The sequence below is a fragment of the Streptomyces sp. P9-2 genome, assembly GCF_051903975.1.
GTDB lineage: Bacteria > Actinomycetota > Actinomycetes > Streptomycetales > Streptomycetaceae > Streptomyces > Streptomyces cellulosae.
This window is the reverse complement of sequence record NZ_CP192633.1, coordinates 6,731,085-6,961,770: the sequence shown is the minus strand read 5'-3', so window position 1 is coordinate 6,961,770 and position 230,686 is coordinate 6,731,085. Positions and strand designations below refer to the sequence as shown.

The window sequence follows — 230,686 nt, the reverse complement described above, 5'->3', positions numbered from 1 at the left end:
TGGCTGACGAAATCAGTCGCGTGCATCGAACAGGAGATTTACCGGCGCGCCGTCTACGAGGCGGACAAAGTATTCTCCGAGTTCAGGAAAAAATGCTCCCGGGTCACTGGTCCATTTATCGCGATGGACCGTGGAGGGAATGTGATAGCTGCAAACGAAGCAGCTGTCAGACTGCTCGGGCTGACTGACGAGCCCTCCGTTGTCGCGGCTGCGATCGAACCGGCACAGCGCTGGACCCTGGACATTTCAGGGCTTCCTGACGTGCTGCGGTGGGCCATGGACCAGGCGCAAGGAAGCGAACAGTGGAGCGGCTACGCGTGTCTGCCGGTGTCCCCGGGAGGGGAGGCCACTCCCCTGACCATGCGGCCCATCGTCGACTCGAATCACGTGATGGGCATGCTGTGTTTTCTGGGGGTGCAAGAGGGTGAACCTTACGTGGGCAGTCCGGAAGCATCGGTCAACCCGCTTCCTCAGCGCGTCATCGGAATGCGCAATGATCGGCTGGTCCTGCTCGCTCCGTCGGAGATCCGCTATGCCGAGGCGGACCGGAACATCGTGTGGCTGATCACGGAAAGGGGGAGGATCCAAGCTGCGACCCGCGGTCTCGACAATGTCGAGCGGTTGCTGACGTCTTACGGATTTCGTCGAGTACACCGGCGTTTTCTGGTCAACCTTCGCCGTGTGGCAGAACTGGAGCGGGGCATCAAGGGTGAGCTCTTCCTCATCATGAATGCTCGTTCCCATGAGGTCGTTCCCGTTTCGCGGCGCCACGCTCCGGAACTCAGGCGCATGCTCGGTGTGTGACCCCCCCGGTCTCGGTGTCCGGTTACTCCAGCCGGACTTCGAGTACTCGGGCTCGGCCGGCGGCACGGGCCTGAACCAGGTCGCCGTGCACTTCGCCTTCACCTCGTCCACCGGGCAGAGCCTGATCGGCCGGCGCCCGTACTTCACCAAGGAGCGGGCCGGCAACGAGGAACACCACTGACCGGTGTCCCCGACGAGCTGTGCCCCCGCGGCCAAGCCGCGCCTCGCGGCGGACCTACCCCACGCCGCATCCACCCATCAGGTCACCAGCCCACGAAGCTGAGCGTGATCAAGCCGCCGCCCGGCTGCCGAAGTCGGCCTTGCACCGGATGCGGAGACGGCACGGGCACAAGGGCTTACGCGACGTACGACTGGGCAATGACCGAGGCAACTACCGCTGCCCCGACGGGCGGAACCGGATGCAGGGACATCAGTACTGCTGGTCCGCCCTAACCGCTCCCCCGCAATGAGTTCTTCCCAACCTGGTGCGGCAGCTCGGTGGTTGGACTGACAACGTGGTGAAGCCCCTGGTAGATGGGTTTTCGACCAGGAGAACCGTCTCCACCAGAGGCTTCGCCTGCTTGTCCACCCCTCGGGCATCGAGGTGCCGGCTCTGCCCTGCGCTTCCTGGCCGCTCGTCCGCGGCAGCACGTGAGTGCGCGGGTTTCTGCTCCCTGGGGTGCACCGTCTGCTGGTGTCTGCTGTCTGCTCAACTGGCAGGCCACCGCGCAACTGTCCGGGGTGGACGGGCAGTTCGCTCCAGGGGGCACGGTGGCCTTGTCCCAGCACGACCTGCTTCGCCTGCGTGAGCCGCTGCGTTGGGCAGATGGTCTTGAACTCGTCCGCGGGGCCGCCGAGCGGTTGCTGCAGGAACTGATCGAGGCCGAGGCGGGTGTGAGGTTCGGTGCCCAGTGGAACGAGCACACCGCCACCGGCACCACCTGGCGCAACGGGCACCGGGAGAAGACCGTGACCCACGCAGGGGCGGCTGCCTCGAGTTCGCGATCCCGAAGCTGCGGGCCGGGAGCTTCCTCTCCCAGCCTGCTGGAGCGCCGGCGGCGCATCGGCCGGGTTCTCTGCGCGGTCGTCATGGAGGCCTACGGGCACGGCGTCTCCGCCCGCTCGGTCGGTGACCTGGTCAAAGCCCTGGGCTGCGACACCGGCATCTCCCAGAGCGAGGTCTCCCGGAGCTGCGCGGACCTGGACGAACAGCTCGACACCTTCCGGACGCGCCCGCTGGACCACACCCCGGCTTCCCGGCCTGTTCCTCGACGCCACTTACGTCAAGGCCCGTGTCGACCACCGCAACGCCCCCCAGGCGATCGTCATCGCCGCCGGGGGCCGCCCAGGACGGCAGCCGCGAGGTTGCCGGTGTCATGGCCGGCGACAGCGAGACCGAAGGGTTCTGGGCCCAGTTCCTGCGCGAACACGGGCTGTGCGGCGTCCGACTGGTCATCTCAGACGGCCACAGCGGCCCGGTCACAGCGATCCGCAAGGTGTGCCAGGTCCTCACAGATCTTTTCGGTCGGCTGCTGGGGGCCTCGCCGGCCTTGCCCGGTGCCGTCCATGACGTCCGTGCGGCCCGCGAACACGGCATCGTCGACGCGCTCGCCGAGGCCGGCGTCAAGTGCTCGGCGGACAAGGCGTACCGAGGTGCCGGCGGCACGGTGGGCACCTCCTGCCGGGCTCGTTGATACAGGACGGCAGGCTTCAAGATGGTTGCCGCATCGCTGAGTTCACCGGTCCGAACGCCCGTGGGGGCCGGCTGGGGGATGCGGCTGATCATCCGCCGGGGGCGGCAACTGCATCCGCACCGCCACGGCCATGGGGCGGCACAACCTTCCCCCCGGCAGTCATGGCACATCGATATGGCTCCGATGCTCGCCGCGAACCTCCGGGCCGGTCTCCCAGCCCGGCTCCGCCTGCTGCCTTCGGCACGACAACAAGGACTTGGCGAACGTCGCACCGAAACCATGCGTGTGCGCCTGTGCCGCCTGCCTGCCCGTGTGGCCTGCCAGGCTGGAGGTCACTGTCTGCGCATGGTGCGGACCTGGCCCTGGGCAGCGGCGTCCACCGTCCGCTGCGGACGGCTCACCCAGCTGCCGGCCGTCACCTGACGGCCGGCGTCGTCCCCGGCAAGGAGCAGGAAAGCGGCGGCCTCGCGATCTTTTCGGACATGACGGGCGCCCCGCCGGTTTGGTCAGCGATCGCCCGTCGCTGACGGATCGAGGGCATGACTCAGCAGTGTCTGTCTGCGGCTGCCGTATCGATGACAGTCAACGCTTGGTACGCGCGGCAAGGGCCTCCACCTGGCTGCGCAGCCGTTCCACGGCCTGTGCCGGATCCTTGGCGGCGTAGACGGCCGACCCGGCCACGAAGCAGTCGACACCGGCCTCGGCCGCCTGCTCGATCGTGTCGGTGTTGATGCCGCCGTCGATCTCCACCACCAGGTTCAGATGGCCGGTGTCGACCATCGTTCGGGCCTTGCGTACCTTGCCGAGGACCTCGGCGATGAATTTCTGGCCGCCGAAACCGGGCTCCACGGACATCACCAGCAGGGTGTCGTAGTGTCTGAGGACATCGACGTAGGGCTCCAGGGGCGTGTTCGGCTTGATCGCCAACCCGGCCTTGGAGCCTGCGGCCCGCAGGTTCTTCGCGAGCATGACCGGATCGTCGGCGGCCTCGACGTGCACCGTGACGTTGTAGGCACCCGCTTCCGCGTAACCGGTCGCCCAGCGATCCGGGTTCTCGATCATCAGGTGGCAGTCCAACGGTAGGTCAGTGGTTGCCAGCAGCGACTGAACGACCGGCAGCCCCAGGGTCAGGTTCGGCACGAAATGCGCGTCCATGACATCTACGTGCAGCCAATCCGCTCCTCGACCTGGTGGTCCTTTCACGGCAGCCACCTCGTCGGCGAGCCGTGCGAAGTCGGCGGAGAGTATGGACGGAGCGATCAACGGTTGGTTCGACACGACGCCAAGCCTAAAGCTCCGGCGGTGACGGGTGGTTATTTATTGTGCGCATCACGGGATTGTGCTTTCGCATGACGCGGGGTGTTGCCGGGTTTTGGGCGGTGGGCAATTGTTGTGAGGGTTGGTAACCGATCTTGTGCTCGGTGGCGGGTGTGCGGATGTCCATGCCCTTAGCCCGAGGTGTGTACCGACGTGTGCGGAGCACCGTCTTCACCGATGAGGAGAATGTAATGCAGTTGCAGGTTGCGCTGGATGTCCTTGACCTTCCCTCGGCGCTGACTCTGGCGAATCAGGTGTCCGAGCACGTGGACATCCTCGAGCTGGGGACGCCCCTGGTGAAGTCCGTGGGCATCGGCGCGGTGAGCGCGATCAAGGCCGCGCACCCGGACAAGCTGGTGTTCGCCGACCTGAAGACGGCCGACGCCGGCGAGCTGGAGGCCACTCTTGCGTTCGAGGCGGGAGCGGACCTCATCACGGTGATGGGCGCGGCCGACGACGACACCGTGCGCGGGGCGGTGTCGGCCGGCCGCAAGTACGGCAAGAGCGTCGTCGCCGACATGATCGCCGTGGTGGACGGCCGGGTGGAGCGGATCCGCGAAGTGGCCGAGCTGGGCGTGACGTTCGTCGAGATCCACGCCGGCCTCGACGAGCAGGCCCGGCCCGGCTACACGATCGACACCCTGCTCGAGGACGGCCGCCGGGCCGGCGTCCCCTTCTCGATCGCCGGCGGTGTCGGCATCGGCACCATCGCCTCCGTCCGGGAAGCCGGGGCCACCGTGGCCGTGGCCGGCGGAGCGATCTACAACGCCCCGGACCCGGCCGCGGCCGCCTACGAACTCAAGAAGCGCGCAACCGCCTGACACGACCGGCACGTTGTGTGCCGGGCAGTAACCCGGCACACAACGTGCCGGACCGGTCTGAGCATCCCGGCTTCACGGCCCAGGGCGCGTCGTGTTCCGCACCGTTCTGATTCGATTGATTCGTGGTGTTTTTGGATCTGGTTGCGGCCATGGAGCAAGACCAGTCTTCAGCTGTCCGGCCTGCCGGCAGCCGGAAATGGTCGCCGTTCATGAGGCTCTGGTGAGCCGCTTCGGGAGACTTGAAGAGGGAAAAGGGAGTCGGCGTGAAACCCCATGAGTCATGTGCGCGGTCCGATCGGGTGCACGAGGCCAACTGTTCCCTCCTGCGGCTGGCCGCGGGAGTACTGCGGATGCGCTCCGCGCATTTCAGCCGAGACACCGGTCTGTCCCCGGCCGCGGCAGACCGGCTGGCAAACGTCTTGGAGGGTGTCGCCGAGGGGCATTCCGCCTTTGACCAGATCGATCCGGATGAGGCGATCGCCCTGGCGCATCGCCTGGTTGACGACGACCATCCTGAGTTGTCAGGAATGTGGCCCACCCGGTAGGGCGGTCGCAGGTCTCACCGGGCACGCACGGGCCGGTGGCCGTGGCTGAGACCTCGGATCGATACGGTGGCTGTCTTCCCTCACGAAGACCGCCCCGGGCGAAGTGAACGAGACGGCCGGTCATGACTGCGGCGACGACGCTCTCGCCGGACACCCCCAGGCACCTGCTCGCATCGCAGGTGGTCTCACGTCGCGGGGCGAGGGCGTTCTTGACGCCGGCTGCAGCCATGTCCCTCGCTTCGGCCCTGCGCTGGTGAGCGAGCTCGGCGCGGAAAGCGGGTGGTGCCGTGGCGTCCCCTTGCTTCCACCAACAACCGGCCGATAAAGGACCGCCGCCCAGTTGACAGCACTGGGAATCACTCGCAGCTCGACGAGGAGCACACGATGACCGCTGCCGCTGAAGCCCCCGCCCGGCCCGCGCTCGCGGGCGACCCCGCCCTGATCGGCGTGCCCACCTTCGTCGTCGGGGCGGTCGCGCTCGGCCTGGTGCTGACCGGGTACGTTCCGGCCGGCGCCGTCGGTGCCTCGGTCGCGATCATCCTGCCCGCGACCGGCCTGGGCCAACTCGTCGCCGCGGTGTGGGCAGCGGCACTGGGCCAGAACGCCACCGCCGCCGTCTTCGGCGTGTTCAGCGGGTTCTGGCTCAGCTACGCGGCACTTGTACTCGGCCTGATCCACGGCTGGTTCGGCATCTCCGGCGACGCGGCGGTCGCCACGCAGGGCCTGTTCCTGATCTCCTGGCTCGTCACGATCGTCGTGCTGACGCTGGCCACCCTGCGGTTGCCCGCCGCGTTCACACTGCTGTTCACGTTGATCGACATCGCGCTCGCGCTCGTGCTGTACGGCACGGTGAGCGCCTCCGCGGCTGCCGCCGCCGCGGGCGGGTACGTCGTGTTCGCGTTCACCGCGGTGGGGGTGTACATGTTCGCCGGCGCGCTGTTTGCCGCGACGGGCGGCAGGCCGCTGCCGCTGGGCCGTCCGGTGCTGAGCTGAGCGGACACCGGGTGGGCGGCTCAGGTTGCCCGCAAGCAGCCCGGCACGGTCGACGCAGGCCCGTGAGGGTCGTGAAGTCGTCGTTCACACCTCGTTGACAGCAGAACAGGGCCATGGGTCACCCGCCCGGTGCATCTCTTGCGAGAGGGATGAGCAGACGAAGGGAAAAGGCCATGCGCTTCGAAATCGTGCGGCTCGACGACGTCGACGGCACACCCGTGGAAACCACCGTCGTGGACGCCGCCTCCGTCAGCCGTATCGTTCAGCAGGCCGCCGCCCTCGGACAGCGGCTGTGGATCCGCCCGGTCGAAACCTCACACTCATGACCAGCAAAGCCCCTCCCCCATGCGGTTGAGACCCCCCTACCACCGGTTCCCGGTTCCCCCCCGACCCGGTCATCAGCAGGTTCACACACGTGGCGGAGAAAGCGGAGCCCCTCCCCATGCGGTTGAGGACCCCCCTACCACCGGTTCCCGGTTCCGCCCCGACCCGGTCATCAGCAGGTTCACACACGTGGCGGAGCAAGCGGCCGCAGCGGTGAGCGCGACCCGAAGACCCTGGTGACGAGCGCCCGTCCGTCACGCCGCCCAGGGCGTGTGCGCCCGGCATACCCGCCGTCACACACGCGATCCAGCAGTCACTGGGGCAGACCTCGGTGCGGCGCACAGCGCTGACGCTGCTGAACGTCAACCAGGCGGACGGTTCTCGGCGGTGGAACGCCTCGCCCCGGGCCTTTCGGTCGTCTCGTACCCCACGCCGCCGCCCGGCTCCGCCGCCGCCTGCTACCCGAAGACCACCAACGTCCTGGTTCCCCTCGACAGCGTCGCCGACACCAGCAACACCCCCCGCCTCAGAGTGTCATCGTGCGTCCGGAGCCTGTACGGGAGCGGACGGGGCATGGGCCGGGTGACAGCTCGGCGTCGCGTCCCTGCGCGCCCGGGGCGGGAAGACCGCGTACCGCCCGGACACCTCGGCCGTGGAAGAGCCGATGGAGATACCGGCCGCCGACCGCCCGCGCGTGGTGACCCTGCGCACCCCCGGCGACGACTTCGACCTCGCGGCCGGTTCCCTGATTGAGCGAAGGCGTGGTACCGGCGGCAGAGCGCACCAAAGTCCGCCGCCCAGGTGCCGCGGCGGACGGCGCCACCACCTGCACCAGCGTCGACGCCGTCCTGGCCCCACGGGCCGCACCTCCCGACACCTCACTGGAGCGGAACTTCTCCACCGCGTCCTCCTGTGGCCTGTGCGGCAAGGGCCGGCCCCGGCCCCGTGCGCACCACCGCCGCCTGGAGCGTGGCCGTTGACAGCCCGGTGCACCGAGCCGTCAGACGCCGGCCGTTCCACCCCAACGCCTGCGGGCGGCGCAGCGCGTATCCGGGCACCAGCGGCGGGCTGCACACCGCCGGCTCTCTTCACCACCGAGGGCGCGCTGTGGTGCCTCAGGCAGGACACCGGCCGCCACAACGCCGTCGACAAGGGTCGTCGGCCACGGCCTGCGCTCCGGCATGCTGCCGCTACGCGGAAGGGTCCTCATGGTGAGCGGCCGTTTCCTTCGAACTGGTAGGAAGGCCGTGACGGCGGGCATCGCGCTGCTGGCCGCAGTCTGGGCCCCCTCCTCGCCGGCCGTCGCTCTCGCAGCCGAGAGCGGGCCGGCACTCGCCGGCTTCCTGCGCGGCACGTCCGTGAACGTATACGCGGGCCACGAACGCGTTCTCGCCGCACGAGCAGACGCGCTTGAGCAGCACCGCTGATGGAGGCGTTCGTGTGGCCGGAGGCGGCGGCCGCGGGAGACCTCACGCCCCGGCAGCCGCGCACGTACGCGCTCATCGCCTGTGCCGAGGAAGCGAGGCATCGCGCTGACCGAGGCGGAGTCGGCTGCCGATGCGGAACACAGAGCGCGGCAGCAGGAACGAGGGCTCCGCCCGGCCGCCGTACAACGGACCGCGGTTGGCCATGAGCGCGCAGATCTACGCCGTGCTGAAGCCGGTGTGCCTGCGTCTTGAGCGGGTGGACAACGCATCGCCGCGCGGAAGACCGCCCGTGAGGCGGGCCGTCGTCTGCGTCCAGGCATGCCCCTGGGCGGCTTTGTCACCGGCCGAACCGCCCGGTTCGCCGGCGTGATGCACTTCAGACATCCGCGACCCGGGCCGGCGGCTGCTCGGGGCGGCGCTGCCGCGGCGGGGGCTGCGGGCACCTGGACTGCGCGTCCGGGACGATGCGGCCAACCGGCCCCAGGTGCGACGTGTACGTCGAAGCCGCCGCCGGCCGTGCCGCGGCCCGGCAACGTGCCCCGCGCATCGAGCAGGGGCCTGTGCCCCGAACACGCAATCCGTCACGGCCCAGTCGGGTGCCGTGGAGGAGCTGACAGAAGGCCCCGCTGAAGCCATGTCCCCTTCCTTGAGCGCTCGTTGAACGAGGCCTGGGGAAGGGGAACGGTCCGCCGTGGGTGGTGTCGGATGACCTGTGGGGGCGAATCGGGCCGCTGCTGCCGGTCAGGCAGCGCCGCGCACGCAATGCTGGACGGCTGCCGCTGGATGATCGCCGCTGCCTGCAGGGCATCCTGTTCGTGCTGCACACCGGGATCCAGTGGGAGTGGCTGCCACAGGAGCTCGGCTTCGGCCCCGGGATGACCTGCTGGCGTCGGCTGCGGGACTGGCGCACGAGGTCGGCGTGTGGGACCAGCTGCACCAGGTACTGCTGACCGAGCTGCACCGCGCCGGGAAGCTCGACTGGTCCCGGGCGGTGATCGACGGCTCGCACCGCCAGGCCCGTCGGGGCGGCCCAAGACCGGGCCGAGCCCGGTCGACCGCACCCGGCCCGGCTCGAAGCACCATGTCATCAACGACGCTCACGGCACCCCGCTCACCGTCACGTTGACCGGCGGCAACCGCCACGACGCCCAACTGATGCCCTGCTGGACGCCATTCCCCACATACGAGGGGCGACCGGCCGCCCGCGCCGCCGACCCAGGCAGTCGTACGCCCACGACTACGACTACGACAAGTGCCGCCGACTGCTGTGGAAGCGCGGCATCAAACCCGTGATCGCCCGCCGGGGTGTGCCACACGGCTCCGGTCTGGGCACGGTGCGGTGGGCGGCGGAGCGCACGAACGCATGGATCCACGGATTCCGACGGCTTCGGATCCGGGTGGGACATCCGGGATGACATCCATGAGGCGTTCCTCAAGCTGGCCTGCTGCGTGATCACCTACAGACGCGTCCGAGCATGGTGTCAGCTCCTCTTAACCGCCTGCGAGTTGGACGACCTGATCCAGGGTCCTGTCGTGGTTCCGACGACACGGGAACCCATGGTCCGCCGCGGGGCTATGGCGGTGACGGCGGCAGGCGGATCTTTCTGACCGGTCGCGTCCTCGGGGACGTCCTGTGCAGGCCCTGCCGCGAGGAAGCCGCCGCCTCGGCCGGCAACACCCCCGAGACCCTCGCCGCCAAGGCCCAGACGGCGACCTGCCTCCGGCATCGACGGCAGTGTCCCGTGCCACCGGGCAGGTGTGACCGGTCGAGCCCGGGCGCGCGATGAACCGGCCGGACGGGGCGTCATTACGCGGCCAGGCGTCCGTCAGGACGTATGGAGAGCGCGACCCCACCGACCGGTCGGCATGTTACACCCGTAACGGCAGTCACACGCCGGCCCTCACTCGGTGCCGGGAATTTCACGCCGTACAGGCCCGAATGGCGAGGAGACGCCTCCGGTGCGGCTGTTACGGACGTATCATTGCGGGCGTGACGGGTGACGAAGACAACAGGCCGGGTCCGCAGCGGAAAGAAACGGCAGCCGAGGATGCCTGGCTGCTGGTGGCGGTGAGCACCGCAGGCGGCGCGGATTCCCTGCGCGTGCACGTGTGGCGCAAGCTGCGCGGGCTGGGGGCGGTGTACGTGCAACAGTCGGTGTGCCTGCTGCCCGACCGCCCGCCGGTCGCCGCAACTGTACGCAAGCTGGCGGACAAGGTACGTGCCGGCGGCGGCACCGCCCGCTGCCTGCACCTGACCCTGACCGACCCGGTCGAGCGCGGCGAGCTGATCGGCGAGTTCCGTGCATCCGTCACCGCCGAGTACAGCGAGGTCCTGCAACGCCTGCCTGCCTTCTTCACCGAGATCGAGACCGAGACCGCCAAGGGACACACCACCTTCGCCGAGGTCGAAGAATCCGAGGCCGACCTGGCCCGCTTCGAGGCATGGGTAGCCAAGATCGAGGCCCGCGACTACTTCGCCGCCCCCATCGGCGCCGAGGTCCGCGCCGAACTCGACCGCGCCCGCAAGGCCATGAAGGCGTTCGAGGCCGCCGCCCTCGCCGCCGAGACGGCTCCCCACACCGGCACCGGGCACGGCGCGCTCCAGCCGGACGCCGCCGAACGACAAGGACACCGCCCGTGAACACCTGGCTCTCCATCGCCCTCGCCGCCGCCGGCGGCCTGCTGCTGGCCTGGCTGCTCGTCATCGCCGCCCTGCTGACCGTCCGGCCGCGCGGCAGCCTGCTCACCGAGGCCGTCCGGCTGCTGCCCGACCTGCTGCGGCTCATCCCCCGCCTGGCCCGCGACCCGAGCCTGCCGCGCGGGGTGCGGGTCCGGCTGTGGCTCCTGCTGGCCTACCTCGCGATGCCCATCGACCTGGTGCCCGACTTCATCCCCGTCCTGGGCCACGCCGACGACGTCATCGTGGTCGCCGCCGTCCTGCGCGCGATCGTCCGCCGCACCGGCCCACAGGCCCTCAACCGCCACTGGCCCGGCACCGACGACGGCCTCGCCGCCGTGCGCCGCCTCGCCGGCCTGCCCGCCATGACGAACCCGTAAAAGCCGTGGAGACAACACCGACCGCCAGTACAGCAGCCGCGGCCGTCTCCGACACCGCCGCGCTTTCAGCGGCAAACAGCCCACGCCAGGGACAACGTCCGGCAATTGACCTCAAGATCCCCCATAGTGCTGGGAACGATTTTCGGACCTGATACGACCACTCGGACGGCAAGGACCAGGAACCGAAGGCGAAGTCCGGTATGGAGCGAACAAGAATGCAGACTGATGCCGGCTCAGGCCTTGCCGAAGACTTCCTGCTGGCTGTGTACCTGGACGGACAAGGCCGTGTACCCCACTACCGCACCGGCCTCGACTTCGGTCTGAGCGCGGCGCTGCTGATGGAACTCGCCCTGGGCGGCTTCATCCACACCGCCGACGGATACATCGTCGCCGACCACGGCACAGACCCGCGTGACCCCGCACTCCGCGAGGTCCTCACCCGGATCCGGTCCTCCCGCACACCCCGCAGAACATCGGAATGGGTCAAAACCCTGAGCGTCAGCGCCCACAAACAACTCTCGGCCGGCTTGATCACCCACGGCGTCCTAGCTCGCGCACCCAGACGCCTCCCGTTGCCCACCCGGCCGGCCCGTCGCTACAACCTCCTCCAACCCACCCGGCGGGACGCCGCCCTCCGCTCCCTGAACGACCCCTCCGACCACTCCGACCACTCCACCGCACCGGCCGCGCCGGCCGCACCGGCCGCACCGGCCGCACTGGCCGCACTGGCAAGCGCATGCGAAGCCACACCGGGCGGCCAGGAACACAGCGAACCCGAAGCACAACTGCAATCCCTCAGCCCCACCTGCCGCCAGATACTCAACGCCGTCACCGACTGCATACAGCCGCTGAAGTACACCTGGGACTGAACCCCACACAAAGCAGCATCCCCACTGACGGCCCCGCCGAGGATGCGGTGACACAGAAGCCCGCGGACATCGAAATCGTGTACTCAACTGCATCATCTTGCCTTCGAAGCACCCACACGCCGAAGAACAGGCCGGGAAGCCGGATGTGGTCCAACGGGCGCGTCCGGAAGGCGTCCAACTGTCCGCCCAGGTCCGCGCACATCCGGGAGACCTCGCTCTGGGAGATGCCGGCGTCGCAGCCCAGGGCCTTGACCAGGTCACCGACCGAGCGGACGGAAACGCCGTGCCCCTAGGCCCCCATGACGACCACGCAGAAAGGCCCGGCCGATGCGCCCCCGACGCCCCACCAGACCGGGGAAAAAGCTCCCGGCCCGCAGCTTCGCGAGCGCCAGCTCAACACCGCCACCCCCACTGAGTCACCCCCCTCCCCCAATAACCACTGCGCCAGGTGACGCGGGCGCCGGCGTGCTCACCCCAATTAGGCACCCAACTCTACGGCCAGCACCAGGTCGAGGAAGTCGAGATAGCCCATCTTGGCCTCGTCCGCCCGCTGGACGTACTGGTCCAGGGCCTCGGCCAGGTGCGGCAGGCCGAGCTTGGCGGCGGTGGTGCGGATGCGGGTGCTGGTCAGCTCGCTCAACGGGCTTCCTTGGCCGGGGCCGTGAAGGGACGGGCGCCGGTCAGCTCGTCATAGACCGACAGCGGGCGGCGGCCGACCTCGATGTTCGCGGCGGCGGCCCGGTTCAGCAGAGCCTGCAGCGGCCCGGCCTCCGCCTTCGGCGGCTGGCTGCGGCGGGGTGAGGGCAGAGTGCCGTCGCCGGTGGTGACGCGGCGGCCGGCGCCGGCGGGAAGGCCGTCACCTGGCAGCGCAGAAGTTCATGGATGACCTGGTCGGTTCCGTCGTCCCGCCAGGCGGCGAAGTAGTAGTAGGTCGCGCTCCTCTGCGGCAGGTCGTGCGGGAGATAGGCCCACTGGCACCCAGTCCGCCCCTGGTAGAGGATCGCGTTCACGATCTCCCGCAAGTCGCAGGCGCCCTGGTGGCCGCTGACCGAGCGGTGCCGGTCCTTCCACGCGATGATCACCGGCTCGATCAGAGCCCACTGCTCGTCCGATAAGTCGCTCGGTTACGGCTTGCGTTCGCTCACCCATCCACACCAGCAGACCATCAGCTGTGGACTGGCAGGTTCCGCCCGCACCCACACCATCAGGCGACGACAAAGAAACACAAGAGGTCATGAATCGCCATCTCAGTACCCGAACTCAGGCGCCTGATAGGGAGCCCACCAACTCGTCAGACCCCAGATCCCCAGGGCGACCGCGGTGACGGCGGCCAGGGCTGCGAGCCACGGGCGATGGAACCGGCGCAAGGTGAGCATCCAGAAGGCGAGCGGCACCAGAGCGCCCCCCACGGCGACGAGCGGCAGGTCTACGTAGAGCACGCTGAGGTCCCGGTGTCTCCCCTCGAATCCACCTTCCACATTGACCCTCGCCAGCGGCGCCCAGGCCAGCAGCGCCGCTGCGGCACCCAGACCGGCGACGAGGAAACCAGCAAGACCCTTGATCTCTTCCTTCACGACAGGTCGGACGCCACAGCCCTGCTCGCAGTTCCCGAGTCGGCCGGACTGCACTACGCGCGGGGAGGCCGGCCGCCACCGGCCGCTGTGGGCGAGCCGCCAGGAACGGACATCCGGCAACAGACCGTCGCTCGAATGATGGAGTTGTCCGTCACAGCGCCTGACGCCGATTGGGTCGAGGCAGGAGGAGGCGTAGGACCGTGGGATGTCCTTCTCACCAACGAGGAACGTGAGGCCATGCTGGAGCATGTGCGCCAACAACTCGCACCTGACCTAGTGCTGTGACCGCAATGGTTCGCCGGGCTGGGGGCTTCCGCCGGTGCTGAGGATCTTGGATTATCGGAGGATGGGGCATCAGGGGGATCTGGCCGAGGCGTTCCGGTCGGAGGTGGGCGTTGAGTTCGCATTCCTGGTCGAGGACGCAGGCTTTTCGGGCCCGGAGCAGACTGACAATGGGCTTCTCTTCCACAGCGCCGGCCTGGAGGTAGAGGTCTGGTTCCTGGACGGGCACGAGCCCGTAGTGACGACCCTGGTCACCCCGTTCGCATCGGACGGCGTGAGGGCCAGGGGGGCATGGCTGGACGAGTTGTACGTCGTGAGCGGATGTGGTCCCGCTCAAGACGTTCCCGGCTCGGCCCCGACCCGGAGAGCCATGCTTAAACGTGTCCATCAGCATGCGGCTGCGCTGCGTCGGCTCATGCCGCAGTTGCTCACTGCTGAGGGTGGCCAGCTCATTGCCCGCTGTCACGAGGGCTGAGCCGTGGCGGGTGGATCCTCATGCGGCCGCGGTGCGCGGGCGTCCGCCAGCGGATCCCTTTCTCGCTGCGGATGCGGGCGCGTTCTCGGCGTTGTGCGGCGAGCACGTCGGGGTGGCGGGCGTTGGCGTTGCGCCAGCGCACGTAGCGGTGCAGGGCCTAGGTCTGCGCAGGGTGGCTGCGATGGTTGGAGTTGGCCAGGGTGAACTGGCGCAGCGGGCCGAAGTGGGCTTCGATCGGGTTGGCCCAGGAGGCGTAGGTCGGGGTAAAGCACAGCTCGACCTTGTTCTTCTTCGCCCAGCGGCGGATGCCGGCGCCGGTGTGGGCGGAGAGGTTGTCCAGGATGATGTAGATCGGGGCGCCGTCGGGGCGGGCGGCGCGGATCGACTTCAGCGCGGCCAGGGTGTTGGCGGTGCCCTTGCGGCGGTGGTTGACGCGCCACAAGCGGTCGTCGCCGACGGAGTAGCAGCCATGGAAGTAGGTGACGCCATGGGTGCGACGGTAAGTCGCCGGGAGCCGGTTGGGCTTGCCCTGCTTCGCCCAGCAGGACCCAGCGGTGGGGTGGATCCCGAGCGGTCCGAACTCGTCGAAGGCGAAAACCCGGTCCGGGAAATGCTCCAGGACGTGCTCTATCCGGTCGAGCTTGACGTCGCGTTCGGGGTCGGGGGACTCCTTCCAGGTCTTGGTGCGCTGGAAGGTGATGCCGCGGCGCAGGAGCAGGCAGCGTAAGGCCTCACGGCCGATGCGGATGATGCGTCCGTGGACGCGGCGCAGGTAGGCGGCGAGTTTGCGTATCGACCAGCGGGTGAAGGGCTGGCCCAGCTTGGTCGGGCGGGTGGTGGCCGTCTGGACGACGAAGTCCTCGTCGTCAGGGCTGATCAGGCGGGGACGGCCTCCCGCCCATCGAGGGTCCAGGCAGGCCAGGCCGATCTCGTTGAACCGGTGGATCACGTCGCGGACCGTGTCCTCGTCGGCCTGGACCAGCTGGGCGATCACCGGCACCTGGTTTCCGCCGGCCGAGTCCAACAGCATCATCGCCCGCCGATAGCGCACCGAGCTGGTACTGCCCCGGCGCACGATCTGCTGCAGCCTCTGCCCCTCCTGGTCGGTCAGTCTGCGCACACGGACAGGCTCGGCCACCACACCTCCAGTGGTCGGATCGGACGTCACCGCCCATCCAACCGCTCCTACCGCCAACCCGGTGTACCTATGCGGTCACAGCACTAGGCACCTTCCGCTGGGTGGTCGAGCGGACGATCTCCCGGCTGCACGGCTTCCGACGCCTGCGCATCCGCTGGGAGAGACTCGACGACATCCATGAGACGTTCCTCGGCCTCGCCGTCTGTCCGATCACGCACCAGGACGGCCAAAGGCTTTGTGAGGACCAGTTATCCCGAACCTTCCGGCGTCACGGACCCCGAGATGTGAAAGGCACTCACCGAACGCCATGAGCTCACCGAACAACGTGCCGCCGCGGTCCCCGACCGGGACCTGAACGAAGGCAAGCCGTGGACGACCGCACTCGGCCCACGACCGACGGGTAAGAAGGTCGCGGCGCGGTGGCACCGGCACCGGCACCGGCACCAGCAGGTCGTCGCCGCGTACCGCGAAACCGCCACCGGGTCACCGACGACCACGCGCTGGGTCCGGCCGCGACGTCGGATGCGCTGAGGATCGACGCCGCCCGCGCGGAGGCGGCGTTGAAGCGTGCCACGCGGCTCGGTCAGCAGGTACGCGTAGGCGACGACAGCATGGATCTCTTGATCGAGACCCGGCACGGCCGCTCGCTGTGAGCGGTTACACCCCGGTTGTTGTCAGCAGCGGGAGAGCCACTGCTGACAACACGACGGCGAGGAGGCCGACGTAGGTCCAGGCGTGTACCCGGTCGGGGATGCGGGGTGGGCGGCGGCGGAGCACCACGATGACTGGGATCGCTCCGGCGAGGAGGAGGGTTGCGGCGCCGAGGTCGACGATCCCGACGGCGAACACTGCACCGTGCACGTTCGTGTGGCGGGCGAGGAGGAACACGATAGCGGCGGGGATGCTGATCGCGAGAGTCAGAGGGTTCGCGAGTGCTGCGGCTTGCCCCATCGGGAGGCCAGCGCGGCGCAGCAGCGGGACGGTCATGACGCTGCCGCCGACGCCGAGAAACGACGCGACCGCGCCGATGGGCGCGCCGAGCGTGGTCGGGATCGCTCGTCGTGCGCGAGTCTGTGGCTCAGAGGTGGTGGGGCGGAGGAATCCGGGGCGGGCGAGCATGTCGATGATCGTGACGGCCACGTAGATCACGAACCCCCACGAGCTCACCTCCGCCGGAACAGCCAGAGCAGCCAGTGCGCCGAGGAGTCCGCCGGTGGCGAGCAGGCTCAGGAGCATGCCGCGGCTTCGGAGGCGGGCGAGGATCGGGTGCGGTGTGGCTGCCGTGGCGACGGCCGCGTTGACGACCATGACGAGCGCCGACGTCGCGACCGCGACGGTGCCCGCGGCGGGGCCGAGGGTGGCATCGGCCCAGATGATCACGGGGACAGTGACGAACCCTCCTCCGAAGCCGAAGAGCACCGTGGACAGGCCGGTGAGGACGCCGATGAGGACGAGTACGAGAACGGTCACGGGACCTATTCCAGCGAAGATCCGTCTCACGAACATTCGACTGTCGGGCAAGAAATATCGAGTTCCGGCCAGTAGTCTGGGCAGGTGAGAAACGTGACGCTTGCGCAGGTCGATGCACTGCCGGTGGCCGTGTTGCCGATCGCGACGGTCTACCCGCCGGGGCATCTGCTGGTCTGGCATGAGCATCGGCGGGCGCAGTTCCTCTACGCGGCGACGGGAACCATGCTGGTCGAGACCGACCACGGGGCGTGGACGGTTCCCGGTGAGCGGGCAGTGCTGATCCCGCCGGACAGGCGACACCAGGTACGGATGCTCGACGTGGAGACCAACAGCCTCTACATCGACCCCGCCGCCGCCCCGTGGTGGCCGACCGAGTGCCGAGTCGTCGAGGTTGGCCCCCTCCTGCGGGAACTGCTGCTGGCCGCCTCCGACATCGATCCCCGCGACGGACTCGGCGATCGCAACCGGGCGCTGCTGGAGCTGATCCTGCATGAGGCGTCCCGGCTCGCCGAAGTGCCTCTGCATATCCCGATCCCGCGCGCAGAGCCATTCACCGGGCTGTGCCGCCGCTACCTCGCCGACCCCGACCTCACGGTCGGGAACGCCGACTGGGCGCGCGAAGCAGGAGTGAGCGAACGGACCTTCACCCGCCGGTTCCGCGAAGAGGCCGGTATGAGTCCCGCCGCGTGGCGCTCGCGCGCCCGGCTCCTCGCCGCGATACCGCTGCTGCACCACCAGAGCGTCACCGAGGTCGCTGCACGGCTCGGCTACGCCACGCCGGCCGCATTCTCGTACGCCTTCACCCGCGCCTTCCGTACAGCCCCCTCACGGCTTCACACATCATATCGGCACGACCCTGCTGGCTTAACGCTGATCAATCACAGCTGACTCAGGGCGACGCCGGAACATCGCATGCGTCGCGACCACCCGCGGGAAGGACGGAGCAACGTCTGCCGCGCCAGTACCGAGGCTGAGACCGTCAAGGCCGCTGAGCCGCAGCCGGCGAAGAAGGTGGACGACCAGCTCATCGACGAGTTGGTCGGCGGTGCTCAGGCTGAGGACCTGCAGCTGACCGGCGAGGGTGGGCTGCTCCAGCGGCTGACCAAGCGGCTCCTGAAGTCCGCCCTGGAAGGCGAGATCACCGACCACCTTGGCCATGACAAGCAGTGCTGCGCCCCACATGCGTCGCGCTCGCCTTGCAGATGAAGGAGGAAGAGGGCTTCTCCTGGTCGCTCAGCTGACCCAGAAATGGGGTACACGGCACACTCACCACAGCAAGAGCATTTGGTGCGAACAGCAGGTCGCCGCATCGCTACCTCCGCGGTCAGCAATATCCTCGGATGCGACCAGGCTGAGCGAGCACGATCTCCTCAGACCATGGCTGACGCAGCGATGGTCGTCCTGAGCCACCCACCTGCCGGACGCAGCGGTGCGGCATCGATCGAGTCGGACGTGCTCACTGAAGTCGCTGACCCCGTCATCGAGAATTTGAGGGCTCCGGCCCGCTTCCCGACCTGCGTTTGATTGATCTGCGAGCCGTGGGGGCCGGGTTCCTATTGCCTGCCCTGAAGAAAGGCTTCCAGGAGCTTCGCGGTCCGATCAGGGGCTTCTTCCGGCACGTAGTGGTCGCAGGGCAATGCCTGGCCTTGCACGTCTGTGGCGTATGAGCGCCACACATCAAGCACGTCATAGTGTCGGCCCACGAAGCTGTGTTCCCCCCACAAGGCGAGCAGAGGGCTGATGACACGTCGGCCCGCGTCGTAGTCGGCATCGTCATGGACGAGGTCGATACTCGCGGCGGCGCGGTAGTCCTCGCAGGAGGCATGGATGGCCGCTGGGTCCGAAAAGCAGCGCACGTACTCGTCCAGCGCATGAGGGCTGAAGGGGGTTCCGCCATGATGGCGGGCATCCATCCGAGTACGGACCCAGAAGTCGGGATCGGCGCCGATGAGGTGTTCGGGGATGTTGTTGCCGGCAGCGAGGAAGTACCAGTGGTAGTAGCCGAGCCCGAAGTCGGTGTTGGCCTGTTGGAAGGCGTGACGCGTGGGCACGATGTCCAGAACGGCCAGGGCCGAGACGGCCTGCGGATGGTCCAGAGCGAGGCGGTGCCCGACTCGGCCCCCGCGGTCGTGGCCCACGACGGCGAAGCGGTCGAAGCCCAGTTCCCGCATCACCAGAAGCTGGTCGTACGCCATCGAGCGCTTGGCATAGGCACCGTGGTGGGGATCAGAGGGCGGCTTGTCGCTGTCACCATAGCCACGCAAGTCAGTCAGAACCACAGTGTGCCCGGCTGTCAGCAGCGGAGCCACGTGGTGCCAGATCAGATGGGTCTGGGGGTAGCCGTGCAGAAGCAGCACGGGCGGACCGTCACCACCGATGCGGGCATGGATGCGCACGCCCTCGGCGTCCACGACACGACGGGCGAACTCAGGGGGGAGCAGGTCGGTCATGCCTCGATCACACCAGTCCTCAGGAACCCCGGTCCAACACTGATCGGCGACAATGCTTATAGGGGTGGCCTATAAGAAGCGTCGGAGCGCGGAGGTACAACCATGGATGTCAGGCAGCTCGAGTACTTTCTGGCGGTCGTCGACCATGGCGGATTCAACCGTGCCGCTTCGGCGCTCTACCTGGCTCAGCCTTCCCTGTCGCAGGCGATCCAGGCACTGGAACGCGACCTGGGCAGCGACCTCTTCCACCGTATCGGCCGCAAGGCCGTACTGACCGAAGCCGGGATCGCCCTGATCGAACCGGCCCGCGCGGCCGTCCGCAGTCTGGAGATGGCGCGCGCCACGGTGCAATCCGTGCACGGCCTGCACAGAGGCCGGGTCGACATCGCCGCGATGCCTTCCCAGTCCATCGAACCGCTCACCGCCATGATCAGTCGCTTCACGAAGCGGCACCCACAGGTTTCCGTGGCGATCCAGGCGGCCTTCACCTCAAGGGACGTCAGGGAGATGGTGCGCACCGGTCAGGCCGAGCTGGGGCTGGTGGCCAGCCCCGCCCCGCTCCCGGCCAACGACGTGCGGCCCTACCCGGTCATGGAGCAGAAATTCGTCCTGCTCGCCCCGCCCGACGGCCCCTTTCCACCCGGTGCCCCCGTGCGGCACGAACAGCTGGCCGAGCAGCGTCTGATCGTCGGCCAGCAGGGCACCGGGATGCGCAAATACGTCGACGATCTCCGCAGTGCCGGAACGCAGTGGACAGTGGCCGTGGAAACCGAGCACCGGATCGCGATCGTGCCGCTGGTGCTGGCCGGAGTCGGGCTGGCTGTTGTGACCGACTCCTGGCGGGACTTCGCCGAGAGGGCGGGGGCACTCGTGCTGGACATCGAGCCGGCAAGGAACCTTCATGTGGCGCTGGTCAGCAGGAAGGAAGCGCTGACCCCGGCGGCCCAGGCGTTCCTCACCTGCGCGACCGAGAGTCCCACAGACAAATAATAGGCGCGCCCTATAAGGCACATGGATTGTCCGTCTTGGACGTCACACGGCGCTCGTTGCTGCAATCCCCACATGCCCAACCACCGCATCGCTCTCATCCCCGGCGACGGGATCGGCACTGAAGTGCTGCCTGCTGCCCGCCAAGTCCTGGACACCGTCGCCGCCCGACACGGCATCACCTTCGCCTACGACGAGTTCGACTGGTCCTGCGAGCGCTACCTGCGCGAGGGCTCGATGATGCCCGACGACGGCTTGGCACAGATCAAGGACCACGACGCCATCCTTCTGGGCGCTGTCGGATTCCCCGGCGTGCCGAACCACGTCTCGCTGTGGGGACTGCTCATCCCGATCCGCCGCAGCTTCCGCCAGTACGTCAACCTGCGGCCAGTCCGGGTCTTCGAAGGTGTCGCCAGTCCACTGCGCAACGCTGCACCCGGCGAAGTCGACTTCGTCGTTGTACGCGAGAACGTGGAGGGCGAGTACAGCGAGATCGGAGGCCGCATGAACCGCGGTTTCCCCGATGAAATGGCTGTCCAGGAAGCGGTGTTCACCCGTGCCGGAATCAACCGGGTGCTCGATTACGCCTTCGGCCTGGCCGCACGACGCGGCGGCCGACTGACGTCGGCCACGAAGTCCAACGGCATCGTGCACACACTCCCCTTCTGGGACGAGCTCGTGAACGAGCGCGCTCAGTACCACCCCAAGGTGGTGTGGGACCAGGAACACATCGACGCCTTGGCCGCCAAGTTCGTGCTCGAACCCTCACGCTACGACGTCGTGGTCGGCTCGAATCTGTTCGGCGACATCCTCAGTGACCTCGCTGCCGCGGTCGCCGGTAGCATCGGCATCGCTCCGGCCGCCAACCTCAACCCCGAGCGTGAGTTCCCCTCCATGTTCGAGCCGGTGCACGGCTCCGCCCCTGACATCGCCGGACGCGGTATTGCCAATCCGCTCGGCGCCATCTGGTCCGCCTCCATGATGCTCGATCACCTGGGCCACCCGGCCGCAGCCGCCGACATCACCGACGCGATCGCCGCCGTTCTGGCCAAGACTTCCGCGCGCACCCCGGACCTCGGTGGCTCGGCCGGCACCGCCGAGTTCACCGAAAAGCTGCTCGAACTTCTCTGACCGCGCCACTGGTCCCATCAGCCTGGACGAGGCCGCCCTCAGGCCCACCCTTCTCGACTCGGATCCGGATTCCCCGGAGCCGCGCGCGCCTCCCCGGGTGCGCCGCGCCTGCGTACGTCAATGAAGAGACACCTCATGGCCGCCACCGCTCCGCCCCGCAGCCGCTCCACCTCACCACCCACACCCTGGCACCGCCAGTTGTACTTCTGGGTGCTACTCGCCGTCGCGCTCGGCATTCTCGTCAGTGCCCTCCGGCCATCGACCGGGCTCGCGCTGAAGCCTGTCGGCGCGGGCTTCGTGAGCCTGATCAGGATGATGATCCCGCCGATCATCTTCTGCACGATCGTGCTGGGCGTCGGCTCGGTTCGCAAAGCTGCCGAAGTCGGTGCGGTGGGCGGGTTCGCTCTCGGCTGCTTCTTGGCCATGTCGACCGTCGCCCTCGCGCTGGGTCTGCTGGTCGGCAATCTCCTGGAGCCCGGCCCCGTGACAAGCTGATGCGCGTGACAGCATCCGAAGTCGCCGCACCAGCGTTCACCCAATTCACTCGTCCGTCCGAGCTGCCCTCCTCGGTGAAACGCGAACTGGCCGCATGCTGGGCCGCGGTGGTCAACGCCGGCGGCGCGGTCATCCCGGCGGACTGCCCGCTCCCGCCCCTGACCTCCGCACACACGGAAGCCGCCGTTGACCGGATCGCCGGGCAACTGGCGCCCGGACACTGCAGACTCGTAGTGGCCACCGTGGACGGCGTCCTCGCGGGCTGGCTGCTCGTCCGACGTGAGGCGCATCCGCTCGAAGCCCACTGCGGCACGGTGAACCACGTGCAGACGCACGTGCACTTCCGGGGCTCGGGGGTCGGGGCCGCGCTGATGCGCCGCGTCCGGCGGATCGCGCGGGAGGAGATGGGCCTGGAACGGCTGAAGCTGACGGTGCGGTCCGGCCTGGGGCTCGAGGACTTCTACGGCAAAGCCGGATGGGCGGAAGTGGGGAGATGGCCGGGCGCGCTGCGCCTGTCCCCCGGCGACGACCGGGACGAGATCCTGATGAGCCTCACCCTGTGAGGGGACCGGATCATGAGCGAGTTCGGCGCTCTCAGTCCTTCAAGGCCACCAGCACGCAGCTGTCCCCCACCTGCCAAACCGGCGTGACCCTGCTGAAACCCGCCTCCCGCAGGAGTTGGGCGTGGCGGCTCACCGGCAGGTGCCAGTTCTCGCCCCCGCCACCGGAGGACGGGCGATTGCGCTCACGCTGCTCGAAGAGGTTCGCCAGCTCCGGATCCGCGGCCGCTGCCGACCACCAGGACTCCCAGTCCTCGTGGCTCATGCCGCCCGCGCGCTCCGCCCGACGGCGTCCCACGTGGGCGGTGAGGTCGGAACAGGAGCGCGCGTCCGGCGGGAAGTGGTCTCCGTTGATCAGCGCTCCCCCGGGGCGCAGCAGGGCCGCGATGCTCCGGTACGTCTTCAGCAGGGCGGGAGCCTGGAGGTAGTGCAGGGCCGTCGTCGTGACGGCGCCGTCCAGGCCGTTCTCCAGGCCGAGGGCGTCGGTCCAGCCGTCCGTACCGATCACCGCGTTCACCCAGCGCGCGACGTGCGGGTGATGCGCACGCGCCAGCTCCAGCAGCATGGGGTCCATGTCGACCGCGACGATCTCCGCCTCCGGCAGCCGCCGGGAGAGCCGGGCGGACAGGGACCCGGGGCCGCAGCCCAGGTCGAGCAGGGTCGGCCGGGGGCGGTCGACGCATACGTGCTCCACGACGTCGCAGATGACGGTGAAGCGCTCCTCGCGGTCCAGCGCGTACCGCTGCTGCTGCCGCTCCCAGCGCTCGACCCAGGTCCTGGCAGTCTCCATGCTCACGCTCACCGGTTGCGCACCTCTTCCGTCTCCCACCTCTAACGACTACCGCGTAATCTACAGGTGGAAACGGTTATCAATACCCATTCACGCTAGGGAAGCCAGCACCTCCAGCAGGTGGTCGATCTCCTCGCCGGTGTTGTAGACGTGCAGGCTCACCCGGACGGAGCCCTCCTTCTTGTCCGCGCCCGCCTGGCACAGGCTGTCGGCCCGGACCATGAAGCCGTGGCTGAAGAGGATGAAGCCCAGGTCGTCGGAGGGTATGTCGCGGTGCCGGAAGGTGACGATGCCGTGCCGTCGCTGGGCCGCGGGCAGAGCGGAGTCGGCGGCCAGGCTGGCGGGGCAGCCGAGGATCTCGTAGGCGTCCAGTCGGCGCAGTCGGTCGGTCAGGCGGCCGGCCAGCCCGGAGACATGGGCGGCGATGCGGTCGACGCTGATCGCATCCAGCCAGTCGAACGCCGCCATCAGGGACACGATCCCCGCGGTGTTGGGGGTGCCCTGCCAGCCCCGGGGCAGCAGGGCCGGCCCCCGGGTGTTGCGTGCCCACACCGCCCCGGTGCCGGGCAGCGCCAGGGTCTTGTGCCCGGAGAAGACGACGAAGTCGACGTCGAGGGCGGGGTCGGCGAGCCGGAGCGGCAGGTGCCCGACGCTCTGTGCCGCGTCCAGGCAGATCGGCACCTCGGGGCCGACAGCGGCACGGATGCGGTGGACGTTCATGTCGCCGCCGTAGACATGGTGCACGTGGGTCGCGGCGACGAAGCGGGTGCGGGGGCCGACTGCGTCGGCGAGGGCGCGGTGGTCGTAGTCGCCCGATGCCTGCCGTGGCAGGGCGCGCACCCGCACCTCGGTGCCGCGTTCGGAGAGCAAGCGCTGGGTCTCCAGCCACGGTTCGAGGTTGGCCTGGTGGTCGGCGAACGGGACCAGGATCTCGTCGCCGTCGGTGAGGTGTCCGGTGAGCCAGTCGCGGGCGACGGTGCGCAGGCCCTCGGTCGTCCCGCCGGTGAAGAGCACGGTGGAGTGGTCCGGCGCGGGGTCCCCGAGGAAGGACTTGACCCGCTCACGGGCCTGTTCGACCAGTTCCGTGGTCCGGTTGGCCCACGGGTAGGTGCCGCGGCCCGCGTTGGCGTTCGTCGTCGTCAGGTAGGTGTGCACCGCATCCAGGACGGCTTGCGGCTTCTGGGAGGTCGCCGCGCTGTCCAGGTACACCAGCTCCGGGTGCGCGGTGATGATGGGGAACTGGGCGCGCGCCAGGGCCTGCCAGTCCTCGCCGTCGCCGGGCGTCTCGTCGGGCATCGGGCTCACTCCCTCACCAGCGGTGCGCCCGCGTCCCGCCAGGCCACGATGCCGCCCGCGAGGCTGCGCACGTCGGGGTGGCCCATGCGGGTCAGGAGTGCGGCGTAGCTCAGCGACTTCTCCCCCACGGGGCAGGCGAGCAGTACCGGGGTGCGTTTGCTGAACGGCAGGCCGGTCCGCACCAGTTCGTCGAAGACCTCGTCGACAATGTTGGTCGATCCCTCGATGTGCAGGGCGGCGTAGGCGTGTGGGCCGCGCAGGTCGATCACCAGCGGGCGCGGTTCATCACCGGTCAGCCACCGCTGTGCCTCTACGACATCGACGGTACGTGCCTCGGCACGGACCTCGGCGTCGGTGAGCGACGCGGCCGAGTGGCCGCGCCGCGCCCTGCCGAGCAGCTCGGGGCGGCGGTCACGGACATAGCTCAGATAGCTCTCGGCCCGGTCGCAGACGATGAACACGGCGGTCTGCCGGTCTCCGGTGCCCGCCAGTTCGGCGTCGACCGCGGCGAGTCGGCGGACCGCGCCCTGGTAGGCCGCGCCTCCGGTCGGCCCGGACAGCAGTCCGCAGCGGCGGATGAGCGTGACCATGCCGTCGATGGCCTCCTGGGAGGTGACCGACGCGATGGAGTCGTACGTCGCCGGGTCGAACAGCCCGACCTGGTGCACCTCGTCGATGGTGCGGATGCCCGGGATGAAGTCCGACTTGTCGGCGACCAGCCCGAGCACGCGCACCCGCGGGTCGTGCTCGCGCAGCACCTTGGCGACACCGGTGGAGGAGCCCGCCGTGCCCACACAGGCGACGAACCAGTCGGGGGCCCGGCCGTCCAGATCCTTGACGATCTCGGGTCCGGTCCCCGTCGCGTGCGCCTCGACGTTGCGCGGATTGAAGTACTGATCGGTGTGCAGGTAGGTGCTGCCGGGCTCGGACAGCGCCTGGTGGAAGCTGGTCAGCGGATCGTCGGTGTCCGTGGGGTCGAGGCACTCGCTCCGCCCGGGCAGCTCCTCGATCTCCGCGCCCAGCAGGAGCAGCAGTTCCTTGATCTCGGGTACGCGCATCCGGTTGGTGACGCTCTTGAACTTCAGCCCGTTAAGGCCGGCCAGGAGCGCGAGGGCCTTGGCGGTGTTGCCGCTGGACAGTTCGACGACCGTGCCGTCGCCGCCTGCCGCCTCCGACAGGAGCGGACGAGCCATGTGCCAGGCGGGGCGGTCCTTGACGGACCCGAAGGGGTTGAGCATCTCCAGCTTGGCGTAGAGGTCGATGTGGCTCAGTCCGTGGACGGACGCGTCGATGCGGACCAGCGGTGTGTTGCCGATGGCATCGGTGATGCTGTCGTACCTCAAAACGGCCCTTTCTCCGGGTGTATGAGCGGCCAGTAGTCCTCGTCAGGGCACCAGCGCCACGTGCCGGCCTCCTGCGTGACCGCCACCGACCGTGCGACAGGCTGCCGTTGCGCGCGGTGGGCATGGAAGTCCATGGCGTACCCGGCGGTGTTGACGAAGGCCAGGACGTCCCCAGGGCGCGGCAGCCGCGGCAGGTACACCAGTCGCCGAGTGATCAGGTCGGCCTCCAGGCACAGGTTTCCGACCAGGTGGACGCCGACCGGGCCGTCGCCCCCGGTCCCGCCACCGCACGGCTCCCCCGGGGTTCCGTCACGGGGCAGCAGGACAGGGTCCACGAGCACGCCGTGCTCCTCCAGGCTGACGTCCCCCGCGTTCATGCCCAGGCGCACCAGGTACCGGTCGGGAGCCTCGCTCGTGGGCCGCACCTCCAGCACCCGGGCCAGTGACACCCCGCACTGGTCGACGAGGGCCCGTCCCGGTTCGATGTACAGGTCGTTCAGGTGCTCCAGCAGCAGGGTGGCCGGCGACCGGCCCAGGGCCGGGGCGGGACGCATGAGCAGTTCGTCGAGGTAGCCGGGCCCTGCGACGGACCGGTGGGCGGGGTACAGCGCCGCCGTGCCGCGTACCGTGCCGCCCTCGGCGCGCAGCCCGTAGCCGTGGCCGCGCCAGGTCAGCGGCGGGCGTACCCCGAGTACGGCCTCGCTCAGCGCGGTCGTCCAGCGCTCCCACTCGGCGGCCTCGGCGACGTAGCCGACGCCGAACCCCCCGCCGATGTCCACGGCGCCCGGTGCCAGGCCCCGCGCCCGGCACTCGTCCATCAGCAGGACACATCGCTCCAGGGCACGGGCCTTCTCCTCCAGGCCGTTGGTGTCCAAGTGGTACGCCAGGCCGACGAGTTCGACGGCATCCCGACGCTCTTCGAGCGCCGACCACAGCGCCTCGGCCTCGGCGGCCGGCGTGCCGAACCGGCTGCCGCGCGACAGGACCCGCGTCCCGGCGCCGCCGTACCCGGCGTCCGACTCGAACCCCGACAGGCGTGCCAGTACCCGTGTTCTGCTCAGGCCGTGCCCGCGGACGAGCTCGGCCAACTGCCGCAGCTCACCAGCCGAGTCCACGTTGACCGTGGCTCCCACCCGGGCCGCGAGCCACAGGAACTGCGGATCCTTGGGCCCGGTCGCCATCACCCGGTCCCCCGTGAACCCGCAGCCCAGCGCGTGTTGAAGCTCTCCCAGGGAGGCCACGTCGACGCCGACGGCGGCCGGATCGCACGCGGCCAGCCTCCGCACCAAGGCGCTGGACCGGTTCGCCTTGTGCGCGAAGTACACGCGGCCGGAGAGGCGGTGACGCCGGTACACGGAGAGGAACCGCGCGGCGTTCTCCGCGACCACCTCGGGGAGCAGCACGTTCAGCGGTGAACCGAGCGCGTCCACCAGCGAGTGCAGGAAGCTCACCTCCCCGAGCAGCGAGGCGAGCGGCGGCTCCACCCGCGGCCTCAGATACAGGGGCGCGTCCTTCGCCACATACCCTCCCCACGTCCACGTGTCGCCGCCTGATGGTGACGACAATCGTTCCGGGGGTAGTCGTTTCCACCTACACGCGCCGCTAAGCCTCGTCTTGGGTGCGCCACGCCATATCCCGGTCCCGGCGCTCGCCCGGACCGGTCCGGGCGCGGCGGGCAGGCACGACGAGGAGGGGGCGGCACGCCCGTGCCGCCCCCTCCTGTCCGGCCGTCACCAGGACGACTTCGTCACCCCCGGCAGGAATCCGGCGTGGGCTTGCTCGCGGATGTTGACGCGGGAGAGGCCGAACTTGCGCAGGTGGCCGCGGGGGCGGCCGTCCACGCTGTCACGGTTGCGCACGCGGGTCGCACTCGCGTCCCGGGGCTGCCGGCGCAGTTCCACCTGCGCCGCCGCCTTCTCGTCGTCCGTGGTGCTCGGCGAGACCAGGACGGCCTTGAGTTCGGCGCGCCGCTGAGCGTAGCGGGCCACGATCAGCTTCCGCTTCTCGTTCTTCGCGATCTTGCTCTTCTTCGCCATCAGACACGCTCCCCACGGGCTCGGATGCGGGCGACAGCGGCCTCGATGCCGATCGCGTCCACGGTCTTGATGGCTCGCGCGCTCAGGCGCAGGCGCACGTTGCGCCCCTCGCTGGGCAGCCAGTACCGCTTGTTCTGGATGTTCGGGTCGAACCGGCGTGAGGTGCGCCGGTGGGAGTGGGAGATCTTCTTGCCGAAGACCGGCTCGGCGCCGGTCAGCTGGCAGTGGGCGGACATACGGGTTCGGCCTTTCTCTACACCGGCGTACCGGTAATGGAAATCATTGTCGTATGCTACCCGCATGGCTCGCAACGAACTGCGCCCGATCGTCAAGCTGCGCTCCACCGCCGGCACCGGCTACACGTACGTGACCCGTAAGAACCGCCGGAACAACCCGGATCGGCTGGTCCTCAGGAAGTTCGACCCCGTCGCCCGGCGTCATGTCGACTTCCGCGAGGAACGCTGACCGCACCGGTTCCCGCCCGCCCGCACTCCGAACCAGGGACACCCCATGAAGCCCGGAATCCACCCCGCCTACCGCCCGGTCGTCTTCCGCGACAAGGCCGGTAACTTCGCCATTCTGACCCGCTCGACGATGACCAGTGAGAAGACCATCGAGTGGGAGGACGGTCACACCTACCCGGTGGTCGACGTCGAGATCTCCTCCGCGAGTCACCCCTTCTACACCGGCACCGCCCGCGTGCTGGACACCGCCGGACGCGTCGAGCGCTTCGAGCGCCGCTACGGAAGGGACGGAGGCCGGCGATGACCCCGGAGGGACCGATGCCCGTGGTGGTCGTCGGCGGCATGCACGCCGACGCCCGCCGCGAGACGGTCGCACAGCTGCTGCGCGAGGTGCCCGGCAGCGTCGCCCTGCACCACGACCTTTCCACCGGCCAGGCCGGCGCGGTACGCCGCAGCGTCCGCGACACCACGGGCACCACGTCCTGGGGTGAGATGCCCCTGGTCAACGACTGCGCCTGCTGCGCCCTGCGCGAGGATCTCGTGCCCGAGCTGGAGCGACTGGCCGACGGCGGTCTCACCCGCCTCGCCGTCGTGGAACTGTGGGACTCCGTGGAACCCCGCGGCATGGCCGAGGTCATCGCCGCCCACGGCCAGGGCGCCTTCCGGCTCACCAACGTGCTGACCGCAGTGGATCCCGCGCTCGTCCTGCCCTGCCTGTCCGACGGCGACGACCTGGCGGAGGCCGGTCTCGCCGCGGCGCCCACGGACCAGCGCACCGTGGGCGACACCTTCGCGCGGCAACTGGAGTACGCACCGGTCCTTGCCGTGTCCGACAACCCCGAAACCGGACTGGGCGACCTCGCGCTGCTGCGGCAGTTGCACCCGGCAGCCCGCCAGGTCCGGGTCTCCTCCGGGCAGTTGGCCGCCGCCGCAGTCGCCGGTTTCGACGTGGCCGCGGCCGCTGCAGCCCAGCACCCCGCCTGCGCCCGGCTCCCGCACGACTGCGACGAGGAGGGTGTGAGCACCCTCGTCTGGCAGCGCCGGCGCCCCTTCCACGCGGGCCGCCTCTTCGAGGCCCTGGAGGACCTGTGCTGTGCCGCGGCCCGCAGCCGAGGGCGGTTCTGGCTGGCGGACCGGCCGGACACCCTGCTTGCCTGGGACGCGGCCGGGGGCGCGCTGTGCGTGGAGGATGCCGGCCCGTGGATGGCCTCCCTGCCGGACGCCGCCTGGGAGATGATGCCGGCCGAGCGCCGTACCGCGGCCGCCCTCGGCTGGCACCCCGAGCACGGCGATCGCTGCCAGCACCTCGTCTTCACCTCTCCCGACCTGGACCGCGCGGGGCTGCTCTCGCTACTGGACTCCTGCCTTCTCACGGATGACGAGCTGGCCTCCGGGCCCGGCGCCTGGCCCCGGCCCACCGGCTTCGACCACCTGCTCGACACCACCGCCTGACCCACCCCGCCGAACGACCGAGGACGTCACATGCCCCGCCCCGCCAAGGCCGCCCTGGCCCGCAAGAACCGGCCGAACCCGCTCGACGCCGCCAAGATCACGTACATCGACTACAAGGACACCGACCTGCTGCGGAAGTTCATCTCCGACCGCGGCAAGATCCGCAGCCGCCGGGTCACCCAGGTCAGCCGGCAGCAGCAGCGGCAGATCGCCACGGCCATCAAGAACGCCCGCGAGATGGCCCTGCTCCCCTACGCCAGCCGCTGACCCCCGCCTCGCCACCTCCCGGCTCCCCACTGACGAAAGGACCCCCATGGCCGTCCCCAAGCGCAAGATGTCCCGCAGCAACACCCGGCACCGTCGCGCCCAGTGGCGCGCGACCACCCCGGCGCTCGCCCCCGTCACCGTCGACGGAAGCACCTACCTGGTGCCCCAGCACCTGCGGAAGGCCTACGAGCGCGGCCTTCTCCGCCCGGAGGACTGACGGAGCATGCCGCACGACCGACTGCCCGTGACCGTCCTCTCCGGGTTCCTCGGAGCGGGCAAGACCACCCTGCTCAACCACCTGCTGTCGAACCGCGAAGGACTGCGGGTCGCCGTCATCGTGAACGACATGAGCGAGATCAACATCGACGCCGCGCTGGTGCGCGGCGGCGAGGCCGCCCTCTCGCGCACGGAGGAGCGGCTGGTCGAGATGACCAACGGATGCATCTGTTGCACGCTCCGTGACGACCTCCTCGACGAGGTGGACCGCCTCGCCAGGGAAGGACGCTTCGACTACCTGCTGATCGAGTCCAGCGGCATCTCCGAGCCCATGCCGGTCGCCGCCACCTTCTCCTTCACGCGCGACGACGGGGCGACGCTCGACGACCTCACCCAGCTGGACACCATGGTCACCGTAGTGGACGCGGCCAACTTCCTGGCCGAGCTGGGCACCGGCGACGAACTCGCCGAGCGGGGCCTCGCGCCCTTCGAGGACGACGAGCGCACCGTGAGCGACCTGCTGATCGACCAGGTCGAGTTCGCCGACGTGATCGTCCTGAACAAGCTCGACCTCGTCGACGGCGTCTCCGCCGAACGGCTGCGCGGCGTCCTCGCCCGGCTCAACCCGGGCGCGCGCCTCGTCGAGACGGTCCGCGGGCAGGTGCGCGCCTCGGACGTGCTCGGAACCGGCCTGTTCGACGTGGAACAGGCGCAGCAGGCACCCGGCTGGGTGCGGGAGCTGAACGGCGACCACGTCCCGGAGACCGAGGAGTACGGGATCTCCTCCACCCTGTTCCGCGCCGACCGGCCCTTCCACCCGGGCCGACTGTGGCACCTGATCACCGAGCGGTTCGACAGCGGTGAGTTCGGGACGGTCCTGCGCAGCAAGGGCTTCTTCACGCTGGCCGGGCGCCCCGGGGTGACCGGCCTGTGGTCCCAGGCCGGGTCCGTCGCCCGATTCGAGCCCGCCGGTATCAGCGAGGCCGGTACACCCGGGCAAAGGGCCCAGGAGCTCGTGTTCATCGGTACCGAACTGGAGCCGGCAGCTCTGCACTCGGCGCTGGAGGACTGCCTGCTGGACGGCGAGTGGAGCGGCGGTGAGGATCCCTTCCCTGTCTGGGACGTCCCCGAGGCCCACGAGGCCTGCTCGCACGAGCAGCACGAGGTGGGGCTGCCCGTCTGAAAAACCCCGGGCCGGGTGATGGTCGCAGCCACGGCATCACCCGGCCCGGTCAGCCTGGTACCGGCGTCATCCACCGGCAGGTGACCATGCGCGGCTCCGCTCTCGCGAACCAGCGCTCGACACGGCAGCGCCGCGAGCTGCTGACTCTGTTCCAGGCGGGCGAGGACTTCGCCTCCGCACGGTTCCTGCACGCGGTGGCCGAGGCCAAAGGCATCATGGTCGGCCTGACCACCGTCTACCGCACTCTCCGTCTTCTGGGGGCGGACGGCGGCGCGGACGTGTACTGCGGCCGGATCCAGACGTCGTGGCGAAGGAGGCAGAGGCAGTACCGGTAATGGCGGCCAACCTGGAGCAGTTGCTCCGCGCAGACCGGCCGGTGAAGCTTGTCGAGCACACCTTGGAGATCTTCGGCTCCTACTACGGACAGGTCACCGAGCCCGTGGCCCGCAAGGCCGTCAAGTACCCGCACAGCGAGGGCAGGACACCCAGCACCGGCATCGGCGAGAAACACACGCGCGACCTGGTCGTGCACCCGTCCGTACCGAGCTGACAGCGTCAGCCACGGCCGCCGGCACCACCGGCCGACCGCGCCCGCCTCGTCTCAGACCGCGGCCGGAACAGGCATCTGGTCCCACGTCCGGCCTTTCAGCTCACGGCCGCCGGCCTTCGGGATCCGGCCGCCCCACTGCTTGAAGATGAAGGCCACCCCGGCCTGCTGGCAGGTGTCCCGGATCCGCCACACCCAGGCCTCGTCCAGCGTCCGGTGCCCGGGCCCCGACTCGCCGCCCGCGATGACCCAGTCGATCCGGAACGGCTCCACCCTCCAGCGGCCCCAGGAGAGGCTCGCGCGACAGGAACCTCACCGTCGCCGGTACCTGACGCAAGTCGTCCACGCGCGGTAATTCCCTCGCGCTCTCCACGGACACACCCATCCACAAGTTGTCCGGCCACTCCAGCCGGTCGGCGACCTGCCGCAGACACCGGGCCCGCTTGGTGAGCACCTGGTAGGTGTGCTGCGGGATTTCGGCGATCACGTCGAAAACGCGGCGCACGTAGTCGAGCGGCACCCTCGCGTGAAACACGTCGCTCATGGAATTCACGAACACCGTCCACGGGCTCTTCCACCCGTACGGCACGGAGAACGCGTCCGGGTGCACGGTCAGGCCAAAGCCGGGCCCGGACGTGCGCGGGTCACCGTCGGCCTGGTATCTCGGCGATCCCACCGTCTTCAGCCGCTTCGCCAGCGTCAACGCGTAGCAGTTGTCGCACCCCGGGGAGACACGGTCGCAGCCTGTCGTGGGGTTTCACGTCGCCTCGGTCCACTCGATCGCACTGCGGTCACTCACCGGCCGGCCCTCCGTGCCCCTCGAACCGAGCCTCATCTGACGACGAAGCCGTGGCCCGCTGTTTGCACAGCGACCCGTCGCACCACTGGACACCGGCATCCAACCATCAGACGGCCACACCGTACTCATTACCCCAGCCATCGAACGCGCGCTCCCAGGGCATCTGGTGGCACACATGCTGAAAACCAGCCGCCTCGCCGACCGCTGCAGACCGCACCAGGCACCCCGGACGCTCGTGCCGTAGGCCGCAGTGAATTCGATGCAGCGGCCGCGTAGTGGTGACGCCGGTCCACGCGGCTGAGTAGCTTCCCTCTCTCATGCCTTCGTTCGGCTGGAAGCTGGGAAGCAGCTCAGGGGCTCGAACCATGCCCCCTGACTGTTCAGCGAGTCAACGCCGCAGCCGATGAGTAGGTTACGTGTGCCCAATGCGTCGGCATGTCAGCTTCTGAGGTCCGGTTTGCCGAACAGGACGGCGTAGCCGGAGGGCAGCTGGCTGAGGATCTGGTTCAGCTCGCCGCCGCTGACGGCTTCGGCACGTGTGGTCAGGACCGCGCTGGCGTCCCACTCGGCCGTGCGGGGCCGGGCTCCGACCCGCTCGGCGACCCTGCGATCGAACTCCTGGATCCCGAAGTCCTCGGCCTGCTGCGCCTTGACTTCGGTCAGTTGCTGTCCCAAGGGCTCCGGGAGCTGGGAGGCGAGGTCGTCGGCCTCGGCCCGGGTTGATCCGTTGAGCGAGGACCGTCAGGACGGCTTCGGTGACTGCTGCGGCTTCGTCCTGGCTCCTGTATTCGCCAAGTTCTCGTACGCGGGCGAGGAACTCATGGTGCTGCATCCTCTGTCACCTCCGGTTCATGGACGCCAGGGAAGCCATGTCCGGCGTGTGCTTGTTCAGGACTCTCGCCACGCCAGCTTGATCAGCATGTTCTTGGCTTCGTCGGCCACGTCGGGGTCGGCCACGACGTCGTAGCGGCCGGCGATGATCTGGCTGCGGGAGGTGAAATCGCGCCGCCCTCCGGTGAGGGCGTGACCGATGAAACCGAAGACGGCCCCGAAGCCGGCGCCGTAGGCGAGAGCGCTCAGCAGGAGAGCGAGGGCGCTGCTGGACCCGCGGGCGAACAGCGACAGCAGCAGGCCAATGAGCAGGCCGAACCAGGCGCCGGAGCCTGCGCCGGCCAGGGCCGCGCGACCACGGGTGAGACGGCCGAGCACCGTTTCGACCATTCTCAGGTCAGAGCCGATGATCGCGGTGCGCTCAACAGGGAAGCCGTTGTCGGACAGGAAGTCCACGGCGCGCTGGGCGCCTTCGTAGGTCGGGTAGGAGCCGACCACGGGCCGGTCGAGGTTCGGCGGAGGCAGCTGATCGGTCATATCGTCTCCCTGAGATAGGGCGGCGCCCGCGGCCACCGAGGAACCTCGGCAGCCACGGGGCAATCGCCAGGGGCGGGTGTTCGGCTTGCCACCTGCAGGCGGTTACCGGTCTTGGGCACTGTCGGACGCGGTCGCCTCGGCGGCATCGGCCGTGAGCGCTCCGTCCACCGCGTCGCCCCGGGCCGACACACCCGCCCGGTCAGCAGCAGATCGGCGATCCGCCGTGGCCGCATCCGCGTACCCCGAACGATGTGCCTCTCACAGGCCGGCGGACACACCCGCGAGTGGTAGCAGGCAGTCATACCGGTGCGTCACGCGTGAGAAGGCGGCGGTCGGATCGATGCCGGACGGCTCAGGACCCCGGGCTTCGCCGCCTGGGGTCCTCTAGTGGTGCCTGGTCGCCGTCAGCTGCTGAGTTCCTTGCGGAGCTCGCCGCCGTGGATGGCGATCCTGCGGGGCTTGGCCTGCTCGGCGACCGGGATCCGCAGCCTGAGCACGCCGGCCTCGTAGGAGGCTTCGATCTTCTCGGTGTCGAGGGTCTCGCCCAGAAAGAGCTGTCGGCTGAACGTTCCCGCGGGCCGCTCGGTGACCACCGACTCGGTGTTCTCCCCGTATGTCGGCTTGCGTACGGCCTTCACGGTCAGGACGTTGCGCTCGACATCGAGGTCGATGGACTCCGGGTTCACACCCGGCAGGTCCAGCTCCACGAAGAACGTCTCACCCTCGCGCCAGGCATCCATCGGCATGCCGGCCGGGCGCGCGGCCGTGCCCCAGACCCGTTCGACGAGCCGGTCCAGCTCGCGGAAGGGATCCGTACGCATCAGCATCTTCCATCCCTCCTTGGAGGTCGTTTCCTCACTCCGTTCACCCAAAATCTTATATATCGCGCCGCCAGAAAGTTGACACATGCACACTCACGTTTTTGCGCCCTGTCGAATCCTGGCGGCGTCGGCTTCCGGATCGGCGGTGGACAGGGCCAGGCGCGTGTAGGGGGCTTGGCGGCCGGAGGTCGACACCACAAGCGCCGGGCCCCGCGCGCGCAGGGCGATGAAGTCCCGGCCGCGGGTGTGCTTGATCTCGCCCACGCACCAGCGGCCCGGGCGGAAGCGGTACCCCGGGTCCGGCCGGGGACGTACCGCACGCCACCAGTTCGGCTCCACGCGCACCTCGTCCACGAACCTCAGCGGCAGCCGCACGGTGCGCCGCCGGGCCGCGAGCGCCCACCGCCAGGGGAGGCGCACCGTCAGTTCGCCGTTGTCGATGTGCAGTCGCGTCACGATGCTCACCTGTCTTCCAGCGCAGGGCCGGGTGCACGACGGGCCGGCGGCCTGCGGTGCACCCAGGCCGGGGCGGACAAGGGTCCGGCTGTCAGTGGGCCGTGCGTGTGTCGGACGCCGGCCGCCACCACGACCGGGAGTCGTGACCGGCGCGCGAGCGGTACTCACGCCACGCCGCGGCCAGCCAGATGCCGCCCGCGACCAGCGCATACAGGCCCAGGACCACGGCTATGGCGACCGCACCGGCATCGGGACGCAGCCACAGCAGCACACCCGCCACCACCGACACGGCGGCTGAGATACGCCACAGCCACGCATGCTGCAGCTCATGCCGCATCCGGGTGGCCGCCCACAGCTCCAGGCATCCTGTGACGATCGCCCAGGCGCCCGCCATGACCACCAGCGCCAGCGCCGTCAGTCCTGGCCACAGAGCCGTTACCGCGGCGGCCACCACACTCAGCACACCGGCGCCCGCACAGGCGACAGCGGGCCACCGCTCGCGCCGGTTGCGCCACGCCGTCGTCAGGAGCATGGCGCCATCGACCAGCGCGTACGTGCCGAACACCAGAGCCAGGGCCAGCACCGTCACTTGCGGCCAGATAAGCGTCACCACCCCGAAGGCGACCGCAGCCGCACCACGGGCCCCCAGCAGCCAGACAGTTCTCCTGCTCTGCGTCACCAACAGCCCTCCTTCCGCTGTCCGCGCCGACCGGCCGGCCACGCAGAACCCGGCCACGTCGGCGCAACCGAACGCTTACTGCACGTGTACAAAATTGAGTCGAGCACTGTCAACTTCACCAAGCGTCTACTTGTCAAGGAACCTGCGGTCAGCTATATAGATGAGCGCAAATCCCGGTAACCCACGGGCAGCAGCCAACAAGTGAAGGGAGAAGAAGGGATGCTTGCGCGTAGCGGCGCTCTGGGGGATATCGACCGCCTCGTGCACCAGGTGGCGCGCGCCGCCGCCGGACCGGCCACGGCCGCCATCGCGGTGGACGCCTGGCGGGATGACGAAGCGCTCTACCTGCAGTTCGACCTGCCGGGCATGGACCGCTCCAGCATCGAACTGACCACCGAACGCGGCGCGCTCACCCTCAGTGCCGAACGCCCCTCGCCCATCCCGGCCGGCGCCCGGGCCGTGCTCACCGAACGTCCCACGGGACGCTTCACCCGGCGCCTGACCCTCTCCGACGCCCTGGACACCACAGCCGCTCACGCGACCTACGACAACGGCGTCCTCACCCTGCGCATCCCGCTGGCCGCACACGCCAAGCCCCGCAAGATCGCCATTTCCGGCGGCACGCCCAAGCAGCTCACCGCCTGAAACGAGCCATCCATCCCGCCTGCACTGAAGGAGGTTGAACCATGGACGCCCTGCTGTGGCTGCTCATACCGATGACCGCCGGCCTTGCCGCCAGCATCTGGGCCTGGGGCGTCGAACGCCGCAACCCCAGCCCGCCCGACCATGACACCTTCGAAGACCTCGACCACTACCAGCGGATGCGGACCGTCCTCGGCAACCACTGAACCCGCTAATCAGCCTTTGCGAGCTTTGAGGCGACTGCATCCGGTGATGGTCTCGGGTCGCCTCCGCCCATGTCGTCACCAGCAGCGGAGGGTCGGCCCTTCGAGACAGCCGGCCTTCCTGCTCCTGGTGTTGACGGAGTCGGTACACGGGCGGGGCAGCGCAGGGGCGGGCGGAGGTCCCGAAACCCCACCAGACCCTCGCGGGGGCCACCCGAGACGGGCACGGTCGGGTTCTCCCAGGGACGGCGCAGATCGGCGGCGGGCTTTCGGCCGAGCTCAGCTGGGCGTGGACGGCGGTCACAAGCCAGGGCCACCGGTCCGCCGCCTCAGGGCTCCGTAGCTCCTTGCCGACGGCGGCCGCAGCCTGGCCCACCTCGCCCGCCCCTCCGGCGACTTCCCCGCCGCGTACGGCCACCACCCATACCCCTCGGCCGGGCCGACCGCCAGCACCGCGTCGACGCCTTCCACCACGCCGTCTTCCGTGAGCAGGACGAGGTCCGTGCCGGTCATCGACCGCCTGCGCGAACTCGGCCGAGCCGGCGACACCTCGTCCAGACCCGCCGGGGCCACGTCGGCACCGGTGGGTGATCCGGCTTCGGGCTCAGGGCGTCAGGTCGAGGACGCGGACCGGCTCGCCGACCCACCGGTCGGGAGCGGTGGTGGCGACCGTAACCGCATCCCTCGCCACGGGGGGGGATCTGGCACCTGCCGCTTGAAGCCAGCCGGGACGACATGCAGACCGTGCTCGGCTTCATAGCGCCGACCCCCGCAACGTGAGTGTCGTCAACGCCTCCCGCATCGACAACGTCCTCGCCCGCCGATCCGGAGACCCTGCCGCGTCGGCGGCCTCCCGGCACTGGGCCCATCCCTGAGAGTTCTCCCGGACTCCGCAATCGGGTGGGTAAGAGGCCGTTCTCTTTCCGAACCTCACGTGTGATTTCTGCTGGTCAGGCATGAGACCGCGGTTGTCGCGGGAGTCTCGCTCCGCTGCTGGCCGAGATGTCGTGGGGGTGGCGGGTGCCGTCGATGCGGGCGGTTCTGGAAACGCGGCGGAAGGCCGCGGAGGTGCGGGTGGAGGAACTCGAAGCCGAACTGGCGCGGATTCAGGCGGCTCTGGCGGAGACAGAAGAGGTACTCCGGCGCCGGGTGATCGGCCTGGAGCAGTATCTGGAGGCGCTGGCCGAGGCGGACGCGCCCGCCGTGGTGACCGACGGAGCCTCACAGAAAAGGCCGGACCGCGCCGGGCGGTGCCCCATCGCCAGGACGCAGCCAGCATCGAGGTGCTGTCGTTGGACTACCAGGCGTTGATGGCCGCAGCCCTGGAAGCGGGAGCCGATGGGCTGGGGGCCCGGCGGGCGGCAGTGGTGCTGGGGAGGGACAGCGCGTCCGCCTCCCGGGTCGAAGGCGCGAGAGCCGGGCTGAAGCGGCTGGTGGAACGAGGCTGGCTGGCGGAGGAGAAACCAGGCAGGTTCATCCTGCCCGCGGCGGCCGCTCGCAGGACGGGGGACGGGCGCGCGGTGTGGGAGGCAGACGGCTCGGTCCGCCTCGACGAGCTCGCCGCAATCGGGCTGAAAGCGCCCGAGGGCCCGTACGAGACGGTGGTCGGCCTGGTCGCCACGCGCCTGGCGCGCATCCCGGCCAAGGGCGACGAGCTCGACCTGGGCGGCTGGCGGCTTCATGTCCTCGACGTCGAACACCACCGTGCCGAGCACGTCCGCATCACCGAACCGGTCCGGGTGCCAACCCAGGCGGGGGAGGAATCCCGATGATCGCGTTGCAGCTCGCCATCGGTGCTCCGACCCTGCTGACCAACGCGTTCTTCGTGGGCGGGGAGTTCGCCCTGATCTCCGTGCGCCGCAGCCAGATCGAGCCGCGGGCGCAGGAGGGCAGCAAACGGGCCCGGATGACCCTGTGGGGCACCTGGAGCACCTCTCGGCGATGACGGCCACCGCCCAGCTCCGCAACACCGTCTCCTCGCTGGTGCTCGGCGCGGTCGCCGAGCCGGCCATCGCGCACCTGCGGGAGCCGGGCTTCGAGACGGGCCGCATCCCGGACGCCCTCATCCACCCGGTCGCGTTCGTCATCGCGCTGAGCGTGGCGCCGTATCTGCACATGCTGATCGGCGAGATGGTCCCGAAGAACATCGCGCAGGCCGCGCCGGTGGCGACCGCGCTGCTGCTCGGTCGCCGCTGGTGGCCCTCACCCGGGCGCTCAGGCCGGTGATCTTGGGTATCAACGCCTTCGCCAACGCGCTGCTGAAGCTACTCGAGGTGGAGCCGAAGGACGAGGTGGAGGCAGTCTTCACCGACAACCAGTTCGCTCGCATGGTCGTCAACTCCAGCGTGGCCGGCCTGCTCTCGCCCGCGGACGGCGAGCGCCTGCGCGATGCTCTGGAGCTGGGCACGAGGCCGGCGGGCGAGATCCCGGTCCCCGCGCGGCAGATGCGCACGGTCCCTCACACCGTCACCCCGGCCGGCCGAGTTGGAGCGGATCGCGGTCGAGGCGGGCTACTCCCGCTTCCCCGTCACCGGCCCGAACGGCACCCTGCTGGGCTACCTGCACATCAAGAAAGCCCTCGGCATCACCGAAAGGAACCAGCCGTTTCCGCGCAACGCGATGCATCCGGTCACCGGGGTCGTATCGACCTGGACAACACTCTCACCGCCCTGCGTGCCGACGGCAGCCACCTGGCCGCGGTGACCGGCGGGAAGGGCGCCGTCCTCGGCTTCGTGACCACGGAGGACGTGCTGTCCGAACTGGTCGGCCCGGCCCGACCCGCTGCCTGACCGCCGACGCCACCCGTCTGGTTTGCGCGGAAACAATAAGAAACGCATACTCCGTCACCATCGTTTGCCTCCCGCACATCGACTCAAGGAGCAGGCCCGTGTCCGCCACACCGACGGACTCCCCGGGGCGCAGTCCCCGGCCATCCCCTCGGATTTCAAGTGATTGTCTCGATCGTGGTACGCGGCGGGGTGGTGTTCGATGAGTTACGCGAATGCCGTACTCGGCCTGCTGGCCGTCTTCGTCCTCACCGCAGGTACTGGCTACTTCGTGGCCCAGGAGTTCGCGTACGTCTCCGCCGACCGGCTCGCCCTCACCCGCGAAGCCGAGGCCGGGGACAAGAAGGCGGCCCGCGCCCTGAAGGTGCTGGAGCGGCTGTCGTTCATGCTGTCCGGCGCCCAGCTGGGCATCACCGTGACCGGCCTGGTCGTCGGTTTCATTGCCGAGCCATCCGTGTCCGCGCTGACAAGACCCGTTCTGACCGGCATCGGCATTCCCGAGGGCGCCGTCTCCGGTGTCTCTGTCGTGCTCGCCTTCGTACTGGCCACCATCGTGCAGATGGTGCTGGGCGAACTGGCGCCGAAGAACCTCGCGATTGCTGTGCCGGAGCGGCTGGCGAAGTCCCTGGCCGCCTCCACGCTGGCCTATCTGAAGGTCGTCGGCCCGGCGGTGCGTGTCTTCGACGGCGCGGCGAACCGGCTGCTACGCAAGGTCGGCATCGAGCCCGTCGAGGAACTGCACCACGGCGCCACCCTGGAGGAACTCGGCCATCTGGTCGGCGAGTCCCACGAGCAGGGCGAGCTGCCCAAGGACACCGCCGACCTGATCGACCACGCCCTGGAGTTCTCTGAGCGGACCCTCGGTGAGGTGATGGTGCCGCGCGTGGACGCCGTCTTCGTCCGCAAGGACGCCACGGCAACCGAAGCGGTCGGGCTGATCGGCAAGCACGGCCACTCCGCCTACCCCGTGCTGGGCGATCACCCGGACGATGTCGCCGCCGTCCTGGGCGTGCGCGAGCTGATGCGGCTGCCCGCCGACCACCTCGCCACCGCCACCGCGGGCGCGCTCGCCCGCAGGCCGCTTTTGCTGCCGGACACGCTGCCGCTGCCGGACGCCGTGAGGCAAATGCGCGAGCTGGACGACGAGTTCGCCGTGGTCCTGGACGAACACGGCGGGGTGGCGGGCATCGTCACCTATGAGGACATCGCCGAGGAACTCGTCGGTGACATCGCCGACGAGAGCGACACCGTCACCGACCTGGCCGTCCCCGACGGCACGGGCTGGCTGGTGGACGCCGGACGCCGCCTCGACGAGATCGCCGACGCCACCGGCATCGACCTTCCCCAGGAGGAGGACTACGACACCGTGGCCGGCCTGGTCATCGACCGTCTCGGCCGCTTCCCGGCCATCGGCGACCGGCTGACCGTCAGCCTGCCCGACGGCGGCCGTGCGGTGATCGACGTAACCGCCCTCGATCGGCACGTACCGGAGCGGGTCCACCTCGAACGACTGCCTGCGCGTGAGCGCGAGGAGGAGCAGGCATGAGTTTCCCGATGGCGCTCTTCGCCACCGTCCTGCTGCTGATCGGCAGCGCCTTCTTCGTCGCCGCGGAGTTCGCCCTGGTTGCCGCCAAGCGGCACCGGATGGAGAAGGCCGCAGCCGCCGGTCAGCGCGGCGCCAAGGCGGCGCTGGCCGGGATGCGCGAGCTGTCGCTGATGCTGGCCGGAGCCCAGCTCGGCATCACCGTGTGCACGCTGGGCCTGGGCTCGGTCTCCAAGCCCGCGATCTCCCACGAACTCGACCCGCTGCTGCACACCCTGGGCCTGCCCAGCGCGCTCAGCTACGGCGTGGCGTTCGCCGTCGCGATGATCGTCGTGGTGTTCCTGCACATGGTGGTCGGCGAGATGGCACCCAAGTCCTGGGCCATCGCCCACCCCGAACGCTCCGCGATGCTCCTCTCCCCGCTCTTCCGTGCCGCGGTGAAGTCGGTACGGCCGCTGATCGGGGTGCTGAACCGGGTCAGCAACGCCCTGGTCCGGCTGTGCCGGGTCAGCCCGCGCGACGAGCTGACCTCGGTCCACAACCGCGAACAACTGACCCACCTGGTCGAGGAGTCGCAGCGGCTCGGCCTGATCAGCGCATCTGACTCCGAGCTGATCACCCGCTCACTGACCGAGCCCCAGACCCCGGTGAGCGACCTCATGGTCCCGGCCGCCGAGATCACCTCGATCGACGGCGACACAGGCATCGACGACATCCTGCGCACCGCCGCCCACCACGACCGCACCCGGCTACTGGTCCGCGACGGCAGCACGGTCCTCGGCTCCCTCCACGCCCGCGACGCGCTGGTCGCCCGCGCTCGGGGCCGTACCGTCAGCGCCCGCGCCCTGGCCCGCCCCGTGCCCGAGCTGACCGCGGACGCCACCGTGGCGGACGCCATCGATCTGCTCCGCCGACACCGCGCCTCACTCGCACTCGTCCGCGACGACACCGGCCGCCTCACCGGCCTGGTCAGCCTGGACGACCTGCTCGCCCGCTACCTCCAGCCCCAGACGGCCTGACCTCCCGGGCGAAGAACGCTGCGAGAGGGCCGGCAGCATGCCCGCCCCCTCGCAGCGTCTGCCGGGCGGTGACGGATCAGGCATCGGGTGCTCGGGGGTGTGAGCGGCGGAGTCCCGCGCCGAGCCGCCCCCTGCGCGCCGCGGGCATCTACAGTGCTGTAGAAGTCTCTCCTGGAGCGTAATCGCTCAACAGGCCCGTCTTCCGCCCGGTTGGCCGGGAATGCCGTGCTGCGCGAAGGAACAGGTACAGCCAGATGACCGACCACCACGACCCTACGGCCAAGGTGTGGCGGCCCTCCCGCCGGAGGCTGGCGGCACGTGCCCGCGCCCTCACGCAGGCGCGATGGTTCGCCCTCACCGTGCTCTGCCTGATCCTCGCCAACGCGGCACTGCTGGGAGCGGAGACCTACAGCGGAGTCGCCGAGGGCTGGTACAAGTGGTTACGCCTCGCCGAACACCTCTGCCTGGCCGCTTTCACGGTCGAGATACTCTTGCGAGCCTGCGCGCACGCCGACCGCCCCCGAGACTTCTTCCGCGACCCGTGGAACCTGTTCGACCTGGCCGTCGTGGTCTCGGCATTCCTGCCCGTCGTCCGCGAGAACGGCACCGTTCTGCGGCTGCTGCGCCTGGCGCGCGTCCTGCGCACCGCGCGCTTCCTGCCCCAACTGCGCACCTTCATGATCGCGGTCGGCCGCAGCCTCCCCGGCACCTTCAGCTTCCTGATCGTCGGCGCTCTGCTGCTGTACGTCTACGCGATGGTCGGCTGGGTCTTCTTCGCCGACCACGACCCCGGGCACTTCGGCTCCCTCGGCCGCGCCGTGCTCACCCTCTTCCTCCTCATGACCCTCGACGGACTCGGCGACGCTGTCCACGCCGGCCTGGAAATCTCCCGCTGGAGCATCCTCTACTACGCCTCCTACGTCCTGCTCGCTTCCTTCGTCCTCGTCAACGTCCTCATCGGCGTCGTCATCAGCTCCCTGGACGAGGCCCGCGAACTGGAGCGAGTGCAGGACGAGACGCGCACGCCGGCCGAGCCGCCCCCTGCCACGACGTTGGACGAGGCCCGTGAACTGCGCGAGCGCATCACAACCGCGCGGCAAGCCCTCGACGACCTTGAAGCGAGCCTGCAGCGCTTGCCTGCACGCCAACCTCGCGAAGCGGAAGGGACTGTGCCATCGCCCTCCGGGTACACCTGATGGCTACCGGACTCTGCGCAGAACAGCAGCAATGGTCGCTGGTTGCGTGCCGATGACGGGTCCTGGACCGGCTCCGGCTCAGCACCGGACTCGGAGACCTGGTCTGCCGCCACCCGGCCGAACACCCGCCGTGGAAGAGCCCCCGGCCGCGGCGCGTCCTCTGCCCGACGACGCCCCGGCCGGGACCGTGCTGCACATCGTCGGCGTTCACCTCCACCTGGAGGGCGGCGGCAAGGTCCTGCTGGGGCTGCGGCACCCGGACTCGGCGTACGCGGGCGGATGGTGGCACGCCCTCGCCGGACACCTGGAGGCGGAGGCGGCGGCCGCCGGTCTTGCCAGCGACGCGTTCGAGAAGGCCGGGCTGGTCATCGATCCGGCCGACCTTGAGCTCGTCCACACGGTGCACACGGTGGACCGGCCCGGGGCCCCGCCGAGAATCCAGCTCTTCTTCCGCCCCCCGCCACTGGTAAGGCACCCCCCGAGGAACACGAACCCGACCGGTGCCCCGCCTGAAGGACCTGCCGGAGCCGGTCGTCCCCCACACCCGTGTCGCGATCGAAGGGCAGCCGGGCCAGCCGCTCCTACAGCGAGCTGGGATGGGAGCGCTGAGCAGCCTCGCGGCGGTCGGCGCCGCCTACGCCGTCCCTTACACGCGGCGCGCGGGGCCGCCTGCTGCAGGGCGTCTGGCCCGCTGCCTGACCGTCATGCCCGTTGCGCCCGTGCCCTGCTGTCACCGCGTCAGTGTCGGAGAGCTTCTGCGGGTCTTCAACGGCGATGTCCGTCGACAGTTGCGCGCCCTGCTCAGGGCAGCGTTGTGGACGCTGCGTGAACACGGCACCAGCTGATCATTATATGAGTACTATTTCGCATCAGCTGACCTTTGCCGTCCGGAGCGTAATGTCCTCCATCCCGTTAATCCCATTTCACCTGGTGTGTCCGCTTACCGTCCTTCGGTGCGAGCTCGCCACGAACAGGTGTCTTGAGGGCATGGTGCTTGGGGAAGCTGGCCGCCTCACACGACGGCCGGACGGACGTGCCTTTACCTTGCCCGCAGCGCCAAGTCTGCCTGTCGAGCCTGGACATCTCTTCGTTGTTCGATGTCGTCAGGCAGTTGGCTCCTACTCTCCAAGGACTCCTGTCCGTGACCTCGAATCCCGAAGCCGCTGTTGCGGTGTTGGGCGCGACAACCGTCGTGGGCGCCGTGGCCGTGGCGGCTCTGGCCAGATCCCGCGCGGTCCTGTCACGTCGCTATGCGGCACTGAGCCGGCAAAACGACGAGCAGAACCAGGCATTGGCGGCCCTCCAGGCCCGTGAGAAGGCGCAGTTAGAGGAACTGCGCCACCTTGTGAACAGCCGACTTCCGGCTGCGGCTCTCCACCTGATCAGTGATCACCATCCCGTTCCTGGCGCTCTGCTGAACGACGGCAGCGATTACGCGGCCCAGATTCAGGCCGTACACGACTTGTTCGTGGAGACATTGGTCAGTGAACGAGGCCGTATCGACTCCGCTGCTCGGGCTGCGCTCCGTGGAGCCTGCACAGCCATTCAGGCGCAGAGCTTCCGGCTGCAGACGCTCATCGACGAGCTGCAGCGCGACTGCCGTGACCCGGAGGTCCTCAAGGAGTACTTCCGCATCGACCAGCTCAACGAGCAGGTTCTCCGTCTCGTGCAGAAGGCGGCCATCGTGAGTGGTTCGTGGCCTGGGTTGGTCCGGCCGGACACCCACCTCCCGGACGTCGTCGCGGGGGCCACGTCGCGTCTGCATGGATTCGAGCGGATCCAGGTCCACACGAAACTGCCGTCCGGCGGAGTGGGCATTGTCGGGCGGGCCGCCGAACCGGTGGCGGTGGCCTGTGCCGAGCTGATGGCGAACGCCCTGGAGTCCTCGCGTGGCGATCTGGCGGTCGAGGTCACCCTGCTGCAGACGGACAACGGCAGTGTGTGCATCCAGATCGACGATGCGGGCAAAGGCATGACACGCGAGGCAGTCGCGCGCGGTGCGCGGCTGGTGTCGGGCGAGAATGCCGCCAACCTGCTGATCACTGAGCTGGGCGACCCACCGGCTCTGGGTTTTGCGGCCATCGGACAGCTGGTCGCCGACCACGGCTTCCACGTGTCGGTGGACCAGGTCTCGCCCTATGGCGGGGTTCGTGCCGTACTGGCCATTCCGAAGCACCTGCTGACCACGATCGATGAGACGGCGGAGCCGCCGTCGGCGATGGCGGCCATGCCGGTCCCCGCCCCCCGCACGCCGGTTCCTCCCGTCGCCGCAGTACCGGCAGAGCCCGCGGAGGGATTGCGTGATGTCAGTGCGCCGTCTCCGAGAGACGCCAGTGCGCTGCCCCAGCGTCGCCGCCGGAGCGGGTCCTCACGTAGCCGCTCATTGACCCGTGCGGCTCGACCGGTGGACCCGGAGGAGGCCGGTACCGCGTGGGGTGACTTCGAGCAGGCAGTTGCCGCCGGACGTGACGACACCGATTCCGAGAACAAGGACAAGTCTTGAGCCAGTCAACTCTCAGCCAGCAGATCCCTGACCCGTCCTGGGTCCTGGAACCGATCACCGAGATCGGCGTGCGGCATGCGCTGATTCTTTCCGCCGACGGCATTGTGGTGGGGGCCTCGGGCAGCCTCGGCCGGGACGAGTCCGAAGGCATGGCAGCGATGGTGTCAGCTCTGCACGGTGCCGCACGGGCGGCGGCCGTTGTATCGCTCGAAGCCCCGGAGGAAACCCCGATCTCCACCGTCACAGTCCAGCTCGACGGCTGCGGAACACTCATGGTCATGCCCGCCGGCGGAGCCAACGCGTTCATCGCCGCTTCCTTCGGCACCGAGGTGCCGATGAACATCGTCGCGCACACCCTGGCACGTCAGGCGAAGAACCTCGGTGAGGCGCTGATGTCGGTACCGACGCGCTCTCAGGGCCCGGCATCATGAGCCCGGGCCCGGCGCGACGACTGGTCCCCAGCTACCTGGCGACCGGAGGCGTCAGCGCACCCGAACACAGCGCGCTCGAGGAACTGACCGCGTTAACGGGCACCGGCCGGTCCGCGCTGCCTCATCACACGCCCGCTCATCAGCGGCTTCTCGACCTGGTCAGTGACGGCGGACTGACGGTGATGGAGATCGCGGGCTATCTGCGTCTTCCGGTCGGCGTGGTGAAGATGCTCGCCGCACAGCTGGTGTCGGACGGCCACCTGCGCGCTGCCGCACCGCTTCCTGACGCCCTTGCTCCCCGCACGAATGCCGGACGGCCCAGCAGGGCCCTCCTCGAGGAGGTTATGCATGGGCTCCTCGCCCTCTAGCACACCGGTCTACCTGCCGAATACCAACCAGCAACGGGTGAAGATCCTGGTGGCCGGGCCCTTCGGTATCGGCAAGACCACAATGATCCAGACGCTCTCGGAGATTCCGAGCCTCCACACCGAGGAGGTGATGACGGACGCGGCAGCCGACATCGACGAGCTCTCGGTGACGGACAAGAAAACCACCACGGTGGCCATCGACTTCGGCCGTCTCACGATCTCCCAAGGGCGCATCGTCCTGTACTTGTTCGGCACGCCCGGCCAGCGGCGCTTCAAGCCCCTCTGGAGCGACTACGCCCGTGGCGCCCTGGGCGCGCTGGTCATCGTCGACACCCGGAGGCTGGCCGACTCCTTCGAGGTCATGGACCTCATAGAAGAGAGCGGCCTGGACTACGCCGTCGCCGTGAACCAGTTCCCCGACTCCCCCGCCTACGACGCGGAGACGCTCCGCCTCAAGCTCGACATAGAGGATCACACGCCCTTGGTCATATGCGACGCACGCGACTGGGACTCAAGCCTCAACGCACTGCGGGCGCTGGCCGCCCATCTCGTATCGCGTTCCGGAGGCAGCCGGTGACCGCCGCCCCCGAGGCCGTTCCGCTGTACGGACCGGAACACGCTGCCGACCCCCAGCGCAGCTACGAACTACTGCGAGCGCAGGGCCCGGTGGGCCGTGCCGAGATTGATCCCGGACTCGTTGTATGGGTGATCACCGACTACCGGGCCGCCCTCGACCTGCTCCAGGACTCCGACAACTGGACCAAGGACATCCGCGGCTGGGACACGACTGTGCCGGCGAACAGCCCGGTCAAGGAGCCCCTGCAGTGGCGTCCCAGTCTGTTCTTCGCAGACGGCGAGGAGCACGCACATCTGCGGAAGGTCATCACCGACAGTTTCGCCCTGCTCGACCCCCAGCACCTGCGCGAGGTGACCCGGCGCCACGCCGACACCCTCCTCGACGAATTCGCCCACACCGGACGGGCCGACCTGGTCGCCCAGTACGCCCGCAGGCTGCCGCTCATGGTCCTGAACACCCTGTTCGGCATGCCGGACGAGGGCGCGGACCACCTCATGTCGGCAATCGAGGCGCTGATGAGCACCGTCCCTCAAGCAAAGGAGGCAGGAGAGCAGGCCCTCACGGCCTACCTGGGTGGCCTCTTCGCCATGAAGAGTGCCCGGCGCGGCCGCGACCTCACCTCCTACTTCATCGACCACCCGCACGGACTCAGCCCGGAGGAGGTGATCAACCAAGTACTCATCACTCAGGGCGCCGCATACGGCACGCTGGCCGGCCTGATCGCCAACACCCTCGCGCGAACCCTCTCCGACCAGCGGTACCGGGGCACCCTCACCACCGGGAGTCTGCCCATCCGGCACGCCATCGACGAGGTACTCTGGGAAGACCCTCCCCTGGCCATGTACAGCCTCCACCGAGCCCGGCGCCCCCTCACCTTCCACGGACGCGCCATCGAGACAGGAGACCCTGTCATGGTCTCCTACGCTGCGGTCAACACCTGCCCCCACGCCAATCAGGTGCCCGACGAACAGCGCTCCGACCACAAGGCGCACCTGGCCTTCGCTGCCGGACCACACGCGTGCCCCGCGGAGAACATCGTGCTTGTGGTCGCGGTCGCGGCCATCGAGCGGTTGATGGGCAGACTGCCGGACATCGAACTCACCGTGCCGGCCGCCACACTGACCTACCAGCCGGGCCCCATCTACCGCGTGCTCACCGCACTCCCCTGCCGTTTCACTCCGCAGGCACCGGATTCCCGGAGGACAACGACGGGTAGCGTCTTCGTGTCCGCCTGATCCGCATCACCAACACCAACACCAACAGCTGGCCCAACGACCGCCCCCGGGATGTACACCCCGGGGGCCGCGTTCTGCCTGCCCGCAAGGAAAAGGGCGACTCTGCATGGAGTTCACACTTCACGGAAGGTACGCCAATCGATGCCCGGGACTGTACGGAGCACCACCGATATCCCGACGCCTATTTCCGTTCGTGACGAGGTAGACGCGGTCCTTGCCGACTTCGTCGACGAGCAGGAGCAGTCAGCGCTCGGGCCGGAAACCGCACCCCTTTTCACCACCGTCCGCCGGCTGCTGTTCTCCCACGGCAAGCGGCTGCGCCCGTTGCTGTGTGTGGCGGGATGGCAGGCCGGAGGAGCACCCGGAGATTCCCGCACCGTCCTCCGCGTCGCCGCCGCTCTGGAGCTGGTCCAGACGTTCGCCCTGATCCACGACGACGTCATGGACGACAGCGACTTCCGTCGTGGACACCCATCGGCCCACCGCGCGCTGTCCGCCGTGTACGTGACAGCCGGTGGGCAATGCGGCAGGGCCGAGGCACACGGCCGGAGTGCCGCCATTCTCCTCGGTGACCTCCTGCTCGTGTGGTCGGACATGATGCTGGCCGACGCGGGACTGGAAGCCCGTGCGCGAAGCCGAGTCCTGCCACTGGTGGACAGCATGCGCACCGAGCTGGTCTACGGGCAGTATCTTGACCTGCTGTCCACTGGCCGGATCTCCGGAGACGTCAGTGCCGCGCTGCGGGTCGCCCGGTACAAGACAGCGAAGTACACCGTGGAGCGGCCCCTGCACCTGGGGATCTCTGTCGCAGACGGCGGTCCGCAACTACTGCAGTTGTGCACCGACTTTGCCATTCCCTTGGGAGAAGCGTTTCAGCTGCGCGACGACCTGCTTGGTCTCTTCGGTGATCCGGCACAGACCGGCAAGCCGGTCGGAGACGACTTCCGCGAGGGCAAGGCCACCGTGCTCCTCGCTCTCGCGTTCCGGGACGCCCCCAGGGCCGACCGGCGACTACTCCAAGCCCTCTTCGGCAGACCGGACCTGAAGGCTGAGGACATCGACCAGGTCCGCACCATCCTGGAGACGACCGGCGCCCGGCACCGAGTCGAAAAGATGATCGCATCCCGGCGTGACACCGCTCTCGCCACTCTCGAAACAGCTGACCTGCCGCAGAACGTCACCGAAACGCTGAGCCAGCTCGTATGGATGGCTACGGAAAGGAACACATGAACTCCATACACCGCCGGACAACACGAACTCGGGCCGACCGCACCAGCACCTACGGGGAAAAGGCCCAAGAGTTAGTAGCGTCGGTCAGCAATGATGCTTGGGGCGATGTCCGTCCCTCGATATACGAAACTGCCCGGGTCACTTCCTGGGCACCATGGCTGGAGGGACACGAACGGCGTCTGGTGTGGCTGCTGGAACAGCAGTCACCCGCGGGCAGCTGGGGAGAGGGTCCCGCACCCTACCGGCTGCTACCGACACTCGCCGTCACAGAAGCCCTCCTGTCGACGCTGCGCAATGGCACGGCAGCAGCCGTCTCACCCCAGCGGCTCGCCGCAGCCGCCGACACCGGGCTCACCGCGCTGCGTGACCTGTGCAGCACGGGTGGATGGCCGGACACCGCGGCCATCGAAATCCTCGTCCCCGACCTGGTCCTCCTGATAAACGAGCACCTGAACCAGTCCGAGGTCGCTGCCCAGCACCGGCTCGGCCCGTGGGCGCGCGGACAGCGACTGCCGCAGCCATGCGGATTCCAGGCGGCGCTGCCTGAGCGCATCGCCGAGCGGTGCCGGGCAGCCGGCGGTGTGCCGCTCAAGCTGCACCACACCTTCGAAGGCATCGCCCGCCACCTGCGACGGATGGTGCCCTCCGTCCCGGGCGGACTGCTGGGAAGTTCCCCCGCCGCCACCGCCGCCTGGCTTGCCACCGGAACCGACTCCGGCCGGGAACAAGCGGTCACCGCACTGACCGCCGTGGCGGACCGCTATGACGGTCTCTTCCCGGAGGCTTCTCCGATCTCCGTCTTCGAACGGCTCTGGGTCGCCACCGCCCTGGCCCGTCCCGGGCTACCCACCGTCTGTGTGCCTTCGATCCGCACCTGGGCGGCGGAGATCTACGACGCCACCGGGGTACGCGGTGCGCCGGGCCTGCTGCCCGACGCCGACGACACCGCCATGGCAGTGCTGGTTTCCGCCCTCGCCGGCGTGCCCCGTGACCCCGCCCCGCTCGCCGCCTTCGAGGCCGGCGACCACTACGACTGCTACGTAGGCGAAGACACCGGCTCCAGTACAGCCAACGCCCACGTCCTCCAGGCACTCACCGCCTGGCTGAGCCACCGGCCCACGACAGGTGACGCGCTCCAGACCCGTAGGGACGGCACCCGGGACTGGATCCTCGCCCGGCAGCAACCCGACGGCGCCTGGCACGACAAGTGGCATACCTCCCCCTACTACGCCACCGAGCGGTGTGTCACCGCTCTCTCCGGACACACCGGACCGACCACCCGCGAGGCCGTCCGCTCGGCTGCCGACTGGGTCCTGGCCACCCAGCGTGACGACGGCTCCTGGGGAGTTTGGGACAGCACCGCCGAGGAGACCGCCTACGCCGTGTGCATCCTCCTCAAGTCCACGGACCACGCGGCAAGGCCCGATGCCACCGCAGCGCTGAGGCGGGCCGAGCACATCCTGCGCGATGCCTCCAGCTCGTCCGGCCACCACCACCCTGCCCTCTGGCACGACAAGACCCTCTACGCCCCCCAGGCCATGGCCCAGGCCGAAGTGACCGCCACGCTCGAGCTACTGCTGACACGCCAGCTCTGAAACACCCCGACTCACCTTCTTCAGCACGGATCCACCGACGGAGGCACTTCACGTGAACGCCACCCCTCACGTTCCGCCATACGCGCCAGGACGTGTACCGCTCATCGGACACGCGGTGCCCCTGCTAAGGAACCGTCTCGCTTTTCTGCAGAGCCTGCGCAAACACGGACCGATCGTGCGGATCTCAGTCGGCCCGAAAGCCGTGACCGTCATCAATTCCCCCAACCTCCTCCAAGAGATGCTCACCACTCAATCGAAGCACTTCAGCAAAGGGCTCCTTTTCGAGAAGCTGAAGCTCTTCGGCAAGGATGCCCTGCCGGTCGCGGAAGGCAGCCGGCATCTGACCCGCCGCCGGCTGATGCAGCCCGCGTTCCACCATCGGCAGATCGACACCTACATCCGCACCATGTACACCACCGTGGACCCGATGATCGCGGCATGGCAGGGCATGGGCCCCTTGGACATGAAGACCGAGATGCAGCTGATCACACAGAACGTCGTCATGGCGGCCTTGTTCTCCACCACCCCCAACCGCGACACCGGGCACGCGATCCTCAAGAGCGTCGACACCCTGTTCGCCGCAGCGCTCCGCCGTGCCCTGCTCCCCCTACCCCTGCTCGAACGGCTACCGACCCCAGGAAACCGTCGGACCCGGCGCGCCGGCCGCGTGATGCGCACCGCCGTGAGTGAGGTCATCGCAGACCACCTGGCACACCCGGACGCCTATGACGACGTCGTGTCCCTGCTGCTGAACACCCGCGACCCTGACGGTACACCGCTGGCCGACGAGGACATCCTGTCCGAAGTCACGGGCCTGCTCGCCGCCGGTTCGGAAACCACCGCAGTCACCTTGACCTGGCTCTTCCACGAGCTGGCCCGTCACCCGGAACTGGAGCGGCAACTGCACAGCGAGGTCGACACCGTCCTCACGAGCGAGCCCGTGACCGCTCAGACTCTGACACAGCTCACCTTCACCCGCAGACTGGTCAACGAGAGTCTGCGCATGTACAGCCCGGCATGGCTGGTGACCCGTCAAGCCACCGAACCCGTCCGGCTCGGCGGCACAGACCTGCGGGTCGGGGAAGATATCGTGTGGAGCCCCTACACTCTGCACCGCGATCCCGCCCTGTACCCAGACCCACTCCGTTTCGATCCCGACCGCTGGCTGCCGGAGCGTCCACAACCCCCGAAGGGGGCCTTCATACCGTTCGGCGCCGGGAAGCGGCAATGCATGGGCAACGAGTTCGCCCTGGCCGAAGCGACCCTGATCACGGCGCTGATCGCGTCCCGCTGGCGGCTGCGGCCTGTCCCGGGACCCGCTGTCCGGCCGGTCGGAGCGATCACCCTGCACCCGTCCACGCTCCACATGTCCGCTCAGGCGCGGACACCCGTCGGCCACCACCGGGAGGCTGTATGACCGACACCGACGATGGGGGGACGATGCTGCCTCTACCGGACTTCACCGCCACCTTCCCCGAGCCGTTCCCGGCGGGACCGCACAGTGAACGCACGGAGCACCGGCTCCTGGACTGGCTGGAAGAGCACCCGCTGCTCCCTTCCGCCAAGGCCAAGGCGGTTCTGGTGAACATCACGAGTCACGGAGCATCGCGCACCTTCCCCACCGCGGACGCGGACGATCTTCTTCTGTTCGCGGAACTCCTCCTATGGCTCACGGCGTTCGACGATGTCCACGCCGAGGGAAACGGAGTAGGGGGTCCTGCAGCTCTTGTCGACCGCGCCAGCGAGCTGATGCTTGTCCTGGCCGGCGGCAATCCGCCTCGCGCCATGAGCCCGTTCCCTGCCGTCCTGCACGACCTGCTTGCCCGGTTCCGGGCTCGTGCCAGCGCGGCCGCGTACCACCGGCTTGCGGCAAGCCTGCGAGACACTCTCATGGCACTGGTCTGGGAGGCGCACCACGTCGCAAAACCAGAGGGGGTTGCGCTTGCCACCTATCTGGCGATGCGTCCCCACACCGTCTTCATCAAGACCATCACAGCCGCTGGAGAGATTCTCCTGGGCTACGAACTGACGGACACCCAACGAGCTCTGGCGGCGGTACGCAATCTGGAGACCGCTGTAGCCAATCTCGCAGGCTGGATCAACGACCTGGCCTCCTACGAACGTGAGATGGAGCGAGGGCGCGGGCAGCCATTGAGCCTTCCCACTCTGCTGCACGCACGGCACGGCGGGACCATCGAAGAGGCTTTCACACGCGCAAGCAGCATGTGTGAAAACGAAGCAGCCGTCGCCCGACGAGGAATCACACACCTTGCCCACGCTTCTCCGAACGCGCTCACAGCGCACGCCCGTGCGCTGGAGGACATTACCCGCTCCTTCATCTGGCACACCAGCCATGCCCGATACCAAGGGATCCGGCCAAACAGGGGGTCGTCTACATCCTCGCCCGCTCGGTAGCGGATGACGGACAAATGGGCCTTTGAACCGTTCCGGGTTCGGTAGAGATCTCAGACGTTGGGTGTGACCTGGGGTTTCGCGGTTGCGAGGTAGTGCTTGTTCTCGTATTCGACCGGTGGGACGTGGCCTATCTCACCGTGGAGTCGCCGGTGGTTGTACCAGTTGACGTACTCGGCGGTGGCGAGCTCGACGTCGGACAACGTCTTCCACGGCCGCCGGGGCTTGATCAGTTCGTTGAACAGGCCGATCGTGCTCTCCATCAGGGCGTTGTCGTAGGCGTCGCCGACCGATCCGATGGAGGCGGCGATGCCGGCGGCGTCCAGGTGGTCGGCGAGCCGTAAACTCGTGTATTGCGACCCGGCATCCGAGTGGTGTACCAACTCGCCGGGCTGAACGGGGCGTTGGTCGCGGTCTCGTTGCCACAGCGCCATCTCCAGGGCGTCCAGCACGAAGACCGTTTCCTTCACGGCGGCTGCCGACCAGCCGACGATCCGGCGGGAGAAGGTGTTCACGACGAAGGCGACGTAGACGACACCTGCCCAGGTCTTCACGTGGGTGAAATCCGTGACCCAGCACCGGTTCGGGGCGCCGGCGACGAAGTCGCGGTCGACGAGGTCCGGGGCCCGCTCGGCCTGTCCGCCGGGCAGCGTGGTGATCACGCGCCGGCCGCGGACGGCGCCGGTGATGCCGAGCTCGCGCATCAGGCGTTCGACGGTGCAGCGGGCCACCGCGCGGCCCTGCCGGTTCAGCTCCCGCCAGATCTTCCTCGCGCCGTAGACACGGTAGTTGGTCTCGAAGGCCTTGCTGATGTGCTCCTTCAGCTCGGCGTCCCGCACGGTCCTGGCGGACGGCGTGACCCGTCGTTTGTGATGGGCGTAGTAGGTGGCAGGGGCGATCTTACAGTCGTGTGCGCTCAGCACGCGGCAGATCGGCTCGACCCCGCCGAAGCGGTCCCGGTGCTCGTCGATGAACGCTACGAGCGCGTGTGTGGCCGGTCGAGCTCGGCCGCGAAGAAAGACGCCGCAGCTTTGAGGATCTCGTTCGCCCGCCTGAGCTCGGCGTTCTCCTTCTTCACCCCCTTCAGCTCGGCCGACTCCTCGCTCGTGGTGCCCGGCCGGGTGCCGGCATCGATCTGATCCTGCCGGACCCACTTGCGCAGCGTCTCGGTCGTGCCGATCCCGAGCTTGGACGCGACCGCATTCATCGCGGCCCACTCGGTGTCGTAGTCGGGCCGCACCTCGGCGACCATCCGCACCGCACGACGACGCAGCTCAAGCGGGTAGGGGGAAGGACGTGCCATGACTCGATCCTCTCAAATGATCGAGTCCCTACCGAACCCGGAACGGTTCAGAGAGGTGCGCAGCAGTCAGCCTGGATACACTCGGACTTTGATCGACGTGGCCGGGGGGACGCGCATGACACGTGAAAAGAACAGTCAAAACGATAATGGTTCCCGTGGAGATGACAGTCACATCTGGGGGACGGTTGGCGTGGTGGTCGGAGGCGTTCTGGCCTTCAAGGTGCTATCCGCGATGGGGGTAAGGGAGAACGAGGACCTCACACTGGTGGAAATCACGACCGCCGTGGCTCTCCTTTTCGGCCCCGTCTACGTACTTACAACGGCTGGAAAGCACCTGCGTAAAGATGTAGAGGTCGGAAAGAGCACCAACGCCACGTACTGGACGACGATGGCAGGACTCTCCGTCTCTGCACTCACACTCGCGGGTGTCACAAGCATCGACGACCTTATTGGGTTGATCAAGTAGAGGCGGCCCCGACCAGTCCTTGACACGAAGGGTGCAGCGGGCCCACGCCTACCTCTCCCTGGCCGGGATCACCGTCGAGCGGGTACTGGCCGACGACGGCTCCTGCTCCCGTTCATGCGACTGGCCTGACGAGTTCGCCCGAGCCGGCCTCGCACATGGACCTGGAGCGCGCCGAGGCCTGGCTCGCTGCCGGTGTCGGAGCCGAGGGCGACCTGACGCCGACACGGCAGAGGTGAACGACAAGCCTTGCCACCATCCTCGACGCCTCCCTGCCTACCGCGCACGAGCTCGTCAGCTGGGTGGATGATGCTTCAGGCACTCAAGGCGGCTCCACTGCCCCGCAGTTACCCGCACGGGTGGGGAGCAGCTGTGGCGCCGTGGACTACAGGCAGGCACCGAGGCTGCCCCCGTGGCGGCGGACCCGGTCCTGTCCCGTTCCGTTCGACTGCTGGAGTGATGACCGCAAGTCGACGGACAGGCGCAACCGCACGGGGCCAGCCGGATCGGACGGCTCGCGCCCGTGCCGCACTGGCCCACGGTCTGGCGGTCGCGGCGTGTACGGCACACGTGGTGTCGTCCGGATCCGCCAGGTCGATGACGACCGGACTGAGCCCGGCGACGCGGCTGCCGACCCCGTCGGCGAGTGGCGACACGGCACAGAGAGCACACCACGATGCACCACGTGCAGAAGCGAGCTCACCGAGAGCCAGGCGACGGCGGCAGGGCGGCGCTCACCCGAGTGCCGGCCGCGGTCTGAGCATGGCCTTCTTCTGCAACGAGGCGGAGCACGCGCTCCCGCTCCTGGCGACCCCAGGTCTCCTTGGTCGCGAGGATGCCGGCAAGGCCGATCAAGGCCGCGCCGAGATAGAGCAGCGCCGCGCCCGGCCACCCGAAGGCACCTACCAGGGCTGCGGCGAGCAGTGGTGCGAAGCCGCCGATGGCCGCGGCGACTTGGTAGCCGAGCGAGGCGCCCGAGGTACGAGTGGCGGTGCGGAATTGCTCGGTGAGCAGAGAGCCCTGGGTTCCTGTCAGTGATGCGTGGATGAGGCCGATGCCGATGATGAACACCGTCACCACCAGGGCGGGTTGGGCGGAGTTGGTGAGCAGATACATCGGGAAGGCGAAGAGGATCGCCGCCGTACAGGCCGCGATGTAGATGGGGCGCCGTCCGATGCGGTCGGTGAGGGCGCCGGCAAGGAAGGTGACCGCGATGGCGAGGACGCTGGCGGCGGTGATCGCACTGAGGGCCACGGGCCTGAGGTCGGGGTGGCGTTCGGTGATGTAGTTGAGCAGGTAGGTCGCGGTGGAGTAGTAGGCGAAGGATTCGACGACGCGCAAGGCGATGACGCGAAGGATGCCGCGCCAGTCGCCGGCCAGGGTCGCGAGGAGCGGGTTCTTCTCGGTCTTCCCGTTTGCCTGGGCCTCCTGGAATTCGGGGGATTCCGTGAGACGGGAACGTACGATCAGCGCGACGATCACGAGGACGGCGCTGAGCAGGAAGGGCGTCCGCCACTGCCAGTTGCCGCTGAGGGTGTCACTCCACGCGAACACGCCGCTGGCCAAAGCGATGCCCAGGGGGTTGCCGGACTGGGGGATCGCGGCGAACATGCCGCGGCGGTGCCACGGCGCGTGCTCGTAGGCCATGGTGATCGCACCGCCCCATTCGGCACCGAACGCCAGGCCCTGAAGCATGCGGAGGGCCACGAGCAGGAGAGGTGCGAGCACACCGACCTGTTCGTAGGTCGGCAGCGCGCCGATGAGGAAGGTGGCGGCGCCCATGACGAGCATCGCCGTGACGAGGACGGGTTTGCGGCCGACCTTGTCGGCGAAGTAGCCGCCGATGGCTCCTCCGAGCGGCCGCATGACGAAACCGACGGCGAGGGTGGCGAAGGAGAGCAGGGTGCCGACGAACCGGTCGCTCTCGGGGAAGAAGACCGCTCCGAAGTAGAGCGCGGAGGCGGTGCCGTATGCGATGAAGTCGTAGTTCTCGACGCTGGTGCCGAGGCCCGCGGCGACTGCTGTCTTGACGCGGTCCTGGGAGCCGAGCACGCTTCGCCGTCCGGCGGGGGCACTGGTGGACATGGGGGATCTCCTTGGTGGGTCGCCGGGGAAGCCGGCGTCTACGCAGTGAGGATGACGGGGCCGAGGGGGGCCGGATCCTTTGACTGGGTGCTTCTGGGCATGACGAACAGGCGCCCGGCGCAGTCGTTTGCTGGCGGGCACTTCGGTGTCAGCGAAAGGAAGAGTTCAGCCGCTCAAGGGGTGTGCGGGGCAGCTTGTCAGGGGGCCAGGGTCAAGGCGTCGAGCGCGTTGAGCTTGGCGACCCGGCGGCGGGTCTCTTCGTCGTCGTCGAAGACGGCACCGAGGAACTCACGGACGATGTCGGGCACGAGTGCGTGCGGGACCAGCCAGGCCCCGATGGCGATGGTGTTGGCGTCGTCGTGCTCGACCGCTTGGTGGGCGGAGTAGGGCTCGTGGGCGAGGCCACAGCGCACGCCGGGCAGCTTGTTGGCGGCCATGACGGCACCCTGACCGGTGCCGCACACGAGCACCGCCCGGTCGGCGGAGCCAGAGAGCACCACCTCGCAGGTGCTCCGAGTGATGTCCGGGAAGTCGACAGGATCGCAGCTGTGGGTGCCGCAATCAATCACCTCGTGACCGAGAGCCTCAATGGCCTGGCGGACGGCATCTTTGAGCGGATATCCGGCGTGGTCCGCGCCGAGGGCGACCTTCATCGGTGGTTCCTTTCAGGAAGGGAGCACCGTCCTTCCGCCGGATCGGGGACGGAGATTGCGGTGCTGGGCCTGGTGTGACAGCGGCGGTGAGTGCACGGTGCGGCCGTTGGTCGCACGCCGCACGATCGCGTAAGCGCAGGCGACAGACTTGCCGGGCATGGCACGCTCGGGGCCGGGCCCGGTCGCGGTGCACGGCCACCTGGCCCCGAGGGGTGCTTTCCACCCGGGCGGCTGCGCCGGTGAAGACGCTGGCCCCGGCCGAGTGGACAGCGAGGGCTACGCTTTGACGATACGGATGGTTGAGGGAATCAGCGTCCTCGGTGAGGGCGACGTCGAGGGCGATGTGGATGCTCATCGGATGTCCTGCGTGGACCGGTCGGCGAAGGTCGTGGGGACACGTTGTCCGTGTGCGGCGCGGCCGGCGATGAGGTCGACGAGCCCGCGGACACCGAGTCGGCCGATCGACGACGCGTCGTTGCGGACCGCGCTGATGGGCGGGGAGGCGAACTCGAACCAGTCGAGGTCGTCGAAGGAGACGACTTCGATACGGGCGGCCTGCTCTGCGCCGAGTCGCTCACGCAGGGCGCGCACAGCTCCCAGGGTTGTCAGGCCGTTCGCGCCGAACACGGCCGTGAACGTGACTCCACGGTCGAGGATGCGGGACATGGCCTCGGCCGCTCCGCCGGCCAGGAAGTCACCGGCGTCAAGCAGCCTGTCGTCGGTGCTGATGCCGTGTGCCTGGCGCCCGGCGAGGTAGGCGGCGCGGCGTTCGGCGCCGGTGGAGATCGAGTCCGGGCCGCCGATGAAGGCGACGTCGCGGTGGCCCCGGCGCTGCAGCCAGGCAAGCACCTGCTGCACGCCCTGAGCGTTGTCCGTGCCGTACAGGGGAGCGTCGACGCCCTCGATCGTGCGGTTGAGGAACACAACCGGCAATCCGGACGTGAGTGTGGTGGCGACCTGCGGCGAGACGGTGCTCTGCGGGGAGAACAGCAGGCCGTCGATGCGCTGAGCGGCGAAGGTCCGAAGGTATTCATCGGCCTGCTCGGCGTCCTCGTTCGCGTTGGCCAGCAGCACGGTGTATCCGTGGCGGCGCGCCTCCTGCTCAGCCGCGTGAGCCAGTTCGGAGAAGAACGGGTTACGGATGTCCGAGACGAGCAGCCCCAGCACGTCCGTACGGGCACGCCTCAGCGAACGGGCGGGCCCGTTGGCGATGTATCCCAGCTCGGCGGCGGCCGCGAGCACACGGGCACGGGAGTCGGCCGAAGTCTGACTGCTGCCGCTGAGCACGCGGGATGCGGTACTGAGCGCGACACCAGCTCGTGCCGCGACGTCCTTGATCGTGGCCATCCGCCCCACCTCCTCATGTCCTCATGGAAACGTTTCCATGAACGGAATGAGACTAAGATCGCACATCGACTGCGAGATGAGCAAGGGTCGAAACAAACGCAGCAACGACTGCTGCCTCTGCTCGACAACGCGCCAGCGGTGGACCGCGTCGTCGTTCCGGGTGGCTGGCACTGGCCAGGCGTGGCCTGCTCGGTCAGGCAACGCAGGCCAGCAAGTTCCTCAACGGGGTTGGTGACCAGACGGGCGGTACCGGAGACCGTGACGCCGCAGTAGTTGACGCCGTGTTCGAAGACGGAGCGGGCGAGAACGAGGCCGTCGACGTGGGTAACCGTGGCGGCGGGTGACACGAGCAGGCTGCGGCTGGCGACCGAGCCGTGGCGGTCCGTCCACGGTACCGCGATCAAAACCGCAGATGGCCGGTACGCCCATCAGGGTCCCTTCGACGGTGACGCCGAGGTAGCAGATGAAGCTGGCGCCGAGGACCGAGTCGAGCTGGTCGCGATCCAAGGGCTGTCATGTTCCTGCAGGCGGCGGTGATACGGGTCGTGACCCTTGTCGTGGTGTAGGCGATCAGCCGTGTGACGTGCCGACAGGACGATCGTGTCGTCGGGATAGAGGGCGTCCATGCTCTCGTTCGAGAGGTAGAGGCAGGGGAAGGCGATTCATTTGTCGCGGAGTTCGGCGAGGACCGCGGTCGCGAGTCGTAGGACTCCGGGCGGGTTCGGGAAGACCTGAACAACGTCAGTTAGGCGTCTTATCTCCCGGTTAAGCCGCTCCAGCGGGTTCGTCGACTGAATCTTCTTCCAGTGCTGGTGGGGAAAGCCCACGAAGGCGGTCAGGTCCTCCTTCGCCCCCATCAGCGTCACTTTGACCTCCGGGGACTGTCGGCCGAGCATGTCGGCGACGGTGTCGAGCTGGGTGCGGACAAAGTCCGGCGTGGGGCTGGGCGAAGATGGTACGGATCGTCACGGCGACCACCTCCGCCGACCCCTTCGGGATGACGGCGAAGACGTTTCGGACGAACTGGGCCCAGACGGCGCTGCCACGCGGCGCCGAGTACGCAGGGGTGATGCCCCGCGCGGCAACGCGCTGCTGCTTGCCGCTCTCGCCGCGCAGGAACTGAGTCCAGGACAGGAGCCGGTGCAGATCTGCGGCACCGAGGACGGCCTGCACACTCCGATCCTCCTTGGTATGGCCGGGATCGCGCTGGAGATCGCGGGCGTTTCCGTCGTAGTGGGGGCCCGCAAGGGACGCTCGGCCGGGGCTTCGCCGTCAGCCGTTCCGGCCTCGTTCGCACCAACGCCCCTTGGTGCGGCGCCCTTCGGGTCAGGGCAAACACCTCCTGCCCCCGCTGCTTTACCCAGCCCGTGGCCTTCCCAGGTGCCTCCACAGACTGGGCCCGGGCAGCACTGACGAAAGCCGCTACGCCGAAGGGGCCTGCTCGGCGACCGGCGGCGTGCGCCTACTCCGGAGCCCGTCCGGCGCGCCGCAACCGGCCCGCACCTCCGGAGTGGATCATCGAGGAAGCGGGCGGCCCACTTGGCCTTCTCAAGCCTGCGCTTCGCACTTGGTTCGCAGGTCCGCTTCCCGGCTGCGGCGGCTTCGGTGACCGCCGCCGCCCGGAAGGCGCGGGCGGGTGTCCGCACCCCTTGCTCTCCCCGCGCCCCGCGGTGAGGTGGTGCGAGACGCGGAGGTGCTGCCCCGCTTCGGTGGAGGACGGCGCGTCCGTGCGGCCGCCTGCCGAGGTCGTTGTTCAGGCAGGGACGATCCGGCCGTCGTCGACGCGGAAGTTCGCCGTCGGTGAGCAGCCCACCGACGGCGTGACCAGCATGCTGACGGCGACGGGTGCGGGTTGCGTACTGGAGGTGGAGAACGCGCACACCGCGTGGCGGCCGGTCAGCGGGAACCAGAACCACGAGTCCGCCTCGCCGACCAGAGCACGGTCCGTCTCCCTCCAGGCGCCTTTGTCGAAGGTGAAGACCTGGAGGCGTACGGATGCCGCGAGCGGGTCGGTCCGCGACCTCAGGGCGGTGAGTGTGTACTTCACGTTCTTGCCGAGGACCGATGAGGCGATCCGCCGATGCTCCGCCGACCGGGGCTCGGTTTGCGTCTTTGGCCCCTGACCGGCCGTGGGGCGTGCCTGTGGGCCGGTCGGCTGCGGGTTGACAGGGCCACCGGCGGTCGCGCCGATCGTGGCCGTGACGGCCGTGGCGGTGGCCGCCACGACGACACCCCAGCCTGCGAGCGTACGGAGGCTTTTGATCACGATGTCTCCACGTGTGGTGATGGGTGCGTGTCCCGACGTGCTGCGTACCGTCTTCGAACCGGTGCGCGGCACGGTCGACCACGAGGGCCGTTCGACGCGGCTACTTGCCGGGGAGTGACGGACGCATGGGCGTCGGCGCCTCGTCCGGACCGCGACCGTCCTCAGGCCGGTGAGGGCTCACGTCGAGGAGTTCGAAGGTGAGTTGCCAGGTCGCCGGCGTCAACACCCGCTGTGTCACCTGGCCATGAGCCCGACGGAACGCCCCCGTGCCTCCGGTGACCGCGTTGACCACCGGACCCGGTACCGGAATCCCGGCTTGCTCGCCCTGAACGGTGATCTGGCCCTCCGGCAGCACCGCGGTCGACACGCACTGCCCCGCATTGCGTTCGAGGTCGGTGATGACGCAGAACCCACCGATGCTCCCGACAACGCGTTCCTCGCCTCCCTCGGTCGACGCCAGATCTCCGTCGAAGACGAACTGATCGCCCACATTGCGGCCCGCCGCCCCCAGATCGAGTTCCTCGCCGACGGACAGCCGTGCTTCCACATGGATGACGCGGCTCTTCGTCAAGGAGTCGTTGTCAGAGTGGGGTGCCGCAGCGGGAGCTGTCTGCGGAGGGACCACGTCGGCCGAAGCGGGCCCGATGAGGGTGAGCCCGGCACAACAGCCGAGACCCGCGATGGCGAGGGTGGTGAAGTGTCGGCCGGCGAAGCTCATGGTCGCCTCCGTATTCATGGGACGGCACAGGGCCGGTCCGGTGCGGCCGGGCCTTGTCCGAAGTCGACGCAGCCGGGCGGTGGCGTGTGGGGTTGGTCGAGACAGGAGGGGCATCCGGCGGTTCCCGGGGCGGGGCGGGCGAGTGCGTACGAGAAGCCCGGCGGCGGAGGCACTAGACATCCTCGTGACGCTCACCCTGGTGGTGACGTGTCTCGTGCGAGTTCGTGCTTGACGGGCGCTCCGTCTGGCGAAAACGCTAACGGCGGCCGTGGCGGCGTGCTCAGCAAGAGCGACAGCAACAGGGCCGTTGGAGTGCATTTCTCTTGCAATACCCGGGCGAGCCGGGTGCCTGGGTGTCCATGGCGCGCGGGAAACGACCAGGGCGTCGCGATCACGGCCGGACAGGGTGAAACACGCCCTCCTGCCCCGCCCCGCACCCCCGCGACGGACCCATCACCCAGGCCCTGAACTGGTCCCGCCGGCGAAGACGGCGTCAGGCCGTCGCCCGCCGCTGTCACTACCGGAGAAGAACCAGCTCGGGCAACGATCTCTGACTGGAGTACGAGGAGGCAGATCTCGTTGCGCCGGGCAGGGGGACGCACAATGGAGAACAGCCGATGCCGCCGGCTCGCGCGCCCGCCCACATGGGCGATGCCTCGCCGGCCGGGAAGGCCACGCGAGTTGTGGCAGCGTGACTCGGAGATGTGATGGCGAACCGCGTGTACACCATCGGGCACTCGACCCGTGCCTTCGACGAGGTGCTGTCGATGCTGCAGGAGCACGAGATCACCCACCTGGTGGATGTCCGTTCCTTTCCGGCATCGCGTAAGTACCCGCAGTGGAATCAGGACGCGATCGTCGACGCCCTCCCCCCGTCCATCCACTACCGGTGGATCCGGGAACTGGGCGGCAGGCGGCACACCCCCAAGGGCGTCGAAAGCGTCAACACGGCGTGGCGGGTGAAAGCTTTCCGCGACTATGCCGATCACATGACGAGCAGCGAGTTCGCGGAAGGGCTGGCCGAACTGCTCGGCCTTGCTGCGCACGGGCGGCCGGTGATCATGTGCAGTGAGGCGGTGCCGTGGCGCTGCCATCGCAGACTGATCACCGACGCGCTGATCGTCGCCGGAACGGACGTCGAGCACATCATGTCCGTCACATCGACGAAACCGGCATCCTTGAACGAGAACGCGGTCGTCCGCAACGGCCGCCTCACCTATCCCGCACCCTGAGGCGCGTGAGATGAGTACGGACATCGTCGCGGAGGTCCGCGAGGCAGTGGCGGCCATCCCGTCAGGCTGCGTCGCCTCCTACGGCGACATCGCGCAATGGATCGGCACGAGCCCTCGGCAGGTGGGGCGGGCGATGGGCCTGCTCGACGAAGGCGTGCCCTGGTGGCGCGTGGTCCACTCCGACGGCACGCCCGCGACGTGCCACCAGGGTCAGGCGCCCCGGCTGCTGGCCGAAGAGGGGACACCGATGCGGGGCACACGAGTGGACATGCGACGCGCACGGCATCGCGGGCAGACGCCTGTCCCGCCATCGCCGTGATCACCGCCCCGTACGGGGCGCCAAGACGGTACTGCTCAACGGCATGGCGACCGTCACGAACCTGCCGCTCCGGGGCTTGAGCGGCCACACGCCCGAACTCGGACCGGCCCACAGCCTCACTCCGCCCGGACCCGCCGATCGGATCAGGGCACCGGCCGGCCCGGGAGGTGTAGGAGAGCAAGGTCGTCGTCGCTCTCATGGGTCTGCGCGGCCCGGCGGCGGTGATGACGGCCGACTGCGGCGGCACGGTGGACACCGTTCTGCGCCGTCCGGAACAGGGCGCGTCCGTGGCAGGGGCTTGTGCGGCACGGGGTCAGGCCGTGCCGCACAAGCGGTCAGTGGCCGATGTCTGCCGGCTCGTCCCGCGGCACGGCGTCGGACGTCGTGCGCAGGACCCCGGCGCCCACGGCGGTGGTCACGCACAGCAGGGTCAGCAGGAGGAAGGTGTGGTTGAGGGCGACGACGTGGGTCAGCCAGCCGATGACGGCGGGGCCGGCGAGCATGCCGACGTAGCCGAGTCCGGCGACGCGGGAGACGTTCGCGCCGGCTGCCGCCGGGTCGGCGTGCCCGGCCGCGCTGAACAGTTGCGGGACCGTACCGGACAGACCCAGACCGAACAGCGCCCAACCGGCGAACGCGGTCCACATCCACGGGCCGAGGGCCACCAGCGTGATACCGACGGCGGCCGTGATCGCGCCGTGACGCAGGACCGCCGTCGAGCCGAACCGGGCGACAAGCCGGTCGGCCAGCAGACGGCCGACGGTCATGGCTGCCGCGAACGTGCCGTACGCGAAGGCGGCGGTGCTGGTGGACGCGCCGAGGACGTCCCGCAGGTGCAGGGCGCTCCAGTCGTTGGCCGCGCCCTCGCACAGCATGACCATCAGGGCCAGGACGGCGAGCAACCACACACGCCCCGTCATGCTGCGCCGCGCGGCGCGGGCGGGTGATGATGCTTCCTTCGCGTCGCCGGTCTTCTCGAACTCGCCGGCTCCGACGCTCCCTCCGGCCGGCGGGGCGACGGGTGCCGCGGGCATCAGCGCGCGGACCGAGACCAGGGCGATCACGATGCTCACGCCTCCGATCGCGGCCATCGTGGCGACCGGGCCCGCCCCCGCGCTCGTCGCCCCCGCCGCCACCAGCGCGGCAAGGACCCCGCCGACGGAGAACGTGGCGTGGAAGCCGGACATGACGGGCCGGCCGTACGCCTTCTCCACATGCACGGCGTGGGCGTTCATACTCACGTCCAACGCGCCGTTGCAGGCGCCGAACACCAGCAGGGCGCCGGCCAGCGACCACGGATCCCGGGCGAGACCCGGCAACACCAGCGTGGCGCCGCACAGGACGGCGGTGGCGGGGACCACCACCCTCGCGCCGAGGCGGTCGGTCAGCGGACCGGCCACCTGCATCCCGGCGAACGCGCCGAGCCCCAGCAGCACGAGCAGGCCGCCCAGCGTCGCGTGACTGATGCCCACCCGCTCCTCGGCGGCCGGGATGTGCACCACCCAGGCGCCCATCAACGTGCCGCACAGGATGAAGTAGACGTACGTCGCCATACGGGCGCCGAGAAGCGAGCGTTCCATGCCGCACACCGTAACGAACACATGACGTGTTCGGAAGGCCCGCAAACTAACAGCTTGAGTGTTCGTTTGCGGGTGGTGTTCAATTCCGGCATGAGCAACGCAGACCGGCACGCCCTGATCACGAAGGTCGTCAGAGACGCCGGCGAGGCCACGGTCCAGCAGCTCGCCGAGCTGACCGGGGCGTCGGACATGACCATCCGGCGCGACCTCGACACCCTGGCCGTCCAAGGCGTCCTCGAACGCGTCCGGGGCGGAGCACGCAGCCTGCTGCTCAGAGGCGAAGAGCCTCCGTTCGCCCTGCGCGCCCACGAGGCCGTCGACGCCAAGCGCCGGATCGCCGCCAAGGTCTCCGCCCTCATCGCCGACGGCGAGAGCGTGGTCCTCGACAGCGGCACCACCTGCCTGGAGGTCGCCCGCCTTCTGCGCGAGAGGCCCGTCACCGTGATGCCCCTGTCCCTCCAGGCCATCGAGCTGTTCGGCGCCACGCCCGGCCCCGCCACCCTCATCGTGCCCGGCGGCCGGCCTCGCGCCGCCGAAGGAGCCCTCACCGGCCCCCTCACCCTCGCCTCCCTCGCCGCCCTCCGCTTCGACACCGCCGTCATCGGCTGCTGCGGCCTCACCGCCGGCGACGGCCTGACCGCCTACGACCTCGACGACGCCGCCGTCAAGAAAGCGGGCATCGCCTCCGCCCGCCGCACCCTCGTCGCCACCGACGGCAGCAAACTCGGCCGCACCGCCTTCGCCCACGTCACCCCTGCGGCCCGCCTGGACACCCTTGTCACCGACACCACCGCACCCCCCGGCGACATCACCGCACTCGAGAACGCCGGCACCACCGTCACCACCGTCTGAACCGTCCGACCGCGCCCGGACACAAGGCGAAGCAGAGCGAGCCGTCACTCGCTGCGCGGGCCGCCCCCCGCGCGCCGTGCGGGCCGGTTCCGGCCGGTCGGCCGTGGAGGACCACTGCAGGAGGAAGCGGAGGGCAGCGCGGTACTCGGTGCCGTGTCCCGGCAGGGTGGCCATGAACTGGTCGCGGCCGGTGTCGACCAACCGTTGCCGGACGTCGACGGTGCGTCTCCCGGCGATGGGGTGATCGAGGGTCTTGACGAGCTGTCGCGGGCCGGCGACGCGGTAGTCGGCCCGCTACTCACGCAACTCCGTGGAGCGCGCGCCGAGTTCGCTCACCAGGTCGTCGAGATAACCGACGTCGCGATGCTGCCCCGCCTCCAGACGCAGTACGGCGACGCACTCGCGTGCGGCCGCCGGCCAGTCGACGACAGGTTGCGGAAGTCCTCGTGGAGGAAGATCGGGCGAATGTAGTTGCGCTCGTGCGACGGCAGGCTGCCGAAGTCCATCAGCAGCGCGGCAGCCGCACGGTTCCACGTCAGGATGCGCATACGGCGGTGCAGGACCGTCGCCGGCACGTCGTGCATGTCGTGCATGTCGTCGAGGAGCCGGCGCAGCTGAGGCGCGACCTCGAGCTGGCCACTCGGGATTGCGGAGGGTCAGACCCGCGGAATGCGATCCGGACGGAGGAAGCGACCTGACGGAGGCGCGCGAAACGCCGCCGTGGTTCTTCCCCACTTCCCCCGAACCGGCGAACATACCGCGATATGGACATCTTGCTCGTCGCCTCCGCGTTCAACAGTCTGTCCCAGCGTGTGTTCGCGGAACTGTCCGACCGAGGGCACCGGGTGGACGTCGTTCTCGCCTCGCACGGCGCCGAGGCCGTCCGGGCCGCAGTGAGCGAGTCCCGCCCAGAACTGATCATCGCTCCGATGCTGAAAACCGCGCTGCCGGACGACGTATGGCGCGAGCACACCTGTCTCATCGTGCACCCGGGACCACCCGGCGACCGGGGCCCGTCCGCCTTGGACTGGGCGATCTCCGAGGACGCACCCCGCTGGGGCGTGACGGTCCTCCAGGCCGGGGCGGCGATGGACGCGGGCGACGTGTGGGCTGCCGAGTCCTTCACGGTGCCTCCGGTCGGCAAGAGCGACCTGTACCGCAACGAGGTCTCCGACGCCGCCGTCGCCGCCGTGCTGCTGGCCGTGCAGCGGTACGCCGGCGGATCGTTCAAGCCGACCCCGCAGCGCGATCCCACGATCCGCGTGGTGTGGCGGGACTTCTTCCGCCAGGAGCGGCGCAGGATCGACTGGGAGAACGACAGCACCGAGACGGTACTGCGTTCTCTGCGCGCGGCGGACTCGCAGCCGGGGGTCCTGGACGAACTCCTCGGCCGGGAGGTGTTCCTGCACGGCGGTGCGCCCGAGGACCAACTCCGCGGACGCCCCGGGGATCTGCTCGCGACGCGGGCCGGTGCGGTCTGCCGGGCCACTCGGGACGGCGCGGTGTGGATCCTGGAACTACGCCCCCGCAAGAACTCCGGCGACCCGGCGCCGTTCCGCCGCCCGGCGGCCTCCGTGCTCGCCTCCTTCCCGGCTCCACCCGGCACCACGACGGGCTCGGAGAGAGGCCGCCCCCCGCGGTCCGGCGAGCGACCTCCCCGGCTGCCGGAGGTCACCGCCCCTCTCGAACTGCCCCCGGAACGCACGACCTGGACCGACATCCGGTACCGCCGGCGCGGCGACATCGGATATCTGGCCTTTTCGTTCCCCGGCGGGGCGATGAGCACCAGCCACTGCCGGCGGCTGCTCGCCGCCTACCGGTACGCGCTCACCCAGTCCGCCCCGGTGCTGGTACTGGGCGGCTCCCGCGACTTCTTCTCCAACGGCATCCACTTGAACGTCATCGAGGCGTCGGCCGACCCCGCGGGCGAGTCCTGGGCCAACCTCAACGCCATGAACGACCTGGTCGAGGCGGTGCTGCGCACCACCGACCGCCTGGTGGTCGCGGCGCTCGGCGGCAACGCCGCGGCCGGCGGCGTCATGCTGGCCCTGGCCGCCGACGAGGTCTGGTGCCGCGACGGCGTCGTCCTCAACCCGCACTACCGGCGCATGGGCCTGTACGGCTCGGAGTACTGGACGTACTCGCTGCCGCGCCGCGTGGGAACCGAGACGGCGCAGCGGCTGACGACCGACGCGGTGCCGGTGAGCGCAGCGAGCGCCGCGCGCATCGGACTGGCGGACCGTCTGGTGCCGGCCCCGGCGCGGGAATTCCCCGCCGAGGTCGGGCGCATGGCAGCCGAACTCGCCGCCGCCCCCGGCCTCGGACGGCGGATCGCCATGAAGGCCGCGGCGCGTCGGGCCGACGAGCGGCGGCGACCGCTCGCCGAGTACCGGCGGGCCGAACTCGCCCGCATGCACGGCGTCTTCTTCGATCCGCACGCCCCGTACCACGCCCTGCGGTCGGCCTTCGTCCGGAAGTTGCCGCACGGCTCCGCACGGCCTCTGTCGACGGCCGTCGGGCAGGTCACCGGGGGCGTCCGGTGACACGGGCCGGTACGCGTCTGCTGGTGGCGGGCGTCGGCAACATCTTCCTCGCCGACGACGCCTTCGGCCCTGAGGTGATCCGCGCCCTGGACCGGCGACCGCTGCCCCCCGCGGTGCGCGTACGGGACTTCGGCATCCGCGGTATGGATCTGGCGTACGAACTGCTCGACGGCTACGACACGGCCGTCCTGGTCGACGCGGCCGCGCGAGGCCACCGGCCGGGCACCCTGTCGCTGATCGAGCCGGACGCCCCCGGCCCCGCCACCGGCCTCGCGCCACCCGAAGCGCACGGCATGGACCCGGCGAGGGTACTGGCCCTGGCCTCTCACCTCGGCGACGAGCCGCTCCCGCGCGTCCTCGTACTCGCCTGCGAACCCGAGGTGCGGCCCCGCGGCGACGAGGACATCCTTCCGGGCCTCAGCGCACCGGTGCGCGACGCGGTCGAGCGGGCCGTGGCGGCTCTGCACACCATGGTGCCCGTGCTGCTCGCCGACCCCGCGGCCACGCCCCCGTTGAGCCGCCCGGACGAATCCGCAGGCCTGCCCCCGGCCGGGCTCCCACTTCCCGTCGGCGACGGTGCCGAGGATCGGTAGCGGACCGGCGCCCCGGTCCCTCCCCCTACCGACCACGAGGAGCAGCGCCTATGTGCGAGTCCATGGACGAGGTCTCTCAGGCCGTCCTGGCGAAGAACGACGGCCTGGCCGCGAGCCTGCGTGCGGAACTGGCCGGGCGCGGAGTGATGGTGGTCAACCTTCTCTCCAGCCCGGGCAGCGGCAAGACGGAACTGCTGGCACGGGTGCTGGCACGGGCGGTGGAGCGGCGCGTCCCGGTGGCAGCCCTCACCGCCGACCTGGCCACCGAGAACGACGCCCTGAGGCTCGCCCGGTCGGGGGCACCGGTCAAACAGCTGCTGACCGACGGGCTGTGCCATCTGGAGGCCCGCCGGCTCCGCACCCATGTCGAGGGCTGGCTGCCGGACCCCACCGCGCTGCTGTTCGTCGAGAACGTCGGCAACCTCGTCTGCCCCGCGGCCTACGACCTCGGCGAAACTCTGCGGATCGTGTGCATGGCGGTGACGGAGGGGGAGGACAAACCGCTGAAGTACCCCACCGCCTTCGGCTCCGCCCATCTGGTGGTGCTCACCAAGACCGATCTGGCCGGGCCCGCCGCTTTCGACGCGACAGCATTCGACGCCCATGTGCAGCGGGTCAACCCCGGGGTGGAGGTGGTGCGGTCCTGTGCCCGCGACGGCGAGGGCGTCGACACCCTCCTGGAGCGGGTGCTCGCCGCGCGCGACGGAGGGCCCGTCCACCGGCCTCCCCTGGCGCCCCATCCGCACGGCCACCGCCACGAGCCCGCGGGAGAGGACGCCGAGGGTTCAGCCGGCCTCCTGGCCGGCCACCGCGTCCCGTGACGGCGCCCACCACGCGGGCGGTGCGCCGCCGCGTCACCGTGCGCGGCACGGTGCAGGGCGTCGGATTCCGCCCGTACGTGCACCGTCTGGCCACCGACCTGGTACTGGCGGGGTTCGTGAGCAACACGGCGAGCGGTGTGCTCATCGAGGTGGAGGGACCGCCTGACGGTGTCGCTCGCTTCTGCGAGCGGCTGTGCGCCGAACCGCCGCCGCTGGCCGCCGTCACCGGCGTCGGGATCGAGGACCTGCCCGCCACCGGCGCCGACGACACCTTCCGGATTCGTTCCACCGAGCGGTCCGCGGGCCGCACCCTGCTTCCGCCCGACACGGCGACCTGCACCGACTGCCTGCGGGAGCTGACCGACCCGGCCGACCGCCGCCACCGGCACCCGTTCGTCACCTGCACCCACTGCGGGCCCCGTTTCACCATCGCCACGGGCATGCCGTACGACCGGGCGGTCACGACGATGACCGGCTTCCCGATGTGCCCCGCCTGTGCCCGGGAGTACGCCGACGTCGGCGACCGCCGCTTCCACGCCCAGCCCGTGGCCTGCCCCGACTGCGGTCCCCGGCTGTACCTGGTGGGCGGTCCCGGCAGCGCGATCCGGCCCGCGCGGGGCACGGACGCCCTGGCGTCGGCACGGGCTCTGCTGGCCGCCGGGCGGATCGTCGCCGTCAAGGGCCTGGGCGGCTACCACCTGGCGTGCGACGCCACCGACGTCCGGGCCGTCGACACGCTGCGCACCCGCAAGGGGCGCGGCGGCAAACCGTTCGCGGTGATGTGCGCCGATCTCGACGCCGTGCGGCGGATCGCCACGCTCTCCGCGGCCGAGCGGGCCGCCCTCGTCAGCCCCCGGCGTCCCATCGTCCTGCTGCGCCGACGCGTGCGGCAGGAGGTTCTCGCGCCCGGGGTCAGCCCCGGCAGCCCGTACCTCGGGGTCATGCTGCCCTACACGCCCGTGCACACCCTGCTGTTCGGTCTGCCCGGCGATCCCCCAGGTCCGCGCGTGCTGGTCATGACGAGCGGCAACCGCTCGGGGGAACCGATCGTCACGGACGACGACGAGGCACTGACCCGGCTGTCCGGACTGGCCGACGCCTGGCTCGCCCACGACCGGCCCATCGCCTCCCCGTGCGACGACTCCCTGCTGCGCGTGCGCCGTGACGGTACCGAGCAGGTGCTGCGCCGGTCCCGGGGGTACGTGCCCCGTCCGCTGCGCCTGCCGGTGACGGTGCCGCCCACGGTGGCCGTGGGCGGCGACCTGAAGAACGCGCTGTGCGTCGGCGAGCACGACCAGGCCTGGTTCGGTCCGCACATCGGTGACATGGGTGACCTGACCACACTGGAGGCAGCCCGGCGGGCGGAGTCGCACCTGCGGCGTCTGACCGGCGTCAGCCCCGAACTCGTCGCCGCCGACCGGCACCCGGGATACCACTCGGTCCAGTGGGCCCGCCGGCGAGCCGCACGCCTGCCCCGGCGCACACCCGTGCGCGTCCAGCATCATCACGCGCACATCGCCTCGGCCATGGCCGAGCACGGCCTCGACGGCACCGTGCCCGTGATCGGCGTCGCGTTCGACGGCACCGGGTACGGGGACGACGGCACCGTGTGGGGCGGCGAGATCCTGCTCGCCGACTACGCGGGCTACCTACGCTTCGCTCATCTGACCCCGGCCCCGCTCCCCGGCGGAGACGCGGGTGTGGCCAACCCGTGCCGTCTGGCGCTGGCCCGGCTGTGGGCCGCCGGTGTGGGATGGGACGCGGATCTGCCGTGCGTCGCCGCCTGCTCGGGTGACGAACTGATGCTCCTGGAGCGGCAGTTGTCCCGGGGCGTCGCCTGCGTGCCGACCTCCGGCATGGGCCGGCTCTTCGACGCGGTGTCGTCCCTCGTGGGCCTGTGCCACCGCGCGGGATACGAGGCCCAGGCCGCTGTCGAACTGGAGGCCGCGGCCGGCTCGGCCTGGCACGCGGACTCCTCGGCGTACGCCTTCGGCATCACGGCGGGCGGATTCGACCCGGCACCGGTCCTCAGGGGGCTGGTCGCCGATCTGCGGCGGGGCACCGAAGTCCCCGTGCTCGCCGCGCGCTTCCACCGAGGTGTGGCGCGGGCCGTCGCGGAGCTGTGCCGGCGCGCGCGCCGGGCCACCGGACTGTCCACCGTCACCCTCAGCGGCGGCGTCTTCGCCAACGCGCTGCTGGAGGACGAGTGCACGGCCCTGCTGACCGACATGGGCTTCGCGGTCCTGCGCCACGGCGAAGTCCCCCCGAACGACGGCGGTCTGGCCCTGGGCCAGCTGGTGGTCGCGGCGCACGAACAACAGGAGGAGTGACCATGTGTCTGGCAGTGCCCGGCAAGGTCGTGGCCATCGACGACAGCACCGATCCGCTCACCGGGCTGGTCGACTTCGGCGGTGTGCAGAAACAGGCGTGTCTGGAGTACGTGCGCGACGTGCGAGTGGGTGAGTACGTCATCGTGCACGTCGGATTCGCGCTCCAGCGCCTGGACGAGGAATCGGCTCTGGCCTCCCTGCGGCTCTTCGAGGAGCTGGGGCTGCTGGAGGAGGAGTTCGGCGACGCCTGGGAGCAGGCGGCGAAGGAGGCGGGAGCCCAGTGAGGTACCTCGACGAGTTCAACGACCCCGGTCTGGCCCGGCGCCTGCTGGACGAGATCCGTGCCACCGCCACCCGGCCGTGGGCCCTGATGGAGGTGTGCGGAGGGCAGACCCACTCGATCATCCGGCACGGCATCGACCAACTCCTCCCTGAGCAGGTGGAGTTGATTCACGGCCCCGGCTGCCCCGTGTGCGTCACACCGCTGGAGGTCATCGACAGGGCACTGGAGATCGCCTCGCGTCCCGGCGTGATCTTCTGCTCGTTCGGGGACATGCTCCGGGTGCCGGGCAGTGACCGCGACCTGTTCCGGGTCAAGGGCGAGGGCGGCGACGTACGCGTGGTCTACTCGCCGCTCGACGCCCTGGAACTGGCGCGCCGCCACCCGGACCGGGAGGTGGTCTTCTTCGCCATCGGTTTCGAGACCACGGCCCCCGCCAACGCGATGGCCGTGCACCAGGCACGCCGCCTCGGCCTGACCAACTTCAGCCTCCTGGTGTCGCACGTGCGGGTGCCTCCCGCCATCGAGGCCATCATGACGGCCCCCGCCTGCCGGGTGCAGGGCTTCCTGGCCGCCGGGCACGTGTGCAGCGTGATGGGCACGGCCGAGTACCCGCTGCTCGCCGAGCGGTTCCGCGTACCGGTGGTGGTGACCGGCTTCGAACCCCTGGACGTCCTCGACGGCATCCGCCTCGCCGTCCGTCAGCTGGAGCGCGGCGAGCACCGGGTGGAGAACGCGTACGCGCGCGCCGTGCGCGAGGACGGCAACCCGGCCGCCCTCCGTATGATCGAGGAGGTGTTCGAGGTCACCGACCGGAACTGGCGCGGCATCGGCCCCATCCCCGCCAGTGGCTGGCGGCTGACCGACGCCTTCCGCGCGTACGACGCCGAGCACCGCTTCGACGTCGCCGGAATCCGTACCGAGGAGCCGGCCGAGTGCCGCAGCGGCGACGTGCTCCAGGGCTTGATCAAACCCACCGAGTGCGCCGCGTTCGGCACCACCTGCACTCCGCGCACTCCGCTCGGCGCCACCATGGTCTCCAGCGAGGGCGCCTGCGCGGCCTACTACCTGTACCGCCGGATGAACGCCCCGACACCGCAGGCCGAGAGGGCCGAGCGGGAGGAGATGAATCCCGTTGCCTGAACAACTCGCCGACACGGTCGACCCGGCGAACTGGACCTGTCCCGCCCCCCTGCGCGACCAGCCGGTCGTGGTGATGGGGCACGGCGGCGGAGGGGCGCTGTCGGCGGAGCTGATGGAGCAGGTCTTCGTCCCCGCCTACGGCAACGCCCTCCTCACCGGGCTCGCCGACTCCGCCGTCCTCGAACTGGGCGGCGCGCGGCTGGCCTTCTCCACCGACTCCTACGTGGTCAGGCCGCTGTTCTTCCCCGGCGGCAGCCTGGGCGACCTCGCGGTCAACGGCACCGTCAACGACCTGGCGATGAGCGGCGCCACGCCGGCGTACCTCTCCGCCGCCTTCGTCCTGGAAGAGGGCGTGGAACTGACGGTCGTCGACCGGATCGCGCGTGCCATGGGGGCGGCGGCCGAGGCCGCCCGGGTGACCATCGCCACGGGTGACACCAAGGTGGTGGAGTCCGGGCACGGCGACGGTGTGTACGTCACCACCGCCGGTGTGGGGCTCGTCCCCGACGGGCTGGACATCCGGCCCCAGCGGGCGCGGCCCGGTGACGCCGTCATCGTCAGCGGTCCGATCGGCCTCCACGGGGTGGCGGTCATGAGTGTCCGCGAAGGGCTCGAGTTCGGCGTCGAGGTCGCCAGTGACACGGCGCCGCTCGCGGACCTGGTGGCGGCCGTGCTCGCCGTGACCCCGGACATCCATGTGCTGCGCGACCCCACCAGGGGCGGGCTCGCCGCGTCCCTGAACGAGATCGCCCGCGCTTCCGGAACAGGTGTGCGGCTGCGGGAGCGGGCCATCCCGGTGCCGGACGCGGTGGCGAACGCGTGCGGCTTCCTGGGGCTCGATCCTCTCTATGTCGCCAACGAGGGGCGGCTGGTCGCCTTCGTGCCCCAGGCAGCGGCGGAGGAGGTCCTCGCAGCGATGCACGGCCACCCGCAGGGCGGCGGGGCCGCCCTGATCGGCGAGTGCGTCGCCGAGCACCCCGGCATGGTGGTGGTCTCGACCGGCCTCGGCGGTACGCGGGTGGTGGACCTGCCGCTGGGCGAGCAGCTGCCGCGCATCTGCTGAGCCGGGCGCGCGGACGCGAGTGGGTCCCGCCGACGGGTCGGCGGGACCCACTCGCGCTAGGTGGGGACCGGTGACGGATCGATCCCCGTGATCTGGAGTTCCCGGCCGCTGCGCAGCTCGGTGGAGGGCTGGTCGCAGCGCGGGCACCAGAAGAACGGCGGCATGCCCACCGGGAACTCCTCGGCGCACGGGCCGCACCATGCCCGGGCGGGGACCTGCTCGACCACCAGCCTCGCGTCGGCGAGGGCGGTGCCGTCACGGGCCACCTCGAAGGCGAAATCGAGGGCGTCGGGGACCACGCCCGCCAGCTCACCGACCCGGACGGTCACCGCCGCGACGGTGTCCGTCCCGTTCGTCCGGGCCAGCTCGCCTGCCCGCTCGATGATCGCGGTCGCGATCGACAGTTCGTGCACGGCCGGCTCACGGGTACCGGTGGCCGGCCCGGAAACCGCCGGCCATCCGCCAGATCCGCGCCTCCCGCCTCAGGCTGGGGAACTCCCACACCAGCAGCGCCAGCAGGAGACCACCCGCCACGACGGCCTCGGCTTTCAGCACCCGCCGCCCTGTCGTCCCGGCTCCCCTGCCCACGGCAGCCGGCCTTCGTGCTCGTCGGACATTCATCTTCGGCGACTCCCTGCTGTTCCTCGTCCCGCTCATCCCGGCGAGATGTTCGGCATCGTGTCCGCGAGGGCGTCATGCCGCTTCCAGCGGATCCCGGTGGAGCGCCGCGCGTCGGCGGTGCCGTCCTCGTGGTGACCGGTCTGGTCCTCGTAGCGCCCCCTGTTGCCCTGGTGCATGCCGGCGATGTGCCCCGGCGTGTCGGGCTTCGTCTGGGGCCTGCCCACTCTGATGCTGCCCATGGGATGATCTCCTTCCTCTTCCTCCGACCTGCGGAGTACGTGCTCATGACCGTTCGGTGAGGTCCTCGAAGAACCGCTCGAGGGCCGGCCAGATCCGGCCGCCTCCGGACAGGCCCCGCCACTCCCGGCGTACGACCGCGACCATCCGGTAGCAGTCGTCGATCGGCACGATCCAGTGGTGGTCGAGGCCGTGGACGGTGTTCACCAGCAGTGCCTCCACCTCGGGTTCCACACCGGCGAGCTGCGGACACGCCGCGGCCAGCCGCTGCCAAGCCGCCGCGTCCACCTCCCACCGCATGGCCCCGGCCGGACTCGGGCCCTCGGCGGTGACCGTGCCGTCCGCCCGGGGCACGAAGAAGACCAGGCCGACAGGTACGCCCAGAACGTCCGTGTCGACCCGGGGAAGCCGGACCCGGCGCCGGGGTACGAGCCGGTAGTGGCCGTCGCCCGCCCCGCCCCGTGCGAACAGCACCGAGCAGGGACGGCAGACGCAGCGCACCTCCTGCTGTCCGGTGTCGTACAGGTGGGCGTGTTCGTCGGGCACCGGCGCGGCGCACAGGTCGCACGACTCCGACTCGGCCGCCGCCGTGCGGTCGGCCGAGGCCCGGACGAGGCGGGCCAGCGCTCCGTCCTCGATCACCGGGCGCCTCGGTGCGTCAGCGTGGCCAGCGGTACGAACGCCAAAGCCGCCTGCCGGCCGGAGGGGTCAGGCAGCGATTCCACCGCCGTGAGTTCGGGAGCGGCGGCCAGCACCGCCTCCTGGACCGCGTCGGAGACCTCGGCCGTCCCGCCGCCGCAGCCGGAACCGCACCCGCCGCCCGCCTTCAGACGCACCCGGCCCACGTTCCCCTCCGCCCCGGCCCACTCGACGTCGCCGCCGAGTTCGCGTACGGCGGGCCGCAGCCGTTCGACCGCGCGGGCCGCCCGGCGCTCGGGCGGCTCGGGGTGGATGTCGTGCAGCACCAGCAGGTGCCCCAGCAGCTCGTCGTCGGCCAGGCTTTCGGCCAGTTGGCCGTCCGCCCGGTCCAGGATCCGGGCCAGCGCCTCGCCGTAGACCTCGGTCAGGAGCACGACCGCCTCGGTGGCGGAGCGCGTGGTGGGGCCGGGCGTGGACTGGAGCCCTTCCAGCAGGTCGTCGAGCCGGGCCAGCCGGGCCTCCACGTCCGGGTCCGCCAGCCGCACGTCGCCCGCCTCAGCCATGGTTCGCCCCGTACGTCGGCGAGTGCAGCGTGGTCAGCGTCTTGCCCTTGCCGACGTACATGTGCACGCCGCACGGCAGGCAGGGGTCGAAGCTGCGGACCGTGCGCATGATGTCGACGCCCTTGAAGTCGTCGGGCCCGTTCTCCTCGAAGATGGGCTGGCCCTGGACGGCGTCCTCGTACGGGCCGGGGGTGCCGTACATGTCGCGGGGGCTGGCGTTCCAGGGGGTGGGCGGATACGGGTGGTAGTTGGCGATCTTCTTGTCCTTGATCACCAGGTGGTGGGAGAGGACGCCGCGTACGGCCTCGTGGAAGCCGCAGCCGATCGCCTCGTCGGGCACCTCGTAGTTCTGGAACACCTTGGTCTCGCCGGCCCGGACCAGCCCCATGGCCTCTTCCAGGAACTGCAGGGCCATGGCTGCCGCGTAGGCGATGAAGTACGGCCGGGCGCGGTCGCGTTCGATGGTGTTGCTCCACTGCGGGATGCGCCACTCCAGGGTCGTCTCCGGCAGCGACTCGCCCTTGGGCAGCGAGATGCGCACGCTGTGACCGGTGGCCTTGACGTACGGGGTGTCGACCAGGCCGTTCAGGGCGGTCGACCAGAGCCGGGCGAGCGGGCCGCCGCCGGTGTCGAGAGCGAGATGCTGGTCCGTCCGCTTGTCGTACCAGCGCGGACTCATCACCCAGCTGTACTTCTCGTCGAAGTCGCGCTTCTGCGGCACCGGGACGGTCGTCTGGTTCCATGGGTGGCGCATGTCGACGGGGTTGCCGAGCGGGTCGTGGGTGACGAAGGGCTGTTCGTTGACCCAGTCCTCGTAGTACGAGCTGCCGAGCAGGATCCGCAGGCCGAGGTTGATGTCGACGAGGTTGTTGGTGACCAGCTCACCGTCGACGACGATGCCCGGGGTGACGTACATCTGCTTGCCCCAGGTGTTCATCGTCTCGTACCGGTAGTCGACGGTCATGGGGTCCTGGAAAGCGCCCCAGCAGCCCAGCAGGATGCGGCGGCGGCCGACCTCCTCGTAGCCGGGCAGCGCCTCGTAGAAGAAGTCGAAGACGTCGTCGTTCATGGCGACGGCCTTCTTGACGAAGTCGATGACCCGCATGAGCCGGCTGAGGTAGTCGGTGAAGGTGGTCGGCTGCGGCATCGTGCCGACGCCACCGGGGTACAGGGTGGACGGGTGGACGTGCCGCCCCTCCATCAGGCAGAACATCTCGCGGGTGACCCGGCTGACCTTCAGGGCCTCCTTGTAGACCTCACCCTCGAAGGGGTTGAACGCCCGCATGATGTCGGCGATCGTCCGGTAGCCGTGAATGTCCCCGTGGGGCGCTTCGGTGCGTTCGGCGCGGGCCAGCACACCGGGGTTGGTGGCCTTGACCATCGCCTCGCAGAAGTCCACGAACACCAGGTTGTCCTGGAAGATCGTGTGGTCGAACATGTACTCGGCCGCTTCGCCGAGGTTGACGATGTAGTCGGCGAGCGGGGGCGGCTTGACGCCGTAGGCCATCTGCTGGGCGTAGTCGGAGCAGGTGGTGTGGTTGTCGCCGCAGATACCGCAGATCCGGGATGTGATGAAGCCCGCGTCACGCGGGTCCTTGCCCTTCATGAACACCGAGTAGCCGCGGAACAGCGACGAGGTGCTGTGGCATTCCACGACTTCCCGGTTGGCGAAGTCGATCTTCGTGTAGATGCCCAGGTTTCCGATGATCCGGGTGATCGGATCCCAGGACATGTCCACCAGCTCCGGCGGCTTGCGCTCCGTGGGCCGGGCCTCGGTTGCGGTCATCTGCGGTACTGCCCCTCGCTGTCGGTGTTCCGTGGGTGGGTGTGGGTGGCTCGTGCGGCGCGTGGCATCAGGGCCGCCAGCGCGGGTCGTAGCCGCTGGTGAGTTTCCGCTTGTTGTGGCGCCACTTGGGCTCGTGGTTGACCAGTTCGTTCGTCAGGCCCCGCAGCCGGCGGACCACCGCGCCGTACGGCTTGATGGCCAGCGAGGACAGCGTGCCGCCGGGAGGCTCGTCCATGAACGGCATGAACGCGTCGGGGAAGCCGGGCATCGTGCACCCGATGCAGATTCCACCGACGTTCGGGCAGCCTCCGATGCCGGCCATCCAACCGCGCTTGGGCACGTTGCAGTTGACGACAGGCCCCCAACAACCCGTTTTGACGAGGCATTTGGGTGAGTTGTAGTCCTTGGCGAAGCTGGCCTGCTCGTAGTACGAGCCGCGGTCGCAGCCCTCGTGCACCGTCTTCCCGAACAGCCACTGCGGGCGCAGCATGTGATCCAGCGGTGGCGGGGGTGCGGAGCCGGCCGCGTGGTAGAGGACCCAGATCAGGGTCTCCATGAAGTTCTCGGGCTGGATCGGGCAGCCGGGCACGTTGACGACCGGCAGCCCGCCCTGGGAGGTGTAGTCCCAGCCCAGGTAGTCGGCGAGGCCCATGCAGCCGGTCGGGTTGCCGGCCATGGCGTGGATGCCGCCGAAGGTGGCGCAGGTGCCGGCGGCCACGACCGCCCAGGCCTTGGGGGCCAGTTGGTCGATCCACCAGTTCAGCGTCTGCGGCTCACCGGTCTCCGGGTCGTTCCCGAAGGACGTCCAGTAGCCGTCGCCCTCGATGATGTTCTGGTTGGGAATCGAGCCTTCGATGACGAGGATGAACGGGGTGGCCAGGTCGCCGCGCACCGCCGCCCGGTAGGGAGCGAGGAAGTCCTCCCCGCCCAGGCTCGGTGAGAGCACCTTGTTGACGAGGTTCACCTTGGGCAGGCCCGGGATCAGACCGAGCACCAGGTCCTCGATGGAGGGCTGGCCGGCGGCGGTGAGGGAGACGGTGTCGCCGTCGCAGCTCATGCCCTCGGAGATCCAGAGGATGTGGATCTCGTCGATACCTTGCCGGTCCTCCGCGCGACTGGGTTCCTTGCTGACTTCTGCGGTACTGCTGTCGGTTGTCATGTCATCGGCCTCCGCTGCTGGGGGTCTCGGAGTCGGTCGTCGCCGCCTCGGGGGTGCGGCGGGAGCCGGTGACGGCGGCTCGTCCCGGGGATCGGGCGGGCTCGAGCGGTTCGGGCTCGAGCGGTTCCAGCTCGTCGGGCCGGAAGTAGTGGAAGCGGCCGTACCAGGTGTGCAGTTCGGACGCGGGGTCGTCGTCGAGGGTGACGGCGAGGTGCACGCTGCCGTCGACGTCGTGGAAGACGCCGGCCACTTCGGCGGTCCGTCCGGCCAGGAACATGTCCTGGGCGTCGGCACCCCGTCCCCGTGGTCGAAGCCGGACTCGGCTGCCCCCGCCGAGGGCCACTCCGTCGACGAGGACCGTGTCGGTGGACGGGGAGAAGCCGTCGTCGGCGCCCTCCTGCCACCATGCGGGTCGCTCGGAAGCGGCAACAGGAGCGGCTGTGGCGGGAGCAACAGGTGTCAGGGAGCGGACGGCACCGTGCAGCCGTCGGAAGACCTCCGGGGGCATGGTCTCGACACGGTCGAGGATCTCGGCGGCCCGCAGGTCGGTGGCGCGTGCCTCGCGCTTCTCCTCGTCGGTCAGCAGCATCGTGCGCAGGGTGAGGATTTCGTCGATCTCCGCCGCGTCGTGCAGATCCCCCGGGCTCTCCGGCGCCACCTGTGGGTGGTCGGGCAGGATGATGGGCGAGGACAGCACCATGTGTCCGGTGCCGCCCCCCTGCGGGCCGCGGGAGCGGGCCGGGGCTGCCGGGGACCCACCGCCGAGGACGGGGAAGGTGAACTCGTTCCGGCACCTGCCCGCGTGCGCGGCCAGGTCCGCAGGCGGATCGATCAGCGAGACGAACTCCACGCCTTCACCGCCGACCAGGCAGTGGGTGGCGATGAGCGCACTGCGCAGCGCCTCGTCGCGCGGGGTCCTCGGATCCGGCACGGATCCCGCGTTCGTGGTATGTACCCGGAGTCGGCAGAGGGCCGGCGAGAGCCGCTCGGCGGCGACCGTGGTGCATGCCCGTAGCTCCTCCCGGCGCCGCACCAGCCGGCCGGCGTGACCCGGAAGCGGCTCGATGTCCACCCCGCCGGCCGCTCCTACCGGAACGGTGTGTTCCCTCTGGAGGAGGTCGTCCAGGCAGACCGTGACATCGGCTTCGCGCGGTACAGCCTCGTCGAACGTCAGATGCACCGTGCCGTCGTCGGTCCGCAACGACTCGACGGTGATGTGGCCACCGTCCCGGCCGGTTTCCTGCACCTGCTTGCACTGCACCTGCAGGTATCGGACCCTCACCCGCACGCACGCGTCGGGCCGTCGGATCCGCAGCAGGCACTCGGTCCGCTGGTACCAGGAGTCTGCGGAGCCGGACACACCCGGAACGACGGGGCCCTCCGACTCGACCCAGTCCCGGGGGAAGAGCACCCCGAACTGCCACCGGACGCGGTTCTTGGCCGATGAGCGACGGTAGGGATAGAGGAGGTAGCCCTCGTACAGGACGGCGTCCGCGACGGCGCTCAACTGCTCGAAGTCGTAGGGGGCCCCGTCCGGCGACTCCTCCATGCCACTCCCCGTGACGGCGCACGGCATGCCGCTCCCGACCGGTCCCTGCGACATCGCGCCTCCTCGTCTCCCTGTGCACGCCATGCCTTCCACCACGTTCACATCGCTCATCCGCACTCGCCTCCTATGGCGCACACCGTTGAGCCGTTGGAGGCGCGCCAGGGGTGGTCGGGCGGACGGCGGCCCGGCGGGTGCGATGTGCCTGGGCCGTGCACCTCGCCGTCGCGGGCGGTCGCGGCAGGCAGTGGCTCGGAGAGGAGTCGGAGCGGTCAGGGCGGATACGGCGAGCAGCAGCATCCGGCGGTCCGGTCGCGCAGAGCTGGCCGGAACAGATCTGGACCCCGGCGGAAAGCAAGGCCCTGATCGGGCGCCGCTTCCACAAGGGCTGCACCGTCTGTCGGCATACTCGCGACGTGCTCAGCGTGTTCCTTCGACCACAGGCGTTCGGCGAAGTCGAGGCCTGGTGACCTGAGCGGTCCAGGACCCGGGTCACCGTGGTCACCTTGGCCGCGGCCGTGCCTCGGCTGGGCCAGGGGTGAGTGACCAGAACGTCGGCGGGATGCCGGCAGAGCAGGGACACCTGCGAGTGCTGTTCGGTCAGAAAGCACCCGCCCGGGATGCCGGTGGCGTCGTTCGGGAGCGGGTGGGAGCCGGTCATTCCGGCGGTGTTTCCCCTTCCAGCAGCCCGGCGAGGCCGTCCGTCGGCAGCACCATGCCGACCGGGGCGTTGCTGTTGAGGTAGAGGGCGTGGTCCGGGGGGACGCGGGTGAGGAGGGTGCTGACCGGGAGGTGCGCGAAGGACAGGCGGCCGGCGGCGTGGAGATAGCGGTCGGAGGTGTAGGCGAGGACCACCGGTGTGCCGTCGGGCGCCGAGGCGCGGACCGGTTCGCCGTCCGCGGTGACCAGGACGGCGACTTCGGCGCCGGACAGGGCGGCGGTGACGGCCTCGGCCGGGGCGTAGCCGGTGGTGGCCAGCTGGATGGCACGGTCGATGTCGTCGGCGGGCTCGGGCCAGCCCATCGCCTCCGGGGACGGCCGGTACTCCGGGTTGTCCTCCCACTCGACGATCGTGCCGTCGGAGTCGGAACGCCACTGGCCGACCACGGCCCAGTCGGGCGGCGGTCCCTCGCCCTGCCAGGCGGGGTCGGGCAGGTAGAGCCAGTGGTCGGGGGCGAGGCGGGCGGCCTGGACGTACTCCTCCGGGGGCGCGGGGTCCAGGGTGGTGTCGGCGGCGGCAGGCGTCTCGGCGCCGGGCTCACTCATCTCGTCCTCTTGTCTCGTGCTCTGTCGGTGCAGGCCGTTCGGCGGCCTTGCTCACGTCATCGTCGTCGTCGGTTCGCGGGTCGGCCAGGCCGGTGGTCCTCTCCGCTTCCAGGCGGGCGAGCAGTGCGCGGGCGTGCTCGTCCGGGAACAGTCCCTCGCGGGCCACGGAGGTCCGCAGCTCCTCCTCGGTCAGCGGGTAGACGTCCCAGTACCGGCCCCAGTTGTCGGAGTAGACCGACGCGGCAGCGGAGTCGAACTCGTCCAGGGCGAGCTGGGCGCCGGTCATCACCTCGTGGAAGCTGTGGTGGCCCACCCCGACCAGGATGCTCGCCAGTCCGGCCCGGATGAGGCCGAGGTCGACGGGGACGCCGGCGAACCGGGTCAGGCGGGCCACGTGCGTGATGATCCGGTAGGCGCTGCCCGAGGTGCCGGTCAGTACCAGGCCGCCGGAGTCCTCGGAACGGGCCTGGAAGTCGGCGGACATCGGCAGCGTGTGCTCCATGCCGGCGGGCGACCAGAGCAGCACTCCGTCCCGGACAGCGCGACGCCACTCGGTCTCGCTGAGCGGAGGGTGGACCTCGTCGGGGCGCAGCGGCGTGCGCAGCATCGCCTCCAGATCCTCCATCTCCTGCGCCTCGTCCTCGGGGTCCAGCTCCGCCGCCCGGAGTTCGGCCACCTGCCGCTCGTACTCCTTGAAACGCTCACTCTTGTGGCGGTCGCGGCGCTCCAGGCCGATCACCGGGTGCTGGGGCTCGACGCCGCCCATGAGGTAGGGGACGAGGTCCTTGGCGACGCCGTTGAACAGGAACGTCACCCGCTCGCGCAGGTTTCCGGACTCCACGACCCGTGCGAGGGACTCGTAGTTCTGCCCGACGGCGCCGGCGGACAGCGCGTTCCTGCTGCCGAACAGCCGGTAGTCGAGCCGGTTGTGCAGGGTGATGTTCCAGAATGCCCGGACGACCTTGCCGAACTCGGCGTTGACCTGCTCGTTCTCGCCCAGGTGCGCGGCAACTCGCTGTTCGAAGAGGAGGGCTTCCTGTGCGTAGCGGATGCGGGCGAGGACCCAGGCGGGTGCGGGTCGGTCACCCGGTGGTGCCGTCGTTCCGCGCTTCGTCTCCGCGTCGGCGTCCGTCTCCGAGGAGTGCTCGTCCGTGTCCTCGTCCAGGGTCAGGGCCGGGAAGGATTCGAGGAGCGGGGCGGCGGTCCTCGCGAGGGGCGCCTGGATCGGGCGGGGTGCGTCGCCGGGAGTCGTGGCCTGGGCCGGGCGGGCCTTGTTCCAGGCATCGGCGCCCGGTTCGGCACCGTCCGGCGTCGTCCGCAGGGTGAGGAACGGCTCCCCCGGGGCGCCGGGCGTGGACAGGTCCGCCGGGAAGTCGGTCCACCACACGGTGCGGCCGAGGCGTTGGGCGATCCGCTCGGCAAGGTCGCCGGGGTCACCGTCGTGGGCCGAGTATGCCAGGACGACCGGGACGTCCAGTTCCTTGCCCGTCAACAACGTGTCGTGCGCGAGGAGTTCGAGGAACTCACCGACCGGAACCCGGTGCGTCTCCCCGTCGGAGGTCAGCTCCAGGAGGTCGGGAGCGTTGCCGTCCGGGGTGACCCGTACGAGGTAGGGGGCGGGGCCCTTCCGGTCAGCCCACGGTGTGTCCATCACGCCGGTAGGCGTGCCGAACCGGGCCAGGTCGACCATCGGCGTCTGCTCGGCGGTGTAGTCGCGCCCGTCGCCGCTCCCGTCACCGGCCGTCGTGCTCACGCCGGTGGTGGCGTACACCCCGGACTCGTCCAGGTCGTAGGCGGCCACCACGTCCGGATCGGTGGCGTCCCGGCCTGCCGCGAAGGCACGGGTGAGCAGGTCGAGCAGGGTGTCGCGGTAGCCGTTCGGCCGGGTGCCGGGCGGCAAATGGAGCACCTTGGGCACCCAGGCGCCGAGGTTCGTGCGGGGGGCGTTCAGGGTCTCCTCGGCCTTGACCCGCGCCCAGAACATCCGGGACCGTTCGGCCTCGCCCACCTTGTCCGGGCCGGACAGGTCCAGGGCGGTGACTGCCTCGTCCTCCAGGTCGCCGTCCCGCATCCACTGGGCGGCGGCCTCGATCGCCGGCACCTCCACGAAGCCGACCAGTTCGTCACCCGGCCAGGTGGCCCAGTGGTCCGCCGCCGCGGCCAGCACGCGGCGCACGGCCGCCCGGTCCACCCCGGACGCCGTCTCCGGGTGCGCCGCGACCACCCGGTTGAGCAGGTCCAGCATGAACGGGCCCGCGGCGTCGAAGTCCGTATCGCTGCGCCACATGTGGTCCACGGCGGCCACGCCGCGCAGCAGCTCCGCGAAGTCGGCCGCGTCGTCCACGTCGTGGCCGAAGGTCAGCCGCAGCGCCCGTACCAGACGCAACGTCCCGGCGCGCATCTCGTCGGTGACCTCGCCGTCGCCGGCGTTCAGGCCGGCGACCGCCGCCAGCCGGTCCAGGTCGGCGCCCGAGGGATCGGGGCGGAACAGGGCCCACGCCCGGTGACGTCCCTGCGCGTCGGCGAACAGGGTCCGCGTGTAGCGTCCGTCACGGCTGCGAGTGCCCTGTGAGCCGTAGGACAGCCGGACACTGCGGCCCGTGGAGTTGGCGAGCTGCTGGCCCAGAGAGAGGCTGCTCAGCGGGTCCGGGACGAACGGGCCGGCGTAGGCGTCGCTCGACGTGTTCGGTGGCACGGGGACGGTGCGGTCTCCGGGGGCGCCGCTCCAGCAGACCACGAAGTCGATCCAGTGGTCCTTCGGCAGGCTCGACAGGCTCTTGCGTCGCCTGAGCCACGGCCCGGCCTCCCGCTCGTCGACCGACCTGACGGTGCCGTCCCTCATCGCCAGGTGGAGGCGGCCGGGCGAGCCGTGCACGTCCAGGCGGTAGGCGGCGGTCTCCGCGCCCGGACGCGGCAGTTCGTGCTCGACGGAGATCCGCCCTGTGGCCGGGTAGTAGTGGACGTACGTCGTCATCCGGTCCAGGTGGCGGTCGTCGTCCTCGAAGTCGGTCGCCCACTCCCCGGCGTGGTGCGAGGCGCGGCCGATCTGTTTGCCCGTCAGCGCGCTGACAATGGGGCGGGTGGCCACCTGGTGGTACCAGTCCGGCACCTCGTCGTCGGGGTCGGGTGCCAGACCGGGCTCGCTCGCGGTCCAGTCGCCCTCGGGGGCCCCGGTGCGCCGGACCGTGTCCACGGTGCTCACCCCGTGGTCCGAGCTGAGCGTCACCTCGCCGCTGTGCGCCCACACCGTCAGGCCGGTGCGGTCCGCGAGCTTGCGCGGCAGGTCGAGGTACTGGTCCCCGGCGAAGGGTACGGCCAGCACGATCGGCGTGTCCTTCGGCAGCCGCTCGTGTGCCGCGTCTGCCGCGACCAGCTCCACGAACTCGTCGATGTCCAGTTCCCGCTTCGAGCCGTCCGGAAGCAGTGCCTCCACCCTGTCGTGCCGCCCGCCGGCCGCGACGACGTACGGGGTGACTCCCCGGGGCCAAGGGGGCCGCCGCGTCTCCGCGATGTCGTACGGGCCGCGGCCCTTGTCCTCCAGTACGTCGCTGCGGGTGGTGTCCAGCCCGGCGGCCGGGTCGGTGTCCGGAGCCCAGTTGAGGCCGGGCACACGGCGGCCCCCGACGGTGAAGTGGCGGGCGCGGCCCGGGTCGGTCACGCCCAACTCGGTCAGGTGGAAGGCGGCCAGGGCGGGCAGGCTCACCGCGCGACCGGCCGCGGCGGCCCTGTTCACCAGCCCGAACAGGGCGTCGCGGGTGTCCCGGTCCACGGGTGTGCCCGGGGCGAGGTGCAGGACGCGGGCGGCGAGGGCGTCGACGTCCAGCGGGCTGTGGCGCAGGGTGCGGTCACGGCGGCGCAGGGCGTCGAGGGTCTGCGTCGCGGCCGCGTCCGGCGCCTGGACGACGCGGATGGTCGCCTGCCGCCCCAGGTCGGCCCGGCTGACGCCGGCGAGGGCGCCCGTGCCCGTCCGGTCGTCGGGCACCCGCTTCATGGCCAGCGCCTTGACGCGGAAGTCCTGGGCGGTCAGTCGCGGGGCGTCGGCGGGGAGGTCCTGCTGCAACTGCTGAAGTGCCTGCGTCAGCTGTCGCACGAAGTGGTTGCGGGCGGCCGTCGCGCGCTTCAGACCCCTGTTGCCCTGGCCGTCGGCGCCGTAGCCGGTGACCTCGACGCGCGGCGGGGCCCAGCCCTGTCGGCGGTTGTGCAGCCCGGCGGCGGCCACCTGGTGCGCCAGCCGCCCGATGGTCTCCCGGCCTGCCGGGGACGGGACCGTCGCCTCCCGCACGTAGGCCACGAGGCTGCGGGGAGGGAGCGCGGACGGCACCGGGGCGGCCGGGCTCGTGTACACCGGCTGGGCAGGGGTGGTGGGCGCGGGCGCGGTGGGAGGTGCGGGCAGGAGGGTGGGAGAGGGCGCGAGGGCGGGCGCCGAGGACATCTCCACACCCTCCATGGGCTCCCCCGCCGACGAAGAGCGGGCCTTGGCTGCGACGCCCGGCGCGGCGAACTCCGTCCGCCTGTCGGGCATGTCCCGCACGGTCGGGACCGGGGCGGTGAGGACCGTTGCCGGCAAGTCGCCGGGCGGGTCGAAGTCGAAGGCGGTGACGTCGAAGCCGGCGAGAACGACGTGGCCGAGGTCCGTGCCGTCCAGGACGGAGAGGTCGAAGTCGGTGAGGCCGGTGGTGTCCGGGGCAGGACCGTCCGTCACCGACACAGCGGTGCGGGGCGTGCCGGTGGCCGTCTCCGGCCGGGCTGCGGGCGCCGGCTGACGCGTGCCGGGCGTCGGCACCGTACGGGCGCCGGTCGTCCCGACGTCCGACGCGGTTTCCCCGGCCGTGCCCTCCGTGGTCATGGTGGGCGTGGTCCAGCGCGGGTGCAGGCCCAGTTCCGAGCGGAGGGTGTCGGCGAGTTCGGCGGCGGACTGGGCGTTCGTCGACCCGGTCAGCATGTGGTCCGCGACCCGGCGCACCGCGTCCCGGAAGTCCTCGCCCGCGTACCGGGAGTCGGCGCGCACCTCGTGCGGCTCGGCCGGCAGGACCAGGACGACGGCGGCGGCCCAGGCACGGGAGGCGTCGGCCTCGTCCGTTCCCTCGGGCGCCGTGGCCGTGAAGTCGGCGTACGCCCGCGCCCACAGCCGCCGTGAGGCGTTGGCGGCCGCCGTGTCCGACGCGGCCGTCCAGGCGTCGGGGCCGGTCATCCTGATCCGGGCCAGGTCGAGCGGCGGCAGCGTGGCCGCGGGCAGCCGGTCGTCGCCGCGCAGCGTCATCTCGGTGCGCTGGCCGACGGAGGGCGTGATGCCCGCCGCCTCCAGGTCGCGCAGGCCGACGGTCTCGCCCTCGGCGGGCGGCGACTGCGCGGGCGGCAGGTCGGCCTCCGTCAGCTGGTCGGCGATCCAGCGGCGGGCGTCGGCGTCCCTCGGGACGGACGGCGCCATGGCACTCTCCCCGGTCTCCCGCTCGGTCTCCCGGGCCGCGCCCAACGCCTCCGGGGTGATGCCCAGGGTCCGCAGTCGTGCCTCGGCGTTCTCCAGCCGGAGGCGCGCCACGTCGACGGCTCGGGCGGCCGCCACCGCCGTCTCGTCACCGCCGACCCGCTCCGTCGTTGCGGCCTCGGTGATGGCCCCGCCCACTGCGGACAGCGCCCGCGCGTGGGCGTCCCAAGCGTCGGCGAGGGCACCGGCGGCCTCGGGAACGGGCTCTGCCTGCGCGTCCGTACGGAGCGTCGCCGCGGAGTTGGCGGCAGGCGCGACGGGGCTCGTGGCGTCGGCCGCCGGGTCGCCCTTGGGGCGGCCGGTCCGGTCCCAAGTGCCGGTCGGGGCCGGCTGCCCGTCGGGCCCCGGCAGCATCGCGACGGTGTACGTGCCGGTCGCCGGGTCGTGGTGGAGGGTGGGGGCGCCGCGGGTGGTCCACCAGTTGCGGGCCGAGTTGCGGGCACCCTCGTCGGGGAGGCTGCCCTCCGACGGCCGGGTCCCGGCGGGGCTGCCGTGCGGGACCACGGCGATCACCTCGGTGTTGCCGGCCTTGTCGAGCAGTTCCGCGTCGTGGAAGACCAGTTCGCCGAACTGCCGGGCGGGCACTGCGGCCGGGGTCGGACCCGGCAGCACGAGCCCGTCGGCGTCGCCGTCGGCGACGTAGACGAAGGGGGTGGGGCGTCCCGGTTGCGTCGCCCAGGGCGCGGGTTCGCTGCCGACCGGGACCAGTGAGCCGTCGGGCCCGCGCCCGAGCAGGGTGATCACGCTCGGGTCGAAGGTGCCACGGGGCCGGTCCGTGCCGTCCAGGGTCCGGCCCCATGCGGTGCCATCGGCATTCTTGAGGAGCCGTTCCGGTGCCAGTACGCCCTGTTGCTCCAGGTGGTGGGCGGCCAGTTCGTGGATCCGGCGCGGGTCGCGGCCCACGGCGGCCGCCTGCCGGGCCACGGTCACCGCTTCGCCGAACCGGGCCGGGTCGGGGGCGGGCAGGTGCAGCACAGCGGCTGCGAACGCGCCCCGGTCCACCCGGCTCGTCACCGTGGCCACCTTGAACGACGCCCACACCAGCCGCGACCACTCGGTCTCGCCGACCGGTGCCGTGGCGTCGAGTCCGAGGATCTGCCGGGCCACGTGTCCGCGCTGCGGGGACGCGGCGAGACCGGCCAGCAGGTGGGCCAGGTGCGGCAGCGCGAGCCAGTCGCTCAGCGGGCCCCGCTGCCCGGCGTCGAGGCGGCCGGCGGCCTCGGTGAGCAGGCGGCGGTGGTCCTCCGGGGTGACCGGCGGTACCGGCCCGGGGGTGAGTCCGGCCGAGCGGTGCCGGGCGAGGATCTGCTCGTACAGGTCCAGGGTGAACCGGCGCGCGCCGTCGCGGTTCAGGGCCGGGTCGGCCTCGTGCATCAGGTCGAGCGCGCCCATGCCGCGCAGCAGCTCCGGATACTCCGCGCTCTCGTCTACCGTGGGGCCGAAGATCTCGCGCAGCGCCCGCACCAGCCGCAGGGTCCGCTCCCGTACGGTGTCCGGGGCGGGGCCCCGACCCGTGTGCAGTCCGACCTCGCGGGCCCGCCCGTCGAGCACTTCGCCGGCCGGCTCGGGCCGGAACATGACCCACCGGTGAGCGCGGCCGCGCGCGTCGGTCACGAGGTTGATGTAGGTCTCGGGGTCGTTGTACCGGGCCGGGCCGACCGAGTTCGACAGGACGGTCGCGAACACCGTGCGGCCCGTCTCGTTCGCCATGTGCTGGCCGGTCGCCACGACCGCGAGCGGGTCGGGCACGAACGGCGGCGGTCCGCTGACGTCACCGCCGAGGACGCCGCCGATGCCGGGGCGTGCCGCCGCGTAGCAGATGAGCGGCACCACGGGGTGTCCGGGGGCGAGCGAGGTGAGGCTGCGGCGGCGGGCGAGCGTGCGCGCGAACCGCGGCCCGTCGTCCTCCCGAGGTCCTTGCGGGGTGTGCCACATGACGGTGCCCGGCGCGCCGTGGTTGTTGGGGAAGTACGGTGCCGGCAGGCCGAGTTCGACCCAGGGCAGGGTGGCGGGGGTGCTGCCGTGGTCGTAGCCGCTGCGCAGATAGGTGTAGGAGGTGACCGATCCGAGGCGGCTGTGTTCCAGCGTCCGTGACCAGCCGCCGTCCGCCTCCTGGGCGAGATCCATCGAGATGTAGCCGGTGGACCGGTGTCCGTCGTGGGCGACGGAGAGGGCGGTGACGCGGTCGTCCGCCGTCCCGCCGGACGGTGCGCCCGGGGACGCCGGTGTGTCGGCGAGCCACTGGCCCCGGGTCGCCCGCCCCTCCTCGTCGAGGAGCAGGAGCATCGAGCGGCCCGGGGCGCTCGGGAGGTGTCCGATGCCCGCCCGGCCGGTGGCGGCCCACACCTCGCGGCCGAGCCGGTCGGCCAGTGCGCGTGGCAGGTCCGAGGGGGCGGCGCCGGGCCGTTCCACGTGGAGCAGGACCGCGCCCGGCCGGTTGGCCAGGTCCTGGTCGAGGGCGAGCAGTTCGCGCAGGACCTCGGGGGGCACGGAGCGCGTGAACCCGCCGAGCCCGCGCACCACGACCGCGTCGTCCCGGCCGGCGGCCAGCACGATGTACGGGTCCGGGTCGCCCGGCACGGGACGCCACGGCGCGTCCTCGGCGCCGCCGTCGGCGGTTGTGCCGTCGGGGGTGCGTCGGACCCGGCCGGTGCTGCCCGCGTCGAAGTCGCCCGGCAGGGCTCGCCCGGTCCAGTTCCGGCCGCGTGGGCGGCCTTGGGCGTCGGTGAGCCCGAAGTCCGGGTGGAACACACCGCGGTGGGCCAGGTAGTGGGCGGACAGCGCGTACAGGGAGGTGATCCCCGCCGACGTGGGGACCGTCATGAGTCGTACCAGGGCGCCGCGGGCGGCGGCGTTCACCTGCTCGGCGGGGCCGAGCAGCAGCACCCGGCGGACCATCGCGTCGAGGTCCAGGAATCCGCCGCGCAGGCGGGCGTCGGCCACCCGCAGCCGGTCCAGCCGCTCCAGCACCTCGGCGGCCCGCTCCCGGTCGACGTTGTCGAGGGCGCCGAGGCCGTACAGCGCGTCGAGGAGCGCTTCGCGGTGCCGCTCGGCTTCGTCGGACGTCACGTCCTGGAGCGTGACGACGCCCGGGGAGGTGGCGGGGGCCGTCGTCGTGGGGTCGCCGAGAGGGTTGGTGCGGTGCCGCACCTGGGGTTGGGGCTGGGGGTGGTTGAGGCCGGTGGTGGCCGGCCGGGTGTGGATGGGGCGGGCCCCTGCCGCACGGTGGGGAAGGTCGATGGTGTCACGGGTGCCGGCCCCGCTCTCCAGCTCGTCGCGGAGGGCCTGGGCGTGCTCGTCGGGGAAGCGGCCGTCCCGCGCGACGTGGGTGCGCAGTTCCTGCTCGCCGAACGGGTGGATGTTCCAGTACCGGCCCCAGTTGTCCGTGTAGTCCAGAGCGCTGTCGTGGTCCGCGATGTCGTCGAGGGCGAGCTGGGCGCCGCGCATCACCTCGTGGAAGGTGTGGTGGTCCACCGTCAGGGAGACGGCCAGCATGCCGGCGCGGATCAGGCCGAGGTCGAGGTCGACGCCCCACTGGTCCCGCATGCGGGCGGCGTGCAGCATGAAGCGGTACGTGGATCCGGCCGTGCCGGTCGCCACCAGGCCGCCCGACGCCTCCGAGCGCTGCTGGAAGTCCGCACTCATCGCGATGTCGTACAGGGATGTCGCCGGCAGCCAGGTCAGTCCGTGCTCGTTGACCGCGATGCGCTGCTCGGCCTCGCTGAGCGGCGGGCGCGCGTCCTCCGGACGCGTCCGGATCGTCACCGACCGCTCCAGCTCCTCGACCGCCTCCTTCTTCTGCGCGGGGGTCAGGTCGGGCGAGGCGAGGATCTCCTTGGCGTGTCGCTCGAACTCGGCATGGGTCTCGCGCTGCCGGCGGCTCGGCCGCTCCTCGGCGATCTCGGGGTGCTGCTCCTCCCTGCCGCCGAGCATGTCGGGTACGAAGTCGCTGGAGATGCCCTCGTAGAGCAACGCCACCAGCTCGCGCAGGTTGCCGCGGCGCAGCACCTGTTGCAGCGCGGGGCGGGAGGTGCCGACGACGCCGGCCTTGTACTTGCTGGTGTCGCCGAACACGCCGAGGCCGCGGGGGTGCCGCTCGCGCGCCGTCTTCCACGCCGCGTTCGCCATCTTGCGGTACTCGGCGACGACGGCCTCGTGCTCGGCCAGGTACTCGCCCAGTCGCTTGTCGAAGGCGAGGGACTCCTCGGCGTAGCGGATACGCGCCATGACCCAGGGCGGCGCGGCGCTGTTCCGGTGTGCCGGGCTCGGCTGCGGGGAGCGGCTGCGCGCGCGGGACGCGGAGGGGCTGGGGACGTCCCCCTCGGAAGCGGGCGTCGCGGGCCGGGTGTCCCGGGGCCTGGCGACGCCCGTCGGCACGTCTGCCGTCGGGCGCCGGGGCGCGGGGCCGGTGAACGCGACGGGCGGCGTCGGCAGTGCCTGGCGGCGGTCGTCGATATCGACGGTCACCATGCGCCCCGTGTCGGGGTCCGTGACGCCGCGCACTCGCTTGGCGCTCAGGGTGAGGCCGAAGTCCCGTACGGCGAGGGGTGTTCCGGTGATGCCCTGCTGGGAGTCGGCCAGGATCCGGGCCAGCCGAGCGCCGAGCGCCGTGCGGACGGCCACGGCACGCTGGCGAGCTCTGGCCTGCGAGCGGTTGCCGTGGCCGGTGACGGTGACGGTCGGCAGCGGCAGGCCGTTGGCCCGGTTCCACAGGCCCACGCGGGCCAGCGTCCGGGCCAGCGCGTCGATCGTGCGCTCGGCGCCGTCAGGGAGGCTGTGCTGCTCGCGCGCGAAGCGGATCGTCCGCTGATGGGGACGCTGGGCGTGGCCGTGAAGCACCACCGTCGTCAGCGGGTTGGCGAGCGCGGGCGAACCGTCCGACAGCAGCGCCGCGTTGACTTCGTGTGCCGACTCCCCCGGCCGCTTGCTGTACGCCCGGAAGAACCACAGGTCCTTGGGGTCGAGCACCGCCGCGGCGGCCCTGACCGCTTCCCTGGCACGGATGCGCGCCCGGTCCGCCTCGCGCAGGGCCAGGGCGTGTTCGGGGCGGTCCTCGTCGAAGTAGAACGGAAGCTGCTCGGCGTCGTGCAGCTCGGCCAGGGCCCTGGCGGCCCGCGCCAGGTCGTCAAGACGGGCCGTCCCCGTGCCGTCCGCGCCGGCGCGCCGTGCGTCGGCCAGCCGCCGTTCGGCCGCCCGGGCGAGGCGGGCCAGGCCGTCGCCGCCGTGCCGGTCGAGGTTGTCCTCGACGACGGCGTCGATCTCCTCGTCCGGGATGCCTCCGCGGGAATGGGTCTCGTTCTCCAGGGTGATCTGGTGGGTGCCGTCCTCGCTGGCCAGGACGACCTGCGCGAAGTGGTAGGGCGCGTGCGGGCCTACCCGGTCGCCGGGCTTGGCATGGTTGTGGGTGAAGAGCTGCGCGCCGCTGTCGTTGGTGGTGCTGACCGACTGGATCAGGTAGCCCTCGCCGACGCCCGCCCAGGCGTGCTCGTTCACGCCGATGCGCCGCGCGGCCGCGGACAGCGGGGCGCGCCGGGGGTTGTCCGCCGGTTCATGGCTCAGGGCGCTGCCGTAGCGTTCGCCGGGGGTGGGGGCGCCGACGACACCGCCCGTGAACCGCCGGTCTCGGCCGGTCTGGCGGGCGGCCCAGCGTGGGGTGACGTCACCGGCGGGCCAGGTGCCCTCGGCGACCTCCGTCAGCGCCTGGGCCAGGTGGTGGGTGCCGGTGACCTCGCGGCCGTGCTGCCCGTTCACGGGGGCGGTGGCGACGGTGTCGCCGGTCGGGCCGCGGAAGGCGACGTGGGACAGGGGCGCGGATCCGGTGCCGGCCACCATCTGGGCGAAGTCCCGTGTGAAGGCGTGCTCCGACGAGCCGGACGCGGTCAGGAACTCGGGCTCGACCCGGAGGAGGGGTTCACCGTAGGAGCCGTCCTCCCTGGGGAGCAGGATGCCCGTCGACTCGTCGGCCTTCAGCCGTACGCCCGCTCCCGCCGCGGCCAGCCGGGCCGACGAGGCGTCGATCGCCGCGCGGGTGGCGTACACCTGGCGTCCACGGCCCGTCGTGCCCTCGCCGTCGGCGAGCAGCGCCAGGGTGCGGTCCTCGGAGATGTGGAGCGCCGGCCGGTCGGCCATGAGGACGGTGCCGTGGTCCTGGCTCGGCAGGAGCAGCGCGTCGGCCTCGGCGCCGGTGCCGTCCCCGGCGTCCACCTCCGCGACGTGGCGCGGGAGGGGCCGGGTGAACAGGACGCCGGTGCCGCGCTTGTCGATGACGCCGTAGTCGCGGGTGATCAGCGGCCGGGTGCGGCGCTCGTCGATCCGCCGTTCGAAGGCGAGTCGGTCGGCGAGGCGGTCGAACTCCGCGTCGCCGTCGCTGCTGGAGAGTTCGCCGTCGTCGTTGTCGGTGCCGGCGTCGCTCTCGCTGTCGCTGCTCAGGTCGCGGGCGCCAGGGAGGCCGTCCTGCTCCGAGGGGTCGACCGGTGCCCAGCTCGCGCCGGTGTCGCCGTCGCGCAGGTCCAGGGCGAGACGGGACCCGGCCGTGGGGTGCGTGGCCACGGCGACCGGTGCCTCGGGGCGCCAGACGCGGCGACCGGTGGTGCCGGCGACGAGGACGGCGAGCGGTGCGGCGATGTGCGGGGGCAGTGCGAGCACGATGTCCGCGCCGCGGGGCCGCCGGCTGTCGTAGGAGATGAGCATCGCGAGCTCGTCGAGGCGGGTCACGCGGAAGGTGCGGCCCGGCGTGAGGGAGACCTCGACGGCGCCGTCGGCCGCCCGGGCGACGACCACATAGGGGTTCTGCCACGGCGCGGGCCGTTCGACGACCCGGCCGGTGCCGCGCAGGAGGTAGGAGTCCGGTCCGGGGGCGGGCTGCCCCGACCGGCCGAAGTCCCGTCCGGCGGCGTTCCCCGCGGGGTCGCGCAGCAGTGTGCCCTCGTCCAGGGCACCGCGTCCGGTCTCGATCTGCCGCTCGACGAAGTAGCGGGCGAGGTCGTCGGTGGTCTCCAGGTCGTCCGAGGAGGCGTCGAGCGCAAGGGAGCCGAGGAGCTGGTGGTCGGCGGGGCCCGGCCGGGCGTCGCCGGACAGGTGCAGGACCTGCCGGGTGACGCGGTTCAGGGCGCGGAACAGCGACTGGGGTTCCTGGTCCTCGCGCGCCTCGGTCGACACCAGTGCGAACAGTCCCTCGGAGGTCTCCCTGAGCCGGTCACCGGGGACGGCGTCCCACCGGGGGCCGAAGACGGTGTTCAGCCAGCCGGTGTCGGCCCAGCGCGGCTGCTCGTTCTCCTCGTCGGAGTCCGGCTCGTCGTCCGAGTCGTCGGACGGCTCGGACTCCTCCCGCACCGTCGTCATGGGGCGGCCGGGAGGCAGGGGCGGCGGGACCGCGCCGTCCGGGCCGGTCTGCGGGGCGCGTTCGGGGAGCGACACGGGGTCGACCCAGGCGGGTTCCCGCCGTTCGGCCGGTGCGGCAGCCCGGGCGTCGGCCCAGCTCGTCCCCTCGGGTGAGGTGTGCGGCTCGGCGTCCCCCGTGACCGCGGCCCACAGCTGGAGGTGACGGGGGCGCAGACCGCTCTGCGCGAGGCCGTCGGGAGCCTGCTCCCGGAAGGCGCCGAGGAGGCTGCCCGGCGCGTCGAGGCGGCCCGGGTTGGCCTCGTCGGGGGTCTCGTCGCGGAGGAAGAGCTGGTGCCCCAGCTCGTGCGCGAACTCCTCCGGGTCGGCGTCCGCCCACCACGCCAGCTGGTTCATCGGCTGGTCGCGGCCGATCAGGTCGACGGTGAGGTGCGGGTCGTCGTCCGGGCCGACGAACTCGACGGTGACGTGCAGCCGGTCACCACCGGGCAGGCGGTGGCCGGGCCGGTTGTAGAACCGCTCCACGCCCTCGGCCACCCGCGCCGTGACGGCGTCGGTCGCCTCGCCGTGCGGGCGCAGGGCGAGGCGCACGGTGAGGTCGGTGACGGTGTCGCCGCCGTGGGTGAAGCGCCGTACGTCGAAACCGGAGCGCACGACGGTCCGCGGCCGGTCGTCGCGGCGGAGCCCGGGCAGCGGCACTTCCTGCCTGAGCGGGACGCGCAGGGCCGTGGAGCCGTAGGCCGGCACCACGTACAGGGCGTCCGGGTCGGCCGCGATCCGGTGCGGCACGGGGTCGGGGGCGAGTTCGGCCAGCCGCGGCGCGAGGGACTCCATGTTGGCGACGCGACCGATCCAGCCGCTGTCGCCGCGCAGCAACGTGCCCGTCGCCTCGTGCACGAAGTCGTGGCCGAACCGCCTCCAGCCGCCGGGCGGGATCTCCGTCCCGTCGGGCAGCCTGATGTGCCCGGTGTCGGCCACCTCGTAACGGAAGGGCTCCGTGCGGGAGTCGGCGGTCCGGGTGTAGGCGTACCAGAGCCCGGGAGGGCGTTCCGTTCCGGTGGCCGGGGACTTGCCCTTCGGGTCCGCGGGCCTGCGCGCGGCGGGTGCCTCGCCGACGGGTACGACCGAGACGGGGCCGCGGGTGATGTCGCTGTGGCGGGGCCTCATGAGGGTGACCGGGCGGCCGATGGGCCACTGCTCGGCCACCGGGTCCAGGCCGTCGTCGCGGGAGCCGCCGCGCAGGCCGCCGTCCGTCCGGAGGCTGCCTCGAGGGCCGCGGGTGGTGACGTGGCGCGGTCCGCCGCGTTGATCGTCGACCGTGATGTCCACGGTGTCGGCGCCCGGGTCACCGCCGGTCGACGCCCTGCTGACCCGTGCCGAGACCGGGTCGATCGTGAACCGGTCGGCGGTGAGGTGCGGTCCGGGGGTGCCGGCCTGGAGTGCCGCGAGCGCGTCGGCCAGTTCGCGGCGGAAGGTGCCCGCGACCGCCTCGGCCCGTACCTTGGCGAGGTCCCGGCCGACCAGGCGGGCGGTGCGCCGGCCGCTGACCGAGACGTCCGGCAGCGGCAGGCCGTTGGCGGCGTTCCACAGCCCCGTCCTCGCCACCACCTTGGCCAGGTGCCGGATGGCGTTGCGGGAGCCCTCAGGGGTCTGCTGAGCACCCTTGTCGAAGGTGACGGAGACCGGCAGGGCCTGCTGGCCGCGGAGCACGACGACGGTGAGCGGGTTGGCCTCGGCCGAGGGGCCTTCGGTGAGCAGCTCGGCGTTGGTGTCGTGGGCCGACTCACCGGGCCGTTTCGCGTACATCCGCATGTACCACTGATGCTTGCCGGGGATGACGGGTTCCAGGTTCCCGATGCGGTTCGCGGCGGCGCGGACGGCGGCCTCCAGTTTCCGCTCGGCCTCCGTGTGTTCCGGTGAGCCCGCGGGCGCGGTCCGCGTCTCCGTCTGGGCCAGCTTGGCCCGGATCAGGGCGAAGGTCAGGTCCAGGTAGCCGCGCAGCTCCGTGAGGGACTCGTCGGTGCCGTCGTCCTCCCGGGCCTCGATCTCCTGGCGGAGCCGCGCGGCGACCGCCCGCAGGTCGTCCAGGTCGTGGTTGCGCAGGTTGGCGTGGACCGCCCGGCGGTGGCGGTGGGTGCGCTGGGAGACACGCGCGTGATTCTCCAGGGAGATCTGGTGGGTGCCGTCCTCGCTGGCCAGGACGACGGTGACGAAGTGGTAGCCGAAGTGCGCGCCTCCGGTGCCGGTCCGCGGCTTGGCGTAGTTGTGCTCCAGGCTGGCCTGGCCGTGCTCGCCGACGGCGGCGACGGACTGGACGAGGTAGCCCTCGCCGACGTCGGCCCAGGCGTGCTCGTTGACGCCGATCCGGCGGGAGGCGTCCGAGAGAGCGTCGCGGCGCGGGTCGTCCGGCCGGTCGAGGCTGAGGGCGCTGCCGTAGGCGCGGCCGGGCAGCGGGCCGCCGTGGCCGCCGGTGGGCCGGTCGTCCAGGCGCACCGCCCCGGCGGCCCAGTCCGGGTCCGCCGACTCCGGCCGTTCATGGCCGTCCGCCACGTGACCGAGGGCGTCGGCGAGGTGGTGGGTGCCGGTGACCTCGACGCCGTCGGAGGCGTTGACGGGTGCCGTGACGGCCCTGCCGCCGCCGGGGGCCCGGAAGACCGTGTGCGAGGTGCGGGAGGTGTCGGCCAGCATGTCGGCGAAGTCCCGGCAGACCTCCTCCGTGGACTGTCCCGAGCGGGTCAGGAAGTCGGGGGTCACACGGTACAGGCGCCGACTGCCCCCGTCGGGGGTGGGCAGGACGATGCCGACGCCCTCGTCGGTGCGCAGCCGTACGGCGAGGCCCGCGCGCGCCAGCTTGACCGAGGACGCTTCGACGGCCTCCCGCGTGGCGAAGACCTGCTGGCCGTACGCGCCGTCCTCGACCGCGAGGGTCCGGTCCTCGGAGATCCGTAGAACGGGACGCTCCGTGACGGGCGTGAGGGTGTGGTCCTGCTCGTTCATGAGGAGCTCGGGGGCGTCCTCAGTACCGGTCATCGACCGCGGGGTCTGCCAGGTGCCCCGGAGGCCGCCGGGCTTGCGGAACAGCACGCCGTCGCCCGTGCCGTCCACGATGCCGTAGTCACGGGTCGACAGCGGCTCGGGGCGGCGTGCGCGGAGCGGGTCGTCGTGTCCGGGGTCCCGCTCGTTCGGCTCGCCGGGCGCGGAGGCCTGCGCGTACAGGTCGAGGAGGTCGTCGAAGTCGCCTTCGCCGCCGGTTCCCCGGTCCGGCACGGCCGTGCTCCACACCGTTCCGGTTCCCTCCTCGACAGGGCCGAGGACGAGGTGATCGGCGCCGGTCCGCCAGTCTGTGGACGGGCGCGGGGCGTGCTCGGAGTACCAGACCTTGGCGCCGGTCAGGTCGGCGACGTGGTGTGCGAGGGTCTCGATGTCGTCGTGGGGGAAGGCCAGGACGATGTCGTCGGTTCCGCGCCTGCCCGGGTCCCGGGTGACGAGCCGGGCGAACTCGCCCGCGTCGTCCAGCGTGACCGTGCCGTCGGGCGTGGTCAGCCGGACCGAGCCCGCGGCCTCCTGGGCGAGGACGACGTACGGCTTCGACCACGGGCCCGGCCAGGTGCTCAGCCTGCCGTCCGCGCCCTCCACCGCGTACGTGTCCAGGGGCGGTACCTGATCACCGGTGCCGGTCCAGTTGCGCACGACGCCGTCGCCGCGCGTGAGCCGGGTCGCCCGTCCCAGCGCCCGGTCGTGGCGCCGCAGGTACGAGGCAAGGGGGGCCTCGCCGGTCAGGGCGGACGGCGGGGCGTCGAGAGCGAGCGAGCCGAGGAGGGCGAGGTGCCCGTCCCGGGACGGCGTGCCGGAGCGGAGTCCGAGGACGCGCCTGGCCAGGCCGTGCAGTTCGCCGAGCGCGCCGGTGGCCTCGCCCGTGGCGTCGGTGTGCTCCCGGGCGAGCTGCCGCAGCGCGACGGCCGTGCCGATGAGCATCCCGGGCGACTGGCGGCTGCGGGTGGCGGGGGTGAAGAGGAGGTCGAGATACTCCTCGGGCGTGAGGTCCGGGCCGCCGTCCCCGCTGTCGGGGGCATCGCCGTCGGAATTCTCGCCGTCGGTGTCCTCGGTGAAGCGGAACTGCGCCAGCCGCTCGGCGTCGGGGTCGTCGGTGAAGCGGAACCGGGCCAGCGCCTCGGCCTCCGTGCGTGAGGGCCGCGGCCGGCCGCCTCCGCCCGGGCCCTCCGCGCCGGACAGCGTGTCGAGACCGTACGCCTCCTCGTGGTGGGGCTCCTGGTCCCGGAGCGGGTCGGCGTCCCGTGTGTGCAGGCCCACGTGGACCTCACGGGCGTCGCCGTAGGAGACGGCGTAGGCGATCGGCGCGGAGGCTTCCGGAGTCGTGGCGGTGCCGTCTGCGGGCGTCGAGGGCGGTGCGGCGGGGGCGGTGGGGGCCGCGGCCTGCTGGGGGCTCAGGTCGCCGTCGAGGGCGGCGCGCAGCAGGTGTTCCAGGGAGTCGGCGGTCAGTGAGCGGTCCCAGCCGCGCCGGGCCGCGTACTCGCCGGCGATCTGCTGGAGGCCGCCCCAGGTGAGAGGGCCGGGATCGGTGCCACCGACCGCCTCGAACCGCAGCTCCTCCAGGGCGCCGAAGCCCTCGACCAGTTCGTGGAACTCCGCCTCGCGCGCCGGCGCGGAGTCGATGTCCGGGCCGTGGGTCCGGCGCAGGGCCCGTACCCAGTGCAGGGCGCGGGTGGTGCGCCGTGGCAGCGCGTCGGGGAGCCGTCCGAGGTCCGCGAGGGCGGCGAGCGCGTCGGCGCCGGGCTCGGGGCGGAACTCGTCGAAGTGCCCCTGGGGGCGGTCCGGGTCGTCGAACTTGATCAGGCGCGGCGGCAGGCCGTTCTCCGCGTCGGCGGTGCCGACCTGGACGTCCGAGGCGAAAACGGTGCGGCCGGTCTCGTTGGCGATGTGCTGGGCGGCGGGCGGCTGGGCGAGCAGGTCCTGGCGGGGGCGGGTGGCGGACAGCTCGCACCACAGCATCCACACCGGCTGCTCGCTCGGCAGCGCCCGCAGGCTCGGCCGCCGGGCCAGCATCCGGCCCAGCTGCACGGGCGGCAGGGCCTGGTTGGCGCCGGTGCTGCGGCGGGGCACGGTGGTGCGTCCTCTGTCGCCGTGGCCGACAGCGACGTAGGAGTCGGCCAGCGAGCGGGGCAGGGACCGCGCGTCGCTCTCCTTGGCGCCGTGGACGCCGGGCAGCGACTCGAGGAAGTCGGAGTAGTGCCGTACGGCGGACAGCAGGCGCATGGACTGCTCGCGGATGGCCATGTCGTGGGCGTCGAGGAACGCCCGCCCGGTCAGCCCCTGTCCGTCGCTGGTGGCCAGCGGGTACGTGTGGATGTCGCCGTCGGGGAAGACCGTGCCGTCGGAGGCGGTGAGCGTGGCGCCGGGGTTCCGCGGGACCATCCCGGGGTCGGCCGGGAACCAGCCGCCTGCCGGGACGCTGCCGGAGGCCGGCGGGGCGAGCACCGGGACGCGCCGTCCGTCGGGGGCCTGCTCCAGCCGCAGGTCGCCGTTGGTGAACCAGGCGCGGGTGCCGGTGCGGTCGGCGATCTCGCGGGCCAGCGTCTCGTTGCGGCCGTCCTCCTCCCCCGCGATCAGGACCACGGGGGTGTCCTGGGGCCGTTCGGGGTCGTGCCGCAGGAGTTCGGCGAGCTCGGCGTCCGAGACCGGAGTGCCGTTGACCAGCACCCGTCCCTCCTCGTCGCGTTCGAGCACGGCCGCGTAGGCGGTGGGCCCCCAGGGCGCGGGGTGCAGGCCCCAGGCGTCGGCGGTCCGGCCCAGGTCCAGGCGGAGACCGGGGCGTCCGGTGAGGTTCCGGCCGTACGCCGTGCTGTCGGGGCCGGTGAGCGAGGAACCCTGCGGGTAGCCCTGTCGGGTCAGTCCGTAGGCGGCGACGGCGTCCAGGGTGACGGCACGGCCCCGCCGGTGGGCGCTGCTGACGAGGGTGAAGGCGTCGAAGTGCCGGGCCGCGTCCACCGGCGCGTCGGGCGGCAGGTGCAGCAGCATGCGGGTGATGCCGTCCAGGTCCAGGGGCCGCCGGCCGAAGTGGGGGTGTGTGGCGCGCGCCGCCTCGATGACGCGCAGAGAGGTGAAGAGCCCGTCGCGGATGTTCTGCGGCAGGTGCTGGGAGCCGAAGGTGGCGTCGACGACGGCCCACAACTCCCGCAGGCGGCGCTGTACGGCGTCGTCGGCGGGCGGCGGCGGCGCTGCGGTGTCCCGGCGGGCGTCGGACGGCGAGGGGGCGGGCCGAGGCGCCGGTGGGTGGGGCTGCGGTACGTGGGTTCCGGTGGTGCCGTCCCACAGGGCGCGGACGGCTTCGTGGGCGGGTCCGTCCTCTGTCGGGGTGCCCTCGGCCACGGCGAACAAGGCGCGGGCGCGGGCCAGCGCCTCGTTCTCGGCGTCGGTGGCCTCGACGGGGTTGACGTCGGCGGGGCGCGTGTCGGTCGCGTCGCCGTAGAGCCGGCGCAGCAGCGGGTAGAGGGCGGGCTGGCGGGTGCGGACCCACTCGGGGCCCGCGTTGACGCGGGGCAGGCCGGTGTAGGGGTCGTTGCCGCCGTTGACGCGCAGGTAGACGTTGGTGAGCTGGGCGAAGAACTCGCGTTCGTCGCGGCTGCTGTAGTTGGGGGCGCTGCGGCGGCCGTCTGCGTCGCGGGAGTGGAGCGGGCCGTCGGGCCAGGCGCCCGCCTCACCGTGCCGGGTGGTGGTGCGGAAGGCGTGGGTGACGCGCTGCCGGTCGGTGGCGTCCAGGCCGTGGAGGTGGACGGTGTGGGCGAACTCGTGGACGGTGGTCGAGTAACCGTCGGGGTAGGCGGACATGCCGGGGCCGACGGTGGTGCGCTCGCCGAGCAGGTTCTCCTCGGTGACGGCGGCGGTGCGCGTGCCGACGCCGCGGACGCCGTCCCAGGGGCGGCCGTCGACGGTGACGGCGCCGTTAAGGAAGCGGAAGGCGTCCAGGGAGGTCAGGGCCTCGGTCCTGGGGACGACCACGACGCGGGAGCCGCCCTTGAGCAGCCGGGCCGTGACCTCGGGGTCGCGCAGCAGCCGGGCGATCTGGGTACGGGCGGCGGCGCGGGCGGAGAAGGGCTGTCCGACCCCGTCGGGCACCTGCGTGATGAGGTCGGCCGCGACCGAGGCGAACTCCTCCGGATCGGTGGCGGTGCGCAGGGCATCCACGAGCGCGGGGTCGGCGGCCAGACGCTCGCGGTCGGCGGGCGTCAGAAGGGTTAGGGCGGCGTTGCGGTCGGTGGCGGACAGGCCGGGCAGCCGGGCGGCGAGCGTACGCACCGGGTCCGCGGTCACCTCGGGTGCGGTGCGCAAGGCGTGGGCGAGGCCGGTCAGTTCGGCTCGCAGGCCGGGCAGGTCGCCGTCGGCGACGCCGAGCTCGCGCCAGGTCCGCTCGTGGCGCGCGAGGGTGTCGGCGTCCAGGGCGGCGGTGTCGAGTACTTCGCTGAGCCGGACGGCGAGGGACGCGGGGGCGCCGGCGGGGCGGGCGGCGCGGTAGGCGTCCTCGGGCAGGGTGGCCGGTGTGAGGGAGGGCGTGCCGTCGGCCGAGGTGGCGCGCAGGGCCCACAGCAGGTCGAGGAGGTCGCGTCCGCGGAAGTCCTGGCCGGTGGCGGTGGCCAGTGTGAGGGCGGCGTCGGCGACGGAGTCTGCGGGCGCGGGCAGGGTGAAGCCGTCGATGCGGACGGTGCCGGTGTACGCGCGTCCGGTCGCGGTGATCCTGATGGTGACGCCGTCGACCGACAGGGCGAGGGTCCGGCCGCCGCCCGTGACGGCCGACGGCCGCACCTGCGCCCCCGGAAACTCCTGCTCCAGCGCCCGCCGGACCGAGGCCGCCGTGGGCAGGCTGCCCCCGGGGAGCCCGAACTCCACGGCGTCCAGCGGGCGGGGGGTGCCGAACTGCACCCGGCCGCGGGCCGCGCCGGCCAGCGTCACGGGGTGCCCGAGGGAGTGCAGTACGGCTCCGGCCCGTCGCCCGACGGCCAGTTGACGGGTGGGGTCACCCTGGCCGCCCCGGTCGCCCGCGAGCGGGCTCAGCTCGTACGCGTCGTCGCCGTCGAGCCCCGGTGGACCGGCGTCGGTGTCGGTCCCGGTGTCGGTGTCGGTCCCGGTGACGGTCGTGGTGGTGCCGGCTGCGGTCTCGGTGGCCGGCCGTCCGTCAGTGGTGGTCTCGGTGGACGACGGGAGCCGCGACGGAGGTGGCGCGGAGGACGGTGACGCCGGCGTGGACGGTGGCAGCGGAACGGCGGTCGTGGTCGCGGTCGCCGTGGTGTCCGGACCGGTGCCGTCGGTGGGTGACGTCCCGGCGGCCGGAGCCGGCGTGCGCTCGATCAGCGGGACGAAGTCGCCGCCCCGACGGCGGAGCCGCAGGTGCGGGCCGCTGGGCCCGCCGGGGCCGAGGTAGGTGTGGGGGGTGCCGTTCTCCTCGACGAGGGTGACGGTGACGCCGGTCGCGGCGGCCGCCCAGCGGACGACCGCCTGGTCGGCCTCGGTGGTGGTCCAGGGGGCCTCGGCGAGGTGACGGCGCAGGTGTCCTTCCTTCGCCTCCGGGCTCGGCGCGGGAGCGCCCGGGCGCCGCGTCAGGGGCGGCGGCGAGAAGAGCGCGGTCCGCTCGGCCGGGGTGCCCGGCAGGCCGTTCAGCCGCATGAGCTGGGCGGGCGACGCTCCGGCGCGCGACCGCAGCCTGCCGGCCTCCCAGCTGTCCAGGTCCGGTTGCGCGGCGGCGTGTCGCAGCGCGGTGGACAGGGCGCCGAAGAAGCCGTTGCCCCGGCCGGTGGGCGTTCCCTGCGTGTAGGTGGCGCCGTCGGGTGCGGTGAGGACGCCGTCCCGGGCGAGGCGGTAGCGCGTGCCGTCGCCGTCGGCGGGCGGGAGCCAGGGGGCGGTGGTGTGGCTGCGGTGCGTGGCCGGCTGGGACGGCTTGCCGATCGCGGCCGACGTATCGCCGGACGTGCCGGAGCCCTCATGTGTCGGTGCCGGCAGCGCGGTGGTGGACGGGGCGGGGGCGTGTGCGGACAAGGCGGCGTGGAAATGACCGTCGGCGGCGAAGAGCACCGGGTCCGCCGCGGGGTCGACGGTGGCGGACCCGTCGCGGGCGGCGCCGTCCCGGTCGTCGCGGTACGGGAGGAAGCGCTGTTCGCGGCCCTCACCGGTGACCACGGTCAGCGAGGTGCCGAGGAGCCGTGCGGCCAGCGCCGGCAGCAGGTCGGCGCCGCCGTGGTCCCCGGCGCGGCGCGCGGGCGGCGCCGGGGTGTCGTCGGGCCGCGCGGCGTCGGCGGGAAGCGGCTCGGCGGCGAACGGGCGGGCGAGGGCGAGGGAGGCCAGCGCCGCCCGCTGCGCCGGGTTCGGCCAGAATGTCTCCGGCAGGCGGCCGAGGGCGTCGAACTCGGCCTGCTGCTCCGGGGACAGCGTGATGCCCGCGCCGTCCAGCTCCTCCTGGGTGAAGGTGTCGGCGGTGTCCGGGGCGAGGGAGTCGAGCAGGTCCCTGTTGTCCGGCCGGCCCAGCTCCCGGGCGAGGCGGTCCCGGGTGGTGTGGACGGCGTCGGCGATGACCTCGGGGTCGCCCGGGGCGGCGGTGAACCGGTCGGCGAGGTCGGCGCCGAGCAGCCGGGCCAGCCGGCCGCGCTCCCCGGCCGTGGCGATCAGCGCGTGGAAGAACGACGCGCCGTCATGCGGTACTTCGTGGACCGCCCGCACGACGGCGCCGTCCGGAGAGGTGAGGGTGCGTACGCCGGTGCCGTCGGGCTCGGTGACGGCGTACGGGGCCGGGGCGCCGGAACGCCACTCGGGCTCCGTGTACTCCTGCGGCACATCCCGCACCGGCACGGCGGCCGAGCCCTGGTGGTGGGCGGTGAGCCGGGACGCGGCGAGGTGCAGCCGGTGGTGGTCGGCGGCGGCGGCGTCCACCCGTCCCTCCCACAGGTGCGCGTCGTCACGGGCGGCCTGCCAGGCGAGGACGGCCGGGGACTCGGCGAGGCTCCGCGGCAGCACGGTCGTCAGCGCCGATGTCAGGCCGGGGTCGCCGTCGCCGAGCGCGGCGCGCTCGTCGGGGCCGAGCGAGAGCCACGCTTCGCGGGTCCGGGCACGGGCGTCGTAGTACTCCTTCTCGGCCACGGCGAGGTCGGCGGCGGCCTTGGCCATGTCGTCCCAGGCGGCGGCGGCCTCTTGGGGGAAGGAGGAGTCGTCCAGGAGGCCGTAGTCGCGGGCCTGGTCCTCGCGCAGCCAGACCAGTGCGGTGGTCTCGGCCTCGGCGGCGCGCGGGCCGCGCTTCGCCTTGCCGAGGGTGCGCAGGGGCCGGCTGTCGGTGATCCGGTGGTCCGCCTCGGAGACCGCCAGCCAGCTCACCGGCAGCGCGAAGAGCATGCTGCGGTCGATGCCGTACTTGACGTGGGTGCCAAGGGTGACGTCCTCGGCGCCCTTGTGTGCGACGCCGTCACCGGCGCCGCCGACCGGGCCGGTGACGCCGGGGTTGGTCAGGCCGGCGCCGCCGGTGGCGACGAGCGGCGCGGTGCCGAGGGCGCCCTCGGAGTTGTCGGTGATCCCGGCTTCCGTCGCTTGGGAGGTCTTGTGCCGCTGCATGCCCTCCATGCGGGGCGCGCTCTCGACGGCGAGCAGGCGGGCGCCGCGCCGGTGCATCTTGGCGTAGAGACGGGACTCGACGGTGTGGGACTGGCCGAACAGACGCGCGGAGGACTGGGTGGGCAGCACGGAGCCGTCCGCGCAGAGTGCCTCCCGGAACCCGGCGGTGAGGCCGCCCTGGGAGGTGGCTTCCTGCTGCGCCTGCGCGGGCGCCGTGCCGAGGGCGGTGAGCGGGGTGTGGCGGGCGATGCGCACCTGCGCGGTCAGCGGGTCGCCGGTGTGCCGCCTGCCGAGGTCGCCGTCGCCGAGGCCGTCCGCGCGGGCGGTGGCGAGGGTGAGCGCGTTCCCGACGTTGGCCGCGCCGCGGATGTCGACGGCGAGCATCCCGGAGCCGGTGCGGTCGTCGAACGGCAGGATGTCGTCGCCGTCCGCGCGCCAGGCGGCGACGGCTTCTCGACGCGCCTGTTCGGCCGTCAGCATGCGTACCGCGCGCTCGGGTTCGCTGACGTCCTGCTCGGTGAGCGTGCCGTCGTCGCCGGTGCCGGACGGCGTGAGCAGTCCCGCCGAGACGAGTTCGTGGAGCGTGCCGACGTGTGCGACGGCACGCGGCGCCAGCGGGTCACCGGCGGCGTCGGTCATGGTGACGGTCAGGATGTAGCCGGTGACGACCTCCGCGTGCGCCTGCGTGGTGGCGATGTCGGGCATCGCGGTGCTGCCGAGGGTGTCGGTGCGGGTGCCGGCCCGCTGTCCGGTCGCCGTCCCCTGGAGGGACGGGTTGGCGGCGAGGACGTCGCTTCCCGGCGTGCGCTGGCCGGCGCTGAGGGTGAGGTCGCCGCCGCGGTCCTGGGTGACGCCGGCCGCGGAGTCGCGGGCGATGGTCCGGTAGTCGTCCACCTCGTACCCGGTGCGCAGCCGCTTCACGGTGGTGCCGGCCGGCGTCAGCTTGAACCGGACCTGTGCCGGGCTGCCGCCGACCGGCAGGTGGTGAGGGCTCGACCAGGTGCGGTGGCGGACCGGCAGGGTCACCCCGTCGGTGGTCAGCTCGTGCAGGTGGGCGAGGAGGAAGTCGGGCGAGAGCCGTTGCAGGACCTGTTCGCGGTCGTGCGAGGGCACCCCGGCCCTCTCCAGGCGCGGCAGGAGCTGCTGGGCCGCGCTGCTCGCGTCGAGCCGGCCGCTGGGGTGGGTCGGGAAGCGCCGGCCGCGCAGGAAGCCCGGCACCCGGTAGCCACCGCCGAGGTTGCGCGGGGTGCCGGTGCCGAGGCCGTCCGGAGCGAGGCCGGTCTCGATGGCGTCCTGCATCGGCAGGTGGAACATGACGGCGTCCCGGACACGGTGGAACGCGGCGGCGGCCCGGCGCGGGGACAGGGCCTGCCCGACGCGGCCGGACAGCCGCCCGGCGACGGACCCGATCCGCTGTCCGGCCCGGGTGCCGATGGTGCCCATCGCGGCCGTCCAGCGGTCCCGGACGGCGACGGCCTCGGCGGCGTCGGCGACCACCAGGTACATGCGCCCGGCGTACGTCATGGTCGTGCTGCGTCCACGGGTGACGGACTGCGCGAGGGCGCGGCCCCTGCCCCACGCGTACTGGAGGGCGCTGCCGTAGGAGCCGGACACCGGCTGGGCGCCGGAGGCCTGCTGCAGCGGCGAGTCGCTGCCCTGGAGACCGAGCGTGGTGCGCGAGGTGGTGCTCGAACTGCCGGTGACCTTGTGGTCGTTGGCGACCGTGTTCTCCAAGGAGGAGGGCTTGGGGTCGCTCATGACCCGTACGTTCTCCAGCTCGCCTCGAACGGCGGCCTTCAGGTAGTGCGTACGGAACGGGCCCGCGCCGTGGAGTCCGGTGACGCGGGTGCCGAACGGGCCGAGATACTGGCCGAGTTGCCCGGCCACGCTGAGGTCGGCCACCGCGCGGCGCAGCGCTGTGCGGACCGGGGTGCCGGGGGCGCTGGTGTGCCAGGAGTCGCCGGAGGCGCGGTCCGCCGTCTCCTGCACGAGCTCCTGGCGTTGCGGGCCGCCCTGGGTGCTGAGCACCACGTGCGGGGAGCCGAGCAGCCGTTCGGCGAGCGACTGACTCTTCGCGTCGGTCATGGACACCGGGCCCGTGCCGTCCAGCAGTTGGTCGGCATCGAGGGCGGACAGCCGCCGCGAGGCGGGGGCCGTGGGGGTGGAGGTCGTGGCCGTCGACGTCGCTGGGGCGGCGGACGGGTCCGTGGACGGCGCGGCGGGCAGGTCCGTGGGAGCGTAGCGGTCGGAGCCGTGAGCGGCGGGGACGGCCAGTTCGACCCGTCCCACGGTCTCGGTGCCGCGGCGGAACAGCGGGCGTTCCGCGACCGTGCTGACGAAGACGCCCACGCCGAGCAGTCCGGCCGTCAGCAGCCGGGGCCAGCCGCGCGGACGACGGTGCCCCTCGAAGTCGGCCCTGAGCTCCACCCGGTAGCTGTAGAGGTCGATGCCGCTCTGGGCCGTCAGGTGGTCGTGGGCGACGGTGACCGTGTTCCGGGTGGCCTCCTGACGGGTGTGGGCGTAGCGCCCGCCGACCATGAGGTTGCCGATCTGGCGCGGCAGTCCGGTGTCGCCCACCTTGTCGTGATCACGGGGCGAGACGCCCACCTCGACACCGGCGGAGTAGGTGCTGGACTGCTGCTGGCCCTCGCCCGAGACCTCGTTGCCGATCACCGCGTTGCGCAGCGTCCGCTCGTTCAGGGTGGTCTCGAACCGGCGGTCGGTCAGCCGGGCCCGCAGGGTCAGCGTGTGGTGCCCGCGCCTGACCTTGCCGTCCTCGACGAGCGTGACCGGGACGCCGGTGGTGGTCAGGTCGTCCAGCGCCTGGGCGAGGGTGGGCCGGTTCAGGGCCTCGCTCACCTGCCGCTCGTTGAACCACGCCGTCCGCAGCCGCTCGTCGCTGTACCAGAGCCGCGCCAGACGCGGGTGGTTCCGCATCGCGGGCGGGAGGAACAGCGACGGGTAGGAGGCGTGCAGGGTGTCCAGGACCGTGTCCGCGAACGTCTGCAGGGGGTCGCGCTGGGGCTTCGGGGTGCCGCTCTGCGCCGGCGCCGTCTGCGGGCCGGTGACGGGAGCGGTCCCGGTGCCGACGGCCCCGGGCACGTTCCCGGTCTGGTTCTCGGGCCGGAAGCCCTCCGCGCGGACCTGGCCTCCGAGATGGACCGGGTCCTCCTTCTTGAGGTACCACGGCACCGGGGGTTCGACGTCCTGGTTCGGGCCCGTACGCCCGGGTGTGCGACTGTCCCATCCGGCGAGCCTGCGGGCGTCCTGGGTGGACATCCAGTCCAGGCTGACCACCCGCACCGGCCGCGCTGCGGACCTCGGTTCGCCGGCGCCCCGGACCATCAGGGTGCGCTCGACCCGGTACAGCGCCATCGGCTGGTTGCGGACCCGCCCGGTCACCTTGCGGGCCGCGTCGGTGCCCAGGTAGTGGCCGCGCCCGGCGGCGAGGTCCGTGCGGACCACCGGCCCGCCCTGCACCCGCACGTCGGTGACCGGCCCGGCGAACTGGTGGTTCGGCCCGGAGGTGACCTGAAGCCCGAACCGGGTCTCCCGGACGTGCCCGCGCTGGTTGGAATACGTGGTCTGGGTGAGTTCGCGCACCTCGACCTTGGTCGACTCGGTGACCAGGTCGGCGCGGTGCGGCACCGAGCGCTCCACGACCAGGTGTCCCAGTGGACGTCGGCCGCGTCCCCGGGTGAGTTCCGGTCCGCTGACCGGCCCGGTCAGCCGTCCGAACAGGCCGAGCAATCGCCCGGGACGGGTGTACGACACGAGGGTGCGGTGGGCCGAACTGCCGGGCCGCGCGCCGGAGAGGGCCAGCGCCACGTCCTCCGCCGGGTCCGTCAGGTAGAGGCCCGTGGAGTCGAGCAGCCGCGGGTGCTCCCCCTCCGGGAAGGTCAGGGTGCGGGGTGCCCGGCGCGGCCCCTCGTAGGGCACGGTCAGGTCGTCCGGCAGCCGCCAGCTCAGCCCGTCACGCATGCCGAACTCGGCGGTGTGCACCAGCTGTCGCGTCCAGCGCGGGCCCGGCGCGATACCGGTCGTGTCCTCCGTACCGGGCGTCCCGCCGGTGACGGCCGGGGCGGCGGGGCGGGGCGCCTCGGTGACGCGGTGGACCCGTACCCGGTAGTGGACGTCGTCCAGGTGCAGGTGGGAGCCCTGGTGCGCGCGGTGCTCGGCCTGCTGGTACGACGTGGTGCCCTGGTTGTAGTCGGTGCGGCGGGCCCAGCCCAGCGAGGCGCCGATCTTCAGCAGCCAGTCCAGCGGCGGGCCCATGCTCACGGCACCCGCGATCCGGCGTCCGAAGCCCACCGTGCGCCCACCGCCGGTGCCGCTCTGCCCGCGCCGCGCCGTGTCCGCCTTGACCGTGCCGCCGCCCGGGTCCGAGAGGCGCACCCAGCGGTGGTACGGAACGGCCTCCACCGTCATCTCCAGGCCGACGCCGGACTTCTCCCGGCCCACGAGGCGGGCGCCGCGCGGGGCGGTGAACGCGGAGGGCTGGTCGGTCAGCAGCCTCAGCAGCTCCTCCTCGTCGAACCTCGCCTGCAGCCGGTCCGGCAGCCCGTCGAGGATCTGTCGCGCCGCGAGTTCGGGCGCGCGCAGGGTGAGGACACCGGTCCCGGCGAACAGCCCGGTGGGCTCGGCGCCCGGCGGTGTCCCGTCCGCGCCGGTGTCGCCCGGGTCGGCTCCCGGCCTGATCAGCGCGGCGGGCAGCCTGCTTCCGTCCTCGAAGGTGACCGTGCGAGGCGCCGGGCCCGGCCGACGGGCGTCCGGGCCGGTCAGCAGCCGGGGCGGACGATACCGGTCCAGCTGTGTCTCCAGCGGCGTCCTGTCGCCCTCATCGGCCGTGCCGGGGGCGGTGTCCGTGATCCCGGCCATCTCGCGCAGCCAGTCCCCGTACGGGTCCGACCCCTTCGGGATGGATACCGGGTCCGGAGCGGGGTTCGGGTCCGTGGTGGGGACCAGGGCGTCGAAGTGGTCGGTTCCGTTGTACGCCACGTGCAGGGGGTCGCCCGTGCCGCCCGCGTGCAGTGCGATCGTGGTCAGCGCGCCGGGTGTCCGCGGGTCGGGCTGCACGATCCGCAGGTCGAGGTCGAGCGTGTGCGCCAGCGCCTCCGGGATGAGGTCGGCGAAGGGGGACCGCCACAGGTCCACGCGCGCGGCGGTGGCGGCCAGCAGTCCGCGACCGCCGAGCCGCCGCGCGTCGGCGGGGGTGGGCGCCACCTCGGCGAGCCCCGGGTAGTCGCTGCCGGCGACGATCTCCCGCCACCGGCCCGTGTCGCCGTCGGTGACGACCTCCTGTGCGATCCGGTCCCACTCCTCGGCGATCCGGCGCTGCGCGCCCGCGTCGCTCTCCCCGGCCAGAGCACGAAGCCGCAGGTCGTTGACGACGGAGTGGACCGGGTCCGGCACGAGGGCGTCGGCGATGTCGCCGAGTTCGGTGTGGGCGACACGGTCCCGCACCCGCGCGCGCAACCCGTCGGCGTTCCCCGCGGCCCAGGCGGGCGGCACCTCCCTGGAACGCGCGCTGTCGAGGACCGACCGGAAGAAGCAGTTGCCGTCGGGCCGGGCGACGACCCGGCGGAAGGTGAGTCCGCCCGCCCGGAGGAGGCTCCCTGGCTCCGGAGTGGCGGTCACCGGGCCGAACGCGGTCAGGTCCTCGGCAAGACTCTCCGGCCGGCTCGGCGCGGGCGACAGGTCGGGCCTGCGGCGGGCGAGTTCGGCGGTGTCCTCGGGGCCGAGGCCCAGTTCGGACAGGGGCAGCGGATCGTCCGACAGCCCCCAGGCGACCTGGGCCGACCGGGCGTAGTCGAGTCCGCGCACGTCGTCCTGGGAGACGAGCGCGGTCGGCGGCAACGTGGGCGGCGGCGGGGGGATCAGGTCGTCGAGTGTGGTGCCGGGCCCCTGGTCGGCGCGGGCGGCGGCCGCCGCCCGCAGGAAGGCGGTGTACTGCTCAGGCGTGGGTCCGGTGGACGGGTCGACGGCGGAGCGGCTGTCCGTGCGACCGCCAACCGGGCCGCCTCCGGCGCCGTGCCAGTCGGTGACCATACGGCGGAGCAGGTCGGGGGTCATGCGGCCGTCGCCGTAACGCGCCGCGCTGTCCGTGCCCTGCCAGCGCAGGCCGTCCACGTGCGCGAGGCCGGCCAGCAGCTCCCGGTTGCCGGGCTGCTTCTCGGCGCCCGGTCCGAGCGCGTCGCGCAGCGTGCGGATCTGCTGCAGCGTGCGGGCGCGGGCGAACGGGTCCGCCGGGCCGGGGCCCGCGTGCAGACCGGCGTCGCGCGCAAGCTGGTCCAGGTCGGCACCGCCGGGTTCCGGGGTGAACAGCCGCCACCGCCCCGGCCCGTCCCCGTTGTCGACGAGCACCGCGCGGACGTTGCCGTCCTTGTCGCGGGCTGTACCGACCTCGCTGGTCGGCGCGTACACGGAGCGCCCGGTCCGGTTGGCCACGTGCTGGGCTACCGGGAGGCCCGCGATCCTCGGCTGCCGCCCGGTCTCGCAGGAGTACAGCACGAGCGGCCGTTGCCGGTCGCCGTCGGCCGCCCACGCCTTGAGCGCCTCACCGAGCTGGACGCCACTCACCTTCACGGTGGGCCGGGAGGCGTCGTGGGTGCCGAGGGTGACGGCACGCGGGGTGCCGTGTCCCACGAAGTAGTCGGCGCCCTGCTCGGTGCCGGCGCCGGGGAGTGCGGTCGTCGGACCGGTGAACACGGCACGGGGGGCTGACGGCGCCGTGACCGTCGCGTCGGCGGTGTTCGGGGCGGCGGGGCCGGATTCCGTGCGTACGCCTCGGTACGAGTTGTGTCCGAGCAGCGCCCGGCGTCCGGCGTCGCGGGCGGTGCCGTCGTCGGCCGGGTCCTGGGAGATGGTCAGCGTTCGCACGGTACGGCCCGGTTCGGGCCGTACCGCCGTGTCCGGAACGAGACGCCGCACCTGTTCGAGCGGGACGGATCGCCCGTCCAGAGTGGCGAGGGCCGGCTCGCCGACCGGCCGTGGGTTCCCGGCCGCAGGGCGTACCACGACCTGGGAGCCGGGCGGCGGGGTCACGACGGGCGAGGTATCGCCACCGTCAGCCGACTCCACGTGCAGCACGGTGGCGGGCTCGCTCCAGGGGCGCGACGCCGAATCAAACTTGGCCGCGCCGTCCGGGGGGACACTCGCGTCGGTGTTCGGGACGGCTCCGGCGCCCGTCTGCGATACGGGCTTGACCGGCGCTACCGGTGCCTTCCCGGACGGGTCCACGTCCGCTGAGGGCTCAAGCCCCGTGCCCACGGACGGGGCGCTCTCGGTGACGACGGGCCGCACGTCCGGGGCCGGACCGAGGGCGTCGGCGAGCGGCAGCAGCACGTCGGCGCCGGGGAAGTCGGTCCCCGGGTCCGGGGCGCCCGCCGTGACGGGGGCAGGACCGGTGAGCGGGCGCGCCTGGACCGGGCCGTCAGATGTCTCGCGGGTCAGCTCGACGGCGGCGCGATTCGGGCGTCCGGTGCTGTCCGGCGCGGTCGGCGGACCGAGGACCACGGCGCGGTCGGTGCCGGCCCTGTCGAGGAGCGCGGCCGCCTCCGGCGAACCCGCTGCCGGCGGCGGCCCTTCGGACACGACGACCGTGAGCGGCGAGGCGTCCCCGTCGACGGTGACAGGGCCGGTCGCTTCGGCCTCCGGCGGCGCGGGGGCGGTGTCGCCGGGCGACAAGTCCGGGGCCTCTGACACACCGTCCGTCGTCGTCACCGTCTCGGAGACAGGGGCGTCCTCCTGCCCCGGTACGTCGACGGTACGCGGGTCCTGATCCGCCGCGGGGGCGCCGCCGTCGGACGTCACGGCGCCCCGGTTACCGGTGCCCGCGCCGCTCCCGACACCCGCTCCTGGCCCGGCACTCGTACCGCCGGTCGCCGCCCCGGGGGCGGCGCTCGGGCCCGCACCGGTGCCGGACACCGCACCAGGAGCCGCACTCGGCCCTACACCCGTGCCGGACACCGCACCAGGAGCCGCACTCGGCCCCACACCCATGCCGGACACCGCACCAGGAGCCGCACTCGGCCCCACACCCATGCCGGACACCGCACCGGGGTCGGCCCCTGTGCCCTTGGCGGTGTTTCCCGCAGCCGCCCCCTCCCCGGCGCCCGCGCCGACGTCCGCACTCACGCCGGCCCCCAGGCCGGTGCCCGGACCGAAGCCGCTCCCCTCCCCCACCGGCACCGAGCCGTCGGTGACGGTGAGCGGCGGCGTCACCGTCACCGGTGTCCCGAAGCCCTCCAGAGCCCGGCGCACGCCGTCCGCGTCGGCCTCCGTGGCGGGGCCGCTCCCCACGGGGACCACGCGGATCTCCGGGGCCTCGGACAGGTTGCCGTGCAAGGTGTCGCGGACGCCGATCTCCGTGGCGCCGGGAGGCTGCTCGCCACGCAGGGTGGTGAGGTCGCGGAGAGCCTGCTCACGGATGTCGGCGGAACCGCGGTGGACCTGCTGCCACAGGGCGTTCTCCGTGGCGGTCGCGGGCAGCGTGCCCGGGGAGTACGGCGGCGGGGCGGGGGACGTGTACGGCGGCGGGTCCGTCACGGAGTACGGGGGCGGCGCCTCGACGCCGCTGTCCAGCGGCGACGGGACGGGGGTGGTGCCGGTGCCGCCGGCGGTGTCCGGATCTGAGGGGCCGTCGATACGGCCGGTGCCGCCACCGGTGCGGGACGGCCCTTCGGAGCCGCCAGTCCCCGAGGACGCGACGTCGCCGCTGGAGACGGTGGGCGGCTTGTCACGGAACCCTTCGAGGATGTTGCGCAGTTCGGCGCTTCCGTTCTTGGCGCCGTCCGTGAGTGTGGCCTCCACCTGGCTGCTGAGACCTGCGCCGACGAAAGTGGACCAGCTCGTGGACCAGTCGCCGTCGAACGCGCCCTTGATGAGGATCTCGGCGAGCGCCTCGCCGGAGCCGGCGGCGAGGAAGTCGGCCGTGCCCTTGATGCCGTAGTGCCCGGCGATCGCGCCCGGCCGGTCGGCGTTGTTGCGCAGGATCTGGTTGTTCCGCCACAGGTCGGGGTTGTTGCGGAAGTTGTTCCGGAAGGAGAACAGGTCCCGGAAGCCGGTCGGCGGGTTGTACATGGGACCGGGGCTGTTCGTGACCGGGTCGGGACGGTTGTCCGGGGTGGTGTCGAACTTGGTGTCCGGGTCCGGCTTGGAGTTCGGTGTGCGGTTGCCGGCGTCGAGGTCGAGGTCGTTCCTCACCTTCGGCGGCAGCTTGAAGTCGAGGTCGGTCCCGTTCTTCAGGAAGGTGTCGTCGTAGCTCTTGACGATCTTGCGGGCGTACTCGGCGAAGATGCTGGTGAGCCCGCCGGCGGCGGCGCCGAACGCACCGTCCTTGAGGATCTGGCTCCAGTCGAAGCCGTCGGGACGGCGGCCGTCGGGGGCGAAGTTCATCATCGCCAGCCGGACCGCGAACGTGGTGAACGCCTCGGAGAACGCCTCGGTCAGCGAGGGTGCGATGTGCAGCCGCTGGAGCAGGTGGCTGAGCGTGGTGAGGATGAAGAACCGGCTGCGCATCTTGGCCAGCATGATCTGGCTGGCCGACGCGCCGCCGGTGAAGAACGACATCGCCAGGTAGATGGCGATCTCGATGAGCAGCCGGATGACCTCGGCTATCACCTGCCACTTGGACTCCATGATGTCCATGGAGGTCTTGCGCCGGCCCTCGGCGATCTTGTCCAGCTGTTCGGCGAACTCCCGCAGGTAGTTCCTGCCACCGTCGTCGGTCAGGGTGCCCATGGCGGCGGCGTACGCCTTCGACAGGTCGTCCGGCATGGACTGACCGATGTCGTGCACCGACTTCTGGATCAGCGCGGACATCTGGTCGATCTTGCGGCCCAGGCGGGCGTAGGGCACGCGGCTCTCGTAGGCGAGATCCTCGTCCGCGTCGATGAGCCTCTCTCCTGTGAGGATGAAGATCATCGCGTTGACCTCGGGCGACGGCATGATGCTCATCGGCGACCACCCGTCAGGCCGTGCGGGCAGCACCGCGGGGCCGCTCCCGGCATGGTGCGGGAGCGGCCTGCGGCGTGGAGGTCAGTGGCGTCCATGCCCGCCCGTGTCGCCGCCGCCCGAGCCGTCGAGACCGAAGCCGTCGGTCTCGATCCGGCTGGTTCTGCGGTCGATGTCCTCCAGGTTGCGGTCGCGGGTGTCCTCCATGAGCCGGACCTGGCTGAGCGTGGCGTCGGTGATGCTCACCAGCGCGTCGCGGACGGACATCATGGTGTCCTTGGTGGTCTGTCGCTCCTTCTGCTCCTGCGGTCTGGCCTTCTCCGCGAAGTCACCCGACGTGCCGGGCCACGAGACCGTGGGGGCGAGACCGTCGAGGAACTCCTCGGTCATGCTCCTGGCCAGGGTGGCGATCTCCTCCAACTGCCCGGTCAGCGCCTCGATGCGGGCCGGGTCGACGTAGTACCGCTGTCCCATGTCAGTCCTCCCCGTCCTCGCCGAGCGCGTCGCGCCAGCCCGGTACCGCGCCGTCCGCGCGTCCCGTGTCCTCCTCGTCCTTCTCCAGCACGCCGGGGCCGAAGATGCGCTCCCAGTCCAGCTCGAAGCCCTTCAGTTCGGGCACCTCGCTGCTGGGTTCGGTGAAGGGGGCCATCGCCTTCATCACGTGCCGATTCATCTTCAGCCGCGCCGCGCTCGCCGCCTCCAGGACGCTGGCGGCCAGTTCCTGCGGGGACATGGAGCGGTACTTGTTTTCCAGGAACTCGATGCCGGTCAGCTCCCCCTGCGGCCCTACGGTGGCGCGGACGGCACGGTCGGAGGAGAGCACCGCGAACGAGGCCTGCCGCAGCTCGCGCTCGGTGCGCTCGACCGCCTCCTGGGCCGACCGGAGTTCGGCCATGGCCCTCTCCAGACGCTGTTCCAGTGGCTCCGTCACGTCCGCTCCCCTGCTGTCCTGCGACTGCACAGTCGATCTTGCCCGATGAGGTGTCCGCCGCGACAGCCGGGGCGAGTGGTGTTCGTCCCCGGCCCGGGGCGGCCGTCTTCCGGTCGCCTCCGTCATCGTCCGATGACGGCCGGCGTACCGCCGTCCTCGGTGCCCCACACGTCCGCGTCCTCCTCCAGGTAGTCGGCGGACGTGCTGACCCTGCGGCCCTCGTCCGCCGTCTCCTCCTCGGGGGTGGCACCGCCGGTGGTGGCCACGCGGGATGCCGGGGACAGGAATGTGTCACTGTCCTCCTGGCGGTTCCAGGGGCTGCGCCGCCTGCGGTTGCGGCGCTCGCTCTCCTCGGCCGCGTCGACCAGGACGGCCCGCACCCGCTCGCCGTTGCCCTTGTCGCCGCCTCCTCCGGCACCGCCCATGCCGCCCATGCCGCCCATCGGCATACCGGGGGTGCCGGGCATGCCCGGGGCGCCGGGGGCGCCGGACGCGGCGACCGCGCCGAGGGAGCCGCCGCCGGCCGCGGTGGTGCCGTCGGACAACGGCGCTGCGGCGCCCGTGACCACGCCGTCGGTGCCGACGGAGGCACCGGCGGTGAGTCCTGCGCCGTTGGCCGAGCTGAGGGAACCCCCGTTGCTCAGGCCGAGGCCGGAGGGCATAACAGTCTCGGTGCTGATGCCGCCGCCCAGTCCACCGCCGCCGAGCGCGTCGAGGGCGTCGAGGGCGTCGAGGGCGTCGAGGGCGTCGAGCCGGTCGAGAATGCCACGGCCGTCCGAACCGGTCGGCGTACGACCGGTGTTCAGGTCGTGCAGGTTCACCGTCTCGCTGTTGCCCTGCGCGTCGGTGACGGTGGCGATACCGGTCTCCGGGTCGACGACCTGGGTGCTGCCGTCCGGGAATTCGGTGGTCAGCATGCCGTTGTCCAGGGAGGTGACGGAACCGTCGGGATTGGTCACCTGCACGCCGTGGGTCAGGTCCGTGGTGGTGACGGACCCGTCCGGGTGGGTGGCGGTCAGCATCCCGGTCTGGGTGTCGAACGTCGCCCGGGTGCCGTCCGGGAACCGGGTGAGCAGGTCGTCGCCGGCCAGCGACGTCTCCCCGCCCGTCGGCGTCCGAAGTCCCGAGCCGCTGTCGGAGTTGAGGCCGTCGAGGCTTCCCAGGTCGAGGTCGCCGAGGCCGCTCAGGTCCCCGTTCGACTGGGTCGGCAGGTCACCCAGGGAGCTGAGGTCGCTCCGGCCGTTGAGGCCGCCGGGACTGCCCAGGTCGGTGGTGGTCGTCGTACCGCCAGGGTTGGTCGTGACCGCCTGGCCCGTCGACGGGTCGATGCTCTGCGTCGTGCCGTCCGGGAACGTCGTCGTGAGGGTTCCGTCATCGCCCAGCGACGTGACCGAGCCGTCCGGGTTGGTCACCTGCAGGCCATTGCCCAGATCGGTCGTCGTCACCGAACCGTCCGGGCCGGTCGTCGTCAGGGTTCCGGTGTCCGGATCGAAGCTCGTGCTGCTCCCGTCCGGGAACCTGCTGGTCAGCTCGCCGCCCGTCAGCTGCGTGGTGCCGCCCGTCGGCGTGTCCAGCACCCCGCCGCCGGCACCGCTGTTGAGGTCGCCCAGGCTGCCCAGGTCGGTGGTGGTCGTCGTACCGTCCGGGTTGGTCGTGACCGCCTGGCCCGTCGACGGGTCGATGGTCTCCGAACGCCCGTCCGGGAAAGTCGTGGTGAGCTTGCCGTCGTCGGTGAGGGAGGTGACGGATCCGTCCGGGTTGGTCACCCGCAGGCCGTTGCCGAGGTCGGTGGTGGTGGTCGTCCCGTCGGGTCCGGTCGTTGTGAGCAGCCCGGTGTCGGGGTCGAAGCTGGTGCTGCTGCCGTCCGGGAACCGCGCGACCGGGTTGCCGCCGACGAGGCCGGTGGTGCGCTCGGACGGCATCCGGGTGCCGCCGCCGGAGTTGAGGCCGCCGAGACTGCCCAGGTTCGCCGTCGGAGGCACGACCGTCTGCTGGTCGCCGCCGCCCGTGCCGCCGGTGTCGCTCAGGCCGGCGAGGCTCTCGTTGACCGCCTTGTCGGCGTCACCGAGGGCGCCGAGGTTCCGGGTGAGCGATCCGTCGCCACCACCACCGCCACCGTTGATGCCGTCCATGCCTCCCAGGCTCTCGGTGACGGGGACGTCCCGGTTCAGCAGGTCGTCGAGGCCGCCGAGGTCCGTCGTCGTCCGGTCGTTGAGCGTCCGCAGCTGCTCCTGGGCCTCGTCCGCCTGCTTCTCCTGCTCGGCGCGGAGTTCGTCCTGGTACCGGCGGTCCTCCTCGCGCTGGCGGTTCTGTTCCTCCCGCAGCTCGTCCTGGTACCGCCTGTCCTCCTCACGCTGCCGGTTCTGCTCCTCACGCAGCTCGTCCTGGTACCGCCTGTCCTCCTCACGCTGCCGGTTCTGCTCTTCCCGCAGCTCGTCCTGGTACCGCCTGTTCTCTTCGTTCTGCCGGTTGATCTCGTCCTGGGCCTCTTCGGCCTTGCGCTCCTCGTACTCCTGCGAGGCGGTGCTGGTCGACTTCGGCTCGGGGACGTTCTCGGTGAAGTCGCCGCTCAGGTCCAGGAAGGTGTTGTTCAGCGTGGACTGCACGCTCCGCGCGGGCTTGACGAGGTACTCGTCGACCCCCCGGCTCCAGATCTGTACGGCCTTGTCGCCGACCTTCGCCCAGTTGGCGATGTCGGTGAGGTCGCCGTACTCGGGGTGGTTCTGCGAGAAGCCTTCCTTCGGGTCGTGGTAGGTGGACGAGGAGTACGCCGAGTAGGTCGTCTTGATGTCGGTCTTGGCGACGTTGTTCGCGTCGACCCACAGGGCAAGGTCGTCCAGCACGTACCGCAGCACCTGGTGCGGGTCGTAGTAGTCGGAATTGGCCCAGGTGATCCAGGCGTCCAGCAGCTTGTCGGCGGCGTTCTCCAGGGCCTGGCGGGCCTGGGAGAGGGCGCGCGAGTAGACCGTTTTGCCGGTTCCGTCGCCCTCGCCGGTGCTGGGCGTCTCGTCGAACGTCTCGATGTACGCGTCGTAGTTCTCGCGGATCTTCGTCAGCAGGCTGCGGAAGACCTCCGCGGCCTCGCCCTTCCAGGTGGCGTCCTCCCGGCCGAGGGCGTCCTCCCACTCCTTGATCTTCGGCCCCTGGTCCCGGAAGAACTGGGCCGCGAAGTCGAAGCTCTGACCGGTGGTGTCGAAGGACTTGAGGTCGATCACGGCGTCCTCGGCCACTCCCAGGTCGCTGAAGCGGGCGTTCGCCGTGTTGCCGCCGCGCAGTTCGAGGAGCGCCGTGCGCGGACCGTTCATGTACCGGGCGAGCGCCACGGTGCTCATCTCGTCCTTGTTGTAGTCCTTGAACTCGTTGCCCTCGCGCACGGAGGCGTTGGCGACGTCGTCCGTCCCCGGGTCGGCGAAGATCAGCTCGTCGCCCGCCCGTACCCGGCCCTCGAAGACGATCCTGGCCTGCTTGATCTGGGTCTTCTTTCCGCCGTCGAAGAACCAGATGTCGTAATCCTCACCGGTGTTGCGCAGGAAGCCGGAGGCGTCCTGGACGAACGAGCCGAGGCCCCGGTCCCTGATGTCCATCCGGAACAGCTTGCCGCCGTGGTCGGAGCGCAGGGTGTCGAAAATGGTGCTGCGGTCCGGCACGGGGTAGCCCGTGATGTGCGTGACCACGGAAGCCCAGACGTCGGACGACGCGTCCGTGACGTCTTCGTACCTGTTGACGTTCTCTTCCGAGTTCGGGTCGTAACGGTCGACCACCGGGCGCCCTCTCTGGTCGCGTTGTCGTGGGTCACGCGACGGGAGTGTCGCGGGGTGCGGGTTCTCTAGGAGTCGGTGTTGTCACCGCCGCCGCCGGCGGTGAGGGTGTCGACCTCGTCGAAGTGCTGGAGCAACGTCTGGGCGTCGATCGCGTCCAGGTTCTTGGCCTGGGTTTTCTCCGCCCCTTCGATGGTCTCGGTGAGCGCTTCCCGCAGCTCCTTGTACAGATCGATCTGGTCCCCGAGGAGCTTGTCGAGAGCCGTGGCGGCCTCGCGGACCCCCTCGAGGAGCTTCGGTCCCGACACCAGTGGATCGGTGGCCATCTTGCCGATGCGCAGCAACTGCTGGTTCTGGTCGAGGTTGTCCTCGGTGGTGTGGCCGTCGACGAGGTCACCCAGCGGGCGGGGGTCGCCGTCCCCGCCCCCTTCACGGTGTCTCCTCGCACTCTTGTAGGCCCTCTCGACCTCGTAGTCGCGGAAGTTCGCCATCGCGGACAGGTCGAAGTGCTTGATGTCTGTCGGGTTGTCGGCCATCGGAAGCTCTCCTGCCGCTCGGTTCCGGATACACGGGCTGCGATAGGAGCGGGGGCACACCGGTAGGTGACCGCCACGGCGCGCCGCCCGCCCTTCGTGATGACGTGGGCCGAGCCCGGCGGGTCTCAACGCGCGCGGACGTTGCCCCAGTTGTCGGCGCTGCGACGCTCGTCGCGGGAGTGGTTGTCGTGGATGGACTGGATCAGCGTGCCGTTGTCGTTGAGCAGGGTGGCCATGTTCTTGGTGGCCTGGTCCCACTGCATCTGCACCTGGCGGTACATCTCCTGGTCCGCACCCTCCCAGGAGGCGACGAGCGGCTTCAGCTCGTCCTCCAGGTTGTTGAGGGTGTTGATGATCTGCTGCGTCTGGTCCGTCAATTCTTCGACGACTTTGCGGACCACGGAATACTGCACGTCGATGATGCCGTCGGCCATGACGTCTCCTCTCTGGTGACCGGACGCCTCGCGTCCGGCGGGCTCGAGCAGCGCGGCCTCGCTCAGGGCCGCACGGCGCCGGACGTGTCAGAGCAGCGCCTGGAAGACGCCCTGACTGGTCTTGCTGTTGAGAACCTCGGTGAGGTCCTGGTTCTCCTGCGCCAGACGGTTGGCGGAGGTGACGTTCTCCTGGAGGGCGTCGATCATCTTGCTGATCTGGACGACGACCGTCTGGGCCTCCGCGTTCCAGCTGCGGAAGAGCTTCAGCAGGGCCTGACCCTCGTCGCCGCCGATGCCTGAACGCGAGGCGATCTCGGCGACGTTGTTCTGGATCTTCTCCACCTGGTTCCGGGCGGTCTCGAGGGACGAGACACCTCCCAAGCCCTTGGCATAGTCCGCTTTCCTCGCGGCGCTGTCCGCCATGTCGCGCTCCCTTCGTTCGAGCGATCACTCTCGAGCGATCACGTCGCACCGTTGCCCGCTGAGGCTAAGTAGAGGCTCCCGCTCCGCGCAACGCGCTCCGGAATTTTTTGAAGTTCACAGGCTGACTCAAAATAGGCCTCGGGCACGGAAGTTGACCGTAGGTTTCGAGCAGATGAACACTCTCGCCGGACTGAACTGTCCGGGATGCGACATCCGTACAGGCAGGGAACCCGATGCGGGCACCATTCGGGCACATCAAAGCAGCAAACGGCCATCGAGCGGGCCCGCGGACCGGAGTATTCGCGCCATCCGGGCAAATCCCGGGAAGGCCACGCGGCCAGGAATTCTGAGCCTTCTCTGAGGTTCGGTGCGACCACAAAGAACAAAAAGCACTCGACCCTCGTGGTCGCTACACCTACCCTGACCGAAAAGAGCCCCTCTCCACTCCTTTTGCAACCTCAGAAATCCCTTTGCCTCCCTTGTCGGGACCGTGGCGCGGTGTCCGCCTGCGTCCGAGTTGCCGACGGGGTCACTGTGACGAACCTCGCAGCCGTGCCCTTCTATCCCCTGTGCCTCTCCTCCTGCTGCGCGGCCTTCCCGCAATCGGGTGCCGTGACCCGGACCTTCGCGGCGCCGGAGGCGACGTCCGGGTCCAGGTCCGCGCCGGTCGGCAGCGTGGCGAGCAGCGGGGCGGGCACGGAGTCGATGTCGTCGGTGGTGTATCCGAGCGCTTTGAGGGAGTCCTCGGCGGGGACCCGGTACTTCACTCCGTTCTCGGCGACCAGGTAGGTGGTGCCCGCGTGGGCGGCGCCGCTGGCGTGCAGGGCTCTGACCAGGGCGCCGTGGCCGGGCCGGACGACGGTGGCGTCGGTCGGTACGCACGCCTGCCGCACGGGGGCGTCGGTGCCCGCCGACACCGCCACCGGGGCGAGTTCGGTCAGCGGGGCCAGTACCGAGCCGATGCGGGCGCCGCCGTCGCCGCCGTCCACCTGGGCGCACAGCGCGCTGCCGCGCGGTACGGACTGCGGGGCCGGCGGCGCGGCCGGCAGGCCGGCCGTGCCCGCCCGGCCGGCGTCCTCGGCCTGGTGCTCACGCAGCGCGTCGGCGCCGACCGTACGCACCTCGGGTGACTCGCCCTGGTAGGCATCCTTCTGGGTGGCGGGGTCGCCCAGCGCCAGGGCGGCGCCTAGCCGGGTCAGCGGCACCAGGCCGTCTTCGCGCAGCAGGTGGTAGGAGCTTTCACCCCCGGGCACGCTCACCTCGAAGACCTGGCCGATGCGGGTGGGCTCGCCGCCGAGCTCCGGGCCCTCGCTCCCGCGTCCCGGCACGTCCGGCGAGCGCAGCCCGGGGCCGGGGGCCAGCGCGTCCAGGAAGGCCGCCGGGACGGGCACCGCGTCCTCCGAGCCGTAGCCGAGCGCGGTGCGGGCGTCGGACTTCTCGTCCAGCGGCAGCCTGCTGCCCCGCCACACCAGGTACTCCGTCTTGTCCGGGCCGCGGACCAGCACCGCGCGGTCGGCGGCGATGTCCGTGGTGTCGACCGGCGCGCCGGCCACCAGCGTCGTCGCCCCGGCCCTGTCGACGGCCGAGGCGGGGACCGCCGCCGAGGTGCTGGGGTCCGCACCGTCCGGGCCGGTGACGCACATGTTCCAGGGCCCGTTGTCGAGCTGCCCGGCCCCCGGCAGACCGTCGGGGGCCCCGGGGATGCCCACCTGGCCGCCGACGGGCACGCCCCGCAGCGAGGCGGTGCCGACGTCCTCGGTCGGCAGGTCGGACCCGCCGATCAGGCGCGCAGAGGTGTAGTTGCGCACCGGGTGCAGCACGCCGTCGGTGTCGGTCCACAGATAGCGGGCGCCGGTGTCACGGTTGACGACCAGGTGCCGGCCGTCGCGCCAGCTGTCGTTTCCGCCGGGACGCAGCAGGCCGTAGACCACGGTGCCGGCACCGATGAGGACGGTGAACAGCACGCCGAAGACGACACCGCGGGTGGTGCGTCCGAGCGGACTCTCGGGAGCGTCCGGGTCGCCCGTCAGCAGTCCCGAACTGAGCCTTCCCATCATGAAGCTGTGCGCCTGTACCTGGTCACGCTTGGACTGCACGGCCTCTCCTCTTCTCGTCGTCCATGTGCGCGAAGGGCGCGGGCACGCCCCACGGCGTCCTCTAGCCGAACAGTCCGCGCAGCCAGCCGAAGAGGCCGGCCACCCACAGGCTGAGCGGCAGCAGCGCGACCGCGAACACGGTGTGCGCCAGCTCCGCCGCGCGGCCCCAGTAAGGCAGCATCCGGCGGCCGGGAACGGTCCAGGTGGCGATCACGAGGCCGGCCGCGGCGGCCAGCAGCACCGCGAAGACCACCAGACGGGTGTCGCCGTCGCCGTCCACCGCCCACGCTCGGGCGAGCAGCAGCATGCCCGCGACGCCCGGCAGCGCCAGCGTCAGCCGCTGCCCGATGTGGACCAGGCCGCGGGAGTGCAGGAGCAGCAGCAGGCTCAGCACGAGAGCGGTCAGCACCTCGGGCAGGTTCGGGTGCTCGGCGAGGACGACCAGGGCCGCCACGGCGGAGGTGCCGGTGGCCGCGAAGAGCGCGGTCACCCAGCGTCCGGCCAGCTCGGTGCGCTCGGCGACCTCGTCGCCGGAGTAGGGCTCGATGCCCTCCTGCAGCTCGCCGGCGGAGGACGGCAGTGCGGGCATCCGCATGCCCGCCAGCTTGAAGGCGAACGGCGCGACGGCTCCGGCGCCCAGCGCCAGGACCACCATCACCAGCGCCACCGCGGCCGGCGCGTCCATTCCCGCGTAGCCGATCAGCGCGCCGGTGACGGCGGTGGCCACCGCCACCAGTGCCGTGGCGAACAGGGCCGGGGCGCCGACGGCGGTCGCCGCGAGGGCGAGCACCGCGCCGCCCGCTCCTGCGGCGCCCGCCGCGAGCAGGCGCGCCCCCACCACGCGGGCGGCGTCCGGGCCGGTGAGGTCGCCGCCGGGCAGAACCCACCCGGCCAGGGCGAGACAGGGCGCGACCAGCAGGCCGAGGACGGTTGCCGTGAGCCGGTCGCCGACCGCGCGGCTGGCCGAGCCCGCGCCGGCGAGAACCAGCACTCCGGCCACACCGGCGCAGGCCACCCGCAGCGAGCCGGAGCCGTCCAGCCCGGGCCAGAACACGAGCATCAAGGCGAGAGCCAGGGTCGCTACCGCCGTGCCGCCGAGCAGTCCGCGGGCCGCGTTCGGGCTCCAGGTGCGCATCCGCCGGCCGACCGTGTCGGAGATGCCGTCCACGAGGTCGTCGAGGCGGGCCTCGGGGAGGGACTCGGTGTGCGGGCGCAGGTACAGGACCTCGCCGTCGGCGAGGCCGGCGCGGGCGAGGGTGGTCTCCTCGTCGAGCGGGGCGTCACCCAGCCGCTGCAGCACCCAGCCGGCGTGGTCGAGCCCGGCCTCCTCGGCCTCCTCGCCGACGTACCGCAGCAGGGTGGGCAGCAGATCGGTGACCGGTACGTCGGCGGGCACGGCCAGGTCGACGGAGACATTCGGCGCACGTACGGTCAGGCGGCACAGTTCGGCCACCGTGCTGTCTGTCATCAGCACAACTTTCGTCATCCGTGGGCGGACTTCGGCAGAAGGACTTCCATGTAAAAGGGGCGGGAGCAGAATACGGAACGCGGATACGGCGGAGCAGAGCGGCCCCGACGCGGGAACGTCAGGGAATTCGGGGCCGCGTACCGAACGGTACGGGCCCCGCGTGGACAGGCCGCGCCCAGTGAATGCAGACTACTGCCTACGCCCGTCGGATCGTGTCGTGGACCTCGCACCGTGCCCGGAAAGGGAGTTGCCCGGTGCGGAAGTCCTGTGCCCGATTCCTGCCCGGAAAATCCACGTGACTTCCGCCGACGCACGGGCCGCCCGAAACCGGCGCGGTACGCCCCGGTCCGCCGCCGGAGACCGATTAACGGTGCGGGCCGCAATGCCCAGTGACAGCGGAGGTTCAGTCCTTGAGTGTGGTGTTGTTTCGCCGTCCCGCCCGCAGGCGCGGCCCGGAGATGCCCGAAGGCCAACTGACCCTCCAGGAACCCCCGGTGCTGTCCGAAACCGTGCCGGACACCTCCGCGATCTGGACATACCTGCCGATGGCACTCATGTCCATGTCAATGATGCTGATGTTCCTGCGCCCCGGCGGCGGGAACGGCGTCTTCATGTACCTGGCGCTGGGTGTCATGGCGCTGTCCGCCGCCGCCATGCTGCTCGGCCAGCTGATGCGCCGCTCCGGCGAACGCAAGCAGCGACTGAAGGGTGAGCGCCGCGACTACCTCCGTTACCTGACGCAGATCCGCAAGCGAGTGCGTGCCACCATCGTGGAACAGCAGCGGGCGCTCGCCTGGCGCCATCCCGACCCCGGCTCCCTGCGGTCCCTGGCACGTACCTCACGGCTGTGGGAACGGCGCCCGGCGGACGAGGACTTCGGCGAGGTCCGCATCGCGGTGGGCGAGCAGCAACTCGCCCTCTCCCTCAACCCGGTCTCGACCCGGCCCGTCGAGGACCTGGAACCACTGTGCGCGCACGCCCTGCGTCGTTTCATACGCGCCTACTCGACCGTTCCCGAGCAGCCCCTCGGCCTGTACCTGCGTTCTTCGGCCCGCATCCTCCTGCGCCCCGAGGATCCCGCCGACGAGAACGGCGGCGTCGCGGAGGTCCCGCCCCAGGGACAGACGCTCGGCCACTCCGGCGAGGGGACGCGTACGGAGATGACACGTACGGAGGCCGGGACACGGCCCACGGCCGGAGCGCGTCCGGCCGGTGCCGCCGACGAGGCGCCGGCGGCCCTGGTGCGTGCCGTGATCGCGCAACTCGCCGTCTTCCACGCCCCCGAGGAGCTGTGGCTCGCCTTCTGCGTCAGTGACGAGCGGCGTTCCGAGTGGGAGTGGGTGAAATGGCTGCCGCACGTTCTGGACCCGCACGAGGAGGACGGCGCCGGACCAGTCCGCCGGGTCACCGCGGACCTCGCCGAACTGGACGACCTGCTCGGCAGTGAGTTCGCCGAGCGGCCCGGCTTCGACCCGGACGCCCGGCCAGGCCGTGACGAGCCGTTCACCGTCGTCGTCCTGGACGGCATCGCCGTCCCCGAGGGCCACCGCTGGGCCGGCCACGGCTACCGCAACGCGCTGGTCCTGGATGTCTCCGGCGCCATGCCCTGGCGTCCGGGCCGCAACACCCTGCGCCTGACGGTGGGACCGGCCACGATCAGCCTGGTGCGCACCGACCGCAGCCGCAAGGAGCGGTCGGTGCCGCTGGGCCGTCCCGACCGGCTCGGCCCGCTGGGCGCCGAGTCGCTGGCACGGTTGCTCACCGCCCGCCGGATGAGCCTGGGCACCGACATCGCCCAGCCGCTGGAGTCGGACATCGAGCTGACCACGCTGCTCGGCATTCCCGACCTGCACCGGCACGACGCGCGGGCCCACTTCGCCCGGCAGACCGGTTCCGCCCGGCTGCGGGTGCCGGTGGCCGTCGGCGTCGACGGCCGCCCGGTCGAGCTCGACATCAAGGAGTCCGCACAGGGCGGCATGGGCCCGCACGGCCTGCTCATCGGCGCCACCGGCTCAGGCAAGAGCGAACTGCTGCGCACCCTGGTCCTCGGCCTGGCGCTGACCAACTCCTCCGAGACTCTCAACTTCGTCCTCGTCGATTTCAAGGGCGGCGCCACCTTCCTCGGTCTGGAGGAGCTTCCGCACACCTCCGCCGTCATCACCAACCTCGCGGACGAGGCCGCTCTCGTGGAACGTATGCAGGACGCGCTGCACGGCGAACTGATGCGCCGGCAAGAGCTGTTGCGCGCGGCCGGCAACTACACCTCCGCGCTCGAGTACGAGCGGGCCCGCGCGAGCGGCGCAGATCTGGTGCCGCTGCCCAGCCTGTTCGTGGTGGTCGACGAGTTCAGTGAACTTCTCTCCTCACACCGCGAGTTCATGGATCTGTTCGTCATGATCGGGCGCCTGGGCCGTTCACTCGGCGTCCATCTGCTGCTCGCCTCGCAGCGCCTGGACGAGGGCCGCATGCACCAGCTGGAAAGCCATCTGTCGTACCGGATCGGCCTGCGCACCTTCTCCGCGATGGAGAGCCGCGGAGTGCTGGGTGTGCCGGACGCCTACCAACTGCCCTCCGCGCCCGGCAACGGCTACCTCAAGTCCGGTGTGGAGTCGCTGACCCGGTTCCGCGCCGCCTACTCGTCCGGCGCCTACACCCGCCGTACCAGCGCGGTGGCCCGGGCCCGGGTCGCCAGCCAGGTGGTGCCGTGGACCAGCGGCTGGGTCGTGCCGCGTGCCCCGGAGGCGCTGCCCGAACCCGAGCCGGTCACCGCCGAGACCGGCGAGAAGGAGACCCTGCTCGACGTGGCCCTGGACCGGCTGCGCGACTCCGGTCCCGCCGCCCACCAGGTGTGGCTGCCGCCGCTGGACACGCCCGTGCCGCTGGACGAGCTGCTGCCCGGCATCGTCGCCGACCCCGAACGGGGTCTGACCGCTGCGGGCTGGTCCGGCACCGGCCGACTGCGCGTGCCGGTCGCCTTGGTCGACAAGCCCTTCGAGCAACGCCGTGACCCGCACGTCGTGGACCTGTCCGGGGCAGGCGGCCACGTGGCCATCGCGGGCGGTTCGCAGAGCGGCAAGTCCACCCTGACCCGAACGCTGATCGCCGCCCTGGCACTCACCCACACCCCGGCCGAGGTCCAGTTCTACTGCCTCGACTTCGGCGGCGGCGGTCTCTCCCAGCTGGCCTCGCTCCCCCACGTGGGCGGGGTCGCGGCCAGGCTCAACCCGGAGCGCGTGCACCGGGCGGTCGCCGAGGTGATGACACTGCTGGCCCGCCGCGAGCAGTTCTTCGCGGACCACGCCGTCGATTCGATGCAGTCCTACCGGCGCCGCCGGGCCGCAGGGGAGTTCCCCGACGATCCCTTCGGCGACGTTTTCCTGGTGGTCGACGGCTGGTCGACGGTCCGCCAGGACTACGACGACCTGGTGCCGAAGTTCAACGAGTTGGCTGCCCGCGGCCTCAACTACGGCATCCACCTGCTGATCAGCACGACCCGCTGGGTGGAGCTGTCCGCTCAGGTCCGCGACCAGTCGGCCACCCGCCTGGAACTGCGGATGGGTGACCCGATGGACTCCGAGATCGACACCCGCAAGGCCCGCTCGGTGCCCCGCAGCGGAGGGCGCGGCATCACCCCCGACACCAAGATGCACTTCCTGGCTGCTCTGCCCCGCATCGACAGCAGCGGCTCTCCGGAAGACCTCGGCGAGGGCGTCGCCCACCTGGTCTCCGAGATCTCCCGGCACTGGACGGGTCCGTCCGCCCCGCAGGTCCGGATGCTGCCGCACCGGCTGCCGGTGGCCGAACTCCCCGCCCCGCAGCCGACGGAGGGCGGCGGCATGCGGCTGGCGCTCGGCATCGACCAGGATGCCCTGGAGCCGGTCTGGCACGACTTCAGCCGCACGCCGCACTTGACCGTGATCGGCGACACCGAGAGCGGCAAGACCAACCTGATGCGCCGGATCACCGAGGGCATCACCGCCCGGTACGCGCCCAACGAAGCGAAGATCATCGTGGTCGACTACCGCCGTGCGCTGGTGGACACGATCCCCGAGGAGTACCGCATCGGGCACGTGATCTCCCTGGACAACCTCAAGGAGACGGTCGAGGGCGCGGCCCGCGCGATGAAGACCCGGGTGCCGGGAGCAGACATCGCGCCGTCCCGGATGCGCCGGTGCGACTGGTGGACGGGCCCGCGCCTGTTCGTCCTCGTCGACGACTACGACATGGTCTCCGGCAACTCCTTCCAGAGCCCCTTCGAGCCGCTCTTCGAGCATCTGGCCCTCGGCTTCGAGATGGGCCTGCACATGGTCGTCGCACGCAGCGCGATGGGCGCGGGCCGCGCCATGAGCGACGCGCTGCTGCGCCGCCTCGACGAGGCCAACAACCCGGCGGTGCTGCTGTCCTGCCCGCCCACCGAAGGCAACCTCTTCGGCAACACCAAGCCGCGCAACCTCCCGCCCGGCCGTGCCCTGCACGTCGCCCGCCGCAAGGCGCAGCTCATCCAGACGGCGCTGGCGGACGGCACACCGGTGGGCTGACAGGCTGCGGCACGCGAGACGCCCGGGGGCTGTCACCCAAGTGACCGCCCCCGGGCGTCGTGGAAGGGGGCCGGTGCTCAGTCCCGGCCGGTGTCCGCCGGGCGCCAGCCACGGGCGCGGGCCCGCGGGACGGCGACGACGGCCCAGAGCACGGCGAGGACGCCGGCGGTGCCGAGAAGCACGAAGACTACGGCGCGGTTCGCCGCCCGGTCCGCGGACGCGGTGTCCCGTACGGTCACCGGTCCCGCGGCGGCCTGCGCCCGGACAGGGGCGTCGCCCAGCACGGTGGTGAGGGCGGCGTAGGCGTCGAGCTGCGGGATGTCCGCCGGGTAGGCGGTGGCCGTCAGCCGGTGGACGATCTCCTCGGGGGTGTCGTCCGGGCGGGCGGCGCGGACCAGCGCGGCGGTACCGGCGGTGTAGGCGGCGGCGACGGAGGCGCCGGCCCCCAGGTAGTGGCCGTCGCCGCGCGGGCCGCCGGAGACCACGCCGGCGCCGGGCGCGACGAGGTCGACGCCGTCCGTCGGCAGGGCGTCGTCCGGACGGGCGCCGGTGGGGAGCATGTCGGCGACGGAGAGGACCCCTGGCTCGCCGGCCGGCCAGTAGGTGCGGGTCGGCGTCTCCCCCCTGCTGCCGGCGTTCGGCGGGTCGGGGGTGGCGGCGGCGACCACCACCGCGCCCGCGTCGACCGCCTCCGCGACCGCCGAGGTCAGTTCCTCGTCCCGCTTCGGCAGGGCCACCCCGACGACGATCACATCGGCGCCGGCGGCGGTCGCGTCGCGCACCGCCTGTGCGACCAGCGCGGCGTCGGCCGAGCCGTTCTGGTCGGTGCCGCGCAGGGCCAGCAGCGTCGCGCCCGGCGCGACGCCGGGCAGCCGGGTCCTCCCCCAGCCCTCCCCGACGATCAGCCCGGCGAGGAAGGTGCCGTGTCCGACGCAGTCGTCACCGGCCGCGCCCCGGGCAGTGACCCGCCCGCCGAGTCCGGCGGCGTCGGCGCGCACCCCGGTGTCGACCAGGGCGACGGTCGTACCGGCTCCGGTGCCGTGCCGGTGCACCTGGGTCAGGTCGAGGCGCTGGCGCGACCAGTCCTGCTTCTCGGCCTTCTCGCGCGAGGCCGCGGTGCACTCCCCGGCGCCGGGGTCGAGCGCGGAGGGCATCGGCGGCAGTTCCTGGCGCTTGCCGTCGGCGGCGGGCACCGCGCTCGCCTGCCCGGCCGCGGCGGGCGCGGCCACGGGCAGCAGCAGGGCCGCGGCCAGCGCCGCACCGCACAGCGGGCGGACCGCGCCCGGCCCACGGCGCTTCACCGAGCCGCCTTCGGGATCGCGGCGGTGACGTCCTGCGGCAGCAGGACCCGGAGATCCTCCAGGGTGGGCGCGGCGAGCGAACTGAGCCGCCCGGCCTGCCGGGTGACCATCGCCTCCACCATCTGCCGGGCCAGCCGGGCGTTGCCGAAGGACCGGTCGCGGGGGAGCGAGTCGAAGTACTCCCGCAGTAGCGGCCCGGTTCCGGGACCGCACTCGTAGCCCATGGCGGAGGCCTGGGCGCGCACGATGGTGACCAGTTCCTCGGAGGAGTAGTCGGCGAAGGTGACCCGGCGTGGGAAGCGCGAGGCCAGCCCGGGGTTGGAGGCGAGGAAGCGCTCCATCTCGCCGGTGTAGCCGGCGACGATGACCACGACCTCGTCGCGGTGGTCCTCCATCAGCTTCAGCAGCGTGTCCACCGCTTCCTGGCCGAAGTCGTTGCCGCCGCCGCGCGGGGTGAGGGTGTACGCCTCGTCGATGAAGAGGACGCCGCCGCGGGCCCGGTCGAAGACCTCCCGGGTGAGCTGGGCGGTGTGTCCGATGTAGCGGCCGACCAGGTCGGCGCGGGCCGCCTCGATCAATTGGCCGCGCTGCAGGATGCCCAACTGGCCGAGGATCTCGCCGTACAGCCGGGCGACGGTGGTCTTGCCGGTGCCCGGCGGGCCGGTGAAGACCAGGTGGTGGCTGAGCGAGGGCACCGGCAGTCCGGCGGCGGCGCGGTGGCGGGCCGTGGTGATGAGGTTGACCAGGTCCGTGACGTCCCGTTTGACGTCGGCCAGGCCGACCATGTCGCCGAGGCGGGTCAGCGGGTCGTTGTCCGGCACGCCGGACTCCGCGGCCTGCTCTGCTGCTGCCGCTGAGACGTCCTGCGGCAGCAGCAGACGCAGGTCGCGCTCGCCGACCTGCTGGAGCGTGGCGAGCCGGACCGCCTGCCGGTCCACCATCTCCTCGAAGACACCGCGCGCGGCACGGCCGTTGCCGAAGTCGGCGCCCCGGGGCATCGCCTCGAAGTGGGCGGCCAACGCCGCCGCCGTGCCCTCGCCCAGCTCGTACTGGTGCGCGGCGCACATGCTTTCCATGATGGCGACCAGTTCGGGCACGGTGTAGTTCTCGAACTCGACCGTGCGGGAGAAGCGCGACCCGAGGCCGGGGTTGGAGGCGAGGAACCGGGTCATCTCGTCGGTGTAGCCGGCGACAATGACGACGACGTCGTCGCGGTGGTCCTCCATCAGCTTCAGCAGCGTGTCCACGGCCTCGCGGCCGAAGTCGGCGCCGCCGTGTCCGCTGTCCGAGGTGAGGGTGTACGCCTCGTCGACGAAGAGGACGCCTCCGAGGGCCCGTTCGAAGGTTTCGGTCGTCTTGATCGCCGTACCGCCGACGACCTGGGCGACGAGGTCGGCGCGCGAGACCTCCACGAGGTGTCCGTCGCGCAGCGATCCGAGTTCGGCGAGGATCGCGCCGTAGAGGCGGGCGACGGTCGTCTTGCCAGTGCCGGGCGGGCCGGTGAAGACGAGGTGACGGCTCATCGGCGGGGCTGACATGCCGAGTTGTTCACGGCGCTGGGCGAGCTGGGTGAGGTTGACCAGGGTACGGACCTGCTCCTTTACGTTGTCCAGGCCGATCAGCGCGTTCAGGGCGCCCAGCGGGCCGTCGGGCCGGTCCTTGGCGGGTGTGTCCGCGGCCCCCGAGCCCGCCGGGTCGGTGTTCTCGGCGCTGCCCGATCCCCAGGCGTCGCGCTTGCCGTTGCCGGTGCTGGTGAGCCCTTCCACGGCGAGCCGCTCGCCGGGGATGGTCTGGACGAGGCCACCGCCCTCGTTCTCCCGGGCGAGACAGTTGACGAGCGAGATCGACGCGGTGGACTCCACGCGGAATCCGTCCTGTGCCCCGCCGGCCACCTCGCAGCCGCTGAGCGAGGCGATGGCGCCGTCGCGCAGCAGGACGCCGTGGCCCTGCGAGGTGTGCACGGAGGTGCGGTTGGCGGTCAGTTCGCCGCCGGCGTCGACGACGAGGCCGTCCGCGCCGGATCTCTCAACACGGAAGTCCCGGACGGTGACGTTGCCGCCGTCCTCCAGGACGAGGCCGCTGTCGGCGGCGTCGAAGACGCCGCCACCGGCCAGGTACAGGGTGCTGCCGCCGGCGACGCGCACGCCGGAGCCGGCCGGCCGGACGATCTCGCAGTCCTCTATGCGGCCGCGGGCGTCCTTGGCGGCCGTGATGCCGTCACCCGACGGCTCCACGAGGCGCGCCCGGCGCAGCAGTGGGTTGGCCCCGGCGCGCAGCGCGATCGCCGGGGCGCCGCCTATGACCTCCAGTCGGTCCAGCTCCGCCGCGGCGTCCTCCTCCAGGAGTACGGCGGTCTCGGCGCAGTCGCGGACGGTCAGGCCGGTCAGTGCCGGGGAGGCCGCTCCGGCGACCCGCAAGGCCACACCCTGGGCGCCGTCCACCCAGCAGTCCTCGAAGGTGCCCCGCGCCCGGTCGGTGACGACCACACCGTGGCCCCGGGTACGGGAAACGCGGCAGCGGCGCAGTACGGGGTCGGTGCCCGCGGCCAGGGTGACGCCGGTGCCGGACGCGCCGGTGACGCGGACGTCCTCCAGCGTCGTACGGCCGCCGCTGCTCAGGTGGACGCCGTTGGCGGTGTCGTGCACGACCGTGCGGCTCACGGTGAGGGCGGAGTCGCCCTCCAGGGCGAGGGACGGCTTGTCGGTCGAGGAGATGTCGCAGTCCTCGACCGAGCCGCGGGCCTCGCCGTTGGCGAGGATGCCGTTGCCACGGGCGTCACGCACCGTGCAGCCCCGGACGCGAGCCTCTCCCTGCTCGGCGATGACCAGGCCGCTGGTGCCGAGGTGCTCAAGGGTGCAGCCCTCCACGGTGGTCGGCGTGGTCGAGGTGACCACGATGGCCGCGCCCTGGGAGTTGCTCACCCGGCAGTCCCGCAGCGCCAGCGAACCCGTGCCGCCGGCCAGCATCGCCGTCCATGCGGCGCCGGCTATCTCGCAGCCGTCGAGCGCGGCCTGGCCGCGCCGTACGTCCACGGCGGGTGCCTCGGCGTCACTGCCGCGCAAGGTCAGCTCCGAAAGCATCACGGCGTCGGCGCGCAGCGCGAGGACGCTGCCCGACCGGGGCCGGATCTCCACGGTGCCCCGCCCCTCGGCAGCGGTGAGGGTGACCCGGGTGTGGATCACCAGGTTCTCCGCGTACGTCCCGGGCCGGACGCTGATGAGCGCGCCGGTGCGGGCCGCAGCGAGTGCCTCACCGATCGTCCGGAAACGGTCCCGGTCGTCGGGACCGACCGACAGTACCTGGCGCGACACGCGCGAACCTCCTTGCTCAGTCTGCGTCTTGGGCAGGGCGCCGTCGAACGGGCAGCGAACGCGGCCGCTTGCCGGTTCAGACGCTCCATTTCTGGTTGTCCAGCCCCGTGCAGGTCCACAGTTGCACACGGGCCTTGGCGTTGCGGTCGTGGCCTTGAATCTCTACGCACATGCCCACGGCCGTGTTCACGAGGTCGTGGGCTTCGTTGAGCGCAAACTTCTGCGCGGCGACGCCGGTGCAGCGGGCGAGCTGGATGGTGGTGCCCTTGGTGAAGTTGGCGCCCGCCACGTCCATGCAGAGTCCCTGCGTACGGAGGGTGCCGTCGGAGGCGAACTGGAACTTCTGCGCGTCGGCGTTGTTGCAGTCCCACATCCACAGCGCCTTCCCGTCGGAGAAGTCACTGCCGGGTACGTCGATGCAACGGCCGGAGAGATGGCTGTGGAACGACACGGGGAAACTGAGGGTGGGCCCCGCCGGGGCGTTGTCCTGGGCCGGCTTGGCGGTGTCCTTCGCGGAGTCCTTGGCGGCGGCCGCCCTCTCCCGGTCCTTCTCCGCCTCCGCCTTCTTCTGCGCTTCCGCCTTCTTCGCCGCGTCTTCGGCGGCCTTGTCCGGGTTTGCCTTCCTCCCGGCCTCGGTGTCGGGGTTCAGTCCCGGTGCCGCCTTCGGTTTCTGGGTCTCCTTCTTGTCCGCCGAGTCGTGCGGCTCGGGAGAGCTGACCGCGAAGTCGCCCGTCTCGTCCTCCGTGTCCCCGCCGAGGACGGTCGCCGCGGTCGTCGACGTCCTCTCCTCCTTGTCGCCGTCCGCCCCGAGGAGCAGGAACGGCGCCGCGACGAGCAGCGAGCCTCCCACCGCGGCGGCGGCCAGCACCGCCCGGCCCGGCCGTCCCACCGGCTTGACCGCGTCGTCGGGTTTGTCGATGGCCGTGGCGGTGATGGTCCGCACGAGCAGGGGGAGCCGGCTCTTGGCGACGGAGGCGCTGCCGATGTCGGTGTCGGTGGCGGTCCGGGCTTCTGAGGCCGTCGCCGGGGCGACGGCCGCGGCCTGAGCCTCGGCCTTCTCCGCCGGGGCTTCGGCCTCACTCGCCGAGGCGGCCTCGGATTCGGGCTTCGCCGCAGGACCCGGCTCTGCGCCGCCGCCGGAACCGGGACCGGAGGAATGCTCGGCCGTGACGGCGGACTCGGTACGCTCGTCCGCCGACGCACTCGTTCGGGGTTCGGCGGAGGAGGACCGCTCGCCGTGGGGGGCGGACTCCGTACGCGCAGCCGCGGACGCGGGGGGCTGGTGCGTCGGACGTGTCACGGGTACCTCCCGGATGTGTGGGGCCAGGGGCCTGCCGGATCCTCGCCGCGGTGCATCGGGACGCGGTTCGCCGGAACGAGGAGGGGGGCGACCGCACCGGCGTTGACCAGCAGCGAGATGGCGGGGGGATGAGTCAGGGAACGGATCAGATCCCGGACGGGAAGGGTGTCATGGCGAAGTGCGGGGGACATGAACGCGTGTGCCGGTGAGGTGAACACGAGCACCACGGATTCTCCGTCCTGACCCGCGGCGACCAGCGGGATGCCGTCCGGCCCCGCTACGACGGCGACCTCGGCGGCCGCGAGCGCGGCGACGGCCTCCTCCACGGAGCCGTATCCGGTCGCGGCACGCTGTGCCGCCGCGTCCACGGGGTCGGTGGGCTCGGGCCAGCCGAGGGCGCGGGCGGAGGGGCGGTATGCAGGGTTGGCCCGGAAGGTGCCGACGTCACCGTCGTCGTCCGACCGCCACTCCCCCAGCACCGCCCAATCCGGCGGAGTCCGCTCCTCGGTCCACTCCGGATCGACCACGCCGATCCAGTGGCCGGGCGCCTGCCGAGCCGCGGCGCGGACGGCCTCGGGTATCGCGCGGATGCCGTCGGCCTCGACGGCGCCGGAACCGGTTGACGGGGCCGGGGTGCCGGATGTGGCCTCCATGTGCTCTCCGGGCCGCATGTCCACCTGAACTCTTGGTTCCACGAACCGACGTTGATCCGTCGGAGCCACCAGAATGCCACAACGCCCTGTGTGTTGGGCCGCCGCACGATGCCCGAACCGGGCTCTGACATGCCCGTTTCCCGCCCGGTCAGGAGACTTTGCGGGAGTAGTCGCCCGCACCCGGACATTGTGACGGACGGTATTGCCGGGACAGGAGTGGGTCGGGCTCCCGTAAGAGCTATGTTCGGCACGTCAGTGAGCCGTCGGATCCGACGCGCTCCGCCCCCAGGGAGTATTCGCATGTCCGTACAGAAGCCCGCCAGTAGCGCGAACGCGACCCAGGCCGCTGCCTCCCCGGACACCGCGCAGTCGACCACCGCTCCGGCCGGCCCGGACACCCCGGCCGCGCAGGACGAGCGCACCGCGGCCACCTCGGAGGCCTCGTCCGCTCCCGGCACCCCCGCCGAGGCGGCCACGACAGCCGCGGGGACGGGCGGGTCACAGGCGAGGGAGTCGGCCGAGTCGACGGCGGACGAGGAGCGCACGGCCGTCGCGGCGGCCGCCGTGCCGGCGGTCCCGGCCAGGACCGCGAGCGGCGTCGACAGCGGGCGTCCACGCAAACCGGTCCTCGCCGTGGCCGGGATTGTCGGAGCGGCCCTGATAGCCGTACCGCTGCTGCTCGCGGGTGGCGCGGACGACGACAAACGGCCGGACAGCACCAAGGAGTTGGCCGCGGGAGAGTCGGACACCGTGCTGGATCCGGGGTCGGCCGGCGCCGCCCTTGACGACTACGTCGCGGAGAAGCCCACCCCGACGCCGACCGAGGAGAAGCCCAAGCCGAGCGCGCCGGTCAAGGCCGTCGCTCCACCGCCGGCGCCGAGGCCCGAGCCCACGACGAGCGCACCGGCGAAGAAGGTCACGCCGAAGCCGGAGGCCAAGCCGACCCCCAAGCCCGCCTGGACGGCCTCGACAGTCCGCGCCGTCAGCATTCTGGAGGTCAACCAGGCCTGGACCACCAACCGCATCCGCATGGTGATGCAGCCCGACGGCAACCTCGTCGTCTACAACGAGAAGAACAAGCCCACCTGGGCGTCGATGACCTTCGGCGAGAACCACCGGGCCATCTTCCAGTCCGACGGCAACCTCGTCATCCACAACGGCGACGACCGACCGATCTGGGCCTCCGACACCTGGGGCAACGAAGGAGCCGAGCTGATCCTGCGCGAGGACGGCAAGGTGGTCATCGCCCACTCCGGCAAGGTCCTCTGGTCGACCTGATCCACGGGCCGACTGGGCCGTGCACCGCACGGTGCCCATCACGCGCCCGGACACCGAGAGGTCCGTGATGCGCATGGCGTGGCAGAAGAGTGTGGTGCTGCTCTTTGCCCTCCTCATGCGCCGAGTGCCGCTCCTCAACCAACGGGTGAGATCACGCGTGCAGCCGGCCGGGGTACCGCCGACGACGCTGGGGCTGCTGATGATGCCTCGAACGCCTCCCCCGTCCCGACCGGTGGCAAGGCTGAACTCCCTCGTTCGCGTGGCCGTGATCAACTCGCTGCCCACCCCGCCAGGCTGACAGGGTCTGAATCATGCTTGAACTACGCACCGCGGAAGCAGACGACTGGCCCCTTTGGCGGGAGTTGCGACTGGCCGCGCTCGCTGAGGCGCCCTACGCGTTCGGGCCGACGCCGGCCCAGTGGCAGGGCTCCGGCGACCGGGAGGAACGCGGGCGTGCGCGTCTGTCGACTCCTGGCGCGCACGATCTGGTCGCCCTTCTCGACGGCCTCCCGGTGGGCATGGCCGGCGGAGTGCCGGGCGGGGGAGCAGAAGACGTGGAGTTGATCTCGATGTGGGTCGATCCCATGGCTCGCGGAAAAGGCGTGGGTGACTACCTGATCCAGGCGGTCGAGCGGTGGGCGGCGGAGCGCGGTGCCACGACGCTGCGGTTGTCCGTCATGGCGGACAACCGCAGGGCGACCGCGCTCTACGAGCGGCACGTTTTCACGGATTTGGGTGAGCCCGGCGGTCTTCTCCCCGATGGGGTGGGCAGGAAACGGGTCATGGCGAAGAGCCTGGCCGCCGCTTGATCTGCACGCCCGGGCACGGCGGGATCGACCGCGAGCTCAGGCTGCGGCAACGAGGGGGCGTCACTGCCGGCGGACACTGTTCTCACCGCGGGCACGAGCGCGTTCCCGGCCTTGTGGGGCGAGTACGCCGGGGTGGCGGGCGTTGGTCCGAGCCCGTACCTGGCAGGAAGTGATGCGCCGTCCCGCACCGCATGCCCTCCACCGACGGCAACGGCCACCGTCGCGGAACTCTGCGCCGAGACGGCATCGGCCGCCTCTCACCCGGCGCCCGCTGGGGCAGATCCAGCAGCGCAACGGGCGCGAGATCCGATCAGGCGGCCCCCGCCCGCCACCGCTGCCCGGTGCCTCCGCCCGCCGACTCCAGTGACAGCCCGTCCCCAGCTCCGCCGTCCGGGGTGACGGCCGTACCGAAGGCGATGACCGGGCGGATCAGCCCGTCCTCGTCCACCACGAACATCAGGTTCCGGCCGTTGCGGCCCTCCACCGAGTCGCACTCCCAGATCCCGACGCCGCGGTGCGTCGCTCCCCGGCTGTCCAGGCAAAAGTCGGGCCCGGCGGCCGACTGGAGCAACCCGCGGTCGTCGTCGACGCGCCAGCGCTGGGTACGTGACGACGAGCAGGGGGCCGTGATCACATCGCTTCCGTTGGAGAAGGCGCCGCTCACATCCAGACACAGGCCCGAAGCGACGTTCACCACCTGCACGAACGAACCGGAGAGCGGGCGCGTGGAGGAGGGCGGCGGTTTCGGGCTCGCCGTCTTCGTCGGTGACGGACTCCTTGTCGGGGAGGGCGGCTTCGAGGTCCGCGACGGCGAGGGTGACGGTGAGGTTGAGACCGACGACGGCGTCTTGGACACCGTAGCCGTCACCGTCACCGCCACCGGCGGTGTACTCACCTGAGTGTTCGCCGAGCCCGCCGGGTCAGGCGACGGTGATCGGCCCTGCGCCACCAGGAACACCGTCACCAGCAGGGCCGCCCCCAGCACCGCCGACACCAGCACGGTGCGCCGGCGATCCGGTGCCCGTTCCCCGTCCTCCGATTCCCTGCCGGGTCCGGCAGGGCCGGACCCGGCCCACCACACGCCGGTGTCACCGGCCGCCCGCTCGACCGGGCCCCCCGCCGCGTACCCCGTGCCGCCCCATGGAAGCAGCCCCTCCGCCAGCGCCGTGCGCGGTGCGTCCCGCAGGGCCGCCAGCTCCTCGTATGCCGTCGTGCAGTGCGGGCAATGCGTCATGTGGGCCTGCAGATCGGCGCTGTCACGAGGGCTGTCCGGCCGAATGGACTCCTCGATGAGGCGGCCGAAGTCGGGGCAGTCCGGGTCCTCGGAGGCGGTGAGGCGGGCGCGCAGGCAGGCACGGGCCAGCTGCTGCAGAGCCGCGTCTGTACCGTAAGTGACGTCCTCCCGGGTCAGACCGAGGAGGACGGCCGTCTTTTCCGCAGGCTCCCGCTCGACGATCCCGTACCAGATGAGGCCCTGAGTACGGGAGGACAAGGACTGAAACGCCGCGAGCATGGGGACCACGGGGCCGGAGGGGCCGACCGAGTTCAGGACGAGCAACAGCCCCGCGTCCAGGCCGGCTGCCCGACCGTCCCTCGCCCAGGACCCGGCCAACCGGGCGACCAGCAGGAGGAGTTGGTGGCGCCAGGGCAGTCCCGAGTCGATTCCGCGGGCGGTCCGACGGGCCGCCAGCGTGAACGCCTGGGCCGCCAGCTGCCGTGCCATGGACTCGTTGGGAGTGCACAGCCTGGCGTAGGCGAGGACATGCGGATGATGACGGGCGCGCAGTTCCTGGAGCGCCGGATACGCCGTGACCGTATCAGCGCGCAGCACCTCGGCAAGCCGCGCGTCGGACGCGCCCTCGTGGTTCCCGTGACCGGACTCCGCCTCGCCACGATCCCTGTCGCCGTCGGCCCGAGCCATCCCGCCGCCTCCCCTTGCAACCGTACGACCCCGCGTCCAGACCTGACGTACCGGCGGGTATGACGGCTCATGGTGGCGCAGGGCAGGTCGCGGCGAAAGGGTTTCCGTGGGTAACTCATGAGCTGCCTGCAAGAAGGTCTCGATGACACAGTGGCCCTCCCTTGCGCGACGCCAGTCTGCGGCTGCCGGGGTGGTGGGCGCTCCAGCCTGCTGCTGTCGAGAGAGCGCAAGAGCACCACGAGCAACTCGTGGGGGGGGGCGGCAACCGGGTCCGTCTTCGCGCGGATCTTGCCGGGAGCAGCCCGCAGGCAGGACGTGGCCTCTCTACGAGCGGAGCGGTGGGAGTATCGCGAGAGTGATGGCAAGAACCAGTGACATCGAGAAGGCGGCCGAGGTGCTGCGCGCCGGCGGCCTGGTGGCCCTCCCCACCGAGACCGTTTACGGTCTGGGCGCCAACGCCGAGGATCCCACCGCTGTCTCACGCATCTTCCAGGTCAAGGGGCGCCCGCCCTCCCACCCCCTGATCGTCCACATCGGCGACGCGGGCCATCTGGACGACTGGGTCGAGGACGTGCCCCCGGCGGCGCGCCTGCTGGCCGAACGCTTCTGGCCGGGACCGCTCACGCTGGTCCTGCGGCGCGGTCACCGCGTGCCCCTCGAAGCGACGGGTGGCCTGGAGACAGTGGCCGTTCGCGTACCCGACCATCCCGTCGCCCTCGCGCTGCTGTCGGCCTTCGGCGGCGGTGTCACGGCACCGTCAGCCAACCGCTTCGGCTCGGTCAGCCCCACCACGGCGGACCACGTCCGTGCCGAGCTGGGTGATGCCGTTGACTTCGTGCTGGACGGCGGCCCTTGCGAGGTCGGCGTCGAGTCGTCCATCGTCGACGCCACCGGCGAGACCCCGAGCATTCTGCGGCCCGGCGGCGTGACGCGCGAGGACCTCGAAGCAACGTCGGGGCGTCCGCTCGCGCTCCCCGCGACCAGCCACATTCGGGTGCCCGGTCAGCATCCCTCCCATTACGCACCGCGCGCCCGGGTCGTCGTCGTGGAGCCGGAGAAGGTCCTCGCCGAAGCCGAGCTCGCGCAGGAGTCGGGGCACCACGTCGGCGTCCTTCTTCCGCCCACCCTCTCCGACGTCCCGGTGAAGGCGCACGCCATGGTGGCGGTGCCCGCCTCTATGGCCGCCTACGCGCGGGGGCTGTACGGGTTCCTACGCGAACTCGACCAGCGGGGATGTGATCTCATCGTCGCCTCCCTGCCGGTGGAGGAAGGGCTGGGACTGGCGATCGCCAACCGACTCCGCCGTGCCGCGGGGCCCCGGTCCACGGTGTGAGCAGCATCGACGCCATGCGGGAGACGTTGGCGGCTGTCACCTGAGGCTCGATGCAGGGGGGACGGCACGGGACAGGGGTTCCAGGTCTTCGTGCAGGGCAGCATGGAGTGCGGCGGCGAGTTCGCGAGCTCGTTCTTCGTCCCGCAGGCCATGCATCATGAAATAGACGGGTCCCGTGTAGGCGCCGAAATCGACCTCGCGGGCGTCAACCAGCCGGAGGATCGCAGTCCGGATGGCATCGTTGACGGCATCGGTGACCCCGCGGCCGGGGCCGGCGGTGAGGGTGTCCGCCTTCACGGTCCAGTGCTGACCCTCGGCTTCGATGGCGACGAATACAGCGTTGTGCGCCATGGCAGTGCGGTAGGCGTCGTGGAAGGCATCCGTACCGGTGGCGTCCGGGACAAGGTGAGCGGGGCAGGGACCGGCAGTGGCTGCACCTGTGCATTCTTGCCCAGGAGTGCCGTCAGCGCGCCCCGCGACGCGACGGCACGTCCCGTTGAGCGGTCAGGACACGGCGATCCCCGCCGCTTGGAGACCGTGGGAGGCGACGAGCTCCGCGGTGCCGTCGGCCAGGCGGTAGCGCAGGCCCACCACAGCGGTCCGGCCGACGGCGACCTTGTCGGCCAGGACCCGGGAGCGGTCCAGCAACAGGTCGGCGGTGTGCCTTACGTGCTCGGCGAGGACCTCCTCCGGCTCGACCCGTCCGGCGGCCCGGGCGGCCAGCACGCTGGGGGTCACCCGCTCGACGACGTCCCGGACGTACCCGGCCGGCGTCATGCCGTCCTCCAGCGCAGCGCACGCCGCGCCGACCGCGCCGCACGAGTCATGCCCGAGGATCACGACCAGCGGGCAGCCGAGCACCTCCACGCCGAACTCGATACTGCCCAGCACCTCCGGACCCATGACGTGGCCGGCGGTGCGCACCACGAACAGGTCGCCCAGCCCTCGGTCGAAGATGATTTCGGCGGCCAGCCGGGAGTCGGAACATCCGAACAGCACGGCGAAAGGCTGCTGGGACGGTGCGGTCTCGGCGCGGCGGGCGGCGTCTTGGTTCGGGTGCTCGGATGTGCCCGAGACGAAGCGCTGATTACCGGCCAGCAGCAGCTCGAAGGCATCGCGGGGCGTCGGGGTCTGGATCTCACTCATGGCGGCAGCTTACGAGTCGGCACCAACCGTGACCGCATGGGCCCATAGGTCATCGCCGGATCGGCTGAAACTGACGGCTCAGGCATCATCCCCAGGCGCCGGGCTGGGCAGCCATGCCGCTTGAGCCCTGCGGCAACCCCCTGAACGGTGCGGCTCTGCACGTATACCTCATGCAGTCGTCAGACCGCAGGGCGCCCGTCGGCCTCTCCGGCACCACGCTTCGAAGCCCACCAGGCAGGCAACTGACAGGAACTGCCCCGGTAGCGACCCGGCGTATCAGTCGGCGACGGCGGGCTCGGCCGGGGCGGCGGGGATGTCGCGGACACCCAGGCGCAGGTGCTCGACGTGGTACAGGGCCTGGTCGAGGAGCTCGGCGACGTGGTTGTCGTGCAGGGCGTAGACGATCGAGCGTCCGTGACGCTCGCCGGTCACCAGTCCGAGGTTGCGTAGCAGGCGGAGCTGATGGGAGCAGGCGGAGGCTTCCATGCCGACGGCCTCCGCGAGGTCGCTCACCGAACAGGCGCCTTCCTGCAGACGGGCCAGGATGTAGAGCCGCGAGGGTGTGGCGAGGGCCTGGAGGGCGGCGGCGACGTCGGCGGCGCCGACGGCGTCGAGGCGCTCTCGGGTGGTGGCGCTGCTGGTGTCGGTTCCGTGGCCCATGCGGACATCATACCCACAACACCTGAAGACCTGTTCAGGCATTCATGTATGGTGGACGTGTTGCCCCGTCCACCCGCGAAGGGTTGCTTTGTCATGCCTTCTGTCCTGGACCAGCGGCCCGCGCCGACGGCGGCCGGGCCGCGCCCGGCTCCGCCCCCGCGGCGCCCCCGGGTGCTGACACTGCCGGAGGCCCGGTGGGCACTGGCCTCGCTGGTCCTGTTCCTGATCGCCCTCCCGCTCAACCTGCTCGGCGCTCCTGCGTGGCTGTGGGGTCCGCTGTTCGCTGCTACCTACGTCACAGGCGGCTGGGAGCCCGGGTGGGAGGGCCTGAAGGCCCTGAAGGGCAAGACTTTGGACGTGGATCTGCTGATGGTGGTGGCCGCTCTCGGCGCCGCGGCCATCGGGCAGGTCCTGGACGGGGCGCTGCTGATCGTGATCTTCGCGACCTCCGGCGCCCTGGAGGCGGTGGCGACCGCCCGCACGGCGGACTCCGTGCGGGGGCTGCTCGACCTCACGCCGACGACGGCGACCAGGCTGGTGCCCGGCGGCGAGGAAACCGTCGCCGCCAAGGACCTGAAGGTCGGCGACGTCATCCTGGTGCGGCCCGGCGAGCGGGTCGGCGCCGACGGCCAGGTCCTGGACGGCGCGAGCGACGTCGACCAGGCCACCATCACCGGCGAGCCCCTGCCCGTCGCCAAGCAGGCCGGGGACGAGGTGTTCGCCGGCACGGTCAACGGCACCGGCGCCCTGCGCGTGCGCGTCGAGCGGGATCCGGCGGACTCGGTCATCGCCCGGATCGTGAAGATGGTCGAGGAAGCCTCCGAGACCAAGGCCCCCACCCAGCTGTTCATCGAGAAGATCGAGCAGCGGTACTCGATCGGCATGGTCATCGCGACCCTCGCCGTCTTCGCGATCCCGCTCGCCTTCGGCTCCGCTCTCCAGCCCGCCCTGCTCCGCGCGATGACATTCATGATCGTGGCCTCTCCCTGCGCAGTCGTGCTGTCCACCATGCCGCCGCTGCTGTCCGCCATCGCCAACGCCGGCCGCCACGGCGTCCTGGCCAAGTCCGCCGTCGTGATGGAGCGCCTGGGCCAGGTCGACGCGGTCGCCCTCGACAAGACCGGCACCCTGACCGAGGGCACGCCCCGCGTCACCGATATCCGTCCCCTGCCCGGCTCCCGGCTGGACGAAGACGGTCTGCTCGCACTGGCGGCCGCCACCGAGCACCTCAGCGAGCACCCGCTCGCCCGCGCGGTCGTCGACGCCGCCCGCGAACGCCGCCTGCCGCTGCCCGAGGCGCTCGACTTCACCTCCACCCCCGGACAGGGCGTGAGCGCCACCGTCGCAGGTCGCACCGTCCAGGTCGGATCGCCCTCCCGCCTTCCGGCCGCCCCCGGGCCCGTGTCTGCGGCGGTGGCGGAGCTGGAGGGGACCGGACAGACCGCGGTCCTCGTCCTGCGCGACAACAGCCCGGTCGGGGTGATCGGCATCGCCGACCGGCTACGGCCGGACGCCGCCTCCACCGTCACTGCACTCACCAAGCTGACCGGCCGAAGTCCGGTCCTGCTGACCGGCGACAACGAATGCGCCGCCCGCCACCTCGCCGCCCAAGTTGGCATCACCGACATCCGCGCCGGGCTGCTCCCGCAGGACAAGGCCGCCGCCGTACAGAAGTGGGAAGGCGAAGGCCGCAAGGTGCTGGTGGTCGGCGACGGCGTCAACGACGCGCCCGCCCTGGCCGCCGCGCACACCGGCATCGCCATGGGCAAGGCCGGCTCCGACCTCGCCCTGGAAACCGCCGACGCCGTCGTCGTCCGCGACGAACTCGCCGCCATCCCCACCGTCGTCGCCCTCTCGCGAACCGCCCGCCGCCTGGTCGTCCAGAATCTCGTCATCGCCAGCGTCTTCATCACCACGCTGGTGGTCTGGGACCTCATCGCCACCCTGCCGCTGCCGCTCGGCGTCGCCGGGCACGAGGGCTCCACCGTCATCGTCGGTCTCAACGGCCTGCGTCTGCTGCGCGAAGCCGCCTGGACCAACCCGGCCCGACGGGGCGCCGAGTGAGCAAGCGCTCCCGCCGTCGCGTCCCCGCCCCCGGAGCCGGGGCGGGAGCAGAACGGCCCACGGTCACGGTATGCCGCGGCTGCTGCTGCGGAACACCGAAGATCCCCGGACTCGATCACGCCGCACAACTGCGTGTCCTGCGGCAGGCCGTGGGCGGGGCGGCAAGGGTGCGGGTGACCGACTGCCTCGGCGCATGCGAGCGCGCCAACGTCATCGTCATCCAGCCCTCCGCCACCGGCCGCAGGGCCGGCGGCCGGCCCGCCTGGCTCGGCCTGGTCAACGACCGGGACGCCGCCGCTGACATCGCCGCCTGGGTCGCGAGCGGCGGCCCGGGCGTCACCGATCCGCCCGGCATCCTCGGCCTCTACACCTTCAGCCCCTCGCGCCGAGTACGCGCCGAGCTCGACGAGTAGGGCGCTTAGGGCCCTCGCGCCCGAGAGTCCAGGGCCCTGCGACGAGTGCCGGGGGTGCGGGTTCGCGCATCCGCAGGGAACGCTCAGCCGGAGATCCGGCCATGACTTCACCGAGTCATGGCCGGACCGTCGCCCGTCGCGCGGACGGAGTGATTATCAGGAGGACTTGGTGACCCCGGGCAGGAAGCCGGCGTGGGCCTGTTCCCGCACGCGGACGCGCGACAGGCCGAACTTCCGGAGGTGACCGCGTGGTCGCCCGTCCACCCTGTCCCGGTTACGCACTCGGGTCGCGCTCGCGTTGCGGGGCTGGCGCCGCAGTTCTTCCGCTGCGGCCCGGCGTTCGGCGTCGGTGGAGGACGGCCTGCGGATGATCTCCTTCAGCTCCGCCCGGCGGGCCGCGTACCGCTCGACCGTCGCCTTGCGCTTCTCGTTCTGCGCGATCTTGCTCTTCTTGGCCATCAGACCTTCTCCCCTCGGGCGCGGATGCGGGCCATCGCAGCCTCGATGCCGATGCTGTCGACGGTCTTGATCGCCTTCGCGCTGAGCGTCAGCCGGACATGCCGCCCCTCGCTGGGCAGCCAGTAGCGCTTGCGCTGAATGTTGGGCGGTCGAAGCGGCGCGAAGTGCGCCGATGCGAGTGGGAGATGGTGTTGCCGAAGCCCGGTCGAGCGCTTCGAGCGCCGGTACGGTCGACGCGGAGTCAGCTGATGCGCGGCGGTACCGGACTCCCTGTCGTCATCGTCGCCGGGCTCCGCTCCCAGGCACGCCGCAAGGTCGTGGAGCGCCTCCTGCACCTGGTGCCCCACAGCGTCGCCCTCCATCACGACCTGTCCAGTGCGGCCGACGGCACCGTTCTGCGCCAGGTGCGCGACGCTTCGGGTGAGTTGTCCCGAGAAGAGGCCCCGCTGGTCAACGACTGCGCATGCTGCGCGCTGCGCGAGGACCTGGTCCCCGAGTTGGATCGGCTCGCCGATGCCGGCATCACCCGGCTCGCCGTCGTCGAGCTGTGGGACTCGGTCGAACCCAGGGGAATGGCCGAGGTGGTCCTCCAGCACGGTGCTGACGGGGTCCGGCTCACCAACGTGATCACGGCGGTCGATCCCGCCCTCGTCCTGCCCTGCCTCGGCAAGGGCGACGACCTGGCCGAGGCGGGCCTCGCGGCCGCGGCCGGCGACCAGCGCACGGTCGGCGACACCTGGGCCAGGCAACTGGAGTACGCCCCCGTCCTCGCCGTCGTGGAGAGCGAGGACGCCGACGACGAGGACCGTGCGCTTCTCACCCAACTCCACCCCACCGCCCGTCGGGTGAGCGCCGACTCCGCAGAGCTCGCCCGGCTGGCCTTCGCAGGATTCGACGTGGAGGCGGCCGCCGCCGCCCAGCATCCGGCCTGTGCGGCTGCTCCCCCAGGAGGCCGACGAGGCAGGCGTCACCACCATCGTCTGGCGTCGGCACCGCCCGTTCCATCCCGAACGCCTCTACCAGGCGCTGGAAGACCTCTGCTGCGCCGCAGTCCGCAGCCGCGGAAGGTTCTGGCTCGCCGACCACCCGGACACCCTGCTCGCCTGGGACGCCGCCGGCGGAGCGCTGTGCGTGGAGAGCGCCGGTCCGTGGCTCGCCTCACTGCCGGACGCCGCCTGGGAGGCGGTCCCGCCCGTACGCCGAGCGGCCGCCGCACTCGACTGGCACCCCGAGCACGACGACCGTTGCCAGCACCTCGTCTTCACCTCCCCCGGCCTGGACCGTGACGGACTCGCGCGGGTGCTGGAGTCCTGCCTGCTCACCGACGCCGAGTACACGGCGGGACCCGAAGCCTGGAAAGAACTCCCGGCCGCATTCGGCTCCCTCCTCGACCCCGTCACGTAGAACCGGCCCCATCCGCCCCGACACAGAAGGAGCACCATGGCCCCCTGCCAAGGCCCCCGCAAGCCGCTGAAGTCCCGCCCCAGCACGCTGGAGGCGGCCGGGATCACCTAGATCGACTACAAGAACACCGACCTGCTGCGAAAGTTCATCTCCGACCGCGGCAAGATACGCAGCCGCCGCGTCACCCACGTCACGGCCCAGCAGCAACGACAGATCGCCACGGCGGTCGAGAAGCCCGGGAGATGGCGCTCCTTCCGTGCTCGAGCCGGTGAGAAGCGACCGCTACTGGCCATCACTGCGTGATGTCGTCATGATGATGTGCGCGGACCGGTGCCGGTCAAACAGCCGTCGAGGACGTCGTGTCGGTACCGGAGCCGGCGTAGCCCCGGCACCGACCAGATGCCCAGGGCGCGAGTTGGAAGACGGTGAACCAGTCGCAGTCGGCGATGTGGGGCGCATCCCGGCCGTCGAGTGAAGGCTCAGGCTGTCCCCAGCCCGGCACGATCGGTCCGCCGAGTCGTTGGCGAGCGGTCTGGAGGAGGCCCCGCAGTCTTCCGTGAGGAGCTTCTGCGCCCGTCGGGCCGGGCTTCGGGAACCACCGGCGTCCGCTGCCGGGCCGGGTGCCTTCCGATGTCCACCACGGCGTCGACTGTGACCGAGGAGGTGAGGGCCCGTGGCCGGGGGGGGCCGGCTCCCCGGGCCCTCGCCCATGATCACGCCCCCGTGCGGGGGGAGAGGTTGCGTGACCACCATTCCAACGCGTACGGCATCGGGAGGTCACGCGCTCAGGGCATATGCGTTCGTCACTGTCAAACACCGTGCGACTGCGGCGGGCGGGTTCGACTCGGGAATCCGGGCTCGGCACGTACCACTGCCCGGGCGAACACATCGGTTCGAGCCCGCTCGCTGCCCGGCGACCGGATGTCCATCCCTTCCCCCTGGCCACACTGCCGGCCGCCGGGCGGCCGGCAGTGCCCGCGCACGGCTGCGTGAAATCTTGAAGGAGGTGGCCCTCCAGGACGGTGGCCGCGGCGGCTGCAGCCTGGACGAGGTTCGCTTCACCGGCATCCAGCGTCCGGTCGAGCTTTCGGACCGTGGACGAAAGCGTGAGACTGAGCGACTACGCCTGAGCGTTTCGCTTGGCGAGTGAGCCTGCGTCTGGTCGACTGAAGCAGGCGCCCACGGACGCGAGGCGTCGGCACAGACCCGTATGCCCCGGTGCGGTCGCCGCGGGGTTGCTTCCGCGTGATGCTGTGACCGTGATGGATACGCCCGCTGTCCCGCCCGCGTGTGAGGCGCTCGGTGACGGCCGCGCCGATACGAAGGGTTGACACGTCATGGTGGACATGCCTCACGGAGCACGGCAGAGGACCGAAGACACACAAGGTGAGCGCCACGAGGCCGGGCCAATGAGGTACTTCGCAGTGCCGTTGCTCCTCAGCGGCGTGCTCACCATCCTTCAGGGCGTCGCGGGCATCGCGAAGGACCGCCTCTACGGGGTGCCCCGGACTACGAGTACCGGTTCGACCTCACCAGTTGGGGCTGGATCCATCTTGTCGTCGGCGTCGCGCTGGTGATCGTGGGGGTGGGGATGCTCCGCGGTATGAGTTGGCGCCGTCCGGCCGGTGTGACGGCGGCTGCGGTCAGTCTGGTGACCCAGTTCATGTTCATCCCCTATTACCCACTGTGGTCGATCAGCGTGATGGCGCTCGACCTGATCATTATTTTTGGTTTGGCACGGTTCACAGCGGATGCGTGAGGAAACGTTCGGGTGGCGGAGCCGGTGATGCCTGTTCCAGGGCTGTTCGGGGGGTGACGGACGGTGCTGACGCGGCGTCCAGCCCGATTCCTCGTTCGTCCGGGTTCGACAGCGTGGCGAGTTGGGAGTCGAACAGCGCCTCGGGCATGAAGGGCTCCGTCACCCTCACTGGGCGATATGGGCGAGGGCGGCCGGTGGGCGGGTCGACCCGGCCCTGTGACGGGATCCGCGTTGCCCGCGCGAGTCCTGAGCGGGCGGTCAGGCTCTCGTTCCGGTGAGGAACGCGGTGAGTATGCGGCGCAGGCGAGGTTCCACCTCGACGACGGCGTGGCCGAGCCGGGGGTCGGTGGTGTAGAGCTCGCGGAGGCGGGGGCCCGGGGTGGCCATCTGCCACAGGGTGCCGGCCATGCCGGTGGCGGTGGATACCAGGTCGAGGGTCTGTTGTTCGTCGAGGCCCAGGAGGCGGTCCAACTCGGCGCCGATGAGGGCGACCTCGCCGTCAGCGGGTCCCTCGTCCTCCCTCTTGTGTTCGCCGCCGGCATGGTCGCGCTGTGCTTCTGGGTCCTGTGGATGCGCCGCCGCTCCCTGGAGCGCCTCCACTGGATGCGCCAGGCCTTGCAGCAGAAGTGAGCAACCGGAAGGGGCGAGGACGGTGGGCGAGCCGGGAACCGGCAGCCTCGCCGGCCTGGGCCACCGGTGCGCATGCGAGGGGCCCCGTCGCCAGAGGCACGGCGACCGCCGTCCCGTGGGCGAATCCGCAGCGAACGTGGCGGTTCCTCGCCGCACCGGCCCTCTTCCGCGAGCCCACCGGGCTGACCAGCTAACTCTGCCGCGGCCACGCGGTGTCGAGGGTACCGGCGGACGAAGCACGGCTGATCCCGTACCCGCTGGGGACCCGGCCGCCCCGCACGCCTCGCAGAGGAGGGCCACCGCCCGTCCCACGAGGTCCGGCCGGGTCGCCGCCACCGGGCGTGGTGACGGCGAGGCGCACATCGTCAAGGTGGAGGGCGGCCACAGCGGCCCGCGGCGGGCCGCTGTGGCGAGGGCATGTCGCGCCGTCAGTGTCCGGCGACGACGCCCGACAGTTCATTGGTGCTCTCCGGCAGGGTGACAGAGGTGATCTTCTTCCCCGTCTCCACATCGACGGCGTGGAGCGCCTTCTTGCCGGGCTCGGAGACGTACGCGACGTGCCCGCGGACGAACAGGGTGGGCCGGGCCTGCTGCCAGTCCAGCGGCTCCCGCCACTCGCCCACGACCGGGATCTTCTTCTCGATCCTGCCGGTGGTCGGATCGATGACGTGCAGGGCACCGTCGGTGCCCAGGACCAGGGCCTCGCCGTGCGGACCACGGCCCAGCGAACGGAAGGAGTAGCTCACGCCCAGGTCGACGAGGCGCAGCTGCTTCTTCTCGGTGTCGATGAGGGAGACGCGGGTGGGCCGCTCCAGCTCGGCCTCGGGGTCGGTCTTGTAGTCGCCCAGCAGGACCGGCGAGGCGTCGCTGCCGGCCTGGTTGCCGATGCGGCCGTAGTCGTCGGGGGCGTCGATCTTGGTGAACCTGCCGTCCTTGTAGATCAGGATGCCGTCCTCGCAGCCGAGTCCGACGGCCTCGTTCTTGGCTGCCGCCTCGCCATGGACGCCGGGACAGTTCTCGTTGCGCGCGATCTCCTTGTTGTTCGCGTCCAGCACCAGCGCGCCGGTGCGCTTCTCCTCGGTGCCCAAGGTGGTGAGGAGTTCGCCATTGGCCAGTTCGATGGCGACACCGTGGTGTGCTTCGGCGGAGGTGTAGGTGCGGCCTTCCGGGTTCTTGCCACTGCTCAGATCGGCGGGGTCGAAGACGTTGACCTCTCCGGTGCCGTCGGTGAAGAGCACGGTCTTTCCGGCGTGGCGTACTACGTGGCCGGGCTTGGGGCCCTGGTACTCGATGTAGGTGAGGGCCTGGTCGGTGGCGTTCAGGACGCGGAACCCGCTGTCGGTGGACACGACGACGTGGTCCTGGTCGCCCGCGGGGTTGATCCGGTTGAAGCCGGGCAGGTCGATGGTCTTGGCGAGCTTGAGGCTCTTTCCGTCGAGGATGTACAGACCGCCGTCGAAGGTGGCGACCAGCGGATCCCTGACCGCCACCGGGGGGGTGGCGGTCGGGGTCCCGTCGGACGTGGTACCGGAGGCGGAGGAGTTCCCCCCGCCGCAGGCGGTCAGGACGGTGGTGACCGCCAGGGCCAGCGCCGTGCCCGTGAGCGTTGTGACGCGTATCGACTTGTTCATCGGTGTAATCCTTTCTGCACCGCGCGACGGCGGCATGGAGGGGTGACGTGCCGGCTCGGAGGGGTCAGCGGCCGGTCAGGCCGGTGACCATGGCGGTGGTGTTGGCGCGCATCATCCGCAGGTAGGTGTCGGCGCCCCCGCCCTTGGCGGTCAAGGACTCCGAGTACAACTGGACGACGCGAACCCCGCCGCCCAGCTCCCTCCGCAGTACCTCGGCGAGGCGCTGGGGCTGGGAGGAGTCGGCGAAGACGGTGCGTACGCCTGCCCTGTCCACTGCCTCGGTGAGGGAGCGCAGGTCGGAGGAGCTGGGTGAGGCCAGCGTGGTGCCGCTCGGGATGACCGCGCCGATCACGCGGAGGCCGAAGCGGTCGGCGAGGTAGCCGAAGACGTGGTGGTTGGTGACGAGGGCCCTCCGGTCCGCGGGGACGCGGCCGAACGACCTCTCCATCCAGGCTGTGAGCTCGGTGAGTTGCTTCGCATAGCGGTCGGCGTTGGCGCGCACGGTGTCGGCGTCGACGCCGTCGACGTGTTCGACGACCTGGTCGGCGAGCAGGGCGGTGACCTTGCGCATCCGGTCGGGGTCGGTCCAGAAGTGCGGATCGGGCTGTCCTGCATCGCCCTCGGGGCCGGCGTCGCCGGCGGTGTGGAAGGTGAGCGGGCCGGCCACCTCGCCGGCGGCGAAGGTGGCGACGCCGGACTCGCGGGCGGCGTCCACATGCCGCAGTACGTTCTCCTCGAGCCCCAGACCGTTGTGGACAATCAGGTCGGCGCGTTCCAGCTCGGCGGCCTGCACCGCCGACAGACCGAAGGAGTGCGGGTCGGCGTTGGGCTTCATCAGGACGGTGACGTCGGCTTCACCACCGACGATCTCCCGGGTGACGTCGCCGAGGATGTTGGTGGTGACGACGATGTCGGGCCGGTCGCCGCCGGTGGTGCAGGCGGTGGTGGTAGCGGCTGTCACGAGGGCGAGAAGTCCCGCGATCAGGTGGCGCAGGCGGGCGATGCCCACCCGTACGTGCTGCTTCGCGCCGGTGCGGCTCATCGTCCGGTCTCCGCCATGAGAACGGGCCTGATGTCCAGGTCGAAGGAGCGCGCGATGCGCAGGCCGTCGTTGTAGTCGATCTCGAACACCTTCTTGCTTTCAGGGTCGTTGACGTAGGCGCGGCTGCGGTCCACTTCGATGACGGGGGCGCTGCCGTCGGTACGGGCCCATGTCCCTCCTGTCAGCAGCGACTTGGTTCGCGCCGTCTGTTCTCCGGTTGCGATGTCGTAGCCGTGCAGCGAGCCGTCGGTCTCCAAGACGAGCAACGGGGACCCCTCTCCGGCGGTGTTGACCGCGACGACCGGTCCGGTGTCCACCCGCGTCCAGGTCCGTTCGGCGACGTCGAGGACCCAGACGGCGTCGTCTCCGGCCGCGGCGGTGAGCGTGTCGCTGCCGGGCCGATGACGGAAGGCGGTGGCCCGTTCCGTCGCGGGGGCATGTGTGCCGTACGGGATCACCTCGGCGGTGAAGGCACCGTTGTGTGCGCGGACGAGCAGGGCGCCGTCGGCGCAGCCGAAAATCACGCCGCGCCTGGTCACAGCGTCCCCTCGGGGCTCCGCGCACGTCACGCCCGGTGAGGCGACGCGCTTTCCCCTGCGGTCGAGGACGACGAGTTCGGCGGTGCCGCTCCTGTTCCTGAAGGCGAGCAGGTGCTCCTCGTACGGGACGACGGCGCCGATGTGGGTGCCCGGCAGCGTCACGGGAGATGTGATCTTCCCCTGCTCCAGTTCGCTGCGGTCGTACAGGAGGGCGCGCCCGCCCTCGTCGGTCACCGCGGTCACGGCGGCGTCGCTGCGCACCTGGGCGCGGCTTCCTGCGGGAAGCTCGCCCACGTCCCGTGTCGCCGCGCTGTAGTAGTGGACGTGGTCCCCGTGGTCCACCATCCAGACACCGCTGTCGAGGACGTGCGTGCCTCCGGGTGTGTGGAGGTAACCGAACCTGCCGTCGGTTCCCAGCCGAACGGTGTCCTTCACCTGTGCCGTCGTGTGCACCTGGCCGGTGACGAGGTCGAGGATCCTGGTGTCGCCGCCGACGGGGTCGTTGAGGAGGAGCCGGGACTGCTGCTCGGCGGCCTCCCGGGCTCCCTCGACGTGTCCGTGCGGGACGGCGGACGGGGAACTCGCTCCGCGAGATGCGGTGTTGCTGCCCGCGCCTCCACAACTCGTGGTGAGCAGCGCGGTGAGCACCAGCGCGGTCGATGCCCACGGGGAGACGTTTCTGCGTACGGTCATGGCGATCGCCTCTGACTTCTTTCAGTCGACTTGAGTACGGGGGCCGGGGCGGGGGTGTGGCGCGCACGGCGGTCACGCAGGCCGGACACCATGTGGGAGAGGAAGAACAGGCTCACCGCGAGCGCCGCGACGGTCGCGCCGGCGGCGGTGCTCAAGTGCCAGGACAGAAGCAGCCCGCCGAACGTGGCGGTGGCGCCGAGCAGGGCGGCGAGCGCCATGACTCCGCGCACGCTGCGGGCCCAGGGCAGAGCGGCCGCCGACGGTGCGATGAGCAGCCCGAGGACGAGCAGTGTTCCGACTATGTGGAACGAGGCCACGATCGCCAGACCGAGAAGGCCGAGCAGCACGGCGTGGGCCAGGCGCGGCCGCAGACCCAGGGTGTGCGCCTTGCGCTCGTCGAACGCCAGGGCCAGGAAGGCTCGGTGGCCGAGGACCGATACCACCAGCGCCGCGAGCAACGCCGCGGCGAGAACGAGGAGGTCCTGCTGCCGGACGGCGAGCACGTCACCGAAGAGAAAGCCGGTCAGGTCGACCGCGAAGGACTGCGAGCGCGAGACGATGATCACGCCAAGCGAGAGCATCCCCACGAACAGCAGCCCGATGCCGGTGTCCTGGGACAGCCTCGGTGTGCGGCCGAGCGCGGTGACGCCGGCCGTCATGACGACGGCGCTGGCCACGGCCCCCACCATCAGGTTCCCGCCGAGCAGCGCGGCCAGCGCGACGCCCGGCAGCAACCCGTGGGACATGGCGTCACCGAGGAAGGCCATGCCCCTCAGCACCACCCAGGTGCCCGCCGACGCGCAAATCGCGGACACCAATACCCCGCCCCACAGGGCTCGTTGCACAAAGCTCACTTCGAAAGGGGCCGTCAGCCATTCCATGCGAGGGATACTACAATGAAAATCATGTTCACTAAAGCGCGCCCCTCACGCTCCTTGCCCTCCGGGCGGACCGCCCACCTCTCCTTCTCCGGGTTGTGCGCCGGTTACCCAGGTCGCCCGGTGCTTCGTGAAATCAGCGCGGAGATACCGGAGTTGGCCAACACTGTGCTCGTGGGGCCGAACGGCAGCGGCAAGTCGACCCTGCTCGGCGTGCTCGCCGGTGTGATCCATCCGACATCCGGTGATCTCCGCCGCATTGGATACCGGCCGCCCGCGTTCGTACCGCAACGCGGAGCCGTCGGTGACGCCCTGCCGCTCACCGTCCGGCAGACCGTGGAAATGGGGCGCTGGGGTGACCGCGGCCCGTGGCGTCGGCTGACCCGCCAGGACCACGCGGCCGTGGACGCGGCGCTCGACCGGCTCGAGATCCGGGACCTCGCCTCACGTCAGCTGGGCGAACTGTCGGGTGGGCAGCGTCAACGCGCGCTCCTTGCGCAAGGATTGGCACAGGAGTCGGACCTTCTGCTCCTCGATGAGCCGACCACAGGTCTGGATCCTGAAGCGAGGGAGCGGATCGGGGCACTGGTGACGGCACTCGTCGCCGACGGGGTGACGGTCGTCCAGGCCACACACGACCTGACGGTCGCACGCACGGCGGACGCCTGCCTCCTGCTCCAGGACGGCCGCCTCGCCGGACAGGGGCATCCTGACCAGGTCCTCACCACATCGGCACTGGCCCGCCTCTGGCAAACACTCTGAGGACCGGCAGCGCAGCCAACACCTACCGCCCCGCCGAGATCGCCGGCCGGGGGCGGGCACTCGCCCGGTGCACGTCACCGGAACCCTGAACGCACCGCCGAGGCCGGCTGCCGCTGTCCGTCTTCGAACGAATCTTTCCCAGAGCGGCCTCGGCAACCCGGCGGAAGGTGTCCGGACCGGTACCGTGCGGCCGGCCATCTGCTGGAAGCGGAGGCGGAGGCGGCCCGGCTCGTCACGAGCGACGCCGGCAGGGGCTCTGTGCCGGCGATAGCGGGCAGGTGACTGGGCGACCGATCAGGTCCGCTTTAGGTGTGGGTCCGGGGCGGTGCTGGGCGGAGTCCAGCTCCCTCAGCCGGGTCTCCAGCAGTCGGGCTTTCCCAGGGTCCGTGCGGATCCCGAAGACGTTGTCGAGCAGCTCGGGCACCTCGTGCGGCCCGACGGTCTGCGTCATCCGGTCCCGGCCCGGGCGTTCCGTCGTCCAGACCAGCGCGTCGAGCGTTTCGTACCGGTCGATGCCCCCGCCGCTGGATGTACGGACGGGTGACGAACGGGGAGCGGTCATGCGTGGCCACGAAGTGTTGCCGACCGCGTAGTCGACGGGGTACTGGGGGTTCTCGGTGAAAACCTGCCGCACCACCCAGCCGTCCGGTCCCTTCGTTTCGCCCCCGCGCTGGTGCACCGCCCAGCCTGGTGAGCCGTGAGTGATGTCCTGCCAGCGCAGCACGATGTGTTCGGCGTCCCGTTTGACGAGATCGCTGGTGTCGTAGGTCGTTCGGCAGCAGCAACAAGACAACTGGCAACGTCCGCGCCGCCACGTTCGACGAGGAAGAGGCGCACAGGTTTCTCCCCACCAGCATGATGAGGTCGTCAACCTGAAGATCGACGAGTGGGAGGAGCCGGCCGCGATCCCGGACCGCGGACCGTCCCTGGCCAAAGCTGATGTCTCCGTGACAGCGCTGGAACCATACGTTCAGCGCTGTCACTGCCGTTCCGGACAGTTCGTCGCGCGTTCCGAAGTGCGTGCGGTCCGCTTCCGCTCTCCGGTAGCGGGCGCTCCCAGGGACAGCGCGTGAGGGGGCGGGCAGTTGTCGGTGGGCGGCGAGGCTGCTGCGGGCCGCGTCGGGGCCTGGCCGGCTCGCGGGTCCTGTTGGAGGGCGGGCAGGGTGAGCTGCCACCATTCGGAGAGGCGGACGGTGAGCGCGTGGGACCCTTCCAGCGCCTCCGTGAGGGTGCAGAACCCGTAGAAGGCGCGGACCAGGGTGCGGGCAGTGGCAGCCGGGCGGACACCGGCGGCCAGGCATCCCCCTGCTCGGGCCTGCGCGAGCAGGCGTGTGACCGCGGTCGTCCAGAGGACGAAGGGGTCAGGGAGCTCTACGTTGATGGTGTGGCGCTCGGCCCACAGGCGGGCACCCGCGCGTGTCACGGAGTCCTCCGCGAGAGCGCGGGCGATGTCGTAGCTCAATGCGACGAGGCGTTCCAGGGGTGGCACGCTCGGGTCGTCGTACCGGTGGACGAGGCTCGGCCAGGTCGCGAAGCCTTCCCGGACGACCGCCTGGGCGATGCCTTCCTTGCTGGCGTAGTGGAAGTAGACGGATCCGCTGGTTCGTCCCGACCGGGCGCTTATGTCGTTGACGCTCGTGCCCGCGTAACCCTGCTGGGCGAAGAGGCAGGCGGCTGCCTCCAGGAGTGATCTGCGGGTTGCTCTGGCCCGTTCCTGCAAGATCTTGCGCACCTCGTTCGGCTCCGTAGTGAACGGCCCACAATGTAGTGCGCCCGCGTACGCCCGGAGCAATGAACCGTCAGCCACACGCGGGATTGCGGCATTTCTTTCGAATCTGAACACCCAAGAGTGGAAATTGGCTTCAGGGTGCCGCACCTGGTTCGCCGGCTTCCCCTTTCACCGCAAGCGGGGGCGTGGCTCCTCGCCGCTTACGGACCTCGCAACTCGCCTTGTTCACAGTGGGGATGACGCTGCACCAGAGGCTTGGAGGCGGCGGGCCGGGCAACCGCTTACACCCTGATCACCTGCGAGGCGAGTACTCGAAACGGTGATTGCGCCGTTTTCCGGATGCTAAATATCGTAATCGTTGCAATGTTTTCTCTTTGCGACTGATGCACCGAAATGCGAGTCGTCCTTGCCGGTGTGCTCCGAAGGGCGCCGGCCATCTCCGTGCTCCGTTCGTCACGGGGTCCGCCGCCTCACCGCGCAGTCGCGCGACTCGTGCTCCCGCTCCAGCCCTCTCCCTCAGGAGGCCTCATGACACCGCCACTCCGAACCCTGTCGGACTGGTCGCCCGAGGCAGTCGTCTTCGACTGCGACGGCACGCTGATGGACACCGAACGGCATTGGCAGGACGCACGCAACCGCGCCTTCCGTGAGTTCGGCCTGATGCCTCCCCCGGGCTTCGCCGATCGCGCCAAAGGTGTGCACTACGTCGACTGCGGCCGCCTGATGGCCGAGGAGACGAACAAGCCCGAGCTGGCCGCGGACCTGACCACGGCACTCCTCGCACACTTCATGAGCCTCGTGGCGGAGGACCCGCTGACCATGCCGGGTGCCGGTGAGATGGTGCGCCTCCTCTCCGGGCGGCTGCCGCTGGCCGTGGCCAGCAACTGCCCGCTGGAAGTGGTGGAGGAGAGCCTCGGCCGCGCAGCGCTGCGCCACCACTTCCGCCACGTCGTCGTGCCTACGGTGCCGCCGGACGATGGTCAGACCGCACTCGGGACGGACGGCGATCACGGGCCGGCGGTGCGGCCCAAGCCGTGGCCGGATGTCTACACCACGGCGGCACGTCTGTGCGGAGTCCGGCCGGAAACAGCGCTGGCCGTCGAGGACTCCCTCACCGGCATCGAGTCGGCGTGGCATGCCGGCCTGCGGGTCCTCGGCGTGGGCCCGCTGTCTGACCAGGCGAACACGGGGCACGCCGACGCCTGGGTGGCAGCCCTGGACGATCCGGAACTGCTGCGCTTGGCACGTGACTGGCCGCGCCCCCAGTCACCGGACGTCGACCGGGATCAAGGGCATCACGGTCCGCACTGACCGGCCGAGCCGGAGACTGCCGCCGCCGGGAGTGAGAGTCGCGGGCCCCGTCTTCGCCCGGGCGGCCGATGTCCAACGGCCCCGCCGGGGAGCCGGTACGTCACCGCAACGACCTCCGGCCCCGTGTGCATACCGCCCAGCACGCCCTCGACGGCGCTGTCGCACGGCCACCGGAACACCTCGGCCGACGTGCCGCCGAGGAGGCGACCTGGTCAGCGTCGCGCAGATGACGCCGGCCGTCGACAAGCCGAACGAGGGAGGGTGAGCGTCGGTCCCTGGACGAGGGGCACTGGGAATTCGTCGCCCACGTTCACTTCCCGAACAGGGGCAGGTGGAGGCCCGTATGAGGCTGGAGATGTTCGATCCCGCTCCGATCGGTGTGGTGTTCACCCGAGGGCCGGAGCACCGGCTCGCGTACACCAACGCCGTCTACCGGAGGATTTTCGGTGATCGTCCGCTGGGCCGGCCCCTCCGGCGCGCCTTTCCCGACCTCGCGCAGTCCGGCTATTTCGACATCTTCGACCGGGTTCTCGCCACCGGTGAGGCCGAGGTGCTCACGGCCGTTCCCATCGACCTCGACTTCGCGGACTCGCCGCAGGAGGAGACACGCTACTTCACGTTCAGCGTCTCCCGGGCCACGGTGAGTGACGGGAGTCGTGGCGTGCTGGGCGTGATCGTGGAAACGACTGAGCAGGTGACTGCCGCACGGCGGATCCGTGTCCTGTCCGAGGAGCGACGCCGCGCACTGCTGCGCTACCGGAGCCTGGTGCGCGCCGGGTCCGAGATGGTGTGGGTGACGGGCCCGGAAGGCGGTGTGACCGAGCCGAGCCCGGGCTGGCAACGGGTCACCGGGCAGACCTGGCAGGAGTTCCGCGACGACGGATGGATCGACGCGGTCCATCCCGACGACCGCGCCTCCGTCATCGAGCGGTGGAGCCGCGCCCTGCGGGAGGTGCAGCCGCGTTTCACCCACACTTACCGGTTGCGGCTGGCCACGGGCGGATACCGGCACTTCGCGGTCGACGCCGCGCCGGTCCGCGACGGGGACACGGTGATCGAGTGGATCGGCACGTGCCGGGACGTCGAGCAGGAGTGGCAGGATGCCCGCCGGGAGAGGCTGCTGGCCCGGGCAACCGCCGTGACTGCGGACACCGCCCGGCCGGACGAGATGCTTGCCGCCCTCACCGCGGTGATCGTGCCCGAGCTGGCCGACAGCTGCACCTCCTACCTGCTTCCCCAGGCCCTGCACCGCACGCCGGGGACCGCCCTGACCGCCGAACGCGTCGCCGCCGTGACCCGCCAGGGCCCTGCCGTCCCACCCCCGCACCACACCGAGCATCTGGGCCCGGACAGCGCCCTCGTCCGCGCCGCCGACCTGCGCCGCCCGGTCCACGCCGTCTTCCCGCCCGGCTCCCCGCCGCCCGATATCGCCCCGCCGGGCTCCGAACCCTGGCTGGCGCCCGACGCCAACAGCGTCGTCCTGCTTCCGGTCGTCGTCGACGGCACCACCGCTGCCCTGGTCGTCGCCTGCGTCAGCGGCGACCGCCCGTCCCTCGGTCAACCGGAGATCAGTCTGCTGCAGACACTCCTGGAACGGGCCCACACCCCGTTGAGCAACGCCCTGGAGTACCAGCGAACCCGGCAGGTGGCGCTCGCCCTCCAGCACAGCCTGCTCACCGAGCCGCCGGACGTCCCCGGCCTCGACATCGCCGTCCGCTATCGGCCCAGCAACTCGGCCGCCGAAGTCGGCGGCGACTGGTACGACTCTTTCGTGCTGCGCGACGGCGCCACCGTCCTCACCGTCGGTGACGTCGCAGGTCACGACCTGCCCGCCGCGGTCACCATGGGCCAGTTGCGCAACATGCTGCGCGGACTCACCCTCGACCGTGAGGAACCCACCGGCGACATCCTGCGACGCCTGGACACATCCATACAGACCCTGTACCTCGAGTGCACCGCCACCTGCGTCCTGGCCCGGATCGAACGCCCGACGCCAGGCCGCTTGCAGCTCCACTACTCCGTGGCAGGACACCCCCCGCCGCTGCTCGTCGAGGCGGACGGCACAGCACACTTCCTCAACGAGGGCCGCTCCCCGATGCTCGGCCTGCTCCCCGACACCCGCCACAGCACTGCCGTCCACCCTTTGCCCCCCGGTTCCACGCTGCTGCTGTACACCGACGGGCTGGTCGAACGCCGGAACGAAGACCTCACCGACGGACTGGACCGGCTGCGCCGCCACGCCTCAACCGCGGCCCGGCGCCCACTGGCACCCTTCTGCGACGAATTGCTCGCCGGAATGCTGACCGCCGACAACGACGACGACACGGCGCTGGTGGCCCTGCGCCTGTCCGTGCCGTAGCACCCCGCCCGCCACTCCGCCACGAGCAACTGGGAGCGCCGGGGAGGGTGTCCCGGCGCAGGCGTCGCCGTCACCGGGCCTCGTGCGACCTCGCGGACGGGCGCGTCACCCGCATCTGGGCGGTCCGTGGCCCGGAGAAGCCTGGGCCGTGAGCCGTGGCCGGCCGGGAGCGGGGCGGGTCCCGGGAAGCGGGCGACGGCATCACAATTGCCCGTGCCAACCCTGAGTCGATGCACGGAGCAGCATCGTCAGCGTCCCCCATTGCGTTACGAGGAGGCAGGACTGGGGGGCTGTGCGGCACGAGGTCAGGCCGTGCTGCACAAGCGGTCAGTGGCCGGCGTCGGCCGGCTCGCCGCGCGGCGTGCGGTCGGGGCAACGCCGCGACAGGCGTTGCCCGGAGACAGGAGGGTGAGTTCGGTCCCTCTCGGGCCGGCGGGTTGCACGGTGGCGGTCACCCGGCACCGTGCGGACTCCGACCGGACGCCAGGTGCAGCTGATGCGGGTCACGGTCGGCAAACTGCAGTTCGCCCACTTCATCGCGTCCCGCGTGCTGGAGCCGTAGTCACCGTCGGCCTTCACACCCACCCTCTTCTGGACGGCGACCACTGCGGACTCGGTGAGTTCCCCGTAGACGCCGTCCGTGGCCGGCTTGTATCCGTAACAGGAGATGAGGTCCTTCTGCAGGGCCGTGACGGCCGAGCCGCTCATACCCCGGCCCAGGTAGCAACTACTCGTATTGGCCGCGGCATACGGGACGTACTCGTACGACGTCGGATCGATCACCTCGTCGGACAGGCTGACCGCGCGAGTGCAAGGAGCGGTCACGGCGGTCGCAGCCGGCAACGGCGAAACCATCACCCACCAGGCCGGACAACAGAACACTCACGACCGAGGCCTACCAGGCGCGCATCTTCCGGGTTCCGTCGGACACAGTTCCATTTTTCACCGTGCCAGCCCAGTGCACGCCACGTGCCTACCCAAGGTGCCGCTACTTCACGGCTCGCGCGTGTCGCCGACGCAGGACGCCGGACCCACACACGGCGACAGCATGCCCCGTGAAAGCACAAGTGGACGAAGGTTCAACCAGCCCAGGCGCGCCGCGCTTCACTTTTCTCTCCAGCAGGCAACTCGAGGACACCTTCGGCAGCCGGCGCGGTTACTGCGGCAGGAGCGGGCACCCACGGTGCCCGCTCCCACCAGCTCAACCGCCGCCGCGCGTCACTTCTCGCCGAGCAGCTTCTTCATCTGCTCGATCTCCGCGCTCTGCGAGGCGATGATGTCTGCGGCCATCTTCCGGGCCGGGGCGTGCGCGCCGTCGGACTGTTCGGTCTTCGCCATCTCGACCGCGCCCTCGTGGTGCTTGATCATCATCTCCATGAAGGAGGTGTCGAACGCTTCGCCCGAGGCGTTCTCGAGCGCCGTCATCTCCTCGGCGCTCATCATGCCCTCCATGCCGCCGCCGTGCATGGAGTGCTCCATAGCGCCTTCGGCCGGCACGGTCTCGCCCCAGGAGGTCAGCCAGCCCGACAGCTTCTCGATCTCCGGCGCCTGCGCCTTCTCGATCTCGGCTGCGAGCTTCTTCACCTCGGCCGACCGGGCCCTGTCAGGCGCGAGGTCGGCCATCTCCACAGCCTGACGGTGGTGGGGGATCATCCCCTTGGCGAAGCTTACGTCGGCCGCATTGTGCTGCCCCTGGGAGGCCGGCGCAGAGGACGCGGCGTCGGTGGCCTGGTGGCCGCCGTGACCGGCCGCGCCGGTGTCGTCGCCGCTGCCGCCGCAGGCGGCCAGGACGAGTGCCGCCACGCCTGAGGCGGCGACCACGGCGGTACGGCGGACGAGGGAACGCTTGCGGTTCATGTGGTGCAACTCCTTCACGCACGCCGGTAGGGGCGTGCGGTGGTACGGATGTGAGAACGTGCGTGAGCTCGGCACCAGGGGGTGCCGGGCGGGCCGCTCTATATCCGGAGGAGTTGCAGTTCGGACAGGTCGGGCGGGGCCCGTCCGTCATGGGGCGAGCCGGTGGCCGCCGAGGTGAGCGACAGCGTCGCGGGCTCGTCGAGCAGCGCGCCGGTCAGCGCCGGCGGCGTGTACGCCGTAACCGTGCCTGCCGCCACGCAGGCGCCGTCGGCGTGGTCGAGGTGGCCCGGCAGTCCGTCGGTATGGGTGCAGCCCGCGTCCGCGTACGGCACACCGTCAGCAGCTGTCGACGCCGTCGGCGTCATGGCGTGGACCGCCACTGTCCGCTGCGGCGTCGGCAGCCCGCCGGGGGCCAGGCCGTGCATGCCCAGGACACCCGCCAGCACCGCCAGGACCAGCAGCACGAACAGCCGCCCGGCCGGGCGGCTGCTGGAACGGCTGCTCGCAGTCACGAGCCCCATCGTAGGGGGAGGCATGGGGCGGGCGGGTGCCGAGGTCCGCCAGATGCGTACGGGCTCACCCAGAGGTGACAGCATTCCCGCGCGGTGGCTCACGCCCCGCAGGTGCTGCTCCTGCCGACGCTCATCCGGCCGGCGGGGTCGTCCGCGCGGTCGAACGGGTCAGGGCCCTGCGGCCGAGGAGTACGGCGCCCAGTCCCAGCGGGACGGCCACGACGGCGCCGACGAGCCCGTTGCCCGTGCCGGGGCCGCCGTCGGCGGTGGCCGCGTGCAGCACCGCGAGAACCGTCCCGATCGCTCCCGTCGCCATCGCCGCCATCCCCCCGGTGCGCGGGTTGCCAGTGCTGATCCGGTGGCCGGCGCGACTCGTGGCCAGCCAGGCGAGGGCCAGGCCGAGCGCACCCGCCGCCAGCGCCAGGTACGCCCCTGTCCTCCCGTCACCGATGATCCCGCCCTCGGCGGTCGCCATCAGTGCTGCTGGAGCGCTCATGCCGCTCCCCTCCTCTTCCTTCGTCGTCGGCGTTTCCCGACGCCCGGTGTCTCTGCCGCCAGGATGCGCGCCCTCCCCCCGGCCGGTCGTCCGGCAGATGCGGGTATTCCCGGGTGCCGCCGGGGCCGTACCCGGATACCGCGGTGGCGGCAGCCGGCGTTCGGCTACCGCATACGCGGTAGCCCCAGGCTCCTCCAAGAGCGGGATTCGCCGTCCACCGCGTCCGGTTACGGTGCACCCATGGACAAAGGACGGTTCGCTGTCCCGGCCGGAGTCACCCCGTGGGCGACCGCCCTGGGCGTGGCGGCGCTGATGCTGGGCACCGGCCTGTCCGGGCCCCACCCGTCCGGAGGGCTCGGGGTGCTCGGCTCCGTGCTGCTGGTGGCCGGCGGGCTGGCACTGGCCGCGTACCGGCGGGCGCCGCTCGGCGTGCTGGCCGTCACCGGCGTGTGCGCGGTGGGCTGTCTGGCAGCCGGGTTCGACGCGCTCGCCGTTTCCTACCTGGTCGCGGTCTACGGCGCGGTGCGCGCCGGACACCGCAAGATCACGCTGGTTGTGTCGGTGGCGCTGGTGGCCGTGCTGCACCTCACGGCGCTGGTCTTCCATAAGGGCGGCGTGGGCGAGGCCTTGGCGCAGGCCCGGCACACGCTTGAGCTCGCCTGGTTGATCGCCGCGTTCGCCGCCGGAGAAGCCGTACGGCAGGCCGAGCGGCGCGCGGACGAGGCCGAGCGGACCCGTGAGGAGACCGCGCGCCGTCGGGCCGACGAGGAACGGCTGCGCATCGCACGGGAACTGCACGACTCCCTCACCCATCAGATCTCGGTCGTCAAGGTGTAGTCCGAGGTCGCCGTGCATGCGCCGCGGCGAGCCGGTGCCGGAGGCCCTGCTCGCGATCCAGGAAGCCGGCCGGGAGGCGAGCCGGGAACTGCGGGCGACCCTGGAGGCGCTGCGCGACGACGACACCGCCCCGCCGCACGGCCTCGACCACATCCCCGGCCTGGTGGAACGGTTCCGGGGCACCGGCCTGGAGACCACCCTCACGATCACGGGGCAGCCTCACCCCGTACCGGCCGCGGTAAGCCGTACCGCCTACCGGATCGTTCAGGAATCGCTCACCAACGTCGCCCGGCACGCCGCGGCCACCAGCGCCTCCGTGCTCGTCGGCTACCGGCCGGACGCACTCGCCGTCCGCGTCGACGACGACGGAAAGGCCACCGTGCAGTCGCCGCCGACGCCGGGACACGGGCTGCTCGGCATGCGCGAACGCGTCGCGGCGCTGGGCGGCCGCCTGTGCACCCAGCCACGCCAGACCGGCGGCTTCACCGTCCAGGCCGAACTGCCCACGAACGGAGCCTCGTGATCCGAGTCCTTCTCGTCGACGACCAGCCGCTCATCCGCAGCGGCTTCCGCGCGCTGCTCGACCTCGAGGACGACATCGAGGTGGTGGCCCAGGCGGCCGACGGCGAGGAGTGCCTGGCGCTCGTCAAGGAGTTTCTGCCCGACGTCGCCCTCGTCGACATCCAGATGCCGGTCATGGACGGCATCGAAGCGACCCGCCGTATCGCCGCCGACCCCGAACTGGCAGGCGTGCACGTCGTCATGCTGACCAACTACGGCATGGACGAGTACGTCTTCGACGCGCTGCGCGCCGGCGCCGCGGGTTTCCTGGTCAAGGACATCCTGCCGGAGGACTTCCTGCACTCCGTACGCGTCACCGCCCGCGGTGACGCGCTGCTCGCCCCCGCCGTCACCCGCAGACTCATCGACCGGTACGTCTCCCAGCCGTCCCCTGCGCTCACCGGCGGCCGGCTGGACGAACTGACCGACCGGGAACGTGAGACGGTTGCCCTGGCCGCACACGGTCTGTCCAACGACGAGATCGCCCGCCGCCTGGTCATCAGCCCGGCCACCGCGAAGACACACATCAACCGGGCGATGGCCAAGCTGCACGCCCGCGACCGGGCCCAACTCGTGGTGTTCGCCTATGAGTCGGGTCTGGTGACTCCGCGCGGTGCGTAGGCCTCCGGGCTGTGGCCGCCTTGCCTCAGGGGAGGGGGAGGTGGGTGCCTGTCCAGTGGGTGCGCAGGCGGCGGTCGTGGGAGACCAGGAGGATCGTGCCCGGGTAGTCGGTGAGGGCTTGTTCCAGGTCCTCGATCAAGGACGGGGACAGGTGGTTGGTGGGCTCGTCCAGCAGGAGGATGTCGCTGGGGCGGCTCAACAGGCGTGCCAGGGCGAGGCGTTGGCGCTGGCCCGTGGACAGGTCGGCGACCCGGGCGGTGAGGCGGTCCGCGGTGAACAGGCCGAGGGCCAGGAGGGCTTCCGTGTGGTCGTCCGGGTGGCCGGGCAGGCCGCGGGCGAAGGCATGGAGGACCGTCTCCCCCGGTCTGCCGGGGGCGGGTTCCTGCGGGAGGTGGCCGATGCGTCCGCGGCGGGTGATGTGACCGGTGTCGGGGGCGAGTTGACCGGCCAGGACGGTGAGCAGGGTGCTCTTGCCAGTGCCGTTCGGGCCCGTGATCAGCAGGCGCTCGCCCGCTTTGACGGTGAGGTCGGTGGGGGCGAGGCGGCCGGTGACGGCGACACCCGCTGCTTCCAGGACGGTGCCTTGCAGGCGGCCGCCTTCGGAGGAGGGCGTGAGTGTGAAGCTCAGTGGCTCGGGGGGTTTCGGGACCGGTTCGGCGAGCAGGCGGCGCAGGCGTTCTTCGGCGTTGCGGATACGGCCGGCGACCGATTGCTGGACGCGGCCGCCGGCGCGGTCGTAGGCCATCTTGTTGCCGTCCTTCATGGCCCGGCCCGGGGCGACGCGGCGGGCGGTGACCGCGGCCGCTTCGCGCTGTGCGGCCACTTCTGTCTCCCAGCGGGCGTGCTCCTGCTCCCAGCGGCGGCGGGCGGCTGCCTTCTCGGCGAGATAGCCGGTGTAGCCGTTGCCGTAGCGGGTGACCGTACGGCGGTCGCCGTCCACTTCCAGGAGGGTGGTCGCGACGCGGTCGAGGAAGGCGCGGTCGTGGGAGACGGCGACGGTGGTGCCGGGGCGGGTGCGCAGGTGGTTCTCGAGCCAGGTCAGGGCGTGGTCGTCGAGGTGGTTGGTCGGCTCGTCCAGGAGCAGGACCTCGGGGGATGCGGCGAGGAGGGCGGCCAGGCGGAGGCGGACCTGTTCGCCGCCGGAGAGGTCGCCGATGGCGCGGTCGCGGGGCAGGTGGGCCAGGCCCAGTCCGTGCAGGGCGCGTTCGACGCGGGCGTCGGCCTCGTAGCCGCCGCGTAGTTCGAACGCGGTCAGGAGGTCGCCGTACTCGGTCATCACCTGGGCGTCGTGCCCTGCGTCGTCGGCCATGACGGTTTCGAGGTGGCGCATGCGTGTCTGCATCGTGCGCAGGTCGCTCAGCGCGTCGTCGACGGCCTGCTGGACGGTGTGGTGGGCGGGCAGGGTCCCGTCCTGGGGGAGGTGGCCGATGCCGCCGTCCGCGTGGACGGTGAGGGTGCCGCTGTCGGGTTGTTCCGTACCGGCGAGGAGGCGGAGCAGGGTCGTTTTGCCGGAGCCGTTCTCTCCGACGATGCCCGTGCGTTCACCTGTGGTGAGGGTGCAGGTGACCGCGTCGAGGACGAGGCGGCCGTTGTACGACTTCGAGACGGAGCGGACGGAGATCTGCGTGGGCACGTGGGTTCTCCTGGACGTTCGGGTGACGGGCGGCCGTGGTGGGCCGAGGGGTCGGGTGAGCGTCCGGGAGGAGCATCCTTCACATCCCTAATGCGACAACAGTTGCATTAGGATCGTGTCATGACGGCAGGGCGCGCAGCAAGCGCAATATCCGGGACGGCGGGGGTCGCACGGCGGCCGGGTGGGCGCAATGCCCGGATCCGGGCACAAGTGCTGGAGGCCGCCCGCGAGTTGCTGGTGGAGCGGGGCTTCGATGCGCTGAGTGTGGATGCGGTGGCCGAGCGGGCTGCCGTGCACCGGACCACCGTGTACCGACGCTGGCGCGACGTGGGAGGCCTGCTGGCCGATGTTCTCGACGCCGCCGGCGACGACGGCTGGCAGCCGCCCGACACCGGCACCCTCGAGGGTGATCTGGTGGCCGTCAACGGTGAGGTGGAGGACGGGCTCACCGGTGAGCCGGTGACCGCCGCGCTGATCGTCGCTTCATTCCGCTCGTCGCAGGCGGCCGAGGCGTTGCAGCGGTTCTGGGAGGAGCGGTACGCGCGGTGCGCCGTGGTGGTGGAGCGGGCCGTGGCGCGGGGCGAGGTTCCTGAGGGGACCTGTGCGCGGCGGGTGATCGTCGCCGCGACGGCGCCGGTGTATCAACAGGTCCTGTTGCTGCGGGGCGGGGCCGATCCGCTGCTCGCCCGGCAGGCGGCGGCCGGCGTGGCGCTGGCGGCGTCGCGTGGGTCGTTCGTCGACGACGAGGGGCCGGGGGTGGACGACGAGAGATGACTCCTGAGGTGGAGTAGCGGTGCGGATCGGCCGAGTTGGCCCGCAGTGGCACGGTGACTCGGGCCGGTCATCGGGTTGTCCGACGAGTACGTCCCCATCGGACGGGCGCCGTCCGAGGTGCTTCCCGGTCGGCCGAGACGCCCTGGGCCGGGTTCGGTCAGGAGCCGCAGCAGCCGCCCGAGGATGTCTCGTCGGTACGCGACGCCTCGGAGGTTCCTGCGGAAGTGCCGAGCTGGATCAGCTGGGGTGCGGGGGCACAGCAACCGCCGTCGCCCTCGGCGGCGTCGGGTGCGTCGAACAGGCCTGCTCCGCCGCAGACTCCGGTCTCCGGGAGGGTGAGTTCTACGCGGTCGGCGGACTCGATGTCGCCGGCGATGGCGGCGGCGACGGAGCGGACCTGTTCGTAGCCGGTCATCGCCAGGAACGTGGGGGCGCGGCCGTAGGACTTCATGCCGACCAGGTAGACGCCTTGCTCGGGGTGGGAGAGCTCGCGGTGGCCGTGCGGGTAGACGGTGCCGCAGGAGTGCTGGTTGGGGTCGATCAGCGGGGCCAGGGCGACGGGGGCCTGGAGGCGCTCGTCCAGGTTCAGGCGCAGTTCGCCGAGGAAGGTCAGGTCGGGGCGGAAGCCGGTCAGGACGATGACCTCGTCCACCGGGTCCAGGCGACGGCCGTCCTCACCGACGAGGATCAGGCGGCCGTCGGTGTCGCGCTCGATCGCCTCCGTGCGGAAACCGGTGACCGCGTCCGCGTGGCCCTCGTCGACGGCGGCCTTCGCCGCCAGGCCGAGGGCTCCGCGCGCCGGGAGCTGGTCGGCCTCTCCCCCGCCGAAGGTGGAGCCGGAGATCCCCCGGCGCAGGATCCATACGGCCTTGGCGCCGGCGCCGTCGTCGGAGGTGGCCAGGTCGGCAAGGTAGGCGAGGGCGGTGAAGGCGGAGGCGCCGGAGCCGATGACCGCCGTGCGCCTGCCCGAGTACCGGGCGCGTACGGCGGGGTTTTTGAGGTCCGGGACGCGGTACGCGATGCGGTCCGCGGCCGCCTTCTCTCCGAGCGCCGGCAGACCGTCGGCGCCGGCCGGGGACGGCGTGGTCCAGGTGCCGGAGGCGTCGATGACGGCACGGGCGTACACACGCTCCTCGCGGCCGTCGGCGTGGGTGACGTGCACGGCGAACGGCCTGCTCTCGCGGTCGGCGTCGACGATGCGGTCCCGGCCGGCGCGGGAGACGCCGGTGATCCTGGCGTCGTAGCGGACGCGGTCGCCGAGGACGTCGGCGAGGGGCTGCAGGTAGCGGTCGGCCCAGTCACCGCCGGAGGGGTACGTCGCCGGGTCGGGCTTCGTCCAGCCGGTGGAGGCGAGGAGCTTCTCGGCGACGGGGTCGACGACTTCGCTCCAGGTGGAGAACAGCCGTACGTGCGACCACTCGCGCACCGCGGCGCCGGCGGTGTGCCCTGCTTCGAGGACGAGCGGCTCGATGCCCCGGTCGAGCAGGTGCGCGGCGGCGGCCAGACCGATGGGGCCGGCTCCGATCACGACGACGGGGAGCTCGGTACTGGCGGGCGCGTTCACGGCGACTCCTTGCGTGTTTCGACATCCGTCGATGGCTTGTACGCCCCAGCATGACACTTGTATTGATGAGAGTCAACATAGACATTCATCGAAGTCGGGTCGGCGGCTGACGGGCCCTCCCAGCCTGGTTCGACGTGTGTCAACATAGACGTATGTCGAATGCCAAGGTGCTGCCGCTGGTCGACCCCGTCGACGGCCAGGTCGACGCGCCGTGCTGCCCGCCGGTCACCGAGCGCCCGATGACCGCCCTGGAGGCGGAGACGGCCGCGAGGATGTTCAAGGCGCTCGGCGACCCGGTCCGGCTGCGGCTGTTCTCCGCCGTGGCCTCGCACAAGGGCGGCGAGGCCTGCGTGTGCGACATCTCCGACGTCGGCGTGTCCCAGCCGACCGTCTCCCATCACCTGAAGAAGCTCAAGGAGGCCGGGCTGCTCACCTCTGAGCGGCGCGGGACCTGGGTCTACTACCGGGTGGAGCCGTCCGTACTGGCCGCCATGGGCCGGCTGCTGGTGGGGTCTTCGGCTGCGGCGTGACGTGGCATGGCCGCGGGGCGAGGCCTGTCGGCCGGTATGGCGTTGCCCGAAGTCGTCGGCGTCCGACTTACGAGAAAGAAACGTCCAGCATGGCTGACAAGCCGTCCGTCCTGTTCGTCTGCGTCCACAACGCAGGCCGCTCCCAGATGGCCGCCGCGTGGCTGACGCACCTGGCCGGCGACCGTGTGGAGGTCCGCTCCGCCGGTTCCGCCCCCGGCGACCGCGTCAATCCGGCCGCCGTCGCGGCGATGGCGGAGGTCGGCATCGACATGTCCGCTCAGACGCCGAAGCTCCTCACCGTCGACGCGGTCCGTGAGTCGGACGTGTGCATCACCATGGGCTGTGGGGACGCCTGCCCCGTGTTCCCGGGCAAGCGGTACCTCGACTGGAAGCTCGACGATCCGGCCGGACAGGGTGTGGAGGCCGTCCGGCCGATTCGGGACGAGATCAGGGTCCTCGTGGAAGGGCTGATCGCTGAAATCGCCCCGCTAGGGCCGGAGGGTTCGGTTTGAGGCGTATTGGCTGACGGCCCGGGCTGCGCCTGGGGTGGGGTCGGCGCGTCGGTGGTGGGTTGCGCAGCTGTACGCCGTGCGGGCGAGGCCCGAGGCCCTCGGTGGCGATGGAGAGGTGGGGGCGGGCCTCGCAGCACGGCGTCCCCATGAGCTGGGGCAGAAGGTCAGCCGATGGTCTTGAGCAGGGCCTCGGCCAGCGGTGCGGAGGACGCCGGATTCTGGCCGGTGTAGAGGTTACGGTCGACGACCACGTGCGGCGTCCAGGGCTCCGCCGCGGAGTAGTCGGCTCCCGCCTCCTCGAGCCGCTCCTGGAGCAGCCAGGGGAGCCGGTCGGCGAGACCGGTCTGCTTCTCCTCGACCGTGCTGAAAGCGGTGAGCCGGTAGCCGGTGAACAGCCAGCCGCCGTCCTGGGTCCGGGCCGGGAGCAGGGCCGCGACACCGTGGCAGACCACGCCCAGGGGAGTGCCCGCGTCCATCACCCCGCGTAGCAGCCGCGCCGAGTCGGCGTCCTGCGCCAGGTCCTGCATGGGGCCGTGTCCGCCGGCGTAGAAGACGGCGGCGTACCGGGAGGGGTCCACGTCGGCGAGGGCGAGGGGGCGCCGGAGCTCGGGGGCGGCGTCCAGTACGCCCTTCACGGCGGCGGCGCCCTCGGCACCGCCGTTCATGTCGGGCCGCAGGCTGGCCTGGTCAGGGGTGGGGACGACACCGCCGGGGGTGGCGACGGTGACCCGGTGACCCGCGTCGGCGAAGGCGCGGTAGGGCGCCGTGAACTCCTCGGCCCAGTAGCCGGTGGGGTGGACGGTGCCGTCGGTCGTCGTCAGACGGTCGGTGCCGGTCAGCACCATGAGGATGTCTGCCATGTCGCACGTGCTCCTTCGAGGTCCCGGGGCGCCCGGGAAGGGTGTGGCCGGCTGGTGGACCGGCGGTGGAACGTCCACGAGACTAGGTCGCGCATCTATCGGAAAACCAATAGGAAAATCGATATGAGCTCTCGGAAATCCGATGAGTCGGAAACGGCTCCGGTGCGCGGTGAGTCGGAGCCCGGCGGGCTGTCGTCCGACGGGTCGTCGTCGCCCGGCGGGTCGTCGTCGCCCGGCGGGGGGCCGCTGGACCTCGGTCTGCTGCGGACCTTCCTGGCTGTCCACCGAGCCCGTTCCCTCACCGGTGCCGCCCGCGATCTGGGCATCTCCCAACCCACCGTGAGCGCTCAGGTCCAGGCGCTGGAAACGCGGATGGGGCGCCGGCTCTTCGAACGGCTGCCGAGGGGGGTCGCGCCCACGTCGGTCGCGGACTCCCTGGCCGGGGAGATCGCGGCGCCCCTCGACGCGCTGGCCGCGGTCGCGGAGCGCGGTCGGCCGGGAGCCGAGGTGGCTCCCGAACCCGTTCACCTGGCGGGTCCCGCCGAGCTGCTCTCCGTCCTGGCGCTGCCCGCCCTCGCTCCGCTGACGGCCGACGGCGTGCTGCTACGCGTTACTACTGGACTGGCCGACGACCTTCTCGAAGGGCTGCAAGCCGGCCGGTTCGATGTCGTACTGTCCGCGGTGCGTCCGCGGGGTCGGGCTCTGAGCGCTGTGCCTCTCACGGACGAGGAGTTCGTCCTCGTCGCGGCCCCGGAGTGGGCCCGCCGGATCGGGCCCCTCACCATCCGTGACCCCGGTCCGCTGCGGGACGTGCCGCTCGTCGCGTACGCGGAGGACCTGCCGATCCTGCGACGGTACTGGCGGCACGTCTTCCGCACGCGGCTCACGGCACGGCCCGCTGTCGTCGTCCCGGATCTGCGGGGCGTCCGGTCGTCGGTCGTGGCGGGGTCCGGTGTGACGGTGCTGCCTCGGTACCTCTGTGAACGTGAGCTGGAGGAGGGGGCGTTGGTCGCGCTGTTCTCGCCGGAGGACCCGCCCATCAACACCAGCTTTCTGGTGCAGCGGGCGGGAGGTGTGCCGCGGGCGCACGTGACGGCGGTGCGGGAGTGCCTGTTGGGGGCGGCTCGGGGGTGGTGAGGATGACGGGTGGTGAGGGTCAGGCCGATGCGTGCGTCTGCTCCGCCTCGCGTGCTTCGCTCAGGGCACGCTGCCTGATGTCGCCGAACAACTCGATCCTGGTGGCGTCCAGAACGTCGTTCCCGCCGATGGTCCGCCTGTCGCCCTCACGGGGAGGGGCGCTTTGGAGTGGATTCTCCTGGGAGGGGGGCGGGAGCGGTTCTCCCGGCATGGTCAGGATGACCGTTCCGTAGCGTCGGGTCCCGCCCTCGCGCACGACCATGGCCGCGGACCGGACGAGGCGCATCATGAACACGCTTGCGACGCCGTCGAGTTCGCGGACCATCGACGGTACGGCCCGGACCCCCTGACTCCGCAGCAGCCTCTTCACCCCCGGCTCGAATCTGTGCGCGTTGGTCACCGCGCTCGGCTTGCCTCTGTGTGCCCTGCCGCTCATACCTGGCTGCGCGGCGGGGCTCGCGACGTCACCGGTCAGGGCTCGGAACGTCGGGCTGTGGTCGTACCACTCGTTGGCCACATCCACTTCGACGTTCCGGTCGATCACCGTGACGAGGTGCCTGGGCTGGAGAACCGTGAGGCCCTCGTCGGCCGCCGCTGCCCTGGCGCCCTCGATGATCTCCGCCAGCAGTGTCCGCGTGACCGACGTCGCGACTCGAACAGCGGACTGGGAGACGTGCATCCACGTCACGTCTCCGAACACGGCTTTGACGACGGCGGGGTTGAACAGCGGGGCATCCATGGCCGAGACGATCTCACAGCCGTGGTGAGCATCTGGATCAGGCAGCGGCGTGGCCGCCTGCGTTCGACACGGCGGGCGGTGTGGTGTGGCGCTGCACCCGGCCGGTGGTCGCCGAGGCACCGAGGCGGCGGAGGGCGATGCTCGCCATGACGAACAGCGCGGCGAAGACGGCCAGGAGCGTGACGCAGACCGTCAGTTGTCGGCTCCCGGCAGCCTGCCAGCTGGTCAACGCGGCCGAGCCCGCCCACAGCACCGTCGCCGCGGCGTAGAAGGAGCGGATGCGGCGGAGCTGGCGCACAGCCCGCTTCAGCTGAGTACGTTCACTCTTCTTCGGTGCCATGCGCCCCCGTGTACCCCCGAATCGCGTTGTGCAGCACGGGAGAAACGAGGTTTCGGACGACGGCCCGAGCGACCCAGTCGTCCAGCTCCCTCGACCCGGTCTCTCCGGAGGATCGACTGCGGGGGCGCCACAGCCAGTGGTGATCACGTCTGGGCCGGTGGCTGGTGACGCCATGCGCCGCGCCCTCTTGACCGGACAGCGACGATGATGGGCTCATGAGACCTGAAGCGCGCGCCTTCGTCGTCGACGGACCGCTTCCCGACCGGGAGGCGAGTGGGGAAGAGATCGATCGGCGTGAGCGCCGACTGACCGCGCTCCCCCGGCCTGTCACCTCCGAGGAAGCCGCTGCCCTGGCCACCTGCTTCGGGCCCGACGACTGCTACGGCCTCGCCTGGACGCTTGTGCACCTGATCGAGACAGCACCCGGACCAGTACCACGGCTGAACGAACCCGGGCCTGACGACGGCGACTGGGCCGAGGTTCTGCGGGCACGCTGGGGCGGCGCTGGAACGCTGTAGGTGATCGGAAGGAGCGCGGCACCGCAGGTCAGGCCCCGCCGCGGTGAACACCGACAGGCCCCCACTGCCGGGCGGGGACGCCGTGATGCGAGCCCCGTGAAGGTGTGGTGGGCTGGGTTTTAGTGGCCCGTGAGGGGCGGGTGTGACGTGTCATCCGGAGGTCCTGGGCGCGGTGCAGTGCGGTCGCGGTCAGGTGCCCTACGTCGCTGATGCCGTCCACTTCGGGCCGGAGGCTCGGCCCCTTTCCACAGGCGGCCCCATCCGTACCTACCTGAGCGGCACCAGGCACCTGCCGACCGTCTCTCCCGACGGGAGGGAGTACATCGTGTCCCCCACGACGTGGTTCATCAGCGGCGCGTCCAGCGGTCTCGGTCACGCGCTTGCCCAGCATGTGCTGGAACAGGGCCACCGGGTCGTCGCGACGGCGCCGGTGGTCGCTCCGATGGCCGGCTTGACGGACGGCCACCCCGACGAGTGCCTCGTGCTTCAGCTCGACGTCACGGACGGTCACCGGTGCGCCGAGGCCGTGCGGGAGGCCGAGGAGTGGTCCGGCGGCATCGACGTCCTCGTCAACAACGCGGGTGTCGACATCATCGGCGCCATCGAGGAACAGCACGAGTCCGATTACCGCGCGGTCTTCGAGGTCAACTTCTTCGGCGCCGTGGCACTCACCCGGGCCGTGCTGCCCGCGATGCGCGGTCGTCGCCGCGGGACGATCGTCAACATCTCCTCCATGGACGGGCCGGCGAGTGTGCCCGGGAACGGCTTCTATGCCGCGAGCAAGTCCGCCCTGGACGGCTTCACCGAGGCCCTGTGGCAGGAGATCGAGCCCTTGGGCCTGCGGGCGCTCCTCGTGCTGCCTGGCTCCTTCCGTACCGGGATCGAGCACCGCACGCGTGCCTCCGGAACTCCGATCAGTGAATACGCGGTCACCGCCGGCGCCTTCCGGGCCATCATGAACAGGGCGACTCCCGACATGTTCCCCGGTGACCCGGCGAGGGCTGCGGAAGTGATCTTCAAGGAAGCCCTCTCCCCCACACCGCGGCACTGGCTGGTCCTGGGCAGTGACGCCCAGCGCAGGATCGGCGTCAAGCTGGACCAGTTGCGTGCCGACTACGAGGCCGGGAAAGACGTCGCCCTCAGCACCGACTACCCCGGGAGCGGCGAGTACGCGGTGCTGTGAGCGGCGGGCCGCGAGCCGGCCGCTCCTCAGAACGCGGGGTTGCCGCCTCCGCTCCTGTCCGAATCCGCCAAGTGGGCCGCGAGCAGCCCGCCCGGCCAGCTGGAGGGCGGCGCCTTCTGCGGGTTGCGCAGAGCCTGCGCCACGACCGCGTCAGCGAGTGCGGCTTCGATGTCCAGGCGCGGGAAGCGCTCCAGCGCCTCGGTCAGTTCGGTGCGGCCCTCGGTTCCGAGGAGGTCCGTCCTGCCGAAGTCCGCCAGCACCGCCAGCCTGACGAGCCTCGGCAGGGTGCCCATACGTTCCGCGATGCCCGGGGAGGTGTGCAGGGCCACGGCCTCCCAGACCTGTTGCCCGAGGTCCTCGGGCCAGCCGTGCTCCGACAGGAAGGCGCGCGCCGCGTCCGCGCCCTCCACCTCGAAACGCTGAGCTCCGTCGTGAGGCGCGGCTGTTCCCGAGTCGTGGAAGAGGCAGGCCACGGCCAGGGCTTCCCGTTCCGCCCCCTTCAGGTCCTGCTGCCGGCCGAGATGATCCGCGAGTAGCCAGACACGCACGCTGTGGTGGAGGATCGCCGGATGCAGGATCTCGCGCACGTAGGCGTGGGCGAGATCGCCTGTCGCTCCTCCGAAGGTGACGTCCATGGCGTGCCCCTCCCGTCGCGTGCCGTCGCCCTCGTCCTCATCCTCGCGCACCTCGTCGGCGTACGCCTGCTCGAGGCGCTCGGTGGGCTCGCCCACGCCCGCGTAAACCGCTCGTCGGCATCGTGCGGCACGCGGCAGGATGATCCACATGGTCACCTTGCCCACTCCCGAACTCCACACCGACCGCCTGAGACTTCGGCCGTTCACCGACGCCGACGCGGCACCCCTCTACTCCTTGCACAGCGACCCTCATGTGCTGCGCTACTGGGACTCCCCTCCGTGGACCGACCCCGCCCGCGCGCAGCGCTTCCTCGCGACGTGCCGCAGGATCGAGGAGGAGGGCACGGGTGCGCGGCTCGCCGTCGAGCGGGGCTCCGACGGCGCCTTCATCGGCTGGTGCGGCCTCGTCGACTGGAACCCGGACTTCCGTAGCGCGGTGGTGTGTTACGTCTTCGGCCGCGAGGCCTGGGGCCACGGGTACGCCACGGAGACCGTGCACGGCCTTCTGCGGTGGGGGTTCAACACCCTTGACCTCAACCGGGTCCGGGCCGACGTCGACACACGGAACGGGGCGTCCGCGCGGGTGCTGGAGAAGCTCGGCTTCGTTCGCGAAGGCACCCTGAGGGAGGACTGTGTCGTCGACGGCGACGTGTCCGACTCCTGGGTCTACGGTCTTCTTCGGCGTGAGTGGCGTCCGGTGGAGGGGAGTTAGGTGTGCTGTCCCGGGACGTTGGTGACACGCGTGCTGGGTGACACGGAACACTGCGGCACCAGGGCCTCCTGATGTTGCTCGGGATGAGACACCAACGAGCTGTTCAGGAGGCCCTGCCCGTATACGCCGAGCACCCCGAGATCACCCGATCGGGATCACCGTCGGACGAACCTCCCCGTGCGAGCTGTGCGGGACGTGCCGCGCGGAGGAGTCGTCCGCAGGCGGGTTCGGCTAGCCCTCCCAGCCGAGGTAGACCGACTTGGACCAGGTGTAGAAGTCCACCGCGACCGCACCTTGCTCGCGGAAAGTGTTGCTGGAGGAGTCGCCGACGCCGCCGAACGGGACGTTGAGATCCAGGCCGGTGGTCGGGCGGTTGACCTTGACCACGCCCACGCGGGCGGCCGCGGCGAAGCGCTGGGCGGCGGCCAGGCTGCGGGTGCAGATGCCTGCGGCCAGGCCGTAGCGGGAGTCGTTGACCAGGTTGATCGCGTCGTCCAGGTCCGCCGCGGACAGTACCGCGACCACCGGGCCGAAGATCTCCTCGCGGGCCGCCGTGTTCTCCTGGCTCAGGCCGGAGAGCACGGTCGGGGCGAGCATCAGCCCCTTGGGAGCCTCGCCGCCCGCGGCGACGGTCGCGCCCTCGGCCGTGGCCCGCTCGACGGCGGCGGTGATCGTGCCGAGTTGCTGCTCACTCACCACCGGGCCCATCAGGGTGCCGTCGGCCAGGCCGTTGCCGGGGTGGTAGCGGGCCGCCTCCTTGGCGAGCGCGGCGACGAAGTCGTCGTGCACACCGGGGGTGCAGATCACCCGGGAAGAGGCGGTGCAGGCCTGGCCGGTGAGACCGAAGCCGCCCGCCGCGGCGATCCGCGCGGCCTGTTCGACGTCGGCGTCGTCCAGTACCACCAGTGCGTTCTTGCCGCCCATCTCCACCTGCACCCGGCCGCGGCGCTCCTGCACCGCGCGCTCGATGCGCATGCCGACCTGGGTGGAGCCGGTGAAGGAGACCGCCGCCACCCGGGGGTCGCGAACCAGGGCCTCGCCGACCACCGCGCCGGAGCCGTGCACCACGTTGAGCACCCCGGCGGGCAGCCCGGCCCGGACCAGGGCCTCGGTGAGGTGGCGGGCGGAGACCGGGGTGAGCTCTGCGGGCTTGAGCACCACCGCGTTGCCGCCGATCAGCGCGGGCGCCAGTTTCCAGGCGGGGATGGCGATCGGGAAGTTCCACGGTGTGATCAGCCCCACGACCCCGACCGGCTCCCGGCGGGTGTGGACCATGGTGTCCGGCAACGAGCTGGGCAGCACCTGCCCGCCGAGCCGCCAGCCCTCGGAGCCGAAGAAGCGCAGTACGTCGATGGCCCGCCGGACCTCGCCGCGGGCCTCGGTCAGCGTCTTGCCCTCCTCCCGGACCAGGTCGCGGGCGGCATCCTCGTGGCGGCCGCGCAGGACCTCGGCAGCGTCCAGCAGGATCGCGCCGCGCGCCGGGGCGGGCAGCGCCGCCCATCCCGGCTGGGCCTCGGCTGCGGCCGTCACGGCCGCGTCGACGGCCTCGGCGCCGGAGGCCGGGGCCACGGCGACCAGTTCGGCCGGGTCCGCCGGGTTGTACCGCTCGAAGCCGTCGCCGGCGGCCTCCTCGCCGGCGATAAGGTTGGGGATCCGCACAGTGCTCATGGCTTTGGTTCCTTGGGAAGTCGGGAGTTCACAGGCCGCGGACCAGGCCGCCGTCGCAGCGCAGCGCGGCCCCGGTGATGTATGAGGCGGGGGCGCCGCAGAGGAAGGCGGCTGCCGCACCGAACTCGGCGGGTGTGCCGTACCGTCCGGCGGGGATCGCAGCCTGGGAGGCGGCCTCGACCTCGGCGACGGGGCGCTGTTCACGTTCGGCCCGCGCGGCGTCCAGCGCCGCCACCCGATCGGTGGCGATCCGGCCGGGCAGCAGCAGGTTGACGGTGACTCCGTCGGTCGCCACCTCCGCAGCCAGGGTCTTCAGGTACGCGGCGAGGGCGGCCCGTCCGGCGTTGGACAGGGCCAGCCCGGGCAGCGGTTCGGCGATCCCGCTGGAGCCGACGGCCAGGATGCGGCCCCAGCCGCGCCGGCGCATGGACGGCAGGGTCAGCGCCACCAGCCGTTGCTGGGCCAGCAGCAGCGAGTCCACGGCCCCGGCGAGGTCGCCGGTGTCCAGGCCGGCGGCGGTGCCGGGGCGAGGGCCGGGTCCGTTGAGGACCAGGATGTCCGGATCGCCGTAGGCCTCGCGGGCCGCCTCGACCAGCGCCCGCGGTCCATCCGGGACGGTGAGGTCGACCTGGACGCCGACCGCGTCCGGCAGTCCGGCGGCGATCTGTTCGGCGAGGTCGCCGCGCCGCCCGGCCACCACGACCAAGGCACCCTCGGCGGCCAGCGCTTCGGCCACCGCCCGGCCCAGGCCGCCGGTGGAGGCGGCGACCACGGCGACCCGGCCGCGGATACCGAGGTCCATCAGCGCACCTCCTCGGGCAGCGCGGCGAGATGCCGTTCCATCTGCGGGACCAGTGCCTCGGGCAGCTGCGCGGCTGGTGGGCGCACCCCCGACTCCATGATCAGGCCACGGCGTCGGATGGCCTCCTTGCGCAATGCCAGCCCGATCCCGGCCTGCGCCTCGAAGTTGACCAGCGGCAGATACGGCAGGTAGGCCTCCCGGGCCGCGTCGTGACCGCCGTTCCGCCAGGCCTGGACGCAGGCGATCAGGCCCTCGGGGCAGGAGAAGCCGGTCATCGCCCCGGCGGCGCCGGCTGCCAGCTCGTCGAGCAGGCCCAGGCCGCCCAGGCCGCCGAACACCGGGACGTCCAGTTCGGCGGTGAGCTGGGCGATGGCCGCCGGGGTCGGCGGCGCCTCGGCCTTCACCGCCACCGCCGAGGGGACCTGGCGGACGGCGCGGACCAGGTCGGCGGTACGGATGGTGACCCGGCTGGTCTCCGGGTAGTCCTGGACGACGATCCCGGCGCCGGTGGCCTCGTGGACCGCGTTGAGGTGGGTGGCGACCACCTGCGGATCGGGCGAGTTGACCTGCACCATCAATCCGGCGAGGCGGTCCCCGACCACCTCGCGGACGAGCCGGGCCTCCTCCAGCACCGGTGCGGTGGCGAGTGCGGTGACCCCGACGACCAGCGGCAGGTCGACGGTGTCGACCACCGTCTCCAGCACGGTGCGGCGTTCCTCGGCGGAGAGCCGGGCGGCCTCACCGAAGACGCCGAGCACGGTCAGACCGGTGGTGCCGATTCGCTCGTAGTGCTCCACCAGCCGGGCCAGGCTGGGCTCGTCCACCTCGAAGGCGGAGCCGAGGAAGGGCGTGGCAACCACACCCCACACTCCGGGGGCAAGATTTTCGGGCATCGGTGAGCTCCCCCTCATCGTCCGGGCCAGACCGGTTGCCGCTTCTGCTGGAAGGCGAGCACGCCCTCCTTGGCGTCCTCGCTGTCCAGCGCCGCCATCAGGGCCGGGGTGCGCAGCTTGTGGGCGTCCCGCGGTGACAGCCCGTCCCCGCGCTGGACCATCTGCTTGATGGCGCGCAGTGAAGTGGGGGCGCAGGCCAGGATGTCGGCGACCCAGCGGTCGACGGCCTCGTCCAACTGCTGTGCCGGGACCACCTCGTTGACCAGGCCCATGCGGTGCAGCTCGGCCGCGGAGGCGCGGCGGCCGGTGAGCAGCAGTCCCATGGCCTGGGTGTGCGGCAGCCGGCGGACCAGCTGGAAGACGCCGCCGTCCAGCGGGATCCGGCCGACCCGGGGCTCGGTGAGGCCGAATTGGGCGTGGTCGGCGGCGACGACGATGTCGCAGCCGAGGACCATCTCCATGCCGCCGCCCAGGGCGTAGCCGTTGACCCGGGCGATCACCGGGACGTCCAGGGTGGTGCGCAGGCTCAGCCCCCCGAAGCCGTTGGGGTCCAGGCCGGCCCAGTACTCCAGGCCGGTCTTGTCGACCGCGTCGGCGGACATGTCGGCGCCCACGCAGAACGACCGCTCACCGGCGCCGGTGACGACGACCGCCCGCACATCGGGGTCGGCCTCGATGTCGGCCCAGATCTCGTTGAGCCGGGCGTTGGTCTTGGCGTCCACCGCGTTCAGCACGGTGGGGCGGTCGATGGTGACCCGGGCGATGTGCCCGTCCCGTACGTAGCGGACCTCGTCGGTCACCGCAGCACCCCCTTCTCGCGGAGCAGGTCGATCTGCTCGGCGGTGTAACCGAGTTCACCGAGCACCTCCGCGCCGTGCTCACCGAGCCGCGGCGGGACCCGGCGGACCTCGGCGGGGGTGGCGGAGAGGTGGAGCGGCGCGTTGAGAGCGCGGATGCGGCCGGCGACCGGGTGGTCCATCTCCACGATCATGTTGTTGACGGCGGTCTGCTCGTCGTCGAGGGTCTGCTCCAGACTGCGCACCGGGGCGCAGAGGATGTCCTCGTCCTCGAGCCGCTTGACCCAGTGGTCGGTGGTGTTGCGGGCCACCGCCTCGGCGAAGATCCGCTGCAGCTCGGGCCGGTGCGCGAACTGCAGGTCCAAAGTGGCGAACTCGGGACGCTCGCTCAGGTCCTCGTCGAGTTCCAGGGCACGGCTGATGTGGTGCAGCGCGTTGCTCTTGAAGCCGCCGACCATGATCAGTGCGCCGTCGGTGGTGGGGAACACCCCGGTGAGCGGCATCGCGGCCCAGTTGATCTCGGAGCCGCGGTTGAGCTGCTGGCAGGCCTCCTGCATCTGCATGTGGAGCATCGAGTCGTACATCGACACCTCGACCTTCTGTCCCTCGCCGGTGCGGTCGCGGTGCAGCAGGGCCAGCAGGATGCCCTGGAGCAGGTGCATTCCGGTGGTGTAGTCGCAGAGCGTGGTCGGGTAGAGGGTGACGGGGTCGTCGTCGGACACCCGGCGCCACATCACTCCGCTGTACGCCTGGGCGATGGCGTCCTGCCCGCCCTTGTGGGCGTACGGACCCTCGGTGCCGAAGCCGGTACCGGAAGCCCAGATGATCCTGGGGTTGACGGCGCGCAGCGCCTCGTAGCCGAGGCCGAGCCGCTCCATCACGCCGGTACGGAAGTTGCTCACCACGACGTCGGCGGAGCGCACCAGTTCATGGATGACCTGCCGGCCCTCGTCGGTGCGGGTATCGATGGCGATGCTCCGCTTGTTGCGGTTGATGGACAGGAAGATGGGGTTGTCCAGGCCGGCCGGGTCCGGGATCGAGGTCCGGGAGATGTCGCCGGTGCCGGGCCGCTCCACCTTGATCACGTCGGCGCCGTAGTCGCCCAGCATCTGGGTGCAGGACGGGCCCATGAAGACCTGGGTGAAGTCGATGACGGTGAGACCGCTCAGGGGCTGTACTGCGGTGGTCATGCCACGACCTCCTCGGGCTGGTCGACGGTCGCGTTCTCCGAGGGGACGTCACCGGGGTCGGCGCCCTGCTCGCGCATCCGGTGCTGGACGACGGCCGGGTCGACGTCCCGGACCAGCACACCCTGCTCCACCGCGGTGGCGGCGGCGATGCCGGCCGCCTGGCCCATGGCCATGCAGGGCGGGATCTCGCGGGACATCCGCTGCGCCTCGGGGGTGGCCGAGTAGTGCCGGCCGGCGACCAGCAGCTGATCGACACCGCGCGGCAGCAGCGCACGGTACGGGGTGTAGTAGTCGCGGCCGCGGGCGACGCTGTCGGCGAAGTGGCGGCGGGAGGTGACGTCGTCCTTGGTGACCACGTACTCGCCCTGCAGCAGCCGGGTCTGCCGGACGCCCATCTGCTCGGCGACGTCGAGCAGGTGGGCGTTGCCGAAGCCGGGCAGCTCGGCCTTGATGTGGTCGAGGACGGCGCCGATCCGGGCCCGGGCCTCGAACTCGGCCTCGGTGAGCGAGACCGGGTCGGTGCCGTCGAAGCCGGTCATGTGCGGGCAGTTGCACCAAACCACGCCGGGAACGGGCGTCTTGAGCCACCACAACTCCCAGGCGCCGCCCAGCATCCGCTTGATCTTGCGGTTGATGGCCCGGGCCTCACGCGGGTTCTCCTGTTCGAAGCGCTCGGCGGCCGCGGTGTCCACCCCGCCGAGCCGGAAGACCAGGGTGACCAGGTAGCTGTCCTGGGCGTACGGGGCGCCGGCCCGGGAGGCCACGTCGATGTCGCCGGTGGTGTCGATCACCACGTCGCCCATCACCGCCTGCGGCCCGGACTTGGTCTCGCAGACCACGCCCTTCACCGCACCGTCCTGGACCACCGGTCGGGAGAACCAGCTGTGCAGCCGCAGATTGATCCCGCTCTCGCGGACCAGGTCGTTGGACACCCGCTTCCAGCCGTCGGGGTCGAAGGCGACGGCGTAGCAGATCGGCTTGGGGTTGGTGTGGGAGTGGAAGTCGAAGGCGCCCCAGCGGCCCCACTTGGCCCACATTTCGGGCGAGGAGTAACGGTCCTCTGCCGGCGGGTAGACGGCGAGGCCGAGCTTGGCCATCCGCTCGACGTACTCGTCGACGATTCCGGTGACGGTGATCTCGTTCCCGTTGATCATGTCGTCGAGCACCAGGACCATGCCGCCGGAAGCCAGGCCGCCAAGAGCCGCGTAGCGCTCCAGCAGGGTCACACTGGCGCCGGTGCGGGCGGCGGCCACGGCCGCGCTGACCCCGGCCGGCCCGCCGCCGACCACGATCACGTCGGACCGCTGGACCACGGGTGCCTCGACGGCGTCGAGAGAGACGGTCTGTGACATCTGGCTTCCCTTTCAGCTCCCGACGCGGACGGCGCCGCGGCGGAAGACGAGCACGTAGAGCAGGACGCTGAGCAGACAGAGGACCGCGCCGTAGACGGGGAACGCCCAGCCGGCGCCGTGGTCCTGGAGCCACAGCAGGAGATAGGGGGCGGTGCCGCCGAAACCGGCCACGCCGATCGCATAGCCGAGGCCGACGCCGGTGACCCGGCAGCTGGTCGGCATCAGGGTGGCGGCGACGGTGTTGTAGAGGCCCATGGTGAAGGCGAGCACCGGGGCGCCGACCAGCATCACCACGGTGAACGTCGCCATGCCGGGCTGCTGGTAGGCGAGTACGACGAAGATCAGTGGCACCACGGCGAGCCGGGAGGCGATGAAGGTGCGGGAGATCCGCTTGCGATCGGCGAGCCGGCCGACGAGCGGGTAGAGCGCGGCGACGCAGATCCCGGAGAGCGTGGAGACCAGGAAGACGGTGTCCGGGTTCTCGTCGTAGGCGGAGCGGGCCAGGTTGGGCAGTCCGGTGGTCCAGGTGTACTGGAGCGCCTGGGCGCCGGCCACGACGAAGACGATCGCCAGGAGCGCCAGCCGGTGCTGCCAGACCTCGGCCCAGACCTGGCCCACCCGGGCCGGCTCGGCCTGCTTCTCGCCCGTGGTGTGCAGGGTCTCCGGCAGGGCGCGGCGCAGCCAGAGGAAGACCAGGCCGCCGACGGCGCCGACCACGAACGGGATGCGCCAGCCCCAGGAGGCCATGGCGTCAGGGGCGACCACCGAGGTGGTCAGGAAGCAGACCAGCGAGGCGCTGACGATGCCGGCCTGCACGTAGGTGCTGAGGATGCCGCCGTACCGGGCGGTCCTGCCCTCGGGCGCCAGTTCCACGATGTACGCGGAGTTGAGCGGTGCCTCGATGCCTGTGGAGAGTCCCTGCAGGATGCGGCAGACCAGCAGGATGACGCCGGCCCAGACGCCGATGACCGCATGGCTGGGCAGCAGTGCTATGATCATGGTGCTCAGCACCATTGAGCCGATGGAGAAGAGCATGACGGCGCGTCGGCCTATGCGGTCGGCCAGGGTGCCGAAGATGATCGCGCCGAGCGGCCGGGCGGCGAAGCCGACCGCGAAGACGGCCAGCGCGGACATGGTTTCGGTGACGGAACTTCCCGACGGGAAGTAGAGCGGGCCGATGTAGGAGGCCAGTAGCCCGTAGACCATCCAGTCGTACCACTCGACGGCGTTGCCGCCGCCAAGGGCCAGCAGAGCGCGGCGGTGCGAGAGGGACTTCTTGGTGGTGGCTGGGCTTCTCTCGGTGAGTGATGCCATGTAGGGCACCTCGTCTTGGGGAGGCGCACGGAACAAGGCCGTGCGGAACCGGCGCCCGGGCCCGAGGCCGGGGCGTTGGGGACGGGGCGGTGCGAGGCCTGCGCCTACCAGCTGGGCGGAGTGACCACCCAGATCGAGGTGGCGGGCTCGTCACCGGGATTGACGTACCAGTGCGGAATGCTGGAGGAGTAGGTGATGGAGTCACCCGCTTCGAGCCGGTGACGGACGCCGTCGAGATAGACGTCCTTCACACCGGAGAGCACGATGCCGAACTCCTCGCCGTTGTGACAGAACGCGGTGGCGCTGGTGTCGTGGCCCGGCTGGGTGACCACCCAGAGGACCTCCAGAGCGCCGTTGAGAGAAGGAGTGAGCAGTTCGTAGCGGTCGCCGTTCACCGAGTCCGCACCGTGGAAGTCCAGGCTGCGGCGCTCGTGGGCACGGACCACCGGACTGACCTGCTCCGCAAGGTGCAGCAGCCGCCCGATCGGCACGTCCAGACCATGTGCGATCTGCACCAGGCTGGCGAAGGAAGGATTGCCCTTCCCCCGCTCGATCTGGCTGATCAGTCCAGTGCTGATGCCGGAGCGGCGGCTCAGCTCGTCCAAGGTCAGATTCGCCTGCTTGCGCAAGGCCTTGATCTGCAGGCCGACCGTGGCGACCATCACATCGAGGTCCGGCCGGTCGTCCGGCATCGGTGCGTCGGTGTCGTGCACGGTCTCCGCCTCTCCCTGAGCAGCGTTTGTCCTGCGGCATATTGAAGACCTTCACCATGATGAAAACAACCCCCTGCGGTTCATCTCTTTTAAGCCGGGCAGGCGCCCGGCGCGAAGAGCTGGTGCTGCAGGACCGTCAGACGCCACCTGCGGCGCCACTGCGGACGGCGGTCGCCTCGCACGCCATCGACACACCGGCTCCCGGGCACGGACCGACCGCTGCGGGCCCGTAAGCACCAGCCACACATCGGGTCCCGTTACGGGGACCGCCAGTGGGCGGCGACCGCCGGCGCGGCCTCGCCGCAGACGGTGGCCGACCCGGTCGGACGGCTCAGGAATGACAGAGCGGATCCTCCGACGAGGAAGATGGGCCCGGATGGCCCGGGACGAAAGGCGCGGTCGGGCAGAACGGAGTCCGGCCGGGTTCTCGGCCTTCCGGGTCCGCTTCGCGGACCCGGATACCGGCCATGACGGTCTCGATGGCCAGGGCATCGCCCGCCTGGCCTACGGTGACGCGGAGGCCAGGGGTCGTGCATGGCTCTCGCCGACGAGGTGGATCTTTGTGCTCAGGCCGCCGCGGGAGCGTCCAAGCGCCTGGCCGATGGGTCCGGCCGGACCTGGAGCCCCTTTTTCCTGGCTCCGGCGAAGTGTTGGTGAGCCCGGCAGACGGTGGACTCCACCGACACGGTCCAGCCGATGTCGTCAGCACCGTCGACCGCTGCCGGCACCGGAGTAAGGATGCGTTCCCAGGTGCCGTGTACGGCCCACCTGATCAGGCGTATGCGAGCGGTCCGGAACGGCGCGTCCCGCCAGGGTGAGCAGGTGTGCCACTTCCACACGGTGGCTTCCCGGGTTGGCGGTGATCGGCCCATCGCCGGCCGCGGACCGGATCGGCCGGCAGCAACGGCTCGATCCGGTCCCACATCGCGTCAGTGATCACCGATCGGACGGACACGTCCAATCAACCGACTGACCGATCAGAGAGCCTCCCAGCCCCGCTCCAGCAGGTCGAACGCGCTGATGACCGCCGCACGCGGGTCGGCGTGCCCGTATGCGGCGCGCGGGGCTTCGAGGGCGAAGTGGGCCAGGGCCAGGCAGGCGGGGTCGTCGGCGGGGCGGCCGGTTTCCTCGGCGATGACGCGGGCCAGGGCGGTGGTGTGGCGCAGCCACATGTTCTGGCCGTAGTCGCGCAGGGCGGGGGTGGTGGTCACCAGGGTGAGGAAGGCGGCGAGGCGGTCGTCGCCGTCCGGGGTGACCAGGCGGGAGTTCAGGGCGTGTTCGCACAGGGCGGCGGGGATGGAGGTGCCCGCGGGGCGTTCGCGGACGGCGGCGAGCAGGCGTTCCTCCTGGTCGTCGTCCTCGTCGAAGACGAGGGCTTCCTTGACCGGGAAGTGCTTGAACAGCGTGGTGGTGGACACGTCGGCGGCGTCGGCGATCTCGCGGATGCCGACGGCGTCGTAGCCGCGTTCCAGGAACAGGCTCAGGGCGGCGTCGGCGATGGCCCGGCGGGTGGCGGCCTTCTTGCGTTCGCGGCGGCCCAGGGGGGCGGGGGTGTCCGGCTGTGTGGGGGTGGTGGGTCGGGGCATGCCGACAGCTTACCCGTTCGGTTGACCGGGTTCAAAAGTTGAGTTGTTGCACTTATTTAGCTGTTGTGTTTTTCTGGGCGCGGCGGCCATGAGGCACTGCCCGGCCGCCGTCCCGTCACGAACCCACGAACGGAGTCCCGCCATGCCCACCACTCCCCCGCCCCGCATCGCCGTCGTCGGCGCCGGCCCCGGCGGCCTGGCCTGCGCCCGCATCCTGGCCCGGCACGGCATCGCCGCCACCGTCTACGACCGCGACGCCGGACCCGACGCCCGCGACCAGGGCGGCACCCTCGACCTGCACGCCGACAACGGCCAACTCGCCCTGCGCGAGGCCGGTCTGCTGGAGGAGTTCTTCCGGCTGTCCCGCCCTGAAGGGCAGGAGATGCGGCAGTTGGATCCGTCCGGCGCGGTGCTCTTCCACCATGTGCCCGAGCCGGACGAGCGGTTCAAGCCGGAGATCGACCGCCGTGTGCTGCGTGATCTGCTGCTCGGGTCGCTGCCGCCCGGCACCGTGCGCTGGGGGCACACCCTGCGCGCCGTCACCGGGCCCTCGGAGGGTCCGCGGCGGCTGCACTTCGCCGACGGCACCACCGTGGAGTGCGACCTCGTCATCGGCGCCGACGGCGCCTGGTCCGCCGTCCGGCGCGCAGTCTCCGACGCCACGCCCCGCTACACCGGCGTCAGCTTCCTGGAAGCGTGGTTCCACGACGTCACCGCACGTCATCCGGACATCGCCGAGCTCGTCGGGCAGGGCAGCGCCGCGGCCGCCGACGGCGAACGCGGCCTGTTCGCGCAAGCCAACGGCGGCGACCACATCCGCGTCTACGTCATCCAGCGCGCCCCCGCCGACTGGATCACCGACGCCGGCCTCGGCCCGCAGGACACCGACAAGCTCCGCGCCCTGCTGCTGGAACGCTTCCGCGACTGGTCACCCCGTATGCGCCGGCTGATCAGCGACAACGACGGCCCCTATGTCGACCGCCCCATCCACGCCCTGCCCGCCGGTCACATCTGGCAGCACAGCCCCTCGGTCACGCTCCTCGGCGACGCCGCCCACCTCATGCCGCCGCTCGGCGTGGGCGTCAACCTCGCCCTGCTCGACGCCTGCGAACTCGCCCTCGCGCTCGCCCGCCACGACACCGTGGGCGAGGCCGTCCGCGCCTACGAGGACACCATGCTTCCCCGCTCCACCGAGACCTCTCGCCTCCTCGACGGCGCCGTGCACGATCTGGTCTCCACGGAACTTCCCGACTTCGCGGCCGCCGACGCTCACTGATCGCCTGCGGGGGGCGTCTGCGGCGGGCGCCGTCGGACGCCGGCCGGATGTCGGGTCCGGCCCTGGCACACCCGGCCGGCGTCGCCTGCCGGTCACTCGGGCGGTGGCCCGAATCGACCCGGCGGGGCGGCCGCCGACGGCGATGCGGGGCGGTTGAAACCGTTCAATTCGGCCACCGGTGGCCGCCCCGGACCTCCGCCGGGTTCCCGGCCGCCCACGTCTGCCCCCTCCTGCACCCAGAAGTCAATCCCATCAACTCCCACCCCACCGCAAGCGCTTACCCACCCCTCCGTGCCCATTTCGTCGCGCCGCCCTCATTGACCCCACCTGCCCGCGCCTCTACGGTGGCCACGCTCACCGCATGTGAAACGATTCAATTCCTACCGTGCGAGGTGGCGTAGTGATCAGTCGCAGAAACGTCCTGGCGAGTACGGCGGCCGTGGTGGCCGCCTCGGCTGCCGGGGGCGGGCAGGCCCAGGCCCAGGTTCAGGCCGTGTCCGGGTCCCCCACCACCGCTCGAGCGGGAGGGCGGGCCGCTCCCATGGAGATCACCGCCGCCACCGTCGAGTACGCCCGGCGTCCGCTGGGCGTGGACGAGCCGCGTCCGCGGTTCAGCTGGCCCATGGCCGCCGGCGAGCCGGGGCTGCGGCAGAGCGCGTACCAGCTTCGGGTGGCCACCAGTGTCTCCGCGCTGGCGCGGCCCGACGTCTGGGACAGCGGGCGGGTGGCGTCCGAGGAGTCGGTCCTCGTGCCGTACGAGGGTCCCGGACTGCGGCCGCGGACACGGTACTTCTGGACCGTGCGGGTCTGGGACGCCGAGGGCCGGGTCTCGCGGTGGAGCGAGCCGGAATGGTGGGAGACCGGTCTGATGGACGCCGGGCAGTGGGCCGCGCGGTGGATATCCGCTCCCGCGGAACTGACCGACGCGCCGTCCTTCGAGGGCGGTCACTGGATCTGGTTCCCCGAGGGTGACCCGGCGAGCAGCGCCCCGGCCGAGACCCGTTGGTTCCGGCGTACCGCGGACCTGCCCGGGGACATCACCTCGGCCACCCTCGTCATCACCGCGGACAACGCCTGCTCCGTGTCCGTCAACGGCCGTGAGGTGGCCCGCACCGACCTGGCCACGGACAACGAGGACTGGAAGCGGCCCGCCGTCGTGGACGTCCTCGGTCAGGTGGCCTCGGGGAACAACGTACTCGCGGTCGAGGCGGTCAACGGCACCGTGGGCCCTGCGGGTCTGCTCGCCGTCCTCGTCGTGCGGACGGCCTCGGGCGAGCGGCGGATCGTGACGGACGCCGCCTGGAAGGTCACCGACCAGGAGCCGGGCGGGGATTGGCGTGGCGCCGGGTTCGACGACTCCGGGTGGGCGGCCGCGCGGGAGGCGGCGCAGTGGGGAGCAGGTCCCTGGGGGATGGTCACGCCCGTGACGCACGCGGTGACCCGGTTGCGCCGTGAATTCTCCCTGCGACGGGGGAAGGTGCGGCGGGCGCGGCTGTACGTGACGGCGCTCGGGCTGTACGAGGCGCACCTCAACGGCGTCCGCGTCGGCCGTGACCAGCTCGCGCCCGGGTGGACGGACTACCGCACGCGGGTGCAGTACCAGACGCACGACGTCACCGAGTTGGTGCGTTCCGGCGGCGGGAACGCTCTGGGGGTGTATCTCGCGCCGGGCTGGTACGCCGGGAACGTCGGCATGTTCGGACCGCACCAGTACGGCGAACATCCGGCGCTGCTGGCCCAGTTGGAGGTCGAGTACGCCGACGGGTCGTCGCAGCGCGTGGTGTCGGACACCGGCTGGTCCGCCTCGACGGGTCCGGTCGTCTCGGCCGACCTGCTGGACGGGGAGACGTACGACGCGCGTCAGGAGACGCCCGGCTGGACGTCGCCGGGGTTCGACGACGCCGGGTGGCTGGACGTCGGTGAGCCGGACGGGGTGGTGCCGGAACGGGTGGTGGCGCAGGTCGACGCGCCGGTGCGGGTCACCCAGGAGCTGACGCCGGTCGCCGTGAGCGAGCCGAGGCCCGGGGTGTTCGTGTTCGACCTGGGACGCAACATGGTGGGGTCCGTGCGGCTGCGGGTGAGGGGCCGGGCGGGCACGGTGGTGCGGCTGCGGCACGCGGAGGTCCTCAACCCGGACGGCACGGTCTACACGGCGAACCTGCGCTCCGCGAAGGCGACCGACACGTACGTCCTCAAGGGCGGCGGCCTGGAGACGTACGAGCCTCGTTTCACCTTCCACGGTTTCCGCTACGTCGAGGTCACCGGCTTCCCCGGCACGCCGACCGTGCGGGCGGTCACCGGGCGGGTGATGCACACCGACGCGCCGGCCACGCTCACCTTCGCCACCGACTCGCCGATGCTGAACCAGCTGCACAGCAACATCACCTGGGGGCAGCGCGGGAACTTCCTCTCCGTGCCGACCGACACCCCGGCCCGGGACGAACGGCTCGGCTGGACCGGCGACATCAACGTGTTCGCGCCGACCGCCGCGTACACGATGGAGTCGGCGCGTTTCCTGGCGAAGTGGCTGACGGACCTGCGGGACGCGCAGACGGCGGAGGGCTCCTTCACGCACGTGGCGCCCGACGTGGGGCGGCTCGGAGACGGGGCGGCGGGCTGGGGAGATGCGGGTGTGACCGTCCCCTGGGCGCTGTATCAGGCGTACGGGGATGTGCGGGTGCTTCAGGACGCGTGGCCGTCGGTGGTGGCGTGGCTGGGTTACCTGGAGCGGCACAGTGACGGGCTGCTGCGGCCGGCGGAGGGTTTCGGTGACTGGCTGAACGTCGACGACGAGACCCCGAAGGACGTCATCGCCACCGCCTACTTCGCGCACGTCGCGGACCTCGCCGCGCGGATGGCGCGCGAGCTGGGCCGGGACCCGGCACCCTACGAGGACCTGTTCGCCCGGGTGCGGGAGGCCTTCCGGCGGGCGTACGTCGACGCGGCGGGTCGGGTGAAGGGGGACACGCAGACCGCGTACGTCCTCGCCCTGTCCATGGGGCTCGTGCCCGACGAGCTCAAGGGTGCGGCGGCCGACCGGCTCGTGGCGCTCATCGAGGCGCGCGACTGGCATCTGTCGACCGGGTTCCTGGGCACGCCGAGGCTGCTGCCCGTGCTCACCGACACCGGGCACACCGACGTCGCCTACCGGCTGCTCACCCGGCGTACCTTCCCCAGCTGGGGCTACCAGATCGAGCGCGGTGCCACGACGATGTGGGAGCGGTGGGACTCGCTGCGGCCCGACGGCACCTTCCAGGACCCGGGGATGAACTCCTTCAACCACTATGCCTACGGCTCGGTGGGCGAGTGGATGTACGCGCACATCGCGGGGATCGCGCCGGGGCGGCCGGGCTATCGCGAGGTCGTCGTGCGGCCGCGTCCGGGCGGCGGCGTCGACGAGGCGCGGGCGACGCTCACCTCGGTGCGCGGGCCGATCTCCACCCGGTGGAAGCGGCGGGGCGGACGCTTCGAGCTGACGTGCTCGGTGCCGTCGAACACGAGTGCGCAGGTGTGGATTCCGGCGTCGGCGGAGGACCGGGTCGAGCACACGGGTGCGGCGCTGCTGCGGCACGAGGACGGGTGTCAGGTGTTCCGTGTGGAGTCGGGGACGCACCGGTTCACGGTGTGAACTTCCCTTGGCCGCGCAGGTGTGGGGGAGACCGGGCGCCTGCGCGGCCGAGGGGCGGGTGTAGTGGTCCGCCGGGGGTCAGCTGAGGGGGGCGGTGCCGGTGGCCGCGACGGAGAGTTCCCACAGGCGTGCCGCCGCGGCCGGGTCGACGGCGTGGGCGCGGACCCAGCCGCCGTCCACCGGGCCCTGCTCGTCGGTGACCCGGGCGACCTCGCAGTCCTCCAGGTAAAGGCCGCCGCGTCCGGCCAGGAGCGGGGAGGTCGCCGCCCACAGGCCGGTCGCGGCGCCCTGGGAGGGGCTCTTGAAGCCCTTGCCGATCACCGTGCCCTGCTCGTCGACCCAGCCCAGCTCCATCTGCTCACGGTGGGTCAGCTCCCTCTGGAGGCCGGTGATGATGCTGCCCGGGTGCAGGGCGAACGCCCGGACTCCGCATCGCTCGGCATCGGTGAGGTGGCCGAGCGGACCGGCCTGAGCGTTCATGCCCTGCGGTTCTACGAGCGTGAGGGGCTGCTGGCCGGCCCCGTGCACCGCACCGCGGGCGGACGCCGGCGTTACAGTGCCGCGGACGTGGAGTGGCTGGGGATCTGCGTGCGGCTGCGGGAGTCCGGGATGCCGCTGGCCGGGCTGAAGCGGTTCGCCGCGCTGGTGCGGCAGGGGCCGGGCAACGAGGCGGAGCGGCTGCGGCTGCTCGACGCCCATCAGCGGCGGGTGGAGGACTGGATCCGCGCGCTGGAGGAGTGCCGGTCGATCATCGCCCGCAAGGTCGGCGTGTACGCCGAGCATGTCGCGCGGGGCACCGCGGCGGGGGTGTGGGATCCGACGGTCGGCGTGGACCGCCCGTAAGCGGGGCGCGGGCCGGGGGTCACCCCCTTCGTTTCGGCGGACCGAGACGTATCGTCTTGCCAAGGGGGGGAGGGGGCGTACTGTCCTGTCCATGGGTTCCCTGTGAGACTGCCGGCGCCGACCGCGTAGAGCTGTGCTCCGCCGTCGTCGCGCCTCGCCGCGCAACCGTCCACCCCTTTGTCAGGCCGGGGGCTTTGCCCTGTTCGGCCAGGAGGGAACCGATCTTGCACACCGCACAACTCACCCTGCGCAACGTCACCAAGGGCTACCCCGGCCGTACCGTTCTGGACGACGTCTCCTTCACCTTGAAACCCGGCGAGAAAGCGGGGCTGATCGGCGACAACGGTGCCGGCAAGTCCACACTGCTGAGGCTGGTCGCCGGTCAGGAGCGGCCCGACAGCGGGGAGGTTGCCGTCCTTGCCGCCGGCGGTGTCGGTTACCTGCCGCAGTCCCTTCCCCTGCCGCCGGATGCCGCCGTCCAGGATGCCGTCGACCTGGCTCTGGCGGACCTGCGGGCCCTGGAGGCCGAGCTGCACCGGGCCGGGCGGGCACTCGAGGCCGCAGGTGACGCCCCGGGCGCGCTCACCGCGTACGAGGAGCTCCTCGCCCGCTACGAGGCCCGGGACGGGTACGACGCCGACCACCGGGTGGACATCGCGCTGCACCACCTCGGCCTGCCGGGGCTGCGCCGCGAACGCCCGCTGGGCGCCCTCTCCGGCGGTGAGCGCTCCCGGCTCGCCCTGGCGGGCGTCCTGGCCGGCCGGCCCGAGCTGCTGCTCCTGGACGAGCCGACCAACGACCTCGACGACCGGGCGGTCGAGTGGCTGGAGGCTCAACTGCGGGCGCACCGGGGCACGGTGCTCGCGGTCACCCACGACCGCGTGTTCCTGGAGCGCCTGACCACCACGATCCTGGAGGCCGAGGAAGGAAAGGTCACCCGCTACGGCGACGGGTACGACGGTTACCGCACCGCGAAGGCGGCCGAACGGCGCCGCCGGATCCAGGAGTACGAGGAGTGGCGCGCCGAGCTGGCCCGCAACGAGCGGCTGGCCGCCGGGCACGCCGCCCGGCTCGGCGTCATCCCGCGCAAGGCGCCGCTGGCGAACTTCGGCCACGGCGGTTTCCGGGCCCGTGGCCGGGCGCACGGCGCGATGGCCCGCATCCGCAACGCCCGTGAACGGGTGCAGCGGCTGACCGCCGACCCGGTGGCGCCGCCGCCCGAGCCGCTGGCGTTCATGCCCCGCATGGCGGCGCCCGGGGCCGGCCCGGAGGGGGACGCCGGGGCCGCTTCGGCGGAGCTGCCCGCCGTGCACCTGGCGGACGTGCGCGTGGACGGCCGGCTGGAACTGGGTGCGCTCACGCTCGGCCGCGGCGGGAGGCTTCTGGTCACCGGTCCCAACGGGGCGGGCAAGACCACGCTGTTGAAGGTGCTCGCCGGTGAACTGCGGCCGGACCGGGGCACGGTACGGGTGCCCGGCCGGGCGGCGCACCTGAGGCAGGACGAGACGCCGTGGCCGCCCGGCCTGACGGTGGCCGAGGCGTTCGGGCTGGGCCGCGTGGGCTCCGCAGACGAACACGCCGACGCCCTGCTCGCCCTCGGCCTGTTCCGCCCCGCGGACCTGCGCTCACGCATGGGCGAACTGTCCTACGGGCAGCGCCGACGGGTGGACCTGGCCCGGCTGGTCACCGAACCCGCCGACCTCCTGCTGCTCGACGAGCCGACGAACCACCTGTCACCGGCACTGGTCGAGCAGTTGGAGGAGGCACTGACGGGATATCCGGGGGCGATCGTTCTGGTCACCCATGACCGTGCGCTTCGGGGGCGGTTCGAGGGTGAGCGGCTGGAGTTGGCGCGGCGGGAGGCGGGGGCGGGGGTACGGGTGGAGTGACTGACGGCCGGGCGTGCCCGTGCCGTGCCGCCTGCCGACGGTGAGCAGGGCGAAGGAGGGCGCGGCAGGGCGCGACGGGCGCGGGTCTGCGTCACGGCTTCAAAGTTGACCGTCGGTGCTCGACTCGTCGTCGTCCGCGGCCAGGCCGGTCAGGTCGGCGAGGGTCTCGGCCGGGTCGGTGGACGGGGGGCCCGCAGGCCACCAGCCGGTGTCGCGGTGGCGGTAGGGGTACCAGCGGCCGTCGTGAGCCAGGCGGAGCTGGAGGCCTCGGTCGGTGAGGGTCCAGTGGTTGCCGTCGACGGTGATCGGGGGAAGTTCCTCCGCCTCCCAGGCAGTTGCGAGTGCGGTGCGGGCTTGGGCGGTCTGCTGTTCGGGCGGGGCCCAGGAATGTTCCAGGACGTCCAGCGCGGCCCGGCCGCCGGTGCGCCACGCGGCAGCCGCGCGGTCCAGGTCCTCGGCAGAACGGCCGCAGCCCTCGCGGAGGCGCTGCACGGCGCGCGGGTCGGGGTGGGTGGCTGCCAGGCGGACCGTGTCCTCCCAGGTGTCGAGGGGTTTCGGGGGTGCGGTGCCGAACCCGTGGGCGTATGCGAGGAGTTCGCGGGCGCGCAGGGCCGCGTCCGCGGCGAGGCGGTCCAGCGGGTCGGCCTCGATGCCGGTCAGTGGTTCCTCGGGGGCGGCGGGCGGGTCGGGCAGCGGTGGCAGGGCGGGCAGTGGGGTGGCGGGGCGGGTGTAGGCCGCGCGTTGGGCGGCGTAGGTGTCGGGGGGCGGCGCGGCTTCCTCTGGCTCGGTCCCCACCGGCTCCCCCGGCTCGTCGGGGCCGGTCAGCGCCCTCAGCAGCAGTGCCGACTTGAGTTCCTCGACCGCTTCTTCCGCGGTGCGGCCGCGGAGCAGGAGCAGCAGCCAGGGGTCGGTGTCCAGCAGCCAGGACAGCTGGTAGGCGAGGGCGGTGGCGTGCGGGCAGGGGTGGTCGAGGGCGTCGCAGTCGCACTCGGCGTCGAGGTCGCCGTAGCCGGGCAGCATGCGGACCCGGGCGTCCTCGACGGCCTCCAGCAGGTCCTCGGGGAGGTCGCCGGCCAGCAGCGCCTCCGTCTCGGCGGGGCGGTCGGCGGTCTTCTCCCAGAGCAGGTCCCACTCGTCGTCGTCCAGCACCGTCAGCGTCAGCCGCGTACGGTACGTCTCCTCGCCGCCGTACACCTCCGCGGCCACCTGGCCGGGGCTGACCGTGATGGGGCCGATGCGGCCGGTGCGGGCGAAGGAACGGCCCTTCCTCAGGGGGCCTTCCTCCGGCCAGACGTCCTCCACGGCCTCGGTCCACCGCGCGGCCCAGTAGGACTGACCCCGGGTACGGCCGCCTCGGCGTGCGGCGAAGGCGGGGAAGCCCCGTGCGCCATGGTTCCGTGCGCCGCTGCCCTGTGCCTCGCTCATGCCATGCTCCTCAGTTCCACCAGGTTGGCCAGCTCGTCGTTGGTCAGCTCGGTCAGGGCCTGCTCGCCGGAGCCGAGGACGGCGTCGGCCAGTTCTTTTTTCGCCTCCAGCAGGGCCGCGATGCGGTCCTCGACGGTGCCCTCGGCGATCAGCCGGTGCACCTGGACGGGCCGGGTCTGGCCGATGCGGTGGGCGCGGTCGGTGGCCTGGGCCTCGACGGCCGGGTTCCACCAGCGGTCGTAGTGGACGACGTGGTCGGCGCGAGTGAGGTTCAGGCCGGTGCCGGCCGCCTTCAGCGACAGCAGGAAGACGGGGAACTCGCCGTCCTGGAAACGCCGTACGAGCTCCTCGCGTTTGGCGACCGGGGTGCCGCCGTGCAGGAGGGCGGCGGGGGTGCCGCGGTCGCGGAGGTGGCGTTCGAGGAGGCGGGCCATGGTGACGTACTGGGTGAAGACCAGGACGGCGCCGCCCTCGGCGGTGATGGTGGCGAGGAGTTCGTCGAGCAGCTCGAGTTTGCCGGAGCGGCCGGTGAGTCGGGCGTTCTCCTCCTTGAGGAACTGGGCGGGGTGGTTGCAGATCTGCTTCAGGCCGGTGAGCAGCTTCAGGACCAGGCCGCTGCGGGCGATGCCGCCCGCGCCGGCGCGAATCTCGCCCATCACCGTCTCGACCTGCTCGCGGTAGAGGGTTTCCTGTTCGGAGGTGAGGGCGACCGGGCGGTCCGTCTCGGTCTTGGGCGGCAGTTCGGGCGCGATGCCCGGGTCGGTCTTGCGGCGGCGCAGCAGGAACGGCCGTACCAGCTCCGACAGGAGGCGGGCGGTGGGCTGTTTCCCGTCGCCGTTCCCGTTTCCGTCGGCGGTGAGGGTGCGTTCGGCCTCGATGGGGGCGATCCAGCGTGTGCGGAACCGGCCGTGGGTGCCGAGGAGTCCGGGGGTGGTCCAGTCGAGGACGGCCCACAGTTCGGAGAGGTTGTTCTCCACCGGGGTGCCGGTGAGGGCGATGCGGGCGCGGGCGCCGATCCGACGGAGGGCCTTGGCGGTGGAGGAATGGGGGTTCTTCACGTGCTGGGCCTCGTCGGCGACGACCAGGCCCCAGGGATGCGCGCCGAGCCGGCCGGCGTCCAGGCGCATGGTGCCGTACGTGGTGAGGACGAAGCCCTCGTTCGCGCCGTCCAGAGTGCGGCCGGGGCCGTGGTACCGGCGTACCGGGGTTCCCGGCGCGAAGCGGCCCACCTCGCGTTCCCAGTTGCCCAGCAGGGAGGCGGGGCAGACCACCAGGGTCGGGCCACGGTCCTCGGGGCGTTCCTGGCGCAGCAGGTGCAGCGCGATGAGCTGGACGGTCTTGCCCAGGCCCATGTCGTCGGCGAGGCAGCCGCCGAGGCCCAGGGAGGTCATGCGGTCCATCCAGCGCAGGCCGCGTAGCTGGTAATCACGCAGGGTGGCGGTCAGACGGGCGGGCGGTTGCACCGGTCCGTCGCCGCCGTCGGGGTCGGCGAGGGCGCGGCGCAGGGCGTCCAGCCAGGCGCTGGGCGCCACCCGTACGCGTTCGCCGCCGATGTCGGTGTGGCCGGTGAGGGCGACGGCGAGGGCCTCGATGGCGGTGAGCGGCGGCAGCCTGCGATCGCGGGCCTTGCGGGCGATGCGGGCGTCGACGAGGATCCAGCGGCCGCGCAGCCGGACGACGGCCCCGCCGGCGGCGACGGCCGCCGCCTCGTCGTCGGTGAGGGGGGCGCCGTCGAGTTCGAGGTGCCAGCGCAGGTCGACGGTTCCGTCGCCGCCGAAGAAGGACCGCGGGTCGGCGGGCGGTTCCCGGTCGGCGCCGGCCACCGCGCGGGCGGTGAGCGCGCCGGCGGACGTCTCCGGCCAGGTGACGTCGATGCCGTGCCCGGCGAGCCGGCCCGCGGCCCCGCCGAGGAGGTCGCGCAGTTCGTCGTCGGCCAGGTGCAGGGCGGTGGGGACGGGCAGCAGGCGTTCGAGCGGCTGCCACACGGCCTGGGCGCGGCGGACGGCGAGGACCATGTCGGCCTGGGCCCGCGGTCCGAGCGCGTGGTCGGCGCGGGCGAACAGCTCGTCGGCGTCCAGGGTGAGGGTGGGGTCGGCGAGGCTGTGGGCGCGGGGGATCAGGCGGGGGCGGGGCGGCTGCGTGGCCGGGTCGGCGCCGGGGGTGGCGTCGCCGAGTTCGACGCGCAGGGACATCCTGACGCCGGAGTCGAGGCCGGCGGAGATCTCCTCGGCCCAGGCCCGCAGTTGGGGCACATGCTGGGGTGGAGTCGCGGCGAACGCCGCCCGTCCGGTGGCGAGTTCGGCGGCGGGGGTGCGTGGGAGGGTGTCGGCGACCGCGTCCAGGAAGGCGCGTACGAGCTCGGCCGGGTCGGTGCCGGGGACGGCGACGGCTTCGCCGGGGGCGGCGTCGGCGAGGGCGCGGATGCGGGCGATGTCGTCGGCGTCGAACGGGCCCGCGCGCCAGGTGTCGTAGCCGGCCGGGGAGACGCCGGGGAGGAGCCGTTCGCGGGCGGTCAGATGCAGGGCGAGGGCGGTGACGGCTCCCCAGAAGGCGGTGGCGGGACGAGGGGTGGGTGCGGGATCGGAAGCGTCCGCGGCGGGCGTGGCGGGGGCGGTCTCGGTCGGGTCGGCGGGCACGGCGGCCGTGGGCGGATCGGAGGCCGCGGGGGTGGCCGTGCGGCGTGCGTGGAGGAGGGCGGGCAGGGCACCGGCCGGGGTCAGGCGAAGGACCGGCACGGTCCGGACGGTGAAGCCGTCCCCGTCGGGGACCACGAGGTCCGCTTCACCCGGTTCACCGCCCGGCAGTGCCGGCGGGGCGCCGCCGGTGGGGTCCCAGAAGGCGATCCGGCCCGTGCGGGCGGGGTCCCCCGGTTCGAACACGGCCGCGCAGCACGCCAGTTGCGCGGCCTGCTGCGGTGTCATCCACTCCATGCGTTCCGACTCTCCCCGTCTTCGGTACCGGCCTGCGCCAGTTCAGAACTGCCGATGATGCCTCACCGCCGGCCGACACCCTGGTCACGATGCCCGCAGAGGGCGGCGCGAGGATCGGACGACCCCTCTCGAAGCTCGACAAGGATTTATGAACCGCGCAGACGGTTTGTCAAACATCCCTGTGTGTCAGCGCGTTGAAGCACCACCAGCCGCCCGGGGGGTCGGTCAATCCGCCGTCACCGGCTCGGCCTCACGGTTCGCGCTCGCCGCCTCCTCGTACACCCGCGCCCCTCGTTCCGGGGAGAAGTCCAGCTGCACGAGGACCGCGGGAACCGCGATACCCGCCATGAGGTGGCGCTGCAGGTCGGCCACCCGCTCGACGAGATCGGCCCGGCCGGTCATCAGCTTGGACAGGATCTGGACACCGGTGAAGGCCCCGACGAACATCTTCGCTGCGGCGACGACGTCCACACCCGGCAGCAGCTCTCCGTTGGCACGGGCCGCGGAGAGGATCTCGGCATTGTGCTCGATCCAGCCTTCCATCGGCGCACGGCGGTCCAGGCCGTCCTGAGGAGACCCCTGTTCGACCGTCAGCCGCACGCTGCCACGGACGAGCGGCTCCCCCGCTGCCAGCATGTGGGCGAGCACGAGCGCCTCGTCCAGACCTTGCTGCAGCGCCAGCTCGCGCCGGGGCACCCCGGGCACGGACGTCAGCTGCTGGGCCAGGACGGCCTGCGCCAACTCCTCCTTCGAGGAGAAGTGGAAGTACAGGGCGCCCTTGGTCACCTTGGCGCGCCGGAGAATGGCCGAGATGGTCGCCGCCTCGTAGCCGAGCTCGTCGAACACCTCGCCCGCTGCCCGCAGAATGGCGTTCCGCGTCCTGACCGCTCGTTCCTGCTGCGCCATCCCGTGCCTCCGCCGTTCCTGCCCTGCCGCACCCCTGGAAAAAAACCGGCAGGTTCGTATCTTAGTCCCGCTCAGGGCGCGTCGGCGTTGTCAGTCCGCTGCCGTAGTGTTCCCGGCGCTCGTACCGACTGGGGAGGTCAGAGGAATTGACTGGGCTGTCCGCTTTTCCGTTGCCGTTCGCGGCAAGCCGTACCTCATCGTCCATCGCGCCTCGGACGTTGCGGGAGATCGAGATGATGCAGTGCAGCGCGCAACTGCGGTCGAAACCGCGGTGGTTCGAGAAGATGCGTGATGCCGGCATCGTCGACCGGTGGACGCAGGAGGCGCTCGTGCAGGGGCTCACCGAGGCGCAGGTGCGGTATGTGATCGACGAGCTCGCGCACTACGCGGCGCTGCGGGACGAGGAGACCGGGGCCGAGGTGTCGGCCGTGGACGGGGTGTGGCAGTCCGACACGCTCGTCGACGACGGGCTCCGGAAGCGGCTGCGGGAGGCGGTTCGGGTACTGGAGGAGGTCCCCGAGGAGGAGCGGGACTGGCATCCCGGGTCCGACGGCCAGGTGCTCGACCTTGTGCACCCCTCGCTGTTCTGCCTGGTGAGGGGGGTCAGCGGGGTGTCCGGGCGGGCCTGGGAGAATCCGACCGACAGCTACTCGCGGTACGAGTTCTCGGAGAAGTTCCAGTGGCTGCCCACGGACGCCGACGTGGACGACGACGGACGGGTCGGCTTCCGCTCGTACGTGAACAACGTGCACCCGGAGAAGCACCGTGACCTCGTCGAGGTGTTGCCGGAACTGGTCGCACGCATGGTGCCGTTGTGGGAGAACGTCCTCTCCGACCTGCGGTGCCGGCGTCCGCTGCGCATGGTCGCCGACGAATACAACTGGTACGAGTCCGACGAGTACGAGGTACCGGAGCCCGAGGAGGACGACTTCGAGGACAAGGAGGCGTACGAGAAGGCCCTCGAGGCGTGGGAGTCGGCGGAGGAGGAGTGGTACGACAACCGCCGGCCGATCCTTCCGGACGCTCCCGAGTTCAGCCCGCCGCAGGTGCCCGAGGGTTCCGACCGGGTGAGTCTGCGGGGCCGGCGGCTGCAGGTGATCGTCAAGCTCGCCACCATTCACCTCACCCCGGACAAGCCCGAGTACGCGGGCGGCTCCTGGCACGTCGAGGGCATGCTCAACGAGCGGATCGTGTCCACCGGCATCTACTACTGGGACAGCGAGAACATCACCGAGAGCCGGCTCGGTTTCCGGGCGGCCGTCGACGAGCCCGACTACATGCAGGACGATCACACCGGCATGCGGGAGGTGTACGGGCTGGAGAACGAGGGTCCTCTGAACCAGTTCCTCGGCTCGGCGGCCACTCCGGCGGGCCGCTGTCTCGCCTTTCCGAACGTCTTGCAGCACCAGGTCGGCCCGTTCCGGCTGCAGGACCCCACCCGGCCCGGGCACCGCAAGATCCTCGCGGTCTTCCTGGTCGACCCGTCACAGACCGTCGTCTCCACGTCCGACGTGCCGCCGCAGCAGCCGTGGGCCGACACCTCGACCATGACGCTCGAGCAGGCCAAGGCCTTCCGTGAAGAGCTCATGCACGAGCGCAAGTTCTTCGTCGACGAGCACAACCAGCAGCTCTTCGAGCGGGAGTTCTCGCTCTGCGAGCACTGAGTCGCCGCCGCGGTGCCCGCCAGGTGGCCTGACGCGCCTGCCGGGCACCGGCCGAATGTCAGTCCCCGGTGTCGGCGTGGGAAGCGCTGAAGTGAGCGGCACGTCAAGGGGTGCTGACCGCCTACCTGTGCCACCACAACGCCGTCACCTACTCCTGCGCCTACGCCGAGCTGCAGTTCGCCGACCGCCGTGCCGCGGTGGGACCGGCCGCCGTGCTGTGGTAGGACCGGCGGACGTGTGGGTTGAGTTGCCGCGTCGCGATTGTTGGAGGACGTGACACGGGAACGGATGCGGTGATGTCGAGGGAAGGGGGACGGGATGACAGGGCGGGTGCAAGCGCGGTTCTGGGGCGGAGTGGTGGTGCTGCTCGGCGTGGCTCTGCTCGTCGGGCTTCTGGGGCGGTCGTCGGGTGAGAGTGGGGGCGGCGGAACCGAGGCTGCGGTTCCTGACTTCTCCGTCGAGCCCGGGCCCTCGGGGCAGCCGGTCGCTCCGAGCAGCCCGGTGCCGGTCACCACGGCCGAAGAGCGGTTCGACCTCTTCTCCTTCAGGGGCATCTGTCAGGGAGAAGCACCGCGACCCGTTCCGAGGGCGGCGCGTGTGTCGGCGTCGGGGTTGCACCCTTTGGTGGTGCATGTCAACGGGCTGTTGCATCAGTTCTCGGGCAGCGGCGACCGTGATCGCGTCGACCCCTTCACGCCGTTGCCCGAGCAGGTACAGCTCGTCGCCTGCGCCGAGTACCAAGGGCGGGGGAAGCTGCTGAAGGAGTGCCGATACACCGCCCCCGACGCGGCGCCGCGGACGATCACCCACTACGAGGGCCGGTACCGGATGCGGGTGTACGAGGCCCGTACCGGGCGGCTGATCGGCACCCAGGGCATGGCCGGGCAGACCTCGGTCAGTTGCACGCCCTTCGTGAAGGAGGGAGCCGACAGCGTGGTGACCGAGGCGCCGGACGACGCGGCTCTGCGTGCGGTTCTGGGGCCGTACGCGCGTGGTGCGCGCCCCTGAGCCCCGTCGCGCGTGATCGGATCGGTCCGCAACGGTCGGGCCCGGTCAGGGGGCCCGCTGCCAGGGTCGAGGGCGAAAGGAGGCCTCATGATCTCGGCACTCAACCAGCTCGTCGATCTCGTCGAGGAGCACCTCACCGAGGAGCTCGACCTCGAAGGGCTCGCGGCGGGGCTCGGGACCACCGAGTACCACCTGCGCCGGATGTTCTCGTCCTTGGCGGGCATGCCGCTCTCGGAGTACGTCCGGAGGCGGCGGATGACCGTCGCCTCCGGTGACGTCGTCCGGGGTGAGGAGGACCTGCTGGAGATCGCCGTCCGGTACGGGTACGGCTCGCGGGAGGCGTTCGGACGTGCGTTCCGGGCGGTTCACGGCGCCGGTCCCGCGGAGGTGCGCCGCGACGGAGGCCCCTTGCGTACACAGCCGCAGCTCAGGTTCCGCCTGACCGTCGAAGGGAGCACTCCCATGGACACCCGCCTCGTCGACCGCCCCGCGTTCCGCCTGGTCGGACACTCCACCCGGGTCCCGCTCATCCACCGCGGGGTCAACCCGCACATCCAGCAGCACATCGCCGCCATCCCTGCGGAGGAGCACCGGTGCCTGAAGGCTCTGAGCGATTCCGAGCCGGCCGGTCTGCTCCAGGTCACCGACGACGCCGACCCTGACGGGCGGGAGGGCACCGAGCTGACCTACCTGCACGGTGTCGCCGTCGGCACGGGGACGCCCGTTCCGGACGGGCTCGACGTCATCGAGGTGCCGGCGGGCATGTGGGCGGTGTTCCGTACCAGCGGGCCGCATCCCGAGGCCCTGCAGACCGCCTGGGCGGCGACCGCGACCGAGTGGTTCCCCTCCAACCCGTGGCGGCTGCGGCCGGGCCCCTCGGTCGTCGCGGTCCTCGAGCGGGCCGACGACTTCAGCACGGCGACCTGCGAGCTGTGGCTGCCCGTCGAGTCCGCGTGACGCCACCACGGGGCCCCTAGTGCCGTACGGGGGACGCGGAGGTGAGCGCTCGGGCCGACGGTCGGTGTCGGCCCGAGCGCTTCCCGGTCGCCGTACCCGGCCCGACGTGGGCATTCGATCCTGTGCGCTTACTATGATCCCGCCGTTCTCGCGGACATGACACCGCTCCGGTTCCCTTTCCCCCCACCGTGCGGAGCGGTCTGTCTCGAACGCTGCCTGCAGCAAAGGGATTTACCCCTTTTTGTCAGAGTGTCGTCAGAACTTGCAGCGTGGGAGACGTACGTGCGCAGAGTCAGGAGACCCGTGAGACCGCCCGCGGAAGGTCGTCGCGGGCCGCGTGGTCAGCAGGAGCGGGGCAACCGGATCGTCGTTCTCGACGCACTGCGGCTCGTCGCGGCGCTGATGGTGGTGTTCTACCACTACGTCGCCTTCGGCGAGGGGTGGGACGGCCCTCAGGCCCAGCTCTTCCCTGTCCTGTTCCGCCCCTCCGCCTACGGCTGGCTCGGCGTCCACCTCTTCTTCATGATCAGCGGCTTCGTCATCTGCATGAGCTGCTGGGGACGCACGGTGCCGGACTTCTTCACCTCCCGCGTGATCAGGCTGTTCCCCGCGTACTGGCTGGGCGTGCTGGCGACCACCGCCGTGGTCACCCTGGTGCCGGGCGGCCTGGCGCCTCAGGCGTGGCGTGACGTGCTGGTCAACCTGACCATGCTCCAGTGGCCGGTCGCCGTCGAGCACGTCGACGGCGTGTACTGGACGCTCTGGGCCGAGCTGCGTTTCTACCTGCTGTTCGCCCTCGTGGTGTGGCGGGGTCTGACCTACCGGCGTGTCGTCGCGTTCTGCTGCGTGTGGGCGACCGCCGCGATACTGGCGAAGGGCTACGGCTCGGGTCCGCTGAGCGACCTGCTCATGGCGCAGTACTGCTGGTTCTTCATCGCCGGTCTGGCCTTCTACCTGATCCACCGCTTCGGCCAGAACATGCTGCTGTGGGGCATCGTCGCCCTGTGCTTCGCGATGGGGCAGCTCACCGCGGTGCGCGGGTGGCGCCGGACGCTGCAGTACGTGGGGCACAACGTGCCCAGCTGGGGTGTCGCGGTACTGATCACGCTCTTCTTCGCCGTGATGGCGGGGGTGTCCCTCGGCTGGTTCCGCCGCGTGAACTGGCGCTGGCTGCCGGCCGCCGGGGCGCTGACCTACCCCCTCTACCTGCTGCACGAGTCCATCGGCTGGGAGATCTTCCACCATCTCCAGGACCGGGTGGACCGCTGGGTGCTGCTCGGTTCCACGGTGCTGGGCATGCTCCTGCTGGCCCACCTGGTGCACCGCTGGGTGGAGCGGCCGGTGTCACGGCGGCTCAGGACGGCGCTGAACGCCTCGTTCGCGCAGATGCGGGCCGGCGACGCGGGCGCGAAGGGCCGTACCCCGCCGGGCGGCGGTCCCCGGACCGTCATCGGCCACAGTGGCGTGACGCTCCCCCAGCAGCGTGGTCCTGAGCTGGAGGGCGCCCCCGCCGCAGGAGCCGTGCACTGAGTCGTTGTCACTCAGGCGCGCGCCACGCCCGGTACGCGCCGGCCCTCGGAAAACCGAGCGCTGTTCGATTATTTTCGAATAGCCTGAGGCGTCACATCAGGGTGGGGCGCGGCAGGCGCTCGCACAGGCGAGGAGTTCCGGCATGGCAGAGGTCGTACTGTTCCACCACGTCCAGGGGCTGACTCCCGGGGTGGTCGCCTTCGCCGACGAGCTCCGGGCCGCGGGGCACACGGTCCACACCCCCGACCTGTTCGAAGGGCGCACCTTCGACTCCCTGGAGGAGGGGATGGCGTACGTGCGGCAGGTCGGGTTCGGGGTGGTCGCCGCGCGTGGTGTGCGCGCGGCCGACGGTCTTCCGCGTGAGGTCGTCCACGTCGGCTTCTCCCTCGGGGTGGTGCCCGCTCAGGAGCTGGCGCAGACGCGGGCCGGGGCGCGGGGCGCGTTGCTGATGCACGCCTGCATCCCGGTGTCCGAGTTCGGCGCTGAATGGCCCAAGGGCGTGCCGGTGCAGGTGCACGCGATGGAGGACGACTCCTTCTTCGCGGAGGACGCCGAGGCCGCCCGTGCGCTGGTCGCGGGGTCGTCCGACGCCGAGTTGTTCCTGTACCCCGGGGAGCAGCACCTTTTCGCGGACTCCTCGCTGGCCTCCTACGACCCGGACGCGGCCCAGCTCCTGACGCGGCGGGCGGTCGAGTTCCTCGACGCCGTCGACCGCGACGGCGGCGACCCTCGCTGAGCGGTCAGGGAGTGCGGAGAGCCTGGGTCGCGTACTCCCAGAGGCGGTCCGCCGCTGCCGGGTCGACGGCGTGGGCGGCGACGCCGCCCGTCGGGTCCTCGGCGTCCGTGACGATCGGCGCCTCCTGGTTGTCCTCGAAGTAGCGGCCCGTCACCCCTTCCAGGAGGGGTGACGCGGCCAGCAGCACCGAGGTGGCGGCACCCTGCGCGGGCGTCTTGTAGTACGGCAGCGGCGTCACGTTGCCGTCGTCGTCCATCACGCCGAACGCGCGCATCGTGTCGTCGTCGAGGTGCCGCTGCAGATTGGTGAGGACGTAGCCGGGGTTCAGCGCGTTGGCCGTGATGCCGTCGGCGGCCCAGCGGCGGGCGCCGGCCACGAGCAGGACGCCGGCGGACTTCGACTGCCCGTACGCGGTCCAGGGGTCGTACGGCCTGTGCTCGAAGTGGGGGTCGTCGAAGTCGAAGGGTGCGTTCAGGTGGGCGCCCGAGCTGACGGCCACGATGCGGGCGGAGCCGGCTGCCCTGAGGGACGGGTGCAGCCCGGTGGCCAGGGCGAAGTGGCCCAGGTAGTTGGTGGCGAGCTGCGTCTCCCAGCCGCGGGAGGTGAGGGTGCGCTCGGGCAGGGCCATGATTCCGGCGTTGGCGACCAGGATGTCGAGCGGGCCGCGCCAGTTCCGTACGAAGGCGTCGACCGAGGTGAGGTCGGAGAGGTCGAGGGGCGCGGTGCGCACGGGACCGGCGCCGTCGACGGCGGCCAGTTCGCGCACGAGCGGCTCGGCTGTCTCCGGGCGGCGTGTGGCGACGGTGACCTCGGCGCCGGCCTCGGCCAGGGCCCGTACGGTCTCGGCGCCGATGCCCGAGGCGCCCCCGGTGACCACGGCCCGGCGGCCGGTGAGATCCACGCCCTCGATCACCTCCCGAGCGTCGGCGCGGGCGGTGAAGGGGGTGGTGTGGAGAGGGTGATCGGCCGCGTTCCGGGTGGCCGGGGTGTTCGTCGTCATGCTTCGACGCTACGGCGGGCAGGCTGGACGGGCTATGGTCGAACGTCCCGCACTTTTCAGCCATCGTCCGACTCGGAGGTCGCCATGGATCCGCTGGAGGATGTGCTCACCCTGCTGGACACCCGGAGTCAGCTGTCCGCGAGCCTGGCGGCGGGCGGGCGCTGGGCGCTGCGGTTCGACGCTCCGCAGGGGGTGAAGTTCAACGCGGTCCGGCGTGGCTCCTGTCTGCTGGAGGTCGACGGGGTGGACGGGCCGATCCCGCTGGCGGAGGGCGACTGCTATCTCCTCGCGCGTCCGCGGCCGTTCGTCCTGCGCGGCGATCCCGCGACCGCGCCGGTGGCCGCCGGGCCGGTGTTCGCCCGGGCCGAGGGCGGCGTCGCGCGGGCGGGTCAGGGCGACGACGTGTTCCTCGTCGGCGGGCGGTTCTCCTTCGGCGCGCGCGCCCAGGAACTGCTGCTCGACCGGCTGCCCCCGGTCGTCCACGTCCCGGCCGGCACCCCGCACGCGGACACGGTGCGCTGGGCGCTCGACGCCATCGACCGGGAGCTGACCCGCGGGGAGCCGGCCGCGGGTCTGGTCGCCGAGCATCTCGCCGTCGTCATGCTGGTCCATGTGCTGCGGCTGCACCTCGCGCGCGATCCGCACACCGCCTCGGGGTGGCTGGCCGGGCTGTCGGATCCGGTGGTCGCCGCCGCGCTGGCCTCGCTGCACCGCGAGCCGGCGCGGTCCTGGACCGTCGCGGAGCTGGCGCGGGAGGCCGCGGTGTCCCGCTCCACGCTGGCCGCCCGCTTCAAGTCGGCGGTCGGGCAAGGCCCGTTGGAGTACCTGACTCGCTGGCGCATCGAGCTGGCAGCGCGGCAGTTGCGTCAGGGGAGCACGACACTCGCCGTCGTCGCCCGGTCGGTGGGGTACGGGTCGGAGAGCGCCCTCAGTGTCGCTTTCAAGCGCGTCACGGGCGTGTCTCCCGGCGACTATCGGCGGCGTCCGGCAGGGCAGGCGTCACCGACGGAGGCGCCGCCGTCCTGAACCGCGCCGCACGCGGAGGAACGCACCGGTCCGCGACGACTGTTTGCGCGTTCCTGCTCGAAGTGACGACTCTTCAAGCATCTATTGACATGTCTACGCCGCTCCCGCCAGAGTCGGTGCCGCCAGTGATGCCCGGTCGTCCGATCGAAGGAGCGTTCACTCATGCCCGAACTCCCCCCTGTTTCCCGCCGATTGGTCCTGGGAGGTGCGCTGGCCACCGGTGCGGCGGCCGCCGGTGTCGGCGCGGCGCACGCCGCTCCGGCCTCCGCGGCCGGTGCGGCGGCCGGCGGTGACGCGCCACTGCCGGCGCCCACTCCCCCGCGCCGTCGTGGTCAGCGCTCGATGATCGACGTGCCGTTCGACGTCCACGAGACCGTCCGCGTCGGCATCATCGGGCTCGGCAACCGCGGGTCCGGGATGGCCGAGGGGTGGGCCGCCGTCCCCGGGTGCCGGGTGACCGCCGTCTGCGACATCCGCGCCAACCGGGCGGCCTCCGTCGCGAACCGGCTCGTCGCCCTGGGCAAGCCGCGTCCCGCCGAGTACGGCGGATCCGCGGACGCCTACGCGCAGATGCTGAAGCGGGACGACATCGACCTCGTGTACATCGCCACGCCCTGGGAGTTCCACCACCGGCAGGGCAAGGCCGCCCTGGAGGCCGGCAAGCACGCGATCGTCGAACTGCCCGTCGCCACCGAGCTGGACGAGCTGTGGGACCTCGTCGACACCTCCGAGCGCACCCGCCGGCACCTGATGCTGTCGGAGAACTGCTCCTACGGGCGCAACGAACTGGCCATGCTCAAGATGGCGCACGACGGGCTGTTCGGCGACGTCACCAACGGCCACGGCGGCTATCTGCACGATCTGCGGGAGCTGCTGTTCTCCGACACGTACTACACCGACGCCTGGCGGCGGATGTGGCACACCCGCAGCACCGCGTCGTTCTACCCGATGCACGGCCTGGCGCCGATCGCCGCCGCGATGGACATCAACCGCGGTGACCGGATGACCGTGCTGCGGGCGACGGCCACCGAGCCGAAGGGGCTCGCCGACTACCGGGAGCGTTTCATCGACCGGTCCCATCCCTCGTGGAAGGAGACCTACATCAACGGCGACCTCGTCACCTGTCTGATCGACACGGCTCAGGGGCGGGTCGTCCGGGCGGAGCACGACGTGAGTTCGCCCCGGCCGTACAGCAGGATCAACAGTCTGGCGGGCAGCCGCGGGATCTTCGAGGACTACGCGGGCACCTCGGCCACCGGAGGGCGGATCTACGTCGAGCCGGACCACAGCGGGCACTCCTGGCGCGACTTCGACTCCTACCGCAAGGAGTTCGACCACTGGCTGTGGAAGAAGATCGGTGACGACGCGGCGAACAACGGCGGCCACGGCGGCATGGACTACGTGCTGCAGTGGCGCACCGTGCAGCTCATGCGGGCCGGTCTGGTGCCGGACATCGACGTGTACGACTCCGCCGCCTGGTGCGCGCCGGTGCCGCTGAGCGTCAAGTCCCTCGCCGCGGGCGGCCGTCCGGTGGCGTACCCGGACTTCACGCGCGGTTCCTGGGTCAACCTCCGCATGGGTCTGGACTCGCGTGAGTCGGCCATGCCTCCCGTCGCCTGAGCGGCGTTCCGGACCACCGACCGAAGGAGCAGGACGTATGCACGCTTCCCGATGGCTCAGACCCGTCAGATCCCTCAGGCCGTTGCGTGCGGTGAGGGCCGTGGCCGTGGCGGCCTCGCTGGCGCTCGTCGCCGCGCCCGCCGCCTCCGCCGCCGAGCCTCCGGCGGACCCGCCGGCCGCGCGGACCGAGGTGTCGGTGTCGCCCGTCGACCTGGACGGGCCGGCGATCTCGACCGTGACCGTGAGTGTGAGGAATGCCGGGCCGCAGCGGATGCGGTCGCTGAAGGTGACGTTCGCCGGGCCCGTCGGCTGGGCGGTGCAGCCGTCCGTGGCCTCCGTGTCCGGTTCGCTCGGCGTGGGCGACTCCGCCCGGGCCGAGTTCCGCATCCGGGTGCCGGAGAAGCGGCCCGGGTTCGTGGTGCGGACGTTCACCGCCACGGCGGCGTACAGCGGCGGTGACGGGGCCGGTTCGGCGACCGGGACCCGTACCGAGGTCGTCGGCAGTCCGCTGCCCGGTCTCGCCGCCGCCTACAACAACGTGGGCGTCACCGACGAGAGCGACACCGCGCCCGGCGACTACGACGGGGACGGCAACAGTTTCTCCGCGCAGAAGCTGGCCGACGTCGGGCTGACGCCGGGAGCCACCGTGCGCGCCCTGGGCGCCGACCTCACATGGCCCGACGCGGAGCCGGGCACGCCGGGCAACGTCTCGTCCGCCGGTCAGGCGATCACGCTGAGCGGTCAGGGCAGCCGGCTCGTGTTCCTCGGGTCGGGCGTCGGCAGCGCGGCCACCAGCACGGCCACCGTGCACTACACGGACGGCACCAGCAGCCGCGGCCAGTTCGGCTTCCCCAACTGGTCGTTCGACCCGGCCGACCGGCACGGCGCCACGCTCGTGGCGTCCGCCGACGGCCGCAACCGGCCGGACGGGTACGGCAACGCGGGGATCGCCTACCGGATCTTCGCCCACTCGGTGCCGTTGGACCCGTCGAAGCAGGTGGCGTTCGTGGTGCTGCCGTCCAACGCGAACGTCCACGTCTTCGCGACGGCCGTCGCTCCCTAGGGCGCGGGAGCAGGTCAGACGGCGTGGACCTTGATGCCCGCGTCGGTGAGGCGGGCGGCCGTGTCGGCGGGCAGACCGGAGTCGGTCACCAGCACGTCGACGCGGTCCAGGCCGCAGATCCGGGCGAAGGCGCGCCGGCCCATCTTGGAGGAGTCGGTGACCACGATGACGCGGCGCGCCCGTTCGGCGAACAGGCGGCTGACGCTGGCCTCGTCCTCCTGGTGGGTCATGAGGCCCAGCTGCGGGTCCACGCCGTCGACGCCGAGCACGGCGACGTCGAGGACGACCTCGTTGAGGACGCCCACGGTGAGCGGCCCGACGAGTTCGTACGTCTGGGGGCGGGCGACGCCGCCGGTGACCACGATCTTCACCTGGGGGCGTACCGCGAGCTCGCCGGCGATGTTGAGGGCGTTGGTGACGACCGTGAAGGCGGGCGCCGACGTCTCGGCGGGTTCGCGGCGTCCCCGTCCCTCGCGGCTGCCGCCGGCCCTGAGGGCGAGGGCGCGGGCCACCTCGGTGGTGGTGGTGCCGCCGTTGAGGCCGACCACGTCGCCGTCGGCGATCATCCCGGCGACGGCGGTGGCGATGCGCTGCTTCTCGGGGGCGTGCCGGGAGGACTTGTAACGCAGGGGCAGTTCGTAGGAGACGCCGTGCGCGATGGCGCCGCCGCGGGTGCGGACGAGCATCTGCTGCTCGGCCAGCTCGTCGAGGTCGCGTCGGATGGTGGCCGGGGAGACGTCGAGTGCGGCGGCCGCGTCCTCGACCTCGATCCTGCCCTCGCCGGCCAGCAGTTCCAGCAGCTTGCTCCAGCGATCGTGCTTGGACATGTGTCGGACTCCCTCGGCCTCGGTACTGCGCTCCGGACACGGTAAGGGACGCGCCGGGCTGCGGTGCCCCACGGAAGCACCGTGCGTGATTCTGCTCGGAACTTCGTCACTCTGCGCACATCAACGCAGTCGAAGTGCCCGATTTTGGCAACGGTCGGATAACGGCATATGGACCTGACCTGCGGTTTGCCTGAATACTTCCCGGCACGACAGATGCTCATTACTGCTCGTACAGCTCATTGATTGAGCATGTTCACGCACTTCTTGTGGAGACAAGGCGGTAGACGGCAGTGAAGAAGAGAATGCTCGTCCTCTCGGCGGCCTGTGCGGCCGGCGCCCTGGTCCTGACCGCGTGCGGCGGCGGTGGCGCCGGGGAGTCCGCGGACGGATCCGTGACCCTGAAGCTGGTCGCGGCCGACTACGGCGACAAGGCGTCCAACAGCTCCACCGTCTACTGGGAGGACGTGGCGAAGCGCTTCGAGGCCGCCAACCCGGACATCAAAGTCGATGTGCAGGTCGTCAACTGGAACGACATCGACGCACAGGTCAAGACAATGATCCAGAGCGGCAACGTGCCGGACGTCCTGCAGACCGGCGGCTACGCCGACAAGGTCGCCGACGACATCCTCCACAAGGCCGAGGACGTGCTGTCCCCGGCCACCCTGGACAACCTGGTCGACACGTTCGCCGAGGCCGGCGAGGTCGACGGCGTGCAGTACGGCATCCCCTTCGTCTCCTCCGCCCGCGCCCTGTTCTACAACAAGAAGCTCCTCGCCGACGCCGGCGTCACCGAGCCGCCGAAGAGCTGGGCGGACATCAAGGCGGCCGCCGAGGCGCTCAAGAAGAAGAACCCGGACGTCGTCCCGTACGCGCTGCCCCTCGGTCCCGAGGAGGCGCAGGGCGAGACGCTGATCTGGGAGCTCGGCAACGGCGGCGGCTACACCGGCGAGGACGGCGCGTACACCCTCGACAGCAAAGCCAACGTCGAGACGTTCCAGTGGCTGCGCGCCCATCTCGTCGAGCCGGGACTGACCTACGGCAACCCGGCCGCCACCGACCGCAAGACGGCGTTCGCCGACTTCGCCGCGGGCAAGGTGGGCATGCTCAACGGTCACCCGTCGCTGATCCAGATGTCGAAGGACGGCGGTGTCGACTACGGCGTCGCGCCCATCCCCGGCAAGGACGGCGCGCTCGACTCGACGCTCGGCGTGGCCGACTGGGTGATGGCGTTCAAGGACAGCGGTCACCAGGAGGAGATCAGGAAGTTCCTCGACTTCGCGTACTCGAAGGAGAACACGCTGAAGTTCGACGAGATGTACAACCTGATGCCCGTCACCGAGGACACGCTGCAGGAGATGACCTCCAGCGGCAAGCACAAGGACCTCGAGCCGTTCTTCGAGCTGCTGCCGAAGGCGTCCTTCTACCCGCTGGGCGACACCAGCTGGGACGCCGTCTCCGCGGAGATCAAGAAGAGCGGCGGCACGGCCGTCGGGGAGGACCCGGCCAAGGTGCTCGGCGATCTGCAGAAGAAGGCCGAACAGATCGCGGCGAACCAGTAGTCCGCACGGCACCGACACACGGAAGGCGCTCCCCGTGTCCAGCAATGTCACCTCCGGCGGCCGCAGGCCGCCCCGCTCGGGCCGGAGCGGCACCCGCCGCTCCGGCCTCGGCCGGCTGGGGCCGCTCCCCTGGATCGGCCCCGCCGTACTGCTCATCGTGGTCGTCGTGCTGTGGCCGGTCTACGAGATGGTCCGCACCTCGTTCCTGAAGATCAGCGTCAGCGGCTTCGTCCGGGGCTGGGCGGGCCTGGACAAGTACCGCCAGCTGTTCGACGAGCCGGACCTCGGCTCCGTCATCACCGCCACCGTGGTGTGGACCGTCGGCGTGGTCGCGCTGACGATGGTGCTGTCCCTGGGCCTGGCCCAGCTGTTCAACCAGCGGTTCCCGGGGCGCCGGCTGACCCGGTGGGCGCTCATCGCCCCGTGGGCGGCGTCCGTGCTGATGACCGCCATCGGCTTCAAGTGGATGCTCGACCGCACCGCGGGCGTGCTGAACACGCTGATGACCGACCTCGGCATCGTCGACTCCCCGAAGGACTGGCTGGGCGACCCGTCGACCGCCTGGCCGTGGATGATGTTCGTCGCGGTCTTCGTCTCCCTGCCGTTCACCACGTACACGCTGCTCGCGGGGCTGCAGACCGTGCCCGGCGAGGTGTACGAGGCGGCGCGGGTGGACGGGGCCGGCGTGTGGCAGACGTACCGCCGGATCACGTTGCCGCTGCTGCGGCCGGCGTTCCTGGTCGGCGTGGTCATCAACCTGATCAACGTCTTCAACTCGTTCCCCGTGATCTGGGGCATGACGCGGGGCGGCCCGGACAGCGACACGGCGACCACCACAGTGTTCATGTACCAGCTCAAGAGCTCCGACATCGGGGAGTCCGCGGCCATGTCGGTCGTCAACTTCGCCCTGGTCGTCGTGATGGTGGCGGCCTTCCTCAAGGCCAGCCGCTGGAACCAGGAGGAGGCGTGATGGCCCAGCAGACGATCCCCGCCGCCGTCGACACCCCCAAGTCCGCCTCCACGGCCTCCAGTGGCCGTCCCGTGCGTCCCCGGCGCGCGCTGCGGCCCCGCACGGTAGTCGTGGCCGCCGTCGCCTGGCTGATCGCCGCCGTGTTCCTGCTGCCGTACCTGCAGATGGTGATCACCGCGCTGCGGCCGGCCTCCGAGCTGCGCGACGCCACCTATCTGCCGGACCGGTTCGCCTGGTCCAACTTCGTCGACGTGTGGCGGGAGTCGAACCTCGGCGGCAACCTGCGCGTCACCCTCCTCGTGGCCGGCGGCTCTACGCTTCTGGTGCTGCTCGTCGCGATCCCGGCCGCCTACTACACGGCCCGCGTCAAGTACCGCGGGCGCAAGGTGTTCCTGCTGCTGGTGCTGGTCACCCAGATGTTCCAGCCGACGTCCCTGCTGGTGGGCCTCTACCGGGAGTTCTACCAACTGGGCATGCTCAACTCGGTGTGGACCCTGGTGCTGTGCAACGCCGCGTTCAACCTGGCGTTCGCGATCTGGATCCTCACCGCCTATTTCTCCGCCATTCCGGTGCAGTTGGAGGAGGCAGCGATGATCGACGGGCTCGGCCGGGGCGGCGCGCTGCTCCGGGTGACGCTGCCGCTGGCCATGCCCGGTGTCGTCACCGCGGTCATCTTCACCTTCATCGCCGCGTGGAACGAGTTCGTCATGGGCCTGACCCTGTCCACCGTCCCGGAGAGCCAGCCCCTGACGGTCGGCATCAACAGCTTCATCGGCAACTACACCGTGCAGTGGAACTACCTGTTCGCCGCGTCGGTGATCGCGATCGTGCCCGTCGTGGTGCTCTTCGCCTTCATCGAACGCCACGTGGTGTCCGGGCTGACCGCCGGCTCGGTGAAGTGACCGGCCGGCCGCGCCGTAACCCCCCTCCCCCGTTCCTGAAGGAGCACATCGCCTTGACCGCCATCAGTTCGTCCCGCACCTCGGCCGAGATCGCCTCCCAGCCCGCCGTGTGGCGTCAGGCCGCCACGTCCCTGCCACGCCAGACGGGGGCCCTGCCGAGGCGGGGCGAGCGCGTCGCCGTCGTCGGCTGCGGCACCTCGTGGTTCATGGCCCAGTCGTACGCCGTGCTGCGCGAGACCGGCGGCCACGGGGAGACCGACGCCTTCGCCGCCTCGGAGTTCCCCGCCGGCCGGCGCTACGACCGGGTGCTCGCCATCACCCGGTCAGGAACCACCACCGAGGTGCTCGACCTGCTGCGCCGGCTCAAGGGGACCGTGGCGACGGGCGCCGTCACCGCCGACCCGGACACCCCGGTCATGCGGGCGGCCGACGCCGTCGCCGTCCTGGACTTCGCGGACGAGGAATCGGTCGTCCAGACCCGCTTCGCCACCGCCAACCTGGCGCTTCTGCGGGCCCACCTGGAGGCGGAGGACGCACTGCCCGCCGGTGTCCTGCCGCTGGACGCGGCCGTCAAGGACGCCGAGCGGGCGGTGACCGAGCCGCTCGACGCGGCCGTGGTGGGCGCGGAGCAGTTCACGTTCCTCGGTACGGGCTGGACGTGCGGGCTGGCGCTGGAGGCGGCGCTGAAGATGCGGGAGGCGGCGGGCGCCTGGACGGAGGCGTACCCGGCGATGGAGTACCGGCACGGCCCCATCAGCATCACCGGTCCCGGGCGCGTGACGTGGGCGTTCGGGCGCCTTCCGGAGGGCCTGGCCGGTGACGTCGACCGGGTCGGCGGCACCCTGGTCGCGGACTCCACCGGCACGGCCGGCGGTCTCGACCCGCTCGCCGACCTGATCCGCGCCCAGCGGCTCGCCGTGGCCTGCGCCGAGGCGCGCGGCTACGACCCGGACCGGCCCCGCAACCTCACGCGGTCCGTCGTCCTCCAGGACGGTCATGTCTGAGGTCACCGACCCCGGTCGCGGGGTTCGGGGGTGGCGGCCGTGATCCTCACCGTCACTCCGAACGCCGCCCTCGACGTCACGTACGGCGTCGACAGCCTGCGCCCGCGCACCTCGCACCGGGTCGGGGCGGTCCACCGGCGGGCCGGGGGCAAGGGCGTCAACGTGGCCCGGGTGCTTGCCGGACGGGGGCGGGCGGTCACCGTGACCGGGCTCGTGGGCGGACCCACGGGCGCGCTGATACGCGAGGACCTGCGGGGCGTGCCCGGGTTGCGTGACGCACTCGTGCCGGTCGCCGGGGAGTCGCGGCAGACCGTGACCGTCGTGTCCGGTGACGACGGGGACGCCACCGTATTCAACGAGCAGGGGCCGCAAGTGAGTTCGGCTGAGTGGCGGGCGTTCACCGACTGCTTCGCGGAGTTGGTGCGCGAGGCGTCGGTGGTGGCGCTCTGCGGGAGTCTGCCGCCGGGGCTGCCGACCGACGTGTACGCCCAACTCATCGGTCTGGCATCGGAGATGGGGGTGCCGACCGTGCTGGACACCAGCGGCGCCCCGCTGCTCGACGCGCTGGGCGCCCGGCCCGACGTCGTCAAGCCCAACGCGGCCGAACTCGCCGCGGCTACCGGCTGCGAGGACGCCGGGGCGGGCGCGGAGCGGCTGCGTGCCCTCGGCGCCCGGTCCGTCGTGGTGTCCTCCGGCCCCGAAGGGCTCCTCGCCGTCACGCCCGACGGCCGTCGGCGTGCCGTGCCGCCCGAACGGCTGGCCGGCAATCCCACCGGGGCCGGCGACGCCTGTGTCGCCGGCCTCGCGGCGGGGCTCGCCGACGGCGCCGACTGGGGCGACGTCCTGCGCGAGGCCGTCGCCCTCTCGGCCGCCGCCGTCGCCTGCCCCGTGGCCGGTGACGTCGACGCCGCTGTCCACGAACGTTTCCGTACCACTGTGACCGTGGAGGACCTCCATGCCCCTCAGCCCCACTGACGAGATCGTCGGCCCCGCCGCCCGCGCCGGCGTCGGCGTGGGGGCGTTCAACGTGGTGCAGCTCGAGCACGCCGAGGCGATCGTCGCCGGAGCGGAGGCCGCGGGCCGGCCGGTGATCCTGCAGATCAGCGAGAACACCGCCCGCTACCACGGCGGCCTCGAGCCGGTCGGTCTGGCGGCCCTCGCCGTCGCGCGCGCCGCGCTCGTCCCCGTCGCCGTGCACCTCGACCACGCGGAGTCCGTGGACCTCGTGCACGAGGCCGTACGGCTCGGCTTCTCGTCCGTGATGTTCGACGCCTCCACGCTCCCCTACAAGGAGAACCTGCGGGAGACCCGGGAGGTCGCCGCGTACTGCCATGCCCGGGAGGTGTGGGTGGAGGCCGAGCTGGGCGAGGTCGGCGGGAAGGACGGGGCGCACGCTCCCGGGGTGCGGACCGATCCGGCGGAGGCACGGGACTTCGTCGCCGCCACCGGGGTCGACGCGCTGGCCGTGGCGGTGGGCAGCTCGCACGCCATGACCACCCGGGACGCCGTGCTGGACTTCGCGCTCATCGCGGCGCTGCGTGACGCGGTGGGCGTGCCGCTGGTGCTGCACGGGTCGTCGGGTGTGGCGGACGCGGAGCTGGCGCGGGCGGTGGCGTCCGGGATGACGAAGGTGAACGTCTCCACGCACCTGAACAAGCAGTTCACGCGGGCCGCGCGGACCTACCTGGACGCGCACCCGTCGGCGGTGGATCCGCGCAAGTACCTGGGTCCGGCGCGGGATGCCGTGGCGGAGGCGGTGGCGCATCTGCTGGGGGTGCTGCGGGGCGGGCGGGACTGAGCCGCGCGGGTAGGTCAGTGGCCGGCCGTGGCTGCGAGGCCGAGGACTCGGTCGCGCAGTACGGGCAGGGCGGAGCGGATGCGGGCGACGTCCGCCATGTCGACGTCCGCCGTCACCACCTGCTCGTGGCGGTCCGCCTCGGCGAGCACGGTGCCCCAGGGGTCGACCACCGTGCTGTGCCCTCCCTGCTCCATGCCGCCGTGCTCCCCCGTGGCGCAGCAGGCCGGCAGGAAGACCTGCTCCTCCAGGGCACGGGTGCGGGTGAGGAGCTGCCAGTGGGAGAGGCGGGCGGCGGGCCATGCGGCGGGGACGGCGATCAGTTCGGCGCCGGCGTCGACCAGGCCCCGGAAGAGTTCGGGGAAGCGGAGGTCGTAGCAGATGGCGAGGCCGACGACGCCGAAGTCCGCGGGGACGGTCACGATGTCACGGCCGCCGCCCATCAGGGTCGCCTCGCCGGTGTCGAAGCCGTACCGGTGGATCTTGCGGTAGTGACCGCGCAGTTCGCCGGACGAAAAGGAGCGCGGTGTTGTAGAGGGTGCCGTCAGGGTCCCGCTCGACGATCGAACCGGCGTGCAGCCAGGTCCCGGCGTGGCGGGCGGCCGCCGACATGGCCTCGGCGGTGGGGCCGTCCAGCGGTTCGGCGTCCTGGTCCCAGCGGTCGTAGGCCCAGACGACGGCGGCCCAGAGTTCGGGAAGGACGACCAGGTCGTCGCCGGACCGGCCGCGGACCTGCTCGGCCAGCCGTCGTCGGCGTGCGTCCGCGGACTCCGACGCCTCCACGGCCGGCTGGATCAGTGAGACACGCACGGGTGTCACCTCCGGGATCGTGCCCCCGGTGCCGCGTGCGCCCACCTCTCTTCGAGCGTAGGCGACGGGGTGTGGGACGGCGACGGGAGTCGTGGGGCGTACGGGGTGGTTGTGCCGGTCTTGTACCGGGTGGTTGTGCCGCCCGGTTTCCTCACCCGTAGGGGGATCTGGCAGGCTGGTGCACGCGGCAACCACGCCCGGACGACGAGGACCGGCGCCGGACCGCCCCCACCGACCCAGGCACACCGCTGCCGCCGGACGCCGTCCGGTGCCGTGGTGTGCGAAGCGGTGGGCGCCCTCACCCGGCTCCTACGCGGAAGGTTTCCCCTCGCCATGCCCTTGGCTTTGTTCGCCCTGGCCGTCGTCGCGTTCGGCATCGGCACGACCGAGTTCGTCTCCATGGGGCTGCTCCCCCAGATCGCCGACGGACTGGGGGTGTCCGTGCCGGCCGCGGGCAACGTTGTCTCCGCCTACGCGCTGGGCGTGGTGGTCGGCGCTCCGCTGCTGACGGCGATCGGCGCGCGGGTGCCGCACAAGCGGCTGCTGCTGATGCTGACGGGTGTGTTCGTCGTCGGCAACGTGGCGTCGGCGCTCGCGCCGAACTTCGAGCTGCTGTTCGCGGCGCGTGTCCTGGCGGGGCTTCCGCACGGTGCGCTGTTCGGGGTCGGCGCGGTGGTGGCCTCCAAGCTGGTCGCGCCCGATCGGGCGGCCCGCGCGGTGTCGATGATGTTCCTCGGTCTCACGGTCGCCAACATCGTCGGCGTCCCGGCCGGGACCGCGCTCGGGCAGCAGCTGGGCTGGCGGTTCGCGTACGCGGCGGTGGCGGTCATCGGCATCCTCGCCCTCGCGGCGCTGGTACGGCTCGTCCCGCATCAGCCGCGCGGTGAGCAGGCCGGTGTGATGCACGAGCTGCGCGCGATGAAGAACAAGCAGGTGCTGCTGGGTCTGGTCACGGCGGTCATCGGGTTCGGCGGCTTCTTCGCCATGTACAGCTACCTGGTGCCGATGCTGACCAACCTGACGGGGATCTCGGACGGCTCCACGACCCTGGTGCTCGCGCTGTTCGGCGTCGGCATGACGCTGGGCACGCTCGTCGCGGGCCCGCTGACCGACCGGGCGCTGCGGCCGACCCTGTACGGCGGTTTCGCGCTGCTCGCGGCGGCGCTGGTGACGCTGCACTTCGTCATCGGTCACCTGGTGCCCGCGCTGATCGTCATCACCATCACGGGCGGGCTCAGCTCGCTGATCACCACGCCGGTGCAGATGCTGCTGATGGCCAAGGCGCACGAGGCCCCGACGATGGCGGCCGCGTCCAACCACTCCGCCTTCAACCTGGCCAACGCGGGCGGCGCGTGGCTGGGCGGCCTGGTCATCGCGGCCGGCTGGGGCTGGTCCTCGCCCACACTGGTCGGCGCCGCCCTGGCGGTCGTCGGCCTCGCCCTCGCGGCGGCGGGCGGCTACCTGGACCGGGACCGCCGCGCGTCGAAGGTCGTGCTGTCCTCGACGGGCGCCGGTACGGACCCGGCGGGACAGGACAGGCCGGCGGCGGCCTGCGCCCAGGACCCGACCACCTGAGCGACCGTTCGTCCCGCCCCCGTCAACCGCCGGCTGACGGGGGCGCACTGCTTCCCAGCCGCGTCCGGAGCGAGGACGGCGCACTCCGCACGCATCACACACGCAGGCGCGACCAGTCCAAACCGCTGTCCCACCCCTGCTCCTTACGCGCCCAGCCGGTGACCGCGGCGATCACGGTCTCCAGCTCCTCCGTCCTCGCCCCGAAGTGCCTCTTGGCGGCGCCGTCGCGGTGTTCGACCGTGTAGTCGTCCCCGGTCGCGTGCCACACCTGGGCGAAGACGTGCGTCTCGTCCGGGATCCGCTCGATCACCAGGAAGTGGTCGCCCTCACCCCCGATACGCCGGACCAGCCCGGCCAGTTCCTCGGCGGACACACCGACGTGCCGCTCCCCGTTCTCCGTCTGCACCGTGATCTCGAGCATGCGCAGACTCTGACACACGGGTCCGACACCAGGGGCGGACGCCGTGCTCCGGGACGCGGCGCACCCGCGCCACGAACGGCTGTGGGCGGACAGCCCTCCGGCTGTCCGCCCACAGTCACGTCGGACGCGTCACGCCCGCTCGGGCACCGCCGTGTCCTCGCTCTCCCCCTCCGCGGACCGGGAGAGGGACCCCGGCCACCAGGCCTTGGGGCCGATGTCGATCACCAGGGCCGGGACCAGCAGGGACCGGACGACGAGGGTGTCGAGGAGGACGCCGAAGGCGACGATGAACGCGATCTGGACCAGGAAGGCCAGCGGGATCACCATCAGCGCGGCGAAGGTCGCGGCGAGGACCACGCCCGCCGAGGTGATGACCCCGCCGGTGGTGGTGAGGCCGCGCAGGACGCCCTGTCGGGTGCCGTGGGTCAGCGCCTCCTCGCGGACGCGGGACATCAGGAAGATGTTGTAGTCGACACCCAGGGCGACCAGGAACACGAAGCCGTACAGCGGGACCGACGCGTCCGTGCCGCTGAAGCCGAAGAGGTGCTGGAAGACCAGCGCGGACACGCCGAGCGTGGCGAGGAAGTTGAGCGCCACGGTCGCGACCAGCAGCACGGGCACGAGCACGGACCGCAGCAGCATGACGAGGATCAGCAGGATGACGACGAGGACGATCGGCACGATGAGCGTGCGGTCGTCGGAGGCGGTCTGCTGGGTGTCGACCTGCTGGGCGGTGTAGCCGCCGACGAGCGCGTCGGCGCCGGGGATGTCGTGCACGTTGTCGCGGAGCCGCTCGACGGCGCGCTTGGCGTCGTCGCTGTCGGCCGCGGCCTCCAGCGTGGCGTCGACGCGCACCCGCCCGTCGACGACCAGCGGCTCCCCGCCGCCCGGCCGTCCGGAGGCGGAGACGGGGGCGGCGGAGGCCACTCCCTCGGTCCTGTTCGCGGCGGCGGTGACCTCGTCGGCCCGGTCGGCGTTCGCGAGGATGACGGCCGGGTTGCCCGACCCGCCGGGGAAGTGCTCGCCGAGGGTCTTCTGCGCGGCGACCGACGGCGCGTCGTTGACGAAGATCTCGTCGAGGGGGGTGCCCTTGGCGGACAGGGACGGGGAGAAGGCCGCGAAGACGGCGAGGATGAGCGCGGTCACCGCCCACACGCGGCGCGGCTTGCGGTCGACGGTGGCGGCGACGCGGCGCCACACGCTGTGCCCCTCGACGGTGGCGTCGGACGCCTTGGGCTTGGCGGGCCAGTACGCGCTGCGGCCCAGCAGGGCGAGGGCGGCCGGCAGGAAGGTGAGCGCGGAGAGCACCGAGCACACGATGCCGATGGCGCCGACCGGGCCGAGGGCGCGGTTGTTGGTGAGGTCGCTGGCGAGCAGCGTCAGCAGGCCGAGGGCGACGGTGGCGGCGCTGGCGGTGATGGCGCCGAAGGACCGGCGTACGGCGGCGCGGGCGGCGGCGAACCGGTCGCCGCGTACGGCGAGTTCCTCGCGGAAGCGGGCGGCGAGGAGCAGGGCGTAGTCGGTGGCCGCGCCGATCACGAGGATGGACAGGATGCCCTGCACCTGGCCGTCGACGCGCACCACGTCGTGGTCGGCGAGGACGTACACGACCGCACAGGCCAGGCCGAGTGCGAAGACGGAGCCGAGGATGATGACGAAGGGCAGCAGGACGCTGCGGTAGACCAGCAGCAGGATCAGCAGCACGGCGGCGAGGGCCACGCCGAGCAGCAGTCCGTCGATGCCGGAGAAGGCGTCCGACAGATCGACCTGACTGGCTGCCGGGCCCGCCACCTCGGCGTTGGTGCCGTCCACGGTGCCCGCCGCCTCGCGCACCTCGTCGACGACGTCGGCCAGCCCGTCTCCGAGGTCGGGCTCCACCTGCACCACCGCCTGCAGGGCCTTGCCGTCCTCGGAGGGGAAGGCCGGTGAGGGCTCGCCCACGACGCCCGGCTTGCCGGCGAGCCCGGCGACCGCGCGGGTGGCGGCCGCGGTCCGGGCACCGGTGATCCGCTCACCGTCCGCGGTCCACACGACGATCGCGGGGAGCGTCGCCTCCTGGTCGAACGCCTTCCGCTGGTCGAGGACCTGCGTGGACTCGGCACTCTGGGGCAGGAAGGAGGCCTGGTCGTTGGTGGCCACCTCGCCCAGCTTCCCCGCGTACGGGCCGAGCATCCCGCCCACGCCGAGCCAGACGATCAAGAGAGTGAGCGGGACGAGCCAGCGGGCCCGGCGTGGTGCGGATGTCATGTGGGTTCCTATGGCGCGCGCAGTTATGTCAGCGGTCGATTATGTCAATCATCGAGTGATCTTATACTGGCCGCATGAGCGGCTCACAAACCTCCGCACCTCCCCCGCCGGAGGAGTCCCCGACGGGACTGCAGTCATTCGCGGTGCAACTGCGCCGGATGACCGGCGAGTTCAACCGCATCGTCCAGGAGTTCGCTCAGGCGCACGGATTGCACCACACCGACATGCTCGCCCTGATAGCGATCCTCGACGGGGGCGGACCCGACACGCCCATGACGCCCGGCCGGCTGCGCAAGCAGCTCAACCTCACCTCCGGCGCGATGACAGCATGCCTGGACCGGCTGGAGCGGGCGGGTCACATCCGGCGTGTCCGGGCGGCCGACGACCGCCGTGTGGTGCATCTGGAGTACGAGGACCGGGCCAAGGGCCTGGCGCGGGAGTACTTCCAGCCGCTCGCCCGCAGCACCGACACCGCCCGTGAGCGGTTCTCGGCCGAGGAGCTGCGCGTGGTGATCCGCTTCCTCACCGAGCTGAACCACGAGCTCGCGCTGCTGCGGGGACGCACCGACTGACCGATCCTTCGGCAACCGACGGCCGGGTCAGGGCACGCCCTTGACTCGGCCGTCCCTCCTTTCCGGCCCCTCGCAGCACCCCACTTCGACGTGTCGTCGGCGCGAGCGCACCCCCTCGACGGCTGACATTGAAAATGATTACCGTTATCGTGTGTTGCGCGCAGCCCGCCCCTCCCGTCGAGGGGTCTTCTCGGGCTGCCCCGTCATCGCAACCGCGCCTCAGGACAGGGCACGAAAAGGGGAGTTGTGGCTCATCTGCTGATGGTCGAGAGCTGGGTCGGATCGATGAGCAGGCTGCTGCCACGGGCGATACAGGAGGGCGGACACACGTTCACCTTCCTCACCCGCGACCTGCACCACTACCTGCGTACGGCGCCGGAGGGCGCGGCGCACCCGCTGCTCGGGGCGCGGAACGTGGTCACGGCGGACACCAACGACCCGGAGTCCCTGCTGCCGTACGTGGAGCGGCTGCACGAGGTGCTCGGCTTCGACGGCGTCCTCACGTCCTGCGACTACTACCTGCCGACGGCGGCGCTGGCCGCCGAGCGGCTCGGTCTGCCCGCGCCGGACGCCGAGGCCGTACGGAACGCCTGCCGTAAGGACGCCACCCGCCGCGTGCTGGACGAGGCGGGTGTGCCGGGCCCCCGGTTCGCCGTCCACGAGGAGTGGGCCGAACTGGCTGCGGCCGCCCGGGACATCGGCTATCCGCTGGTGGTCAAGCCCGTCGACCTGTGCGCGGGGATGTTCGTGCGGCGGGTGGACGACGAGGCTCAACTCGCCGAAGCCGTACGGGCGATGGGTGATTTTCCGGTCAACGCGCGAGGTCAGCGGCGGGAGCCGGCGGTGCTGCTGGAGGAGCTGCTGGACGGGCCGGAGGTGAGCGTCGAGACCGTGTCCCACGCGGGCGCGGTCCAGGTGGTCGGGGTGACCGACAAGGGCATCGGCGGCGCGCCCGCGTTCATCGAGACGGGCCACATGTTCCCCGCCGCGCTCCCGGCCGCCGAGGCGGAGGACGTCGTACGGACCGCGCTGGACGCGCTCAAGGCCCTGGGGCTCACCGAGGGGGTCGTGGCGCACACGGAGATCAAGCTGACGTCGGCCGGGCCGCGCGTGGTCGAGGTCAATCCGCGGCCCGCCGGAAACCGCATCACCGAGCTCGTCCGCCATGTCACCGGCGTCGACCTGGTCGCGGCGTTCGTCGACGTGTCGCTGGGCCGGGCGCCGGATCTGCGGCGCACGGACACCGGGCTGCGGTCCGCCGCGATCGGGTTCCTCGTCCCGGAGACCACGGGAACGCTCACGGCCCTGGACGACACCGGGGTGCGCACACTGCCGGACGTGCTGGAGGCGGAGCTCCCCGAGCCCGGCAGGCAGGTGCGGGCGGCGGGCAGCAACAACGAGTACCTCGGGCACGTGATGGTGGGTGACACCGAGGGAGCGGGTGCCCGGGACCGGATCGAATCCCTGCTCGCGGGCGTGCGGACGGGGCTGGTGATCCGATGACCGCCGTCAGCTCGACGTCCGCCGAGGCGATGACGTACGAGACGCTGCCGGAACGCGCCCTGGGCGGGGAGCTCGGTCCTGATCCGGCGGGGCTGCGGGTGGCCGTGGCCTTCACGACCCGGCAGGCCGTACGGCACGACGGGCGGGGCACCGGTTACCGGAACGAGGTGCTGGGGCTGCGGGTCGGCGCCGCCGTCGGCAGCTGCGCGGTGGAGCCGGGTGCGCTGGACGACGGCGTGGCCGAGGAGTGCGCCGGGGCGGTTCTCGACCGGCTGCTGCGCCATCCGCTGGCTCCGGTGCGGGTGGCCGCGCTGGACGCCTACCTGATGCACGTCACCCCGCACACCCCGGCGCACGGCGCCCGGCCCGTACGGGTGCCCGCCGGGACCTCCCTGGAGAAGTCCCGCGCGCGGGCGCGGACGGTCGTCGGGCTGCTGGACCTTCCGCCGGGAGCCACGGTGCTGGTGGTCGGGGTGGTCAACTCTCTGCTGGAGGCTCTGCGTGCCCGCCACCTCGGTTACGTGCCGTGCGACTTCAAGGGCGGTGTCACCGAGTGGAATGAGGCCCTCGTCCCCGACGCGCTCGCCGAGGCGCATCGGTGTGACGCGCTGCTGGTGTCCGGGATGACGCTGGGCAACGGGACGTTCGAGCCGCTGCGGCGGCACGCCCTGGAGCACGGCAAGCAGCTGGTGATGTTCGCGCAGACGGGCAGCGCCGTACTCCCCCGCTTCCTGGGGCACGGGGTGAGCGCGGTGTGCGCGGAGCCGTATCCCTTCTTCTGGCTCGACGGCGGTCCCAGCACGCTGCACGTGTACCGAGGGGGTGTGCGGTGACCGCCGCCGTCGCTCCCGTCGCCGGGCCCGTGGCGCGGCCGGAGCTGCTGTCCCTCCTGGGCCGTACTCCCGTCGTGCGGGTCACGGCCGGGCTGCCGGATCCGCACCCCGGCTTCTGGGCGAAGCTCGAAGGACTCGCGGCCGGCGGGATGAAGGCGCGGCCCGCCGTGTCGATGCTGCTGGACGCCCGTGAGCGGGGTGTGCTGCGGCCGGGCGCCCCGGTGGTGGAATCGACGTCGGGCACGCTCGGTCTCGGACTCGCCTTCGCGGGGCAGGCCCTCGGTCATCCCGTCGTCCTGGTGGGCGACAGCGAACTGGAGCCGTCCATGCGGCGGTTGCTGCGCGCGCACGGGGTGCGGCTGGAGATCGTGGACCGTCCCGCCGTGCGGGGCGGCTGGCAGGCCGCGCGCCTTGCCCGGCTGAGGGAGCTGCTGGCCGGGTTGCCCGGGGCGTACTGGCCCGACCAGTACAACAACCCGGGGAACAGCGCCGGTTACGCCTCGCTCGCCGCCGAACTGGCCGTGCAGCTGGACCACTTGGACGTCCTGGTGTGCAGCGTCGGCACCGGCGGGCACAGTGCGGGCATCGTCGGCCCGCTGCGCCGGCACTGGCCGGGGCTGCGGCTGATCGGTGTGGACGCCACCGGCTCCACGATCTTCGGGCAGCCCGCCCGGCCACGCCTGATGCGCGGGCTGGGCAGCAGCATCCATCCGCGCAACGTCCACTACGAGGCGTTCGACGAGGTGCACTGGGTCGGCCCGGCGGAGGCGGTGGACAGCTGCCGGCGGCTTGCCTCGGAGAGCTTCGTCAGCGGCGGCTGGAGCACCGGCGCCGCTGCCCGTGTCGCCGCCTGGGCGGCCCGCGTCCACCCGGGCGCGGTCGTCGCGACCGTCTTCCCCGACGGTCCGCACCGCTATCTCGACACCGTCTACGACGACGACTTCGCCGCCGCGCACGGCCTCGACCTCGCCGCCGCGGCCACCCGGCCCGTGGAGATCCCGCACCCGCGTGCGGCCGAGGCCACCGGCTGGGTGCGCTGCACCCGTGTCACCGATCCACTCAAGACCGCACCGCCCGCAGGGAGGACCCCGTGAAGGCCGCCACGCGCACCGTGCGGCTCGAACTCACCGAGCCGCTGCGCATATCACGTTCCACCATGGCCGCCCGTGACGCCGTGTGGCTGAGCGTCGAGCACGGCGCCGTCACCGGTCACGGCGAGGCCGTCACCAGCGTCCACTACGGCCTCGACGCGGCGACCTTGAACCGCTGCTTCGCCGACGCCGCCCGGGACTTGTGCCGTTACCCGGACCCGGCCGCCGCCCTGGAGTCGCTCCGTGCGGGCGAGCTGGCGGGCGGCGCCACTCCCCCGGCGGTGCGGGCCGCCGTGGAGTCGGCGCTGCTCGACCTGGTCGGCATTCGCGCGGGCCGTCCCGTGCACCGGCTGCTCGGTCTCCCGCAGCCGCCGGTGGCCGCCACCGCCCGTACGATCGGCATCACCTCGCCTCTCGACGCGGCGGCGCAGGCGCGCGCCCTCACGGCAAGCGGGTTCGAGGTCCTCAAGGTGAAGGCGGGGCTGCCCGACCCGGAGGAGGACGTCGAGCGGCTGCGTGTCGTCCGGGACGCCGCGCCCCACGCCCGTCTGCTGCTCGACCCCAACGGCGCGTGGACGCCCCGCCAGGCGGCGGCGCTGCTCCCCCGTTTCGCCGACCTCGGCGTGGAGGCCGTCGAGCAGCCTGTCGCCCCCGGCGATCCCGAAGCGCTGGCCGCGCTGGCCGAGCGCTCACCGCTGCCGGTGATCGCCGACGAGGACGCCGTCGGCCTGGAGGACGCACGCCGGCTCGCCGGGCGCGTCCACGGCGTCAACGTGAAGCTCGCCAAGTGCGGCGGTGCGCATGCCGCGCTGCGTATCGCGGAGACGATCGCGGGCAGCGGCACCGCGCTGATGCTGGGCTGCCTCACCGCCAGCAGCCTCGGGCTGGCGCCCGCGGTGCATCTCGCGGGGCTGGCACGCTGGACCGACCTCGACGGTCATCTGCTGCTCGCCCACGACCCGTGGACCGGCATCGGCGGCGAGGACGGGTACGTACGGACAAGCGGTCTGCCCGGCCTGGGCGTCGAGCCGCGCGCGGTGGGACCTCGGGCGGCGGTGGACGCGGCGTGAACACCTGGCACGAGATACGCCGGTTCCCGCTCGCCGTCCAGGTGCTGCTGGTCAACCAGTTCGGCGTGAACGTCGGCTTCTATCTGCTCATCCCCTACCTGGCCACGCACCTCACCGAGAACCTCGGCATGTCGGCGGCCGTCGTCGGTGCCGTGCTCGGGGTGCGCACGCTGAGCCAGCAGGGGTTGTTCGTGGTCGGGGGGTCGGCGGCCGACCGGCTCGGCGCGCGGGGCGTCATCATCGCGGGGTGTGCGCTGCGCACGCTCGGGTTCGGGCTGTTCGCGTTCGGGGACGACCTGGTGGTGCTGCTGGCAGCGTCCGTGCTGAGCGGCTTCGCGGGGGCGCTGTTCAACCCCGCCGTGCGCGCCTACATCGCCCAGGAGGCGGACGGGCGGAAGGCGGAGGCGTTCGCCCTGTTCAACGTGTTCGCGGCGGCCGGTGCGCTGGTCGGGCCGCTGCTGGGCAGCGCGCTGCTGCTGGTGGACTTCCGCACGTCGGCGCTGACAGCGGCTGGGATCTTCGCGGTCCTCACCGTCGCCCAGGTGCTCGTACTGCCCGCCCGTACGAAGGAGCCGTACGACGGCGGTTCGGTGCCGGCGGACTGGCGGGAGGTGCTCGGGAACCGGCCGTTCCTCGCGTTCGCGCTCGCCATGGTCGGCCTGTTCACCCTGGAGAGCCAGCTGTATCTGCTGCTGCCCGACGGCGCGCGGCAGGCCACCGGCTGGGACGGCGCCGCCGGACTCGTCCTGCTCGTCGGCACGCTCGCCCATCTGACCCTGCAACTGCGGGTCACCCGTGCCCTGAAAAGGCGCGGGCAGCGGGGGCGTTGGATCGTCACCGGGCTCGGTCTGACGGCGGTGGCGTTCGTGCCGCCGGCGCTGACGGCGGGCGGCTCCGGCGGACCGGACGGTGTGGTGGACGGGCTGCTGCGTGTGCTGCCGGTGCTGGCGGGGGCGCTGCTGCTGAGCCTGGGGGTGATGGTGGCGCAGCCGTTCGTGATGGAGCTGATCCCCGCCTACGGCCGTCCCGGGCTCACCGGCACCTACTTCGGGGTGTTCTACGTCGTCTCGGGTGTTGCGGCGGCGGTGGGCAACACGGTCGTCGGGTGGGCCATGGACACCGGTGGACGGGCCGGGCCGGCGTGGCTGCCATGGGTGTGCTGTGCCCTGTTCGGGCTGGTGTCGGCGCTGGGGGTGGCGTGGCTGCGGCGGCTCGGCTCGCTGCCCGCGCCGTCGGAGCCCGCCGTGCCGGCGACGGTCTGAGGGGGCGACATCCACATGACTTCTCAGGCGAACGAGCGGTCCCGCACGCTCCTCACGGACCGGCCCGAGCTGTACGAGGCGCGCTTCCCCGACCCCGGTCGCCTCGCCGGGCGCTGGGCGGAGGACTGTCTGCGACGGCACGGCGCGGGGCCGCGTGTGCTGGACATGGGCTGCGGCAC

General features: G+C 71.4%; 174 protein-coding genes and 30 pseudogenes (2 of these 204 only partly in view). 108 read left to right on the top strand and 96 right to left on the bottom strand.

Translation table 11 applies throughout. The annotated features are described in order from the left end of the window. The 5 genes and pseudogenes from ACQY0Z_RS31545 to ACQY0Z_RS31525 form a co-directional block, all read left to right on the top strand. A protein-coding gene (locus tag ACQY0Z_RS31545) for a DNA-binding protein (RefSeq protein ID WP_189906880.1) crosses the window boundary here: on the top strand, positions 1 to 804 show its 3' portion. 645 nt of this gene lie to the left of the window's left edge; the window shows 804 of its 1,449 coding nt (coding positions 646-1,449); its start codon lies off the left edge, out of view; the stop codon is at positions 802 to 804. Next, a complete protein-coding gene (locus ACQY0Z_RS31540) occupies positions 797 to 985 on the top strand; it encodes a hypothetical protein (RefSeq protein WP_019527355.1) in 189 nt (62 codons plus the stop codon). Before ACQY0Z_RS31545 ends, ACQY0Z_RS31540 begins: the two co-directional genes overlap by 8 nt. 353 nt (positions 986 to 1,338) lie before the next feature. Next, positions 1,339 to 1,989, top strand: a pseudogene (locus tag ACQY0Z_RS31535) (transposase); the annotation flags it as partial. Between the two features lie 191 nt (positions 1,990 to 2,180). Next, positions 2,181 to 2,249 (top strand): annotated as a pseudogene (locus tag ACQY0Z_RS31530) (hypothetical protein); the annotation flags it as partial. A 57-nt stretch (positions 2,250 to 2,306) separates the two neighbouring features. Next, positions 2,307 to 2,495, top strand: a pseudogene (locus tag ACQY0Z_RS31525) (IS5/IS1182 family transposase); the annotation flags it as partial. Between the two features lie 585 nt (positions 2,496 to 3,080). Here ACQY0Z_RS31525 and rpe read toward each other — a convergent pair. After that, the gene (rpe, locus tag ACQY0Z_RS31520; RefSeq protein WP_437003041.1) at positions 3,081 to 3,776 is read right to left on the bottom strand and encodes a ribulose-phosphate 3-epimerase; all 696 of its coding nucleotides are present in this window, start codon (positions 3,774 to 3,776) and stop codon (positions 3,081 to 3,083) included. A 230-nt stretch (positions 3,777 to 4,006) separates the two neighbouring features. On the opposite strand from rpe, the gene hxlA reads away from it, so the two are divergent. The 9 genes and pseudogenes from hxlA to ACQY0Z_RS31475 all read left to right on the top strand — a co-directional run bounded on the left by hxlA (position 4,007) and on the right by ACQY0Z_RS31475 (position 11,851). Beyond that, on the top strand, positions 4,007 to 4,636 hold the full coding sequence (gene hxlA, locus ACQY0Z_RS31515; RefSeq protein ID WP_020700116.1) for a 3-hexulose-6-phosphate synthase: 630 nt from the start codon (positions 4,007 to 4,009) through the stop codon (positions 4,634 to 4,636). A gap of 263 nt (positions 4,637 to 4,899) precedes the next feature. Next, positions 4,900 to 5,181 (top strand): hypothetical protein, encoded by a 282-nt coding sequence (locus ACQY0Z_RS31510; protein ID WP_106432553.1) that lies wholly within the window; start codon positions 4,900 to 4,902, stop codon positions 5,179 to 5,181. Positions 5,182 to 5,565: 384 nt separating this feature from the next. After that, entirely contained in the window at positions 5,566 to 6,174 is a 609-nt protein-coding gene (locus ACQY0Z_RS31505; RefSeq protein WP_189906983.1) for a GPR1/FUN34/YaaH family transporter, read from the top strand. A 173-nt stretch (positions 6,175 to 6,347) separates the two neighbouring features. Then, entirely contained in the window at positions 6,348 to 6,500 is a 153-nt protein-coding gene (locus ACQY0Z_RS31500) for a hypothetical protein (protein ID WP_019527496.1), read from the top strand. Positions 6,501 to 7,071: 571 nt separating this feature from the next. Further along, positions 7,072 to 7,925, top strand: a pseudogene (locus tag ACQY0Z_RS31495) (formate dehydrogenase accessory sulfurtransferase FdhD). A 657-nt stretch (positions 7,926 to 8,582) separates the two neighbouring features. Then, positions 8,583 to 9,398, top strand: a pseudogene (locus ACQY0Z_RS31490) (IS5 family transposase); the annotation flags it as partial. Positions 9,399 to 9,915: 517 nt separating this feature from the next. After that, positions 9,916 to 10,566 (top strand): Chromate resistance protein ChrB, encoded by a 651-nt coding sequence (locus ACQY0Z_RS31485; protein WP_381728493.1) that lies wholly within the window; start codon positions 9,916 to 9,918, stop codon positions 10,564 to 10,566. Continuing rightward, on the top strand, positions 10,563 to 10,982 hold the full coding sequence (locus ACQY0Z_RS31480; RefSeq protein ID WP_019527501.1) for a YkvA family protein: 420 nt from the start codon (positions 10,563 to 10,565) through the stop codon (positions 10,980 to 10,982). The genes ACQY0Z_RS31485 and ACQY0Z_RS31480 overlap by 4 nt, the downstream gene beginning before the upstream one ends. A 215-nt stretch (positions 10,983 to 11,197) precedes the next feature. Continuing rightward, on the top strand, positions 11,198 to 11,851 hold the full coding sequence (locus ACQY0Z_RS31475) for a GOLPH3/VPS74 family protein (protein WP_439813201.1): 654 nt from the start codon (positions 11,198 to 11,200) through the stop codon (positions 11,849 to 11,851). Between the two features lie 124 nt (positions 11,852 to 11,975). Here the strand turns inward: ACQY0Z_RS31475 and ACQY0Z_RS31470 are convergent. The 5 genes and pseudogenes from ACQY0Z_RS31470 to ACQY0Z_RS31450 all read right to left on the bottom strand — a co-directional run. Continuing rightward, positions 11,976 to 12,137, bottom strand: a pseudogene (locus ACQY0Z_RS31470) (transposase); the annotation flags it as partial. Between the two features lie 201 nt (positions 12,138 to 12,338). Continuing rightward, positions 12,339 to 12,491 (bottom strand): annotated as a pseudogene (locus ACQY0Z_RS31465) (ATP-binding protein); the annotation flags it as partial. A 217-nt stretch (positions 12,492 to 12,708) separates the two neighbouring features. After that, positions 12,709 to 12,996, bottom strand: a pseudogene (locus ACQY0Z_RS31460) (transposase); the annotation flags it as partial. A gap of 102 nt (positions 12,997 to 13,098) precedes the next feature. Then, entirely contained in the window at positions 13,099 to 13,425 is a 327-nt protein-coding gene (locus ACQY0Z_RS31455) for a hypothetical protein (RefSeq protein WP_210634910.1), read from the bottom strand. Between the two features lie 775 nt (positions 13,426 to 14,200). Beyond that, a pseudogene (locus ACQY0Z_RS31450) lies at positions 14,201 to 15,320 on the bottom strand (IS630 family transposase). 74 nt (positions 15,321 to 15,394) lie between these two features. On the opposite strand from ACQY0Z_RS31450, the pseudogene ACQY0Z_RS31445 reads away from it, so the two are divergent. Together ACQY0Z_RS31445 and ACQY0Z_RS31440 are read left to right on the top strand one after the other, a co-directional pair. Next, positions 15,395 to 15,541, top strand: a pseudogene (locus tag ACQY0Z_RS31445) (transposase); the annotation flags it as partial. A gap of 198 nt (positions 15,542 to 15,739) precedes the next feature. After that, on the top strand, positions 15,740 to 15,973 hold the full coding sequence (locus ACQY0Z_RS31440) for a hypothetical protein (protein WP_439813200.1): 234 nt from the start codon (positions 15,740 to 15,742) through the stop codon (positions 15,971 to 15,973). Positions 15,974 to 15,977: 4 nt separating this feature from the next. On the opposite strand, the gene ACQY0Z_RS31435 is transcribed toward ACQY0Z_RS31440, so the two are convergent. Continuing rightward, on the bottom strand, positions 15,978 to 16,790 hold the full coding sequence (locus tag ACQY0Z_RS31435; RefSeq protein WP_019525511.1) for a TSUP family transporter: 813 nt from the start codon (positions 16,788 to 16,790) through the stop codon (positions 15,978 to 15,980). 84 nt (positions 16,791 to 16,874) lie between these two features. Here ACQY0Z_RS31435 and ACQY0Z_RS31430 point away from each other — a divergent pair, with 84 nt between their 5' ends. The 3 genes and pseudogenes from ACQY0Z_RS31430 to ACQY0Z_RS31420 all read left to right on the top strand — a co-directional run. Beyond that, entirely contained in the window at positions 16,875 to 17,678 is an 804-nt protein-coding gene (locus tag ACQY0Z_RS31430; RefSeq protein ID WP_439813199.1) for an AraC family transcriptional regulator, read from the top strand. 24 nt (positions 17,679 to 17,702) lie between these two features. Beyond that, positions 17,703 to 17,954 (top strand): annotated as a pseudogene (locus tag ACQY0Z_RS31425) (hypothetical protein); the annotation flags it as partial. Beyond that, positions 17,953 to 18,195, top strand: a pseudogene (locus tag ACQY0Z_RS31420) (hypothetical protein); the annotation flags it as partial. The pseudogenes ACQY0Z_RS31425 and ACQY0Z_RS31420, both read left to right, overlap by 2 nt. Before the next feature lie 148 nt (positions 18,196 to 18,343). Here ACQY0Z_RS31420 and ACQY0Z_RS31415 read toward each other — a convergent pair. Beyond that, entirely contained in the window at positions 18,344 to 19,240 is an 897-nt protein-coding gene (locus ACQY0Z_RS31415; protein WP_439813198.1) for an alpha/beta fold hydrolase, read from the bottom strand. A 102-nt stretch (positions 19,241 to 19,342) separates the two neighbouring features. Between ACQY0Z_RS31415 and ACQY0Z_RS31410 the strand changes: the two genes are divergently transcribed. The 4 genes and pseudogenes from ACQY0Z_RS31410 (at position 19,343) to ACQY0Z_RS31395 (ending at position 22,416) form a co-directional block, all read left to right on the top strand. Continuing rightward, the gene (locus ACQY0Z_RS31410) at positions 19,343 to 20,230 is read left to right on the top strand and encodes a LysR family transcriptional regulator (RefSeq protein WP_439813197.1); all 888 of its coding nucleotides are present in this window, start codon (positions 19,343 to 19,345) and stop codon (positions 20,228 to 20,230) included. Positions 20,231 to 20,302: 72 nt separating this feature from the next. After that, the gene (locus ACQY0Z_RS31405; RefSeq protein WP_439813196.1) at positions 20,303 to 21,358 is read left to right on the top strand and encodes a tartrate dehydrogenase; all 1,056 of its coding nucleotides are present in this window, start codon (positions 20,303 to 20,305) and stop codon (positions 21,356 to 21,358) included. A 135-nt stretch (positions 21,359 to 21,493) separates the two neighbouring features. Next, positions 21,494 to 21,838 (top strand): annotated as a pseudogene (locus ACQY0Z_RS31400) (cation:dicarboxylate symporter family transporter); the annotation flags it as partial. 20 nt (positions 21,839 to 21,858) lie between these two features. After that, positions 21,859 to 22,416, top strand: a complete 558-nt coding sequence (locus ACQY0Z_RS31395; RefSeq protein WP_439813195.1) for a GNAT family N-acetyltransferase — start codon at positions 21,859 to 21,861, stop codon at positions 22,414 to 22,416. A gap of 31 nt (positions 22,417 to 22,447) precedes the next feature. Here ACQY0Z_RS31395 and ACQY0Z_RS31390 read toward each other — a convergent pair whose 3' ends face one another. The 6 genes from ACQY0Z_RS31390 to rpmB (ACQY0Z_RS31365) all read right to left on the bottom strand — a co-directional run bounded on the left by ACQY0Z_RS31390 (position 22,448) and on the right by rpmB (ACQY0Z_RS31365) (position 28,114). After that, complete coding sequence (locus ACQY0Z_RS31390; protein ID WP_026243929.1) at positions 22,448 to 23,215, bottom strand: class I SAM-dependent methyltransferase; 768 nt, start codon at positions 23,213 to 23,215, stop codon at positions 22,448 to 22,450. A 78-nt stretch (positions 23,216 to 23,293) separates the two neighbouring features. Further along, positions 23,294 to 24,499, bottom strand: coding sequence for an aminotransferase class V-fold PLP-dependent enzyme (locus tag ACQY0Z_RS31385; protein ID WP_019525520.1), 1,206 nt, complete (start codon positions 24,497 to 24,499; stop codon positions 23,294 to 23,296). A gap of 5 nt (positions 24,500 to 24,504) precedes the next feature. Then, on the bottom strand, positions 24,505 to 25,842 hold the full coding sequence (locus ACQY0Z_RS31380; RefSeq protein WP_028961225.1) for a pyridoxal-phosphate dependent enzyme: 1,338 nt from the start codon (positions 25,840 to 25,842) through the stop codon (positions 24,505 to 24,507). Then, positions 25,839 to 27,362, bottom strand: coding sequence for a Y4yA family PLP-dependent enzyme (locus ACQY0Z_RS31375; RefSeq protein WP_019525522.1), 1,524 nt, complete (start codon positions 27,360 to 27,362; stop codon positions 25,839 to 25,841). Before ACQY0Z_RS31375 ends, ACQY0Z_RS31380 begins: the two co-directional genes overlap by 4 nt. Before the next feature lie 210 nt (positions 27,363 to 27,572). After that, positions 27,573 to 27,878 (bottom strand): 30S ribosomal protein S14, encoded by a 306-nt coding sequence (rpsN, locus tag ACQY0Z_RS31370; protein ID WP_019525523.1) that lies wholly within the window; start codon positions 27,876 to 27,878, stop codon positions 27,573 to 27,575. Further along, on the bottom strand, positions 27,878 to 28,114 hold the full coding sequence (rpmB, locus tag ACQY0Z_RS31365; RefSeq protein ID WP_019525524.1) for a 50S ribosomal protein L28: 237 nt from the start codon (positions 28,112 to 28,114) through the stop codon (positions 27,878 to 27,880). Before rpmB (ACQY0Z_RS31365) ends, rpsN (ACQY0Z_RS31370) begins: the two co-directional genes overlap by 1 nt. Before the next feature lie 64 nt (positions 28,115 to 28,178). On the opposite strand from rpmB (ACQY0Z_RS31365), the gene rpmG reads away from it, so the two are divergent. From rpmG to ACQY0Z_RS31325, 8 genes are all read left to right on the top strand, one after another. Next, positions 28,179 to 28,343, top strand: coding sequence for a 50S ribosomal protein L33 (gene rpmG / locus ACQY0Z_RS31360; RefSeq protein ID WP_019525525.1), 165 nt, complete (start codon positions 28,179 to 28,181; stop codon positions 28,341 to 28,343). Between the two features lie 45 nt (positions 28,344 to 28,388). Beyond that, positions 28,389 to 28,646, top strand: a complete 258-nt coding sequence (locus ACQY0Z_RS31355) for a type B 50S ribosomal protein L31 (RefSeq protein WP_019525526.1) — start codon at positions 28,389 to 28,391, stop codon at positions 28,644 to 28,646. Beyond that, entirely contained in the window at positions 28,643 to 29,794 is a 1,152-nt protein-coding gene (locus ACQY0Z_RS31350; protein ID WP_028961228.1) for a GTP-binding protein, read from the top strand. The genes ACQY0Z_RS31355 and ACQY0Z_RS31350 overlap by 4 nt, the downstream gene beginning before the upstream one ends. Positions 29,795 to 29,824: 30 nt before the next feature. After that, complete coding sequence (gene rpsR / locus ACQY0Z_RS31345) at positions 29,825 to 30,061, top strand: 30S ribosomal protein S18 (protein WP_019525528.1); 237 nt, start codon at positions 29,825 to 29,827, stop codon at positions 30,059 to 30,061. A gap of 46 nt (positions 30,062 to 30,107) precedes the next feature. Further along, a complete protein-coding gene (gene rpmF, locus ACQY0Z_RS31340) occupies positions 30,108 to 30,278 on the top strand; it encodes a 50S ribosomal protein L32 (protein ID WP_019525529.1) in 171 nt (56 codons plus the stop codon). 6 nt (positions 30,279 to 30,284) lie between these two features. Beyond that, positions 30,285 to 31,460, top strand: coding sequence for a GTP-binding protein (locus ACQY0Z_RS31335; protein ID WP_210634931.1), 1,176 nt, complete (start codon positions 30,285 to 30,287; stop codon positions 31,458 to 31,460). Between the two features lie 86 nt (positions 31,461 to 31,546). After that, positions 31,547 to 31,795 (top strand): transcriptional repressor, encoded by a 249-nt coding sequence (locus ACQY0Z_RS31330; RefSeq protein WP_019525531.1) that lies wholly within the window; start codon positions 31,547 to 31,549, stop codon positions 31,793 to 31,795. After that, on the top strand, positions 31,795 to 32,010 hold the full coding sequence (locus ACQY0Z_RS31325; protein ID WP_019525532.1) for a hypothetical protein: 216 nt from the start codon (positions 31,795 to 31,797) through the stop codon (positions 32,008 to 32,010). Before ACQY0Z_RS31330 ends, ACQY0Z_RS31325 begins: the two co-directional genes overlap by 1 nt. Before the next feature lie 51 nt (positions 32,011 to 32,061). Here the strand turns inward: ACQY0Z_RS31325 and ACQY0Z_RS31320 are convergent, their stop codons facing one another. The 7 genes and pseudogenes from ACQY0Z_RS31320 to ACQY0Z_RS31290 all read right to left on the bottom strand — a co-directional run bounded on the left by ACQY0Z_RS31320 (position 32,062) and on the right by ACQY0Z_RS31290 (position 36,130). Continuing rightward, positions 32,062 to 32,280: a DUF5131 family protein gene (locus ACQY0Z_RS31320; protein ID WP_439813194.1), complete on the bottom strand. Its 219-nt coding sequence runs from the start codon at positions 32,278 to 32,280 to the stop codon at positions 32,062 to 32,064. Between the two features lie 61 nt (positions 32,281 to 32,341). Then, positions 32,342 to 32,710 (bottom strand): annotated as a pseudogene (locus ACQY0Z_RS31315) (DUF5131 family protein); the annotation flags it as partial. Positions 32,711 to 33,244: 534 nt separating this feature from the next. Next, positions 33,245 to 33,638 (bottom strand): annotated as a pseudogene (locus ACQY0Z_RS31310) (DUF2267 domain-containing protein). 56 nt (positions 33,639 to 33,694) lie between these two features. After that, positions 33,695 to 34,174: a general stress protein gene (locus ACQY0Z_RS31305; RefSeq protein ID WP_019525536.1), complete on the bottom strand. Its 480-nt coding sequence runs from the start codon at positions 34,172 to 34,174 to the stop codon at positions 33,695 to 33,697. A gap of 404 nt (positions 34,175 to 34,578) precedes the next feature. Continuing rightward, a complete protein-coding gene (locus ACQY0Z_RS31300) occupies positions 34,579 to 35,001 on the bottom strand; it encodes an Hsp20/alpha crystallin family protein (RefSeq protein ID WP_136239779.1) in 423 nt (140 codons plus the stop codon). A gap of 87 nt (positions 35,002 to 35,088) precedes the next feature. Further along, positions 35,089 to 35,451 (bottom strand): hypothetical protein, encoded by a 363-nt coding sequence (locus tag ACQY0Z_RS31295; protein ID WP_240318769.1) that lies wholly within the window; start codon positions 35,449 to 35,451, stop codon positions 35,089 to 35,091. 91 nt (positions 35,452 to 35,542) lie between these two features. Further along, a complete protein-coding gene (locus tag ACQY0Z_RS31290) occupies positions 35,543 to 36,130 on the bottom strand; it encodes an HdeD family acid-resistance protein (protein ID WP_347224618.1) in 588 nt (195 codons plus the stop codon). Between the two features lie 219 nt (positions 36,131 to 36,349). On the opposite strand from ACQY0Z_RS31290, the gene ACQY0Z_RS31285 reads away from it, so the two are divergent. The 17 genes and pseudogenes from ACQY0Z_RS31285 (at position 36,350) to ACQY0Z_RS31205 (ending at position 53,873) form a co-directional block, all read left to right on the top strand. Continuing rightward, complete coding sequence (locus ACQY0Z_RS31285; protein ID WP_026243930.1) at positions 36,350 to 36,775, top strand: Hsp20/alpha crystallin family protein; 426 nt, start codon at positions 36,350 to 36,352, stop codon at positions 36,773 to 36,775. Positions 36,776 to 36,816: 41 nt separating this feature from the next. Further along, entirely contained in the window at positions 36,817 to 36,978 is a 162-nt protein-coding gene (locus tag ACQY0Z_RS31280) for a hypothetical protein (protein ID WP_019525541.1), read from the top strand. A 1,026-nt stretch (positions 36,979 to 38,004) separates the two neighbouring features. Continuing rightward, positions 38,005 to 38,489: pseudogene (locus ACQY0Z_RS31275) on the top strand (hypothetical protein); the annotation flags it as partial. Next, a pseudogene (locus ACQY0Z_RS31270) lies at positions 38,481 to 38,747 on the top strand (transporter associated domain-containing protein); the annotation flags it as partial. The pseudogenes ACQY0Z_RS31275 and ACQY0Z_RS31270, both read left to right, overlap by 9 nt. Then, positions 38,744 to 39,764 (top strand): annotated as a pseudogene (locus ACQY0Z_RS31265) (hemolysin family protein). The pseudogenes ACQY0Z_RS31270 and ACQY0Z_RS31265, both read left to right, overlap by 4 nt. Before the next feature lie 199 nt (positions 39,765 to 39,963). Beyond that, a complete protein-coding gene (locus tag ACQY0Z_RS31260; protein ID WP_439813193.1) occupies positions 39,964 to 41,307 on the top strand; it encodes a hemolysin family protein in 1,344 nt (447 codons plus the stop codon). Next, a complete protein-coding gene (locus ACQY0Z_RS31255) occupies positions 41,304 to 42,323 on the top strand; it encodes a hemolysin family protein (protein ID WP_210634936.1) in 1,020 nt (339 codons plus the stop codon). The genes ACQY0Z_RS31260 and ACQY0Z_RS31255 overlap by 4 nt, the downstream gene beginning before the upstream one ends. A 254-nt stretch (positions 42,324 to 42,577) precedes the next feature. Beyond that, complete coding sequence (locus ACQY0Z_RS31250; protein ID WP_381726819.1) at positions 42,578 to 43,519, top strand: ion transporter; 942 nt, start codon at positions 42,578 to 42,580, stop codon at positions 43,517 to 43,519. A 1,141-nt stretch (positions 43,520 to 44,660) separates the two neighbouring features. Continuing rightward, entirely contained in the window at positions 44,661 to 46,022 is a 1,362-nt protein-coding gene (locus tag ACQY0Z_RS31245; protein WP_381726820.1) for a sensor histidine kinase, read from the top strand. Then, positions 46,019 to 46,453, top strand: a complete 435-nt coding sequence (locus tag ACQY0Z_RS31240; RefSeq protein ID WP_019525550.1) for a roadblock/LC7 domain-containing protein — start codon at positions 46,019 to 46,021, stop codon at positions 46,451 to 46,453. Before ACQY0Z_RS31245 ends, ACQY0Z_RS31240 begins: the two co-directional genes overlap by 4 nt. After that, positions 46,450 to 46,821 (top strand): DUF742 domain-containing protein, encoded by a 372-nt coding sequence (locus ACQY0Z_RS31235; protein ID WP_019525551.1) that lies wholly within the window; start codon positions 46,450 to 46,452, stop codon positions 46,819 to 46,821. Before ACQY0Z_RS31240 ends, ACQY0Z_RS31235 begins: the two co-directional genes overlap by 4 nt. Beyond that, positions 46,802 to 47,398 carry a GTP-binding protein gene (locus ACQY0Z_RS31230; protein ID WP_019525552.1) on the top strand — a complete coding sequence of 199 codons (597 nt, stop codon included), beginning with the start codon at positions 46,802 to 46,804 and terminating at the stop codon, positions 47,396 to 47,398. Before ACQY0Z_RS31235 ends, ACQY0Z_RS31230 begins: the two co-directional genes overlap by 20 nt. Further along, positions 47,395 to 48,633 (top strand): cytochrome P450, encoded by a 1,239-nt coding sequence (locus ACQY0Z_RS31225; protein WP_439813192.1) that lies wholly within the window; start codon positions 47,395 to 47,397, stop codon positions 48,631 to 48,633. Before ACQY0Z_RS31230 ends, ACQY0Z_RS31225 begins: the two co-directional genes overlap by 4 nt. A gap of 141 nt (positions 48,634 to 48,774) precedes the next feature. Continuing rightward, the gene (locus ACQY0Z_RS31220; RefSeq protein ID WP_019525554.1) at positions 48,775 to 49,863 is read left to right on the top strand and encodes a polyprenyl synthetase family protein; all 1,089 of its coding nucleotides are present in this window, start codon (positions 48,775 to 48,777) and stop codon (positions 49,861 to 49,863) included. 182 nt (positions 49,864 to 50,045) lie between these two features. Continuing rightward, positions 50,046 to 51,458, top strand: a complete 1,413-nt coding sequence (locus ACQY0Z_RS31215; RefSeq protein ID WP_019525555.1) for a prenyltransferase/squalene oxidase repeat-containing protein — start codon at positions 50,046 to 50,048, stop codon at positions 51,456 to 51,458. 52 nt (positions 51,459 to 51,510) lie between these two features. Continuing rightward, positions 51,511 to 52,875 (top strand): cytochrome P450, encoded by a 1,365-nt coding sequence (locus ACQY0Z_RS31210; protein ID WP_337662756.1) that lies wholly within the window; start codon positions 51,511 to 51,513, stop codon positions 52,873 to 52,875. Further along, positions 52,872 to 53,873, top strand: coding sequence for a terpene synthase family protein (locus ACQY0Z_RS31205; RefSeq protein ID WP_254585451.1), 1,002 nt, complete (start codon positions 52,872 to 52,874; stop codon positions 53,871 to 53,873). Before ACQY0Z_RS31210 ends, ACQY0Z_RS31205 begins: the two co-directional genes overlap by 4 nt. Positions 53,874 to 53,923: 50 nt before the next feature. Here the strand turns inward: ACQY0Z_RS31205 and ACQY0Z_RS31200 are convergent. Further along, positions 53,924 to 55,173, bottom strand: a protein-coding gene (locus ACQY0Z_RS31200) for an IS3 family transposase (RefSeq protein WP_106432511.1) whose coding sequence is annotated in 2 segments (ribosomal slippage) — positions 53,924 to 54,891 and positions 54,891 to 55,173 — 1,251 coding nt in all. Because the reading frame shifts where the segments join, the coding sequence is not laid out codon by codon here. A gap of 97 nt (positions 55,174 to 55,270) precedes the next feature. Between ACQY0Z_RS31200 and ACQY0Z_RS31195 the strand changes: the two genes are divergently transcribed. Then, positions 55,271 to 55,639 (top strand): hypothetical protein, encoded by a 369-nt coding sequence (locus ACQY0Z_RS31195; protein ID WP_234008137.1) that lies wholly within the window; start codon positions 55,271 to 55,273, stop codon positions 55,637 to 55,639. Positions 55,640 to 56,335: 696 nt separating this feature from the next. On the opposite strand, the gene ACQY0Z_RS31190 is transcribed toward ACQY0Z_RS31195, so the two are convergent. The 7 genes and pseudogenes from ACQY0Z_RS31190 to ACQY0Z_RS31160 all read right to left on the bottom strand — a co-directional run bounded on the left by ACQY0Z_RS31190 (position 56,336) and on the right by ACQY0Z_RS31160 (position 62,705). Beyond that, entirely contained in the window at positions 56,336 to 57,721 is a 1,386-nt protein-coding gene (locus tag ACQY0Z_RS31190; protein WP_210634948.1) for an MFS transporter, read from the bottom strand. A 197-nt stretch (positions 57,722 to 57,918) separates the two neighbouring features. Continuing rightward, entirely contained in the window at positions 57,919 to 58,374 is a 456-nt protein-coding gene (locus tag ACQY0Z_RS31185; protein ID WP_210634949.1) for an RpiB/LacA/LacB family sugar-phosphate isomerase, read from the bottom strand. A gap of 351 nt (positions 58,375 to 58,725) precedes the next feature. Next, positions 58,726 to 59,721, bottom strand: a complete 996-nt coding sequence (locus ACQY0Z_RS31180; protein WP_254585453.1) for a LacI family DNA-binding transcriptional regulator — start codon at positions 59,719 to 59,721, stop codon at positions 58,726 to 58,728. Between the two features lie 170 nt (positions 59,722 to 59,891). Further along, positions 59,892 to 60,248 (bottom strand): annotated as a pseudogene (locus tag ACQY0Z_RS31175) (pyridoxamine 5'-phosphate oxidase family protein); the annotation flags it as partial. A 57-nt stretch (positions 60,249 to 60,305) separates the two neighbouring features. Then, positions 60,306 to 60,778: pseudogene (locus ACQY0Z_RS31170) on the bottom strand (transposase); the annotation flags it as partial. 696 nt (positions 60,779 to 61,474) lie between these two features. Beyond that, positions 61,475 to 61,768, bottom strand: a complete 294-nt coding sequence (locus ACQY0Z_RS31165; protein ID WP_439813191.1) for a hypothetical protein — start codon at positions 61,766 to 61,768, stop codon at positions 61,475 to 61,477. Positions 61,769 to 62,087: 319 nt separating this feature from the next. After that, entirely contained in the window at positions 62,088 to 62,705 is a 618-nt protein-coding gene (locus tag ACQY0Z_RS31160; RefSeq protein ID WP_254585455.1) for a dirigent protein, read from the bottom strand. 707 nt (positions 62,706 to 63,412) lie between these two features. Between ACQY0Z_RS31160 and ACQY0Z_RS31155 the strand changes: the two genes are divergently transcribed. Beyond that, the gene (locus ACQY0Z_RS31155; protein ID WP_019523882.1) at positions 63,413 to 63,937 is read left to right on the top strand and encodes a DUF488 family protein; all 525 of its coding nucleotides are present in this window, start codon (positions 63,413 to 63,415) and stop codon (positions 63,935 to 63,937) included. A 10-nt stretch (positions 63,938 to 63,947) separates the two neighbouring features. Further along, entirely contained in the window at positions 63,948 to 64,256 is a 309-nt protein-coding gene (locus ACQY0Z_RS31150) for an MGMT family protein (RefSeq protein ID WP_019523881.1), read from the top strand. A gap of 335 nt (positions 64,257 to 64,591) precedes the next feature. Here the strand turns inward: ACQY0Z_RS31150 and ACQY0Z_RS31145 are convergent, their stop codons facing one another. Next, on the bottom strand, positions 64,592 to 65,809 hold the full coding sequence (locus ACQY0Z_RS31145) for an MFS transporter (RefSeq protein WP_439813394.1): 1,218 nt from the start codon (positions 65,807 to 65,809) through the stop codon (positions 64,592 to 64,594). Between the two features lie 117 nt (positions 65,810 to 65,926). Between ACQY0Z_RS31145 and ACQY0Z_RS31140 the strand changes: the two genes are divergently transcribed. Continuing rightward, positions 65,927 to 66,688 (top strand): DeoR/GlpR family DNA-binding transcription regulator, encoded by a 762-nt coding sequence (locus ACQY0Z_RS31140; protein ID WP_381731136.1) that lies wholly within the window; start codon positions 65,927 to 65,929, stop codon positions 66,686 to 66,688. 294 nt (positions 66,689 to 66,982) lie between these two features. Here the strand turns inward: ACQY0Z_RS31140 and ACQY0Z_RS31135 are convergent. Then, a pseudogene (locus ACQY0Z_RS31135) lies at positions 66,983 to 67,272 on the bottom strand (MmyB family transcriptional regulator). Positions 67,273 to 67,452: 180 nt separating this feature from the next. On the opposite strand from ACQY0Z_RS31135, the gene ACQY0Z_RS31130 reads away from it, so the two are divergent. From ACQY0Z_RS31130 to hypE, 7 genes are read left to right on the top strand one after another with little or no spacing between them, the layout of a single operon-like run. After that, entirely contained in the window at positions 67,453 to 69,231 is a 1,779-nt protein-coding gene (locus tag ACQY0Z_RS31130; RefSeq protein ID WP_254585457.1) for an enoyl-CoA hydratase-related protein, read from the top strand. Then, the gene (locus ACQY0Z_RS31125; protein ID WP_381726833.1) at positions 69,228 to 69,824 is read left to right on the top strand and encodes a hydrogenase maturation protease; all 597 of its coding nucleotides are present in this window, start codon (positions 69,228 to 69,230) and stop codon (positions 69,822 to 69,824) included. Before ACQY0Z_RS31130 ends, ACQY0Z_RS31125 begins: the two co-directional genes overlap by 4 nt. 50 nt (positions 69,825 to 69,874) lie before the next feature. Continuing rightward, positions 69,875 to 70,645 carry a hydrogenase nickel incorporation protein HypB gene (gene hypB, locus ACQY0Z_RS31120; RefSeq protein ID WP_254585459.1) on the top strand — a complete coding sequence of 257 codons (771 nt, stop codon included), beginning with the start codon at positions 69,875 to 69,877 and terminating at the stop codon, positions 70,643 to 70,645. Then, entirely contained in the window at positions 70,642 to 72,975 is a 2,334-nt protein-coding gene (gene hypF / locus ACQY0Z_RS31115; RefSeq protein WP_439813190.1) for a carbamoyltransferase HypF, read from the top strand. Before hypB ends, hypF begins: the two co-directional genes overlap by 4 nt. A 2-nt stretch (positions 72,976 to 72,977) precedes the next feature. Beyond that, positions 72,978 to 73,259, top strand: coding sequence for a HypC/HybG/HupF family hydrogenase formation chaperone (locus tag ACQY0Z_RS31110; protein ID WP_026243684.1), 282 nt, complete (start codon positions 72,978 to 72,980; stop codon positions 73,257 to 73,259). Further along, positions 73,256 to 74,398: a hydrogenase formation protein HypD gene (gene hypD / locus ACQY0Z_RS31105; RefSeq protein ID WP_019523871.1), complete on the top strand. Its 1,143-nt coding sequence runs from the start codon at positions 73,256 to 73,258 to the stop codon at positions 74,396 to 74,398. The genes ACQY0Z_RS31110 and hypD overlap by 4 nt, the downstream gene beginning before the upstream one ends. Then, the gene (gene hypE, locus ACQY0Z_RS31100) at positions 74,391 to 75,461 is read left to right on the top strand and encodes a hydrogenase expression/formation protein HypE (RefSeq protein ID WP_439813189.1); all 1,071 of its coding nucleotides are present in this window, start codon (positions 74,391 to 74,393) and stop codon (positions 75,459 to 75,461) included. The genes hypD and hypE overlap by 8 nt, the downstream gene beginning before the upstream one ends. A gap of 56 nt (positions 75,462 to 75,517) precedes the next feature. Here the strand turns inward: hypE and hypA are convergent, their stop codons facing one another. From hypA to ACQY0Z_RS31060, 8 genes are all read right to left on the bottom strand, one after another. Continuing rightward, entirely contained in the window at positions 75,518 to 75,874 is a 357-nt protein-coding gene (gene hypA, locus ACQY0Z_RS31095) for a hydrogenase maturation nickel metallochaperone HypA (protein ID WP_439813188.1), read from the bottom strand. A 7-nt stretch (positions 75,875 to 75,881) separates the two neighbouring features. Beyond that, on the bottom strand, positions 75,882 to 76,016 hold the full coding sequence (locus ACQY0Z_RS31090; RefSeq protein ID WP_439813187.1) for a hypothetical protein: 135 nt from the start codon (positions 76,014 to 76,016) through the stop codon (positions 75,882 to 75,884). A 98-nt stretch (positions 76,017 to 76,114) separates the two neighbouring features. Continuing rightward, positions 76,115 to 76,321 (bottom strand): hypothetical protein, encoded by a 207-nt coding sequence (locus ACQY0Z_RS31085; RefSeq protein WP_439813186.1) that lies wholly within the window; start codon positions 76,319 to 76,321, stop codon positions 76,115 to 76,117. A gap of 43 nt (positions 76,322 to 76,364) precedes the next feature. Next, positions 76,365 to 76,961, bottom strand: a complete 597-nt coding sequence (locus ACQY0Z_RS31080) for a DUF5947 family protein (protein ID WP_439813185.1) — start codon at positions 76,959 to 76,961, stop codon at positions 76,365 to 76,367. Then, positions 76,958 to 77,521 carry a NifU family protein gene (locus ACQY0Z_RS31075; RefSeq protein ID WP_381726464.1) on the bottom strand — a complete coding sequence of 188 codons (564 nt, stop codon included), beginning with the start codon at positions 77,519 to 77,521 and terminating at the stop codon, positions 76,958 to 76,960. Before ACQY0Z_RS31075 ends, ACQY0Z_RS31080 begins: the two co-directional genes overlap by 4 nt. Next, entirely contained in the window at positions 77,514 to 79,307 is a 1,794-nt protein-coding gene (locus ACQY0Z_RS31070) for a nickel-dependent hydrogenase large subunit (RefSeq protein WP_254585466.1), read from the bottom strand. Before ACQY0Z_RS31070 ends, ACQY0Z_RS31075 begins: the two co-directional genes overlap by 8 nt. A 67-nt stretch (positions 79,308 to 79,374) precedes the next feature. Beyond that, entirely contained in the window at positions 79,375 to 80,466 is a 1,092-nt protein-coding gene (locus ACQY0Z_RS31065; RefSeq protein WP_254585467.1) for a hydrogenase expression protein HypE, read from the bottom strand. Between the two features lies 1 nt (position 80,467). After that, positions 80,468 to 82,069 carry a hypothetical protein gene (locus ACQY0Z_RS31060; RefSeq protein ID WP_439813184.1) on the bottom strand — a complete coding sequence of 534 codons (1,602 nt, stop codon included), beginning with the start codon at positions 82,067 to 82,069 and terminating at the stop codon, positions 80,468 to 80,470. Between the two features lie 155 nt (positions 82,070 to 82,224). Here ACQY0Z_RS31060 and ACQY0Z_RS31055 point away from each other — a divergent pair, with 155 nt between their 5' ends. Further along, a complete protein-coding gene (locus ACQY0Z_RS31055; RefSeq protein ID WP_439813183.1) occupies positions 82,225 to 82,482 on the top strand; it encodes a hypothetical protein in 258 nt (85 codons plus the stop codon). A gap of 187 nt (positions 82,483 to 82,669) precedes the next feature. Here the strand turns inward: ACQY0Z_RS31055 and ACQY0Z_RS31050 are convergent, their stop codons facing one another. From ACQY0Z_RS31050 to eccD, 10 genes are all read right to left on the bottom strand, one after another. Then, positions 82,670 to 83,278, bottom strand: a complete 609-nt coding sequence (locus ACQY0Z_RS31050; RefSeq protein ID WP_439813182.1) for a type VII secretion system-associated protein — start codon at positions 83,276 to 83,278, stop codon at positions 82,670 to 82,672. After that, positions 83,271 to 116,663, bottom strand: coding sequence for a lonely Cys domain-containing protein (locus ACQY0Z_RS31045; protein WP_439813181.1), 33,393 nt, complete (start codon positions 116,661 to 116,663; stop codon positions 83,271 to 83,273). The genes ACQY0Z_RS31050 and ACQY0Z_RS31045 overlap by 8 nt, the downstream gene beginning before the upstream one ends. A gap of 81 nt (positions 116,664 to 116,744) precedes the next feature. Continuing rightward, complete coding sequence (locus ACQY0Z_RS31040; protein WP_028960461.1) at positions 116,745 to 117,134, bottom strand: hypothetical protein; 390 nt, start codon at positions 117,132 to 117,134, stop codon at positions 116,745 to 116,747. Between the two features lies 1 nt (position 117,135). Beyond that, on the bottom strand, positions 117,136 to 117,591 hold the full coding sequence (locus ACQY0Z_RS31035) for a YbaB/EbfC family nucleoid-associated protein (protein ID WP_210634968.1): 456 nt from the start codon (positions 117,589 to 117,591) through the stop codon (positions 117,136 to 117,138). Positions 117,592 to 117,713: 122 nt separating this feature from the next. Then, positions 117,714 to 121,352, bottom strand: a complete 3,639-nt coding sequence (locus tag ACQY0Z_RS31030) for an AAWKG family protein (protein ID WP_439813180.1) — start codon at positions 121,350 to 121,352, stop codon at positions 117,714 to 117,716. A gap of 65 nt (positions 121,353 to 121,417) precedes the next feature. Then, entirely contained in the window at positions 121,418 to 121,885 is a 468-nt protein-coding gene (locus ACQY0Z_RS31025; protein WP_028960458.1) for a type VII secretion system-associated protein, read from the bottom strand. A 125-nt stretch (positions 121,886 to 122,010) separates the two neighbouring features. Then, complete coding sequence (locus ACQY0Z_RS31020; RefSeq protein WP_028960457.1) at positions 122,011 to 122,319, bottom strand: WXG100 family type VII secretion target; 309 nt, start codon at positions 122,317 to 122,319, stop codon at positions 122,011 to 122,013. 87 nt (positions 122,320 to 122,406) lie between these two features. Beyond that, positions 122,407 to 122,742, bottom strand: coding sequence for a hypothetical protein (locus tag ACQY0Z_RS31015; protein WP_028960456.1), 336 nt, complete (start codon positions 122,740 to 122,742; stop codon positions 122,407 to 122,409). Positions 122,743 to 123,302: 560 nt separating this feature from the next. After that, complete coding sequence (gene eccB, locus ACQY0Z_RS31010) at positions 123,303 to 124,838, bottom strand: type VII secretion protein EccB (protein ID WP_028960455.1); 1,536 nt, start codon at positions 124,836 to 124,838, stop codon at positions 123,303 to 123,305. Between the two features lie 61 nt (positions 124,839 to 124,899). After that, complete coding sequence (gene eccD / locus ACQY0Z_RS31005) at positions 124,900 to 126,306, bottom strand: type VII secretion integral membrane protein EccD (RefSeq protein ID WP_210634970.1); 1,407 nt, start codon at positions 126,304 to 126,306, stop codon at positions 124,900 to 124,902. Between the two features lie 458 nt (positions 126,307 to 126,764). On the opposite strand from eccD, the gene eccCa reads away from it, so the two are divergent. Then, entirely contained in the window at positions 126,765 to 130,844 is a 4,080-nt protein-coding gene (gene eccCa / locus ACQY0Z_RS31000) for a type VII secretion protein EccCa (protein WP_439813179.1), read from the top strand. 77 nt (positions 130,845 to 130,921) lie between these two features. Here the strand turns inward: eccCa and ACQY0Z_RS30995 are convergent, their stop codons facing one another. The 4 genes from ACQY0Z_RS30995 to ACQY0Z_RS30980 form a co-directional block, all read right to left on the bottom strand. Beyond that, complete coding sequence (locus tag ACQY0Z_RS30995; RefSeq protein WP_439813178.1) at positions 130,922 to 132,145, bottom strand: S8 family serine peptidase; 1,224 nt, start codon at positions 132,143 to 132,145, stop codon at positions 130,922 to 130,924. Beyond that, positions 132,142 to 135,456, bottom strand: coding sequence for a right-handed parallel beta-helix repeat-containing protein (locus ACQY0Z_RS30990; protein ID WP_439813177.1), 3,315 nt, complete (start codon positions 135,454 to 135,456; stop codon positions 132,142 to 132,144). Before ACQY0Z_RS30990 ends, ACQY0Z_RS30995 begins: the two co-directional genes overlap by 4 nt. 76 nt (positions 135,457 to 135,532) lie before the next feature. After that, the gene (locus ACQY0Z_RS30985; protein WP_439813176.1) at positions 135,533 to 136,756 is read right to left on the bottom strand and encodes a ricin-type beta-trefoil lectin domain protein; all 1,224 of its coding nucleotides are present in this window, start codon (positions 136,754 to 136,756) and stop codon (positions 135,533 to 135,535) included. Continuing rightward, positions 136,753 to 137,409, bottom strand: coding sequence for a type VII secretion system-associated protein (locus ACQY0Z_RS30980; RefSeq protein ID WP_439813175.1), 657 nt, complete (start codon positions 137,407 to 137,409; stop codon positions 136,753 to 136,755). The genes ACQY0Z_RS30985 and ACQY0Z_RS30980 overlap by 4 nt, the downstream gene beginning before the upstream one ends. A gap of 300 nt (positions 137,410 to 137,709) precedes the next feature. Here ACQY0Z_RS30980 and ACQY0Z_RS30975 point away from each other — a divergent pair, with 300 nt between their 5' ends. Both ACQY0Z_RS30975 and ACQY0Z_RS30970 read left to right on the top strand, forming a co-directional pair. Next, complete coding sequence (locus ACQY0Z_RS30975; protein ID WP_347224644.1) at positions 137,710 to 138,687, top strand: mannose-binding protein; 978 nt, start codon at positions 137,710 to 137,712, stop codon at positions 138,685 to 138,687. Positions 138,688 to 138,998: 311 nt separating this feature from the next. Further along, entirely contained in the window at positions 138,999 to 139,496 is a 498-nt protein-coding gene (locus tag ACQY0Z_RS30970) for a GNAT family N-acetyltransferase (RefSeq protein WP_381729636.1), read from the top strand. A 310-nt stretch (positions 139,497 to 139,806) separates the two neighbouring features. Here ACQY0Z_RS30970 and ACQY0Z_RS30965 read toward each other — a convergent pair whose 3' ends face one another. Next, positions 139,807 to 141,417: a ricin-type beta-trefoil lectin domain protein gene (locus tag ACQY0Z_RS30965; protein WP_439813174.1), complete on the bottom strand. Its 1,611-nt coding sequence runs from the start codon at positions 141,415 to 141,417 to the stop codon at positions 139,807 to 139,809. 358 nt (positions 141,418 to 141,775) lie between these two features. Between ACQY0Z_RS30965 and ACQY0Z_RS30960 the strand changes: the two genes are divergently transcribed. Next, positions 141,776 to 142,750: an L-threonylcarbamoyladenylate synthase gene (locus ACQY0Z_RS30960; RefSeq protein ID WP_381726456.1), complete on the top strand. Its 975-nt coding sequence runs from the start codon at positions 141,776 to 141,778 to the stop codon at positions 142,748 to 142,750. A 36-nt stretch (positions 142,751 to 142,786) separates the two neighbouring features. On the opposite strand, the gene ACQY0Z_RS30955 is transcribed toward ACQY0Z_RS30960, so the two are convergent. From ACQY0Z_RS30955 to ACQY0Z_RS30945, 3 genes are all read right to left on the bottom strand, one after another. Continuing rightward, complete coding sequence (locus tag ACQY0Z_RS30955) at positions 142,787 to 143,101, bottom strand: hypothetical protein (protein ID WP_234008091.1); 315 nt, start codon at positions 143,099 to 143,101, stop codon at positions 142,787 to 142,789. A 153-nt stretch (positions 143,102 to 143,254) separates the two neighbouring features. Then, entirely contained in the window at positions 143,255 to 143,896 is a 642-nt protein-coding gene (locus ACQY0Z_RS30950) for a carbonic anhydrase (protein ID WP_019523843.1), read from the bottom strand. Between the two features lie 276 nt (positions 143,897 to 144,172). Beyond that, a complete protein-coding gene (locus ACQY0Z_RS30945; RefSeq protein ID WP_028960448.1) occupies positions 144,173 to 144,556 on the bottom strand; it encodes an ArsR/SmtB family transcription factor in 384 nt (127 codons plus the stop codon). Between the two features lie 93 nt (positions 144,557 to 144,649). Here ACQY0Z_RS30945 and ACQY0Z_RS30940 point away from each other — a divergent pair, with 93 nt between their 5' ends. Further along, entirely contained in the window at positions 144,650 to 146,620 is a 1,971-nt protein-coding gene (locus ACQY0Z_RS30940; protein ID WP_210634976.1) for a heavy metal translocating P-type ATPase, read from the top strand. Beyond that, positions 146,617 to 147,033, top strand: a complete 417-nt coding sequence (locus tag ACQY0Z_RS30935; protein WP_028960447.1) for a hypothetical protein — start codon at positions 146,617 to 146,619, stop codon at positions 147,031 to 147,033. Before ACQY0Z_RS30940 ends, ACQY0Z_RS30935 begins: the two co-directional genes overlap by 4 nt. A 156-nt stretch (positions 147,034 to 147,189) precedes the next feature. Here ACQY0Z_RS30935 and rpsN (ACQY0Z_RS30930) read toward each other — a convergent pair whose 3' ends face one another. Continuing rightward, positions 147,190 to 147,492, bottom strand: a complete 303-nt coding sequence (rpsN, locus tag ACQY0Z_RS30930; protein ID WP_019523839.1) for a 30S ribosomal protein S14 — start codon at positions 147,490 to 147,492, stop codon at positions 147,190 to 147,192. Then, positions 147,492 to 147,679 (bottom strand): annotated as a pseudogene (gene rpmB / locus ACQY0Z_RS30925) (50S ribosomal protein L28). The gene rpsN (ACQY0Z_RS30930) and the pseudogene rpmB (ACQY0Z_RS30925) overlap by 1 nt, the downstream one beginning before the upstream one ends. 61 nt (positions 147,680 to 147,740) lie before the next feature. Here rpmB (ACQY0Z_RS30925) and ACQY0Z_RS30920 point away from each other — a divergent pair. The 3 genes and pseudogenes from ACQY0Z_RS30920 to ACQY0Z_RS30910 all read left to right on the top strand — a co-directional run bounded on the left by ACQY0Z_RS30920 (position 147,741) and on the right by ACQY0Z_RS30910 (position 150,655). Next, positions 147,741 to 148,896: pseudogene (locus tag ACQY0Z_RS30920) on the top strand (CobW family GTP-binding protein). A 36-nt stretch (positions 148,897 to 148,932) separates the two neighbouring features. Beyond that, a pseudogene (rpsR, locus tag ACQY0Z_RS30915) lies at positions 148,933 to 149,168 on the top strand (30S ribosomal protein S18). Between the two features lie 1,274 nt (positions 149,169 to 150,442). Then, a complete protein-coding gene (locus ACQY0Z_RS30910; protein WP_428837878.1) occupies positions 150,443 to 150,655 on the top strand; it encodes a DUF7144 family membrane protein in 213 nt (70 codons plus the stop codon). Here the strand turns inward: ACQY0Z_RS30910 and ACQY0Z_RS30905 are convergent. Together ACQY0Z_RS30905 and ACQY0Z_RS30900 are read right to left on the bottom strand one after the other, a co-directional pair. Next, complete coding sequence (locus tag ACQY0Z_RS30905; protein WP_158688205.1) at positions 150,639 to 150,803, bottom strand: hypothetical protein; 165 nt, start codon at positions 150,801 to 150,803, stop codon at positions 150,639 to 150,641. The genes ACQY0Z_RS30910 and ACQY0Z_RS30905 overlap by 17 nt on opposite strands. Before the next feature lie 110 nt (positions 150,804 to 150,913). Next, a pseudogene (locus ACQY0Z_RS30900) lies at positions 150,914 to 151,150 on the bottom strand (TetR/AcrR family transcriptional regulator); the annotation flags it as partial. Between ACQY0Z_RS30900 and ACQY0Z_RS30895 the strand changes: the two are divergent. Then, positions 151,097 to 151,285, top strand: coding sequence for a hypothetical protein (locus tag ACQY0Z_RS30895; protein WP_019523834.1), 189 nt, complete (start codon positions 151,097 to 151,099; stop codon positions 151,283 to 151,285). The pseudogene ACQY0Z_RS30900 and the gene ACQY0Z_RS30895 sit on opposite strands and share 54 nt — an antisense overlap. A 428-nt stretch (positions 151,286 to 151,713) precedes the next feature. Here ACQY0Z_RS30895 and aztD read toward each other — a convergent pair whose 3' ends face one another. The 4 genes from aztD to aztB all read right to left on the bottom strand — a co-directional run bounded on the left by aztD (position 151,714) and on the right by aztB (position 156,071). Next, positions 151,714 to 152,916, bottom strand: coding sequence for a zinc metallochaperone AztD (gene aztD, locus ACQY0Z_RS30890; RefSeq protein ID WP_028960446.1), 1,203 nt, complete (start codon positions 152,914 to 152,916; stop codon positions 151,714 to 151,716). Between the two features lie 64 nt (positions 152,917 to 152,980). Then, positions 152,981 to 153,958 (bottom strand): zinc ABC transporter substrate-binding protein AztC, encoded by a 978-nt coding sequence (gene aztC, locus ACQY0Z_RS30885; RefSeq protein WP_028960445.1) that lies wholly within the window; start codon positions 153,956 to 153,958, stop codon positions 152,981 to 152,983. Next, positions 153,955 to 155,190, bottom strand: coding sequence for a hypothetical protein (locus ACQY0Z_RS30880; protein WP_028960444.1), 1,236 nt, complete (start codon positions 155,188 to 155,190; stop codon positions 153,955 to 153,957). Before ACQY0Z_RS30880 ends, aztC begins: the two co-directional genes overlap by 4 nt. Further along, positions 155,187 to 156,071 (bottom strand): zinc ABC transporter permease AztB, encoded by an 885-nt coding sequence (aztB, locus tag ACQY0Z_RS30875; RefSeq protein WP_028960443.1) that lies wholly within the window; start codon positions 156,069 to 156,071, stop codon positions 155,187 to 155,189. The genes ACQY0Z_RS30880 and aztB overlap by 4 nt, the downstream gene beginning before the upstream one ends. Positions 156,072 to 156,086: 15 nt before the next feature. On the opposite strand from aztB, the gene aztA reads away from it, so the two are divergent. Beyond that, complete coding sequence (aztA, locus tag ACQY0Z_RS30870) at positions 156,087 to 156,830, top strand: zinc ABC transporter ATP-binding protein AztA (RefSeq protein WP_439813173.1); 744 nt, start codon at positions 156,087 to 156,089, stop codon at positions 156,828 to 156,830. A gap of 232 nt (positions 156,831 to 157,062) precedes the next feature. Here the strand turns inward: aztA and ACQY0Z_RS30865 are convergent, their stop codons facing one another. Together ACQY0Z_RS30865 and ACQY0Z_RS30860 are read right to left on the bottom strand one after the other, a co-directional pair. Beyond that, positions 157,063 to 157,554 (bottom strand): hypothetical protein, encoded by a 492-nt coding sequence (locus ACQY0Z_RS30865; protein WP_439813172.1) that lies wholly within the window; start codon positions 157,552 to 157,554, stop codon positions 157,063 to 157,065. Between the two features lie 255 nt (positions 157,555 to 157,809). Continuing rightward, positions 157,810 to 158,562: a ScbR family autoregulator-binding transcription factor gene (locus tag ACQY0Z_RS30860; RefSeq protein ID WP_019523827.1), complete on the bottom strand. Its 753-nt coding sequence runs from the start codon at positions 158,560 to 158,562 to the stop codon at positions 157,810 to 157,812. Positions 158,563 to 159,087: 525 nt separating this feature from the next. On the opposite strand from ACQY0Z_RS30860, the gene ACQY0Z_RS30855 reads away from it, so the two are divergent. Together ACQY0Z_RS30855 and ACQY0Z_RS30850 are read left to right on the top strand one after the other, a co-directional pair. Continuing rightward, entirely contained in the window at positions 159,088 to 159,870 is a 783-nt protein-coding gene (locus tag ACQY0Z_RS30855; RefSeq protein WP_019523826.1) for an HAD family hydrolase, read from the top strand. 343 nt (positions 159,871 to 160,213) lie between these two features. Next, positions 160,214 to 162,229 carry a SpoIIE family protein phosphatase gene (locus tag ACQY0Z_RS30850; RefSeq protein ID WP_439813171.1) on the top strand — a complete coding sequence of 672 codons (2,016 nt, stop codon included), beginning with the start codon at positions 160,214 to 160,216 and terminating at the stop codon, positions 162,227 to 162,229. Positions 162,230 to 162,556: 327 nt separating this feature from the next. On the opposite strand, the gene ACQY0Z_RS30845 is transcribed toward ACQY0Z_RS30850, so the two are convergent. The 4 genes from ACQY0Z_RS30845 to ACQY0Z_RS30830 all read right to left on the bottom strand — a co-directional run bounded on the left by ACQY0Z_RS30845 (position 162,557) and on the right by ACQY0Z_RS30830 (position 165,094). Beyond that, positions 162,557 to 163,012 (bottom strand): peptidoglycan-binding domain-containing protein, encoded by a 456-nt coding sequence (locus tag ACQY0Z_RS30845; protein WP_158693601.1) that lies wholly within the window; start codon positions 163,010 to 163,012, stop codon positions 162,557 to 162,559. 435 nt (positions 163,013 to 163,447) lie between these two features. Continuing rightward, the gene (locus ACQY0Z_RS30840) at positions 163,448 to 164,086 is read right to left on the bottom strand and encodes a DUF305 domain-containing protein (protein ID WP_347224655.1); all 639 of its coding nucleotides are present in this window, start codon (positions 164,084 to 164,086) and stop codon (positions 163,448 to 163,450) included. 98 nt (positions 164,087 to 164,184) lie between these two features. After that, positions 164,185 to 164,598 carry a DUF6153 family protein gene (locus ACQY0Z_RS30835; RefSeq protein WP_026243678.1) on the bottom strand — a complete coding sequence of 138 codons (414 nt, stop codon included), beginning with the start codon at positions 164,596 to 164,598 and terminating at the stop codon, positions 164,185 to 164,187. A gap of 130 nt (positions 164,599 to 164,728) precedes the next feature. Then, entirely contained in the window at positions 164,729 to 165,094 is a 366-nt protein-coding gene (locus tag ACQY0Z_RS30830) for a DUF6223 family protein (RefSeq protein ID WP_347224656.1), read from the bottom strand. Positions 165,095 to 165,334: 240 nt separating this feature from the next. Here ACQY0Z_RS30830 and ACQY0Z_RS30825 point away from each other — a divergent pair. Both ACQY0Z_RS30825 and ACQY0Z_RS30820 read left to right on the top strand, forming a co-directional pair. After that, positions 165,335 to 166,454: pseudogene (locus ACQY0Z_RS30825) on the top strand (sensor histidine kinase). Beyond that, complete coding sequence (locus ACQY0Z_RS30820) at positions 166,451 to 167,113, top strand: response regulator (protein ID WP_439813170.1); 663 nt, start codon at positions 166,451 to 166,453, stop codon at positions 167,111 to 167,113. The pseudogene ACQY0Z_RS30825 and the gene ACQY0Z_RS30820 overlap by 4 nt, the downstream one beginning before the upstream one ends. Positions 167,114 to 167,138: 25 nt before the next feature. Here ACQY0Z_RS30820 and abc-f read toward each other — a convergent pair whose 3' ends face one another. Continuing rightward, complete coding sequence (abc-f, locus tag ACQY0Z_RS30815) at positions 167,139 to 168,746, bottom strand: ribosomal protection-like ABC-F family protein (protein WP_439813169.1); 1,608 nt, start codon at positions 168,744 to 168,746, stop codon at positions 167,139 to 167,141. 120 nt (positions 168,747 to 168,866) lie between these two features. On the opposite strand from abc-f, the gene ACQY0Z_RS30810 reads away from it, so the two are divergent. Continuing rightward, positions 168,867 to 169,520, top strand: coding sequence for a TetR/AcrR family transcriptional regulator (locus tag ACQY0Z_RS30810; RefSeq protein WP_439813168.1), 654 nt, complete (start codon positions 168,867 to 168,869; stop codon positions 169,518 to 169,520). Between the two features lie 157 nt (positions 169,521 to 169,677). Here the strand turns inward: ACQY0Z_RS30810 and ACQY0Z_RS30805 are convergent, their stop codons facing one another. Continuing rightward, positions 169,678 to 171,084, bottom strand: a complete 1,407-nt coding sequence (locus tag ACQY0Z_RS30805) for an NAD(P)-binding domain-containing protein (protein ID WP_439813167.1) — start codon at positions 171,082 to 171,084, stop codon at positions 169,678 to 169,680. A 152-nt stretch (positions 171,085 to 171,236) separates the two neighbouring features. On the opposite strand from ACQY0Z_RS30805, the gene ACQY0Z_RS30800 reads away from it, so the two are divergent. Together ACQY0Z_RS30800 and ACQY0Z_RS30795 are read left to right on the top strand one after the other, a co-directional pair. Next, complete coding sequence (locus ACQY0Z_RS30800) at positions 171,237 to 171,614, top strand: ArsR/SmtB family transcription factor (RefSeq protein ID WP_439813166.1); 378 nt, start codon at positions 171,237 to 171,239, stop codon at positions 171,612 to 171,614. 89 nt (positions 171,615 to 171,703) lie between these two features. After that, the gene (locus tag ACQY0Z_RS30795) at positions 171,704 to 172,126 is read left to right on the top strand and encodes an arsenate reductase ArsC (RefSeq protein ID WP_028960437.1); all 423 of its coding nucleotides are present in this window, start codon (positions 171,704 to 171,706) and stop codon (positions 172,124 to 172,126) included. A 164-nt stretch (positions 172,127 to 172,290) separates the two neighbouring features. Here the strand turns inward: ACQY0Z_RS30795 and ACQY0Z_RS30790 are convergent, their stop codons facing one another. After that, a complete protein-coding gene (locus ACQY0Z_RS30790; protein WP_019523813.1) occupies positions 172,291 to 172,986 on the bottom strand; it encodes a type 1 glutamine amidotransferase domain-containing protein in 696 nt (231 codons plus the stop codon). Positions 172,987 to 173,148: 162 nt separating this feature from the next. Between ACQY0Z_RS30790 and ACQY0Z_RS30785 the strand changes: the two genes are divergently transcribed. Continuing rightward, positions 173,149 to 174,123, top strand: a complete 975-nt coding sequence (locus ACQY0Z_RS30785; protein WP_439813165.1) for a LysR family transcriptional regulator — start codon at positions 173,149 to 173,151, stop codon at positions 174,121 to 174,123. Positions 174,124 to 174,142: 19 nt separating this feature from the next. On the opposite strand, the gene ACQY0Z_RS30780 is transcribed toward ACQY0Z_RS30785, so the two are convergent. Both ACQY0Z_RS30780 and ACQY0Z_RS30775 read right to left on the bottom strand, forming a co-directional pair. Next, positions 174,143 to 174,862 carry a hypothetical protein gene (locus tag ACQY0Z_RS30780; RefSeq protein WP_439813164.1) on the bottom strand — a complete coding sequence of 240 codons (720 nt, stop codon included), beginning with the start codon at positions 174,860 to 174,862 and terminating at the stop codon, positions 174,143 to 174,145. A gap of 37 nt (positions 174,863 to 174,899) precedes the next feature. Continuing rightward, positions 174,900 to 175,202: a hypothetical protein gene (locus ACQY0Z_RS30775; protein WP_037778429.1), complete on the bottom strand. Its 303-nt coding sequence runs from the start codon at positions 175,200 to 175,202 to the stop codon at positions 174,900 to 174,902. Positions 175,203 to 175,417: 215 nt separating this feature from the next. Between ACQY0Z_RS30775 and ACQY0Z_RS30770 the strand changes: the two genes are divergently transcribed. After that, positions 175,418 to 175,720 carry a hypothetical protein gene (locus ACQY0Z_RS30770; protein WP_439813163.1) on the top strand — a complete coding sequence of 101 codons (303 nt, stop codon included), beginning with the start codon at positions 175,418 to 175,420 and terminating at the stop codon, positions 175,718 to 175,720. Positions 175,721 to 176,045: 325 nt separating this feature from the next. Continuing rightward, on the top strand, positions 176,046 to 176,903 hold the full coding sequence (locus ACQY0Z_RS30765) for an SDR family NAD(P)-dependent oxidoreductase (protein ID WP_439813162.1): 858 nt from the start codon (positions 176,046 to 176,048) through the stop codon (positions 176,901 to 176,903). A 26-nt stretch (positions 176,904 to 176,929) separates the two neighbouring features. Here ACQY0Z_RS30765 and ACQY0Z_RS30760 read toward each other — a convergent pair whose 3' ends face one another. After that, the gene (locus ACQY0Z_RS30760; protein ID WP_439813161.1) at positions 176,930 to 177,634 is read right to left on the bottom strand and encodes an HD domain-containing protein; all 705 of its coding nucleotides are present in this window, start codon (positions 177,632 to 177,634) and stop codon (positions 176,930 to 176,932) included. Positions 177,635 to 177,686: 52 nt separating this feature from the next. On the opposite strand from ACQY0Z_RS30760, the gene ACQY0Z_RS30755 reads away from it, so the two are divergent. Further along, positions 177,687 to 178,250 carry a GNAT family N-acetyltransferase gene (locus tag ACQY0Z_RS30755; RefSeq protein WP_439813160.1) on the top strand — a complete coding sequence of 188 codons (564 nt, stop codon included), beginning with the start codon at positions 177,687 to 177,689 and terminating at the stop codon, positions 178,248 to 178,250. 231 nt (positions 178,251 to 178,481) lie between these two features. Here ACQY0Z_RS30755 and ACQY0Z_RS30750 read toward each other — a convergent pair whose 3' ends face one another. The 10 genes and pseudogenes from ACQY0Z_RS30750 to ACQY0Z_RS30705 all read right to left on the bottom strand — a co-directional run bounded on the left by ACQY0Z_RS30750 (position 178,482) and on the right by ACQY0Z_RS30705 (position 188,565). Next, a complete protein-coding gene (locus ACQY0Z_RS30750) occupies positions 178,482 to 179,918 on the bottom strand; it encodes an aldehyde dehydrogenase family protein (RefSeq protein WP_439813159.1) in 1,437 nt (478 codons plus the stop codon). Positions 179,919 to 179,946: 28 nt separating this feature from the next. Next, positions 179,947 to 180,720, bottom strand: coding sequence for an SDR family oxidoreductase (locus ACQY0Z_RS30745; RefSeq protein ID WP_439813158.1), 774 nt, complete (start codon positions 180,718 to 180,720; stop codon positions 179,947 to 179,949). Next, positions 180,720 to 181,613 (bottom strand): dihydrodipicolinate synthase family protein, encoded by an 894-nt coding sequence (locus ACQY0Z_RS30740; protein ID WP_347224669.1) that lies wholly within the window; start codon positions 181,611 to 181,613, stop codon positions 180,720 to 180,722. Before ACQY0Z_RS30740 ends, ACQY0Z_RS30745 begins: the two co-directional genes overlap by 1 nt. Before the next feature lie 14 nt (positions 181,614 to 181,627). Beyond that, complete coding sequence (locus tag ACQY0Z_RS30735) at positions 181,628 to 182,413, bottom strand: enoyl-CoA hydratase-related protein (protein ID WP_439813157.1); 786 nt, start codon at positions 182,411 to 182,413, stop codon at positions 181,628 to 181,630. Next, entirely contained in the window at positions 182,410 to 183,600 is a 1,191-nt protein-coding gene (locus ACQY0Z_RS30730; protein ID WP_028960426.1) for a CaiB/BaiF CoA transferase family protein, read from the bottom strand. The genes ACQY0Z_RS30735 and ACQY0Z_RS30730 overlap by 4 nt, the downstream gene beginning before the upstream one ends. Further along, complete coding sequence (locus tag ACQY0Z_RS30725; RefSeq protein ID WP_254586256.1) at positions 183,597 to 184,952, bottom strand: FAD-dependent oxidoreductase; 1,356 nt, start codon at positions 184,950 to 184,952, stop codon at positions 183,597 to 183,599. Before ACQY0Z_RS30725 ends, ACQY0Z_RS30730 begins: the two co-directional genes overlap by 4 nt. A gap of 12 nt (positions 184,953 to 184,964) precedes the next feature. Beyond that, a complete protein-coding gene (locus tag ACQY0Z_RS30720; protein WP_347224671.1) occupies positions 184,965 to 186,266 on the bottom strand; it encodes an MFS transporter in 1,302 nt (433 codons plus the stop codon). A 104-nt stretch (positions 186,267 to 186,370) separates the two neighbouring features. Next, a complete protein-coding gene (locus ACQY0Z_RS30715; protein WP_210635004.1) occupies positions 186,371 to 186,979 on the bottom strand; it encodes a helix-turn-helix domain-containing protein in 609 nt (202 codons plus the stop codon). 273 nt (positions 186,980 to 187,252) lie between these two features. Then, positions 187,253 to 187,934: pseudogene (locus tag ACQY0Z_RS30710) on the bottom strand (IS5 family transposase); the annotation flags it as partial. A gap of 22 nt (positions 187,935 to 187,956) precedes the next feature. Continuing rightward, complete coding sequence (locus ACQY0Z_RS30705) at positions 187,957 to 188,565, bottom strand: TetR/AcrR family transcriptional regulator (RefSeq protein ID WP_189907148.1); 609 nt, start codon at positions 188,563 to 188,565, stop codon at positions 187,957 to 187,959. A 142-nt stretch (positions 188,566 to 188,707) separates the two neighbouring features. Between ACQY0Z_RS30705 and ACQY0Z_RS30700 the strand changes: the two genes are divergently transcribed. Both ACQY0Z_RS30700 and ACQY0Z_RS30695 read left to right on the top strand, forming a co-directional pair. Further along, positions 188,708 to 189,841 (top strand): FAD-dependent oxidoreductase, encoded by a 1,134-nt coding sequence (locus ACQY0Z_RS30700; protein WP_189907146.1) that lies wholly within the window; start codon positions 188,708 to 188,710, stop codon positions 189,839 to 189,841. 400 nt (positions 189,842 to 190,241) lie between these two features. Continuing rightward, the gene (locus tag ACQY0Z_RS30695; RefSeq protein WP_439813156.1) at positions 190,242 to 193,469 is read left to right on the top strand and encodes an alpha-L-rhamnosidase; all 3,228 of its coding nucleotides are present in this window, start codon (positions 190,242 to 190,244) and stop codon (positions 193,467 to 193,469) included. A gap of 78 nt (positions 193,470 to 193,547) precedes the next feature. On the opposite strand, the pseudogene ACQY0Z_RS30690 reads toward ACQY0Z_RS30695, so the two are convergent. Then, positions 193,548 to 193,898, bottom strand: a pseudogene (locus tag ACQY0Z_RS30690) (oxidoreductase); the annotation flags it as partial. Between the two features lie 21 nt (positions 193,899 to 193,919). Here ACQY0Z_RS30690 and ACQY0Z_RS30685 point away from each other — a divergent pair. Both ACQY0Z_RS30685 and ACQY0Z_RS30680 read left to right on the top strand, forming a co-directional pair. Beyond that, the gene (locus ACQY0Z_RS30685) at positions 193,920 to 194,312 is read left to right on the top strand and encodes a MerR family transcriptional regulator (protein ID WP_439813155.1); all 393 of its coding nucleotides are present in this window, start codon (positions 193,920 to 193,922) and stop codon (positions 194,310 to 194,312) included. Positions 194,313 to 194,536: 224 nt separating this feature from the next. Then, on the top strand, positions 194,537 to 196,201 hold the full coding sequence (locus ACQY0Z_RS30680) for a TlrC/CarA/OleB/SrmB family ABC-F type ribosomal protection protein (RefSeq protein ID WP_439813154.1): 1,665 nt from the start codon (positions 194,537 to 194,539) through the stop codon (positions 196,199 to 196,201). Between the two features lie 99 nt (positions 196,202 to 196,300). Here the strand turns inward: ACQY0Z_RS30680 and ACQY0Z_RS30675 are convergent, their stop codons facing one another. From ACQY0Z_RS30675 to ACQY0Z_RS30665, 3 genes are all read right to left on the bottom strand, one after another. Further along, complete coding sequence (locus tag ACQY0Z_RS30675) at positions 196,301 to 197,626, bottom strand: SWIM zinc finger family protein (RefSeq protein ID WP_439813153.1); 1,326 nt, start codon at positions 197,624 to 197,626, stop codon at positions 196,301 to 196,303. Further along, a complete protein-coding gene (locus ACQY0Z_RS30670; RefSeq protein ID WP_439813152.1) occupies positions 197,623 to 200,556 on the bottom strand; it encodes an SNF2-related protein in 2,934 nt (977 codons plus the stop codon). The genes ACQY0Z_RS30675 and ACQY0Z_RS30670 overlap by 4 nt, the downstream gene beginning before the upstream one ends. Before the next feature lie 225 nt (positions 200,557 to 200,781). Beyond that, a complete protein-coding gene (locus tag ACQY0Z_RS30665) occupies positions 200,782 to 201,462 on the bottom strand; it encodes a ScbR family autoregulator-binding transcription factor (protein ID WP_189900839.1) in 681 nt (226 codons plus the stop codon). A 146-nt stretch (positions 201,463 to 201,608) separates the two neighbouring features. Between ACQY0Z_RS30665 and ACQY0Z_RS30660 the strand changes: the two genes are divergently transcribed. The 5 genes from ACQY0Z_RS30660 to ACQY0Z_RS30640 all read left to right on the top strand — a co-directional run bounded on the left by ACQY0Z_RS30660 (position 201,609) and on the right by ACQY0Z_RS30640 (position 207,357). Continuing rightward, positions 201,609 to 203,126 carry a DUF4246 domain-containing protein gene (locus tag ACQY0Z_RS30660; protein WP_189900837.1) on the top strand — a complete coding sequence of 506 codons (1,518 nt, stop codon included), beginning with the start codon at positions 201,609 to 201,611 and terminating at the stop codon, positions 203,124 to 203,126. Positions 203,127 to 203,753: 627 nt separating this feature from the next. After that, positions 203,754 to 204,134 carry a hypothetical protein gene (locus ACQY0Z_RS30655; protein WP_439813151.1) on the top strand — a complete coding sequence of 127 codons (381 nt, stop codon included), beginning with the start codon at positions 203,754 to 203,756 and terminating at the stop codon, positions 204,132 to 204,134. Between the two features lie 87 nt (positions 204,135 to 204,221). Beyond that, positions 204,222 to 205,091 carry an AraC family transcriptional regulator gene (locus ACQY0Z_RS30650; RefSeq protein WP_439813150.1) on the top strand — a complete coding sequence of 290 codons (870 nt, stop codon included), beginning with the start codon at positions 204,222 to 204,224 and terminating at the stop codon, positions 205,089 to 205,091. A gap of 303 nt (positions 205,092 to 205,394) precedes the next feature. After that, positions 205,395 to 206,621 (top strand): acyltransferase family protein, encoded by a 1,227-nt coding sequence (locus ACQY0Z_RS30645; protein WP_439813149.1) that lies wholly within the window; start codon positions 205,395 to 205,397, stop codon positions 206,619 to 206,621. A gap of 142 nt (positions 206,622 to 206,763) precedes the next feature. Further along, positions 206,764 to 207,357 carry a dienelactone hydrolase family protein gene (locus ACQY0Z_RS30640; protein ID WP_439813148.1) on the top strand — a complete coding sequence of 198 codons (594 nt, stop codon included), beginning with the start codon at positions 206,764 to 206,766 and terminating at the stop codon, positions 207,355 to 207,357. Positions 207,358 to 207,361: 4 nt separating this feature from the next. Here the strand turns inward: ACQY0Z_RS30640 and ACQY0Z_RS30635 are convergent, their stop codons facing one another. Next, on the bottom strand, positions 207,362 to 208,357 hold the full coding sequence (locus ACQY0Z_RS30635; protein ID WP_189900830.1) for an SDR family NAD(P)-dependent oxidoreductase: 996 nt from the start codon (positions 208,355 to 208,357) through the stop codon (positions 207,362 to 207,364). 84 nt (positions 208,358 to 208,441) lie between these two features. Here ACQY0Z_RS30635 and ACQY0Z_RS30630 point away from each other — a divergent pair, with 84 nt between their 5' ends. The 3 genes from ACQY0Z_RS30630 to ACQY0Z_RS30620 all read left to right on the top strand — a co-directional run bounded on the left by ACQY0Z_RS30630 (position 208,442) and on the right by ACQY0Z_RS30620 (position 212,066). Next, complete coding sequence (locus tag ACQY0Z_RS30630) at positions 208,442 to 209,383, top strand: AraC family transcriptional regulator (RefSeq protein WP_189900828.1); 942 nt, start codon at positions 208,442 to 208,444, stop codon at positions 209,381 to 209,383. A gap of 162 nt (positions 209,384 to 209,545) precedes the next feature. Further along, positions 209,546 to 211,003: a Gfo/Idh/MocA family protein gene (locus ACQY0Z_RS30625; RefSeq protein ID WP_439813147.1), complete on the top strand. Its 1,458-nt coding sequence runs from the start codon at positions 209,546 to 209,548 to the stop codon at positions 211,001 to 211,003. Between the two features lie 100 nt (positions 211,004 to 211,103). Further along, a complete protein-coding gene (locus tag ACQY0Z_RS30620) occupies positions 211,104 to 212,066 on the top strand; it encodes an NEW3 domain-containing protein (RefSeq protein ID WP_439813146.1) in 963 nt (320 codons plus the stop codon). Positions 212,067 to 212,080: 14 nt separating this feature from the next. Here ACQY0Z_RS30620 and ACQY0Z_RS30615 read toward each other — a convergent pair whose 3' ends face one another. Then, positions 212,081 to 212,893, bottom strand: coding sequence for a DeoR/GlpR family DNA-binding transcription regulator (locus ACQY0Z_RS30615; protein WP_019523589.1), 813 nt, complete (start codon positions 212,891 to 212,893; stop codon positions 212,081 to 212,083). A 302-nt stretch (positions 212,894 to 213,195) separates the two neighbouring features. Between ACQY0Z_RS30615 and ACQY0Z_RS30610 the strand changes: the two genes are divergently transcribed. Genes ACQY0Z_RS30610 through ACQY0Z_RS30585 form a run of 6 tightly spaced genes read left to right on the top strand, consistent with a single transcriptional unit; the run spans position 213,196 to position 219,126 of the window. Next, positions 213,196 to 214,452: an extracellular solute-binding protein gene (locus tag ACQY0Z_RS30610; RefSeq protein WP_439813393.1), complete on the top strand. Its 1,257-nt coding sequence runs from the start codon at positions 213,196 to 213,198 to the stop codon at positions 214,450 to 214,452. A gap of 34 nt (positions 214,453 to 214,486) precedes the next feature. Beyond that, positions 214,487 to 215,422, top strand: a complete 936-nt coding sequence (locus ACQY0Z_RS30605) for a carbohydrate ABC transporter permease (RefSeq protein ID WP_439813145.1) — start codon at positions 214,487 to 214,489, stop codon at positions 215,420 to 215,422. Further along, positions 215,422 to 216,324 (top strand): carbohydrate ABC transporter permease, encoded by a 903-nt coding sequence (locus tag ACQY0Z_RS30600; protein ID WP_189900822.1) that lies wholly within the window; start codon positions 215,422 to 215,424, stop codon positions 216,322 to 216,324. The genes ACQY0Z_RS30605 and ACQY0Z_RS30600 overlap by 1 nt, the downstream gene beginning before the upstream one ends. A gap of 53 nt (positions 216,325 to 216,377) precedes the next feature. Next, positions 216,378 to 217,328 carry a sugar isomerase gene (locus ACQY0Z_RS30595; protein ID WP_189900820.1) on the top strand — a complete coding sequence of 317 codons (951 nt, stop codon included), beginning with the start codon at positions 216,378 to 216,380 and terminating at the stop codon, positions 217,326 to 217,328. A 39-nt stretch (positions 217,329 to 217,367) separates the two neighbouring features. Continuing rightward, positions 217,368 to 218,303: a hexose kinase gene (locus ACQY0Z_RS30590; RefSeq protein ID WP_189900818.1), complete on the top strand. Its 936-nt coding sequence runs from the start codon at positions 217,368 to 217,370 to the stop codon at positions 218,301 to 218,303. Further along, positions 218,284 to 219,126, top strand: a complete 843-nt coding sequence (locus tag ACQY0Z_RS30585; protein WP_189900817.1) for a class II fructose-bisphosphate aldolase — start codon at positions 218,284 to 218,286, stop codon at positions 219,124 to 219,126. The genes ACQY0Z_RS30590 and ACQY0Z_RS30585 overlap by 20 nt, the downstream gene beginning before the upstream one ends. Before the next feature lie 14 nt (positions 219,127 to 219,140). On the opposite strand, the pseudogene ACQY0Z_RS30580 reads toward ACQY0Z_RS30585, so the two are convergent. Further along, positions 219,141 to 219,933: pseudogene (locus ACQY0Z_RS30580) on the bottom strand (carbon-nitrogen family hydrolase). Positions 219,934 to 220,266: 333 nt separating this feature from the next. Here ACQY0Z_RS30580 and ACQY0Z_RS30575 point away from each other — a divergent pair. Next, complete coding sequence (locus ACQY0Z_RS30575) at positions 220,267 to 221,508, top strand: MFS transporter (RefSeq protein ID WP_254587659.1); 1,242 nt, start codon at positions 220,267 to 220,269, stop codon at positions 221,506 to 221,508. Between the two features lie 103 nt (positions 221,509 to 221,611). On the opposite strand, the pseudogene ACQY0Z_RS30570 reads toward ACQY0Z_RS30575, so the two are convergent. Both ACQY0Z_RS30570 and ACQY0Z_RS30565 read right to left on the bottom strand, forming a co-directional pair. Then, positions 221,612 to 221,929 (bottom strand): annotated as a pseudogene (locus tag ACQY0Z_RS30570) (DUF6891 domain-containing protein); the annotation flags it as partial. 129 nt (positions 221,930 to 222,058) lie between these two features. After that, positions 222,059 to 224,176: an MMPL family transporter gene (locus tag ACQY0Z_RS30565; protein WP_189900811.1), complete on the bottom strand. Its 2,118-nt coding sequence runs from the start codon at positions 224,174 to 224,176 to the stop codon at positions 222,059 to 222,061. Between the two features lie 158 nt (positions 224,177 to 224,334). Between ACQY0Z_RS30565 and ACQY0Z_RS30560 the strand changes: the two genes are divergently transcribed. The 7 genes from ACQY0Z_RS30560 to ACQY0Z_RS30530 form a co-directional block, all read left to right on the top strand. Then, positions 224,335 to 224,748: a MarR family winged helix-turn-helix transcriptional regulator gene (locus ACQY0Z_RS30560; RefSeq protein ID WP_381728200.1), complete on the top strand. Its 414-nt coding sequence runs from the start codon at positions 224,335 to 224,337 to the stop codon at positions 224,746 to 224,748. A gap of 246 nt (positions 224,749 to 224,994) precedes the next feature. Beyond that, positions 224,995 to 226,251 (top strand): ATP-grasp domain-containing protein, encoded by a 1,257-nt coding sequence (locus ACQY0Z_RS30555; protein ID WP_439813144.1) that lies wholly within the window; start codon positions 224,995 to 224,997, stop codon positions 226,249 to 226,251. Then, positions 226,248 to 227,084 carry a Rossmann-like domain-containing protein gene (locus ACQY0Z_RS30550; protein ID WP_439813143.1) on the top strand — a complete coding sequence of 279 codons (837 nt, stop codon included), beginning with the start codon at positions 226,248 to 226,250 and terminating at the stop codon, positions 227,082 to 227,084. The genes ACQY0Z_RS30555 and ACQY0Z_RS30550 overlap by 4 nt, the downstream gene beginning before the upstream one ends. Continuing rightward, positions 227,081 to 228,178, top strand: a complete 1,098-nt coding sequence (locus ACQY0Z_RS30545) for a PLP-dependent cysteine synthase family protein (protein ID WP_189900803.1) — start codon at positions 227,081 to 227,083, stop codon at positions 228,176 to 228,178. Before ACQY0Z_RS30550 ends, ACQY0Z_RS30545 begins: the two co-directional genes overlap by 4 nt. After that, positions 228,175 to 229,245, top strand: a complete 1,071-nt coding sequence (locus ACQY0Z_RS30540; RefSeq protein ID WP_439813142.1) for a dipeptide epimerase — start codon at positions 228,175 to 228,177, stop codon at positions 229,243 to 229,245. Before ACQY0Z_RS30545 ends, ACQY0Z_RS30540 begins: the two co-directional genes overlap by 4 nt. After that, positions 229,242 to 230,507, top strand: a complete 1,266-nt coding sequence (locus ACQY0Z_RS30535; RefSeq protein WP_381728189.1) for an MFS transporter — start codon at positions 229,242 to 229,244, stop codon at positions 230,505 to 230,507. Before ACQY0Z_RS30540 ends, ACQY0Z_RS30535 begins: the two co-directional genes overlap by 4 nt. 15 nt (positions 230,508 to 230,522) lie before the next feature. After that, positions 230,523 to 230,686: the beginning of a class I SAM-dependent DNA methyltransferase gene (locus ACQY0Z_RS30530; protein WP_189900798.1), read on the top strand. Its footprint extends 643 nt past the window's final position; the window shows 164 of its 807 coding nt (coding positions 1-164); it begins with the start codon at positions 230,523 to 230,525; the stop codon falls past the right edge of the window.

Coding starts and splice junctions, on each gene's coding strand:
- hxlA (WP_020700116.1), top strand. CDS start 4,007: ATGCAGTTGCAGGTTGCGCTGGATGTCCTTGACCTTCCCTCGGCGCTG.
- ACQY0Z_RS31505 (WP_189906983.1), top strand. CDS start 5,566: ATGACCGCTGCCGCTGAAGCCCCCGCCCGGCCCGCGCTCGCGGGCGAC.
- ACQY0Z_RS31500 (WP_019527496.1), top strand. CDS start 6,348: ATGCGCTTCGAAATCGTGCGGCTCGACGACGTCGACGGCACACCCGTG.
- ACQY0Z_RS31475 (WP_439813201.1), top strand. CDS start 11,198: ATGCAGACTGATGCCGGCTCAGGCCTTGCCGAAGACTTCCTGCTGGCT.
- ACQY0Z_RS31415 (WP_439813198.1), bottom strand. CDS start 19,240: ATGACCGACCTGCTCCCCCCTGAGTTCGCCCGTCGTGTCGTGGACGCC.
- ACQY0Z_RS31410 (WP_439813197.1), top strand. CDS start 19,343: ATGGATGTCAGGCAGCTCGAGTACTTTCTGGCGGTCGTCGACCATGGC.
- ACQY0Z_RS31405 (WP_439813196.1), top strand. CDS start 20,303: ATGCCCAACCACCGCATCGCTCTCATCCCCGGCGACGGGATCGGCACT.
- ACQY0Z_RS31385 (WP_019525520.1), bottom strand. CDS start 24,499: ATGCCCGACGAGACGCCCGGCGACGGCGAGGACTGGCAGGCCCTGGCG.
- rpsN (WP_019525523.1), bottom strand. CDS start 27,878: ATGGCGAAGAAGAGCAAGATCGCGAAGAACGAGAAGCGGAAGCTGATC.
- rpmB (WP_019525524.1), bottom strand. CDS start 28,114: ATGTCCGCCCACTGCCAGCTGACCGGCGCCGAGCCGGTCTTCGGCAAG.
- rpmG (WP_019525525.1), top strand. CDS start 28,179: ATGGCTCGCAACGAACTGCGCCCGATCGTCAAGCTGCGCTCCACCGCC.
- ACQY0Z_RS31355 (WP_019525526.1), top strand. CDS start 28,389: ATGAAGCCCGGAATCCACCCCGCCTACCGCCCGGTCGTCTTCCGCGAC.
- ACQY0Z_RS31350 (WP_028961228.1), top strand. CDS start 28,643: ATGACCCCGGAGGGACCGATGCCCGTGGTGGTCGTCGGCGGCATGCAC.
- rpsR (WP_019525528.1), top strand. CDS start 29,825: ATGCCCCGCCCCGCCAAGGCCGCCCTGGCCCGCAAGAACCGGCCGAAC.
- rpmF (WP_019525529.1), top strand. CDS start 30,108: ATGGCCGTCCCCAAGCGCAAGATGTCCCGCAGCAACACCCGGCACCGT.
- ACQY0Z_RS31335 (WP_210634931.1), top strand. CDS start 30,285: ATGCCGCACGACCGACTGCCCGTGACCGTCCTCTCCGGGTTCCTCGGA.
- ACQY0Z_RS31330 (WP_019525531.1), top strand. CDS start 31,547: ATGCGCGGCTCCGCTCTCGCGAACCAGCGCTCGACACGGCAGCGCCGC.
- ACQY0Z_RS31325 (WP_019525532.1), top strand. CDS start 31,795: ATGGCGGCCAACCTGGAGCAGTTGCTCCGCGCAGACCGGCCGGTGAAG.
- ACQY0Z_RS31305 (WP_019525536.1), bottom strand. CDS start 34,174: ATGACCGATCAGCTGCCTCCGCCGAACCTCGACCGGCCCGTGGTCGGC.
- ACQY0Z_RS31300 (WP_136239779.1), bottom strand. CDS start 35,001: ATGCTGATGCGTACGGATCCCTTCCGCGAGCTGGACCGGCTCGTCGAA.
- ACQY0Z_RS31285 (WP_026243930.1), top strand. CDS start 36,350: ATGCTTGCGCGTAGCGGCGCTCTGGGGGATATCGACCGCCTCGTGCAC.
- ACQY0Z_RS31280 (WP_019525541.1), top strand. CDS start 36,817: ATGGACGCCCTGCTGTGGCTGCTCATACCGATGACCGCCGGCCTTGCC.
- ACQY0Z_RS31260 (WP_439813193.1), top strand. CDS start 39,964: ATGAGTTACGCGAATGCCGTACTCGGCCTGCTGGCCGTCTTCGTCCTC.
- ACQY0Z_RS31255 (WP_210634936.1), top strand. CDS start 41,304: ATGAGTTTCCCGATGGCGCTCTTCGCCACCGTCCTGCTGCTGATCGGC.
- ACQY0Z_RS31250 (WP_381726819.1), top strand. CDS start 42,578: ATGACCGACCACCACGACCCTACGGCCAAGGTGTGGCGGCCCTCCCGC.
- ACQY0Z_RS31235 (WP_019525551.1), top strand. CDS start 46,450: ATGAGCCCGGGCCCGGCGCGACGACTGGTCCCCAGCTACCTGGCGACC.
- ACQY0Z_RS31230 (WP_019525552.1), top strand. CDS start 46,802: ATGGGCTCCTCGCCCTCTAGCACACCGGTCTACCTGCCGAATACCAAC.
- ACQY0Z_RS31220 (WP_019525554.1), top strand. CDS start 48,775: ATGCCCGGGACTGTACGGAGCACCACCGATATCCCGACGCCTATTTCC.
- ACQY0Z_RS31205 (WP_254585451.1), top strand. CDS start 52,872: ATGACCGACACCGACGATGGGGGGACGATGCTGCCTCTACCGGACTTC.
- ACQY0Z_RS31190 (WP_210634948.1), bottom strand. CDS start 57,721: ATGTCCACCAGTGCCCCCGCCGGACGGCGAAGCGTGCTCGGCTCCCAG.
- ACQY0Z_RS31185 (WP_210634949.1), bottom strand. CDS start 58,374: ATGAAGGTCGCCCTCGGCGCGGACCACGCCGGATATCCGCTCAAAGAT.
- ACQY0Z_RS31180 (WP_254585453.1), bottom strand. CDS start 59,721: ATGGCCACGATCAAGGACGTCGCGGCACGAGCTGGTGTCGCGCTCAGT.
- ACQY0Z_RS31160 (WP_254585455.1), bottom strand. CDS start 62,705: ATGAGCTTCGCCGGCCGACACTTCACCACCCTCGCCATCGCGGGTCTC.
- ACQY0Z_RS31155 (WP_019523882.1), top strand. CDS start 63,413: ATGGCGAACCGCGTGTACACCATCGGGCACTCGACCCGTGCCTTCGAC.
- ACQY0Z_RS31150 (WP_019523881.1), top strand. CDS start 63,948: ATGAGTACGGACATCGTCGCGGAGGTCCGCGAGGCAGTGGCGGCCATC.
- ACQY0Z_RS31145 (WP_439813394.1), bottom strand. CDS start 65,809: ATGGCGACGTACGTCTACTTCATCCTGTGCGGCACGTTGATGGGCGCC.
- ACQY0Z_RS31140 (WP_381731136.1), top strand. CDS start 65,927: ATGAGCAACGCAGACCGGCACGCCCTGATCACGAAGGTCGTCAGAGAC.
- ACQY0Z_RS31130 (WP_254585457.1), top strand. CDS start 67,453: ATGGACATCTTGCTCGTCGCCTCCGCGTTCAACAGTCTGTCCCAGCGT.
- hypB (WP_254585459.1), top strand. CDS start 69,875: ATGTGCGAGTCCATGGACGAGGTCTCTCAGGCCGTCCTGGCGAAGAAC.
- ACQY0Z_RS31110 (WP_026243684.1), top strand. CDS start 72,978: ATGTGTCTGGCAGTGCCCGGCAAGGTCGTGGCCATCGACGACAGCACC.
- ACQY0Z_RS31085 (WP_439813186.1), bottom strand. CDS start 76,321: ATGGGCAGCATCAGAGTGGGCAGGCCCCAGACGAAGCCCGACACGCCG.
- ACQY0Z_RS31075 (WP_381726464.1), bottom strand. CDS start 77,521: ATGGCTGAGGCGGGCGACGTGCGGCTGGCGGACCCGGACGTGGAGGCC.
- ACQY0Z_RS31070 (WP_254585466.1), bottom strand. CDS start 79,307: ATGACCGCAACCGAGGCCCGGCCCACGGAGCGCAAGCCGCCGGAGCTG.
- ACQY0Z_RS31065 (WP_254585467.1), bottom strand. CDS start 80,466: ATGACAACCGACAGCAGTACCGCAGAAGTCAGCAAGGAACCCAGTCGC.
- ACQY0Z_RS31060 (WP_439813184.1), bottom strand. CDS start 82,069: ATGTCGCAGGGACCGGTCGGGAGCGGCATGCCGTGCGCCGTCACGGGG.
- ACQY0Z_RS31050 (WP_439813182.1), bottom strand. CDS start 83,278: ATGAGTGAGCCCGGCGCCGAGACGCCTGCCGCCGCCGACACCACCCTG.
- ACQY0Z_RS31045 (WP_439813181.1), bottom strand. CDS start 116,663: ATGAGCATCATGCCGTCGCCCGAGGTCAACGCGATGATCTTCATCCTC.
- ACQY0Z_RS31040 (WP_028960461.1), bottom strand. CDS start 117,134: ATGGGACAGCGGTACTACGTCGACCCGGCCCGCATCGAGGCGCTGACC.
- ACQY0Z_RS31025 (WP_028960458.1), bottom strand. CDS start 121,885: ATGGCCGACAACCCGACAGACATCAAGCACTTCGACCTGTCCGCGATG.
- ACQY0Z_RS31020 (WP_028960457.1), bottom strand. CDS start 122,319: ATGGCCGACGGCATCATCGACGTGCAGTATTCCGTGGTCCGCAAAGTC.
- ACQY0Z_RS31015 (WP_028960456.1), bottom strand. CDS start 122,742: ATGGCGGACAGCGCCGCGAGGAAAGCGGACTATGCCAAGGGCTTGGGA.
- eccD (WP_210634970.1), bottom strand. CDS start 126,306: ATGACAGACAGCACGGTGGCCGAACTGTGCCGCCTGACCGTACGTGCG.
- eccCa (WP_439813179.1), top strand. CDS start 126,765: ATGCCCGAAGGCCAACTGACCCTCCAGGAACCCCCGGTGCTGTCCGAA.
- ACQY0Z_RS30980 (WP_439813175.1), bottom strand. CDS start 137,409: ATGGAGGCCACATCCGGCACCCCGGCCCCGTCAACCGGTTCCGGCGCC.
- ACQY0Z_RS30975 (WP_347224644.1), top strand. CDS start 137,710: ATGTCCGTACAGAAGCCCGCCAGTAGCGCGAACGCGACCCAGGCCGCT.
- ACQY0Z_RS30970 (WP_381729636.1), top strand. CDS start 138,999: ATGCTTGAACTACGCACCGCGGAAGCAGACGACTGGCCCCTTTGGCGG.
- ACQY0Z_RS30965 (WP_439813174.1), bottom strand. CDS start 141,417: ATGGCTCGGGCCGACGGCGACAGGGATCGTGGCGAGGCGGAGTCCGGT.
- ACQY0Z_RS30960 (WP_381726456.1), top strand. CDS start 141,776: ATGGCAAGAACCAGTGACATCGAGAAGGCGGCCGAGGTGCTGCGCGCC.
- ACQY0Z_RS30955 (WP_234008091.1), bottom strand. CDS start 143,101: ATGGCGCACAACGCTGTATTCGTCGCCATCGAAGCCGAGGGTCAGCAC.
- ACQY0Z_RS30950 (WP_019523843.1), bottom strand. CDS start 143,896: ATGAGTGAGATCCAGACCCCGACGCCCCGCGATGCCTTCGAGCTGCTG.
- ACQY0Z_RS30945 (WP_028960448.1), bottom strand. CDS start 144,556: ATGGGCCACGGAACCGACACCAGCAGCGCCACCACCCGAGAGCGCCTC.
- ACQY0Z_RS30940 (WP_210634976.1), top strand. CDS start 144,650: ATGCCTTCTGTCCTGGACCAGCGGCCCGCGCCGACGGCGGCCGGGCCG.
- rpsN (WP_019523839.1), bottom strand. CDS start 147,492: ATGGCCAAGAAGAGCAAGATCGCGCAGAACGAGAAGCGCAAGGCGACG.
- ACQY0Z_RS30905 (WP_158688205.1), bottom strand. CDS start 150,803: ATGCCCGAGGCGCTGTTCGACTCCCAACTCGCCACGCTGTCGAACCCG.
- aztD (WP_028960446.1), bottom strand. CDS start 152,916: ATGAACAAGTCGATACGCGTCACAACGCTCACGGGCACGGCGCTGGCC.
- aztC (WP_028960445.1), bottom strand. CDS start 153,958: ATGAGCCGCACCGGCGCGAAGCAGCACGTACGGGTGGGCATCGCCCGC.
- ACQY0Z_RS30880 (WP_028960444.1), bottom strand. CDS start 155,190: ATGACCGTACGCAGAAACGTCTCCCCGTGGGCATCGACCGCGCTGGTG.
- aztB (WP_028960443.1), bottom strand. CDS start 156,071: ATGGAATGGCTGACGGCCCCTTTCGAAGTGAGCTTTGTGCAACGAGCC.
- aztA (WP_439813173.1), top strand. CDS start 156,087: ATGAAAATCATGTTCACTAAAGCGCGCCCCTCACGCTCCTTGCCCTCC.
- ACQY0Z_RS30855 (WP_019523826.1), top strand. CDS start 159,088: ATGACACCGCCACTCCGAACCCTGTCGGACTGGTCGCCCGAGGCAGTC.
- ACQY0Z_RS30850 (WP_439813171.1), top strand. CDS start 160,214: ATGAGGCTGGAGATGTTCGATCCCGCTCCGATCGGTGTGGTGTTCACC.
- ACQY0Z_RS30840 (WP_347224655.1), bottom strand. CDS start 164,086: ATGAACCGCAAGCGTTCCCTCGTCCGCCGTACCGCCGTGGTCGCCGCC.
- ACQY0Z_RS30830 (WP_347224656.1), bottom strand. CDS start 165,094: ATGAGCGCTCCAGCAGCACTGATGGCGACCGCCGAGGGCGGGATCATC.
- ACQY0Z_RS30810 (WP_439813168.1), top strand. CDS start 168,867: ATGACGGCAGGGCGCGCAGCAAGCGCAATATCCGGGACGGCGGGGGTC.
- ACQY0Z_RS30800 (WP_439813166.1), top strand. CDS start 171,237: ATGTCGAATGCCAAGGTGCTGCCGCTGGTCGACCCCGTCGACGGCCAG.
- ACQY0Z_RS30795 (WP_028960437.1), top strand. CDS start 171,704: ATGGCTGACAAGCCGTCCGTCCTGTTCGTCTGCGTCCACAACGCAGGC.
- ACQY0Z_RS30790 (WP_019523813.1), bottom strand. CDS start 172,986: ATGGCAGACATCCTCATGGTGCTGACCGGCACCGACCGTCTGACGACG.
- ACQY0Z_RS30780 (WP_439813164.1), bottom strand. CDS start 174,862: ATGGATGCCCCGCTGTTCAACCCCGCCGTCGTCAAAGCCGTGTTCGGA.
- ACQY0Z_RS30775 (WP_037778429.1), bottom strand. CDS start 175,202: ATGGCACCGAAGAAGAGTGAACGTACTCAGCTGAAGCGGGCTGTGCGC.
- ACQY0Z_RS30770 (WP_439813163.1), top strand. CDS start 175,418: ATGAGACCTGAAGCGCGCGCCTTCGTCGTCGACGGACCGCTTCCCGAC.
- ACQY0Z_RS30755 (WP_439813160.1), top strand. CDS start 177,687: ATGGTCACCTTGCCCACTCCCGAACTCCACACCGACCGCCTGAGACTT.
- ACQY0Z_RS30750 (WP_439813159.1), bottom strand. CDS start 179,918: ATGAGCACTGTGCGGATCCCCAACCTTATCGCCGGCGAGGAGGCCGCC.
- ACQY0Z_RS30745 (WP_439813158.1), bottom strand. CDS start 180,720: ATGGACCTCGGTATCCGCGGCCGGGTCGCCGTGGTCGCCGCCTCCACC.
- ACQY0Z_RS30740 (WP_347224669.1), bottom strand. CDS start 181,613: ATGCCCGAAAATCTTGCCCCCGGAGTGTGGGGTGTGGTTGCCACGCCC.
- ACQY0Z_RS30730 (WP_028960426.1), bottom strand. CDS start 183,600: ATGACCACCGCAGTACAGCCCCTGAGCGGTCTCACCGTCATCGACTTC.
- ACQY0Z_RS30725 (WP_254586256.1), bottom strand. CDS start 184,952: ATGTCACAGACCGTCTCTCTCGACGCCGTCGAGGCACCCGTGGTCCAG.
- ACQY0Z_RS30720 (WP_347224671.1), bottom strand. CDS start 186,266: ATGGCATCACTCACCGAGAGAAGCCCAGCCACCACCAAGAAGTCCCTC.
- ACQY0Z_RS30705 (WP_189907148.1), bottom strand. CDS start 188,565: ATGCCCCGACCCACCACCCCCACACAGCCGGACACCCCCGCCCCCCTG.
- ACQY0Z_RS30700 (WP_189907146.1), top strand. CDS start 188,708: ATGCCCACCACTCCCCCGCCCCGCATCGCCGTCGTCGGCGCCGGCCCC.
- ACQY0Z_RS30675 (WP_439813153.1), bottom strand. CDS start 197,626: ATGAGCGAGGCACAGGGCAGCGGCGCACGGAACCATGGCGCACGGGGC.
- ACQY0Z_RS30670 (WP_439813152.1), bottom strand. CDS start 200,556: ATGGAGTGGATGACACCGCAGCAGGCCGCGCAACTGGCGTGCTGCGCG.
- ACQY0Z_RS30665 (WP_189900839.1), bottom strand. CDS start 201,462: ATGGCGCAGCAGGAACGAGCGGTCAGGACGCGGAACGCCATTCTGCGG.
- ACQY0Z_RS30650 (WP_439813150.1), top strand. CDS start 204,222: ATGATCTCGGCACTCAACCAGCTCGTCGATCTCGTCGAGGAGCACCTC.
- ACQY0Z_RS30640 (WP_439813148.1), top strand. CDS start 206,764: ATGGCAGAGGTCGTACTGTTCCACCACGTCCAGGGGCTGACTCCCGGG.
- ACQY0Z_RS30635 (WP_189900830.1), bottom strand. CDS start 208,357: ATGACGACGAACACCCCGGCCACCCGGAACGCGGCCGATCACCCTCTC.
- ACQY0Z_RS30630 (WP_189900828.1), top strand. CDS start 208,442: ATGGATCCGCTGGAGGATGTGCTCACCCTGCTGGACACCCGGAGTCAG.
- ACQY0Z_RS30625 (WP_439813147.1), top strand. CDS start 209,546: ATGCCCGAACTCCCCCCTGTTTCCCGCCGATTGGTCCTGGGAGGTGCG.
- ACQY0Z_RS30615 (WP_019523589.1), bottom strand. CDS start 212,893: ATGTCCAAGCACGATCGCTGGAGCAAGCTGCTGGAACTGCTGGCCGGC.
- ACQY0Z_RS30610 (WP_439813393.1), top strand. CDS start 213,196: ATGCTCGTCCTCTCGGCGGCCTGTGCGGCCGGCGCCCTGGTCCTGACC.
- ACQY0Z_RS30600 (WP_189900822.1), top strand. CDS start 215,422: ATGGCCCAGCAGACGATCCCCGCCGCCGTCGACACCCCCAAGTCCGCC.
- ACQY0Z_RS30585 (WP_189900817.1), top strand. CDS start 218,284: ATGCCCCTCAGCCCCACTGACGAGATCGTCGGCCCCGCCGCCCGCGCC.
- ACQY0Z_RS30575 (WP_254587659.1), top strand. CDS start 220,267: ATGCCCTTGGCTTTGTTCGCCCTGGCCGTCGTCGCGTTCGGCATCGGC.
- ACQY0Z_RS30565 (WP_189900811.1), bottom strand. CDS start 224,176: ATGACATCCGCACCACGCCGGGCCCGCTGGCTCGTCCCGCTCACTCTC.
- ACQY0Z_RS30560 (WP_381728200.1), top strand. CDS start 224,335: ATGACCGGCGAGTTCAACCGCATCGTCCAGGAGTTCGCTCAGGCGCAC.
- ACQY0Z_RS30550 (WP_439813143.1), top strand. CDS start 226,248: ATGACCGCCGTCAGCTCGACGTCCGCCGAGGCGATGACGTACGAGACG.